Consider the following 230686-nt stretch of genomic DNA (forward strand, 5'->3'; position numbering starts at 1 on the left):
CCCGGTTACATTCCGAACCCGGAAGCTAAGCCTCACAGCGCCGATGGTACTGCAGGGGGGACCCTGTGGGAGAGTAGGACGCCGCCGAACAAATTGTGAAGAAAACCCCCGGACCGGGGATACCGGTCCGGGGGTTTTCTGCGTTCAGGAGCGGTTTCCCGCCCTTCGATTCGAGTCCTCGTCTCCCGACTTCGCTGTCTGACTTCCCTGTTCTCTTACGGCGTTACGGAAATCCACAGGGGGTCTACAGGCGACCCGCGGACTTCAGGGTCAGATAGGCGTCCGCCAGGGCCGGCGCGAGGTCGTCGGGAGTCGCGTCCACGACGGTGACTCCGCGACGCCGCAGCGTCTCGGCCGTGCGTTGGCGTCCCGCCTCCGCCTGGGCCGCGGCGGCAGCGTCGTACACGGCGTCGATGTCTCCTCGAGCCTTCGCCATGCCGGCGATGTGCGGGTCCGCGACCGATGCCAGCAGCACCGTATGGCGCTGAGTGAGGCCGGAGAGTACGGGGAGCAGACCCTCCTCGACCGGGGCCGCGTCGAGGGTCGTCAGGAGCACGATCAAGGAGCGTCGCGGCGTCGTCCGCAGGGCTGTCGCGGTCAGGCCGCGGGCGTCCGTCTCGACGAGTTCCGGTTCGAGCCCGGCCATCGCGTTGACCAGGGACGGAAGGACGTCGCCCGCCGCGCGGCCCTGGACGAGGGCGCGTACCCGGCGGTCGTAGGCGAGGAGGTCCACGCGGTCGCCGGCGCGGGAGGCCAGGGCGCCGAGGAGCAGGGCCGCGTCCATGGAAGCGTCGAGGCGGGGCACGTCGCCCACGCGGCCCGCGGAGGTACGTCCGGTGTCGAGGACCAGCAGGATGTGACGGTCGCGCTCGGGACGCCAGGTGCGTACGGCGACGGTCGTCCGGCGGGCCGTGGCGCGCCAGTCGATGGACCGGGTGTCGTCGCCGGGAACGTACTCGCGCAGGCTGTCGAACTCCGTTCCCTCACCCCGCGTCAGCACACTGGTGCGGCCGTCGAGTTCGCGGAGACGGGCCAGTTTGGACGGCAGGTGCTTCCGGCTGGTGAAAGGAGGAAGGACGCGTACGGCCCAGGGGACCTCGTGGCTGCCCTGACGGGAGAACAGGCCGAGCGGACCGAACGAGCGGATCGTGACGCGGTCGGCCCGGCGGTCGCCGCGGCGCGTGGGGCGCAGACGGGTCGTCAGGCGGCGGCGCTCGCCGGCGGGGACCGTCAGACGGTGACGGGAGGCTTCGACCTCGGTGCCGGGTTCCCAACTGCTCGGCGGCCAGGCGTCCCTGAGGTGGGCGCGCAGGAGGCGTCCGGAGGGATTGGTGACGGTGAGGGTGACGTCCGCGGGTTCACCGAGGCGCACCGAGGTGTCCCCGGAGCGGGCCAGGCCCAGGCGCCGTACGGGAGCCGCGAGGGCGGCGTCGCAGGCGCAGGCGAGGGCCAGGGGGACGTTCACGGCGAGGATGCCGGTCCAGCTGGGCGCCCAGATGCCGACGGGGAGTGAGCCCAGGGCCGCCAGGAGAGCGGCGCGTCCGGTGAGTGCCATCAGCGGGGGACGGGGACGTGGGCGAGGATCGCGTTGATGACGGAGTCGGCCGTCACGCCCTCCATCTCGGCCTCGGGGCGGAGTTGTACGCGGTGGCGGAGGGTGGGCAGGGCCAGGGCCTTGACGTCGTCGGGGATGACGTAGTCGCGGCCGGTCAGCCAGGCCCAGGCGCGGGCGGTGGCGAGCAGGGCCGTCGCACCGCGCGGGGAGACGCCGAGCGTGAGCGACGGCGACTGGCGGGTCGCGCGGCACAGGTCGACGACGTAGCCGGTGATCTCGGGAGAGACCGCCGTCTTGGCGACCGCGGCGCGGGCGGCTTCGAGGTCGGCGGGGCCGGCGACGGGACGCAGGCCGGCGGCGCGCAGGTCGCGCGGGTTGAAGCCTTCGGAGTGGCGGGTGAGGACGTCGATCTCGTCCTGGCGGGAGGGCAACGGGATCGTCAGTTTGAGCAGGAAGCGGTCCAGTTGGGCCTCGGGGAGCGGATACGTTCCCTCGTACTCGACCGGGTTCTGGGTCGCGGCGACCAGGAAGGGCTCGGGGAGCGGCCGGGGTGTGCCGTCGACGGTGACCTGGCGTTCCTCCATCGCCTCCAGCAGGGACGACTGGGTCTTGGGAGGCGTGCGGTTGATCTCGTCGGCGAGCAGGAGGTTGGTGAAGACCGGGCCGGGCTGGAAGGAGAACTCGGCGGTGCGGGCGTCGTAGACGAGTGAGCCGGTGACGTCGCTCGGCATGAGGTCGGGGGTGAACTGGACGCGCTTGGTGTCGAGTTCCAGCGCGGAGGCGAGTGCGCGGACGAGCAGCGTCTTGGCCACCCCGGGGACTCCTTCGAGGAGGACGTGTCCGCGGCACAGGAGGGCGACGACGAGGCCGGTCACAGCGGGGTCCTGGCCGACCACGGCTTTGGCGATCTCGGCGCGCAGGGCTTCCAGGGAGGAGCGGGCGGTGTCCGCGTCCCCGGAGTACCCGGTGTACCCGGCGTTGTCAGTGGTCGGGTCCATCATGAAATGCGTACCTCTCTTTCGAGGGCGTCGAGTTGGTCGGCGAGGGAGACGAGGGCCGCGTCGTCGCGGGGCGGCGGCCCGAAGAGGAGCGGGAGCAGGGCCTGTGGGTCGCCGTGGACGTGGGTGGCCAGGGCGGGGAGCAGGGTCTCGGGCGCGTGCGCCTGGACCGGGGGGACGCCGATGAGGGGGGCGAGGCGGGTGCGGGTGGCGGAACGGAGAGCGGTGGCCGCGCGGTCGCGGGCGGCTGCCTTGCGGTAGAGGCGGGCGCGGCCTTCGGCGGTCTCGGAGGCGCGGACCACGACAGGAAGCCGTTCGGGTACGAGGGGGCCCATGCGGCGTGCCCGCCACAGTGCCGCCACGACGGCCGCGATGAAGAGTTGCAGGGTGCCCCAGAGCCAGCCCGGGGGGAGCAGGTCGAAGAAGCTCTGGCCGTCCTTGCCGGTGGCCGAGTCGTCGGAGAGCGAGGGGAGGTACCAGACCAGATGGGTGCGGGAGCCGAGGAGCTGGAGCGCGAGCGAGGCGTTGCCCTGCTCGTCGAGACGGTCGTTGTAGAGGATGTCGGGGGCGCCGAGCACGACGGTGTCGCCGCTTCCCGAGGGGGCCGGCACGCGTACGAGCGTGGCCAGTCCGTCGCTGGGGTAGCAGGTGTCGGCGTCCGGGTCGGTGGTGCTGTAGCGGATGCCGCCCGTGTCGGCGCTGCCCGCTCTGCGGGCGGCGGGCAGACCGCAGCGAGGGGAGAGCGTCGAGTCGAAGCTGACCGCGGGGTCGGCGGTGACTTCGGGCGCGAGGACGCCGAGCGAGGGCGATCCGGGGGAGATGAGGACCGTCCGGCCACCGGAGGGTTCCGTCGTCGTGTGCAGGAGGGTCTGCTGCCGCTTGGTGAGCAGGTCGGGGGACGCGATCAGGAGGGTGGTGTCGGGGCCGGCCGCGGAGCGGGCCTCGCCGAGGGTGGTGACCACGCGCGTGGAGACCCCTCGGTCGGCGAGGAGCCGGACGACGGCCTTGCTGCCCGAGGGGTCCGCGGAGCGCGGGTCGAGGCGGCCGTGCCGGGCGTCCGAGCGGACCGCGGCTATCGCGACGGCGGCCGCCAGCAGGAGGACGAGCGCGAGGACGACTCCGCGCGTGCGCGTCCAGAACTGGCGGGCGGTGGGCGAGGACGAGGTGGGGGCGAGGGCGGCCTCGGTCATGAGGCGGCCCCCGGGCGGTCGTCGTGTGCCGTCCTCCGGGGCGTTCCGGCGGCGCTGTCCGCGAGGACGGGCCTGGTGCGCTCCAGGTCGCGGTCGAGTTCGGTGAGGCGCTGGTACGCGCGTGGGTCGCCGGAGCGGCCGCCGTACGTGATGTCGTCGAAGTCGCGTGCCGCGGCGCGCAGCCGGTCGGCGTGGGCGGGCAGGGAGCGGCTCGCCTCCTCCGCCGCCTCGTCGGCCGTGCGGCCGGGGCGGGGATCGAGCAGGGCGCGTTCCTCCAGGGACCGTACGACGGCGCGCATCCGTTCCTGGACGGCCTGGTTCCAGTGGCCCTGGGCGGCGTGCGCCTCGGCGGCGGCGCGGTGTTCGGCGGCGCTCCTGGGGCGGTCGTCGAAGAGGGTGGCGGAGGAGACGCGGGTGCGGTGCGGAGTGCCCAGGCGCCACCACAGGGCGGCCACGACCGCCACGACGGCGAGGACGATGACGATCAGGCCGAGCGTTCCGCCGGGCGTCGCGGAGGAGGCGGCGCCGAACAGCCGGTCGACCCAGTCCCAGAAGGCGTTCAGGGCACGCTGGACGAGGCTTGGGTCGTTCTCGTGGTACATCCGCTTGGACAGTTCGCGTCGGGCCGCCTCCCGTGCGGCCTCGCGCGGTGTGGTCACCGGTGGTGTGTCGTCGCGGGACAGCGCGAGGACCGCCGTCGCACCGGTGTGCGGCCCCGCGAGTACCGCCGTGAGAACTCCCCCCGCCCCGTTCACCGCATCAACTCCCTGGTGTGGTGCCGGTGGTGCCGTATCCCTGGAGTCCGGCGGCCCGGGCCAGGTCGAGGTCGAGGGCCTCGCGGCGGATGCGCCGGTCGATGTACAGGAGCACCGTGACCCCCGCGGTGATCGGGAAGGTGATCATGGATCCGATCACCGAGCCGATGCCACTGATGATCAGGTAGGTCCAGCCGAGGTCGCCGCCGGAGCTGTCGAGGAAGCCGGTCACGCCGTCGCCGCTCAGTGCGGCGGCGAGGACGGCGAACGGGATCACGATGATCGACGCCACGATGTTGGCGATGAGGGTGGCGAGGAGCTGGATGCCGAACACCCGCCACCAGGAGCCGCGGACGAGTTTCGCGGAGCGGCGCATCGACTGCACGACGCCCTGCTTCTCCAGCATCAGGGCGGGGGAGGCGAGCGAGAAGCGGATCATCAGCCAGAGGGCGACGACGCCCGCCGCGAGGGCGCCGAGGAAGGCGAGCGCGACGCCGGCGTCGGTCGAGCCGCCCGCGGCCACGAGCAGACCCGGCAGTGCGCCGGCGGTGAGGATCGCGACGGCGATGAGCGGGAGCAGCAGGGTCAGGCCGAACAGCTTGGCGAGCTGGGGGCGGGCGTCGCGCCACGCCTCGCCCGTGGTCACCGGCTTGCCGATTACGGCGCGGCTGGTCACCGAGGTGAGCAGGGCCGTCGCGATGATGGTGCCGAGCAGGGTGACGAGCAGGACGAGACCGGAGCTGAGCAGGGTGTCGCCCATGGCCCGGCTCAGCTCGTCGAGCGTGGCGCTCGGGTCGTTGAGCGCTTCCGTGTCGGTGCTGTCCAGGACGAAGCCCTGGAGCAGGATGACGGCGACCTGCGTGACGACGGCGACGGCCAGCGAGATGCCGAGGACCGTGCGCCAGTAGGTGCGCATGGTCGACACCGCGCCGTCCAGGATCTCGCCGACGCCGAGCGGGCGCAGCGGGATCACCCCGGGCTTGGCGGCGGGCGGCTGTGCGTTCCAGGCGCCTCCCCAGCCGGGGCCGCCTTGTCCGGGGCCTCCCCAGCCGCCGGGCCCGCCCTGTCCGGGGCCTCCCCAGCCGCCGTATCCACCGCCCTGGCCGCCCGGAGGCCGTCCGCCCCAGCCCTGGCCGGGCGCGGGGGGCGGCGGGGCCTGCGCGGGCCCCTGTGCCCCGGGAGCGGACCACTGGCCGGGCGGGGGCTGCTCCTTGGACCACTTCGAAGGCTGCTCGGGCGGGTTCGCTCCGTCCTGGTCCGCGGGCCGCGGGGTGCCGGACGAGTCCGGCGCCTCTTCGCCGGAGGGGGCGGATCCGGGCGACGCCCAGCCCGGAGTGTCGTTCATCGTCGCTCCTTCACGGTGCCCGTCCCGCGGTCGCGGCGGCAGGTTGACAGCCATCGTGTCACGCCGTGCCCCGCAAGGGACGGGCCCCCGTATGGGCTGCACACCTTCAATAGTCCGGCGGGTACGGGGCAGACTGGGCGAATGGCCGATCACTACGCGCAAGCCCGCGAGGACAGCGGACCGACGGAGATACCCGCGATCCGCTGGCACGAGCCGCCCGAAGGTCCCGTCGTGGTCCTTCTCGACCAGACGCGGCTTCCCGCGGAGGAGGTCGAGCTGGTGTGCACGGACGCGCCGGCGCTGGTGGAGGCGATCAGAACGCTCGCGGTGCGCGGGGCGCCGCTGCTCGGGATCGCCGGTGCGTACGGCGTCGCGCTCGCCGCCGTACGCGGCTTCGACGTGGAGGAGGCCGCCCATGCCCTGGCCGGTGCCCGGCCGACGGCCGTGAACCTCGCGGTCGGTGTGCGCCGGGCGCAGGCGGCCCACCGCGCGGCGCTGTCCGCGGGCGGGGACGAGGCGGCCGCCGCGGCGGCGGCACTCAACGCGGCGCGGACGCTGCACCGCGAGGACGCCGAGGCGAGCGCCCGGATGGCCGGGCACGGCCTCGCGCTGCTCGGCGAACTGCTGCCGGGCGGCAGCCACCGGGTGCTCACGCACTGCAACACCGGCGCGCTGGTCTCCGGCGGTGAGGGCACCGCGTTCGCCGTGGCGCTCGCCGCGCACCGGGCGGGGCAGTTGCGGCGGCTCTGGGTGGACGAGACGCGGCCCCTGCTGCAGGGCGCCCGTCTGACGGCGTACGAGGCGGCTCGCAGCGGGATGGCGTACACCCTGCTCACGGACAACGCGGCGGGCTCGCTGTTCGCGGCCGGTGAGGTGGACGCGGTGCTGATCGGGGCCGACCGCATCGCCGCCGACGGTTCGGTGGCGAACAAGGTGGGGAGCTATCCGCTCGCGGTGCTGGCCCGGTACCACCATGTGCCGTTCATCGTGGTGGCGCCGGTGACGACCATCGATGAGGACACGCCCGACGGCGCGTCCATCGAGGTCGAGCAGCGCGCGGGTCATGAAGTGACGGAGATCGCAGCTCCACAGGTCCCGGTGGCGGGCGCGGAGCCGGGAGGGGGTATACCTGTGGCACCCCTGGGGACCCAGGCGTACAACCCGGCGTTCGACGTGACGCCGCCGGAGTTGATCACGGCGATCGTCACCGAAGAGGGCGTTGTTTCGCCCGTGACGGCTGAGGCTCTCGCCGAGCTGTGTGACTTGTCACGCCAGGTAACGATTTAGTTAATGGGATGATGTCGTTTATGAAGGGACGAGTCCTTGTCGTCGATGACGACACCGCACTGGCCGAGATGCTCGGCATCGTGCTGCGTGGTGAAGGTTTTGAGCCGTCTTTCGTAGCCGACGGCGACAAGGCGCTGGCCGCCTTCCGCGATGCCAAGCCCGACCTGGTGCTCCTGGACCTCATGCTGCCCGGACGGGACGGCATCGAGGTGTGCCGCCTGATCAGGGCGGAGTCCGGGGTGCCGATCGTGATGCTCACGGCGAAGAGCGACACCGTCGATGTCGTGGTCGGCCTCGAGTCCGGCGCCGACGACTACATCGTGAAGCCGTTCAAGCCAAAAGAGCTGGTGGCGCGGATCAGGGCGCGGCTGCGCCGTTCGGAGGAACCGGCACCCGAGCAGCTGTCGATCGGCGATCTCGTCATCGACGTCGCCGGTCACTCTGTGAAACGGGAAGGCATGTCGATCGCGCTGACGCCGCTGGAGTTCGACCTGCTGGTCGCTCTGGCGCGCAAGCCGTGGCAGGTGTTCACGCGTGAGGTGCTCCTGGAGCAGGTCTGGGGCTACCGGCACGCGGCGGACACCCGTCTGGTCAACGTGCACGTCCAGCGACTGCGCTCCAAGGTCGAGAAGGACCCGGAGCGCCCGGAGATCGTGGTGACCGTCCGAGGCGTCGGATACAAGGCAGGACCGAGCTGACATGTCATGGGACAGTGCCGCTTCGGCGTCCGCTGAGCTGGGGGATCGTTCGGGGCGGCCTGTCGGCCGGGTGAGGGGCTCCCGCTGGGAGCGGTTCTTCGAAGGAGGACTGCTCCAGGGCGGGGTCCAGGGCAGCCCGGTTCTCCGGCTGCTCATACGCTGGGTGCGCCGTCCGCTGCTGCCCGTGATGCGGCTGTGGCGGCGCAACATCCAGCTCAAGATCGTCGCGACGACGCTGCTGATGTCGATGGGCGTCGTCCTGCTGCTCGGCTTCGTCGTGATCGGGCAGGTCCGCAACGGTCTGCTGGACGCCAAGGTGAGGGCCTCGCAGAGCCAGGCCACCGGTGGTTTCTCGGTGGCCAAGCAGAAGGCGGACTCCGCGGCGACGGCGAACGGCGACGACGGCTCGGCCGCGGACGGCCGGTCGAAGAACGTCAGCCAGTGGATGACCGACCTCGTCGTGTCCCTGTCCAGTGGCGGGCAGGGCGCGTTCGACGTGGTCACGCTCAACTCCACCGCCTCGGGCGACGGCAGCGGCGGTCTCGCACCGCGGTACTCGGGTCAGGTCGACCCGACCGTGAGCGTCCCCGAGAACCTGCGCGCCCGGGTCGACAGGACCACCGCGGCGGCGCAGAGCTACACCCGTGTGGTCTACAAGGACGGCCGGGAGTCCCAGCCGGCGCTGGTCATCGGCAAGCAGGTCAGCGACCCCAACGGGGACGCGTACCAGCTCTACTACCTCTTCCCGCTGACGCAGGAGGAGAAGTCGCTGAGCCTGGTCAAGGGCACCCTCGCCACGGCCGGACTCTTCGTCGTGGTGCTGCTCGGGGCCATCGCCTGGCTCGTGGTGCGCCAGGTCGTCACCCCGGTGCGGATGGCGGCCGGGATCGCCGAGCGGCTCTCCGCCGGACGCCTCCAGGAACGTATGAAGGTCACCGGCGAGGACGACATCGCGCGTCTCGGCGAGGCCTTCAACAAGATGGCGCAGAACCTCCAGCTCAAGATCCAGCAGCTGGAGGACCTGTCGCGCATGCAGCGGCGGTTCGTGTCCGACGTGTCGCACGAACTGCGCACCCCCCTGACCACCGTGCGGATGGCCGCCGACGTCATCCATGACGCGCGCGTGGACTTCGACCCGGTGACCGCGCGGTCGGCCGAACTCCTCGCCGACCAGCTGGACCGCTTCGAGACGCTGCTCGCCGACCTGCTGGAGATCAGCCGGTTCGACGCGGGCGCGGCCGCGCTGGAGGCCGACGCCATCGACCTCAGGGAGGTCGTACGACGGGTGGTCGGCGGGGCCGAACCGCTCGCGGAGCGCAAGGGCACGCACATACGTGTCGTCGGCGACCAGCAGCCGCTGATCGCCGAGGCGGACGCCCGCCGGGTCGAGCGGGTGCTGCGCAACCTCGTCGTCAACGCCGTCGAGCACGGCGAGGGCAAGGACGTCGTCGTCAAGCTCGCCTCGGCGGGCGGAGCGGTCGCCATCGCGGTCCGCGACTACGGCGTCGGGCTCAAGCCCGGCGAGGCGACCCGGGTGTTCAGCCGCTTCTGGCGGGCCGACCCGGCACGCGCGCGTACCACCGGCGGCACGGGACTCGGACTGTCGATCGCCCTGGAGGACGCACGGCTGCACGGCGGCTGGCTGCAGGCCTGGGGCGAGCCGGGCGGCGGTTCGCAGTTCCGGCTGACCCTGCCGCGCACGGCCGACGAGCCGCTCAGGGGATCACCGATACCCCTGGAACCCAAGGACTCCCGGCGCAACCGGGGACTCGACGACGCCGGTCTGCCGCACGGCGGCGCCACGAAGCGCGCCACGGTTCCCGTACAGCAGGCAGGGTCCGCCGCGGATCCGATAGCGCAGCGCGGGGCCATGGCTCCGCGGCTGGCCGGGGCCTCGCCCACGGCCGATCCGACGGCGCTGCCGGGCAACGGCGCCCGCGTGGTGCCCCGGCCCGCCGGGGCGCTGCGGCGCCAGGAGGAGACATCCGGCACCGGCCGGGAACGGACCGCGCAGGAGCGGGGGCGGGACGGCGAGACGCCGGAGGAGCTCGGACATGGGGAGGCATTTCGTGGGCGCTGACCGCGGGGGGAACGGCGTCCGCGGACGCCGTTCGGTGAGCGTCATGGTGTACGCCGGCTGTGGAGTCCTGCTGCTGGCGGGGTGCGCCTCGATGCCGGACAGCGGGGATCTGCGCGGGGTGGAGTCCACCCCGCGCCAGGACTCGCAGGTCCGCGTCTACGCCATGCCGCCGCATCCCGGTGCCTCGGCGGCGGAGATCGTCCAGGGCTTCCTGGAGGCGCTGACCAGTGACGACGCCAAGTACGAGACGGCCGGCAAGTATCTCACCGACAGCGCTCGCAAGACGTGGAATCCCTACCATTCGACGACGGTCCTCGCGGGCGCGCCGGAGCCGGTGGGAGCCCCCTCGGGGACCAAGGAGGGCAGCCGTGACGTCCTGTTCCGGCTGAACGGCACCAAGGTCGCCACCGTGGACGCCCGGCACGCGTACGCGCCCGACTCCGGGCAGTACAGCGGATCGGTCCATCTGACCAAGCTCAAGGGCAGCAAGCAGTGGCGCATCGACGGGCTGCCGCAGGGCGTCGTGATGGGCACGTCGGACTTCCAGCGCAACTACGTCTCCGTCAACAAGTACTACTACGCGTCGAACGGGACCTCAGGGACCGGCCGTCCGCTGGGGACGGTCGCCGACCCGGTCTACGTGCGCGCTCAGGTGGACCCGATGACGCAGATCGTGCGCGCCCTGCTGAAGGGGCCCACGCACTGGCTGAACCCGGTGGTCAGATCGAGCTTCCCCTCGGGCACGGAGCTGAAGAACGCCGACGTGTCGCTGTCGCCCGACGACCGCAACAGCGTCACCGTGCCGCTGAACGCGAAGGCCGACGGGGTCGGAAACCCCCAGTGCCGGCAGATGGCGGCCCAGATCCTCCTCACCCTCCGGGATCTGACCCCGACCGGCGTCGACGAGGTGGAGCTCGAACGGTCGGACGGCTCGCAGCTGTGCGTGCTGACCAAGGCCAAGGCCGAGAGCGTCGCCTCGCACGGTACGGGCGAGCACCCCGAGTACCAGTACTTCATCGATCACGAACAGCGGCTCGTGCGGATGCCCGGCGGCAACCGCGACAAGAAGCCCGAGCCGGTGCCCGGCGCGCTGGGCGAGGGCGGCAAGAAGCTGCGGGCGGCCGCGGTGTCGCGCGACGAGGACACCGCCGCCGGGGTGTCGGCCGACGGCCGCAACCTGTACGTCGGATCGCTGGTGCCGGGCGGTTCGCTCGCCGAGCCGGTGGTGCGCAGCCAGGGCACGACGGCCGACGACCGGCTGACGACACCGAGCTGGGACGCGCGCGGCGACCTGTGGGTGGCCGACCGCGACCCGAAGAACCCCCGGCTGCTCCTGCTGCGCAAGGGCGAGGGCGAGCCCGTCGTCGTGCAGGCGCCGGAGCTCGACGGGCGCATCGAGGCGGTGCGGGTGGCCGCCGACGGTGTGCGCGTCGCGCTGATCGTCGAGAAGGACGGCAAGAGCTCGCTGCAGATCGGACGCGTCGAGCGGTCCGCCTCGGACGAGCCCGACGGGGCGTTCATCTTCGAACCGCGTTCCGTCGCCCCCCAGCTCGAGGAGGTCACGGCCATGTCCTGGGCCGGGGACAGCCGCCTCGTGGTGGTCGGCAGCGAGAAGGGCGGCGTGCAGCAGATGCAGTACGTCCAGGTCGACGGTTCCACTCCGCTCGGGACCTCGCCCTCCGCGCTGGCCAACGTCAAGGAGATCGCCGCGTCCGAGGACGAGCAGCTGCCGCTGGTGGCGCACTCGGAGGCGGACGGGATCGTGCGGCTGTCGGCGGGCGAGCAGTGGCAGAAGGTGGTCCAGGACGGGACGGCGCCGGTCTATCCGGGGTAGCGCCGTCGTGCGTCGCAGGCGGGCTCGTCCGGTTTCCGGGCGGGCCCGCCGCCGTTTCCGGGTGCCGTCCACAGGCGGTGCGCCGGGGTTTTCCACAGGGGTGGCCGGGCGGGCCGGGCGTTGGCACAGTGGTGGCCATGCGGGGGTGGTGGCGGGACCTCACGGATCTGGTGCTGCCGGCCGAGTGCGGAGGCTGCGGGAGGCCTCGCACGGTGCTCTGTCCCGAGTGCCGTGACGCCCTGACCGGGGCCGCTCCGTGCCGGGTGCGGCCGGTGCCCGAGCCGGCGGGGCTGTCCGTGGTGCACGCGGCGGCTCCCTACGGGGACGAGGTGCGGGCCATGCTCCTCGCGCACAAGGAACGGGGCGCGCTGGCGCTGGCGGCGCCCCTGGGAGCGGCCCTCGCGGGGGCTGTACGGGCAGGTCTGGGGTCTGCCGGACGTCCTGGTCCGGCGGGGCGTCCCACGGCCTCGCAGGGACGGCAGGGGTTCGGGAAGGGGAACGTGCGGGGAGAGCGGGCGGGGTCGGACGGCGGCGGTGCGCGGGTACGGGAGACCGGGACCGGCGGCGGCGGTCGTGTCGGGCCGGCCGGGGCGGGGCGCGGGTCCGTGCTGCTGGTGCCCGTGCCGTCGGCGCGGTGGGCGGTCAGGGCGCGGGGCCACGATCCGGTGCGGCGGATCGCGCTCGCGGCGGCGGCGGAGCTGAGGCGCACCGGGACACCGGCCCGGGTGCTCGGTGTGCTGCGGCAGCACAGGGCCGTGGCCGACCAGTCGGGGCTGAACTCCCGTCAGCGGGCGGCGAATCTGGCGGGCGCCCTGGAGGTGGTCGCCGGTGGTGAGCGGCTGCTGGCGGAAGGGGGGCGGGTCGTGCTGGTGGACGACCTGATGACGACGGGGGCGTCGCTGGCGGAGGCGGCGCGGGCGGTGCGGGCCGCACGGCCGGGTGTGCGGGCGCTGCGATGGACGGGTGAGAGGACGGGACCGGTGGAGGTGTACGGGCGAATCGGGGGTAGGGAGCAGGCCGAAGGCAGGAGTGGTGAAGCGGTCTGTTCAGCCGTGATCGCGGCACCGCCCGACGCCTTCGAAATAAACCGGAACTGACCGTGAACTTGCATCGTTGCAGGTAACGAGAGGGTCAATTCACCTGAACGGAGGTACGTATCAGTAGAGGGTGACGACATCCGTCCGGGCGAGATATGTTCGGTTGTGAGGCAATGGCGCTGGCCGTACCTCGCGCATCCGAGTGCCGAAGCGTGACTTTCCGGCAATCACCCGTATCGGTGGGGTGGAGATCTTGTCCTTGGGGGAGGAGGAGGTGAAAGTCACCGAGTCCGAGGTTCCGGGGCTCACCGGAACCTGGTGCAAAAGGGAGATGCTCCGCCAGTGGAGCGGGGCTATCCGGGAACGGAGTTCTGCGTGGACATCGTCGTCAAGGGCCGCAAGACCGAGGTGCCTGAGCGGTTCCGCAAGCACGTGGCCGAGAAGCTGAAGCTGGAGAAGATCCAGAAGCTCGATGGCAAGGTGATCAGCCTCGACGTCGAGGTGTCCAAGGAGCCCAACCCCCGACAGGCCGACCGCAGTGACCGGGTGGAGATCACGCTCCACTCCCGCGGGCCGGTGATCCGGGCGGAGGCAGCGGCAAGCGACGCGTATGCAGCACTCGACCTGGCCGCGGACAAGCTCGAGGCCCGGCTGCGCAAGCAGCACGACAAGCGCTACACCCGCCGTGGCAACGGCAGGCTTTCGGCGGCCGAGGTCGCCGACGTCGTCCCGGGGGCCGCGACCCTGAACGGCAGCGGTGACGTCGTCCGCGACGAAGAGCCGGACGCCGTACCCACCAAGAAGATCGGCTCTCTGGAGATCATGGGGGAAGGCCCCTGTGTCGTCCGGGAGAAGACCCACGTGGCCGCACCCATGACGCTCGACCAGGCGCTCTACGAAATGGAGCTGGTCGGGCACGACTTCTACCTCTTCGTCGACTCCGAGACGAAGGAGCCCAGCGTCGTCTACCGGCGCCACGCGTACGACTACGGTGTCATCCACCTCAGCACGGACCCGATGGTCACCCAGGGCGGAGCGGACGCGCCGGGGGGCGCGCTCGGCGGCTGACCGTCCTCGACGACGGACGGCCGACCGTCCTCCGTGACGGATGAGTCGGTGCCCCTGGAGCGCGAGTGCGCCCCCAGGGGCACCGGTGTGCGACCACTTCACGCCCCGCTCCGTCACCCCGCCGCCGCCCGGACATGGAATCATGGCCGCACCGGCCCAACCGGTGGGTCGTTGCCTTGGGTTGGCGATGCCACGGGAACACAGGCCACGGCCTTCAGGGGGAGGAACGATGGCGGACAGCTTCGGACCGATGCGTGCCGGCGGCACCGATGGCGGAGGCGTCGCCTCCGGCCTGGACGGGAGCTCCTCGCGCGAGGAGCCCATCAGGGTGCTCGTCGTGGACGACCACGCCCTCTTCCGCCGCGGTCTGGAGATCGTGCTCGCGGCCGAGGAGGACATCCAGGTCGTCGGTGAGGCGGGGGACGGGGCGGAGGCGGTCGACAAGGCCGCCGACCTGCTGCCCGACATCGTGCTGATGGACGTACGGATGCCCAAGCGCGGCGGTATCGAGGCGTGCACCTCCATCAAGGAGGTGGCCCCCAGCGCGAAGATCATCATGCTGACGATCAGCGACGAGGAGGCCGACCTCTACGACGCGATCAAGGCGGGGGCGACCGGATACCTCCTCAAGGAGATCTCCACGGACGAGGTGGCCACGGCCATCCGCGCCGTCGCCGACGGGCAGTCGCAGATCAGTCCGTCGATGGCGTCGAAACTCCTCACCGAGTTCAAGTCGATGATCCAGCGCACGGACGAGCGCCGGCTGGTGCCCGCGCCGCGGCTCACCGACCGCGAGCTGGAGGTCCTCAAGCTGGTGGCCACGGGGATGAACAACCGCGACATCGCCAAGGAACTGTTCATCTCCGAGAACACCGTGAAGAACCACGTGCGCAACATCCTGGAGAAGCTGCAGCTGCACTCCAGGATGGAGGCCGTGGTCTACGCGATGCGGGAGAAGATCCTCGAGATCCGCTAGGCGTCACCTTCGGGGCGGCGCCAGGTGCCGCCCGAGGGCCCCGCCGGACCTCCGCCCGTCGTCACCCCACGATGCGCGCGAGCTCCGCGGTCAGCGGTTCGCGCAGGTCCGGGGCGTCCACCCGCTCGACCCGGACCGCCGTGCAGTCCACCCAGTCCGCGGCCTCCGCCAGGGCCTGGGCCACCGCCGGGACCGCCTTCGCCCCGTCCAGGGTGACCTGCCGGGCGACCAGCGTGCTGCCCTCCCGCGCCGGGTCGACCCGGCCGACGAGCCGGCCGCCCGCGAGGACCGGCATCGCGAAGTAGCCGTGGACCCGCTTCGGCTTGGGCGTGTACGCCTCCAGGCGATGCGTGAAGTCGAAGATCCGCTCCGTGCGCGCCCGCTCCCAGATGAGGGAGTCGAACGGCGACAGGAGTGTCGTGCGGTGACGGCCGCGCGGGACCGTCTCCAGCGCCGCCGGGTCCGCCCACGCGCTCGCGGCCGGCCTCGCGCCCGTGCTCCCCGCGCCGCCCTTGCCGGCCGCCGCCCTGCCCCAGCCCTCCACCGTCACCGGGACCAGACCCGAGTCCGCGATCACCGCGTCGACCTGCTCCAGCTTGAGGCGGTGGTAGTCGGCGATGTCCGCGCGGGTGCCGACACCGAGGGACTGCCCGGCCAGCAGCACCAGCCGGCGCAGGCACTCCCTGTCGTCCAGCTCGTCGTGCAGCAGGTGCTTCGGGACGGCACGCTCCGCGAGGTCGTAGACCCGCTTCCAGCCGCGCCGCTCCACGCACACCACCTCGCCGTACATCAGCGCGCGCTCGACGGCCACCTTCGTGCCCGACCAGTCCCACCACTCGCTGGTCTTCTTCGCCCCGCCCAAGTCCGTGGCCGTCAGCGGGCCTTCGGCGCGGAGCTGCTTGACGACCTGGTCGTAGGCGCCGTCGGGCAGCTCGTGGTTCCAGTGCGGACGGGCGCGGTAGGCGCGGCGGCGGAACGCGAAGTGCGGCCACTCCTCCACGGGCAGGATGCAGGCCGCGTGGGACCAGTACTCGAAGGCGTGCGGTGCCGGGCCCGCCCCGCCGGACGGCGCGGACGTCCAGTACGCCTGCTCCACCGTCTTGCGGCCGACGGCGCCGAGGCGGGCGTACGGGATCAGTTCGTGGGAGCGGGCGAGGACGGAGATCGTGTCGAGCTGCACCGCGCCGAGGTGCCGCAGGACTCCGCGGACGCCCGCCCTGCGGTCCGGGGCGCCCAGGAAACCCTGCGCCCGCAGAGCGATACGGCGGGCTTCGTCCGCGGAGAGTTCGGTGGTGGGACGCGGGAGACTCGTCATGCCCACACGTTAGGCGGTGCCACTGACAACCGGGGCGCCCACCGGCGGATCGCTCACCTGGCCGGCAGGTAGGGCGCCGTCGACGGCAGGCCCAGGTCCGACGGGAGCAGCGAGCCCACCCAGCAGTCCCTGCGTACGCCCTTGTTGTTGATGGCGGAGCGCAGGGTCCCCTCGATGGTGAACCCGGCGCGTTCGGCGACCGCGCGGGATCCGGCGTTGCCGACCTCGGCACGCCATTCGACGCGGTCCACGGACAGGTCGGTGAAGGCCCAGCGGGAGGCGGCGACGGTGGCCTCGGCGATGTAGCCGTTGCCGCGGTGCTCCTTCGTCGCCCAGTACCCCACCTCGCCGACGCCCAGGGAGCGCATGGTGATGGAGAGCATGCCGACCAGCTCCCCGGACGGGAGGAAGACACCGAAGGCGAAGGCCGAGCCGTCCGCCCAGCCCTCGGGAACGATCTGGTCCGTGAAGCCCGACGCGTGCTCGCGCAGATAAGGGGACGGGATGGTCGTCCAGCGCTGGATGTCGGGATCCTGGGCGGCCTCGAAGACGGCGTCGGTGTCGTCCACGTCCACGGGGCGCAGGACGAGACGGTCGGTGGTCAGCGTGACGGGGTCCATCGGCCGATTCTGCTCGGGCAACCGGAAGGATGCCATTCCTTTGCCCTGGGTGACCGGTTCGCTACTTTTCGCTGAGCGAACGCGGCACCTTCGGCGACCCCTGTCCGTTGTCCTGGTGGCTGTCCCCGGCAGACCTCCCGGCGCGGTGTGGTCCTCGCTTACGATGGCCGTTGCTCAAGCTGTGATTTGAAACTGCCATTGAAACCGACCGTCCCAGGCCCGACCGGCAAGGAGACAAACCCCCGTGTCCGTCCTCTCGAAGATCATGCGTGCAGGCGAAGGCAAGATCCTGCGCAAACTGCACCGCATCGCGGACCAGGTCAACTCCATCGAAGAGGACTTCGTCGACCTCTCCGACGCCGAGCTGAGGGCCCTCACCGATGAGTACAAGCAGCGGTACGCCGACGGCGAGAGCCTCGACGACCTGCTGCCCGAGGCCTTCGCCACCGTCCGCGAAGCGGCCAAGCGCGCTCTTGGCCAGCGTCACTACGACGTGCAGATCATGGGTGGCGCGGCGCTCCACCTCGGCTATGTCGCGGAGATGAAGACCGGTGAGGGCAAGACCCTCGTCGGCACCCTGCCCGCGTATCTGAACGCCCTGTCCGGCAACGGCGTCCACCTCATCACGGTCAACGACTACCTGGCCGAGCGCGACTCCGAGATGATGGGCCGCGTCCACAAGTTCCTGGGCCTCGAGGTCGGCTGCATCCTCGCCAACATGACCCCGGCCCAGCGCCGCGAGCAGTACGCGTGCGACATCACGTACGGCACGAACAACGAGTTCGGCTTCGACTACCTGCGCGACAACATGGCGTGGTCCCAGGACGAGCTCGTCCAGCGCGGCCACAACTTCGCGATCGTCGACGAGGTCGACTCCATCCTCGTCGACGAGGCCCGTACGCCGCTGATCATCTCCGGCCCGGCCGACCAGGCCACCAAGTGGTACGGCGACTTCGCCAAGCTGGTCATCCGCCTGAAGAAGGGCGAGCCCGGCAACCCCCTGAAGGGCATCGAGGAGACCGGCGACTACGAGGTCGACGAGAAGAAGCGCACCGTCGCGATCCACGAGTCCGGCGTCGCCAAGGTCGAGGACTGGCTGGGCATCGACAACCTCTACGAGTCGGTGAACACCCCGCTCGTCGGTTACCTGAACAACGCCATCAAGGCCAAGGAACTGTTCAAGCTCGACAAGGACTACGTCGTCATCGACGGCGAAGTCATGATCGTCGACGAGCACACCGGCCGTATCCTCGCCGGCCGCCGCTACAACGAGGGCATGCACCAGGCGATCGAGGCGAAGGAAGGGGTGGACATCAAGGACGAGAACCAGACGCTTGCCACGATCACCCTCCAGAACTTCTTCCGCCTCTACAAGCGCCACGACCACAACGGCAAGGAAATGCCCGGTCTCTCCGGCATGACCGGTACCGCGATGACCGAGGCCGCCGAGTTCCACCAGATCTACAAGCTCGGCGTCGTCCCGATCCCGACCAACCGGCCGATGGTCCGCAAGGACCAGTCCGACCTGATCTACCGCACCGAGGTCGCGAAGTTCGAGGCGGTCGTCGACGACATCGTCGAGAAGCACGAGAAGGGCCAGCCGATCCTCGTCGGTACGACGTCGGTCGAGAAGTCCGAGTACCTCTCGCAGCAGCTCTCCAAGCGAGGTGTCCAGCACGAGGTGCTGAACGCCAAGCAGCACGACCGGGAGGCGACGATCGTCGCCCAGGCCGGCCGCAAGGGCGCCGTGACCGTCGCCACGAACATGGCCGGCCGCGGTACGGACATCAAGCTCGGCGGCAACCCCGAGGACCTCGCCGAGGCGGAGCTGCGCCAGCGCGGCCTCGACCCCGAGGAGCACATCGAGGAGTGGGCGCACGCCCTGCCCGCGGCCCTGGAGCGGGCCGAGGCGGCGGTCAAGACCGAGAAGGACGAGGTCCACGACCTCGGCGGGCTCTACGTCCTCGGCACCGAGCGCCACGAGTCGCGGCGTATCGACAACCAGCTCCGCGGTCGTTCCGGCCGTCAGGGTGACCCGGGCGAGTCCCGCTTCTACCTCTCCCTGGGCGACGACCTGATGCGTCTGTTCAAGGCGCAGATGGTCGAGCGCGTCATGTCGATGGCGAACGTGCCGGACGACGTGCCGATCGAGAACAAGATGGTCACCCGCGCCATCGCGTCCGCCCAGTCGCAGGTCGAGCAGCAGAACTTCGAGACCCGCAAGAACGTCCTGAAGTACGACGAGGTGCTCAACCGGCAGCGCGAGGTCATCTACGGCGAGCGCCGTCGCGTCCTGGAGGGCGAGGACCTCCAGGAGCAGATCCAGCACTTCATGGACGACACGATCGACGCCTACATCTCGGCCGAGACCGCCGAGGGCTTCGCCGAGGAGTGGGACCTCGACCGGCTGTGGGGCGCCTTCAAGCAGCTCTACCCGGTGAAGGTGACCGTGGACGAGATGGAGGAGGAGGCCGGTGACCGTTCCGGTCTGACCGCCGAGTTCATCTCCGAGTCCATCAAGGACGACATCCACGACCAGTACGCGGCCCGCGAGGAGCAGCTCGGCTCCGAGATCATGCGTGAGCTGGAGCGCCGGGTCGTGCTGTCGGTCCTGGACCGCAAGTGGCGCGAGCACCTCTACGAGATGGACTACCTCCAGGAGGGCATCGGCCTGCGCGCGATGGCCCAGAAGGACCCGCTGGTCGAGTACCAGCGCGAGGGCTTCGACATGTTCAGCGCCATGATGGACGGCATCAAGGAGGAGTCCGTCGGCTACCTGTTCAACCTGGAGGTCCAGGTCGAGCAGCAGGTCGAGGAGGTCCCGGTCGAGGACTCGGCGCCGTCCCTGGCCAAGCAGGAAGCGGTGCCCGCGGGCGCGGCGCGTCCCGAGATCCGCGCCAAGGGCCTCGACGCCCCGCAGCGGCCGGACCGGCTGCACTTCTCGGCGCCGACCGTGGACGGCGAGGGCGGCATCGTCGAGGGCGACTTCGCCAGCGACGAGCCGGTGCGGTCCGAGGCGGACGGCCTCACGCGTGCGGAGCGCCGCAAGGCCCAGAAGGGTGGCGTGCGCCGCCGCAAGAAGTGAGTGACGGTCGCCTGCGGCGGGCAGTGCCGCCGTACGCGACCGGATGACGCGGGAAGGGCCGGACACCAGGTGTCCGGCCCTTCCCGCGTCCGGGGCCGGTGGGCCGCCCTTCTCCGTGGCCCGGCCTTCGCCGTGGCCGTGGAGGTGGCTTTCTCCGGGGTCCTGAGGAGGGCCTCGTTCAGTCGTGGGCGTGGGGTGCTCGGGGGCCGCCGAGCTCGATCGCCGTGCAGCGCCAGCGGAGGTCGGGGCCCTGTTCCAGCCGGAAGGCCATGGCGCGGAGCTGGTCGCCGGCGCCGATGCGGGCGAAGGCCTCGACGGCGTCCGGGCGGGCCACGTAGTAGCCGATGTCCCGGACGACGGGGCGGACACCGCGCGTGCGCAGCGGGCCGCGCTCGGCGAGCCGGACCAGTTCGTCGTAGGCCCGCCCCGCGGTGTGGCGCAGCATGCAGTGGACGGGGCGGGCGCCGCTCAGCACGGCCAGCAGGCGCTCGGCGAAGACGTCGGTGGGACGGGGTCCGGGAACGTGGCGGGGCCCCGGGGCGGGGCGCCGCGACGCCCCGGGGGACGCCGTGGCGAGCGTCCTGGCCTCACCCGGCGGCAGGGTCCTCGTCCGGGCCTCACCCGGCGGCCGTCCGCCCGTCCGCTCCCAACCCGGCGACGGGGCGTCCGTCCGGGCCGTGCCCATCGCCGAGGCGCCCGTCCGGGCCCCTCCCGTAGCCGCGCCCGTAGGGGCCTCGTCCGGTGGTGTGGTGGTCGTGGACGGCGCGGGGGACGGGCTCGTGTCCTGGGGTGGGGTGCCGCCCGGGCGGGTGGCGGGCGTGCCCGTGCCCGGGGTGCGCGGTGGGGCACCGCCGGGGCGGCGGGAGTCGTGACGGCCGGGCGGACGGGTGCCCGGGTGGCGCCTGGTCCTCGTCATCACCTTGTTCATGCGTCGTCCCCGATCGTCGTCCGGACCGGCGATACCCGCCGGTAACTTTCGTGTCGGGGATCTTGTACGAGCCGGGAAGGGGCCGGCGCAAGGACCGCGGGGGCGTGCCGCGGCCGCCGGAAAGTTCACCTATCAGGGTTGCCCGGAGGTGCCGGACCCTTGGCGGAGAAGGGGAGGACCGGGTGAATCGCGGGCGCGGGGTGGACGCCGCGGAGAGCGCGGCCGGGACCTCGAAAGGGGACGCCCGCACGTATCCTGAAGGCCCTCATCGAGGCGCGGGACCGCCCTCCCCGGAGTGCTCGCACCGCGTGACCCTCGGAGCCCCGACTACGAAAGCGGCCAGCCATGCGCGTCTACGTCCCCCTGACCCTCTCCGGTCTCGCCGAGGCGTACAAGACGGGAGAGCTTCAGTCGGGACCGTTCACCGCGTACGCCGTCACGCCCGCCCTGCGCGAGTGGTACGTCTCCGACGACATCGAGGAGCTGGAGTACGCGGCGCTCAGCCGTGCCGCGCTGGCCTCGCTGCGGCTCCTCGCGGCCGATCCGGAGGCCGTGCGGCGCCGGGTGGTCGTCGCGGTCGACGTCCCGGACCGGGCGGCGGCCGCCGACCCCGACCGCGGGCTCGACCCCGCGGCGCTCGGTGAGGTGCGGGTCTCCCAGGACGTGACCCTGGCGAAGGCCGCGGCCGTGCACGTCGACGCGGACGACGCCGGGACCGACGTGACCGCGGCCGCGGCGGCGCTCGGCGCGGCGGACGCGGGCGACGACGACGCCCAGTTCGTGGTCGACGGGGCCGAGGACCACGAGCTGCTGTGGTTCGCCACGCAGGAGGTCCCCGGCCTGGTCGGACTCGGGGAGTAGCCGCCCGGATTCGGCCCACGACGACGCGTTGTCGGTGGTGGCGGGTACGTTCTCGGTATGGGGAAGCAAGGAAACGCGCACATTGTGTGGGACTGGAACGGCACGCTGTTCCACGACAATGACGCGATCATCGGGGCGACGAACGCGGCGTTCGCCGAGCTGGGGCTGGAGCCGATCACCCTGGAGCGGTACCGGGCGATGTACTGCGTGCCCGTGCCGAGGTTCTACGAGCGGCTGATGGGGCGGCTGCCGACGGACGCCGAGTGGCAGATCATGGACGACACCTTCCACCGGTACTACGCCGAGCACCGCCGGGGGTGCGGGCTCACCGCCGGGGTGCCCGCGCTGCTGGCCGGGTGGGAGGCGGAGGGGCGCAGTCAGTCCATCCTGAGCATGTACGGGCACGAGGAGCTGGTCCCGCTGGTGCGGGGCTTCGGGATCGAGCCGCACTTCCTCCGGGTCGACGGGCGCACCGGGCCCTCCGGCGGCAGCAAGGCCGAGCACATGGTGCGCCACCTCGCCGCCCTCGCGGGTGTCCAGCCGGCCCGCGTGGTGGTCATCGGCGACGCGGTGGACGACGCGACGGCCGCACGGCACGTCGGCGCCGGGGCCGTTCTCTACACCGGGGGTTCCCACAGCCGCGCCAGCCTGGAGGAGGCCGGCGTTCCCGTGGTGGACAGCCTGGAGGAGGCCGTCGAGGAGGCCGGCAGACTGGCCGTCTGACGGCCCCGCCCGCCTCTCCTCCCGGACCTCCCGGACAGGACGCCCGCCCCCGGACCGCCCGCCGACCGGACAGGACGCCCGGCCGCCTCCCGGACCGCCCGCCGACGGGATCCGTCCGTCAGCTCACCGGAGCCTTCGAGCGCAGCACCTTGAGGAACTCGCGCATCCAGGCTGAGTGGTCGGGCCAGGCGCGGGCGGAGACGAGGGTGCCGTCGACGACGGCCTCCGCGTCCTGGAAGGTCGCGCCCGCCGCCTGCATGTCGAGCTCCAGCGCGGGATAGGCCGTGACGCGGCGCCCGCTCAGGCTGTCCACGGCCGCGGTCAGCAGCGGCCCGTGACAGATCTGGGCCACCGGCTTGTCCGCGTCGAAGAAGGACTTCAGGATCTTGCGGAGTTCGAGGTCGTTGCGGAGGTACTCCGGGGCGCGCCCGCCGGGGATGACCAGGGCGACGTACGCGCCGGGGTCGACCTCCGCGAACGCGAGGTCCGCGGGCCAGGTGTAGCCGGGCTTCTCGGTGTACGTGTCGAAGCCGGGCTCGAAGTCGTGGACCACGAACTGCAGCTTCTTGCGGGTCGGGGCCGCGATGTGGACCTCGTACCCCTCCTCGCGCAGACGCTGGTAGGGGTAGAGGACTTCCAGCGACTCCGCCGCGTCGCCGGTGACAATGAGGATCTTCGCTGCCATGGTGCTGCGCTCCCGTCGGCCGTCCTTGCGCGTCGCGTTCGCCGTCCCCGTCAACCTGCCTCCGGGGGAGGCGCTTGCCAAGGGGCAGAACACGGTCCGTAGGACGAAGGTAGCCCGCGGCCGGCCCGCACTGCATGACGCCGCTCTCTTCGTCCCTGTGCATAGTGTCAAAGTTCCACCCCCGGTTTTGTACACATACGGCTCATGACGACCCCCCGGTCGGGGGCGATAGCCTGGTGGCGTGATCAGCGCGATATCTCGCGGGGGCATCGTCGCCCCTGCCCCGCGCCCGGAGCGCACGGACGACATCCGTGACCGGGCGCCGATCGCTGATCTTCACGGGCGGGACGGGATCACGGCGACGTCCGTGCGCGCGAGCGGAAACGCGGCGAGCGCTCACGGCGACGCGATCCGTACGTCGACGGCACCCGGGGAACGGACGGCGCCGAGAGCGGCGTCACCGTCTCCGGAACGGTCCAGAATGGCCGATACGCCCCCGCCCGTCTCCCCTTGCGGCATAGCGTCGAACCGGACCGGAAACCCCGCGTCACGGCGTTGTACCGGAAGCGACGAGACCGTATTTCCTTCAACGTCACGCAACGGCGCGCGACAGGAGCCAGAGGACAATGCAGACCAAGCTGGACGAAGCCAAGGCCGAGCTGCTCGAGAGGGCCGCCCGGGTAGCTGAGAACAGCCCGGTCGGGGGGCACCTACCGACTGGGACGACGGGCGAGGGCACCCCCGACCGGGACACCGTGCTCGCGTTCCTCCAGCGCTACTACCTGCACACGGCCCCGGAGGACCTCACCGACCGCGACCCGGTCGACGTCTTCGGAGCGGCCTTCTCCCACTACAGACTGGCCGAGACACGCCCTCAGGGCACGGCCAACGTGCGCGTGCACACGCCCACCGTCGAGGAGAACGGCTGGACCTCCAGCCACTCCGTCGTCGAGGTGGTCACCGACGACATGCCCTTCCTCGTCGACTCGGTGACCAACGAGCTGTCCCGCCAGGGACGCGGCATCCACGTCGTCATCCACCCGCAGTTCGTCGTCCGGCGCGACCTCACCGGCAAGCTCATCGAGGTGCTGCCCACGCGGCCCTCCGCCGAGAACCTGCCGCACGACGCGCACGTCGAGTCCTGGATCCACGTCGAGATCGACCGGGAGACCGACCGCGCCGACCTGAAGCAGATCACCGCCGACCTGCTGCGCGTCCTGTCCGACGTCCGTGAGGCCGTCGAGGACTGGGAGAAGATGCGCGACGCGGCGCTGCGGATCGCCGAGGAGCTCCCCACCGAGCCCACCGCCGACGACCTGCGCGACCAGGAGGTCGAGGAGGCCCGTGAGCTGCTGCGCTGGCTCTCCGGCGACCACTTCACCTTCCTCGGCTACCGCGAGTACCAGCTCCGCGACGACGACTCGCTGGCCGCCGTCCCCGGCACCGGGCTCGGCATCCTGCGCTCCGACCCGCAGCACGGCGAGGACAGCCACCCCGTCAGCCCGTCCTTCGAGCGGCTGCCCGCCGACGCCCGGGCCAAGGCCCGCGAGCACAAGCTGCTCGTCCTGACCAAGGCGAACAGCCGCGCCACCGTGCACCGGCCGTCGTACCTGGACTACGTCGGGGTCAAGAAGTTCGACGAGAACGGTGAGGTCATCGGGGAGCGCCGCTTCCTGGGCCTGTTCTCCTCCGCCGCGTACACCGAGTCCGTGCGCCGGGTGCCCGTCGTCCGCCGCAAGGTCGACGAGGTCCTGCGCGGTGCCGGGTTCTCGCCCAACAGCCACGACGGACGCGACCTGCTCCAGATCCTGGAGACGTACCCGCGCGACGAGCTGTTCCAGACCCCGGCCGACGAGCTCCGGGCGATCGTCACGTCCGTCCTGTACCTCCAGGAGCGCCGCCGGCTGCGGCTCTACCTGCGCCAGGACGAGTACGGGCGCTACTACTCGGCCCTCGTCTACCTGCCCCGCGACCGCTACACCACCGGTGTGCGCCTGCGGATCATCGACATCCTCAAGGAAGAGCTCAACGGCACCAGCGTCGACTTCACGGCCTGGAACACCGAGTCCATCCTGTCCCGGCTGCACTTCGTGGTCCGGGTCGAGCCCGGCACCGAGCTGCCGCAGCTCTCCGACTCCGACAAGGAGCGCATCGAGGCCCGCCTCGTCGAGGCCGCCCGCTCCTGGGCCGACGGCTTCGCGGAGGCGCTGACCGCCGAGTGCGGCGAGGAGCGTGCCGCCGAACTGCTGCGCCGGTACGGCAACGCCTTCCCAGAGGGCTACAAGGCCGACCACTCCCCGCGCTCCGCCGTCGCCGACCTCGTCCACCTCCAGGCGCTCGGCCAGGAGCCCAGCAAGGACTTCGCGCTCAGCCTGTACGAGCCGGTGGGCGCCGCCCCCGGCGAGCGCCGCTTCAAGATCTACCGCACCGGTGAGCAGGTCTCGCTCTCCGCGGTCCTGCCGGCCCTGAACCGCATGGGCGTCGAGGTCACCGACGAGCGGCCCTACGAACTGCGCTGCTCGGACCGTACGACCGCGTGGATCTACGACTTCGGGCTGCGCCTGCCCAAGTCCCTCAACGGCAACGGCGACTACCTCGGCGACGACGGCCGCGAGCGGTTCCAGGCGGCGTTCGCCGCCACCTGGACCGGACAGGCCGAGAACGACGGCTTCAACGCCCTCGTGCTGAGCGCCGGGCTCACCTGGCGGCAGTCGATGGTGCTGCGCGCCTACGCGAAGTACCTGCGCCAGGCCGGTTCCACGTTCAGCCAGGACTACATGGAGGACACCCTCCGCAACAACGTCCACACCACCCGGCTGCTCGTCTCGCTGTTCGAGGCGCGGATGTCGCCGGAGCGCCAGCGCGCCGGCGTCGAGCTGACCGACGCGCTGCTCGAGGAACTGGACGCGGCCCTCGACCAGGTCGCCTCGCTGGACGAGGACCGGATCCTGCGGTCCTTCCTGAACCTGATCAAGGCGACCCTGCGCACGAACTTCTTCCAGCGCAGGGCCGACGGGACGCCGCACGAGTACGTCTCGATGAAGTTCGACCCGACCGCCATCCCGGACCTCCCGGCGCCGCGCCCGGCGTTCGAGATCTGGGTGTACTCGCCCCGTGTCGAGGGCGTGCACCTGCGCTTCGGCAAGGTCGCGCGCGGCGGTCTGCGCTGGTCCGACCGGCGTGAGGACTTCCGCACCGAGATCCTCGGCCTGGTCAAGGCGCAGATGGTGAAGAACACCGTCATCGTGCCGGTCGGCGCCAAGGGCGGCTTCGTCGCCAAGCAGCTCCCCGACCCGTCCGCGGACCGCGACGCGTGGCTGGCCGAGGGCATCCGCAGCTACCGCACCTTCATCTCCGCGCTGCTCGACATCACCGACAACATGGTGGCCGGCGAGGTCGTCCCGCCCGCCGACGTCGTCCGGCACGACGAGGACGACACGTACCTCGTGGTCGCCGCCGACAAGGGCACGGCGACGTTCTCGGACATCGCCAACGAGGTCGCGCAGTCGTACGACTTCTGGCTCGGCGACGCCTTCGCCTCCGGCGGCTCCGCCGGGTACGACCACAAGAAGATGGGCATCACCGCCCGCGGCGCCTGGGAGTCCGTGAAGCGGCACTTCCGGGAGCTCGGCGTCAACACCCAGACGCAGGACTTCACCGTGGTCGGCGTCGGCGACATGTCCGGCGACGTGTTCGGCAACGGCATGCTGCTCTCCGAGCACATCCGCCTGGTCGCCGCGTTCGACCACCGGCACATCTTCATCGACCCGACCCCGGACGCGGAGACCTCCTACGCCGAGCGCCGCCGTCTGTTCGAGCTGCCGCGCTCCTCGTGGGCCGACTACGACACCGAGCTGATCTCGGCCGGTGGCGGTGTCTTCCCGCGCAGCGCCAAGGCCATCCCGGTCAACGCGCACATCCGTGAGGCCCTCGGCATCGAGGCGAACGTCGCGAAGATGACGCCGGCCGACCTGATGCGGGCCATCCTCCAGGCGCCCGTCGACCTGCTGTGGAACGGCGGCATCGGCACGTACGTGAAGTCGTCCGCCGAGTCGAACGCCGAGGTCGGGGACAAGGCCAACGACGCGATCCGCGTCGACGGCGCCGACCTGCGCGTCAAGGTCGTCGGCGAGGGCGGCAACCTGGGTCTGACCCAGCTCGGCCGGATCGAGTTCGCCCAGCACGGCGGCAAGATCAACACGGACGCCATCGACAACAGCGCGGGTGTGGACACCTCCGACCACGAGGTGAACATCAAGATCCTGCTCAACGCGGTGGTGGCCAACGGCGATCTGACCGTCAAGCAGCGCAACAAGCTGCTCGCCGAGATGACCGACGAGGTCGGCGCCCTGGTGCTGCGCAACAACTACGCGCAGAACGTGGCGATCGCCAACGCGCTGGCCCAGTCCCCGAGCATGCTCCACGCCCAGCAGCGTTTCCTGCGCCACCTGGTCCGCGAGGGGCACCTCGACCGGGCGCTGGAGTTCCTGCCCAGTGAGCGCCAGATCCGTGAGCGGCTCAACGCCGGTCTGGGTCTGACGGGTCCGGAGACGGCGGTCCTCCTCGCGTACACGAAGATCACGGTCTCCGTCGATCTGCTCGCCACCTCGCTGCCCGACGACCCGTACCTCCAGAACCTGCTCCTCGCGTACTTCCCGACGGCGCTGCGCGACCAGTTCCGCGAGCAGATCGAGGGGCACGCGCTGAGCCGCGAGATCGTGACGACCGTCCTGGTCAACGACACGGTCAACACGGGCGGTACGAGCTTCCTGCACCGTCTGCGCGAGGAGACGGGTGCCTCGTTGGAGGAGATCGTCCGGGCGCAGACCGCGGCCCGCGCGATCTTCAACTCCAGTGCGGTGTGGGACGCGGTGGAGGCGCTCGACAATGTCGTCGCCGCCGACGTGCAGACCCGCATCCGGCTGCACTCGCGCCGTCTCGTGGAGCGCGGCACGCGCTGGCTGCTCAACAACCGGCCGCAGCCGCTCCAGCTCGCCGAGACGATCAGCTTCTTCGCCGACGGCGTCGAGCAGGTGTGGTCGGAGCTGCCCAAGCTGGTCCGCGGTACGGACCTGGAGTGGTACCAGCAGATCTACGACGAGCTGTCGGAAGCCGGTGTGCCGGACGAACTCGCCACCCGGGTGGCGGGGTTCTCCTCCGCCTTCCCGGCGCTGGACATCGTCTCGGTGGCCGACCGCACGGGCCAGGACCCGATGGCCGTCGCCGAGGTCTACTACGACCTCGCCGACCGTCTCGGCATCACGCAGCTCATGGACCGCATCATCGAGCTGCCGCGTGCCGACCGCTGGCAGTCCATGGCCCGCGCGTCGATCCGCGAGGACCTGTACGCGGCCCACGCGGCGCTGACCGCCGACGTCCTGGCGGCGGGCAACGGGGCCGCCACTCCCGAGCAGCGTTTCGAGGACTGGCAGGAGAAGAACACGGCGATCCTCGGGCGGGCCCGCACGACCCTGGAGGAGATCCAGGGCTCGGACTCGTTCGACCTCGCCAACCTGTCGGTGGCGATGCGCACGATGCGGACGCTGCTGCGCTCGCATTCCTGATCCGTACGTGAATGGGGGCGCCCCGAGCCGGTCATGGCTCGGGGCGCCCCCGTTTCACGTGTGCGGGAGGTGCGCTGCGGCCTCTGCCGGCCTTCGGTGATTCTCCGAAGAAACCCCGGCTCGCGATTTACCTATACCTGATAAATAAGACATTTAGCTTAAGGTGGGCTCGACCGACGGACAGAGCTGTGGAGGATCCGGACCTGTGACAGTGCATCTCACCGAGGGCCGGGCCCCCGTCGCGACCCTGCCCTCTCCCGTCGTCCGCCCCCGCCCCGTCCGGAGTGTCCCGAGGGTCCGCCGGCTCGCCCTGGAGGTCGCCCGGTTCGCCGTCGTCGGCGGCAGCGGGGTCGCCGTCAACATCCTCTTCTTCAACCTGGCGCTGCACGGCCTGGAGTGGGCCCCGATGGCCGCCACGGTGGTCGCGAGCTGTGTCGCCATGGGCACGAACTATCTCGGCTTCCGCTACTTCGCCTACCGGGACCGGGCCTCGCGCACCCGGCGCCAGATCGTCCTCTTCTTCGCGTTCAGCGGCCTCGGTGTCGCCATGGAGAGCGTGCTGTTCTACGCCGGCTATCAGGGCCTGGGGGTGAGCGGCCCGCTCGGCTCGAACATCGCCAAGGCGCTGTCGATCGTCCTGGCCTCGGCGTTCCGCTTCATGGTGTACCGGACGTGGGTGTTCCAACACGCGAAGAACGGGCGATAACGCCCCAAAGTGGGCCGCACTGTCTACGATTAATAGGATGAACGAGGATCAACCTCGCGCGTCCGCCGAGCGCCGCGCGTCCACCGGGTCCGGACCGAGGAGACCTGCCGTCTCCGTGGTCGTCATCGTCTACAACGACGCCGCCCGGCTGCCCACGGCCGTGCGCTCCGTCCTGGACCAGACGCTGCACGACGTCGAGGTGATCGTCGTCGACGACCGGAGCACCGACGGCTCGTACCAGGTGGCGCGCGGGCTGGCCGCGGCGCACCCCGACCGGGTCCGCGCCTGCCGGCTGCCCGAGAACAGCGGCGGCTGCGGCGCCCCCCGCAACCGCGGCATCACCGAGGCCCGCGGCACCTACGTCGTCTTCCTCGACAGCGACGACGTCCTGGAGCGCAACGCCTGCCGCAACATGCTGGAGGCCGCCGAGGCCACCGGCGCGGACCTGGTCTCCGGGCTGTGCGTGCGGGTGCACGTCGACTCGCGCACCCGCAAGGAGGTCAAGTGGTACCCCTGGCTGTACCAGCGCACCCGGACCCTGGAGTCGATCGCCGAACTGCCCGACCTGCTGGTCTTCGACACCCTGTCGACCAACAAGTGCTACCGCAGACGGTTCCTGCTCGACGAGGGGCTCCGCTTCCCGGTCGGCATCCACTACGAGGACCTGCTCTTCTCCGCCCAGGCGTACGCCACCGCCCGCCGGATCACCCTCATCCCCAACCGGGTGTACGACTGGAGGGTCGCCGACAAGGCCGCGGCGAAGTCCATCAGCAACCGGCGTGACGAGATCGCCAACTTCACGCACCGCATGGAGATCCACCGCAGGGTCGACCAACTCCTGGTGGACAGAGGACTCCCGGAGCTGAAGTTCGCCAAGGACGTCAAGTTCCTGAAGCACGACCTCGTCCTGCACCTGCGCGAACTGCCCTTCCGTGACGCGGCGTTCCGCGAGGAGTTCGCGGCGATCGCCCGGCGGTACCTGGAGTCGATCGACCGCGCCGCCTTCGACGAGACCGAACCCGTCCAGGCCATCTGCGCCTACCTCCTCCAGGTGAGCGACTGGGACAACCTGCTGCCCGCCGTCGACACGCTCACCAACCGCGACAAGATCTCCTCGCCGCTCGTCGAGCGCGACGGCCGCGTGTACTGGTGCGCCGAGCACCTCGACGACCCCTTCGGCCGGCATGTCCTCGACGTCACCGACCTCGGCCACCACGTCAAGCAGGTCGACCGGATGTTCCTGCGCAACGCGCTCACCTCGTACGAGAGCGGCGGCGGCACCGTCAGGCTCGCCGGGCGCGTCACCAACCCGCTCGGTGTGATCCCGCCCGGCGCCAGGCTCTCCGGCGAGCTGGAGTTCTACGCCCGCCGCCGGGGAGTGCGCTTCCAGACCTTCCGCTTCCCCGTGGCGAACGTGCGGCACGCGGGCGAGACCGTCGCCTGGGAGGGCTCGGCCGACCTCCTGGCGGTGCGGCCGCTGGGCATCGTGGACGCCGTGTGGGACGTACGGCTCCACCTCGACGTCGACGGCGTGCGCACCAGCACGAGGATCACCGCCGCCGAACCCGGCCTGGTCTCAGGTCGGTTGCCGGTCCGGCCGCGGCTCACCCGGCTGGTCGCCGACCGCGTGGAACCGGTCGTCTCCTCACGCGGGCACCTGTCCTTCCGGCTGGTCCCCGACAAGAGGGCGAACGCCCTCGTGCAGCGCGGTGTGCACGGCCGGGCCGTCACCCTCGCCAAGACCGGCTACCGCAAGGCCCGTTCCCTGCGCAAGGAACTCACCTCCGGCCCGGCCAAGATCCGCCTCTACCACGAGGTGTTCAGCCGGCTGCCCCTCCGCAGGGGCCTCGTCGTCTTCGAGAGCCACCTGGGCCGCCAGTACAGCGACAGCCCCCGGGCGCTCTACGAGGAGATGCGCCGCCAGGGGCTGGAGTTCGAACCGGTCTGGTCCTACAGCGACAGCACGGCCGGCTTCCCGGAGGACGCCACCCTCGTACGCCGCTGGTCGCTGCCCTATCTCAGGGCGCTCGCGCAGGCCGAGTTCTGGGTGGACAACCAGAGCTACCCGCTGAAGCTGACCAAGCGGCCGGGCACGACGTACATCCAGACCTGGCACGGCTCCGCGCTCAAGCGGATGGGCTTCGACGAGGCCGAGTGGAAGCTCAAGTCCCGCGAGGCGCAGGCCGAACAGCAGAAGGTGCTGGACCGCTTCGACCGGTTCCTCATCCGCTCCGAGCACGATGTGCGCACCCTCGCGCGGGCGTTCCGGCTGAAGGAACGGACCCTGCTGCGGGTCGGATACCCGCGCAACGACGCGCTCGTACGGGCCAGGCAGCGCGAGGCGGCCGGAGAAGGGCGCGAACGCGGGCCGCTGGCGGCGCATCTGGGCATCCCCGACGACCGGCAGATCCTCCTGTACGCCCCGACGTTCCGCAGCCGCGGCAACGGAAAGAAGCGGTTCGAGCTGCCCTTCGACGTCGAGCGCTTCGCCGACACCTTCGGCGACCGCTACGTCCTGCTGGTCCGCTCCCACTACCTGAACCACGTCGTGCTCCCGCCGTCCGTGCGCGGCCGGGTCCTCGACGTCACCGCCCACCACGACATGACCCCGCTGCTCGCACTCGCCGACGGGCTGATCACCGACTACTCGTCCGTGATGTTCGACTATGCCCTCCTCGACCGCCCGATGTTCTTCTTCGCGTACGACTACGACGCGTACGTGCACGAGGACCGCGGCACCTATTTCGACCTGCTGGAGCGGGCGCCGGGGCCGGTGGTGCGGACCGAGGACGAACTGCACACCGTCCTCGGCTCGCTGGAGGAGCAGAGCGTCAAGTACGCGCCCAGGCGCGAGCAGTTCCTCGCCGACTTCGGCGAGTACGACAAGGGGACGGCGGCCCGCAGTGTCGTCGACGAGTTCTTCGGGCACTGGAGGCGCGGATGACCGGCAGCCCGCAGCGGGACATCTTCTTCGTCTCCAACAGCGTCGACGAACTGGGCGGGGTGACGAGCTGGTCGCACCAGATGGCCCGGCTCTTCACCGAGCGCGGCCACCGGGTGCACGTCGTGGGCGTCACCGAGCCCGGCGTCCCCCAGGAACTGGGCGAACTTCCCTACCCCACCACGACGTTGTACGACGTCCACCCGCCCCGGGTCGGACCGCCGCGCGGCCTCAGGGGGCGGCTCGACGTCGCCGAGCGGAGGCTGCGTGCCGAGCGGGCCGCGGGCATGCGGGAGAAGGCGGCCGAGCTGACGGCGCTGTTCCGCGGCGCGCGCCCCGGTGCCGTCGTGATCGTCACCCAGGTGTGGGCCATGGAATGGGTGGAGCTCGCCGACACGGGCGGGGCGACCGTCATCGGGATGAGCCACGAGTCCTACATGTACTCCCGGACGACCTCGCGCTTCCGGAGGGTCCTGAAGCACTACAGGGACGTCGACCGGATGCTCGCGCTCACCCGTGAGGACGCCGACCTGTGGATCGGGCAGGGCATGAACAACGTGTCCTTCATGCCGAACCCGCTGCCCTTCATGCCCGAGACGCCCTCGCCGCGCACCGGGAACGCCGTCGTCAGCGTGGGCCGGCTGACCGACCAGAAGGGCATCGACATGCTCCTCGACGCCTGGGCCGAGGCCGCCCCGCTCCACCCCGACTGGCGGCTGCGGATCTACGGCTCCGGCGAGGACGAGGAGATCCTGAGGAAGCAGTGCACCGCCCTCGGGCTCGACGACTCGGTCGACTGGATGGGACGCACGAGCGATGTCCCGGGCGCGCTGCGCGGCGGCTCGGTCTTCGTGCTCTCCTCGCGCGGCGAGGGCTTCCCGCTCGCCCTCATGGAGGCGATGGCCGCCGGTCTGCCGTGCGCCGCCTTCGACTGCGCGCCGGGCGTCCACGAGATCGTCCGCGACGGTGAGGACGGCCTGCTGGCCACCCTCGGCAACACCGGTGAACTGGCCCGCCGGCTGGACACGCTGATGTCCGACAAGGTGCTGCGGGACTCCATGGGCGACGCGGCGCGCGTGAACGTCCAGCGCTTCACGACGGACGAGGTCGTCCGCCGCTGGGAGGACCTGTTCACGTTCCTGGAGCGCTGAACGGGCGGAACGGGCTGAACGGCCTCAATAGGGGGAACGGGCCCGGGGCGGAACGGGCCTGACCCAGAACGGCCCGGGCCTGACCCAGAACGGCCCGGGCTTGACCCGGAGCGGCCCGGGCCTGACCCAGAACGACCCGGGGCGGAGCCGCCGACGGCCCCGCCCCGGGTCACTGCGCACCGGGTCACCCGCCGGGCGGGACCCGCCGCGTCTACTTGCCCGTGAACTTCTCGTACTCCTTGAGGACGTCCGCGGTGGGGCCGTCCATGCGCAGCTCGCCGCGCTCCAGCCACAGGACGCGGTCGCAGGTGTCGCGGATCGACTTGTTGTTGTGGCTGACCAGGAACACCGTGCCCGCCGTCTTGCGCAGCTCGCGGATGCGGGCCTCGGAGCGCTTCTGGAAGGAGCGGTCACCGGTCGCCAGGGCCTCGTCGATCATCAGGACGTCGTGGTCCTTGGCCGCCGCGATGGAGAAGCGCAGCCGTGCGGACATGCCGGAGGAGTAGGTCCGCATCGGCAGGGTGATGAAGTCGCCCTTCTCGTTGATGCCCGAGAAGTCCACGATCTCCTGGTAGCGCTCCTTGACCTGCTCGCGGGACATGCCCATCGCGAGGCCGCCGAGGAAGACGTTCCGCTCGCCGGTCAGGTCGTTCATCAGGGCCGCGTTCACGCCGAGCAGCGAGGGCTGGCCATCGGTGTAGATCCTGCCGTTCTCCACCGGGAGCAGGCCCGCGACCGCCTTGAGCAGCGTGGACTTGCCGGAGCCGTTGGTGCCGATCAGGCCGATGGCCTCGCCCCGGTAGGCGGTGAAGGAGACGCACTTGACCGCGTGGACCTTGCGGACGCCCGACGCCTTCTCGGACTGCTTGCGGCGCAGGATGCGGTTGAGCGCGGCGGTGGCGCTGCCCCGCCCCGCGCCGGTGCCGTTGACGCGGTACACGATGTCGACGCGGTCCGCGATGACGGTCGGGATGCGCTCCGCGGCGGCAGCGGGGGCGGCCGTCGCCACGCTCGTGGCGTCCTGCGGCTCGGTGTCCTGCGCGATGATGTCAGCCACGGCCGTACGTCTCCTCAGCCTTCCAGAAGTAGATGAAGCCGCCGACGCCCGCGACCAGTGCCCAGCCCACCGCCAGTGCCCAGACGTGGTGGGGGAGCTGGTGCGCGTGGAAGCTGTCGATCAGCGAGAAGCGCATCAGGTCGATGTAGACGGCGGCCGGGTTGCTCTCCAGCGCGACCTTCGCCCAGTGGGGGATGCTGTTGTGGCTGAGCACCTTGTCGATGCTCCACATGACGCCCGAGACGTACATCCAGGTGCGCAGGACGAACGGCATGAGCTGCGCGATGTCCGGCGTCTTGGCGCCCATCCTGGCCATGATCATCGCGATGCCCGCGTTGAACGTGAACTGGAGCACCAGCACGGGCACCGCGAGCAGCCACGAGGCGGCGACCGGTACGCCGAAGCAGAGCAGGATGACGACCAGCGCGGCCATCGAGAACAGGAGCTGCTGGAGCTGCTGGATGGCGTACGACACCGGCAGCGCGGCGCGCGGGAAGTGCAGGGCGCGGACCAGGCCGAGGCTGCCGGAGATCGCCCGGGTGCCCGCCATGATCGAGCTCTGCGTGAAGGTCCACACGAAGACGCCGGTCACCAGGAAGGGGACGTAGTCCGGGACGCCGTGCTTGGTGCCGAGCAGGATGCCGAAGATGAAGTAGTACACGGCCGCGTTCAGCAGCGGGGTCATCACCTGCCACACCTGGCCGAGCTTGGCCTGGCTGTACTGCGCGGTGAGCTTGGCGGTGGCGAACGCGGTGATGAAGTGGCGCCGTGCCCACAGCTGGCCGACGTACGCGGGCAGGCTCGGGCGCGCGCCGCTGACGGTGAGGCCGTACCGGGCGGCGATGGCGGCGGCGTCGTCGGCGGGGGCGACGGACGACGCTGTCGGGGGCGGTGTGTTGAGGACCTGGCTCACATCCGTCGCTTTCGCTCGGGGGGTGGGGGTGCGCGGTCGGTCCCGCAGCGTTTCCAACGGCTCTTCCTACCGTTTTCTTGCGTCGGAACGGGACCGTATCGTCGTAACGCGAGAGTAGGCCCAGTCGACGTCGGAACGCAACCGTTTCGTCGTAACGCCCTATGCTGGTCCGTATGACGACGAACGCCGACACAGCCGCGAGTGCCGCCACGCCCGCGCCTGCCGACGGAAAGCCCAGGCGCCGCCGGGCTCCCGCCGGTGCGGCCGTCCTCCGCGAGGACGTGACCGAGGCGATCCGCGCCGCCGTCTTCGAGGAACTCGCGTCCGTCGGGTACGCGAGGATGTCCATCGAGGGCATCGCCCGCCGGGCGGGCGTGGGCAAGACCGCGGTCTACCGCCGCTGGCGCTCCAAGCTCCATCTCGTGCTCGACCTGGTCTCGGCGATCGCGGTCCAGGGCCTGCCCGCACCGGACACCGGGTCCCTCGAGGGCGACCTGCGGCTGCTGTACGAGGTCACCTCGCGCGCCCTGCGGCACCCGGTGGCCGGCCAGATCATCCCCGACCTCCAGGCCGAGGCGGCCCGCAACCCCGAGATCGCGGACGCCATGCAGGCGGCGCTGCGGGAGGGCCAGCAGTCCGTGGCGAGCGGGATCGTCGCCTCGGCCGTCGCGCGCGGCGAGATCCGCGAGGGCGTCGACGTCGAACTGGCCCTGGACCTGATGTCGGGTCCGCTGTACTGGCGCTCGGTCGTGGTCCGCGGCCCCAAGGTCCCGAAGGCCTACCTCCCCAGCCTGGCCCGCGCCACGGCAGCGGCGCTGAAGGCCCTCTGACCCGGACACGCCGGGCTCAGGCGCCTCGGCGGCCTCCGCTCAGACCAGGTCCTCCCGGTCGGGTTCCTCGCGAGCCGGTTCTTTCCGGGCCGGTTCCTCGTGGGCCGGCCGCTCGGCGGACAGCCGGACCGCGAGATCCATGAGCTCGCCCGCCCGCAGTACCCGCCCGCCGGCGCCCGGCAGGGGCACGTGCAGCGGCTCGCTCCAGCAGGCGGGCACGGCGCCCTCTCCGTACACCGCCCCCGCGAGCGCACCCGTCACCGCCGCGACGGTGTCCGTGTCGCCGCCGAGGTCGACCGCCGCGCGTACGGCCTCCTCGAAGGAGTCGGTGCTCCGCACGGCCCACACGGCCGAGCCGAGGCAGGGCCACACGGCTCCGTTGAACTCGGTCGCCAGGTCGGGGTGCCAGTCGTCGGCGAGGACGGTGGCGTAGCGGGCCCGGTGGTCCGGGTGGACGGCGTCGAGGGTGTCCGGGAGCGCGGTGAGTGGGTCCCGCCCGAGCAGGGCGACGCGGATCAGTTCGTGGAGGATCGCCGTGCCCTCCCAGGCGGCACGGTCGCCGTGGGTCAGCGCGGCGATGCGGCGCGCGGCGGACATGGTGGCGTCCTTGCCGTACGGGGCGAAGAACACGGCGGAGGTCGACGCCCGCATCAACGAGCCGTTCCCGGCGCCGCGTTGGTTGGTCTGGAAGTGCAGGGCGGCCGCCAGGTCCCAGGGGTCGCCGCTCGTCAGGACCGCCTCGGTCTGCAGGCCGATGTCCTTCGGGTCGGCCGCCGCCCACCGCCGGAACCGGTCGAAGACGTCCGGGAGTTCGAGACGGCCGTAGCGGATCAGCGACTCGCCGACGAGGACGGCCATCTGCGTGTCGTCGGTCGCCTCGCCCGGGTCCCATCCGCCGCCTCCGCACATCTCGCCGTCCTGCCCGGGCACCGGGAAGCGCCGGCTGAACGCGCCTTCGGGGCCGAACTCGAACGGTGCTCCGAGGGCGTCGCCCACCGCGGAGCCCAGGACGGTGCCGGTGGCGGTCATGGGGCGAGCGTACGGGGTGACTCGGGGGGCCCGGCCGGGAGGGGAAGGCTGGACCCGGCGGCGACCCTGCCTCCCCGTCCGGACGACGTTCTCCGGGCGGGTGCGGCCTAGGCCCGTCGTGCGGACGGGTGGTGGTGGAGCCAGCCCGACCAGGCTGAGGTGATCATGTCGTCGACGTCGTGGCGGGCCTTCCAGTCCAGTTCTTCGGCGGCGCGGGCGGCGGAGGCTACGACGCGGGCCGGGTCGCCGGGGCGGCGCGGGGTGGTGACCGGGGGGAGGCCGTAGCCGGTGAGGGTGTTGATGCGGTCGATCATCTCGCGTACCGAAACGCCCTCGCCGCGGCCGATGTTGAGGGTCAGGGAGGTCCCGGGGGAGGCCGTGAGGGTGCGGGCCGCGGCCACGTGCGCCTCGGCCAGGTCGACCACGTGGATGTAGTCGCGCACGCAGGTGCCGTCCGGCGTCGCGTAGTCGTCGCCGAAGACGCGCGGCGCCTCGCCGTCCGTCAGCTTCTCGAAGACCATGGGGACGAGGTTGAAGACGCCCACGTCGGCCAGCTCGGGGGCCGCCGCGCCCGCCACGTTGAAGTAGCGCAGACAGGCCGTGGACAGGCCCGTCGCGCGGCCGGTCGCCCGCACCAGCCACTCGCCCGCCAGCTTCGTCTCGCCGTACGGGCTCATCGGCGCGCAGGGGGTCTCCTCCGTCACCAGGTCCACGTCCGGCATGCCGTACACCGCGGCCGAGGACGAGAAGACGAACGCGCTCACGGACGCCGCGGTCACGGCCTCCAGCAGGACGCGCAGGCCCTCGACGTTCTCCCGGTAGTAGTGCAGGGGCAGCTCCACGGACTCCCCGACCTGCTTCTTCGCCGCCAGGTGGACGACACCGGTGACGGAGTGCTCGGTGAGCGTCCGGGCGACCAGGTCGCCGTCCAGGGTCGAGCCGGTCACCAGCGGAACGTCCGACGGCACCCGCTCCGCGATCCCCGTCGACAGGTCGTCGTAGACCACGGCCTGTTCGCCCGCCTCGCGCAGCGCGCGGACGACGTGCGCCCCGATGTAGCCGGCGCCGCCGGTGATCAGCCAGGTCATGTGCGGCCGTTCCCCTCGTGAGCGGGTCCGTGGTGCCGGACCCTGTTGCTGCGGCCGGGGAGGGGCGGGCGCGCGTGACGGTGTCCGCGTCCGCGCCTCGCGTCTCCGCGTCCGCGTATCAGTGAAGCAGGCGCCGGAGCCTTCGGGAGACCACCGCGGTCACGCCCCGCAGGCCGGACGCCGTCCGCAGCCCGAGCGCGCCCGCGTGCGTCCGGTAGGGCTGTACGAGGAGAACACCGTGGTGAGCGTCGGCGACCACGCGGCGGCGCAGCAGACCGGGGCCGCCGAGGGCGTGCGCCGACACCTCCCGGCTCGTACCGTCGTGAAAGCGCACGGCCAGGCGCAGATCCCAGACGCCCGCGCCCAGCGCCGACAGCTCGACCGGCGTCTGCGCGCACCAGGAGTCGCCCTGCGGGTCGGCCACCAGGGCCGCCGTGGCGCTCAGGCCCACCCGCCCCTCCTCCCGGTGGACGAACTCCACGTCCACCGAGTCGGGACCCGCCTCGGCCGTCCGCCCGTACAGCTCGTGCAGGCGCAGCCGCAGCCGGGTGCCCCGAGCGCGGGGACGCAGTTCCGCGTCGACGGCGATGGGCAGCAGATGGGCGGGCCGGCCGAGGAAGTGCTCCAGGGTCACCTCGGGAAGGCCGGCGGACCACACGGGCGTGCCGTCGCCGTCGCGGGTGTAGGGCGGGAGCAGGCGGGCCGGACGGGCCGCGAGTTCCCTCAGGCGGGGCAGGTCGCGCGGGGCCGGACTGGCGAGGATCACGCGGGCGACGAGGCGGCCGGGGGCCGACGGGTTGTCGCCGAGGTCGGCGGCGTCGAACGTCGACAGGTAGGCCCGCGTGTGGTCCCACCAGGCGTCGCGGTAGCCGGGGCCGCGCAGTTCGAGTTCGCGCGTGTACATCCGCAGCTCGTGGTCGAGGAACTTGGCGCGCACCGCCCGCGCGAGCCGCTTCTCCCCGGCGCCCAGGAGGATCTCGTAGGCCGCGCTGTTCGCCTCGGTCCGCGCCCGCCAGTTGCCTATGCCGGCGCGGTCGAGCGAGATGGACAGCCGGTCGGCGGTCCGCCTGACGTGCCAGACGTACACCGTGTCGGGGATCAGCGCGATGCGCGGCGCGGCGGCCAGCACCCGCGCGGTGAACACGAAGTCCTCGTAGGGGTAGCGGCCTTCGGGGAAGCGGATGTCGTGCTCGCGCAGGAAGCCGGTGCGGTACAGCTTGTTGACGCAGAGGGTGTCGTGGGCCAGCCGAGGGCGGTTCGAGGGGCGGGATATCAGGGCGGGCCGCGCGTAGAGCGCGCGCTCCCAGGGGACCTCGCGGCCGGAGGGCAGTTCGCGGCGTACGCACAGCCCGGCGGCGACCTGGACGTCGTGTTCCTCGGCGGCGCCGAGCAGCGCGTCCACCGCGCCCGGCGGCAGGACGTCGTCGCTGTCCAGGAACATCACGTACGGGGCGGTGGCCGCGTCGACGCCGTCGTTGCGCGGGCTCCCGCAGCCGCCGCTGTTGACCGGCCTGTGGATGACCCTCAGGCGCGGCTCCTCCTCGGCGAGGGCGTCGAGGAGGGCGGCGCTGCCGTCCGTCGAGCGGTCGTCCACGGCGATCACCTCGCGCACGGCGGGACCCTGCGCGAGCGCCGAGCGCACGGCGTCCGCCACATGGGCGGCGTCGTCGTACCCGATGACGACGACGCTGACCTTCGCCTGGTGAGAGTTCATGTGATCCACGGGGCCGGAATCATGAGGATTGCGGTAATTCTCCGTCAAGGGTCGGTCACTGTCGCGTCCGGAGCCCGGCGGCAGCCGCGTGGGTCCTCCGTTCCCGTCCGGCCGGCGCGGTGCCGCGCGGTGCGGCCGCGGGCAGGCCCGACCGCCACAGCCGTACGAACGACACGCCCGCCGCGGCCGCCAGCAGGCCGTTGCGCACGAGCATCAGCAGACAGCCCGTCCAGGTGCTGCGCACCACGTCGCCGTACATCCCCGGGTACACCACCGAACTGACCGCCGTCGCCGCGAGGATCAGCACGGCGACCGGGCGCTGGGTGGTGTGCCGCGCGGTCAGGCAGACGGCGCAGAGGCCCAGCAGCCACACCATGTACTGGGGGCTGATCACCCGGCTGGTCACGGTGAACAGCAGGACGGCCGTGAGCGCCGCGTCGTACGGGGTGGCCGTCGTCCAGCGCCGTGCGCGGACCCGCCACAGCAGCACGAGCGCGAACGCGGCCACGGTCAGGGCGAGCGAGCAGGCCGCGACCGCACCGGTGTACGGACCCACGAACTCCATCGCTCCGTACTGGTAACGGGCGGTCCCCGGCCAGCCCGCGTGGCGCGCGAAGCCCAGGACCGTGCCGCCGAGGGACTCGATCTGGACACCCCGGCCGCTCTGCTGGCGCAGGAAGTCGAAGGGGCCGCTGAAGAAGGCCGCGAGGACGGCGAGCAGCGCGGCCGCGGTGACCACCGCCGAGGCCCACGCCTCACGGGTGCTCCGGCCCCGGGGGGTTCCGATCAGGGCGAGCGCGGGCCACACCTTCACCAGGGCCCCCGCCGCGGCGAACGCCCCGCCCACCCGCGGGCGGCGCGCGAACGCCAGCAGGGAGACGACCGCGAGGGCCGTGACCTGCACGTCGTACCGGGCGAGCGGGATGTGCAGCAGGAGCGGCAGGCCCAGTACCCACAGCCAGGCTCCGCGCGCACTGCTGCCGGGCCGCAGTCCGGCGCGGGTGAGGACGGCGGCGATCACCGCGTCGGCGGCGAGCGTGCACGCCACGAACGCGGTGAAGTACGTCAGTCCCGGCAGCAGTCCCGGCGCGAGCAGGACCGGGCCGGCGCCGGGCGGGTACTGCCACAGGCGGTCGCCGACCGGGAACGTGCCCTGGGACAGCACGCCGTACCAGTGGAAGTACAGATGGCCGACCTCGCGGGACACCCCGCCCCTGCCGAGCGGGGCGAGCTGGTCGTGGGCGAGGAGCCACAGCATCAGGGCGCGGGTGGCGAGCCAGGCGGCGGCGAGGGCAAGCGGGCGGCGGTTCCGGAAGGCGCTCATCAAGCCCGGATCGTAAGCCGCATGGATGGGTCATAGCGCGTGATACGCCGTCAATACCGGCCAAAGGTTGTTAATAGCAAAAAATCGCCCCCATGGTGTTTGCGTGGATGAGGCCGCCGGCGACTCGGCGTCCGGCGGCCCGATGCCCGGCCGCCCGGCGCGGCGGGGCCCCCCGTGAGGAGGCCCGGCGCCCAAGGGCCCGGCGCCGTGACGCGGCGGCCGCCGTCGCGTCCGTCCTCGCGCCCGTCCTGGTGATGCTCGCGATCGGCCTGTGGGGGCTCGACCGCGGCGGCATGTGGCGCGACGAGGCCGTGACGTTCCAGGTCGCCCAGCGCTCGGTGCCCCAGATCTGGCAGCTGCTGCACTCCGTGGACGCCGTGCACGGCCTGTACTACCTCCTCATGCACGCCGTCCTCGCCCCGCACCCCGGCGAGGTCGCCCTGCGCCTGCCCTCCGTCTGCGGCGCCGCCGCGACCGCCGGACTCGTCGCGGCGCTAGGCGTCCGTCTGTGCCGCCCGCGGGTCGGCCTGTGGGCGGGTCTGCTGTACGCCGTCACGCCCATGACCGGCCACTTCGCCCAGGAGGGCCGTTCCTACGCGCTCGTCGCGGCCGGAGCGGCCGGGGCGACCCTGCTGCTGGTCGGGGCCGCCCGGTCCGCCCGGCCCGGCCCCTGGCTCGCCTACGGGGCGACGGTGGCCGTCACCTGCCTGCTGCACGAGATGGCGCTGCTCCTGCTCCTGGCCCACGCCCTGACGCTGGCGCTCGCCCGGGTGCCCGCGCGGGTCTGGCGGGCCTGGTTCCTTGCCGCGGCGGCCACGGCCCTGGTGCTCGCGCCCCTCGTCTGGGTGTCCCACGCCCAGTCCGCGCAGGTCGCCTGGCTGCCCCGCACCGGCCTCGTGAGCGTGCGGCGGCTGCTCGGGCTGTTCACCGGACCGGCCCGGCTCGTGATCGTGCCGTACCTGGTCCTCGGCGCCCTCGCCTTCCGGCCCGAGCGGACCCCGCGCGGCACCCTCTCGCTCACGGCCGTCGCCCTGCCCCTGGCCGCCGTGCCGCCCGCGGTGCTGCTGACCGTGTCCCACTGGCGGCCGCTCTACGACGAGCGCTACGTCCTGTACGCCCTCGCCGGGGCCCCGCTGCTCGCCGCCGCCGGAGCCGACCATCTCGCGACGCGGCTGCCGCGGCTGCTGCCCCACGCCGTCACCACCGGCGTCCTCGCCGTGACCCTCGTCCTCGCCGTCCAGCTTCCGCTGCTGCGCGCCGACCGCAGCCCCGACCGCCGCCCCGACGACCTGGCCGCCGTCTCCGCCGTCGCCCACCGCGAGCTGCGCCCCGGCGACCCGGTGCTGTTCCTGCCCTCCCTCGCGCGGCGCGCCGCCCTGGCGTACCCGAAGGGCTTCCGCGGCATCCACGACATCGCGCTGAGCGTTCCCGCGCCCGCGTCCGGCACCCTGTACGGCCGCGAGGCGGATCCCGCCGAACTGCGCCGCAGGCTCGACCGGCTCGACCGGGTTTGGCTGGTCGCCGCGCCCTTCGCGGCGCGCCGGGCCTGGCGGCCGGCCGAGGAGACCGAGCGCCTCAAGCTCGCCGTGGTCCGCGAGCAGTTCGAGCCCGTGGAACGGATCGTGCGCCGGGGCGTGACGCTGCGCCTCTACGTGCGCCGCTCTACGTACATCCCGGAGCCTCGGACAGGGCCGCCTCGTCCAGTGCCGCCGTCAGCCGGTCCAGCCGGGCCCGGAGCTCTCGGATCTCCTCCAGGTCCGCCCCGGTAGCGGCCGCGATCCGGCGCGGCACGTCCAGTGCCCGCTCCCGCAGCGCGGACCCCGCCTCGGTGAGCCCCACCTGCACGGACCGCTCGTCGCGGGCGCTGCGCTCCCGCCGGACGAGACCCGCCGCCTCCAGCCGCTTCAGCAGCGGCGACAGCGTCCCCGAGTCGAGCCGCAGATGTTCGCCGACCTTCTTCACGGGCAGCTCGCCGTGCTCCCACAGCACCAGCATGACCAGGTACTGCGGGTAGGTGAGCCCGAGGTCCTTCAGCAGGACGCGGTAGACGCCGCCGAAGGCGCGTGAGGCGGCGTTCAGCGAGAAGCAGATCTGCTCGTCGAGGCGGAGGAAGTCCACCGTGGCGGGGGCCCCGGGGCTCGGGGCGGGTGTTGCGGTCATGCCCTCAGGATAGCTCTAGCGAGCAATTAAGTTGTGCACAACTGAATTGCGTGCTCTAATTCTGGTCGTGGGGCCGCCGGACCGGCAGCCCCCGCCACGATTCCGACCTGAGAGGGATGGTCCCCATGGACGCGCTCTACACCGCCGTCGCCACCGCCACCCACGGCCGCGAGGGCCGTGCCGTCAGCTCCGACGGCACGCTCGACCTCGAGCTCGGCATTCCGGTGGAGATGGGCGGCAGCGGCAAGGGCACCAACCCCGAGCAGCTCTTCGCCGCCGGGTACGCGGCCTGCTTCGCGAGCGCCCTCGGCCTGGTCGGCCGCGCCGCGAAGGTCGACGTCACGCAGGCCGCCGTGACCGGCGAGGTGGGCATCGGCAAGCAGGGCGAGGGTTTTGGCCTGGCCGTCACGCTCCGCGTCGAGCTGCCCGACACCGTGGACGAGGAGACCGGCCGCAAGCTGGTCGAGCAGGCCCACCAGGTCTGCCCCTACTCCAACGCCACCCGCGGCAACATCCCGGTCGAGCTCGTCATCGAGTAACCGGCACCGAACGGGCCGGTGCCGGAGGGTTCGTCATCGAGCGGCACGGACCGCCGCACCGGCCTTCGCACCGGTACCCGCACCACCCTTCGCGCCGGCTCCTGCACCGGCCGCCGCACCGGTGCGGGTGCCGGGCCCGATCCGGGCCAGCACCTCCCCGGTCTCCCGGCTCCACGCCACCACCGTCACCTCCTCGGGCACCGGCCGCCAGCGCGTCAGCAGCAGCCAGCGGGCGTGGTACCGGCGGGCGACGGCCATGCGCCCGGCCCTGGTCGAGGACGGGTCGAGATAGGCGCGCACCGCCGAGAGCCGGCGCAGCCGCTCGCTCTCGGCGAGGGCCGGGTCGGGCCAGGCGGGCGCCGCGAGATCCGGTCCGTAGCCCGCGAGCAGATGGACCGAGTAGTACCCGTCCACGATGACCGCCTCGCCGGGCCGGATGTACCGGGCCGCCCAGTCGTACGTCGGCCAGTGCGGCGGCTGTGCGAAACCGACCGGGTCCAGCCAGCGCGGCACCACGGCACCGGCCTGCACCGTCAGGAACCCGGTCAGCGCGGCGGCGGCCGCGACCGCGCCCAGCACCCGCCGCCACGGTCCCCACGGCCGCGGCTCCGCCAGCTCGACGCCGAGCGCGAACTGCAGCGGCACCAGCGTGAGCCCGAGGATCCTGCCGTACGTGTAGTGCCCGCTCACCCAGCCGTACGCCACCACCGCGCACGCCAGCACGAACATCAGCACCAGCGGATCGCGCCACCCGTGCCCCTCGCCCCGCCGTGCTCGCCGGGCCCGCAGCCACAGCGCGGGCACCCCGGTCAGCGCCAGCCAGAAGTGGCCGGGCATCCCCTCGTACAACTGCTCGTGCATGGCGTCCACGCTGTGGTCCCCGGTCAGCGCGAAGACGTCGAAGTAAGGCCACGCGGACGCGACGAGGAGCGCCACCACGCCCGCGAGCAGCCACCGGCACACCACCGCCGGACGCCGGCCCCGCTGCCGGGCCGCCACGAACGCCACCCCGCCCAGCACCGCCGCGATCGACGTGATCGGGTGCACGAGCAGGATGAGTCCGTACAGGACGCCGAGAGCCGCGTACCCCCACCAGCTCCCGAGACCGGCCGGGCCGACGAACCGGACGAGGCCGCCGCCGCCCGCCGCGCGCCGACCGGTGAACGCCCAGGCCCAGAAGGCCAGCCCGATGGCGAACGTCGAGGGATAGCCCAGGTTGCCGGTCATCGACATCAGCCCGAGGTAGCCGCTCCACCAGGCCCGCTCGGTGCCCCACAGCAGCACCATCGCGAACAGGCACAGGACCGGCGCCGCGCGACGGGGTGTCAGCACGCGGGTGAAGCGGCCGATGCCGGTCAGCAGCACCAGCAGGTTGACGGGCCCCGACAGCCGCACCACCGCCCAGCCGCCGAGTCCGGTCAGCCGGGCGAAGGCGCCCTGCGCCACCGCGTAGGGCGAGTAGTACGGGCTGCCCGCGCCCGGCAGGTCCGCCATCGGATGGCGCGGGTGCAGCAGATCCGCCCGCAGGCGTTCGACGACCGCCGCGTGCTGGCCGGCGTCGCAGCACAACGGGGTCCGCCAGTACGCGAGCGTCATCACCAGCCAGAACACGCCGCCCCAGACCTGGTACGGCGTCGGACGCCTGCGGAACCGGCCGCGCGACGCGGTCGCACCGCGGACGGCCTCCCGCCGGGTGACGACGTCGGCGCTCACCGGGCGGCGGGGGAACAGGAAGCGGCGGTTTCCGGCATCTGCCGTATATGCCCGCCCCGACCCGTCGCATAGCCCTTGATCACCTCATCGGGCGACCTCGGACTCCCTCCTCTGGGGGCCCGGAAGCAGACCGCCGGGCAGCCGCGCGCCCGGGCGGGCCAACAGGTCGAGAAGCAGCGGGAGGCCCACCGCCGGCAGCAGCCACAGCAGCACGATCAGCCGGTCGCCCCAGACGTTGATGTCGGGGTGCGCGGCCTGGTTGAGCACCCCGGTGCCCGCCGCCGCCATCAGGAAGACGGCGAACGTCCGATGCCTGCGCAGCGCCCCCCACCCGGCCGCCAGCACGGCCGCGAGGAACAACGGCTCCCAGAGCTGCCGGCGTGTCCACTCGATCCAGAAGGCCGACTCCAGATGGAGGAACTCCGGCCACGGATGGACGCGGTCCGGACGCGCGTAGTGCCCGGTGAGCAGATCCTGCAGGCTCTCCGACTGGGACGGGTAGTGCAGCGCGTTCGCGAGCAGCACGGTGGCCAGCACCCCGCAGCCCGCCACCACGCCCAGCGTCCGCAGCGGCCCGTCCCACCGGCGCCGCCGCGCCAGGAGCACCGCGCAGGAGAGGCCCAGGCACAGCCCGAGGAACAGCGCCTGCGAGTGCTTCACCGTGAACAGGACCGCCTGACAGCCGCCGACCAGCCAGGTCCCGGCCCGCACGCGGCCCTGTAGGACCAGCGCGCAGCCCCACAGGGCCGCGAGCGTCAGGGCCATCATCAGGCCCTCGGTCATCGGGCGCATCGCCGTCGTACCGCACGGCAGGACGTAGTAGAGGGCCTGCCCGGTCAGCGCCGCGCCGGTGGACACGCGCAGGGTCCGCAGCAGCAGGAAGACGAGGACGCCCCCGGCCACCGTCACGGCGACGGCCGAGGCCCACAGGCCCCAGGTCACGCCCAGCACCGTCACGAACGGCACCAGCAGCACCGGATACCCGGGCCGCGCCTCGAAGATCCGCATGAAGCGGGGCGGCATGAACGGCACGGTGTGTTCCGTCGTCCTCCCCGCCGCCAGCCGCGCGGACACGCCCCGCCACTGCTCACGGCGGCACTCGGCGACGACCCGCCGGGTCGGACTCGGGCGGTGGAAGCGCACCACGTCGACCGCCTGGTTGCGCCGGGCGACCGACGCCTTGCCCGCGCAGACGTAGTCGATCGTCAGGGCGGCGGCCTCCTGCTTGCTGTAGCCGCCCAGGTCCAGCGCGTACGACAGGTAGTTCTTGGTGTCGGGGGTGTCCCGGTTGGTGGTGTTGGCGAGCTGCAGGACGGCGAAGACGACGGCGATCAGGATCACCCGGGCCCGGGCCGAACGCGGGGCCCGCACCCGGAACCGGTGGAAGGCGCTCACGACGAGGCGAGGACGTCGTGGCCCGCCTGGGCGGGCAGCGGGGCGATCGTGGCCGGCGGCAGGGACCGCTCACCGAGCATCAGGGTGCGCACCACCCGCTCCGCGGCCCGGCCGTCGTCGAACTCGCAGAACCGTGAACGGAATCCCGCCCGCAGCCGCTCCGATTCCGCGTCCCGCCAGGCGCCCGAGGCGAACAGCCCCGACAACTCCGTCTGTGAACGCGCGACATGACCCGGGGCGTCGGCCGTGATGTCGAAGTAGGCTCCCCGGCTCGCCGCGTACGCGCCCCAGTCGTCGGCGAGGATCACGATCGGCCGGTCGAGGTTGGCGTAGTCGAACATGAGGGCCGAGTAGTCGGTCACCAGGGCGTCGGAGGCCAGCATCACGTCCTCGACGCGCGGTTCGTCCGTCGCGTCGAGGACGACACCGCGCCGGTGCAGTTCGGCCAGCCCCATCCCGCGCGCCGGCCCCTCCGCGAGGGAGGGATGCAGCCGTACGACCAGGGTGTGGTCCGCGCCGAGAGAGTCCGCGAACGCGGCCAGGTCGAGCCGCTCGGCATGCCCGCCGCGGACGTACTCGCGACGCGTCGGCGCGTACAGCACGACACGGTTCCCGGCCGGGACACCGAGACGCGCGCGGGCCGCCTCCCCGTCCTCGGGCCGGGCCCGCACCAGGACGTCGTTGCGCGGACTGCCGCTGCGCAGCGAGGTGAAGTGGCACGGGTAGGCGCGGTCCCAGACCAGCTCCGAGTGCCGGTTGGCGACCAGACTGTGGTCCCAGCGGTCGGCGCGGCGCAGCATCTGCGGCACGTCGACGCCGTGCCGCGCGCCCGGCTTGTGCAGCAGGTCGGCCCCCATGTACTTCAGCGGGGTGCCCTGGTGGGTGTGGATGTGGACGCTGCCGGGGCGTTTGACCAGCGCGCCGGGCCAGTTGACGTTGTTCACGAAGTACGTGGCCCGCGCGGTGATCCGGCGGTAGGCCGGCGAGTCGAGCAGGACGTGTTCGGTGTCCGGCGGCAGCAGCGCCGCCTGCTCCGCGTCGCGCACGACCCACACCCCGCGTACGTGGGGGGCGAGTTCGCGGGCCGCGGCGTACACCGCGGCCGGGTCGCCGAGGACCCCCCGGTGCGAGAACGCCGAGTACACCGCCAGATGCGGGTCCAGGGGCCGGTGTCCGTGCACCGCGGACCAGCCCCGCCTGACCCGCGCGGCGACGGCCCGGCGGATCTGCTGTCCGCGCCGGCCCAGTTCCCGGCCCGCCCGGTCCGCCTGCCGCCGAACCCGGTAGCGGGTGAAACCGCCCTCCAGGACGCGCAGTTCGGGCGGCACCGGCCCGCTCCCGTGCTTGCGGAAGAGCGCGGCCGTCAGCCGGAAGAACTCGGCCTTGTCCTCCTCGGGCAGCCGGTCCTCCTTGGAGAGGATGTCCAGGCAGTGCTCGCCCATCTTGTGGTGCAGATACGGGCGCCAGCGGGCGAGCTCCGGCCGGGCGCCGACGAACGCGAAGACCCGCTCGTACTGGTCGTGGATGTCGAAGTGCTTGCGGCTGGTGGTGGACAGGATGTTGCCCTGGCGCCGCTGGCGGTAGGCCAGACAGATCCGGTCCAGGGCCGCGATCCGCTCCGCGCTGAGCATCACCGGGAAGGTCCAGGGCGTGTCCTCGTAGTACCCGGGCGGGAACGCGAAGCCCTCCCGTTCCACGAACGCGCGGCGGTAGACCTTGTTCCACACCACCATCAGCAGATCCAGGATCTCCGGGTGTTCGGCCGCGGAGAAGGTGCCGGGGCCGGCCTCCGCGAGGACGCGCGCGAGCACGTTCCTGCGGGTGCCGCCCCACCAGTAGGTGCGCGCGTAGTCGAAGACCAGCACGTCGGGGTCGGCGGTCTCCTCCAGGCGGTCGGCCATGGCACGCAGCGCGCCCGGCGTGAGGGTGTCGTCGCTGTCGAGGAAGAACAGGTAGTCCCCGCGGGCGAGCGGCATCCCGGCGTTGCGGGCGCGGCCGAGCCCCACGTTCTCCGGCAGGTGCAGCACTTGTACCCGGGGGTCGCGGGCCGCGTACTCGTCGAGGATCGCGCCGCATCCGTCCGGGGAGCAGTCGTCGACGGCGATGACCTCGATGTCCGTGTACGACTGCTCCAGGACCGAGTCGAGACACTCACGCAGGAAGCCCTGCACCTTGAAGACGGGGACGATGATGCTGAAGCGGGGCACGTCAGCTCCTTACGAGGGTGGACGCGGCGGGAGCCGGGACGCGTTCGGCGAGCGGCAGGACGGGCGGGATCGTCTCGGGCGACTCGCCCAGCAGCACCCTGCGCACCACCCGCTCGGCGGCCCTGCCGTCGTCGAACTCGCAGAAGCGCTCACGGAAGCGGGCCCGCAGCGCGGCGGCGGCCGGATCGGCCCAGGAGCCGTCGGTGAACAGCGCGGCCAGCTCGTCCGGAGTGCGCGCCACCTTGCCCGGCGGCTCCTTCATCACGTCGAAGTAGACGCCCCGGGTCTCCCGGTAGACGTCCCAGTCGTCCGCGTACACGACGACCGGGCGGTCGAGGTTGGCGTAGTCGAACATGATCGACGAGTAGTCCGTGATCAGCGCGTCGGCGGCCAGGCAGACGTCCTCGGAGGAGCGGTGCCCGGTCACGTCGATGATCCGTCCGCTGCCGCGCCCGCGGCCCTCGTCGTAGAAGTAGTGGGCGCGCAGCAGGACGACGAACTGTTCGCCGACCGCCTCGCAGAACGCCTCCAGGTCCAGCCGGGACTCGAAGCCGGTGCTGTGGTCGCGGTGCGTGGGCGCGTACAGCAGCGCCGTCCGGCCCTCCGGCACCCCGAGCCGTTCGCGGACCCGGGCCACGTCCTCGGCGGTCGCCGTGCAGTAGACGTCGTTGCGCGGATAGCCGTACTCCAGTGCCTCGTAGCCGCCCGGGAAGGCCCGTTCCCACATCTGGGTGGAGTGCCGGTTGGAGGAGAGGTTGTAGTCCCAGCGGTCCACCCGGGCCAGCAACTTGGTGAAGCTGCCGGTCGCGGCGGCCACCACCGGGAACGTCGACTGGTCGACGCCCATCCTCTTCAGCGGTGTGCCGTGCTGGGTCTGGAGGTGCACGCTGCCGGGGCGTTTGACCACGCCGTCCGCGAAGTTGGCGTTGTTGACGAGGTACTTGGCGCGGGCCAGCACCTCCCAGGCACGCCGGCTGCCGATCACCGCGTGCTCGACGTCCTTCGGCAGCGCGTCGACCGCCTCCGGCTCGACCAGGAACACCGACCGGATGTGCGGGGCGAGTTCGCGGGCCTTGGCGTGGATCGCCGCGGGGCTGCAGGCGTAACCCCGGCCCCAGTACGCGCAGTACACCGCGAGGTTCTCGTCGAGGGGGCGGCGCAGCTGGAGGGCGTAGCGCGCGCGGGTGCGCAGCGTCCGTCCGCGGGGCACCCGGCGCAGCGCGCCCGAGACGGCCCGGTTCGTGCCGCGCAGCGCGCGGAACCCGCTGTAGGCGCCCGCCGCGAGCAGCAGGTGCTGCACCCCGAGACTGCCCGCCGGAGCCCGGAATCCGGCCGGACGGTGCCGCCGGTAGAGCTTGCCCGCCCGGCGGAAGAAGGCCCGGCGGCGCCGTGCGGGCACCCGGGCCGGGTGCGCGGCCGTCTTCAGGACCAGGGAGAAGAGCTGGCCGAACAGTGCCTTCGACCGGGCCGTGGGCAGGGTCCGCCGCGAGGCGTGGACGAGGACCCGCTCGACCTGGTCGAGGAGTTCGAAGTGGTGCTCGCCCGGCGCGTTGAGCCGGCTGCCCTGGCGGCGCAGGTGATGCCGTACGCACACCGTGCGCAGGACGGCCGGCCGCCCCGCCGTCACCGTCACCAGTCCGCCCCAGCCCGTGTCCGTGAAATGCCCCTCGGGAAAGGCGAGTTCCTGCTCGGCGATGAAGCCGCGGCGGTACACGGCGCTCCACGCCGGAACGTGCACGCCGAGCACTTCCGGGGCCTTGTCGAGCGGGGGCGTGCTCGGCTCGCCCTCCCACCAGTGCACCCGCTGATGCCCGAAGTAGAGGACGTCCACACCGTCCGGGAGTCCCGCGTCCAGGGCGTCCAGGGCACCCGGCACCAGTTCGTCGTCGCCGTCGAGGAAGAGCAGGTACGCGCCCTTCGCCGCCGCGATCCCGGCGTTGCGCGCCGCGCCCAGTCCGCCCGACGGCGGCGAATGGACCGGGACCACCCGGGGGTCCCGGTCCGCGTACACGGCGGCGAGCGCCGTGGCCGGGGAGTCCGGCTCGTCGCAGACCGGGATCAGCTCGAAGTCGCCGAAGGACTGGGACAGCACCGAGTCCAGCGCGCGGGCCAGGTGCCCGGCGACTTCGAAGGTGGGCACGATGACACTGAAGCGGGGCATTCTGCTCTTTCTCTCAAGGGGCGCCGGACGGGGGGTTCATCGCCCGGGGCGCCCGGCCGGACGCCAGGTGGAGGGCCGGGTGGGCGTGGGCCGCGAGGGACTGGAGGACACGCGGACTCCGGGTCAGAGGGTCTCGGCCGACGGAACGGCGGCTCCGGGAGCCGGGACGCTCCCGAGCGGCCGGTCCGTGCCCGGGACGCTCCCGAGCGGCCGGTCGGGGACCGGGACGGTTCCGGGTGAGTGGCCGGAGTCCGGGACGCGACCGAGCGGCCGGTCCGAGTCCGGGGCGCCCGCGAGCGGCCGGCCGGCGTCCGGGACGCTCACGAGCGGCCGGCCGGACCCGGGCACGCGTGCGAGGGCCGCCTCGGCCGAGGGGACCGGGTGGCGTTCGGCGAGGGGGACGAACGGCGGCAGTCCGGCGCTCTCGCCGAGCACCACATGCCGTACGACCCGTTCGGCGGCCCGCCCGTCGTCGTAGGGGCAGAACCGCTCGCGGAACGCGGCCCGCAGCCGCGCCGACTCCGGGCCGCGCCAGTGCCCGGTCGCGAAGACGTCGATCAGCTCGTCCTCGCCGTGCGCGAGGGCTCCCGGCGGGAAGGCGCGCACGTCGAAGTAGGTGCCACGGGCCGCCTCGTACGCCTCCCAGTCGTCCGCGAGGACGACGATCGGCCGGTCCAGGACGGCGTAGTCGAACATCAGCGACGAGTAGTCGGTCACGAGCGCGTCCGAGGCGAGGCACAGCGACTCGATGCTCGGGTGGCCGGTCACGTCGATGACCCGGCCGCCCGCCGTCTCCGCGAGCGGCGCCCCGTAGGAGTGATGGGCGCGGGCCAGCACGACGAACCGCGGGCCCAGCTCGCGCAGCACCCGCTCCAGGTCCAGGGTGCGCGGCCGGCTGTGCCGGTAGTCCCGGTACGTGGGCGCGTACAGCACGGCGACCGTGCCCGCGGGGATGCCGAGCGAGGCGCGCAGCCGGTCCACGTCCGCCGGAGTCGCGTGCTGGAACACGTCGTTGCGGGGCAGCCCGTACTCCAGCGTCGTGTACGAGGAGGGGAAGACGCGCTCCCACACCAGCGTGGAGTGGCGGTTGCCGGACAGGCAGTAGTCCCACGTGTCGGCACCGCGCAGCAGCTCGGCGAAGTCGGTGCCGCGGGCGGCGGCCGGACGGTCCTGGAGATCGAGCCCCATCCGCTTCAGCGGTGTCCCGTGCTGCGTCTGGATCATGATCTGACCGGGCCGCTTGACCAGCCGCCGGTCGAAGTCGACGTTGTTCACCAGGTACTTGGAGCGGGCGAGCGCCGTCCAGTACCCCGCCGTGCCCGGACGCAGCCGCCGCGTCCGGTCCGGGATCGTGTCGTGGTGCTCGGGGTGTGCGATCCACGCGGTGCGGATGTGCGGAGCGAAGCTGCGGAACGCGGACTCCAGTGCCCCCGGGTTGCAGCCGTGGCCCCGGCCCCGGTAGCTGGAGAAGACGGCACGGTCGGCGCGCAGCGGCAGTCGGAGCTGTACGCGGTAGTGGAGGCGGAGCGCGGCGGCGCGCACCGCGCGGCGCAGCCCGGCGGCCGACCGCACGGCTCTCTTCCTGACCCGCGACAGGAACGACAGCAGTCGGTACGTGCGATGCGTGCCGAGGCCCACCAGCGCGTGGCGCAGCCGGGTGCCCGGACCGGCCGGCGCACCCGGGACGCGGTAACGGCGGTAGTGCGCGCGGGCCTTGCGCAGGAACTCGGCCCGGGCCGCGCGCGGCAGCCGGTCCCGCTTCACGAACACCGTGGCGAAGTGGTCGATCATGCGCCGGAACAGCACCGGACGCCACCGGTCCAGCTCCGGGTGCGCGGCGACATGCGCGAACACGCGGTCGTACTGCTCGAAGACGTCGAAGTGCTTGCGGCTGCTGGTGCCGAGGATGCTGCCGTGCCGCCGCTGGCGGTAGTGCACGCAGACCCGGTCGAGCGTCGCGATCGTCCCGGCGGACATCAGCGCCGGATACGTCCAGGGCGTGTCCTCGTAGTAGCCGGGCGGGAACCTGAAGCCCGCGCGCTCGACGAACTCCCGGCGGTACGCCTTGTTCCAGACCACCATCAACAGCTTCAGCAGTCCGGGCCGTTCCTCCAGGGCGAAGGGCGCCGGGCCCTCCTCGGTGAGCTGCGCAGCGGCCTTGTTCCGTACGACCTCGCCCGACCAGTACGTGCGCGCGTAGTCGTACACCAGGACGTCCGGGTCGCCCGTCTCCTTGAGCCGGTCCGCGACCGCCCGCAGTGCGTCCGGGGTGAGCGTGTCGTCGCTGTCCAGGAAGATCAGGTAGTCGCCCGTGGCGCGTTCGAGACCGGCGTTGCGGGCGGGCCCGAGGCCCACGTTCTCGGGCAGGTGCACGGCCAGCACCCGCGAGTCGCGGGCCGCGAACTCGTCGATGACCGCCCCGCAGGCGTCGGGTGAACAGTCGTCGACCGCGATGAGTTCGAGATCCGGGCAGGACTGTCCGAGCACGGATTCAAGGCACTCGTGCAGGTACGCCTGAACCTTGTACACGGGGACGATGACACTGAACCGGGGCACGGGACATCCATGGGTCGGCGCGGGCATACCTGCCCGGGAACGGCCGAAGGGGTGACTTGGTTACGCCAGATGTGGCATCCGGGGGACGCGGGGTGAACGCCGAGGGGCGGGCCGGTGTCCGGCCCGCCCCTCAAGCACCCACATGATCGGCCTACTTGACCGCGCCCGCCATCACTCCGGAGACGAACTGCCGCTGGAACGCGAAGAACACGGCCAGCGGGATCACCATCGAGATGAAGGCACCCGGCGCCAGCACGTCGATGTTGTTGCCGAACTGGCGTACCTGCGTCTGGAGAGCGACCGTGATGGGCTGGCTCCCCGAGTCGGAGAACACCAGCGCGACCAGCATGTCGTTCCACACCCACAGGAACTGGAAGATCCCCAGCGAGGCGATCGCGGGACCGCCGAGCGGCATCACGACCCGGGCGAACAGCCGCAGTTCGCCCGCGCCGTCCAGCCGGGCCGCCTCCAGGAGCTCCCTCGGGATCTCCGCGAAGAAGTTCCGCAGCAGGAACACCGCGAAGGGCAGCCCGTATCCGACGTGGAAGAGGACCACGCCGATGACCGATCCGAAGACGCCGATCTTCCCGAAGAGTTCGGCGATCGGGATCAGGGCCACCTGCACCGGGACGACCAGCAGTCCGACCACGCCGAGGAACCACCAGTCGCGGCCGGGGAACTCCATCCAGGCGAAGGCGTAGCCGGCGAGCGAGCCGATCACGACGACCAGCAGGGTCGCCGGGACCGTGATCAGCACGGTGTTGAGCAGCGAGTTGGTGATGTCGCTGTTCTCCAGGAGCTTCTGGTAGTTGTCCACGGTGAGCTGCGAGGGCGCGCTGAACACCTTCCACCAGCCGCTGCCGCTCATGTCCTCGGAGCTGCGCAGCGAGGACAGCAGCAGTCCGATCGTCGGCACCAGCCAGAACAGGCCGACCAGCACCAGGAAGACGCGTACGACGGTGCCGCCGAGTCCGCTCGCGATCCGTGAACCGAGCGAGGGGCGCGCCCTGCTCACCGCCGTCACGGGCGCGGTCTTCGCCAACTGTCCGGCATGCGTGCTCATCGCCGCACCTCCCGCCTGAGCCGCCTCACGTTGAAGGCCATCACCGGGATCACCAGCAGGAGCAGGAACACCGCGATGGCGCTCGCCACGCCCGGCCTGCCCTCCGAGAAGCCCTTGCGGTACAGCTCGAGGGCCAGCACGTTCGCGTCGTCCTGGGAGGAGCCGGGGGCGATGATGAACACCAGGTCGAAGACCTTCAGCACATTGATCATCAAGGTGACGGCGACGACCGCGAGCACCGGTGCGAGCAGCGGCACGGTGACCCGGCGGAACACCTGCCACTCGTTCGCCCCGTCGACCCGGGCGGCCTCCAGGAGTTCGCGCGGCACACCCGCCAGGCCCGCCGCGATCAGCACCATCGCGAAGCCCGCCCACATCCAGACGTAACTGCCGATGATGGCCGGCGTGACCAGGGACGGTCCCAGCCAGTCGACGCCGTTGTACGGCTCCGCGAAGTTGCTCGCCGGGAGCCGCAGCCGTGCTCCGTCCGCCTTGCCCGAGAGCGAGAACGTGCCGTCGGCGCCCACCTTCGCGGAGTCGACGACCTCGCCGTCCTTGACCGCCTCGATCCTCATCCCGGAGTAGCCCAGCTCGCCCGGGTCGACCTGGCCGAGCCTGCCGACGCCCTTCCCGCGGGTGAAGTCCTGCCAGGCCGTGCCGGTGACCCGGCCGGGATCGCCGGCCGCCCACACCGCCTTCCCGGCGCTGTCGGGCATCTGGTCCGGGGCGACGCCCACCAGCGGCAGGGCGACGGACTGCCCGGTGCGCACGGCGTCCCGGGTGATGAACCCGCCCCCGTCGGCCGTGAGGGGCGACTTCCGGCCCGGGTGGGCCTTCGGGAACGCCGACGACGGGGCGAAGGTGTCGTGCACCCCCACCCACACCGCGTTCGCGACGCCCTTGTCCGGGTCCTGGTCGTACACCAGCCGGAAGATGATGCCGGCGGCGAGCATCGAGATCGCCATCGGCATGAAGACGACGAGCTTGAACGCCGTTCCCCAGCGCACCCGTTCGGTGAGCACCGCGAAGATCAGGCCCAGCGCGGTGGCGACCGTCGGGGCGAACACCACCCAGATGACGTTGTTCTTGAGCGCGGTGCGGATGCCGTCGTCGGTGAACAGCGCCCTGTAGTTGTCGAACCCGGCGAAGGAGTCGCCCTGTTGGTCGTAGAAGCTGCGGACGACCGAGTACCCGATCGGGTAGACCACGAGCGCGCCGAGGAGCACCAGGGCGGGCAGCAGGAACAGCGCCGCCACCGTCCTGCGGGTCCCGGTCACGCTCTTGCGTGTACGGGCCGGGGGCACCGGTGCGGTGCCCCCGGCCGTCGCCGACGTCATGTCCGGATCAGCCCTTGTAGGCCGCTGCGGCGTCCGATTCGAGCTTCGCCTGCGTCCCCGCCACGTCCTTGGGGTTCTTCAGGAAGTCCTGCAGGTCCTTCCACTCGCCCTTGCCGGGCGTGCCGCCGAAGGCCTGCGGGGCCTGGTCGGACATGTCGAAGCGGAAGTCGTCGCCGGCCGCGATCAGCGCCTTGGCGATGGCCTGCTGGACGGCGTTGGGATACGCGGACTCGGGCACGTTCTTGTTGGGGGAGAGGTAGCCGCCGAGCTTGGCCTGGATGGTCGCCGCGTCCGGCGAGGCGAGGAACGTCAGGAGCGCCTGGGCCGCCTTCGAGTCCTTCAGGACGACGGCCGCGTCACCGCCGCTGACCACCGGCGCCTTGTCGCCGACCGCCGGGAACGGGAACACCTTCGCGTCCGTCCCGATCTTCGCCTTGGTCTCCGCGATGTTGACGCCCACGAAGTCGCCCTCGAAGACCATGCCCGCCTTCGGCTGGTCGCCGCCGGTGAACGTCTGCGTGACCGAGGCCGGGAACTCCGTCTGGAGCGCGCCGTCCGGGCCGCCCGCGATGAGGTTCTTGTCGCCCCACAACTGGGCCAGCGTGGTCAGCGCGTCCTTCACGGACGGATCCGTCCACTTGATCTTGTGCTGGGCGAGCTGGTCGTACTTCTCGGGTCCCGCCTGGGAGAGGTAGACGTTCTCGAACCAGTCGGTGAGCGTCCAGCCGTCCGCGCCGCCGACCGAGACCGGGGTGACTCCGGAGTCGTAGACCGTGTGCGCGGTTGCCAGGAACTCCTTCCAGGTCTTCGGCTCCTTGGCGCCCGCGTTCTCGAAGACCTTGGTGTTGTACCAGACCAGGGACTTGTTGGCGGCCTTGTAGTACACGGCGTACTGCTTGCCGTCGACCTTGCCGAGGTCCTGCCAGCCCTGCGCGTAGTTCTTCGTCAACTGCGCCTGCGCGTCGGGGCCGACGGGCTTGGCCCACCCCTTGTCGACGGCCTGCTTCACCGCGCCGACCTGGGGGAGCAGCGCCACGTCCGGGGGCGCGCCGCCGGCGATCTTCGAACCGAGGAAGTTGATGATCGGGTCCTGCGCCGGTACGAAGGTGACCTTCGCGCCGGTGCGCTTCTCGAACTCGGCCAGCACCTTCTTGAAGTTGGCCTGTTCCGCACCGGTCCAGACGGCGGCGACCTCCAGTGAGGCCCCGTCGAGCTTGGGCAGGGTGACGGAGCCCGCGCCACTGCTCTCCGTGGCCTTGCCCCCGTCGCCTCCCTTGTCGTCATCGCCGCCACCGCACGCCGTCAGCGTGAGCGCACCCGCGACGACCGCGGCCGCGGCGGCCTGCACGGCTCTGCGCGAGCGGCGGGTGGAGTGATCGGGCGACCTGCGTATCTGCGGAATGCTGCGCATCACTGCCCCGTTCTTCGTTCTTCGTCGAACGTCAAAGCGGCTGCTGCCCGGATCACTCCGGTCTACGCCTGCCCGGTCGAGGGCGGCAAGACCGCCGGTCGTGTCAAGTGGGCGATCGTGACGGGGTCGTGACGTCACGTCATGGCGAAGCGATGCGGCGGGCCCGCTCGGCCGGAGAGAGACCGAAGCGGCGCCGGCTCTGTGACGTGCGGAGTCGCGGGCCGCCGGTCGCGGATTCCGGGGGTGCGGGCGTCCCGGTTGCGGGGTGCGGGGTGCGGGGGCCGGGGTGTCCGGCGCGGGGCCGCGGGGCGCGGGGTTGAGGTGTCCGGGGTGCGGTCGGGGTGTCGGGGCTGGGGACCGCGCGCAGCGGGGTGCGGGGGCTGAGGTGTCCGGGGGTGTCGGGGCTGGGGGCGCGCGCAGCCGGTTGCGGCGGTCGGGATGCCCAGTGCCTTGGTCGAGCGGGTGAGCCGAAGTGTGCCGTACAGCTGCTGGACCCGGCGTGCGGTGGGTGTCGGGGCCGGGGACAAACCGGAAGCGGGGTGTGGCGGTCAGGGGGTCCGGCGTGCCTGGGCGCCCGGGGGGTGGCGGGTGTCCGGGGTGCGGTGGGTGTCCGGGTCGGGGGCTCCGGGGCGCGGGTCGCGCGGTCTGGAGCCCCCGGCCGCGGATCACAGCAGCGAGGGCATCTCCGTGGCGGAGACGGAGCGCGCGGCCCGCTCCAGGGCGCTGGCGAGCAGGGCCAGGTCCGTGGGGCCGTTGCCCAGTTCGCGCACCGGGCGGCGGGCCGGCGGGTCGCCCATGCGGTGCCACTCCAGGGGGACGACCGTGGGACGCAGGGTCGCCGTCCGCGGAATGCGACCCGTGACCCGCCCGCCCTGGAACGAGGTCTCCCGGCCGTCCGGGAGCCGCAGCCGGCCCCGCCCGGGGGCGGGTTCCTCGGGTCCGGGCGACGGCGCGTCGAGGGTGACGCGCAGCGCGGTGGAGCGCGCCAGCTCCGACGTGGCCGTCCGGGTGTCGCCGCCGGTCGCGGCCACGAGGTGCACCCCGAGCCGGTCGCCCTCCCGGACGACGGCCTCCAGGGCCCGTACGACCGAACCGGCCGCCGGGCGTCCCGGCGACCCCAGCGGCGGTGCCAGCAGGGCGTCCAGATCGTCCACGACCACGACCAGGCGGGCCAGCGCGGGGCCCGGATCGCTCTCCCGGCGTCCGGCGGCCGGGCGCAGCCGCAGCGTCGAGGTGGACGGGGTGTCGAGGTCCGAGGCGCCCAGGGACGAGGTCCCGCCCGGTGAGCTTCCGCCCGAGCGCTGGGCCACGATCCGGCCGGGGACCGTCCGCCCGGCGTGCCACTCCGCGAAGCCGAGCCGGCCCAGCAGTTCGGACCGCCGCTTCAGTTCGGCGCTCAGCGACTGGGCGAACTCCCGCATGCGGACCGGGTCGTTGGCCGTGAGATGGGTGCTGACGTGCGGCAGGTCGGTGCAGACCTGGAGGCCTTCCCCGCCACTCGTGCCGCCGTGGGCCGCGGTTCCGTCGCGTCCGTCCATGAGGACGATCCCGAGCCGGTCGGGCCGTTCGGCCGCGGCCAGGGAGGCGGCGACCGAGCACAGCAGTTCCGTACGGCCGCTGCCCGGCGGGCCTTCGATGATCAGATGCGGGCCCTCGACGGGCAGGTCCACGGCGACGGGACCGCGCGGGCCCGCGCCGAGTACCGCCCGCGCCCGTCCGCCGAACGCCTCGCTGTCGTCCGCGGCGTCCGCCCAACGCGCCATCAGGGAGGCGGGAGTGGCCCGCGCCAGCCCCAACTCGTCGAGCAGACGGGCCGTCTGGGGCAGGGGCGCCGACACGCGCGGGTGCCGGTCCCCGATCGTGCCGTCCGTCCGCAGCGGGGCGAGGGACCGGGCGAACCGCTCGGCCCAGGCGAGGGACACGGCGTCCACGGCGGCGACGGTGCCGTGCCCCACGGGGCCGCGCGGGAACGGGCCTCCGCCGCCCGAGGCCGTCCGGGACGCGCCGGCGTCGGCGCGGCCGCCGGAACCGGTGTGCCGTCCGGACGCGGGGCGCGGGATGCCCGTGTGGGTGGCTCCCCCGTGCCGGGCACCGGAGTGCGCCGAGGAGGTGTGCGCGGCCGGGGAACCCCGCCCGGCGCCGTCGGACCGGCCGTCCGGCGCCCCTTCGGGGGCGTGCTCGCCGCCGCCCGGCGCCACCCGCATCAGCCGCAGTGCCGTGGCCACGTCCCCGCTCAGCAGCGCCACCGCCCCGCAGGCGCGGAACGCCGACGACACCGCGCACGCCGCCTCGTAGGTCTCCGTCACCGGCGACGCGGGCGAGGCGGCGACGGTCTCGGCGAGGCACACCAGATGGATTCCGGCCCGCGAGCCCTCGTGCGCCAGGCGCGTCAGCCCCTCGCGCACGTCGGCGCCCCCGGGGTCCCCGTCCACGATCACCACCGTGTACGGGCCGTCGTACCCCTCGTCGATGTCGTCGGCCCGCGCCCAGGACGGCCTGCGTGCGGCATCCCGCGCACCGCCCTCGCCGGACGGGAAGGCGCCTCCGGCGCCGGTGTCGTGCGCCGCGGACCGGGCGGCCGGGACCGTGGCACCGGAGCCCTGGGGCCGCGGACGGCGGACGCGCGGCGCGCCCTCCGCCTCCGCCAGGTGGTCCTCCAGGCGGCGCAGCAGCTCGTCCGTGCGGGCCGCCGCCTGCTCACGGTCGTACGCGAGGAGCAGACGGCAGTCCTGGCCGTGCGCCGGACGCAGATGGGGGAGCCAGCCGAGCCAGGACCACTCGGCGGTGCGCTCCTCGACCGGACGGGCCCGGTCGGTGCTGATGAGGACGATCTCCAGGGTGTCGGGGGAGTGCAGCGCGGCGAGCTGTGCGACGACCGCGCGGGCCAGCCCCGACAGCCGCGCCCGCGGTCCTGCCAGGCCCAGTGAACCGGCCTCCCGGAGCCCGGCGGTCACCGGCACCGCGGGCAGCAGGCCCGAGCCGTCCGGCGCCGCGCGGTCGGCCGTGCCCAGCCGTACCGTCAGGGCCTCGGGGTGGCCGGGGCCGCGCTCCCACAGCCGGGGACCGGGGCCGAGCGCGGTGAGCAGCAGGGTCGCCGGATCGGGCCAGCTCTCCGGCGAGCGCCGCACGGCGGGGAGGGGTTCCCCGACCGCGACGGCTCCGTCCTCGTACGTCTCCCGTGCCTGGGCCGGTCCGCCGCGGCCGCCCGCCAGACGCCGGGCCCACGCGCCGATGCCGCCCCGCCTGCGGGCGTCCGGCGGCAGGTCGGTGCCGCGTGTGGGCGTGTCCGTGCGCGGCGCCGGGATGTCCGCGCCCGGGGCGCCGGACGTGTCGAAGGCGTCGGGGCCGAAGGTCTCCGCGCCGTTCCGATCGGCGCTGTCCGGGCCGCCGGAGCCCGCGAGCCCGCCCTCCGCGCGCGCGGACGTGCCGGAGCCGTGGCCCTCCGTCGTCGAACTCCGCGGCCCGCTCTCGATCCGGGGTGCCCGGCCCTGTTCCGGTACGGCGAGTGGCACCGCCCGTCCGTGCTCCAGCGCTCCGGGGACTCCGCCCGCCGAGGCACCCCACTCCGCGGTCCCGTAGGCGTGGTGCGTCTCGCCCGCGGGCGGCAGGCCGCCTCCCTGGCTGAGGGAGGCGCTCTCTCCGCGCGCGTGCGGCACGGCACCGCGCGGCTGGGGGACACCGCCTTCCCCGGAACCCGGCGACGCGGCGGAGGCCGCGCCCGGTCCGGGGGCGGTGCCGCCGGGTGAGACTTCCGCCGTGAAGCCGCCGGCGCCCGCGGGAGCCTCGGGCGCCGCCGGGGGCGCGGAGCTCGCGGAACCCGGGGAGGCCGTGCCCGGCCGAGGGGAGGGGAAGGTGCCCGCCGGTGTGCCTGGCCCGGCGTGCCCGCCGGAACGGGCGGGCGTGGAATGCGGGGAGGCCGGGCCGGGCCGGCCCGTGCCGTCGGCGGCCGGGCTTCCGTGTCCGGGGGACCCGCCGGAGCGGGCGGGAGCGTCCTCGGCGGAGCCGGTCCGCACGCGTACGTGGCCCTCGCCGTCCGGAGCCGTCTCCGCGTGGCCCGGGCCTCCCGGCGGGGCGAGCCGCAGGGCGGACTCGCCGACGCGCAGCAGCGCGCCCGCGGTGAAGGCGACGGGGCGGCCGCCGACGCGGGAGCCGTCGAGTGTCGTGCCGTTCGTGGACCCGAGGTCGGCGACCGAGACGCGGCCCTCGGGGGTGACGGTGACCGCGCAGTGCAGCCGGGAAACGTCCGGGTCGTCCAGGGGCACGTCGGCGTCGGCGGAGCGCCCGATGCGGATCTGGCCGCCGTGCAGCAGGTGCACACCGCCGGCGTCCGGTCCCGCGACCACATGGAGCTGGGCCGAGACGTCGTCCAGGTCGGGACCGGGTTCGGCGGGCGCGCCCAGACTGAGCACGGCACCGTCGGTCAGCGGCGGCTCGCCGAGCGTGCAGCGCTGGGCGTCGAGCCGCTCCGCGCCCGCGTAGAGCACGATCTGACCCCCGCCGGACTCACGGCCCCGCTCGCCCTGGGAGATGCCCCCGCCTCCCCCGACCGCCGCGGCCAGCCCCGAGGCGACCGCGGCCAGCGCCGTCCCGGCGGGCGCGGTGACGAGCACATCGCAGGCCGTGGCTCGCCCCCGCGGCTCCGAGGGCGGGCCCAGCGGGTCTACGACGGTCAGCCGGATCTGCATCGCCGTCAGGGGTCCCTTCAGCACAGGCGCCCGCGACGAGGCTGCGCTGCGGTCCCCCACCGCAGATCCCCCACCGCACACGGGCACGTCGGCCAGTAACTGGAGGCATCCTCGCACCTGCCACCGACAACACGCCCGCCCCCCACCCGTAAGTGATCTTGATTGGTCGGCTCTGCCCGTAAAAGTTCCTGACCAGTGCCCGCCCGATGTCGGCTTGAGATCGCTCACGCCCGGTCCGGGCAACCAAGCGACCGGAGTGAGCGTCTTTCCGTGAACACGTGCGAGCGGCATTTCCGTCGAACGGGGACGGCCGTGTCTGCGTAAGCGCTTATGCGAACCACAGGTACGCACGGGACCTATGGGAAAGCACACGGGCAGGACAGCCCGTTGCCGGGCAGGGCGGCACTAGAGTGGGTCGGAAACTCCTGTACCACGGTGATCACGGTGGACGGACCAGGCAAGCAAGCAACAGGGAGCGCATGACGTGCGGCCGGTAGGGAGCAAGTACCTCCTTGAGGAGCCGCTGGGGCGCGGCGCCACAGGCACGGTCTGGCGCGCCCGCCAGCGGGAGACCGCCGGCGCCGAGGCGGCCGTCGCGGGACAGCCCGGCGAGACCGTGGCGATCAAGGTCCTGAAGGAAGAGCTCGCGGGCGACGCCGACATCGTGATGCGCTTCCTGCGGGAGCGCTCGGTGCTGCTGCGCCTGACCCACCCGAACATCGTGCGGGTGCGCGACCTCGTCGTCGAGGGCGATCTCCTCGCCCTGGTCATGGACCTGATCGACGGCCCGGACCTGCACCGCTACCTGCGCGAGAACGGACCGTTCTCGCCCGTCGCGGCCGCCCTGCTCACCGCCCAGATCGCCGACGCGCTCGCCGCCAGCCACGCCGACGGCGTCGTGCACCGCGACCTGAAGCCCGCGAACGTCCTGCTCATGCAGAACGCCGGCCAGATGCACCCGATGCTGACCGACTTCGGCATCGCGCGGCTCGCCGATTCCCCCGGGCTGACCCGGACCCACGAATTCGTCGGCACGCCCGCGTACGTCGCCCCGGAGTCCGCCGAGGGACGCCCGCAGACGTCCGCCGTCGACATCTACGGCGCCGGCATCCTGATGTACGAGCTGGTCACCGGGCGCCCGCCCTTCGGGGGCGAGTCCGCCCTCGAAGTGCTGCACCAGCACCTGAGCGCCGAACCGCGCCGCCCCTCGACCGTCCCGGACCCGCTGTGGACCGTCATAGAGCGGTGCCTGCGCAAGAACCCCGACCAGCGCCCCAGCGCCGAGAACCTCGCCCGCGCCCTGCGTGCCGTGGCCGCGGGCGTCGGGGTGCACGCGTCACCGGCGCAGATCGCCGCCGCCGAGGGCGTGGGCGCACTGCTCGGGCCCGACCCGGACCCGGCGCCGGTCCCGGACCTGCCCCCCGGCTCGGCCGACGCCACCCAGGTGCTCCCGCACGGAGCCGGCTCCTTCGACCCGTACGGCGCCACCAGCGTGCTGCCGCACACCGCGGGCGCGGCCGACCCGACCGCCGTGCTGCCGCCCGTGCCGCAGAACCAGCCGGGCGGACAGTCCGGACAGAGCGAGGACCCGCACCCCTGGCAGAACCAGCTCCGCGCGGCCCGTGACCGCAACGAACAGACGCAGGTCCAGTACCTCGACCCGAACGAGGACCCGCTGCGCCGCCGCCCCCAGCGCCAGGTCAACCGGCCGCAGGGGCAGCCCCAGCAGCAGCGTCCGCAGCGCGGCCAGCAGCCGCCGCCCGGATACGGTTATCCGCAGCAGCAGCCCCAGCAGCAGTACGCGCCGCAGCACCAGCAGCAGCGCTACGCCCCGGCGCCGCAGCAGCAGCCCCAGCCGCAGCGGTACGCGCCCGAGCCGCAGCGGCCGCAGCAGCCCGCCCCCCGCCAGCCGCGTGAGCCCCGCCAGGGCAGCGCCAACCCGATGAAGATCCCCGGACTCGGCTGCCTCAAGGGGTGCCTGTTCACGATCGTCATCCTGTTCGTGGCCGGCTGGCTGATCTGGGAGTTCAGTCCCCTCCAGGACTGGATCGGCACCACGAGGTCCTTCTGGGGCGAGCTGACCCACTGGTACGACCAGGTCAGCGGCTGGATCGGCGATCTCGGCTCGAAGGACCCCTCGGGCACCTCGGGCAACTGATCCGGACGGCCCCGGGGAGCCGACTCTGGGGATTTGTCGACATCTGAAGGGTGATTTCGGTCCCGGGCGTGAAGGTTGCCTCCGCGGGCGCGTACTTTAAGCGGCAACACGCGTCTGTAGGAGCAGTCTTGGCACGCAAGATCGGCAGCAGGTACACCGCGCACCAGATCCTGGGGCGGGGGAGCGCCGGCACGGTGTGGCTGGGCGAGGGACCCGAGGGGCCCGTCGCCATCAAGCTGCTGCGCGAGGACCTCGCGTCCGACCAGGAGCTGGTCGGACGCTTCGTGCAGGAGCGCACCGCGCTGCTCGGCCTCGACCACCCGCACGTGGTGGCGGTGCGCGACCTGGTCGTGGACGGCAACGACCTCGCCCTCGTCATGGACCTCGTGCGGGGCACCGACCTGCGCACCCGGCTCGACCGGGAGCGCCGGCTCGCCCCCGAGGCCGCCGTCGCGATCGTCGCCGACGTGGCGGACGGACTCGCCGCCGCGCACGCCGCGGGGGTCGTCCACCGCGACGTGAAGCCCGAGAACGTCCTGCTCGACATGCAGGGCCCGCTCGGCCCCGGCGGCTCCCACCCGGCCCTCCTGACCGACTTCGGGGTGGCCAAGCTCATCGACTCGCCCCGCCGGACCAAGGTCACGAAGATCATCGGCACGCCGGACTATCTCGCGCCCGAGATCATCGAGGGCCTGCCGCCGCGTGCCGCCGTCGACATCTACGCCCTGGCGACCGTGCTCTACGAGCTGCTCGCCGGGTTCACGCCGTTCGGGGGCGGACACCCCGGAGCCGTTCTGCGCCGCCATGTCACCGAGACCGTGGTCCCGCTCCCGGGCATCCCGGACGAGCTGTGGCAGCTCATCGTGCAGTGCCTGGCCAAGGCGCCCGCGTCCCGGCTGCGGGCCTCCGAGCTGGGCGCACGGCTGCGGGAGCAGCTTCCGCTGCTGGCCGGGATGCCGCCGCTGGACGTGGACTCCCCGGACGCGGACTCCGTGGACGGGGACGAGGAGTACGAGGAGAGCGCGGAGCCGTCCGCGCCCGCCGCGGCGCGTGAGCGGCGCGGGGCGGTGCCGCTCGTGCCGGGGGCCGCGCCGGACTCGAACCGGGACACGCACACCTCCATGCGGGTGCCGGCGCCCGACGAGCTGGCCGGGGGTGCCCGGGGGACGGCTCGCGTGCCGCGGGCCGCGGGTGCGCCGCGTCCCGGCTCCGCGCGGCACCGGGCCTCCGCCCGGCGGCGGCGGATCACCCTGGGGGCGGCGGCCGTCGTTCTGGTGGCCGCGGCCGGGGTCGGCACCTGGCTCGCCACCTCCGGTGACGGCGACGCGGCCCCCCAGGACACGAAGAACTCGGCCCCGGCGTCCCCCTGACCCCACCCCGGCCCACGGAAAGCCTTTCCTCGCCCCCTCCGCCCCTACCCTCCCCCAAGGTCTCGGCTTCGCTCGACCAGGGGGGACCCCCATCGTCCCCGGGGGCGCTGCCCCCGGACCCCCGCTCCTCAAGCGCCGGAGGGGCTGAACTTTTCCCCGCCGGGGAGTTCCAGCCCGTCCGGCGATTGAGGACGAGGCCGTCCAGGCCGAAGCGGGGGTCTGGGGGCGGCAGCCCCCAGGGCCGGGACGGGTAGGGGCGGAGGGGGCGAGACTCGCTTCTGCCTGGTGCCGGGGGTCGACGGGGCTCCTCGGGGACGAGGGGCGAGGCCCGGTTGTCGTAGCCGTTACGCTGGAGGCGTGGCAGTCGTCGATGTTTCCGAAGAGCTCAAGTCCCTCTCCTCGACCATGGAGTCGATCGAGGCCGTCCTGGACCTCGACAAGCTGAGGGCAGATGTCGCCGTGCTCGAGGAGCAGGCGGCCGCGCCGTCCCTGTGGGACGACCCGGACGAGGCGCAGAAGATCACCAGCAAGCTGAGCCACCTCCAGGCGGAGGTCAGGAAGGCCGAGGCGCTCCGCGGGCGCATCGACGATCTGGGCGTGCTCTTCGAGATGGCCGAGGAGGAGGACGACCCGGACACCCGCGCCGAGGCCGACGCCGAGCTCGTCTCCGTCCGCAAGGCGCTGGACGAGATGGAGGTCCGTACCCTCCTGTCCGGCGAGTACGACTCCCGTGAGGCGGTCGTCACGATCCGCGCCGAGGCCGGCGGCGTCGACGCCTCCGACTTCGCCGAGAAGCTCCAGCGCATGTACCTGCGCTGGGCCGAGCGCCACGGCTACAAGACGGAGCTGTACGAGACCTCGTACGCCGAAGAGGCGGGCATCAAGTCCACCACCTTCGCCGTGCACTCGCCGTACGCGTACGGCACCCTCTCCGTCGAGCAGGGCACGCACCGCTTGGTGCGCATCTCGCCGTTCGACAACCAGGGGCGCCGCCAGACCTCCTTCGCCGGTGTCGAGATCCTGCCGGTCGTCGAGCAGACCGACCACATCGAGATCGACGAGTCCGAGCTGCGGATCGACGTGTACCGCTCGTCCGGTCCCGGCGGCCAGGGCGTCAACACCACCGACTCCGCGGTGCGCCTGACCCACCTCCCCACCGGCATCGTCGTCTCCTGCCAGAACGAGCGGTCGCAGATCCAGAACAAGGCCTCGGCCATGAACGTTCTGCAGGCCAAGCTGCTCGAACGGCGCCGGCAGGAGGAGCAGGCCGCGATGGACGCCCTCAAGGGCGACGGCGGCAACTCCTGGGGCAACCAGATGCGTTCGTACGTCCTGCACCCGTACCAGATGGTCAAGGACCTGCGTACGGAGTTCGAAGTCGGCAACCCCGAGGCCGTGTTCGGTGGCGAGATCGACGGCTTCCTGGAGGCCGGAATTCGCTGGCGCAAGCAGCAGGAGAAGTAGGAACACGACCGAGGCGGGTTCGGGCGGACGATTTCCGCCCCCACCCAACCTCTTTGTCGACAAGGCAACTGCCGCCCACCGGGCGGCAGTTGCCTTCTTTTGTAGGGGCAGTATGGGTTTTCCGTCACAGTCACATGTCCCCAGGCCAGGCAAACAATGCCGTTCCGGACATCGCGTACGCAACGACCTTGACGCTGCTTTGAAAACTGGGAAGGGTGACGGGTGGCATGCGTATCACCGGGGCGCATGTGAACCGGGGGGTCGAACGAAATCTCCTGTGACGCCGTGGCCCCGGACGCTGCTCCATTGACGATCAGCTACTGGGGGTAGCAGGCAGATGACCAAGAAGACGCGGATCCGCGTGGCGCGGATAGCCGCCGGCGCGGTGATTGCCGCCGGTGCTTCACTGACCGCGGCGGGCGCCGCCTCGGCGCTCGACCTCAATGTCGGTCTCACCGCGACCACCGCGGACGACCCGACGGCGGACCCGACGCCCACCGACACGGGTATTCCGACCGAGAGCACCGAGCCGACCGAGCCGACTCCGACGGAGCCCGAGCCGACCGAGCCGGCTCCCACGGAGACCGAGCCCACCGAGCCGGCCCCGACCGTGACCGAGCCCACCGAGGACCCGGACCCGACCGACCCGGCCGACCCGACCGACGAACCCGGCGGCAGCACCTCCGCCCCCGCCGAGGGCGGCACGGGCGGCGGCGGCAACGACGCCGACCCCAACGGTGGATCCTCCGCCCAGGAGGAGGGCTCCTCGGCCCTCACCGACACCGGTTCGGACACCCAGGCCCAGGGCCAGGACGGCGCGCTGGCCGAGACCGGTGCCGGTCAGACCACGTTCCTGATCATCGGTGCCGCCACGATGATCGCCGGCGGTGTCGGCTTCCGTCTGCTGCCGCGCCTCGCGGGCGGCCGCGGCGCCGCCGCCTGACGTTCCACACGTACGACGCAGGGCCCGGAGCAGCTCGCTCCGGGCCCTGCCCGTGTTCAGGGGCGACGACGGCCGTGCCGGACCGTCCTCGCGGCGCTCACACCGTCTGGTGGGCCACCAGCGCCAGTGCCGCGATCAGTATCGCGAGAAGGGCGATCAGTGCCATGGGGTTGAGTCCCGCGAAGGGGCTCTCCTGCTGGAGTCGCTGCCGGTTCGCGCGGCAGACGGGGCAGCGGCCCTCGCTGACGGGTGCCGCGCAGTTAGCGCAAACCAGTCGGTCGTACGTCATGCGCCGGCCCTCCTTGCGACGTCTCCGCGCACGCAGCGTTCTCGCGTACACATCGCTCTCTTAACGCTGCGGCGAACGCAACCGTTCCCCTACCACTGTGCCAGGTTCCGCGGAATTCGGCGCGGCCCTCCTTGTCCTGCCCCGTCCGGAGTAGCCTCAGCCCCTCGGATCAGGTGTGAATCGCGCCTCAGATCCGTGACAAATCGTGCAAGCCGCGCGCAACCCCGTACGCCGACTGCGCTCGCACACCCGGTTCGCGTATGGTCACGCACACCTACCCCCGGCGACCCGTGGTGCACCCGTGATCCGATTCGACAATGTCTCCAAGGTCTACCCCAAGCAGACCCGCCCCGCTCTCAGGGATGTCTCCCTGGAGGTCGAGCGCGGAGAATTCGTGTTCCTCGTGGGGTCCTCCGGCTCCGGAAAGTCCACCTTCCTGCGGCTGATCCTCCGCGAGGAGCGGACCAGCCAAGGCCAGGTGCACGTCCTGGGCAAGGACCTCGCGCGCCTCTCCAACTGGAAGGTGCCGCAGATGCGCCGCCAGCTGGGGACCGTCTTCCAGGACTTCCGTCTCCTGCCCAACAAGACGGTCGCCGAGAACGTGGCCTTCGCCCAGGAGGTCATCGGCAAGTCCCGCGGCGAGATCCGCAAGTCCGTGCCCCAGGTGCTCGACCTCGTCGGCCTGGGCGGCAAGGAGGACCGGATGCCCGGCGAGCTGTCCGGTGGTGAGCAGCAGCGTGTGGCCATCGCGAGAGCCTTCGTGAACCGGCCCAAGCTCCTCATCGCCGACGAGCCGACCGGAAACCTCGACCCACAGACCTCCGTGGGCATCATGAAACTGCTCGACCGGATCAACCGGACGGGCACCACGGTCCTGATGGCGACGCACGACCAGAACATCGTGGACCAGATGCGCAAGCGCGTCATCGAGCTGGAGCAGGGCCGTCTCGTCCGCGACCAGGCGCGCGGCGTCTACGGCTACCAGCACTGATCATCGTCCACGGAAAGGTCTGAGGAAGACGCAATGCGCGCGCAGTTCGTTCTGTCGGAGATCGGTGTCGGTCTCCGCCGCAACCTGACCATGACCTTCGCGGTCGTCGTCTCGGTCGCCCTCTCGCTCGCCCTGTTCGGCGGCTCGCTCCTGATGAGCGACCAGGTGAACACCATGAAGGGCTACTGGTACGACAAGGTCAACGTCTCGATCTTCCTCTGCAACAAGAGCGACGCCGAGTCCGACCCGCACTGCGCCAGGGGCGCGGTGACCAGTGACCAGAAGAAGCAGATCGTCGCCGACCTGGACAAGATGTCCACAGTCGTCCAGAAGGTCACCTACGAGTCCTCGGACCAGGCGTACAAGCACTACAAGGAGCAGTTCGGCGACTCCCCGCTGGCCAGCTCCCTCACGCCGGACCAGATGCAGGAGTCGTACCGGATCAAGCTGAAGGACCCGGAGAAGTACCAGGTCATCGCGACCGCCTTCGACGGCCGGGACGGCGTGCAGTCGGTCCAGGACCAGAAGGGCATCCTGGACAACCTGTTCGGGCTGCTCAACGGCATGAACTGGGCCGCGCGCGCGGTGATGGCGATGATGCTCGTCGTCGCCCTGATGCTGATCGTCAACACGGTGCGCGTCTCGGCGTTCAGCCGGCGGCGCGAGACGGGCATCATGCGGCTCGTCGGCGCCTCCGGCTTCTACATCCAGGCGCCGTTCATCGCCGAGGCCGCGGTGGCCGGACTCATCGGCGGCGGTGTGGCCTGCGGATTCCTGCTGATCGCCCGGTACTTCATCATCGACCACGGTCTGGCGCTGTCCGAGAAGCTCAACCTGATCAACTTCATCGGCTGGGACGCCGTGTTGACCAAGCTCCCACTCATCCTCGCGACGAGTCTGCTGATGCCCGCCCTGGCCGCTTTCTTCGCATTGCGCAAGTACCTGAAGGTGTGACGCATCCCAACAGGGCCGTACCGTCAACCGGCGGTGCGGCCCTTCGCGTTGTCCTAGACTCACCGGCATGTCAGGCCGTGACCTGTTCTGCGAGCCCCGCCGCATCCGCCGCGGGGCGGCCCTGACATTGGTGTTCGCGAGCGTCCTCGTCGCCGGCGCGGCCACCGGTTCGTTCTCCGACACCGCCCGGAAGACCGAGGCCGGCACGCCCGGTTCGGCCTCCGCGCGCCGTCACGACGAGGTCACCCGGGCCGCCGCCCAGGCGATGGCCGACGGCAAGTCCCCCATGGAGGCGGCCGAACGGGCCGTCAGTCGCAGCGGGGACCGCTGGGGCGCCGTCTACTCCCAGGGCGAGTACGAGGAGTTCGAGGAAGCCCTCGACGGCCAGTACACCGGCGTCGGTCTGTGGGCCCGCCGCGAGAGCGACGGACGGATCGAGGTCACCCGCGTCAGCGCCGGCTCACCCGCCGCCGCCGCGGGCATCCGCAAGGGCGACCTGCTGCGCACCGTCGACGGCACCAGGGTGGACGGCCGGCCGGTCACCGAGGTGGTCTCGTTACTGCGCGGCGACGCGGACGACGCGACCGCCGGCACGAAGGTCTCCCTCGGCCTGGAGCGCGGCTCGCGGTCGTGGAGCCGGACCCTGCGCCGCGCCCGGCTCTCCACGGACTCGGTGACCGTCAGCAGCCTTCCCGGCCGGGTCACCCTGATCAAGGTCGACGCCTTCACCAAGGGCGTCGGCGCCGCCGTACGCACCGCGGTCGGCCGGGCTCCGCAGCGGGCCGGGATCGTCCTCGACCTGCGCGGCAACTCCGGCGGCCTGGTCTCCGAGGCCGTCACCACCGCCTCCGCCTTCCTCGACGGCGGCCTCGTCGCCACGTACGACGTGAACGGCGCCCAGCGCGCCCTGCACGCCGACGCCGGCGGCGACACCGCGAGACCGCTGGTCACACTCGTGGACGGCGGCACGATGAGCGCGGCCGAACTGCTCACCGGGGCCCTCCAGGACCGCGGACGCGCGGTCGTCGTGGGCACCCGGACCTTCGGCAAGGGCTCGGTCCAGATGCCCAGCCGGCTGCCCGATGGCTCCGTCGCCGAGCTGACCGTCGGCCACTACCGCACCCCCGCGGGCCGCTCCGTCGACGGCCGGGGCATCACCCCGGACCTGGAGGCGGACAAGGAGTCGCTGCCCCGGGCCGAGACCGTGCTGAGCGGCCTCGGCGACCTTTCCGGGCCCACCAGGTAATCGGCTTTCCCCCGAGCCCCCCTGTAGTGCGAAAATGGCCAGCACTATGAGCAAGGGAATGTACGTACCGAAGGAGTCCCAGCCCAAGCAGGGCGGGGCTGCCGCCAAGTCCAAGGACGGCGAGAAGGGCGGCAAGCGCAAGATCGTCGCGCAGAACAAGAAGGCGCGGCACGACTACGCGATCATCGACACCTACGAGGCCGGGCTCGTCCTGACCGGCACCGAGGTCAAGTCGCTGCGCCAGGGCCGGACCTCGCTGGCCGACGGGTTCGTCCAGATCGACGGCGGCGAGGCGTGGCTGTACAACGCCCACATCCCGGAGTACAGCCAGGGCAGCTGGACCAACCACTCCGCGCGCCGCAAGCGCAAGCTGCTGCTGCACCGCGAGGAGATCGACAAGCTGTCCGTGAAGTCCGAGGAGACGGGCCACACGATCGTCCCGCTCGCCCTGTACTTCAAGGACGGCCGGGCGAAGGCGGAGATCGCGCTCGCACGGGGCAAGAAGGAGTACGACAAGCGGCAGACCCTGCGTGAGAAGCAGGACCGGCGCGAGTCGGACCGGGCCATCGCCGCGGCCAAGCGAAGGCAGCGCGGCGAGTAGCGCGCCGGAATAGGCTGGCAACCTCGTGCGTCGATCACGTACGATGGCAATGCACCCCGCAGAGGGCGCGGGTTCCTCCCCGGAGGGACCGAGCTTTGAAAAATCAACATGGGGATGATCGGTTTCGACAACGGCTGTTGAAGCAGGGGAAGCGTGTCGAGGAAGCGGCAATGATCTCGTAAACCATATGTCGCAAAAAATAATCGCCAATACCAAGAGCGATTCCCAGTCCTTCGCCCTCGCTGCCTAATAAGCAGTGAGTGAGGGACCCTAAAGGGTGTCAGCCCGGGAGTGTTCCCGGCCCGGATCCTGGCATAATCTAGGGAACTAAACCATCTGGCCCGGTCACGGGGTCAGATGGGAAATCAAACAGTGGCTGAGCCCGTCGGCGACTTGTTCGCGTGATCGCCGGGGCTGAGAAAATCGCAGCGAACTGCACACGGAGAAGCCCTGATTTTGCACCGTTGGACGCGGGTTCGATTCCCGCCATCTCCACTCATCCCATGTGGGCACGGGCCCCGTCGCTTTCGAGCGGCGGGGCCCGTGTCATGCCGTGTGCAATGCATGGCATGACCTTCGGGAGGGGCCGTTGTCGGAGATTCGGGAGCGTCCGCCGGAGCGGGACACGACCGGTGAGGGGGCCGCAGGTTCCGTGAGAGGCATCGAGGACCGGAGGGGACGACCGTGACCGGACGGCAGGAGCCGTACTACGTCTGCTACGACGGGGACTTCGGGCTCAGCGGGCTGGCCGAGGTGTTCGCCCTCTCACCCGCTGCCCCCGAGAACGCCCGCGCGGCACTCGGCCTCGTCACGGCGAAGCTCGACGCGTACGACCGTGAGACGCCCGTGGACAGCGTCGACCATCTCGACGCGGATCAGCGGAGCATCCTCGGTTACGACACCAGCCACGACGAGTGGGGGTACGCCGACGATCTGCGCGACGACGTGCGCACACTCATCGAGTCGCCGCTCTCGGACGAGGCGATCCGGACGGTGTGGCGAGCCGCCGCCGGGGGCGTGTGGGATCCGGCGGCGCATGGGACGAGCACCCGTGACTGGCTGCGGTGCGTCGAGGAGACCTGTGCCGCGCGCCCGCCCCGGAAGGTCCCCGGGCGGCGCCCGGCACCTTCCCCGCTGTGGGACGCCCGGCCGCCGTCGGCCGACGAGGTGCGGGACGACGTCGTCGCGGAGATCCGTTCCTGCCGCGAGTGGCCGGCAGGTTCCCTCCCTTCCCCCGACACTCTGTCGGCCCTCGAGGAGGTGGCCGTCCACGCTCACCCCGAGCTGGCCTTCCGGCTCTTCCTCCGCGTGCTGAAGGCGTGCTCCGTGCGGATCGGCAAGGAGCGCTACGACCGGTTCCAGGCGCTGGGTGACAGGTTCGGCCACCACTCTTCTCTGATCGACACCGGTCTCGACGTCGTGTGGCCGCCCATCGACCCCGCCCGCCGGGACGCCATCTGGGACTTCGGTCTCTCCGGCCTCGCCGGGCAGGCCCACCAGGAATGGCACGGAAACCGGGAGGACGTCCGGAGGGCGGCCGAGGGCGACGACATCGGGCAGACCCCGGGCTCCGCGGCGGCCGTCCTGCTGGACGACGCGCTGCGCCTGCTGCGGTCCGCGCTGCCCGACGCGGCGGTGTCCGCCCTGTGGTCCGGGGCCGCGGACTGGCCGCGGAGCACGGACGGCCGGGACCGGCTCCGGCTGATCGCGGACGTGTGCCGTGAGCGGCTGAGGGAGGTCGCCCCCGCGTACGGACCCGTCGTGGCGCCCGCCCGTACCGAACTCGCCGACACCGTGCTGCGCGAAGTCCGCGAGACGGCGCCCATGGTGGCGGACAAGTCCGTCAGCCACCACTGGCGCCCCGTGCCCGCGACGGAGGTCATGGACGCGCTGGAGCACGTGGTCACCCGGATCGATCCCGATCTCGGATTCCGGTTGTTCCTCCGTGTCCTCGGCAGGCTGAGCGTGTCCCTCACCCAGGAGCAGTACGATCGGTACCAGGCGATCGGTGAGAGCTTCGGATACGGCGAGTACCACGTCTCCGACGTGGACCACCTGGTCGAGACCGACTGACCGGCCTCGGCGCAGGGTGAACGCGGGCGGCGGCCGCCGCCCGCGTGGTCGTACGGGGCTGCCGTCCCGAGTGCCGTCGACCGCCCGGCCTCGTGGCATGGCTCCTCAGGAGTTCAGCATGCGCGGTGCCGTGCTCGCGCGTTCCGTCATCCGGGGCGTGAGCAGGGTCGCCTCGGGGCACGGCGTGCCGTTCAGCTTTCTCATCAGCAGGTCGACCGCCCGTCCGCCCACCTCGGCCGACGGAAGGGCGATCGAGGTGACCGGGACGCGCAGACTCCCGGCGAGTTCGTCCGGACAGATCGCGGTGACGGACAGATCCGCCGGAACCCGCAGACCGAGCTGTTCGAAGGCGTCGATCAATGGTTCCAGGACCGGCTCGTTGTGGACGACGACACCGGTCAACGCGGGCTGCTCGCGCAGGAGTTGCTCGGCGATCCGGCGCGCGGCGGCCGGCGAGGCCTCGCAGGGGTGGACGGACGAGGCCAGACCGCCTCGGTCGGCGGCGGCCGTGAACCCCTGCACCACCCGCTGCGCGAACGCGGTGCCCCGCACGTACACCTCGGGCGGCGACCCGACCAGCGCGACGACCCGGTGCCCGAGCCCCGCGAGCCGCTCCACGCACAGCTCACCGGCCGCCTTGAAGTCCAGGTCGATGCAGGTGAGCCCGTCGGGGGCGGCCGGGAAGCCGATGAGCACCGACGGCCGCTCCAGCGCGCGCAGCAGCGGCAGCCGGGGATCGTGGAGCTGGACGTCCATCACGATCAGCGCGTCCACCAGCGCGGTGTCGGCCACCCGCCGCAGTCCCTCCTCCCCCTCCTCCTGGGTGAGCAGCAGGACGTCGTGGTCGTGCAGCCGGGCCGCCGTCACCACCGACACGGCGAACTGCATCACCACCGGCACATGGATGCCCGCCCGCAGCGGTACCACCAGCGCCAGGACGTTCGACCTGCTGCTGGCCAGCGCCCTGGCCCCGGCGTGCGGCCGGTAGCCCAGCCTGCGGATGCTCTCCTCGACGCGCTGCCGGGTCTCCTCGGAGATCGGCCGCTTGCCGCTGAGGGCGTAGGAGACGGTGCTCGGGGACACCCCGGCGTGCCGCGCCACATCGGTGATCTTGACCATCAGTCGGACTCCAGCTCGACGGAAAGGAAGCCCGTCCCCGCGCGGGCCCGTGCCTCGCGTCCGCCCGAGGCGAGCCCCCAGGGCCTGGACGGATCGCTGCAGGACGCGCGCAGGGTGTTCCCCTCGCGCACGACGGTGAAGGTGACCGGACCGACCGGCACCGACACCCGGGCGCCCCGCTCCAGGCCGTACGCGCGCAGGGTGACCCCGTCGGCGTGGTCGTAGTCGGGGCGGTCGTCCACCGCGCCGACCGGGATCACCGCGCCCGGCCGCACCAGCAGCGGCACGCTGGTGAAACCGTGCCGTTCGCGCACCCAGCGCGGTCCGGTCACCGGCGGTCCGCCGAGGTAGGGGGTCCATGTCCCCTCGGGCACGTAGTACGAGACGTCCCCCTCGTCGCTGAAGACCGGCGCGACCAGCAGATCCGGGCCCAGCATGTACTGCCGCTCCAGATGCGCGCATCCCGGATCGTCCGGGAACTCCAGGACCATCGCCCGCATCATCGGCACCCCCTCGGCGTGGGCGGTGCGGGCGGCCTCGTACAGATACGGCATGAGGCCGAGCTTGAGCCGGGTGAACAGCCGCAGGACGTCCACGGCCTCCTCGTCGAACAGCCAGGGCACGCGGTACGAGGACGAGCCGTGCAGCCTGCTGTGCGAGGACAGCAGCCCGAAGGCGATCCACCGCTTGAACAGCGCCGGCGTCGGTGTCCCCTCGAAGCCGCCGATGTCGTGGCTCCAGAACCCGAAGCCCGACATGCCGAGGCTGAGCCCGCCGCGCAGCGACTCGGCCATCGACGCGTACGTCGCCTCGCAGTCGCCGCCCCAGTGCACCGGGAACCGCTGGCTCCCCGCGGTCGCCGAACGGGCGAAGACGACGGCCTCCTCCTCCCCCCGGTGTTTGCGGAGCACGTCGAACACGGTCTGGTTGTAGAGGTACGTGTAGTAGTTGTGCATCCGCTCCGGGTCGGCGCCGTCGGCGTACGCCACGTCCACCGGGACCCGCTCGCCGAAGTCCGTCTTGAAGCAGTCGACACCCTGTTCCAGCAGCGCCTCCAGCTTCGAGGCGTACCAGTCTCTGGCCGCCGGGCTGGTGAAGTCGACCAGGGCCATGCCCGGCTGCCACAGGTCCCACTGCCACACGCTGCCGTCGGGCCGCCGCAGCAGATGCCCGAGCGCCCGCCCCTCCGCGAACAGCGGTGAGCGCTGCGCGATGTACGGGTTGATCCAGACGCAGATCCGCAGGCCCTTGTCCTTCAGCCGCGTCAGCATGCCCGCCGGGTCGGGGAACACCCGTGGATCCCACCGGAAGTCGCACCAGTTGAACTCGCGCATCCAGAAGCAGTCGAAGTGGAAGACGGACAGCGGGAGTTCACGGTTCCGCATGCCGTCGATGAAGGAGGTGACGGTGTCCTCGTCGTAGGAGGTGGTGAAGGACGTCGACAGCCACAGCCCGAAGGACCAGGAGGGCGGCAGGGCCGGACGACCGGTGAGCGCCGTGTACTTGCGCAGGATGTCCTTCGGGGTGGGGCCGTGGATGACGTAGTACGTCAGTTCCTGTGTCTCGGCGCTGAACTGCACCCGGGAGACCGCCTCCGAGCCGACCTCGAAGGAGACCCGGCCCGGGTGGTCGACGAAGACGCCGTAGCCCGCGTCCGTGAGATAGAACGGCACGTTCTTGTAGGCCTGTTCGGTGGCGGTGCCGCCGTCCGCGTTCCACATGTCCACGACCTGGCCGTTCTTGGCCAGCGGCCCGAACCGCTCGCCGAGGCCGAAGACCTGGGTGCCGACGCCGAGGTCGAGCTGTTCGCGCAGATAGTGGGCGCCGTCCGCGTCCCGCATGATGCCCATGCCCTTGGGGCCGCTGCTGGTCAGGGTCCGGCCGTGCGCGAGGAAGTCGATGTGCCAGGGAGTGGTGCGGGCGACCCGGACGGACAGGGCGCCCGCGGTCAGGGTCGCGTGGTCCTCGTCGTACTCGGTGTGCGGGGTGAACCCGGTTCCGTACAGCTCGAACCGGGGGCCCCGGGGCTCCTCGCCCTGGAAGTGGGTGAACGTGACGCCGATGACGTCGGGCATCGGTGCGTGGGCGCTGATCGTCACGACCGGTCCCTTCAGCAGGTCGCCGCGGTGCCGTATGGGCTGCGTCGGCGCGTGGATCTCCAGGCCGCCCGGGCCCGAGGTCACGTCGAGGACCTCGACCGGGTGGGCCGCGGTGACACCGTCGCGCAGCAGCCAGTAGCCGTCCGTGAACTTCACTGTCCTACCCCTTACTTCACTGCGCCGACGGCGATGCCGCGGGTGAGGGTCCGCTGGAAGAGCAGGAAGAAGACGAGGGCGGGCAGCACGCCCAGCAGGGCGGCCGCGTTCGTCATCGTGGCGTCCATCAGACGCTGCCCCTGGAGGACGCCGAGGGCCACCGACACGGTCTGGTTGTCGTTGGAGATCAGCATGACCAGCGGCAGCAGGAACTCGTTCCACGTCCAGATGAAGAAGAAGACGAGGAGCACGCCGATCGTGGGACGGCTGACCGGGACCACGATCCGCCACAGCACCTGCCACCGGCCCGCCCCGTCGATCCGCGCGGCCTCGATGATCTCGCGTGGGAAGCGCCCGAGCACGGCGGAGAGGAGGTAGGTGCCGAAGGCCGTCTGGATCACCGTGAACACGATGATCACGCTGAGCCTGGTGTCGTAGAGGCCGGCCTGCTTGCTCAGGTAGTAGAGCGGGTAGACCAGCGCCTCCTGCGGCAGCGTGTTGGCGAGGACGAAGAAGGCGAGCACCCAGGCGCGGCCCTTGATCCGGCCGATGCCGATCGCGTACGCGTTCAGCACGGACAGCACCGCCGCCAGGACCGCCACCGACCCGGCGATCAGCACCGAGTTGAGGAGCTTGCGCCCGAAGTCGACACGCTGCCAGAAGTCCTCCAGACCGTCGAGGTAGAGCCCGTGGGGGAGGCCGAGAGGGCCGTGCGCGGAGTACTCGGCGGGCGACTTGACCGCGTTGAGGGCGACCACGGCGAACGGCAGCACCATGAACAGCGCGCCGATGACGAGAGCCGCGAGCACCGGGTAACGGCGGAGCGCGGTCATGGGCGGACCCCTTCCTCGGCGTCCTCGGCGCGGGTCTGGAACCGCAGGCCGATCAGCGCCAGCGCCAGGATGATCACGGTCAGCACGGTGGAGATCGCGGCGCCGTAGCCGACCTGGGTCTTCTCGAAGAAGGTGGTGAAGGAGAAGTACGACGGCACGTCCGTGGCGCCGCCCGGGCCGCCCTTCGTCAGGACGTAGACCGCCCCGAACACCTTCAGCGCGGCGATCGTGCACCACAGCAGGACGACCGAGATCTCCGGGCGGATCTGCGGCAGCGTGATGTGCCAGAACCGCCGCCACCAGCCGGCGCCGTCCAGCTCGGCGGCCTCGTGCAGCCCCGGGTCGACGCGCTGCAGGCCCGCCATGAAGACCACCAGCGGGAAGCCGAGCTGCACCCAGACCATCACCCCCATCACGCTGTACAGCGCGATGTCGGGATCGCCCAACCAGTCCTGCCGCCAGGAGCCCAGGCCGACGGCTTCGAGCAGCGCGTTGAGCGAGCCGTCGTCGGGCGCGAGGATCCAGCTCCACACGATGCCCGCGACCGCGATCGGCAGCACCTGGGGGAGGTAGTAGCAGGCCCGCAGCACCGCCACGATCCTGCTGCCGAAGTGCTTGCCGACGTAGTCGAACAGGGCCGCGGCCAGGACGAGTCCGACGGCCGTCGGGACGACGGCCATCGCCAGCACCATGAACAGGCTGTGCCGGAACGACGCCCAGAACTCGCTGTCGTCCATCAGTTCGCGGTAGTTGGCGAGCCCGGTCCACGAAGGGGTGCCGACGCCCTGCCAGTCGGTGAAGCCGATCGCGGTGTTCATCAGGAACGGCACGACGACGACGGCCGTGAAGGCGATCACGCCGGGCACCAGGAACAGCGCGTAGGACGTGCGCGGGCGGCTCGGGTGACCGGCCCGGGCCTTCAGGCCGGTCACCCGCCCGCCCCGTTCGGCGGTCACCGTCATCGCTGCGGTACGCCCTTGTCGTACGCCTTCTGGAGGTTGTCCAGGTAGGCGTCCGGCTTCTCGCTGCCGGTGATCAGCTTCTGCGTCTCGGAGACGAGGGTGTCGTAGAAGCCCGCCACCGGCCAGTCCGGATAGAAGGCGAGCCCGTCACGCCCCGAGAGGGTGTTGTAGTCGGCTATCAGGGTCTTGGTCTTCGCGTCGGTGATCGCCGCGGTGTCCGCGGCCACCGGGACACCGCCCTTGTTGCCCAGCAGGTTCTGGATCTTCTTCGACATGGTGATGTCGATGAAGTCGTAGGCCAGCTCCTTGTTCTTGGCGCCCTTGGGGACCACCCACAGGTTGCCGCCGGAGCCCAGGGTGAGGTTCGAGCCGGGGAACAGGCCGGAGTCCCAGTCGAACTTCGCCTCCGACTCGAAGCGGCCGTACCACCAGCTTCCGGAGAACAGGATCGGCGACTTGCCCTGGAGCCAGGACACGCCCGCGTCCTCGGCCTTGGTGCCGCTGGACTTCTTGGAGATGTACCCCTTCCTCACCCAGTCGGCGAAGGTGTTCGCCGCGTAGCTCCAGGCCGTGTCGTGGAAGTCGGCCTTGCCCTTGTACAGCTCGTACGTGTCGACCCAGGAGCGGTCGGCCTTGGAGAGGGCGAGCTGGTAGAGGTACTGCTGGGCGATGTACTCGGCGCCCGCGTTGGCGAGCGGGGTGACGCCCTTAGCCACGAACGCGTCCATCGCGGAGACCAGTTCGTCGTACGTGGCCGGCTCGGCGATCCCGTACTTCTTGAAGAGGTCCTTGTTGTAGAAGACCATCGTGTACTCGGCGTAGTTGGGCACGCCGTACCACTTGCCGGAGCCCATGACGCCGTTCGTGTCGTACCGGCTCGTGGTCCTCACGCCGGCGCTGAGCTTCTTGTCCCAGCCGCGCGCGGCGGCCTCCGCCGTCAGATCGGTCAACAGCCCCTGCTTGGACAGCAGTCCGGCCGTCGCGTTGCCCTTGTTGTACTCCATGAGGTCGGGGGCGTCGTTCGAGTTGAGGACCATGGGCGCCGTCTTCTGGATCTGCTCGAAGCCCTTCTCCTCGAACTTCACCTTGACGCCGGGGTGTTGCGCTTCGAATTCCTTGATGGCCTCGTTCCAGGCCGCCCCCATCGCGCTGTTGGGCGCTTCGTAGTGCCACAGTCTGAGTGTCCTGCCGTCCGAGGAGCCACTGTCCGAACCGCCGCAAGCCGTCGCCAGCAGGGCACCTGTCAAGGTCACCGCCACCGCCGCCGCCCTGCGCCGTCGTGTCGTCGACATCCACTGCCTCCCGAGGAGTTGGATGGGTATCGGGCCCGCCATGCACCGTCGTCGAATCGTTTCGATGCATGGCGTCGAAGCGCTTCGACGGGGGAAGGTAGGTGCCGCCCGTGGGCACGTCAATGGGCTGAACCGGAATTGGGGCAGGGGTTCGACGGGTCGGACGGCGTGGGGGGCTACGGGGTATGCACCGGGTCGGGTTCGGGGCGGTGCTGCCGGGATCGCGGGGTGTGTGCCGGGTCGGGTTCGGGATGGTGCTTCCTGGTGCGCGCCGCGCCCGTCCTCGCGGCCAGGGCGGCGATCGCGAGTGCGGTGGTGGCCGCCGCGACCGGGACCGTGTAGCCCGCGGCCGGTGACCAGTGCTCCACCATCCATCCGCCCGCCGCGGAACCGCCGGCTATCCCGCCCAGCAGGCCGGTCACCGCGAGCGTCATGCCCTCGTTCAGCCGGCCCTCGGGCGTGCGCCGCTGGACCAGTGTCATGCCGGTGACCATGGTCGGAGCGGTCGCCATGCCCGCCACGAGCAGCGCGCCCGCGAGCACCGGGAGCGAGCCGGTGAGCCGGACGGCGAGGAGCGGCAGCGTCAGCAGCACGGCCATGGCGCCGACACACACCGCGTAGCGCCGGGCGGCGAGAGTGTCGGCGTCGAACGGGGCGGAGCGCGCGGAGGCCTTGAGGGTCCCGGCGGACCCGCCGGGCCCGGAAGAGCCGGCCGCGTGGCCGGCGGACGTCGTGCGGCCGGGCGACGGAGCCTCCCGCTGAAGCACGCCGAACAGCAGGCCCGCCAAGCACGATCCCGCCGCCTGGAGGGCGAGCACCACGCCCGCGGCGGAGCTGTGTCCCCGCTCGTCCGCGAACGCGATCGTGGCCACCTCCATCGCGCCGAACACCACACCGGTGGCGAGGAAGGAGAGCAGCAGCGGAGGCATTCCGGGCGCGAGCGCGGGCGACCCCGGTGCCGCGGCCGGCCGGGGCGGCGGCTGCGTCGAACGCTGCGCGGTGAAGAGCAGGACGCCCGTCATCAGCAGCGCGGACGCCACGAGCATGCCCGCCTCCGGGGAGACCGCCGTGCACAGGAAGGCCGCGAGCACCGGGCCCAGCATGAAGCACAGCTCGTCCACGGCCTGTTCGAAGGAGTTCGCGGTGTGCAGCGCCGCCGCGTCCCCCTTCAGGAGGTGGGCCCAGCGCGCGCGGGACATCCCTCCCGTGTTGGGGGTCGTCGCGGTGGCGGCGTACGCGGCGAAGAGGGTCCAGTCGGGCGCGCCGAAGCGAACGGACGCCACCAGCCCCGTCCCGCCGAGCAGCGCGAAAGCCGTGGCGGGCACGGCCACCCGGGCCTGCCCATGCCGGTCGACGAGCCGCGCGGTCCAGGGAGCCACCACGGCGGTCGTCGCCAGACCCGTCGCGGTGACGGCGCCGGCGAGCGCGTACGAGCCCCGCGCGCCGGCGATCATGATGACGGCGCTCACGCTGAACATGCCCATGGGCAGCCGGGCGACGAGGTTCCCGAGGGTGAAGGCGCGGGTGCCGGGCAGCGCGAACAGTCGGCGGTACGGGGAGAGCGGTGACATGGGTGAACCGTCGCCCGGGGCTGCGGGAACGGTCCAACACTTACTCCGTCGCGATTCACGCACTTGGGTTGTAGATTCGCGTGATGCCTGGTCAACGCCCCTTTCCCGGTCATCTGGACCTCCGTCTGCTGCGCGCCTTCCTCGCCGTCGCCGAGGAACTGCACTTCACCCGTGCCGCCGCCCGCCTGTACGTGGCCCAGCAGTCCCTGAGCCGCGACATCCGCCGGCTGGAGCGGGAGCTCGGGACGGAGCTGTTCGTGCGGACGACCCGGCAGGTGACGCCGACGCTGGAGGCCCAGCGGCTGCTGCCGTACGCGCGCCGGGTGCTGGAGGCGCACGACGCGCTGCTGGACGCCTTCGCACGGCCCGGCGGTGAGGAACGCCCGCTGCTCGTCGATGTGAACACGCCCGGTCTGGTCTCCAGCCGCATCCTCGACCGGGCCCGTGAACTCGCCCCCGGCAGCGAGCTGATGGCCCGGTACGAGACCGGGCTCACCGGCGCGGCGGCGGACCTGCTCGCCGGCCGTCTGGACGTGTCGTTCGGCCGCTTCGCGGGACTCGACCCCGCGGTGCGGGCCCGGCTGGAGCACCGGATCGTGCGCTACGAGCCGATGGCCGTGGTCCTGCCCGAGGACCATCACCTCGCCGCCCTGGACGCCGTGCCGCTGTCCGCGCTCGCGGGCGAGACCGTGTACGCGGGAGCGGGAAATCCCCGGACGCTGGAGTGGACCGACCTGGCACATCACCTTTTCGAGGGACGGGGTATCAAGCTCGCGTCACCCGCACCGGTGGCCGTCGGACCTCAGGAATTCAGCCGGATCATGGCGAAGTGGCGGAATCCCGTTCTGGCCGTGGTGGAGTTTCCGGCCATGCCCGGCTCGGTGACGAGGCCGCTGACCGATCCCGTACCCCTGTCACCAGTGTCACTTGTGTGGCGCAAGGGACTTGTTCATCCCGGGATCGATGCGCTTGTACGAGCTGCAGACGAACTCGCGAGCGAAGAAAAGTGGCTCCTGAGTCCCCGAGAAGGATGGATTCCGGCCACCGATGCCCTCATTTTCATGAGAGGTACATGAGACGTATCTGTACGAGTCCCGCCCTGCGCTACATTCCTGCCTCCGGGCGCGGTGTGATATTGGGGGCGCTTTGGGCCGGGTGGGGGCTCGGTCCGCACGACATGGACAGCATTTGCCCGGAGTCGTCGCGCACCCGTGAGCAGTCCCATGGGGGGATGCACGTGCGCGTGGAGAACTGGCGGAAAGACGCCCAACCGGCCGAGCGGGACATCGACCAGCGGGACGGACGTCGCGTCGATCCGTCACCTGTGCGGAAAACCGGAGAGACGACCGCCCGGTCGCGGTCCGGCGGAACCCTTTCGTGGCCGGATATGGGGGTTGGCATCAGTCCTGAGCGTGGGGAACGCGTCGAGCGAGCAGTCGGCGGACGTCCCGAGCGAATCCTGGAGCCGGAGACCGAACTGCTCGTCGGTCGTGTGCCGGAGGCCGACGCGCCGGCCGGCAGCCGGCCCGTTGCGGCAGCCACGTCCACGCGTGAACCGGGGGCCGCCGGGTCGGGCTCCGGAGGCACGGTCACGGCGGAGCAGCCGTCCCGCACCCGTACGACCCAGGTGCGGCCCTTCTTCACCGACGGACCCACCTTCGACGACGGTCCGACGGCCGGGCCGCCACCCGACGCCGAGCCGGCCTCCGACCCCTGGGCGCCCGCTTCCTGGGCGGAGTCCGACACCCGGGAGAGCTCCGGTGAACCGGCGAACGGCCACGACCCGCACGAGGTCACCATCCAGCTCGACAGAGCGGGTGATGAGGCCGCCGCCCGGTCCGGCCGCACGGCGGCCGGCCGGCCGGGCAAGGACGCCCCGGCGACGGCCGAGGCCGCGGACCGCCCCGTCTTCGTAGACGCCTCCGGCCGCCGCAGCCGTCGCTTCCGCCGTCTCGGCATGCTCGTCGCCGTGGCCTGCGCGGTCTACGCCGTCGTGATCGCCGCCACGCTCGTGTCGGGCAACTCGAACGCACCCTGGCTCCCGGTGCCGGGCCAGGAGGAGGACACACCCGCGGGGAAGGTCGAGACCTCGCCGCTGCCCACGCAGCGGGTGCACCCCTCCGGCACGGGCGCCGCCCCCGTGCCCGGCGGGGCGCCCAGGGCCTCCGACGGCACGACACCCTTACCGAGTTCGACGGCCACGGGCGCCTCCGCCTCCGCCACCGCCACAGGTGCCTCCGGCGCCCCCGGGCCCAGCACGTCGGCGACGAAGAAGCCGAACCCCGGCACCACACCCAAGGACCCGGACCCCGACCCCGAACCGTCCGCCTCGGCGGACGGCCAGCCCACGGCCTCCGCCCCGGCGACCACACCCGGCGGCACGCCCGCGCCCACGGAGACCACCGGCACCACGGGTGCCGCCGGAGCGGGGGCCGGAACCGAATGAGCGGCCTCCGCCGACGCGCACCCGCCGGACCCACCACCCTGCGACAGGACCGCGACGCCCCGCGCCGCCGCCTGCCCATGCGGTTCCTGCTGCCCCTCCTCGTCCTGCTCGCGATGATGGCGATGCTGATGCTGCGCGGCTACGTGCACAGCGAGATCCTCGCCGACCACCGCGTGCGGCCCGAGGCGGCCACGGACGAGGTGCCGCAGAAGATCCTCGACGGCGGCCCGGTCATCGACACCCGCAGCGGCCGCACGACCAGCCTCAGCGTCCCGGACCACCGTCTCGTCCTCACCTTCGACGACGGCCCGGACCCGACCTGGACCCCCAAGGTCCTGGACGTCCTCAAGGCGAACCACGCCCACGCCGTCTTCTTCGTCACCGGCACCATGGCCTCGCGCTACCCGGACCTCGTCGAGCGGATGGTGAAGGAGGGCCACGAGGTCGGCCTGCACACCTTCAACCACCCCGACCTGTCGTACCAGTCCAGGAGCCGGATCGACTGGGAACTGTCGCAGAACCAACTGGCACTGGAGGGCGCGGCGGGCATCCGCAGCTCCCTGTTCCGTCCTCCGTACTCCTCGTTCGCCGACGCCATGGACGACAGGTCCTGGCCGGTGACGCAGTACGTCGGCACCCGCGGCTACATCACCGTCGTCAACAACACCGACAGCGAGGACTGGAAGAAGCCGGGCGTCGACGAGATCATCCGCCGGGCCACGCCCAAGGGCGGCAAAGGCGCCATCGTCCTGATGCACGACTCGGGCGGCGACCGCCATCAGACCGTGCAGGCGCTCGGCGAGTTCCTGCCCCGGCTCCAGGCCGAGGGCTACCGGTTCCAGAACCTCACCGAGGCACTCGACGCGCCGAGCGCGAACACCCCGGTGACCGGCCTCGACCTGTGGAAGGGCAAGGCCTGGATCTTCCTGGTGCAGGCCTCGGAGAGGACCACCGACGTCCTGGTCGTCGGCGTCGCGATCATCGGCGTGCTGGTCTTCACCCGCTTCGGGATGATGCTCCTGCTCTCCGTCCTGCACGCCCGCCGGGTCCGCCGCAAGGACTTCCGCTGGGGGCCGGAGCCGGTCACCGAACCCGTCACGGTGCTGGTCCCGGCGTACAACGAGGCCAAGTGCATCGAGAACACGGTGAACTCCCTCATGGCGAGCGAGCACCCCGTCGAGATCATCGTCGTCGACGACGGATCGAGCGACGGCACCGCCCGCATCGTCGAGGACATGCACCTGCCGAACGTACGCGTCGTGCGCCAGGTCAACGCCGGCAAGCCCGCCGCCCTCAACCGCGGCCTGGCGAACGCCAGTCACGACATCATCGTGATGATGGACGGCGACACGGTCTTCGAACCGGCGACCGTCCGCGAACTCGTCCAGCCCTTCGCCCACCGCAGGGTCGGCGCGGTCGCCGGCAACGCCAAGGTCGGCAACCGGGAATCCCTCATCGGCTCCTGGCAGCACATCGAGTACGTGATGGGCTTCAACCTCGACCGCCGCATGTACGACCTGCTGCGCTGCATGCCGACCATCCCCGGCGCCGTCGGAGCCTTCCGCCGCACCGCGCTCGAACGGGTCGGCGGCATGAGCGACGACACCCTCGCCGAGGACACCGACATCACGATGGCCCTCCACCGCGACGGCTGGCGGGTCGTCTACGCGGAGAACGCGCGCGCCTGGACCGAGGCCCCCGAGTCCGTGCAGCAACTGTGGTCCCAGCGCTACCGCTGGTGCTACGGCACCATGCAGGCGATCTGGAAGCACCGCCGCGCCCTGATCGAACGGGGCCCGTCGGGCCGCTTCGGCCGGATCGGCCTTCCCCTGGTCTCCCTGTTCATGGTCCTGGCCCCGCTCCTCGCGCCGCTGATCGACGTCTTCCTCCTGTACGGCGTCGTCTTCGGCCCGACCCAGAAGACGATCGTCGCCTGGCTCGGCGTCCTCACCATCCAGGCGGTGTGCGCGGCGTACGCGTTCCGCCTGGACAAGGAACGCATGACCCATCTGATCTCGCTGCCCCTGCAGCAGATCCTCTACCGGCAGTTGATGTACGTCGTCCTGCTGCAGTCCTGGATCACCGCCCTCACCGGCGGCCGGCTGCGCTGGCAGAAGCTGCGCCGCACCGGCGTCGTGGGCGCGGCCCCGGGATCGGCTCCGGGCCCGGCCCCAGGACCGGTCCCGCAGCAGCCGGCGTCGCACGGCGGGAACGAACGGAGGCCGGTCGGATGACCACGCACGACCACCCGGCGGGGTCGACTCCGCCGCTGGGCACCCCGAAGCCGACGGTCCCGCAGCCGCGTACGTACCCGGGAGCGCCCGCGGACGACTGGCTGCGGCCCGGGCCGTGGGAGGGTACGGACGCGGCGCACTTCCCCGAGCCGGGGCCACTTGCCGGGACCGCCGCAGGGCCGGACCCGGCGGGCGTGGCCGCGCCGGATCCAGGGGCCTCGACGGCGTCGGAGCCGGGGACCGTCACAGGAGCGCAGCCGGGGACCGCCGCAGGAGCGGAACCGGGGGAGAAGCCGGCCCCGCGTCGCCCCGGCCGGGACCGCTACCTGGACCTGCTGCGCTCCATGGCACTGGTCCGCGTGGTCGTGTACCACCTGATGGGCTGGGGCTGGCTGACCGTCGTCTTCCCCTCCATGGGCGTGATGTTCGCGCTCGCCGGCTCCCTGATGGCCCGCTCGCTGAGCCGGCCGCCGCTGAGCGTGATCAGGGGACGCGTACGGCGTCTGCTGCCCCCGCTCTGGGCGTTCAGCGCGGTGGCGCTGGCCATGATGTTCGCGGGCGGCTGGAACCCCCTGCACGACCCCGACCACGGCGGCACGTGGGGCCTGATCGACCTGCTCAACTACATCGTCCCGGTCGGCGCTCCGCCCTTCCCCTGGAGCGTCGGCTCCAAGTCGGGCCTGCTGGAGGACACGTGGGCGGTCCAGAGCGCGGGCGTGCTCTGGTACCTGCGCGCGTACCTGTGGTTCGTGGTCGCCTCCCCGCTCATGCTGTGGGCGTTCCGCCGTGCTCCGTGGGTGACCGTGCTGGCTCCCCTCGCCCTGACGGCGGTGGTCGGCACCGGGCTGGTCACCATCCCCGGCGAGACCGGCAACGCCGTCACCGACTTCGCCGTCTACGGCGGCTGCTGGATCCTGGGCTTCGCCCACCACGAGGGAACGCTCGTGAAGGTCCCGCGCTACATCGCCATCTCCTGCTCGGCCATGGTGATGGCCTTCGCGCTGTGGTGGGCCTCGGGCCATCTGGGCCCCGACGGCTGGGACTTGAACGACATCCCGCTGGCCGACGCGATGTGGTCCTTCGGTTTCGTGGTGATCCTGCTCCAGTACAGCCCGTCCTGGCGGGAACTGCCGGGCCGCCTCGCCCGGTGGGACAAGCTGGTGACGCTGTCCAACAACCGCGCGGTCACGATCTACCTGTGGCACAACATGCTCATCATGGCCACGGTGCCGGTCCTCGACCAGCTCTACAACCTCCCCTTCATGGACAACGAGGGAGCGACGGCGGCCCTGGACTCCACCTACACCCTGTGGATGTTCGTCCTGGTGTGGCCGCTGATAGGCCTGACCATCCTGGCCGTCGGCTGGATCGAGGACATCGCGGCCAAGCGGAGCCCGCGCCTGTGGCCGAACGGGGCCAAGGGGCGCGGGGGCGGGGGGCGTTCGCCGGGTCGGGGGCATCGGGCGAAGGCCTAGCGGCCGCTGAAGCCGGACGACGAGGGTGTTCCCCGAGCCGGTACTTCCCCGCATCGGACGCGTGGGGACACTCTCGTCCTGTTTCCTCCCGCGATATCACTCAATCGAAGGTTCTGCGTGGCTGTTTGGTCCCGCTATGAACCTCTATATCCGCCTGCCCGGCCCCCTTCGTCGTGGTGCGGTGCCGGTGCTCCCGCTAGCGTGACGTGCCGCCTCCTCCCGCCCCCCCACGCCGCCAGGAGCCCCGTGAACCGCCGCGCCCGCCTGCTCTCCACCGCCGCCCTGCTCCTGCTGACCGCCTGCGGTGGGGGTGAGGGGGAGCGGGGGATCTCGGGGGTGGGGGGTGCGAGGTCGGCGGGGCCGGGGGTGAGTGCGACCGCCTCCCGGGGGCGGCCCGCCATCGTCTTCCCGTCCGACGCGCGCAACGTGTTCGAGGACCGGAAGAGCGGGGATGCCAGGAAGGATGCGGTACTGGCGGACAACGCCGAGCGCATCAACTCCATCGACGATGCGATCTTCCGGGGAACGGTGAACACCGAAGCCCTCGGCTTCTACAGCGCGGAAGGCGCTCTGGGCAGCGCCCGGCTGTTCATCAAGGGGTACCTGGAAGACGGTCGTTCATGGACGGGGACCACCCGCTATTTCGACCGCCGGGTCAGCTTCCACCCCGACGGCAGCGCGGCTGTCGTGTACTGCTCGGACGAGAGCGACTCCTTCCTCAAGAACCGGACGACGAACAAGCCCGAGAAGACGCCGACCTCGGCGGACAGCTACGTGCTGTACAACACCAGGCTGGTCGAGAACTCGGACGGTGTCTGGCAGACCACAAACGTCATCTCGAAGCGGGGCGCCGCGCAGTGCCGGCCGTGAAGCGGTTCACCGGTTCGGCGGCGCTCACAGCTCTCCTCTGCTGTGCGGCGCTCGGCTCCGAGGCCGCGTATGCCGGTGGCCGTGCGGGCGAGAGCAACGAGCGCACCGCGCTCCAGCCGAGCGGAAGCGCGACAGCTGACGGCATGCTGTCCGCCGCCGCCGGGGCTGTTGTGTTCGATCGTTCGAGGAACGGGGGCGGGGTGACCACTGGGCCCGTGACCTCGGCCTCGGGCAACTGGGCTCCGCCCGCCTGCTATTACGCCCCGAAGTACACCCCGGCCCAGATGCGGACGTACAAGGAGTCGATCTGGGGCGTCGAATCGACGGGGTACCAGTGGGACGCGAGTCAGCGCGACACTTACGTGAACGGGCATCCTTACAAGGACTTCAACAAGGCCAGGTCCGGCAAGGGCTACTGGTGGGACGCGTACGTCACGCCGGGCCACGAGGGCGACCCGGCCGCCTCCACGTGCACGGAGGACAACTTCTGGGTCGACAAGGGCGCGGCCCCACCGGCGGACATCCCGGAGGCGATCACTCCGGAGATGCTGGCGCAGCTCGCGTACGCGGAGATCCGTGTGCCGTCGACGAAGGTGGACCTGGCTCCGGCGGGGACGACGAAGGTGAATCTGCCGACGTGGGCGTGGCTGGACACGGCGAAGTTCAAGCCGGTGTCAGTGACCGCGTCGGTCCCGCTGCTGAACGTGACGGCGACGACGACGGCGGAGCCGGTCTCGCTGCGGATCGAGCCCGGTACGGGGGACGCGCAGACGTATCCCGCGTCCGGCGTCTGCGAGATCACGGGAGACCGTATCGGCGAGGCGTACGCGAGGGGCAGGGCCGGGGAGACACCTCCCTGCGGACTGCGGTACCTGCGTTCCTCGGGCGGGAGTTCGTACCGGTTGCAGGCCACCCTCACCTGGCGGATCCACTGGACGGGCACCGGCATACCCGGCCCGCGGAACCTGCCGGACGGCACCTTCGGGGCAGGCCAGGACGTCGTCGTACAGGAGATCCAGTCCATCAACCGCTGAGTCCGGCTCCACGGACTCCCTGGGATCCGGAGAGAGCAGAGGGCGTGGCGGAGCGGTTGGCTGTCGACGGTGACGAGCTGTCGCACTTCATGAAGATGCTCGGCAAGTCGACCGAGTCGTTGCGGGGACTGCGCAGGGCGTTGGAGGACGCCACGGTCACCGGTCTGGGAACGGACGACCTCGACTGCGCCTGCGAGGAGTTCCAGGACAACTGGAAGTACGGGGCCGACCAGATCGGCGAGCAGACCGAGGACCTGGCCGAGATCATCGGGAAGAGCCGGGACAGCTACCGCGAGGTGGACCAGGCCCTGGAGCGGGCGCTGAGGAAGGCCGGTAACGGCAGGGGCGGCGGTACGACGTGACGTACGCGCCCGAGGACACGGGGGCGGCGGCCGACCCGCGGACCCTCGCCGACCACGACAGGCCGCAGGGGCTCAAGTCGGTTCCGCGTATGCCCAACCCCGACTACCCGCATCTCGGGTTCAACCCGGTGCCGGGCAGTACGGAGACCGTGAGCGGACTGAGCAAGAAGCTCACGGGGTGCGCGAAGGTTCTCGAAGAGACGCACGGGCTGGTCACGAGGCTGATGGACGGCAGCTACTGGAAGGGCGACGCGGCGGTCGCCTTCCGCGAGCAGCTGGGCGGCGGGCCGCTCCCCCTGAACCTGCGGAACGCGGCGCACTCCATCCGGAAGGCGGCCGGCCAACTGGGCCGCTGGGAAGGCGAACTCGACGACTTCCAGCGGCGGGCCAAGCGACTCGAACAGGACGCGAAGGACGCCCAGGGCGCCGTGGACCGGGCGAAGGGTCACGCCACGAAAGCGGGTGACAGCCCCGACCTGGAAGGGAAGGGCGCCGCGCACGACGAGGCACGGAAGGCTCTGACCAAGGCGAACACGGCGGTGGACGACGCCGAGGACGCTCTGCGCCGGATTCGCGGCAAGGCGCGTGAACTCGCCGAGGAACACGAGCAGCGGGCCCGTCTCCGCGCGGGCAAGATCCGCGACGCCACGAAGAAGCTGACTCCTCATGAGCAGGGTTGGTTCGACTCGGCCCTGGACTGGGTCACCGAGAACCTGCCGGACATCCTCAGCACGCTGGGGGCTGTGATCGGGTTGGTTGCGTTGTTTGTGGTGTCGGGTGGGGCGTTGGCTGCGGCGCTCTTGCTTGCCACTGCTGCCTTGAGCGGCACGGCACTGGCGTTGCGGGTCTTTGGTGATCCGACGCTGCGCGAATCCCTGTGGGACGGATTCACCAAGGGCGAGTTGGACACTGACTTCTGGAGCAACATCGTCACGGTCGGTGGTGACGCGCTCGGCGTGCTTCCCGGTGTCGGCGCGGTAGGCAAGGGAGCCGCAATCGCCGGTCGAGCCACTGGTGAGGCGGGAGAAGCCTTGACGCTCACCCAGCGAGCGGGGCGATTCGGTGCGGAAACCATGGAGCACGCGAAGTCCATCGCAGACCTGGACAACGCACTGCTCGGCTTCACTGTCCGGGGCGCTCGAGCCGCTCCCATCGCCAGGGCTGTCGAAGTCACTTCGGCCTCGCTTGGTGTTGGTACGGCGGGGTTCGGCCTGGTCACAGCCGCTGTCGACGCTGATGACGACGGGCTCAAGGACGGCTCCGTGGCAAGCATTGACGGAGCGCGATTCGGCCTTGATACCGGTGTTCTTGTGAGTCTTGCCCGACATGTCTTCTGAGTCGGAACAGAGAGAAGAGCTTGCCTTATGGATCCAACGGACTACCGCACTGCCTGGGACCATCCGCCGACCAGGCGTGCGTGGCTTCAGCACATGATCATGATTGCCGGACGTCTGATCGGCTGGCTCGTCGTCTGGGCCGGAAGCCTGTTCCTCACCCTGGCAACACCACGTTGGATCGGTTGGCTGTTTCTCGTTCTGCTCGTCTATGCGACCTTCCGAGCCGTCCTCCAACTCGCCTACATCCGACCCTCCATCCTGATCCAGCGTGTCCTCTGGCAGTACCCCTGGCAGTTCCTTTCGGATGTGCCCCGGGGGCGGAACCGGCATCCGGCGGTTGAAGAGGACGAGATGTGGCTGGAGTTGCCCAATCCCGAGGAGCCGGGGGAGCGGATTCCACTGCTGTTCCTTTCCGGGATGCGCACCTTCTGGTGGATGCGACGGTTCGGCACGGCTCGTACGAAGCCGGAGCTGAAGGCGGAGATCGAGCCGCTCTGGTTCGCCGGTGACCCCCGTTTCATCGCCGTCATCGCGGCTTCCCGGCGAAAGGGCGAGGGCCCCAAGCGCCTGCACCTGCTCTATCAGCGCACGGCCACGGGCCGCCGCGGCATCGAGCCGACCGACTGGAACGCGAGCTCGGCCGCCCTCGAACGGGCTCGTCGTTCCGGCGCTCACGTCCCCGACACGGTACGCCCGCACTCGCAGCCTCACTGACTCGTACTCGCACTCGTACCAGGGAGGATCCGATGACCACGGCCCCTCATTTCACCGTCGCGGACTCGGCCGAAGATCCCGAGGCCGAGATCTGGTTCGCGGAGCCCGCCGGCTTCACCGCGGTGCCTCTGGACGCGCTGCATCCCGAGCCGGGCTCCGCGGCTGCGGAGCAACTGATTTCCGCCTTCGCGCCGTTCCTCGAAGCGGCTCCCGACGAGTCGGCACGGCAGCAGTTCATCGCGCTGTTCGGGCAAGGGCAGAGACTGCTGGGTGCGTTGAGAGAGACCGGAACCGTGCATTGCTCGATCGGGTTGCACAGGGACGACGTCGACGAGGGGGCCGAGGGCGGTGGCGGGCCGCTGCTGTCGTTCTTCACCGTCTCCTGGCGGGACATCGCGGTGTCACCGCGAGCCGTGACGGCTGCCCGTGCGGTGAGCGGGCTCGACGCCAGGACACCCGTCGAGTACGCCGAACTCCCCTGCGGACCGGTCACGTTCAGCGAGACCGTCCATACCCCCGGAGCGGTCGAGGGACTTCCAAGGACCCCCTTGCTCCAGCTCCGGGCCCACCTGCCGCACCCGGACTGCAAGCGACTGGCCGTGCTCACGCTGAGCACGACCGCCGTCGGACGCCGCGAGCACTATTGGGCGATCCTGCACCGGATCGCGACACTGGCCGGTTTCGCCAATCCGCTGCGTCCCGCCTTGTCCGAGGCGCCGTAACCGGGGTCGAGTTGCTCCGAGGACGACAACTGGAGGCGGACCGCCCGTTGTCCGCCGCCGGCATCCGCTCGGCAGGGTTCGCGTTGGTGTCGTCTCGCAGGCCCCGTTAGCGTGTTGGTGCCTTCCGCACCCCATGCCCCTCTGGAGTCTGCCCGTGAACCGCCGTTCCCATCTGCTTGTCACAGCCACTGTCGGAGTGTCAGCCGCACTGATTCTGTCCGCGTGCGGCGGGGGTGGTGACAAGCCGGAGGCCAACGACAAGATCGTCGGCGGGGACGCCGGGAGCAAGAAGTCGGCCGCGCCCAGCGCGAGTGCGACGCAGCCGACAGGTCGACCGAGGATCGAGCTGCCATCGGATCTCACGCTGACCTTCGAAGGGTCGAAGACCGGCGACGACATCAAGGACGCCGTCCTCGCCGACAGCGCGGAGAACATGCGGGCCGTGGACGCGGCGATCACCGGGACGGATCCCAAGGGTGAGGCGATCGGGTACTACAACACCGGCAAGGCTCTCGAGGCCGCGTTGACCTGGGTCGACCAGTTCAAGGACGCGGGTTCGACTCTCACTGGTGAGGCGCGGTACTACGACCGGACCGTGACTCTCAAGGGCAAGACGTACGCCTTGCTCACGTTCTGCGCGGACGAGAGCAAGGGCTATACCAAGGACAAGAAGACCAACAAGGTCAACAAGACTCCGGTGACGAAGAACAGTTACGTCTTTTACAACACACGCTTGGACAAGAACTCGGACGGTGTGTGGCAGACATCGCAGATCGTTTCCGTCAGGGGGGCGGATCAGTGTCAGCCGTAGGGAGGCCGCACGGTCCGTGACGCTCTGCGGTGCCGTATCCGGCACGTGAGGCTTTCCCGGAGGCGCCCTGGCCAGGGGGCGAGTTGCTTTGCGGACAGCAACTCGGCGAAGCGTCCTGCAGGTGGTCTCGGCTCAACCGGAGCCTCTCGCATGCCATTTGGGCACACTATGGGCTTCTTTGGTCCATCACTGTTACTGGCTTGGCACCATTCGCGCTGGTGTCGTCGCACAGGCCACCGCTAGCGTGTTGGTGCCCTTCCGCACCCCACGCCGCACAGGAGTCCGCCGTGAACCGCCGTTCCCGTCTGCTTGCCACAGCCGCTGTCGGAGCGTCAGCCGTGCTGCTTCTGTCCGCGTGCGGCGGAGGTGGTGACAAGCCGAAGGCCAACGACAAGATCGCCGGCGCGGACACCGGGGACAAGGAGTCGGCTTCGCCCAGCGCGAGCGCGACGCAAGAGGCGGGCCGACCGAAGATCGAGCTGCCCGCCGACCTTCACTACACCTTCGAGTGGCGTAAAACAGGCAACAAGGACAAGGACGCCGTTCTGGCCGACGGTGAGCTGTTCATCAAGGCCACGGACCAAGCGATCGCCCGTCAGGACGCGCTCGACCCCGCCTACCGGTTCTACTCGGCGGAGGAGCTCGCGGCCGCGACGCAGAAGTACGTGCAGCGATTCGTGGACCACAAGGCCCGCACCACTGGTACCTACCGCTTCTACAGCGAGTCCGTGACCCTTCAGGGCGATGGGGCGGCGGCGCTCACGTACTGCGAGGACCAGGGCAAGGCGTACAACAAGTACGTCAAGACCGGAAAGGTCGACAAGACTCCGGTGACGAAGAACAGCTACATCTTCTACAACACGACGTTGAAGCGGAATTCGGATGGCGTCTGGGTGACGCAGGACATGCTCTCGGAGAGGGGCAGCGCCAAATGTCAGCCGTGAAATGGCGCGGGGCTTTGAGCGGCTCCGCGATCGCGATACTTCTCCTGGTCAACGCCAACTCGGCCGTTGCCGACGACGACTTCGGCAACGGGAGTCAGAAGCCTGGCGGTACCAACGCCTCCGGTAACAGCGACGGCAAGGGCAACCTCACCGCCACCGCGGGGGCCGTCGTGTTCGACCGGTCCAAGAACGGGTCGGGGGACTCCTCCGGGCCGGTGACCTCGTCCTCCGGTGACTGGACACCGCCGGCCTGCTATTACGCTCCGAAGTACACGCCGGACGAACTGCAGAAGTACCTGGAGCCCATCTGGAACGCCGAGTCCACGGGTTCCCAGTGGGACCAGGAACAGCGGGACAAGTACGTCAACGGCGGCGAGGCCAAGGACTTCAACAAGGAGAAGACCGGCAAGGGCTACTGGTGGGACTCGTACGTCACGCCGGGCCGCGAGGGTGACCCGGGCGCGCTGAAGTGCACCAAGGGCATCTTCTGGGTCGACGAGGGCGCGGCCCCACCGGCGGACATCCCGGAGGCGATCACTCCGGAGATGCTGGCGCAGCTGGCGTACGCGGAGATCCGTGTGCCGTCGACGAGGGTGGATCTGGCTCCGGCGGGGACGACGAAGGTGAATCTGCCGACGTGGGCGTGGCTGGACACGGCGAAGTTCAAGCCGGTGTCTGTGACCGCGTCAGTCCCGCTGCTGAACGTCACCGCGACGACGACGGCGGAGCCGGTCTCGCTGAGGATCGAGCCCGGTACGGGGGACGCGCAGACGTATCCCGCGTCCGGCGTCTGCGAGATCACGGGTCACGGTATCGGCGAGGCGTACGCGAAGGGCAAGGCCGGGGACATACCCCCGTGCGGGGTGAAGTATCTCCGCTCCTCGGGTGACGGCTCGTACAAGCTGAGGGCCACCATCACCTGGAAGATCCACTGGACGGGCACCGGCGTGACAAGGGCACGGAACCTGCCGGACGGTACCTTCGGGGCGGACCAGGACGTCGTCGTGCAGGAGATCCAGTCCATCAACCGTTGAGAGGCGGGTGTCTCTCAGTGACGAACAGAACCGGAGCGAGCGGTAAGTGACGTCACCTCAGCCTGTCGGCAGCGGAAGCGTGTTCGGCCTGATCACACCCGAGGACTGGTACCGCATCCCGCTTCAGCCGCAGGAGCAGCGCGAGGCATCCGTGAGCGCGCTGATCCGGCGCCAGTTCGCCGGCGTCGACGATCAGCCTGTTCTGCGTCGCCAGGCCGAGGAACATCTGACCGGCGCCGCCCTCGCGGGTGCCGACCAGGGCGGAGTGGTGCTCTACCTCTCCTTCCTGGCGGCGGCCGGCATCCCGTTGTCCGCCTCGCTTCTCGTTTCCCGCGTTCATGAGCGGTTCGACAGCCTTGATGTCGTCGCAGCACTCACCGGTCAGGGTGAAGTCGTACCTGTGACCCTTCCCGCGGCAGGACGGGCGGCACGGCGCCGGCGTACCGAACGATCCCGCGAGACGAGGAAATTGGGATCGGATTTCGACGACACGATCGTTGAGTACTTTGTTCCCGCACCGCTGAACGATGAGACCTTGATGCTCACGTTCAGCACGCCGATGGAGCCGATCGCCGACGCGATGGTCGAGCTGTTCGACGCGATCGCGGGCACGTTGCGCTGGCAGGCGCGGATCGACGGCAAGGGAGAGCCGGCATGAGCGAGCGTCTCAGGGTCTCCACCGACGATCTGCATACGGTCGGAACCGGGCTGAGAACAGTGGCAACGGAGTTCGAGGGGCTCGACAGGCTCATGGAGTCCTATGACCGACGCACGGTCGGACACAAACTGCTGCATGAGAGACTCCAGGATTTTTCCGACGACTGGGACGACAACCGCGAAAAGATGATCAAGGACATCGAGGCGCTGGGAACCATCGCGAAGGAAGCGTCCAAGGCGTACGTCGAGCTGGACACGGCGCTCTACAGCGCTCTGGTCGGAAAGAGGCAGAAGACGTGAGCCGTCCGGCCGACCATCGTTGGGAAGTGCTGGACGAGAGCGGTGACCCCGTTCCCGGCGATGTGCAGGAGCTCAAGGCGCTGGCGCGCCGGTTCACGGCCACGGCCAAGACGATCTCCGACACCGCTGCCGCGCTCCGTCGGGTCGGAGACCAGAAGAGCTGGGATTCGAAGGCGGGCAGGGAGTTCGCCGACAAGGCGGGCGATACCGCCAAGACGGTGAGCAGGGCGCACGGCCGCTATGAAGAGGCCGGGGCTGCGCTCAAGGAGTACTACACCGACCTCGAGACCATTCAGAAAGAGGCGGACCGGCTCCTCGGGCAGGCTGAGACGCAGAGCGCGGATCTGGCATCCGCCAAGTCCCGGGCGGACAACCCGCCCGAAGGGGCGGACGACGCCAGCCAGGACAAGCTCGACAAGAAGGTGACCGACCTGCGGGACGGCCTGGACGGCCTGCGCGGCAAGTTGGCGGTTTTGAAGTCTCGCCACCAGCACGCGGGCGACACCGCGGCGAAGCGCATTCACGACGTGGCGGAAGGCGACGGCCTGAACGACGGTTGGCTGGACGACCTGCGTGACTCGCTGAACTTGATCAGTAAGGCCGCCGGGGCTGTCGCGGCGGTGTGCGGAGTGATATCGCTCCTGGTCGGGTGGATTCCCGTCATCGGACAGGCGATCGCCGGAGTCCTGGGCACGATCGCGCTCGTCATGACGGCTCTGTCCCTCATCTGCCACGTGCTCCTGTGGATCAACGGTGACGGGTCGTGGCAGGACGTGGCCCTGGATGTTCTGGGGCTGGCGACCTTCGGGATCGGGCGGGTCTTCTCGTCGGGAGCGAAGCTCGCCGCCACCGTCGGACGCAGCAAGGTCTGGACGGCCGCGACGCAGTACGTACGCGGCTGGAATCCAGGGCTCAGCTCGGCGGCACGTCGGACTCTCGTCCAAGAGATGGTGGGAGCGCGTGCCGGAGCCGTCACCCGCGCGGTACGACCGGACGTCAGCCTCGGAGCCGCTTTCAAGGGCCTGCCGCGTTCCATGGCCGATGACTTCGGCACGATCCGGAGCAACTGGCGGGATCTCTTCAAGGTGGGTGACAACGTCGCGGCTGTTCGGAACGCCTGGAACGTGGGCGGGGCCCGCGGTCTGGCCAGTATGTATGTCGGGCCAGGCATGGTGGACGAGCTCGGCCGTATGAGGAACGTCAGCTCGACCGACCTCGACTTCATCGGAACGCCGGACGCGTTCAAGCAGGCACTGCGCTACAACTCCTGGGCGCTTGCCGCCACCGGCACCGGAGCGAGTTCCGACTCATACAGCTTCCAAGGCATCTTCGAGGGTGAACCGAAGATCGATGTCACCGGCCCGGACGCCTCTCTGGCCGGAAGGTGACCGCCATGGCGCTCGGTGTGGAGGCTTCTCAGCACGGCTGGAGTGAGTGCAGGGTCGAGCTGCCGGCTCCCGAAAGCTGGTTGGTTCTCGACCTCGCCGTTGACCAGCCGATGCCATGGGCCCATACAGCCGCGGAAGACCATGTCGGCGCGGACGCTTCCGTGGATCGACGCGACGCCTTCGCCGACGAAGTGCTGTGGTACTGGGGTGCCGCGATTCGGCAGCGAGCAATCTGTGCGGCACTGTTGGCCCCGGCGGACGGACCCGTGCTGGCGAGCTACTTCGTGAGGGAAGTGGCGGTCTCCCAAGAACTGCTGTGCCTGGAAGCCCTCCGTCGAGAGGTCGAGCTGGCTGAAGGGCCCTTCTTCGGGAGCCCTTCGATCTCGGAGGTCGACCTTCCGGTGGGATCCGCGGTGCGGGTGCATCGTATGGAGCCAAGTGCCCCTGAATCCGCGGAGGGGGAAGTGATCGAAGGCGTCGCCCACTACGTCCTGCCTCGGCCGCACCCCGTGGTGTTGGAGGCCCGGCTGCTCTGGTCTTCCATCGGCCTCGGCGCGGAGCTGGCGACGGTGGCCGATGCCTTGGCCGAATCAATCAGGCTCGTGTGAGTCCGGCCTGCTGCCCGAGCCGAGCCGTACACCTGGAACGGTGATCCCGAACCTCTCCCACGGGATCAGAGCCAAGGGCATCCAGCTGAATCCGATGGCGAAGACACTCAGGAGTACGGTCAGACCCGCGGGGAGGATTCTCCCGAACTGGGCCACGATCACAGAGACGACCAGCAGATATACATCAAAGACAAGAAGAGCCAGAACGTCTGCGAGGGCCTCGGTCGGTCGAAGCCGCGGCTTGTCCTCGGTCCCCTTCACGAGACCCGCGATGATCAGCGGGACCAGCAGCCCGGTCAGGCCGCCCGCGCCGATGCCGCCGATCACCAGGCTGTTGCGGCCGTCAGCGGGCACCAGGTCCGAGAGGCCGGAATCATCCGCGAGGCCGGTAGCCAGGGAAACGCCCGCGAAGGCTCCGAGGGTCATGGTCGCCAGGACGCCGATGACTGCCGCGGCGAACGCCGCATTCTGAGCCTTCGTGCGCTGCGGGCTTCGCACCTCGGGCCGTCCGGGCCCAGATCCAGCGGACATGGAGTCTCCCGTTCTTCACAAGTGCGACCGACGATAGTGGGCGTCACCAGGGAGGTCCATGACGGCAGCCGTGCCCGGAGAGGCGACCGTCGAGCCCGCGGCTAGTCCTCCCACACCTCCGTCAGCCCGAACGCCGTGAAGACCGTCGGGAGTTGGAAGACCACCGTGTGGCTCACCGCTGTGGGGGTCGTCGTGAAGACCTGGAGGGTGTGCAGGCGGTGGGTGTCGGTGCCGGGGGCGCGGACGTACGCCGCCAGGGCCGGCTGGCCGTTGGCCGAGGTGGGGCGCAGGCGCCAGTCAGTGCCGCGCATCGCGAAGACACGGGCGATGAAGGCGACGTAGGCGTCGGGGCCGACGTACCAGTTGAGGACCGGCGGCATCTCCAGGACGACGTCCTGGGTGAGCAGGGTGCGCAGGGCGTCGAGGTCGGCGTCCTCGAAGGCGCGCAGATAGCGGTCGATCACCGCGCGCCCCTCGTGGTCCGGCGGTTCCGTCACCTCGTCCTCGGTCAGGCCGGCCTCGCCCAGTCGCGCGCGGGCCCGTTGGAGCGCGCTGTTCACGGACGCCGTCGACGTACCGAGCGCTTCGGCCACCTCGGTCGCCGGCCAGGCCAGTACGTCACGCAGGATGAGGACGGCACGCTGGCGCGGAGGCAGCAACTGCATCGCGGCGATCAGCGCGAGACGCAGGCTGCCCCGGGCTGCCACCACCCCCGCCGGATCCCCGGTCCCGGCCCCTGCTCCGGTCCCGAACACCAGCCCCGGGGCTCCCGTGTCCGGGAAGGGTTCGAGCCACGGCACCTCCGACCCCAGTGTCATCGGCGCCCCCGGATCCTCCAGCGCGCCGACCAGACCCGACGGCAGAGGTCTGCGGGCGCGGCCGCGCAGCGCGGTCAGGCATCTGTTGGTGGCGATGCGGTACAGCCAGGTGCGCATGGACGCACGGTCGGCGTCGTAACGGTCGTACGCGAGCCAGGCCCTGAGCATCGTCTCCTGGACCAGGTCCTCGGCCTCGTGCACCGACCCGAGCATCCGGTAGCAGTGCGTCAGCAGTTCACGGCGGTAGGGCGCCGCCCGCCTCTCGAAGCCGTCACGGTCGCCGTGACCGTCACGGTCGCCGTGACCGTCGGGGTCACCGTCCCGCCGGCCACGGTCACCCTGCCGGCTGCGGTCATCGTGCCCGTCACGGTCGCCGTGCCCACCGTCACGCCCGTCGCCATCGCCGAAACCGCCGCGACCCTCGGAGCCTTCCGTCCCGTCGGCATCGCCACCGCCGTCCCACCGGTCGAAGCCCACACCGTCCCGCCGGTCCAAGCCCACACCGTCCCGGTCCAACCCCACGCCGTTTTGGTCCCGGCCCCCGCCGCCCCGTATCCCCATCATCCGCTCCTCGGCCGTGTCCCCGCGTTCACCGGTATCTACCTCCGGGACCGCCCGGACTCATCGTCCCGGCACCGATGACTTCCGGGTGGTGTGCGGGTACGTACCGGCGTCGCATCCGTTCGAGGGAAGGAATCATCATGAACAGCAGCGCCACCGAGGACCGCCAGGACATCCGCGGCGTCCTCGACCGGCTCTACTCCGCCTGGGCCGACGGTGACGCCGACGCGTTCGCCGCGCTCTACACCGAGGACGCGACCGTCGTGATGCCGGGCGTCTTCAACGACGGGCGGGAGGAGATCCGCGCCTACATCGCGGCCGGCTTCGAGGGACCGCTGAAGGGATCCCGGCCGCTCGACGAGCCCCGCCGGATCCGGTTCCCGCGGCCCGGCACGGCCGTCGTCGTCAGTGAGGCCGCGGTACTCCTGGCCGGGGAGAGCGAGGTCCCCGCCGACCGGCGGCGGCGGGCGACCTGGGTACTCGTCCGCGACGCCGCCGACGGGACCTGGGCCATCACCTCGTACCACAACTCACCCGCCTGACCCGGGCGTCACCCGGCCCCGGCCCCGTCCTCACCGCCGGGTCCGGGGCCGGGTGAGAGCAACGTTCCCTTCAGGTCACTCACAGCCACAGGGCCGAAACGAGCCCTCCCTACCTTCGGGAAACAGCAGGCCAGTAAGCACGGCCGGTAAGCCCGGAGAACCAATGGAGGCGTGAGATGACTGCCCCAGCCACGAGTACGGCCCCCGCGAGGGGCGGTCGCTGGATCGAGGAGTGGGACCCGGAGGACGAGGTCTTCTGGGCGGAGAAGGGCGAGAAGGTCGCCCGGCGCAACCTGTTCTTCTCGGTCCTGTCCGAGCACATCGGGTTCTCCGTGTGGACCATGTGGTCGGTACTGGTCCTGTTCATGGGACCGGAATACGGACTCACCCCGGCCGACAAGTTCCTGCTCACCTCGATGGTGACGCTCGTCGGCGCGGTGGTGCGGGTGCCCTACACCTTCGCCGTCGCGCTCTTCGGCGGCCGGAACTGGACCATCGTGTCCGCCGGTCTGCTGCTCGTGCCGACCGTCGCCGCGTTCGTCGTGATGGAGCCGGGAACCTCCTTCACCACGTTCCTCGTGGTGGGCCTGCTGGCCGGTGTCGGCGGCGGCAACTTCGCCTCCAGCATGACCAACATCAACGCCTTCTTCCCCCTGCGGAAGAAGGGATGGGCGCTCGGCCTCAACGCGGGCGGCGGCAACATCGGCGTCCCCGTCATCCAGCTGGTGGCACTCGCCGTCATCGGGGCGGCCGGCGGACCCAGGGTGCTCCTCGGGATCTACATCCCGCTCGTCGTCGTGGCCGCCGTCCTCGCCGGCCTGTTCATGGACAACCTCACCCCCGTGAAGAACGACACCGGCGCGGCCCTGGACGCCGCGAAGGACCCGCACACCTGGATCATGGCGTTCCTCTACATCGGGACGTTCGGGTCGTTCATCGGCTACGCCTTCGCCTTCGGCCAGGTGCTCCAGGTCGAGTTCGGGCGGACACCGCTCCAGGCCGCCTACCTCACCTTCATCGGCCCGCTGCTCGGCTCGCTGATCAGGCCCGTCGGCGGCTGGCTCGCCGACCGCTACGGCGGCGCCAGGATCACCCTGTGGAACTTCGTCGCCATGGCCGCCGCGACCGGGGTCCTGGTGTTCGCCAGCAGTGAGAAGTCGCTGGCGCTGTTCGTCTCGGTCTTCGTGGTGCTCTTCGTGCTCAGCGGGCTCGGCAACGGGTCGACGTACAAGATGATCCCCGGCATCTTCCAGCGGAAGGCCCTGGAGGCGGGCCTCGAAGGGGAGGAGGCCGCCCGCCACGGACGGCGTCTCTCCGGCGCCGCCATGGGTCTCATCGGCGCCGTGGGCGCGCTCGGCGGTGTCGGCATCAACCTCGCCTTCCGCCAGTCCTTCCTCAGCTCCGGCTCCGGCACCGGCGCCTTCGTCACCTTCCTCGCCTTCTACGCGGCCGCCTTCGCGGTGACCTGGGCCGTATACCTTCGCCGCCCGGCCGCCGAGCCGGGGGCAAGTGCCACCGCCGAGGCGAAGCCCCAGCTCAGCTACGCCGAGGTGTGACGTAACACGCCGGACATCACCTTGATCCGAGCCTGTCACGGTCCGTTGACAGGCTCGGATCAGCCGCGACGTACGACAGCCAGCACAGACCCGTACGACGACTCGACGAGCGCGAGACGAGAGCCCATGTACGACGAACAGCAGCGACCCGAGCACGGGCCACTCTCCGGGTTCACCGTGGGCGTGACCGCCGCGCGCCGGGCCGACGAACTGGGCGCGCTGCTCCAACGGCGCGGTGCCACCGTCGTGCACGCGCCGGCCCTGCGGATCGTGCCCCTCGCCGACGACGGTGAACTCCTCGTCGCCACGAAGGAGTTGATCGACAACGCCCCCGACGTGGTGGTGGCCACCACCGCCATCGGCTTTCGCGGCTGGGTCGAGGCCGCCGACGGCTGGGGCCTGGGCGAGGAACTGCTCGCGCGGCTGCGGAGCGTGGAACTGCTCGCCCGCGGGCCCAAGGTCAAGGGCGCGGTGCGGGCCCAGGGGCTGACGGAGGAGTGGTCCCCGTCCTCCGAGTCGATGGCCGAGGTCCTCGACCGGCTGCTCGAGGAGGGCGTCGACGGCCGCCGTATCGCCGTACAACTGCACGGGGAACCGCTGCCCGGGTTCGTGGAGTCGCTGCGGGCCGCCGGGGCCGAGGTCGTCCTCGTGCCGGTGTACCGGTGGATGCCGCCCGAGGACATCGGCCCCGTCGACCGGCTGCTCGACGCGGCCCTCACCCGCGGGCTCGACGCGCTCACCTTCACCAGCGCCCCCGCCGCCGCCTCCCTGCTGTCCAGGGCCGAGGAACGAGGTGTGCACGCGGAGTTGCTCGCCGCGCTGCACCACGACGTCCTGCCCGCCTGCGTCGGCCCGGTCACCGCGCTGCCGCTGCAGGCCCTCGGCATCGACACCGTCCAGCCCGAACGCTTCCGGCTCGGCCCCCTCGTACAACTGCTGTGCCAGGAACTGCCCGGCCGGGCAAGGGCGTTGCCCATCGCCGGGCACCATGTGGAGATCCGGGGGCACGCGGTGCTGGTCGACGGGGCGCTGCGGCCCGTCCCGCCCGCCGGGATGTCGCTGCTGCGGGCCCTCGCACGGCGGCCCGGCTGGGTGGTGGCGCGGTCCGAACTGCTGCGCGCGCTGCCGGGAGCCGGCCGTGACGAGCACGCCGTGGAGACCGCGATGGCCCGGCTGCGCACGGCACTCGGCGCGCCCAAGCTGATCCAGACGGTCGTCAAACGGGGCTACCGGCTGGCGCTCGACCCGGCCGCGGACGCCAAGTACGCCGACGCCTGAGTCCGCCGGTGCCGCAGCAGGGCACGGGCGAGGCAGGCCAGAGCGAGCGTCGACAGCAGGGCCCGTACGACGTTCCAGGTCACCCAGGTGTCCTCGAACCGGTCGCGCACCGCGGCCGGATCGGCGATCCGCGCGGGGTCGCCCGCGTTCGCGAGGTCGTTGTTGAGCGGCACGTTGACGGTCACGGTCACCATGAACGCGAGCGTGTACGCGGCGAGCGCGGCCAGCACCCACCACCGGTCCGGCGTGCCGCGCGACCGCCAGGCGGCGACCGCCGTCAGGATCGGCGCCCCCAGGAAGCCCAGGAAGAAGACCGGGTTCTGGATCACCTCGTTGATGTTCCGCATCACCTCGATGAAGACGCGGTCGTCGCTGCGCGCCAGCGCCGGCATCACCGCGCAGGCGAAGACGTAGAAGGCCCCCGCGACCAGGCCCGTCGCGACCGTGGCCGCACCCAGTACCCCCGCGGCGGTGTCACGCCGCTCCGTGCTCTCGTTCGTCATGTCCCTCAGTCAACCGGCGGGCCGGAGCCGGTGACATGGCCGAGGAGCGCGGCCGCATACGCGGGCGTCCACGGCACGCTCCGCCGTCCGTCCGGTGAGCATCCGGTACGGGACCGGTGCCGAGTCTTCCGGCGGGGCGCCGGGGCATGCACTGTAGGGGGTACAGCGGCAGGTGACCCCAAGGCGGTGACAGGCGCATGGCATCGGGCATGGCCACAGCCTCGTACGAGCTGCGGTTCGACTCCGGGCGGATCTGCCTGGACCTGACGGCGACCACCCATCCCGAGGAACGCCTCGACTCGGCCGCCCGGTTGAGCGCCTGGGTCCTCGCGTCCGGGCTGGTGCCCGTGGGCACCGTGCTGGCCGCCGTGGACGACGCATGGCTGCTCGGCTTCCGGGAACTGCGCGGACATGTCGCCCAGTTGGTGCGCGGCGAGCTGGACGGACGGCCCGCGGACGGCGCGCTCGCCCGCGTCAACGCCGTTGCCCTCGCGGCTCCGCCGGCCCCCCCGGGCCGTCCGCGCCGCCGACGGCTCACTGTGCCGGGGGCTCCGCATGCCGCCGTACTGCGGTGAACTACTGTCTGTGGTGGCCCGGGACGCCCTCGATCTGCTCACGGACCCGCTCGCGCGGGCGAGTCTGCGGCAGTGCGAGGGCGACAACTGCCCGATCGTCTACCTCGACACCTCGCGCGGCCGGCGCCGCCGCTGGTGCTCGAGTGAAGTGTGCGGCAATCGGGAGCGGGTTGCCCGGCACCGGCGCCGGGCGGCCCTGGCCCGGGCCTGATCACACCCGTCCGTGACTTTCCAGTGACGTGAGGTGATCGGTATGCATTCTTTTCGGCGTCTACACATCTTCACCAGAAAAAATCCTGAACACTTTGAACACTCGCGTACCGGCACACGTACCCGGTGATGAGCGACCGACTGGGGGAACCCCCGGACACCGGAGGTAGGCGTGCGCAAGGATTCAGCCGTGGCTGATGAACACAGGCCAAGGGCCCGACATCGCATGTCTCAGCAGTCCTCGTCGACCGAACCCGACGAGGAGCTGATGCGTGCGCTGTACCGGGAACACGCGGGGCCCCTGCTGGCCTACGTGCTGCGCCTGGTGGCCGGAGACCGGCAGCGCGCCGAGGACGTTGTGCAGGAAACACTCATCCGTGCCTGGAAGAACGCCGGCCAGCTCAATCGAGCGACCGGTTCGGTACGCCCCTGGCTGGTGACGGTCGCCCGGCGCATCGTCATCGACGGCCACCGCAGTCGGCAGGCCCGGCCGCAGGAGGTCGACCCGTCGCCGCTGGAGGTCATCCCCGCGGAGGACGAGATCGACAAGGCGTTGTGGCTGATGACACTGTCGGACGCGCTGGACGACCTGACCCCTGCTCACAGGGAAGTTCTGGTCGAAACTTACTTCAAAGGGCGTACCGTCAATGAGGCGGCCGAAACGCTCGGCATTCCCAGCGGCACTGTGCGCTCACGGGTTTTCTACGCCCTGCGGTCGATGAAGCTGGCGCTTGAGGAGCGGGGGGTGACGGCATGAACACGTACGGGGGTTACGGAACAGGTGGTCCGGGAGCCATGCAAGGTCCACGAGGACAGCAAGGGTCCGGGGACAACATTCACGAGACTGTCGGCGCCTACGCGCTCGGCATCCTCGACGACATCGAGGCCACGGCCTTCGAGGAGCATCTCGCGTCCTGCGAGTGGTGCGCCCAGCAGCTCGACGAGCTCGCCGGGATGGAACCGATGCTCGCGGCCCTCGCCGACCTGCCCGCCTCGCAGGGCAGCCCGGCCATCGCGGAGTCCCTCTCGGCCCGCCCGAGCCCACGGCTCGCGGAGCGGCTGGTGGACGAGGTCTCGCAACGCCGCGCCCAGAAGCGCCGGCGCGGCATGTACCTGGTGGCCGCCGCGGCCGCGCTGATCATCGGCGGCCCGCTGACGGTCATGGCGGTCAACGGAGGCAGCGACACCGGCACGAACATGCCGCAGGCGCACGCCACCAGCCCGGCCAAGGCCGCCTTCGAGGTCATGACCGACAAGGCGTCGGCCACGGACCCGAAGACCAAGGTCAGCGCCGTCGTCGCCATCGAGCCCAAGGACTGGGGCACCCACGCGGTCCTCCAGCTCAAGAACGTCACGGGCCCCGAGAAGTGCTCCCTGATCGCCGTCGGCAAGAACGGCGAGCGCGAGACGGTCACGTCCTGGTCGGTCCCGGAATGGGGCTACGGCACACCCAACGCCAAGACCGAGGAGGCCAAGCAGCCCCTCTACGTCCACGGCGGCGCGGCCTTCGAGCCGAACCAGATCGACCACTTCGAGGTCATGACCTTCGGCGGGAAGCGTCTGGTCGAGGTGAAGGCGTGAGCGGACTCCGGGCGCGGACGTAGCCCGGCGGGCCTCCCTTCGCGTACGGTTGACGGCTGCCCAGCACGTCAGAAGGGGGCGCCCGGTGGCCGCTCAGGCTCAGCAGGAAACCGCGCTCGGCTCGGTCCACACCTCCGTACCGGAGGAGTCCGTCAAGGACGACTCCGTACGGGACCGTGAGATCGCCGTCGAACAGGAACATCTGGACCGGGTCTACCGGCGCCTCGAGGAGAAGATCCACGAGGCCGAGTTCCTCATGCACGACGCCGCCCAGCGCGGTCACGTCGGCACACCGGGGGCGCTCGCGGAGCGGGACGCCCAGGTGTTCCGCGCGGGAATCCACCTGAACCGTCTCAACAACGAGTTCGAGGACTTCCTGTTCGGCCGGATCGACCTGCTCCGCGGCAAGGACGGCGTGAAGGGGCCCGACGGCGCCTACACCGCGGTGGAACCCGCCGAGGGCGCGGTGCGCGAGGACAACACCGCCGACATCGCGGAGACGCTGCACATCGGCCGCATCGGCGTCCTGGACGCCGAGTACGCGCCGCTGGTGATCGACTGGCGGGCACCGGCCGCCGCCCCGTTCTACCGCTCCACCCCGGTCGACCCCGGCCGGGTCGTGCGCCGCCGGGTCATCCGCTCCAAGGGCCGCCGGGTCCTCGGGGTCGAGGACGACCTGATGCGGCCGCAGGTCAAGGCCTCCCTCGACGGCCACGAACTGCCCGTCATCGGCGACGGCGCCCTCATGGCAGCGCTCGGGCAGGCCCGCAGCCACACCATGCGCGACATCGTGGCCTCCATCCAGGCCGAGCAGGACATGGTGATCCGCGCGCCCGCCGCGTCCGTGACCTACGTCGAGGGCGGCCCCGGCACCGGCAAGACGGCGGTCGCCCTGCACCGGGCCGCCTACCTCCTCTACCAGGACCGCCGCCGCTACGCGGGCGGCATCCTGATCGTCTCCCCGACCCCGCTGCTCGTCGCCTACACCGAGGGCGTGCTGCCCTCGCTCGGCGAGGAGGGCCAGGTCGCGATCCGCGCGATCGGCTCCCTCGTCGACGGCGCGGCCGCCACGCTGTACGACTCCCCGGCGGTGGCCCGCGCCAAGGGCTCGTACCGGATGCTGAAGGTGCTGCGGAAGGCGGCGCGCGGAGCGCTGGAGACCCAGGCCGGCCCGGCGGGCGGCGGCAACGGCGGGGGTGGCGGCAACGGCCGGCTCGCCCTCGGTGAGCCGGAGACCGCCGCGGGCACTCCCACCCGGCTGAGAGTCGTCGCCTTCGGGCGCCGTCTCGAGCTGGAGTCCCCCGAGCTGGACCGCATCAAGCACAACGCGCTCGGCGGGACCGCGCCGGTCAACCTGCTGCGCCCGCGCGCCCGCAGGCTGCTGCTGGACGCGCTGTGGGCGAAGTCGGGCGCGGGAACCCGGCACTCGGACCCGGAGCTGGCCGCCGAGCTGCGGTCCTCCTTCGACGAGGACGTCACCTCCGAGGACAGCTTCACGGCCTTCCTGGACGCCTGGTGGCCGGAGCTGACCCCGCGCGGGGTGCTGGCCGCCATGGCCGACGAGCGGCGTCTCGGGCGCTGGGCGCGCCGGATCCTCAACCCCGGCGAGGTCCGCCGGGTGGCCCGCTCGCTCAAGCGGGACGGGTTCTCCGTGCACGACGTGGCCATGCTCGACGAGCTGGAGGCGATCGTCGGGACGCCCGCCCGGCCGAGGAAGCGCCGCGAACTGGACCCGCTGGACCAGCTCACCGGCCTCGACGAGCTCATGCCGGTGCGCGAGGAGACGCAGCGCGAGCGCGCCGAGCGGCTGGCGCAGGAGCGGACCGAGTACGCGCACGTGATCGTCGACGAGGCGCAGGACCTCACGCCGATGCAGTGGCGGATGGTCGGCCGGCGTGGCCGGCACGCCACCTGGACGGTCGTGGGCGACCCCGCCCAGTCCTCGTGGTCCGACCCCGACGAGGCGGCCGAGGCCCGTGACGAGGCGCTCGGCACCCGCCCCCGGCGCCGCTTCACCCTCACCGTCAACTACCGCAACCCGGCGGAGATCGCCGAGCTGGCCTCCAAGGTCCTCGCGCTCGCCATGCCGGGCTCGCCGTCGCCGTCCGCCGTACGGTCCACGGGCGTCGAGCCCCGCTTCGCGGTCGTACGGGACTCCCTCGCGCAGACCGTGCGCGCCGAGGCCGCCCATCTGCTCGACCGGGTCGACGGCACCGTGGGCGTCGTCGTCGCCATGAACCGGCGCGAGGAGGCCGCCCGCTGGCTCGCCGGACTCGGGGACCGCGTGGTGGCCCTGGGGAGCCTGGAGGCCAAGGGCCTGGAGTACGACGCGACGGTGGTCGTCTCGCCCGCGGAGATCGCCGACGAGTCGCCCGCCGGACTGCGTGTCCTGTACGTCGCCCTGACCCGGGCAACGCAGCAGCTCACCGTCGTCTCCAGCGACCGTGACGAGCCCGACGCGGACGGGGTCCCCGACCTCCTGCGGGACTGACGCCGCGGGCCTGTCGCGGGGGGAGGGCACGGAGCATGCCGCCGTTCGGGCCTGTGCCCCCCCCGCCCGGCGGCGGGCGGGGGGCGGGGGACGGGCGGGGGACACAGGCCCGGCCGAAAAGAACTCCCGGGACGGGAATTGCTCTACGGGGATCCTTTGTTACCTTTGACGTGACACCGGCCCGATCCAAGCCCCCGGGCCCAACCTTCGTCGCTACGAGCGACCACTTGCCGCGAGGCGAGCATGGCGGGTCGGTGTCATTGACCGTCGTCCTTCACCGAAGGACCGCAAGAGGCCCACGTCATCCGTGACGTGGGCCTCTTCCGTCCCCCGAACGGTCTCCCGACCCTCTCGCGCGGCGGCGGGCCCCCTCTCGTACAGTGGAATCCGCTTTCCGAAGAGCGAACCTCCGGCGAACAAAACGTTCGCAATCCGGGGCGACTACCGCGTACTCAGTGGTAGGTGCGACGATCGGACGGCACACAGCAGTGACTCGGTGAAAGCAGAGGAAGTCGGCCATGGCAACGGCGCCCAGCGTCTCCTACTCGATGACGGTCCGGCTGGAGGTGCCCGCGAGCGGAACCGCGGTCTCCCAGCTCACGACGGCCGTGGAGTCCAGCGGAGGCTCGGTGACCGGCCTCGACGTGACCGCGTCCGGCCACGAGAAGCTCCGGATCGACGTCACGATCGCCGCGAGCTCCACCTCGCACGCCGACGAGATCGTCGAGCAGCTGCGGAACATCGAGGGCGTGACCCTCGGCAAGGTCTCCGACCGTACGTTCCTCATGCACCTCGGCGGCAAGATCGAGATGCAGTCCAAGCACCCGATCCGCAACCGTGACGACCTCTCCATGATCTACACCCCGGGTGTGGCCCGCGTGTGCATGGCGATCGCCGAGAACCCCGAGGACGCCCGCCGCCTCACCATCAAGCGCAATTCCGTTGCGGTCGTGACGGACGGCTCCGCGGTGCTGGGCCTCGGCAACATCGGCCCGAAGGCCGCGCTGCCCGTCATGGAGGGCAAGGCGGCCCTCTTCAAGCGCTTCGCCGGCATCGACGCCTGGCCGCTGTGCCTGGACACCCAGGACACCGACGCGATCGTCGAGATCGTCAAGGCGATCGCCCCCGGCTTCGCGGGCATCAACCTGGAGGACATCTCCGCGCCGCGCTGCTTCGAGATCGAGGCCCGGCTGCGCGAGGCCCTGGACATCCCCGTCTTCCACGACGACCAGCACGGCACGGCCATCGTCGTCCTCGCCGCCCTGACCAACGCACTTCGCGTCGCGGGCAAGGCGATCGGCGACATCCGGGTCGTCATGTCGGGCGCGGGAGCGGCCGGTACGGCCATCCTCAAGCTGCTGATCGCCGCGGGTGTGAAGAACGCCGTCGTCGCCGACATCCACGGCGTCGTGCACGCGGGCCGCACCGACCTCGTCGACGCCGCGGCGGACTCGCCGCTGCGCTGGATCGCCGACAACACCAACCTCGAAGGCCTCACGGGCACGTTGAAGGAGGCGGTCCGCGAGGCCGACGTGTTCATCGGTGTCTCGGCCCCGAACGTGATCGACGGCGACGACGTGGCCTCGATGGCGGAGAACGCCATCGTGTTCGCGCTTGCGAACCCCGACCCCGAGGTCGACCCGGCAATCGCCCGTCAGACGGCGGCAGTTGTGGCCACCGGCCGCTCCGACTTCCCCAACCAGATCAACAACGTCCTGGTGTTCCCGGGTGTCTTCCGTGGCCTCCTGGACGCCCAGTCGCGTACCGTCAACACGGACATGATGCTCGCCGCCGCGGCCGCGCTCGCGAACGTGGTGACCGAGGACGAGCTCAACCCGAACTACATCATCCCCAGCGTCTTCAACGACAAGGTCGCGGGCGCGGTCGCCGGAGCCGTGCGTGACGCGGCGAAGGCGGCGGGGGTGACGGACGCGGCCAACACGAGCGCGTAGCACGGGTAGAGCCGGGCCGCGAGCCCGTGCCGTACCGGCCGATGTCCCGTCTGTGACGGGCGCCACGACCGCCCGGAACCCGGCGCGTCGCGGACGCGGGGCCAGTGGCCGCCTCTAGGGTGGCGGCCAGGCTAGGCCTCGCAGGGGCCTCTTCGTGTGACCCCCAAGGGTGTTCGTGTGACTCCCAGGGGTGCCGGATTGGCTTTCCCGCCGCAGGTGGGGGCAGGATGCGTCTTCGGGCGCCACGGTCTGGCCACGGACCCGGGTCCGGGAGCCGACCGAGGACCCTGGCAGCATCGGCTTCACTGTGCCCGATATGCGGCTCCGCCGCGTGGCACGCCTCAACAGCAAGAAGAACACGGGAGTAACAACATGAACCGCAGTGAGCTGGTGGCCGCTCTGGCCGACCGCGCCGAGGTGACCCGCAAGGACGCCGACGCCGTTCTGGCCGCTTTCGCCGAGACCGTCGGCGAGATCGTCGCCAAGGGCGACGAGAAGGTGACCATCCCCGGCTTCCTGACCTTCGAGCGCACCCACCGTGCCGCTCGCACCGCGCGCAACCCGCAGACCGGCGACCCGATCCAGATCCCGGCCGGCTTCAGCGTGAAGGTCTCCGCGGGCAGCAAGCTCAAGGAAGCCGCCAAGGGCAACTAGTCCCGGCGTCCGTACGTTCCCCTCGGACGCGGGACGCGGGGACCCGTACGAAGCCCGGCAACGCCAATGGGGCGGCCCTTTCAGGGGGCCGCCCCATTGGCGTACGCGGGTGAGCGCGCGAACGTACCTGGCGCACGGGGCCGGGCCCGCCCGCGTGTGGCGTACGTAGCCGGGGCCGCCGCCGTACGTGGCGTACGCGGGCGGCCCCGCCGGAGTGCTAGCCGAGCGCCTTGCCCGGGAGTTCGACCTTCGCGCCGAGCTCCACCAGCTTCTCCATGAAGTTCTCGTAGCCGCGGTTGATCAGGTCGATGCCGTGGACGCGGGACGTGCCCTGTGCCGCCAGCGCCGCGATGAGGTACGAGAAGCCGCCGCGCAGGTCGGGGATGACCAGGTCGGCGCCCTGGAGCTTCGTCGGGCCCGAAACGACCGCGGAGTGCAGGAAGTTGCGCTGGCCGAAGCGGCAGTTCGAGCCGCCGAGGCATTCGCGGTAGAGCTGGATGTGCGCGCCCATCTGGTTCAGCGCGGACGTGAAGCCCAGCCGGGACTCGTACACCGTCTCGTGGATGATCGACAGGCCGGTGGCCTGCGTCAGGGCCACGACCAGCGGCTGCTGCCAGTCGGTCTGGAAGCCGGGGTGGACGTCCGTCTCCAGGGCGATGGACTTCAGCTGGCCGCCCGGGTGCCAGAAGCGGATGCCCTCGTCGTCGATCTCGAAGGCACCGCCGACCTTGCGGTAGGTGTTCAGGAACGTCATCATCGAGCGCTGCTGGGCGCCGCGGACGTAGATGTTGCCCTCGGTCGCCAGCGCCGCGGAAGCCCACGAGGCGGCCTCCAGTCGGTCCGGGAGGGCCGCGTGGGTGTAACCGCCGAGCGAGTCCACACCGGTGATGCGGATCGTCCGGTCGGTGTCCATCGCGATGATGGCGCCCATCTTCTGCAGGACGCAGATCAGGTCCTCGATCTCCGGCTCCACTGCCGCGTTCGAGAGCTCCGTGACACCCTCCGCGAGGACCGCGGTCAGCAGCACCTGCTCGGTCGCGCCCACGGACGGGTACGGAAGCTGGATCTTGGTGCCGCGCAGCCGCTGCGGGGCCTCCAGGTACTGGCCGTCCTCCCGCTTCTCGATCTTCGCGCCGAACTGCCGCAGCACCTCGAAGTGGAAGTCGATCGGCCGGCCGCCGATGTCGCAGCCGCCGAGGCCCGGGATGAACGCGTGGCCCAGCCGGTGCAGCAGCGGGCCGCAGAACAGGATCGGGATGCGCGACGAGCCCGCGTGCGCGTCGATGTCGGCGACGTTCGCGCTCTCGACGTGCGAGGGATCGAGGATCAGCTCACCGGGCTCCTCACCCGGACGGACGGTCACACCGTGCAACTGCAGCAGTCCGCGTACGACACGGACGTCGCGGATGTCGGGGACATTGCGCAGCCGGCTCGGCCCGCTGCCCAGCAGGGCGGCGACCATGGCCTTCGGTACGAGGTTCTTCGCACCGCGGACACGGATCTCGCCCTCAAGCGGGGTTCCGCCATGGACAAGCAGGACATCGTCGTTGACGGTCATGTATCTCGCGTTCCGATGAGTTGGGCAGGTGTGGGTCGTCGGCAGGCCGGTCGTACGGGAGCCGAACAGCAAGGGTAATGGGCGCCCACCCCGGCGCAGTAAGCCCGAGCAGGACTCAGGTCGGTCATAGCTTGGCCACAACACGAGCGGTCCCTGGACGGGCACGCGGGGTCACCGCCGCGGGTGTGCGCGGGCAGCGCTTCGTTGCGCCCTGAGCTGCATTCACTCCCGTACGCGTATTGGCTCCCCACATGAAGGGAATGTGCGGGATCATGTCTGGCATGACCGAGGTGTCCTCGCTCACAGGGCGGCTGCTCGTGGCCACGCCCGCCCTGGCGGACCCGAACTTCGACCGCGCGGTGGTGCTGCTCCTCGACCACGACGAGGAGGGCTCCCTCGGTGTCGTCCTCAACCGCCCGACGCCGGTCGGTGTCGGCGACATCCTGGAGAACTGGGCCGGACTGGCCGGGGAGCCGGGCGTCGTCTTCCAGGGCGGCCCCGTCTCGCTGGACTCCGCGCTGGGGGTGGCGGTCATCCCGGGCGGCACGGCGGGGGAGCGCGCGCCCCTCGGCTGGCGGCGGGTGCACGGCGCGATCGGTCTGGTGGACCTGGAGGCCCCGCCCGAGCTGCTCGCCTCCGCCCTCGGTTCCCTGCGCATCTTCGCCGGGTACGCGGGCTGGGGGCCGGGCCAGCTGGAGAACGAACTGGTCGACGGCGCCTGGTACGTGGTGGAGTCCGAGCCCGGTGACGTGTCCTCCCCGGCGCCCGAACGCCTGTGGCGCGAGGTCCTGCGCCGCCAGCGCAGCGAACTGGCGATGGTCGCGACGTACCCGGACGACCCCTCCCTCAACTGACACGCGCACCGGCCCGGTGCCTCCGGCCGAAGGTGCGCGACCCTTCCCTCAACTGATGGGTGCGAGCCCCAGTACCCTTGGCTTCATGAGCACTCTTGAGCCTGAGACCCAGCCCCAGCGAGGCACGGGGACGGGGACCCTCGTAGAGCCGACGCCGCAGGTGTCGCACGGCGACGGGGACCACGAGCGCTTCGCCCATTACGTCCAGAAGGACAAGATCATGGCGAGCGCGCTGGACGGCACGCCCGTGGTGGCGCTGTGCGGCAAGGTGTGGGTGCCGGGCCGCGACCCGAAGAAGTATCCCGTGTGTCCCATGTGCAAGGAGATCTTCGAGTCCATGGGCGCCGGCGGCGGCGACCAGGGCAAGGGCGGCGACAAGAAGTAGCGCCGGGCTCCTGCCCCGGCGCGGTACGCCGCGCAGACCGACCACGGCCGCGACGCCCCCGGGGAGGGGCGGCGCGGCCGTGTCGTGTGCGGGGACTCGGCGGGGCCGTGCGGTGGGTGCGGGCGTTCCGCGTGAGGGGTGCGGCCGCGCCCGGTGCGGGCCGGGCTGGTCTTCACAGGTTCCGCGATCATTTCGGCGACCGGTTCCGCGATCACAGAGTGGTGTAGACCTCTTGTGGGCGGGTCCCGGTACTCCTTAGCCTCCAGAGTGTTGTGCGATGCGGAACCGCCATTGCGCACACCGCAACAAGCCCTGGCTGGAGGACGCCGTTGAAGCCCAGTGCCCCCGGATCACCGTGCCCCGGACACTGACCACCACGTCCCCGGACGGCATCAGAAGCCCCGCGACCTACGGGCCTCCCGGGGGTGACCGGCGTCTTGCCGCCGGCGGGTACTCGGCCGTCGACCGGTCCGTCGCGGTCGGCAGGTCTACTGCCGTCCACCGGGGCCGCTCCGTGCGGTGGGCCGTTCCCGGGGATCTTTCCCGGGTGGCTCGGGGCGGTGGGAATTCTTCCGTCAGTTCTCCGGAGGCCTTCCCGGGGCGGACCGCGCCAGGGGCGTCCCCGTGTTCGCCGGAATTCTCCCGGCCGCACCGCCACGACGATTCCGCTTCCGATTCCGGACCGCCCTGCCGATCACGCCCGGGGCCGCCCGCGCGATGTCCCGCGAGGCTCCGGCGGGCCTCTCCTCGCCTTCCCGCCCGACTTCGGCCGACCGAAGTCGCCGGGTTCGAGGACTCTGCCGCGGGCGGCCTTCTCGCGGCCCTTCGCGACCCCGATGCCGCGCGGTTCCACCGGGCCCGCCATGGCCACGTGGAAGGCGTCCGCGAACCCGGTCGGGCGCGCCGTGCGCGATTTCCCCCGGGCCTCCCTTTCCGGGCCGTCTCCCTCCGGTCCACGGCCGCCGGGACGATTTCCCGCGCCCGCGGAGCGAGAACCCGGGAGCCCGACCGGACGGTATGGCGTCCGTCCCCCGGCGGTCATTCGGACGCCGGTCTTCCACGCGCCGATCTTCTTCGTACCGGCTCTTCTCCGTACGCGAACCCATCGACTCGTCTCCGGCCCCGGCGGCGGTAAAGGACTGAAGGACGGATGGACATGAAGGACACGGGCCTGATTCCCGCTCCCCTCGTCGTCGAAGGCACGACTGAGGGGTGGTTCACGCTGGACGCGGACACCGTCCTGTGGGCCGCCCCGGGCACGGACACCACCGGACGCTGGCTCGGTTCGACGCTCGGCGCCGCACTCGGACTGCCGCTGCGACCTGGGCCGCAGGACGCCCCGCGCGCCGTACGCCTGCTCCTGGACGACACCCTGGGACCGGAGGCGTACCGGCTCGGTGTCGGCGACGACGGAGTCGAGATCCGCGGCGGTGACGCGGCCGGCGTCTTCTGGGGCGCCCAGACACTGCGTCAACTGCTCGGCCCCGACGCTTTCCGCCGCGCCCCGGTCCGTCCGGGGGCGGTGTACGAAATCGAGCACGGAGTCGTCGAGGACGCGCCCCGATTCCGCTGGCGCGGTCTGATGCTCGACGTCTCACGGCACTTCATGCCCAAGGAAGGCGTCCTGCGCTACCTCGATCTGCTGGCCGCGCACAAACTCAACGTCTTCCACTTCCATCTCACCGACGATCAGGGATGGCGTGTCCAGATCAATCGCTATCCGAAGCTGACGGAGATCGGCTCCTGGCGGGCGCGCACCAAATTCGGCCACCGGGCCTCGCCGCTGTGGGACGAGAAGCCGCACGGGGGCTTCTACACCCAGGACGACATCCGGGAGATCGTCGCGTACGCGGCCGAGCGGCATATCGCCGTCGTCCCCGAAATCGACATCCCCGGCCACTCGCAGGCGGCCATCGCCGCGTATCCGGAACTGGGCAACACCGACGTCATCGACACGACCTCCCTGACCGTCTGGGACAACTGGGGCGTCTCCAAAAACGTACTCGCCCCCACTGACAACACCCTGCGCTTCTACGAGGGGGTGTTCGAGGAACTCCTCGAACTGTTCCCGGCGGACCCGGACCGCTTCCCGGAGTTCTCCGGTTTCTTCCACATCGGCGGCGACGAGTGCGCCAAGGACCAGTGGAGGGAGTCGGCCACCGCGCAGGCGCGCATCCGGGAGCTCGGGCTCGCGGGCGAGGACGAGTTGCAGGCCTGGTTCATCCGGCACTTCGACAACTGGCTGTCCGCGCGCGGGCGTCGGCTCATCGGCTGGGACGAGATCCTGGAGGGCGGTCTCGCGCCCGGCGCCGCGGTGTCGTCGTGGCGCGGCTACCAGGGCGGTGTCACCGCCGCGCGCGCGGGCCACGACGTCGTCATGTGCCCCGAGCAGCACGTGTACCTGGACTACCGTCAGGCCGCCGGCGAGGACGAACCGGTGCCGATCGCCTATGTGCGCACCCTGGAGGACGTCTACCGCTTCGATCCGGTTCCGCCGCAGCTCACCGACGCGGAGGCGCGGCACGTGCTGGGCACGCAGGCCAACCTGTGGACCGAGGTGATGGAGGACCACGCGCGCGTGGACTACCAGGCGTTCCCGAGGCTCGCCGCCTTCGCGGAGGTCGCCTGGAGCCGTCTGCCGGCCCCCGGGGAACGGGACTTCGCCGGCTTCGAGCGGCGCATGGACGCCCACTACGGGCGGCTCGACGCCCTCGGCGTGGCCTACCGCGCGCCCTCGGGTCCCAGGCCCTGGCAGCGACGGCCGGGGGTGCTCGGACGTCCGATCGAGGGGGCGCCCCCGAACGTGTGAGACCGCTCACGGTCGCCCGGCTCCGGCTCCGGCGTCCCGGAGCCGTTGCCCCGCAAGGAAAAATGACCCCCAAGGGTCACCAAAGAGTGATAATCGGCTTCCACCGGTGATGCCGTGCGAAAACCTGCCATCTCCCTGGTGAGGCGGGCGAATGCCTCCTAGCGGACCCCTGCGTCGGGGGCCCGGGAAGATGTGCCAGAGTTGCCACGTCCGCCCTGTCAGCACGTACCGTACGGCAGCACAGGTGGGACCAGGTGGGGCAGCGGGAAGGGGCAACCGGTTTGACCACGCACGCACCGCAGACGGCGCAGGCCGTGACGCTGCCCGTCTCGCTGGACGAGGCGGTGGCGGCGCTGGCCGCCATGCCCACGGCCGTTCCGGTGGCAGGCGGCACGGACCTGATGGCCGCGGTCAACTCCGGACAGCTCAGGCCGGCCGCGCTCGTCGGCCTAGGCCGGATCACCGAGATCCGCGGCTGGCAGTACCAGGACGGCCACGCGCTGCTCGGCGCGGGCCTCACGCACGCCCGCATGGGCCGCCCCGACTTCGCCGCGCTCATCCCGGCGCTCGCGGCCGCCGCGCGGGCCGCCGGACCGCCGCAGATCCGCAACGCCGGCACCCTCGGCGGCAACATCGCCTCGGCCGCCCCCACCGGGGACGCGCTGCCCGTACTGGCCGCCCTCGAAGCCACGTTGATCATCGCGGGGCCGGGCGGAGCCCGCCGCGAGATCCCCGTGTCGCACCTGCTCGCCGGCGTGGACATGCTCCGCGGCGGCGAACTCATCGGCTACGTGCGCGTGCCGCTGCTGCACGCCCCGCAGGTCTTCCTGAAGGCCACAGGCCGCACCGGACCCGGGCGCGCCATCGCCTCCGTCGCGGTCGTCCTCGACCCGGCCCGGCGCGGCGTGCGCTGCGCCGTCGGCGCCATAGCGCCGATGCCGCTGCGGCCGCTGGACGCCGAGGCATGGGTGGCCCAGCTCATCGACTGGGACAACAACCGCGCGATCGTCCCCGAGGCGCTCAACGCGTTCGGCGAGTACGTGGCCGCGGCCTGCATCCCGGACCCCGTCCCCGCCGAGGACGGAACCCTCACACCGCTTCCGCCCGCCGTACTGCACCTGCGGCGCACCGTCGCCGCGCTGGCCCGACGAGCACTTGGAAGGGCACTGTCGTGACCGACGACCAGCACGAAGAGGGCGCTTCGCGCGGCGGGGGCCGCTGGGACCCGCTGCCCCAGGGCGACTACGACGACGGAGCCACCGCCTTCGTCAAACTCCCCGAGGGCGGGATAGAGGCCCTTCTCGCCAGCCGGGAGCCGCTTGCCGCGCCCGGACACGGCTACGTGCCCCCGCAGATCACCGTGACGCCCGCCGCGCCCGAGGCCGGGGACCCGGCCGCCGGCGGAACGTGGGGCGGCCAGGACGGCGGCGGACAGTGGCCGGATCCCGACACCGCACAGCAGCAGGCCGGCGCCCACGACGACCGGTTCACGTACCACCCCGGGTCCACCGGGCAGTGGCAGTTCGACGACGGCAGCGGCCAGGCGCAGGGCGCCGGGCACGACGTGACCGGCCAGTGGTCGATCCCGGTGGCCGGAGGCGACCTCCCGGACGAGTCGGGCGAGTTCACCACCTCGGCGCTCGTCGAGCAGTGGGGCGGCACCCCGCCCGCCACGCTCCCCGGCGGCGCGGCCGCGCCCTGGGCCGGCGAGATCGGACAGCCCTGGACCGCCGACGCCCACGAGGCGGCCGCTGAGGCCCCCGCCGGGCTCGCGGGGCATCCCGGAGCCGAATCGCCCGCGCAGGCCGCCCAGGAGCCCGCACAGTTCGCGCACGAGGCCCCCGAGCCCGCCGCCGACCCCGAGCCGGTGACCGCGGAGACGCCCGCGACGGCCGAGCCGGATCCGGCGCACGAGGCGGCCGTGACCGCCGAGGAGACGCCGGACGCCGACCTCCCGGCCCCGCCCGGACACGACGACCACCCCCTCGCCTCCTACGTCCTGCGCGTCAACGGCGCCGACCGGCCGGTCACCGACGCCTGGGTCGGCGAGTCGCTGCTCTACGTGCTGCGCGAGCGGCTCGGCCTCGCGGGCGCCAAGGACGGCTGCTCGCAGGGTGAATGCGGCGCCTGCAACGTCCAGGTCGACGGCCGGCTCGTCGCCTCCTGCCTGGTGCCCGGCGTCACCGCCGCCGGCAGCGACGTGCGCACCGTCGAGGGCCTGGCCGCCGACGGGCAGCCCTCCGACGTCCAGCGGGCGCTGGCCAGGTGCGGAGCCGTGCAGTGCGGTTTCTGCGTCCCCGGCATGGCGATGACCCTGCACGACCTGCTGGAGGGCAACCCCGCGCCGACCGAGCTGGAGACCCGCCAGGCCCTGTGCGGCAACCTGTGCCGCTGCTCCGGGTACCGCGGTGTCCTGGACGCCGTGCGCGAGGTCGTCGCCGAACGCGAGGCGCACTCCGCCGCCGCGGCCGAGGCCGACGCCGCCCCCGAGGCGGACGAGGCCCGCATCCCGCACCAGGCCGGCCCCGGTGCCGGCGGCGTCCACCCGTCCGCGTACGAGGACGGCGCCGCCTACGGCTCACCGGCACAGCACGAGCAGCCGTACGGCCAGGACGGAGGCCAGGCGTGACCAACCAGACCGCGACCGCGACACCGGCGGCGCCCGAGACGGGCCCCGAGCCCCTGCCGCACGGGCTCGGCGTCTCGCTGCCCGCCGCGGAGGACCGCGCCAAGACCGAGGGCACGTTCCCCTACGCCGCCGACCTGTGGGCCGAGGGCCTGCTGTGGGCCGCCGTGCTCCGCTCGCCGCATCCGCACGCCCGCATCCTGTCCATCGACACCAGCCACGCGCGGGACATGCCCGGCGTGCGCGCGGTCATCACCCACGAGGACGTGCCCGGCACTCCGGTCCACGGCCGCGGCAGGGCCGACCGCCCGGTGTTCGCCTCCGACGTCGTACGCCACCACGGCGAGCCCATCGCGGCCGTCGCCGCCGACCACCCGGACACCGCGCGGCTGGCCGCCGCCGCCGTCATCGTCGAGTACGAGGTGCTCGAACCGGTCACCGACCCGGAGCACGCCTTCGAGGCCGAACCGCTGCACCCCGACGGCAACCTGATCCGGCACATCCCGCTGAGCCACGGCGACCCGGACGCGGTCGGCGAGGTCGTCGTCGAGGGCCTGTACCGCATCGGCCGCCAGGACCCCGCCCCCATCGGCGCCGAGGCCGGACTCGCCGTGCCCCGCCCGGACGGCGGCGTCGAGCTCTACATCGCCTCCACCGACCCGCACAGCGACCGCGACGCGGCCGCCGCCTGCTACGGCCTCGAACCCGCGCGCGTGAAGGTCGTCGTCACCGGTGTCCCCGGAGCCACCGCCGACCGTGAGGACCAGGGCTTCCAGCTCGCGCTCGGCCTGCTCGCGCTCGCGACCGGCTGCCCGGTGAAACTCACCGCCACGCGCGAGGAGTCCTTCCTCGGCCACGCCCACCGGCACCCGACCCTGCTGCGCTACCGGCACCACGCCGACGCCGAGGGCAACCTGGTCAAGGTCGAGGCCCAGATCCTGCTCGACGCGGGCGCCTACGCCGACACCTCCGGCGAGTCGCTGGCCGCCGCCGTCTCCTTCGCCTGCGGCCCGTACGTCGTCCCGAACGCCTTCATCGAGGGCTGGGCCGTCCGCACCAACAACCCGCCCTCGGGCCATGTGCGCGGCGAGGGCGCCCTCCAGGTGTGCGCGGCCTACGAGGCCCAGATGGACAAGCTGGCCAAGAAACTCGGCGTCGACCCCGCCGAACTGCGCCTGCGCAACGTCATGGCCACGGGCGACGTCCTGCCGACCGGCCAGACGGTGACCTGCCCGGCGCCCGTCGCCGAGCTGCTGCAGGCCGTACGCGACTACCCGCTGCCCGCCCTGCCCAAGGACACGCCCGAGGACGAGTGGCTGCTGCCCGGCGGCCCCGAGGGCGCGGGCGAACCCGGAGCCGTGCGCCGCGGTGTCGGCTACGGACTCGGCATGGTGCACATGCTCGGCGCCGAGGGCGCCGACGAGGTCTCGACGGCCACCGTGAAGGTCCACGACGGTGTCGCCACCGTGCTGTGCGCGGCCGTGGAGACCGGCCAGGGCTTCACCACGCTGGCCCGCCAGATCGTCCAGGAGACCCTGGGCATCGACGAGGTGCACGTGGCCCCGGTCGACACCGACCAGCCGCCGGCCGGCCCGAGCTGCCGCGGCCGGCACACCTGGGTGTCCGGCGGAGCGGTGGAGCGCGCGGCCAAGATGGTCCGTACGCAGCTGCTGCAGCCCCTGGCGCACAAGTTCGGCATGTCCACCGAGCTGCTGCAGATCACCGACGGCAAGATCACGTCGTACGACGGAGTGCTGTCGACCACGGTCACCGAGGCGATGGACGGCAAGGAGCTGTGGGCGACCGCGCAGTGCCGCCCGCACCCGACCGAGCCGCTGGACGAGCACGGCCAGGGCGACGCCTTCGTGGGCCTCGCCTTCTGCGCCGTCCGCGCGGTGGTCGACGTCGACATCGAACTCGGCTCGGTACGGGTCGTGGAGCTGGCGCTCGCCCAGGACGTCGGCCGGATCCTCAACCCGGCCCAGCTCAGGGCCCGCATCGAGGCCGGTGTCACCCAGGGTGTGGGCGCCGCGCTGACCGAGAACCTGCGGACCAACCGCGGTCTGGTCCGCCATCCCGACCTCACCGGCTACGCCCTGCCGACCGCCCTGGACGCGCCCGACATCCACATCGTCAAGCTGGTCGAGGAGCGCGACGTCGTCGCGCCCTTCGGCGCCAAGGCGGCCAGCGCGGTGCCGGTCGTGACCTCGCCCGCGGCCATCGCCTCCGCCGTCCGCGCGGCCACCGGACGGCCCGTCAACCGACTGCCGATCCGCCCGCAGGCGGCCGTGGTGACGGCCTCGTGAGCGAGCGGGAGCGGGCGGCCGGCGAAGCCTCGCCGGACGCCTCCGCCCCGTCGCCGACCGGCACCGGGGAGCCGCGCTACGAACCCGCGCCCGGCGTGGGCAGACTGCTGCTGTGGGCGCTGCTGTTCGTGCTCGCGGCCGTGGCCGTCGTCCTCGGCGGCGTCTACTTCACCTGACGGCCGCCGCCGCCCGGCACCCACCGCGCCACCCCCGGCACACCCGCCGCTCCCCCCGGCACACCGCCGCGCCACCGGACCCCACCGTTCCACCGGACGGCCGCCGTGGTGCGCCGACGGCGGTTTCCCGATTGCGTCCGGTCCGTTCCGGCGCGTCCCTGGCGTTGTCAGTGGGGCGGCGTATCGTTCTGGCTCGTGGGGAACCGCCGTGCCACGAACGGCCGTTCCCTTCCGGGGGAAGCACGGAGCGTTCACATGCGCGGGGGAGCCATGAGTACGACTGACATCGAGGTCGGCGGCGCGATCACACTGTCCGACGACGAACTGGATCCGTTCGTCACACACGCCGGCACCAGGGACCGGCTGACCGGCCCCGGACTGCCGCACGAAGGCGCGCTGCTCGCGTTCGGCGCCCTTCGCGAGCACGGCCTGCGCACGGTCGCCGACCTGGCGGGCGACGCCGACAGACTCGCCGGGGAGCTGCGCGACCAGCTCGTCATCGGCGCGCTGCGCAGCCTCGACCGGGACCTGGAGTCGATCCTGCTCGACGGGATGACGGGCGCCGTGTCGTCGGCGTACGTCCGACGGAACCCGGCCCACCTGGATCTCTCGCCCCTGGCGCCCTCCCTGGACGCCCTGCTGCGCTTCGCGGCGGCCACCGAGGAACTGACGCTGGCCCGGGGCCGTTCCGGCCCGTTCGGCCCGAGGGCGGTCGCGCAGGTGTCGGACCGGCTGAGCGCCGTCTTCGAGGACGCCACGGGCGAGACCGTGCCGCCGTACTGGCGGATGGCCGCCCTGATCCGCCCGCTCGCCCGGATCGCCGGGCCCGGCGACGGACTCGTCCTCGGTCTGCCCAAGCGGCTGCTGGACGAGGAGTTCGGCGCGGGCGGGATCATGCGCTTCGAGGACGTCGACTTCCCGCCCGCCCTGACGCACGAGCCGACCCGCCGCTTCCTGCGGGAGTCGGGCCTGCCCGAGGACGGATTCCTCTTCCAGCTCGACACCGAGATGCCGCTGGCGGCCCTCACCGAGTACTACGCACAGGAGCGCCCCGACACGTTCTCCACCGCTCTGCTTCCGGCCGGGGCGGACCGTCTGATACGCCTCGGCAACCTCCTGGAGGACACGAGCCTGGTGGTGGACGGAGCCACGGGCGCCGTGCTCGCCTGGAGCGAGCCGGACCTCACCCTGCGCCCGCTCAACGCGGACGTCTCCACGCTGGCGTTCACCCTCTGGCTCCTGCACCGCGAGCGGACGGTGGACGCGGCCCACCACCTGAGCGACTCCTACGAACAGCTCGCCGCCACCCTGACGCAGACGCTCGCCACCGTCGACCCCGGCGCCTGCGACCGGACCCCGGCCCTCCCCGGCGACGACGGCCGCCGCCACTGGCCCGAGATATTCGAGGACCGGTCCTCCGGCATGCTCTACGCCTAGCGGCCCCGGCGCCTTCGACCGCCCGACGCAAACGGCCGCCCCGCAACGGGACGGCCGGCCTGGAACAGAACGGCCGCCCCGAAACGGAGCGGCCGGCCCTGCGTGGAGACCGTGGCGGGATTCGAACCCACGTAACTCGAGTTGCAGTCGAGCCCCTGAACCACTCGGGCACACGGTCGTTCTCAGGTGCGGCACGGCTCACTCGTTCCGAACCTGATGGGAAGACCGTAGGCGGGGTGAGGGAAGGGGCTCAAGGGTTCCCGGGCGGCTGCAACGCGACTGCCACACGCCGTTCACGAACGGCGGGCCGGCCCGCCGGAACGGGGCCCGACGCCGGCCCGGGGGAGCGGTCCTAGGTCCAAAGACCTGCTGGATCACCGACCACCGACAGGAGTCATCCAAAGCTGCGCACCTTACGCTGACCTGCATGACAGCAGTGGAAGCGAGCGAGGCCGCGATCGTTCCGTCCGGGGACGGGGACGGCGACGACGGTTCCGGCGGGGTGCTCGGCCGGGCCCGCCGGGCGCTCACCGTCGGGATCGTCTCCGTGGTCGTGGTGATCGCGTTCGAGGCGACGGCCGTGGGGACGGCGATGCCCGTGGCCGCGCGGGAACTCGACGGGGTCGCCCTGTACGCGTTCGCGTTCTCCGCCTACTTCACCACGAGCCTGTTCGGGATGGTGCTCGCCGGTCAGTTGTCCGACCGCGACGGGCCGCTGACCTCGCTGGCCTCGGGCATCGGCGCGTTCGCCGCGGGACTGCTGCTGTCCGGGACCGCCGGCGGGATGTGGATGTTCATCCTCGGACGGGCCGTCCAGGGACTCGGCGGCGGGCTCGTCATCGTCGCCCTGTACGTCGTCGTCGGGCGGGCCTACCCGCAGCGGCTGCGGCCGGCGATCATGGCGGCGTTCGCGGCGGCCTGGGTGGTGCCGTCCGTGGTCGGACCGCTCGCCGCGGGCGCGGTCACCGAGCACCTCGGCTGGCGCTGGGTGTTCCTCGGGATTCCGCCGCTGGTCGGCCTCCCGCTCGCGCTCGCGGGCCCGCAGATACGGCGGCGGGCGTCCGGGCCCGCCGGGTCGGGCGACCGCGCGCCGCTGGACCGGCGGCGCATCCGGCTGGCGTTCGGGATCGCGCTGGGCGCGGCGCTGTTCCAGTACGCCGCGCAGGATCTGCGCCCGCTCTCCCTCGTCCCCGCCGCGGCCGGTGCCGCACTGCTCGTCCCCGCCGTGCGCGGGCTGCTGCCCCGCGGCACCTGGCGGGCGGCCCGCGGACTGCCGTCCGTGGTGCTGCTGCGCGGGGTCTCCGCCGGAGCCTTCATCGCCGCCGAGTCCTTCGTGCCGCTGATGCTGGTCACCCAGAGAGGGCTGTCGCCGACGCTCGCCGGGCTCTCGCTCGCGGCCGGCGGCGGGACCTGGGCGCTGGGGTCCTGGGTGCAGGCGCGGCCCCGCGTGGAGCCGTACCGGGAACGGCTGATGTTCCTCGGCATGCTGCTGGTCGCGGCGGCCGTCGCCGCCGCGCCGAGTGTGCTGATCCCCGCCGTGCCGGTGTGGACCGTCGCCGTCGCCTGGGCGTTCGGCTGCTTCGGGATGGGCCTGGTGATCGCCTCGACCAGCGTCCTGCTGCTCCACCTCTCGGCCCCCGAGGAGGCCGGCGCCAACTCGGCCGCCCTGCAGATCTCCGACGCCCTGTCGAACGTGCTGCTGCTCGCCGCCGGCGGAGCCGCCTTCGCGGCCCTGGGCGGCGGCGCGGTGGCCGACGCGGCCACGGCCGCGGCCTCCGCCGCCCACACCTCCCACCCGGCCGCGTTCGCGGCGGTGTTCCTGCCGATGGCAGGGGTGGCGCTGCTGGGGGCCTGGGTGACGACCCGCCTGCGGGAACCGGCCGGAACGGCCTGACGGGACAGGTCGGGGTGGATCGGCGGGACAGGTCGGGGTGGATCGGCGGGACAGGCCGGGGTGGATCGGCGGGACAGGCCGGAGCGGACCGGCGGGACCGGTCGGGGCGGCTCGGGCGGAGGGCGGATGCGGCTCGGGCGGAGGGCGGACCGGGGTGCCGGTGGTGCCGGCGGGTGATCTGTGACGTCAGTCCCATCCACGGCCGCCCCGGCCTCGTCCGCACGTCGTCGCGCGGCGGGCGCCGGTAGGGTGGCCCGGTTGTCATACGTAGCCGAGCCGTCCACGCGCCTCCCGTCACGCCTCATCCGACGCGCCGCGCACGGACCCGGACGCTCCCATTCGACACCCAGACCGGAGACCGTGACTACCACCGCCGCCAGCGCCTCCACGCACACCCACCACCTCTCGCCCGCCTTTCCCGGACGAGCCCCCTGGGGCACCGCCAACAAGCTGCGCGCCTGGCAGCAGGGCGCGATGGAGAGGTACATCCAGGAGCAGCCGCGCGACTTCCTCGCCGTAGCCACCCCCGGTGCCGGCAAGACGACGTTCGCGCTGACGCTCGCGTCCTGGCTGCTGCACCACCACGTCGTGCAGCAGGTGACCGTCGTCGCGCCGACCGAGCATCTGAAGAAGCAGTGGGCCGAGGCGGCCGCGCGGATAGGGATCAAACTCGATCCCGAGTACAGCGCCGGACCCCTCAGCAAGGAGTACCAGGGCGTCGCCGTCACGTACGCCGGCGTCGGGGTGCGGCCGATGCTCCACCGCAACCGCTCCGAGCAGCGCAAGACCCTGGTGATCCTCGACGAGATCCACCACGCCGGTGACAGCAAGTCGTGGGGCGAGGCCTGCCTGGAGGCGTTCGAGCCCGCCACCCGCCGGCTCGCGCTCACGGGTACGCCCTTCCGGTCCGACACCAACCCCATCCCGTTCGTGTCCTACGAGGAGGGAAACGACGGGATCCGGCGGTCCTCGGCCGACTACACCTACGGCTACGGCAACGCGCTGGCCGACCACGTCGTGCGGCCCGTCATCTTCCTCTCCTACAGCGGCAACATGCGCTGGCGCACCAAGGCGGGCGACGAGATCGCCGCCCGGCTCGGCGAGCCGATGACCAAGGACGCCATCAGCCAGGCCTGGCGCACCGCGCTCGACCCGCGCGGCGAGTGGATGCCGAGCGTGCTGCGCGCCGCCGACCAGCGCCTGACCGAGGTGCGCAAGGGCATCCCGGACGCCGGGGCGCTCGTCATCGCCTCGGACCAGGAGTCCGCGCGCGCGTACGCCAAGCTGATCCGCGAGATCACCGGCACCAGGGCGACCCTCGTGCTCTCCGACGACACCGGCGCCTCGAAGCGGATCGACGACTTCTCGGCGAGCGACGACCGGTGGATGGTCGCCGTCCGCATGGTGTCCGAGGGCGTCGACGTGCCCCGCCTGGCCGTCGGCGTGTACGCCACCACCATCTCGACCCCCCTCTTCTTCGCCCAGGCCGTCGGCCGCTTCGTGCGGTCCCGCAGGCGCGGCGAGACGGCGTCCGTGTTCCTGCCGACGGTCCCCGACCTCCTCACCTTCGCCAACGAGATGGAGGTCGAGCGCGACCACGCCCTCGACAAGCCGAAGAAGGAGGGCGAGGAGGACCCCTACGCCGAGTCCGAGAAGGAGATGGAGGAGGCGAACAAGGAGCAGGACGAGGACACCGGCGAGCAGGAGCAGTTCTCCTTCGAGGCGCTGGAGTCCGAGGCCGTCTTCGACCGGGTCCTCTACGACGGCGCCGAGTTCGGCATGCAGGCCCACCCGGGCAGCGCGGAGGAGCAGGACTACCTCGGCATCCCCGGACTCCTCGAACCCGACCAGGTGCAACTGCTGCTCCAGAAGCGGCAGGCCCGGCAGATCGCGCACAGCCGCAAGAAGCCGGACACGGAGGCGGACCTCCTGGAGATCCCCGCCGAGCGCCGCCCCGTCGTCTCCCACAAGGAGATGCTGGAACTGCGCAAGCAGCTCAACACCATGGTCGGCGCCTACGTCCACCAGAGCGGCAAGCCGCACGGCGTGATCCACACCGAGCTGCGCCGGGTCTGCGGCGGCCCGCCGAGCGCGGAGGCCACGGCCGGACAGCTCCGGCAGCGGATCGCCAAGGTCCAGGAGTGGGCCACCCGGATGCGCTGACGTCCCCGGGAACCGGCCGGGACGTCCGAGGCGTCCACGACCGGGGGACATGGGGAACCGGTTACCTCCGGACACGGCGGTATCCGGAACCCGTGGCTCGCGCTGCCGCAGCCGTGCAAAGGGGGCGTGTTCTGTCGGGGAAGGCGTGCACGGCGGCCTGTGCGCTGCGTACGCGGGCGGTGTACGCCGAGTGGCGCACGCCCCGCGTTCTGGGACAAACGGAATCACTTCGCACCGGCCGATGCCCGGATTCTGGACGGAGACTTCCGCTCAGCGGACCGGCTCGCTACTGTCCGGCTACGCACACGCCCCGTGGCAGCGCCGCCGCGGAGCGCAGCCGTGAAGCGACTGCGGCCCGGGAACAGCCCGGGGCGCCGGCCGACCGGCGGCCTCTGAAGCGCGTCGCCGACGGGACTCGGTGCCGCATCCGCCGGACGAGGGCCGTCGACCTCACCACTAAGGAGTGGGCGTCGTGACCGCGGAGACCTCTCAGACGCTCGACCGGGGACTGCGGGTCCTCAAGCTGCTCGCCGACACCGATCACGGGCTGACCGTCACCGAACTCTCGAACAAACTGGGCGTCAACCGGACCGTGGTGTACCGGTTGCTCGCCACCCTGGAGCAGCACGCCCTCGTACGCCGTGATCTGGGCGGCCGTGCCCGGGTCGGCCTCGGAGTGCTGCGCCTGGGCCGCCAGGTGCATCCGCTGGTCCGGGAGGCCGCGCTGCCGGCGCTGCGGGCACTGGCCGAGGACATAGGCGCGACGGCGCACCTGACCCTGGTCGACGGGACGGAGGCGCTCGCCGTCGCGGTCGTCGAGCCGACCTGGACGGACTACCACGTGGCCTACCGCGCCGGTTTCCGGCACGCCCTGGACCGGGGGGCCGCGGGCCGCGCGATCCTCTCCGCCCGCCAGGCGCCGGTGGGCGAGCCCGGATACACGCTCACCCACGGGGAGTTGGAGGCCGGCGCGTGCGGGGCCGCGGCCCCGCTGATCGGGGTGACGGGGGTCGAGGGCAGCGTGGGCGTGGTCATGCTGGCGGACGCCGTGCCGGAGCGGGTCGGCCCACGCGTGGTCGACGCGGCCCGAGAGGTGGCCGACGCCCTGCGCTGAACCGGGCCGGGGGCCTCACGGGGCCGTGGTCCGAGCGGAGGCCGTCCTGGAGGCCGTCCTCCGGTACGGGCCGCAGCGGCCCGTGGGTTCGCGGGGAGGTCGCGGGACGTTCACGGGGGACAGGGGCACGCCGGTCCGCGCGGAGGCCGTGGGGTGGGTGCGGGGCCAAGGCCGTGGGACCTGTGCGGAGGCCGGGCCGGACCGTGCCGTTAGATTGACTCCGTGCTCTCTCGCCTCACGCGCCCCCAAGCCGTCGCCGTCTGCGCCCTTCCCGTCGTGGCCCTGCTCGCCACGGCGGTGTTCGCGCCGCTGCCGTTCTCCCTGGCGCAGCCCGGCCTGACGGCGAACGTCCTGGGCGAGAACAAGGGCGAGGCGGTGATCACCATCACCGGGGCGCCCACCCGGAACACCAGCGGCCAGCTCCGGATGACCACGATCGAGGCCACCGGCCCGGACGCGAGCGTCTCCCTCGGCGACGTGCTCAGCGCCTGGTTCGCCGCGGACAAGGCCGTGATGCCGCGCGACTCGGTCTACCCGAGCGGCGGGAGCGTCAAGGAGATCGAGCGGCACAACGCGAACGAGATGAAGGAGTCCCAGGACAGCGCCACCGAGGCGGCCCTGGGGTACCTGCACGAGAAGGGCGATGTGAAGGTCACGCTCAAGCTCGCCGACGTCGGCGGGCCGAGCGCCGGGCTGCTCTTCTCGCTCGGGATCATCGACAAGCTGGACGGTGACGGAAGCGGCGGGGACCTCACGGGCGGCCGGGTCGTCGCCGGTACGGGGACGATCGACGCCGACGGGAAGGTCGGCGCGGTCGGCGGTGTCAGCCTCAAGACCCAGGCGGCCCGCCGCGACGGGGCGACCGTGTTCCTGGTCCCGAAGGCGGAGTGCTCGGACGCGAAGGCGGAGCTGCCGAAGGGCCTCCGGCTGATCCCGGTGACCGACCTCGACGGAGCGGTGAACTCCCTGGTGGCCCTTGAGAAGAACAAGGGCTCGGTCCCGAGCTGCTAGGTCGTGTCGGCGAAGTCGACCCAGGGCCTGCCCGGCGATTCCCCGGTGCCCCGACGGGCCGAGGCCACGGCGCCGGTGGCCGGCTCCCCGACGGGAGCGCGGTGCGTCAGCAGGCGGCGGCGACGGTCGCCCTCGGCGCGGAGGCCAGCCGGAGGCCGACATCCACGAGTGTCCAGCCGACGCGGGCGCGCAGCCGGCCGGGGTTCCTCGCCTCGGCCGTGAGCCGGTACGCGTCCGCCTCGGCACGCAGGTCGGCGGCGCGCACGTGCTGCAGCTGGAGGTGGGTCTCGGGATGCATGGCAGTGTCCTCTCTGTCGGTGTGATCGAGTCGTGCGCGGTGTCCGACCGGCTGGATCAGTCGGAGGCCTGGGGGAAGACGTGCGTGTGGAAGCGCACCTGCTCCGCCTCGGGGTCGTCCTCGGGACGTTCGAGGGCGCAGTAGCTGTCGAGCAGGTCGTGCATCTTCCGGATGAGTTCCCTGGCCTGCGCCGGGGTCAGCCGCATCGTGAAGTCGCTCATGTCGGTGGCGGGGGTCCATCTGTCCCCCCACTCCTCGCGGGTGCCGAGCCAGGTCGACAGCTCACGCGCGTGCGTGGTGGCGATCTCGTGCAGGAACATGTCGGCCGCTCCGCGGACCGCCGGGTCCGGGTCGCTGAGCAGGTCCTCGCCGAAGTCCAGGCCCTGATGGACCGCCTGCCACCACCGCTCGCGTCCCTTGCCCCGCTCGGGGGCGTCCTCGACGAAGCCGTGTGCCGCGAGCTGGCGCAGGTGGTAGCTGGTCGCCCCGCTGGACTCGCCCAGCCGCTCCGCGAGCATCGACGCGGTCGCCGGCCCCTTCTGGCGCAGACTGCTGAGCAGTTCCATGCGCAGCGGGTGGGCGATTCCCCGCAGTGAGCGGGCGTCGAGGCGGCGGTGCTGCGGAGGCTCGGGCGGCAGGGGCGGTTCCGGCGGGCCCGGCACTTCCGGAACGTCCAGTGGGTACGGGGGGTCCGGCGGGCCGGGTACGTCCGGCAGGTCCGGCGGTTCGGGGGGAAGGGGTGGCTGCTCCGTCATGCGTACAAAGATAGCCTTGCAAAGAGTCCCTTGCAACGGTTTCTTTGCAACCACTTCTTTGGAGTGTGCTTCCCGGCGCCGGCCGGTCAGTCCTGCTTCACGAACCCCTCCGACGTCATCCAGTCCAGCGCCACCTCGTGCGGGTCCTGGCCCTGGACGTCCACCTTCGCGTTCAGGTCCTGCGCCACCGTGTTGTTCAGCTTCTTCGTCACCGGCTCGATGACCTCGGCGATCTGCGGATACTTCCTCAGGGCCTTGGAGTTGATCACCGGTGCCGCGTTGTAGTTGGGGAAGAACTTCTTGTCGTCCTTCATCACCACCAGGTTCATCGACTTGATGCGCCCGTCGGTGGTGAACACCTCCCCGTACGTACAACTCCCCTTCTCCACCTGGGTGTAGATGATCCCGGTGTCCATCTGGGTGATGTTCTTCGCGGGGATGTGCATCCCGTACGCCTTCTCCATGCCCGGCAGTCCGTCGGCCCGGTTGGCGAACTCGCTCTCCACGCACAGCGTGACGGCGCTCGGGTCGGACTTCGACAGCGCGGCCACGTCGGACAGCGTGGTCGTGCCGTACTTCTTGAAGTTCGCCTGGTTCATGGCGAGCGCGTAGGTGTTGTTGAGCGCGGACGGCGGCAGCCAGGTGACCCCGTTCTTCGGGTCGGCGTCGTGCACCGCCTGCCACTGCTTCTGCGGGTCCGGGATCGGCTCGCTGTTGCCGAGATACGTGATCCACGCGGTGCCCGTGTACTCGTACATGGCGTCCGCGTCACCGTTCTTGATGGCCTCGCGCGCGCCGATCGAGCCCTGGATGCCGGTGCGGTCGATCACCTTCGCGCCGGCCGCCTGGAACGCGATGCCCATGATCGCGCCGAGGATCAGCTGCTCGGTGAACTCCTTCGACGCCACCGTGAGGTTGGCGCCCTTCAGCGGCTCGCCCCGCCCGATGGTCCCCGGCTCGACGTTGTCGGTCATCGGGGAGCCGCTGGTCAGCCCGCACGCGGACACCAGGACGAGGACGGCGGCCAGGGCCGCGTGGGCGCGCGCCGCCCTCATGTCCCCACCTCCAGCCCGCGCGGCCGCAGCAGCAGCTCCGCCAGCGACGCCAGCCAGTCGACGAGGAGCGCGAGGGCGACCGTGAGGATCGCTCCGAGGACCAGGACGGGCATGCGCTGGGTGGTGATGCCCGTGGTGATCAGCACGCCTAGACCGCCGCCTCCGCCGAACGTGGCCAGCGTCGCGGTCCCCACGTTCAGGACGAGCGCCGTCCGCACGCCGGCGAGGATCAGCGGTACGGCCAGCGGCAGTTCCACCCGGGAGAGCACCCCCAGCGGTGACATGCCGATGCCGCGCGCCGCCTCCAGCAGGGTCGGGTCGTTGGCCTTCAGGCCGGTGATCGTGTTGGACAGGACCGGCAGGATCGCGTAGATCGTGATGCCGATCAGGGCGGACTTCTCGCCGGTGCCGAGCCAGATCACGAGGAGCGCCAGCAGACCGATCGCCGGGGTCGCCTGCCCCATGTTGGCGACCGTCATCGCGACCGGGGTCAGCCTGCGGAACGCCTTGCGGGTCAGCAGGATCCCCAGCGGAATCGCGATGATCAGCACGAAGAACGTGGAGATCACCGTCAACTGGATGTGCTGCCACAGGGCCTTGGACACCTGCCCGTTCGACAGCGCGTTCCGGGAGATCGCGTCGAGGTCGGCCTGCTGGAACCAGATCCAGGTGCCCAGCAGCAGGGCGATCAGCACGGCGGGCAGGAAGGTCAGCTTCTTCCAGCCGATCCGCCGCCTCGGGGCCGTCGGCGCGGGCGGCGGCACCTCCCGCTCCGTGCCCTCACCGTCGCTGTCGTCACGGAAGGCCACCCCCTTGACCTCGTGCTCGCCCTCGGGACGCCGATCGGTGGGCGGTGTGCTCACGCCTTCGCCTCCCCGCCGTCGACACCCTCCTGCTCGAACTGGGTCTGATGGGCGCGCGCCTCCTCCAGTTCGTGCTGGTGCTCCATGGCCTCGAGGCGGTCGGCCTCCAGGAGTTCGTGCACGGAGTTCATCAGGGTCTCCATGTCGACCACCCCCGTGTACTCGCCGCGCCGCCCGGTCACCGGGACCCGGCCCGAGTTGTCCGTGAGCACCGCCTCCAGGGCGTCGCGCAGGGTGGCGTCCCTGGTCACCGTGTCGTGCACCAGCGTGCCCGCCCGCGCCAGCGAGCCCTTGGCCCGCATCAGATCGCCGCGCCGCAGCCACTTGTAGGGGCGGCCCCGCTTGTCGAGGAGCAGGATCTCGTTCGTACCGCTGGAACGGAGTTTGCCGAAGATCTCCTGGAGCGGATCGTCGACCGTGACGGTCGGGCAGCCGCTGATCTCCACATCCCGTACGCGGCTGAGGTTGAGCCGCTTCAGCGCGGCGCCCGCGCCCACGAACCCCGACACGAAGTCGTCGGCCGGGTTGGTGAGGATCGCCTCCGGGGTGTCGAACTGCGCGATGTGCGAGTGCTCGCGCAGCACCGCGATCCGGTCGCCCAGCTTGATGGCCTCGTCGAAGTCGTGCGTCACGAACACGATCGTCTTGTGCAGCTCGTGCTGGAGCCGGATCAGCTCGTCCTGGAGGTGGTCGCGGGTGATCGGGTCCACCGCCCCGAACGGCTCGTCCATGAGCAGGACGGGCGGGTCCGCGGCCAGCGCCCGCGCCACGCCCACCCGCTGCTGCTGGCCACCGGAGAGCTGGCGCGGATAGCGGCCCCGGAACTCGCCGGGGTCGAGCCCCACGAGGTCCAGCATCTCCTCGACCCGGGCCGTGATCCGTGACTTCGGCCAGCCCACCATCCTCGGTACGAGCGCGATGTTCTGGGCGACCGTCATGTGCGGGAAGAGCCCGGAGGACTGGATGGCGTACCCGACCTTGCGGCGCAGCTTCACCGGGTCCATGTCGGTGACGTCCTCGCCGCCGATCCGGATGCGGCCGCCGCTCGGCTCGATCAGCCGGTTGATCATCTTCAGGGTGGTCGACTTGCCGCAGCCGGAGGGGCCGACGAACACGACGAGCTCACCGGCCTTGATCTCCATGTTGACGCTGTCGACGGCCGCGTCCCGGCTCCCGGGGTAGCGCTTGGTGAGGTTCTCCAGCTCGATGGTGGCGCCCGTGGTGGACGACGAGCCCCCGCCCGTGCCGTCCCCGCCCGTGCCGCTCCCGCCCTGGCCGCTCCCTCCGCGCGCGCCGCCCGGCGTACCGGAGGGATCCTCGGCGTCCGCGGGGCCGTCGGCGGTCTCCGCTGTCTCAGGCACGGATCCCCCTCGGAATGGTCAGCCGGCCCAGCAGGACGTAGGCGGCGTCGAAGAGCAGCGCCAGGATGATGATCCCGACCGTGCCCGCGAGTACCTGGTTGAGCGCGTTCTTGCTGCCCAGCGAGCTGATGCCGCGGAAGATCTCGTTGCCGAGGCCGGGCCCGGAGGCGTAGGCCGCGATGGCGGCGATGCCCATCAGCATCTGGGTGGAGATCCGGATGCCGGTCAGGATCGGCGGCCAGGCCAGCGGCAGTTCGACCCGCATCAGGCGGGACGTCCGCGACATGCCGATACCCCGGGCCGCGTCCACCAGCGAGGGATCCACCCCGCGCAGGCCGACGATCGAGTTGCGCACGATCGGCAGCAGTCCGTACAGCGTCAGGGCGATCACCGTCGGCGGGACGCCCAGGCCGACGATCGGGATCAGCAGACCGATCATGGCCAGCGAGGGGATGGTCAGGATCGCGGAGGTCGTCGTGGTGGCGAGGTTGCCCGCCCAGTCGCTGCGGTAGGTGACGACGCCGATCAGCACGCCGATGACGGTCGCCACGACCATGCACTGGAAGACGGCGCTGGCGTGCTGGTAGGTGTCCGTGAGGAGCTGTTCGTGGCGGCTGCTCAGGTACTGCCAGAAGTTCACCCCGGGTCACCTCGCTCCTCGGTTCAGCGTTCGGCCGCCGCCTGTTCCACGAGCGGGATGATCCGCAGCGGAACCGGGTTCTCCATGACGATCGCCGTGGAGGCCCGGACGATGCCATCAAAACCGACAACCCGGTCGATCACACGTTGAAGATCGGCGTTGGAGCGGGCCACCAGCCGGCACAGCATGTCCCCGCTGCCCGTCGTCGTGTGCAGCTCCAGCACCTCGGGCACCGTCGTCAAGTGGGCACGTACGTCCGCGCCTTGTCCCTGGCGGATCTGGAGCGTGGCGAACGCCGTGACCGGATAGCCGAGCGCGGCCGGGTCGACCTGCGGACCGAAGCCCCGGATGACTCCGTTCGACTGAAGACGGTCCAGCCGCGCCTGCACCGTCCCCCGGGCGACCCCGAGCCGCCGGGACATCTCCAGGACCCCGATGCGTGGCTCCTTGGCCAGCAGCAGGAGCAGCCGCCCGTCCAGATGATCGATCGCCATGGGTGCCTCCGAGATGGTCATCATGTACAGAAAGCCCGGCGGTGCGAGCCCTTCGCTGAACATCTTGCTCAGTCGACAGGCGAACTATTGCGCACCTTGCGGAACGGAGGGAGCCTGCGGCCATGACGCAGACCACACACGACACTCCCGACACCGCCCGGCAGGCCGATCCCTTCCCGGTCAAGGGAATGGACGCGGTCGTCTTCGCCGTCGGCAACGCCAAGCAGGCCGCCCACTACTACTCCACGGCCTTCGGCATGCGGCTCGTCGCGTACTCCGGACCGGAGAACGGCAGCCGTGAGACGGCGTCGTACGTCCTCGAGAACGGCTCGGCGCGCTTCGTGTTCACCTCGGTGATCAAGCCCGCCACCGACTGGGGCCGCTTCCTGGCCGACCACGTGGCGGAGCACGGCGACGGCGTCGTCGACCTCGCCATCGAGGTCCCGGACGCGCGCGCCGCCCACGCGTACGCCGTCGAACACGGCGCCCGCTCGATCGCCGAGCCGTACGAGCTGAAGGACGAGAACGGCACGGTCGTCCTCGCCGCCATCGCCACGTACGGCAAGACCCGCCACACGCTCGTCGAGCGACGCGGCTACGAGGGCCCCTACCTGCCCGGGTTCGTGGCCGCCGCGCCGATCGTCGAGCCGCCCGCGAAGCGCACCTTCCAGGCCATCGACCACTGCGTCGGCAACGTCGAGCTCGGCCGGATGAACGACTGGGTCGGCTTCTACAACAAGGTCATGGGCTTCACGAACATGAAGGAGTTCGTGGGCGACGACATCGCGACCGAGTACAGCGCGCTGATGTCGAAGGTCGTGGCCGACGGCACGCTCAAGGTCAAGTTCCCGATCAACGAGCCCGCCATCGCCAAGAAGAAGTCCCAGATCGACGAGTACCTGGAGTTCTACGGCGGCGCCGGTGTCCAGCACATCGCGCTGAACACGAACGACATCGTCGCGACCGTGCGGGCCATGCGCGCGGCCGGCGTCCAGTTCCTCGACACCCCCGACTCGTACTACGACACCCTCGGCGAGTGGGCCGGCGAGACCCGCGTCCCCGTCGACACCCTGCGCGAGCTGAAGATCCTCGTCGACCGCGACGAGGACGGCTATCTGCTCCAGATCTTCACCAAGCCGGTCCAGGACCGTCCGACCGTCTTCTTCGAGATGATCGAGCGGCACGGCTCGATGGGCTTCGGCAAGGGCAACTTCAAGGCCCTGTTCGAGGCGATCGAGCGCGAGCAGGAGAAGCGCGGCAACCTCTGACCCCGGAACGGGCCCTCTCCGAGGGCCCGTGGGTCTTCCACCTGTCCGGCGGACGCCAAGACGGCGTCCGCCGGACAGGTCCTTCACGGCCCTGTGCGGCCGCCCGGGTACTTGGCCGCCCGGGTCCTTGGCCGCCCGATTGCTCCGGCCACCCGATGCGCCGGCCACCCGGGCGCTCCGGCCTCCGGCTTTCGTGTTCAGCGCGCCGCGGGCTGCCCCGGGGCCGCAGACGGTGCCGCAGACGGGGCCTCTGAGGGGGCCCCTGACGGGGCCGCCGGCGGGGCGGCCTGCTCCTCGGCCCCGGGCTCCGGCTCTCCCGACCCGTCCGTCTCCGCCGACTCCTCCGGCGGGCCCCCGGCCGGCGGCTCGCCCAGTGCCGTCAGGGCCTCCCGGGCCGCGGGCGCCAGCAGCGGTGAGAAGTACGGATTGATCCGCAACGCCTCGGTCAGGTGCCGGCGTGCCGGACCCGACAGCCCCAGATCACGCTCGATCTGCCCCCGGTGGTACGCGTACAGGGCACTGCGCACACCGCCCCCGTGCTCCTTGTCCGTGGCCCGTACGGCGAAGCCCAGCGCCTCCTCGTCGTTCCCGGCACGGTGCAGCGCCCAGCCCAGGGCGTCCGCCACCGCGATGCCGGGCTGTCGCCGCCACTCGGCGCGCAGTTGGCGCACCGCGGCCCCCGCATCGCCGTGATCCGCCTCGAAGAGTCCGAGGACCGGTTCGTCGTCCACGCCCGCGGCACTGTCCCGCCGCGCCAGGTCCCTCAGCAGGCCGTACTGCGCGCGGGCCTCCGCGCCCCGCCCGAGCGAGTCGTACAGCTCGCCCAGCTCCAGCGCGTAACGCGGCACGGGCCGCTCGGCGAGCGCCGTCCGGTACGCGCGCAGCGCCTCCTGCGTGCGCCCCAGGGCCGCCAGCGCGCGCCCCTGCCCGGCCAGTGCGTCGTACGCGTCGGCGTCGGTCCTCATCGCGGCCCGGTAGTGGTCCAGCGACTCCTGGCGGTCGCCGCGTTCCCAGGCGAGGTCCCCGGCCTGCGCGAGAAGAGCCGCCTGCTGGGACGCGGTGGCCGCGCCCGCCGCCGCGTCCGAGACCGCCGCCGCCGCGTCCTCGCGCCGCCCGCGGTCCCGGTACACCCGCGCCGCGACGGCCTGGACGGTCGGCCCGGAGCGCAGCGCGAGCAGCCGGTCGAGGGTCCTGTCCACGGCCTTGTGGTCACCGAGCCCGGAGTAGGCGTCGATGAGCGCCGGATACGTCGTCCACCGCTTCGGCGCCTGCTCCGCCGCGGCCTCGCCCCACTTCCGCGCCTCCCGGAAATCGCCCCGCGCGCCCGCGAGGGAGGCCAGCCCCTCCAGCGCCGCCACGTTGTCCTCGGGCCGCAGATCCAGTGACCTGCGCAGCGCCTTCTCGGCCTTCGGGAAGGACGCGACCGCCGCCGTCCGCCGCGCCCGCTCCGTGTACGCGGCGCCCAGCACCGCCCACGACACGTCGTCGCGCGGACGGGCCCGCACCCGGGACTCGCGGTCACGGATGAGCGCCGTGAGATCGGGCAGCGCCGCCGGCACCCCGGCTCCCACCGCGCTCACCGCCCGCGCCACCGGGCCCGGGGCGGGGCGCGACGCCGCTGAGTCGTCCAGGGTGGACAGCAGGACCAGCACCCCGCCGAGCACCACACACCCGGCGACCGCCGCGATCGGCCCGCGCCGGGTGAAAGGGGAGCGGCGCGCGCCGGAGGGCTGCGGGGACCGCGCGCCGGAGTCCTCCTGGGACCGCTCGCCGACGGGTTCCCCGGACCGCGGTCCGACGGGCACCGGCTGTCGCTCTTCGATCTCCATGCCGTTCACTGTGCGTCAATACGAAGACCGCACCCCGGCATGCGAAGCCTCCCGCGAATGGGGTTCACACCGATGGCCCCGGGTGCGACCCTGTGATCATGAGCCGTATCGAAGCCCCGCGCGACGAGGACACAGCCGCGGCCGGCGGGCTCCTCGACCGTCTGCTGAGCGGTCTGCCGGCCGAGGCCGTGCTCGCCGACCCGGACGTCACGGCCTCGTACGCCAACGACATGGCGAGCTTCTGCGAGGCGGGCACACCCGCCGTGGTCGTCCTGCCGCGCACGGTCGAGCAGGTCCAGCACGTCATGCGCGTCGCGACCGAACTGCGCGTCCCCGTCGTCCCGCAGGGCGCCCGTACCGGCCTGTCCGGGGCGGCCAACGCCAGTGACGGCTGCGTGGTGCTGTCCCTGGTGAAGATGGACCGCATCCTGGAGATCAACCCGGTCGACCGCATCGCCGTCGTCGAACCCGGTGTCGTCAACGCCACGCTCTCCCGCGCCGTCGGCGAACACGGCCTGTACTACCCGCCGGACCCCTCCAGCTGGGAGATGTGCACCATCGGCGGCAACATCGGCACGGCCTCCGGCGGCCTGTGCTGCGTGAAGTACGGCGTGACGGCCGAGTACGTCCTCGGCCTGGACGTCGTCCTCGCCGACGGACGGCTGATGTCCACCGGGCGCAGAACCGCCAAGGGCGTCGCCGGGTACGACCTCACCCGCCTCTTCGTGGGCTCCGAGGGGTCGCTCGGCATCGTCGTACGGGCCGTCCTCGCCCTGAAGCCGCAGCCGCCCCAGCAGCTCGTCCTGGCCGCCGAGTTCGGATCGGCGCGGGCCGCCTGCGACGCCGTCTGCAAGATCATGGAGGGCGGCCATGTCCCCTCCCTGCTCGAACTGATGGACCGTACGACCGTCAAGGCCGTCAACGACCTCGCGCACATGGGCCTCCCGGAGACCACGGAAGCGCTGCTGCTCGCCGCCTTCGACACCCACGACCCGGCCGCCGACCTCGCCCTCGTGGGCGCCCTCTGCGAGGCGGCGGGCGCGACCCAGGTGGTGCCCGCCGAGGACGCGGCCGAGTCCGAACTCCTGCTCCAGGCGAGGCGGTTGTCGCTCACCGCGCTCGAAGCGGTCAAGGGCACCACGATGATCGACGACGTGTGCGTGCCGCGCTCCCGGCTCGGCGACATGCTCGACGGCATCGAGCGCGTCGCGGAGAAGTACGCGCTGACGATCGGCGTCTGCGCGCACGCGGGCGACGGCAACACGCACCCCACCGTCTGCTTCGACGCAACCGATCCCGACGAGTCGCGGCGCGCCCGCGAGTCCTTCGACGAGATCATGGCCCTCGGCCTGGAGCTCGGCGGCACGATCACCGGTGAGCACGGCGTGGGCGTGCTGAAGAAGGAGTGGCTGGCCCGCGAGATCGGCCCGGTGGGCGTGGAGATGCAGCGGGCGATCAAGACGGCTTTCGACCCGCTGGGCCTGCTCAATCCGGGCAAGCTGTTCTGACGTCGGGGACCGGCCGCCCACCGGTCCGGCAGCGCCGCTCACCGTCCGCCGCCCGGGTCGTGGCCGCTCACCGTCCGCCGGCCGCGCACTGTCCGCCGCCCGAGTCGAGGCCGCCCACCGTCCGCCGGCCAGGTCGAGGCCGCCCACCGTCCGCTCAGGACGGGTCCCCGTCCGTCGACTCGTCGGACGGCCAGGGGTCGCGCAGCCACAGATCGTCGGGGGACGGCCCTCCCGTCGGGTCGAGCGAGGCCGAGAGCCTCGGGGACGGCGCGAGCAGTTCGGCCAGACCGGCGTCCATGCCGAGCTGCCCCGCCTCCGTGCCCGGCGGGACCGCCCTGAGCGTGCGCTCCAGCCAGGCGGTGACCTGCGCGGCGGGCGCTTCGAGCAGCGCGTCGCCGTCCGGCGAACTCAGCGCCATCAGGACGACGCTCCGGCCGCCGACCTTCGTCGGCCACACCCGTACGTCGCCGTGGCCGCACGGCCGGAACACCCCCTCGACCAGCAGCTCGCGGGCGAATGTCCAGTTGACGGGATGATCGGTGCCGACGTGGAAGGTGATGCGGACGGCGTACGGGTCGTCGGCGCGGTACCTCAGGCGCGCCGGCACCGGGATGCTGTGTTCCGGCGACAGGACGAGATGAAGCTCGAGCTCGCGTTCCACCACGGTGTGCATGTCGATGCGCTCCCTTTCGTCGTACGGGCTCCTGGGACGGGCCCGTACGAGTGGAGAGCGCCCGGCGCCGCGACCATTACGCGGGTTCGGAGAAAACTTTCGGGCCCGCCTCGGCCCCTCTTCGGGCCCGCGCTCCACAGCCTCGGACGTCCGGCCGCACGAGGGGGCGGAACCCTGCCCGAAAGGAGTGGGTACGGCGGGACCGGCCGTGACGCGTGCGCCGGTCTGGTAGATGTGGACGTCCCACACGACCCCCGAGCAGATACGGGACGACGGACATGAGCGCCCCAACCCCGGCCCCCGGTGACGACAGGCCCCGCGAAGGGTATTACCCGGACCCCTCCATCCCTGGATACGTCCGGTACTGGAACGGCGCCGCCTGGGTGCCGGGCACGAGCCGTCCCGCACCGTCCGGCGGCGAGGCGCTTTCCCCGCCGGCCGCCGCTCGCCCCGCGCACGTGCCCGCTCCGGCGTCGTCCCCCGAGTTCGGGGCTGCACGCGGGCATACGGGCACTCCCGCCGTGGAGGAGACGGGCCCGCACTTCTTCGACGAGGACCCGCAGCCCGACACCGGCGCCCCGGAACAGCCGCACGACGCCGGTTCCGCCGAGGCCCACGGCGCCGGCGCCGGGTCTTCGGGCGCCGCCCCCGAACAGCCCCTCCGTGCCGGCCAGTCCGATTCCCAGCACGGCAGCCGGCCCGAGCCGGCCGTCTCGTGGGGCGCCGACCGCTCCCAGCAGTCCGGCTTCGGCGGGGGCCAGGACCGCAAGGTGTCCTGGGGCGCGCCGAAGGGGTCAGGACCGCGTGATCCGCGTGCCGCCGCATCTGCCGACGCGGTGAACCGGCCTGACGGGGCGTCGGCGCGCACGGACGGTACGACGACGATTCCGCCCGCCGCCGCCCAGCCCCCCGCGTCCCCGGGGCCGGTGGTCTTCCGCCGCCCCACCGGTCCGGAGGGCGAGGCATACGCGGACGGTACGGGCACGAGCCCTGCGGGCGAGGCGAGTCCGGGCGGAGCGGGGGCCGGCGCCGCCGAGGGCGACACGAGGTTCCGTGCGCCCTCCCCGCGTACGGAGCGGCAGGACGGGAGCACGACCCCGGCGAGTGCGCCGGGCGTGCCCACCGGCTCCGCCACGCCCCCGGCCGCCTCCGGCTCGGGCGCGTCCCCGGCCCCCTCCGCCTTCGGCACGTCCCCGGCACCCGCAGCGCCGGGCTCGTTCGGGCCGGCGGCCGCTTCCGGGCAGTCACCCGCACCCGCCGGGTCGGGCCCGTACGCACCGCCGGCCGGGACGGGACAGCCCCTCGCACCCGCCGGGTCCGGCCCGTACGCACCGCCGGCCGTGTCGGGGCGGCCGCCCGCACCCGCCGGGTCGGGCCCGTACGCGCCCCCCGCAGGGGCCGGGCAGCCGCCCGCACTTGCCGGGTCCGCACCGTCCGGCGCGCCCGCCGGGTCCGGCCCGTATGCCCAGCCTGCCGGTGCCGGGCCCGCCGGGGCAGAGGCATCTGCCGCACTTGCCGGGGCCGGTTCGCCTGCCCTGCCCGCGGGGGCGGGGACGCCCGCCGCATCCCCTGCCTCCGGCTCGTCCAGCACCCCTGCCGTGGCAGGGCAGTTCGCCACGCCCGCCGGTTCCGGTCCGTCCGCCGCGTCCGGTCCGTCCGGCGCTCCTGCGTCCGCCGTGCCAGGCGCGTCCAGCCCGTTCCCCGCTGCTGCGGGCTCGGCGCCGTCCGCCGCGTCCGGGGCCCCTGCCGGGGTCACCCCGTCCAGTGCCGCCGCCGGGGCCGGTGCGGCCGTCGCGCCAGGCGGGTCCGGCCCGTTCGCCGCTCCCTCGGCCGGGTCCTCCGCCGCTCCCGGCGCCGCTCCGGGTGCCGGCGCCCCGGGTGCCGGCCAGGTGGCCGGTGCCGGGGTCCCGCAACAGCCCTCCGGTGCCACCCCCATGGCCTCCGGCGTCGGCGGTGGGCAGCCCTCCTGGGCTCAGCAGGTGCATCAGCTGGCGGGCGACCCGGCCGACGAGGGGCAGCGGGTCGCGCCGTGGAAGCCGCCGGTGGACGATCCCTTCCAGGCGGCCGCACGGCGCCAGGCGGCGGCCCGTCCGGCCGGCCTCGGCCGACGGCTGGCCGCCCGGCTGCTGGACACCGTCGTCGTCGCCGGCGTCACCGCGGCGGCAGCCGTACCGCTGGGCACCAGGGCGGTCGACCACATCGACGAGAAGATCGACGCGGCCAAACTGTCCGGAGAGAAGGTCACCGTCTGGCTCCTCGACGCCACGACGGCCTCCTGCCTCGGCGCGGTCCTCGCCGTCCTCCTCGTCCTCGGCGTCCTCTACGAAGTCCTGCCCACCGCCAAGTGGGGCCGCACCCTCGGCAAGAAGCTGTGCGGCATCGAGGTCCGCGACATCGAGGGTCACGAACCGCCCACGTTCGGCAGGGCACTTGGCCGCTGGCTCGTCCTCAGCGTGCCGTCCCTGCTGGTCGTCGGACTCGTGGGCGTCGTGTGGGGCCTGTTCGACAAGCCCTGGAACCAGTGCTGGCACGACAAGGCGGCGCACACGTTCGTGGCGGGCCCGGCCCGGTAATCCCGTCCCCCGGACGGCCCTTCGCCGGATGCGGAGCCCGGGGGTTCGCGGTCGACTCGGGCCATGAGCAGCGAACCGCCGCCCCCGGACTCCGGCCGGCCACCGGACGAGGACCCCTTCAAGAAGCAGCCCCCGCCCGGTGAGGGCGCGGGCTCCCCGTACGACCCGCCGCCCCCGTCCGGCGACCGGACCCCGCCGTACGGGAGCGAGCCGCCCCCGTTCGGCGGCGGTCCGTACGGCGAAGGCGGCGGCCCGTACCAGGGTGGGGGTCAGCACCCAGGCGGCGGTGACCCCTACGGCGGTGGCGGCCCCTACGGCGGCGACCCGCTCGCCGGCATGCCGCCGCTCGCGGACAGCGGCAAGCGGGTGCTGGCCAGGATCCTGGACATGATCCTGGTGGGCATCGTGGTGTGGCTGCTGTCCTGGGCGTTCGGGGTCACCGAGTACGACGTGGACTCGAACAAGATCGAGTACAGCAAGTCGCTCGGGCAGTCCCTGGTGGCCGCCGTGCTCTACGTGACGTACGACACCGTGATGATCAGCAAGACGGGCCAGACCCTCGGCAAGCGGCTGTTCAACCACCGGGTCGCCAACCTCGACAACGGCTCCACGCCCTCGGTGCAGACCTCCCTGGTCCGCGCCCTGGTGCTGTGGATCCCGTTCGCGTTCTGCTGCGCCTGCATCTGGACGGCGATCGCGGGCGGCTGGAGCTTCTTCGACAAGCCCTACAAGCAGGGCCTGCACGACAAGGCGGCCAAGACGGTGGTGGTCGACACCGGCTGAGGCCCGCCGGTGACGTGCGCACACCGGAAGGGCGGGTCCGTGGTCACGGACCCGCCCTTCCGGTACGAGGTCGCGGGCGGCCGGGGTACCGGCGCGTACGCGGCTTCAGGGCCCCGCGGGTTCGCGCACGGGCTCGGGCGCGGAGGACGCGGAGGCGGACACGGACGCGGTCTCGCGCTGCGCGGGTACTCGCCGGTGGACGACGGCCGAGGTGGCCGGCGCGGGCTTCGGCAGCGGGACCGTCATGGCCACCAGCAGTCCGAGAGCGAGCGCCGAGAGGGTGATCAGCACGATCCCCAGACTCGAACTCGTCTGTGACAGCAGCAGCATGGCGAGTGTGGAGAAGATCACGGTGCAGGAACCGTAGGCGAGCTGTGCGGCGGTCGGACGAGGCATGGCAATCGTGTCCTCGGATGGGGGTTCTCCCCCCGGTGCCTCTCGCGATGGGGGAGTGCGGATGGATGTCGGGGTGGGACAACGGTGTCGACGTGGCTGTCCGCCGGCTTCCGACGTCCGCCAATCGACTCTATTCGCCTGCATGCCCGAGTGGAACGTCCGGTAAGCGTGACCTTACCCACGGTGCCGGTGCACAGGGGGCGCACGGATTCATCGTGGCCGCCAAGAGGGCTTGAAAGCGCGCCTGTTGGGGGGCTCGCGGGTCGTCCGGATAGCGAACGGGGGCTCCGCATAATGCACTTGCCAGGTTCAAGTCAAGATCTGTTTTTTCTTTCGTAACTCCGGTCAAATGTCGTCACTTGAATCGCGTAGACGCGCGCGGACCTCCATGACCCGGAACCCCCTCCGCGCGAACGTGCGCGGGGGAGGACATCAAGTGACCAACAGACCATGGACGTTCAGAGCAGCTGCGGTGGGCGTCGCCCTCGCGGCGGCCACCGCCACGTTCTCGACGTACGCCGTGGCGCAGGCCGACTCGGCCTCATCGTCACCCGTCGTGGACCGCCACGACCCCCAGCCGGTCAAGAACACGGTCGACCACGACCTCGACGGACCGCTGAGCAAGACCCAGGACGCCCAGCGCCAGGAGGCGCTGAACCAGGTCATATCCGGCGACGCCAAGGTGCAGAAGCGCAACGGCTCGCAGGTCGTCCAGCTCAAGAGCAAGAAGGGCGACAGCAAGTACGTCGAACTCGGCCGCGAGAAGACCGACAAGATCTTCACGATCCTGGTGGAGTTCGGCGACAAGACGGACCCCAAGTTCGGTGGCACCGCCGGACCCTTGCACAACAAGATCGCCGCGCCGGACCGCAAGAAGGACAACAGCACGGCCTGGCAGGCGGACTACAACCAGAAGCACTTCCAGAACCTCTACTTCGGCACCGGCAAGAACGTCGAGTCGATGAAGAAGTTCTACGAGACGCAGTCCTCGGGCCGCTACTCGGTGGACGGCGAGGTCGCCGACTGGGTCAAGGTCCCGTACAACGAGGCCCGTTACGGCAACAACGTCTGCGGCAGCACGAACTGCCCGAGCGTGTGGAACGTCGTCAGCGACGGCGTCACCGCCTGGGTCGCCCAGCAGAAGGCGGCCGGCAAGACCGACGCGGCCATCAAGGCGGACCTGGCGAAGTTCGACCAGTGGGACCGCTACGACTTCGACGGCGACGGCAACTTCAACGAGCCCGACGGCTACATCGACCACTTCCAGATCGTGCACGCCGGTGAGGACGAGTCCGCGGGCGGCGGCGTCCAGGGCACCGACGCGATCTGGGCCCACCGCTGGTACGCCTTCGGCACCGACGCGGGCGCCACGGGTCCCGCCGACAACAAGCTCGGCGGCGCGCAGGTCGGCGACACCGGCATCTGGGTCGGCGACTACACCATCCAGCCGGAGAACGGCGGACTCGGCGTCTTCGCCCACGAGTACGGCCACGACCTCGGTCTGCCGGACCACTACGACACCGCCGGCGGCGACAACTCCACCGGTTTCTGGACCTTGATGTCCTCGGGTTCGTGGCTCGGCACCGGCAAGCAGTCCATCGGTGACCTCCCCGGCGACTTCAACGCCTGGGACAAGCTCCAGCTCGGCTGGCTGAACTACGACACCGCCAAGGCCGGCAAGCAGTCCACGCACAAGCTGGGCGTCGCCGAGTACAACACGTTCGACAAGCAGGCGCTCGTCGTCTCGCTGCCGGACAAGGCGGTCACGACCACGGTCGTCAACCCCGCGCAGGGCTCGTCCCAGTGGTGGAGCGGCAGCGGTGACAACCTGAAGAACACGCTGACCCGGTCCGTGGACCTCACGGGCAAGTCGTCGGCGAAGCTGACCCTCGACGGCTGGTACGACATCGAGGCGAACTACGACTACCTCTACACCGAGGTCTCGACCGACGGCGGCGCCAACTGGACCGCCCTGGACGGCACGGTGGACGGCGCCGCCATCCCGCGTGACGGCAGCGACAAGCCCGCCCTCACCGGCACGGTCGACGCGTACAAGAAGCTCGTGTTCCCGCTCGACGCCTACGCGGGCAAGAAGATCGACCTCCGCTTCCGCTACCAGAGCGACGGCGGCGTGGCACTCAAGGGCTTCGCGGCCGACGAGATCAGCGTCACCGCCGACGGCACCGCGCTCTTCTCGGACAACGCCGAGTCGGCCGACGCCGCTTGGACCGCCGCCGGCTTCTCCCGCATCGGCGCCTCGTTCACCAAGGACTACGCGCAGTACTACCTCGCGGAGAACCGCCAGTACGTGTCGTACGACAAGACCCTCAAGGTCGGCCCGTACAACTTCGGCTTCTCGACGACCCGTCCGGACTGGGTGGAGCACTACCCGTACCAGACCGGCCTGTTGATCTGGAAGTGGGACACCTCGCAGGCGGACAACAACACCAGCCAGCACCCGGGTGTCGGCCTCGCGCTTCCGGTCGACTCGCACTCGAAGGCGCTGTGGTGGGACAACGGCACGCTGATGCGCAACCGCATCCAGGCCTACGACTCGCCGTTCAGCCTCTACCGCACGAGCGGTATCACGCTGCACAGCGCGGACGTCGCCACGAAGATTCCGTCGTCGAAGGGGGTGTCGGTCTTCAACGACCACACCAGCGACTACTACGACAACCGGAACCCGACCGGCGGTGTCAAGGTCACTGACACCAACACCAAGATCGAGATCGTCAAGCAGGCCAAGGACGGCTCGACGATCTCCCTCAAGGTCGGCCCCGCGGTGAAGTAGCAGCATTTCTGCAGGTCAGAAGCGTATCGGCGGCAACCCCTGGCGGGTTGCCGCCGATCGTGTTTAGGTGCCTCCTGTGCCTGGCTTATTGACACCGACATCTGAACCGACTCGCACGGGGGTGTGACCGCATGGCCGCAGGAGGCTTCTGCAGACTGCCGAACGGCAGCGTCGTCGTGGCGCTGAACCTGCCCAGCCCGGCAGGTCCGGCGGGCGGCTGCGTGCGTTTCCTGGTCGTCGCGCCGAACCGCGCCCGCGCCCTGACCAGGCTGCGCAACCTCGGCCTGCGTGCCGTCTACCTGCGGGGCAACACGGCCCCGCCGACCCCCGACGAGATCACGGCGGTCCTGCACCACCCGGACGGGCTCATATGGCGCACGGCTCCCGAGAGCGGCTGCACCGAGCTCACCCAGGAGCTGTGGCACCCGGTCAGGACCCTGCTCAGACGCCCGGCACCCCAGCCGTGACCTGCGCGGACGCGGTGGATGCGGTGGATGGGGCGGATTCGGTGGACGCCGACCAGGACACGCTCCGTCGCATCACGCTGCCCACTCCGTGACGGGTCCGGACCACGGACGGCCGGGCCCCGCGCCACGGCGGCCCGCGTGGGGCGAGCTCAGGCTCAAGCCGACGGCCCCGCTCAGGGCACCGGCCCCGCTCAGAGCATCGGCCGGGTTCAGACCACCGGCCCCGCTCTGGGCGCCGGCCCCGCTCAGGGCACCGGCCGTGTCCAGACCACCGGCCCCGCTCAGGGCACCGGCCCCGCTCAGAGCATCGGCCGGGTCCAGACCACCGGCCCGGCTCAGGGCATCGGCCCCGCTCAGGGCACCGGCCGGGTTCAGACCACCGGCCCGGCTCAGGGCACCGGCTGGGTTCAGGCCACCGGCCACGCTCAGAGCACAGGCCGGGTTCAGACCACCGGCTTGCCCGTGAGTTCGACTCCGGCGGTGCGCATCTCCTCCAGCGCCCGCTCGGTCGTCTCCTCCGCCACTCCGGCCGTCAGGTCCAGCAGGACGGTCGTGCGGAAGCCCTGCCGTACCGCGTCCAGGGCGGTGGCCTTCACGCAGTGGTCGGTCGCGATGCCGACCACGTCCACCTCGCCGATCCCGCGGGCGCGCAGCCAGTCGCCCAGCGGCAGCCCGTTCTCGTCGGCGCCCTCGAAGCCGCTGTACGCGGCCGCGTACGCGCCCTTGTCGAAGACCGCGTCGATCGCGCCGGAGGCGACGGCCGGGGCGAAGTTCGGGTGGAAGCCCACTCCCTCGGTGCCCGCCACGCAGTGCGCGGGCCAGGAGTGCACGTAGTCGGGGTTGTCGGCGAAGTGGCCCCCGGGAGCGATGTGCAGGTCGCGGGTGGCGACCACGTGCCGGTAGCCGGCGGGGGCCTGCCCGATCAGCTCCGTGACGGCGGCGGCCACGTCGGCGCCGCCGGCCACGGCGAGGCTGCCTCCCTCGCAGAAGTCGTTCTGCACGTCTACGACGATCAAGGCGCGGCGCATGGGCTGAGTCCTTCGGCTATGGGGGGCGGCAGACAAGGGTGCGGGCCCGGCCGTTGAACTTCCGAGCCTAGAGAATTCCGGGGTGGTGCGGGAGGGGGCATTCGGCTTCCGCGGCCCGCACGGGCACGCTGCCGTTGCATTCCCGCTCACCGAGGGTTCATGCGCGGTGCCACCCCGGTCACGACCGCACCACCCGTCCCGGGCGTCTCAGATGTATTCGGTGGGGATCACGGGCTCGCCCCGCGAGAGCTGGGTGGCCGACAGCGGCAGCCGGGCGCGGGCCGCGGCGTGCCGGTCGCGCACGACGTCGAGCGGCTCGCGGAACAGGACCTGTCCGCCCTTGACCAGCTGGACCAGGAGCTGCCGGTCGGCCAGCTCGGCGGGCACGGGTCCGACGCCGATCACCTCGGCCTCCGCGACCCCCTGCCCGTCCAGGCGCCGCGCGGCCCACTTGCGGCCGCCGATCGAGGTCTTGCCGCCCGTGGACTTCTTCGCCACCGGCTCCAGAGGCGCCTCCGGGTCGGCCGACTCCGCTCGGGCGACCAGTTTGTAGACCATCGAGCACGTCGGATGGCCGGATCCCGTCACGAGCTGGGTGCCGACGCCGTACGCGTCCACGGGTGCCGCGGCGAGCGAGGCGATGGCGTACTCGTCGAGGTCGGAGGTCACGACGATCTTCGTCTCGGTCGCGCCCAGCTCGTCGAGCTGCCGGCGCACCCGGTGGGCGACGAGCAGCAGGTCACCGGAGTCGATGCGCACCGCGCCGAGGCCGGTCCCGGCGACCTCGACGGCCGTGCGGACGGCCTCGGCGACGTCGTAGGTGTCCACGAGCAGGGTGGTGCCGCGGCCCAGCGAGTCCACCTGGGCCCGGAAGGCGTCCCGCTCCTTGTCGTGCAGCAGGGTGAAGGCGTGCGCGGAGGTGCCCACGGTCGGGATGCCGTAGCGGAAACCGGCGGCCAGGTCGGAGGTGCTGGTGAACCCGCCGACGTACGCGGCGCGCGAGGCGGCCACCGCGGCCAGCTCGTGGGTGCGCCGGGCGCCCATCTCGATCAGCGGCCGGGTGCCGGCGGCGGAGGACATGCGCGATGCGGCCGCCGCGATGGCGGAGTCGTGGTTGAGGATCGAGAGGATCACCGTCTCCAGGAGCACGCACTCGGCGAAGCTGCCCTCGACCCGCAGGAGGGGCGAGCCGGGGAAGTACGCCTCGCCCTCGGGGTAGCCCCAGATGCCCCCGCCGAAGCGGTAGGAGGCGAGCCACTCCAGCGTCGGCTCGTCCACGATCCCGCGCTCACGCAGGAACCCGATGACGTCCGGGTCGAACCGGAAGTTCTCGACGGCGTCCAGGACGCGTCCGGTGCCGGCGACGACTCCGTAGCGCCGGCTTTCGGGCAGCCGCCGGGTGAAGACCTCGAAGACCGAGCGCCGCTCGGCGGTCCCGGCCGCGAGCGCGGCCTGCAGCATCGTCAGCTCGTACTGGTCAGTGAAGAGCGCCGTAGAGGGAACAGCCACCGGCAGCCCAAGGTCCGCTGTGTTCATGGCAGGGATCGTACCCCCATTTCGTCAGTCTGACGATTTCTGTCGGGGGCGGAGTTTCCCGGGGCGTCCGAACCCCGGTTCCCGAGGTCGTTTATGCGGCTGCCCCCCTGGGGTGGGAGCATGGGCGATGTGACGGCTCCCGCACCTCTAGAGATCGAGAAGACCGAGTCGGCGGAGGAGGTCTTCGCCGTACCCGAGCCGGACGTCCCCTGGGTCACGATCGTCCACAACGACCCGGTCAACCTCATGAGCTACGTGACGTATGTCTTCCAGACGTACTTCGGCTACTCCAAGGACAAGGCCACCAAGCTGATGATGGACGTCCACCACAAGGGCCGGGCCGTCGTCTCCAGCGGCACGCGCGAGGAGATGGAGCGCGACGTGCAGGCCATGCACGGCTACGGTCTGTGGGCCACCCTTCAGCAGGACCGGAAGTAGCCGGCCCCCTGTCAACCGACCGCCCGCAGGACCGGAAGTAGCGAACTCACTCCATGCCCGGACAATTCGAACCGCTCCCCGGCGGCGGCGCGGCCGTCGCGCTCGACGAGGTCGAGATCTCCATCATCCGCTCCCTCGCCGTCCAGCTCCTGGAGCTCATCGGTCCCGGCCCCGCCGAGAACGCCTCCGCCGACCCGCTGGCCGAGCTGTTCGCCGAGGGCCCGAGCGAGCCGCCGAGCGACCCGGTGCTCAAGCGCCTGTTCCCCGACGCCTACAGCGGCCCCGGCGTCGAGGCCGGCACGCCCGAGCAGGCCGAGGAGCAGCGGGCCCACTCCTCGGAGTTCCGCCGCTTCACCGAGAACGACCTGCGCGCGGGCAAGCGCGAGAACGCCCTCGCGGTGGTCCGCTCGCTGGACGCGCTGACGCCCGGCGGCGACGGCGGAGCGGTCCTGGAACTGACCGCCGCGGAGTCCGAGCAGTGGCTGCGCGCCCTGAACGACCTGCGGCTCGCCATCGGTTCGCGGCTCGACGTCGTGGACGAGGAGGACACCGAACTCCTCTACCGCCTCCCCGACGAGGACCCGCGCAAGCCGATGGTGATGGCCTATCTCTGGCTCGGCGGTCTCCAGGAGACCCTGGTCGCCACCCTTATGTCCTGATCCATATCGGTATGTCGCAGGGCACGCCGGCCTGAGTGTTCGCTCAGAGGACGCTCAAATCCGAATAACGATCACGTCACCGTAACCGCGCCCTTTGGGGCGCGGTTCGACGTTTTGTCCGGTTCTTCCTGTGGTCTGCGCGACATCAGCCTCAACCGATCAACGCCGCCGCCGTGATAAATCTTCACGACCGCCCGGCAGGACACCACCCACGTCCCGCCGGGTGCGCCACCGAGCCGGCGGATCGCCGGCCAGGCACAAGCTCCACCTGTCCGGGGGGATCGGAAGCCGATGCGAAGCCGAGGTACTGGCTCGTTCCGGTATGGAGAAAGGCGCACCAGACATGACCTCATCGCAGGTCGGCAAGCAGTACGACGGCAGTGAGGCCGTGGGCGGCGACGCCCCCGAAGAGGGGTACGAGCGCGGGCTCGGCAGCCGTCAGGTCCAGATGATCGCGATCGGCGGCGCCATCGGCGTCGGCCTCTTCCTCAACGCCGGGGCGAACATCGCCAAGGCCGGCCCCAGCCTCATCGTGATGTACGCCCTCGCGGGCGTGATCATCTTCTTCATCATGCGGGCGCTCGGCGAGCTCCTGCTCTACCGCCCCGTCTCGGGCTCCTTCGCGGAGTACTCCCGCGAGTTCCTCGGCCCGTTCTTCGGCTACTTCACGGCCTGGACGTACTGGCTGATGTGGGTGGTCACCGGCATGGCCGAGCTCACGGCCGCCGCCATCTACATCCACTACTGGTTCCCGTCGATCCACCAATGGGTGTCGGCGCTGGTCTTCCTGGTCGTCCTCTTCGTGGCCAACCTGATCTCGGTGAAGGTCTTCGGCGAGATCGAGTTCTGGGCCTCGATGGTCAAGGTCACCGCCCTGATCGGCATGATCGTCATCGGTATCGGCGTCCTGACCTTCGGCTTCAGCTCCGCCGGTGACACCGCCTCCGTCAGCAACCTCTGGCAGTTCGACGGCTTCTTCCCCAACGGCATCGGCTCGTCCCTGATGACCCTCCAGGGCGTCATGTTCGCCTACCTCGCCGTCGAGCTCGTCGGCGTCACCGCGGGCGAGTCAGAGAACCCCGAGAAGACCCTCCCGAAGGCCATCAACACCCTCCCGTGGCGCATCGCCCTCTTCTACGTCGGCGCCCTCACGGTCATCCTCTGCGTCGTGAAGTGGACCGAGTTCGTGCCGGGGGTCAGCCCCTTCGTGAAGGCGTTCGCCGTGATCGGCATCCCGGCCGGCGCCGGCATCGTCAACTTCGTGGTGCTCACCGCCGCCCTGTCCTCCTGCAACTCGGGCATGTACTCCACGGGCCGCATGCTGCGGAACCTCGCCGACAACGGTGAGGCCCCGACCGCCTTCAGCAAGCTGTCCGCCACGAAGACCCCGGCCCTCGGCATCACGGTCTCCGTCCTCTTCATGGGCATCGGCGTCGTCCTGAACTACGTCGTCCCGGAGAAGGCGTTCGGCTACGTCACCTCGATCGCCACCGGCGCCGGCATCTGGACCTGGCTGATGATCCTCGTCAGCCACATCCTCTACCGCCGCGCGGTCGACGCCGGCCGGCTGCCGGCCTCGTCCTTCCCCGCTCCCGGCGGCGCGAAGTGCAGCTACGTCGCGGTCGCGTTCCTCCTCTTCGTCACCGGCCTGATCGCCTACGACGCCGACTCCCGCATCTCCCTGTACGTCATGGCCGTCTGGGCCGCCGTCCTGGCCGCCGGCTGGGCGATCCTCAAGGCGCGCAACCCCCAGGTCACCGAACGCCGCGAGCCGGAGCTCGAGAAGATCGGCTGACCGCCACCACGGACGCCCGGCCCACCCGGGCCACCGCTCAGGACGTCCGGCATACGGGCCGTCCCGTACCACGCCTCGGTACGGGACGGCCCTTCTGTCTATCCTGACCAGCATGCTGACCATCACCGAGGCCCTGTTCGACCAGATCGTCGCCCACGCGCGCCAGGACCACCCCGACGAGGCGTGCGGCGTCGTCGCGGGCCCCGCCGGCACCGGCCGCCCCGAGCGCTTCATCCCCATGCTCAACGCGGCCCGCTCGCCCACGTTCTACGAGTTCGACTCCGGCGACCTGCTCAAGCTCTACCGCGAGATGGACGACCGCGACGAGGAGCCCGTCGTCATCTACCACTCGCACACCGCGACCGAGGCCTACCCCTCCCGCACCGACCTCGCCTACGCCAACGAGCCCGGCGCGCACTACGTCCTGGTCTCCACCGCGGACACCGACGACGCCGGCCCGTTCCAGTTCCGCTCCTACCGGATCGTGGACGGCGAGGTCACGGAGGAGGAGGTCAAGGTCGTGGAGAGCTACTGATCTCACGCCTCGACCCAAAAGCGTCCGGAATGCGAGATCACACTCCGGGGCCGGTACCGGGAATCGATACGATGAGCCCATGGTTCTGAACGACGTGAGCGACAAGACGCCGGGCATGCTGCTCGTGGCGCGCCTGCACGTCGACCTCTGCAGGCTGCAGAGCGCCATCTGTACGCACTGACCTGCCGCCGTACGGCCGGAGAGCCGCGGCCCCGCAACCGGCGTACCCCTAGTCCTGCCCGCGCTGCCATGCCGCGCGTCGTCCGAGCCGACTTTCTTCCGACAGGAGCCCGCAACCATGGCCATCGAGGTCCGCATCCCCACCATCCTCCGCACCTACACGAACGGCGAGAAGGCCGTCGAGGGCGGCGGGGCGACCCTTGCCGAGCTGTTCACCGACCTCGACACCCGTCACGCGGGCATCCGGGCCCGGATCGTGGACGGCGGCGAGCTGCGCCGCTTCGTCAACGTCTACCTCAACGACGAGGACGTCCGCTTCCTCGACGGCATCAACACCAAGCTGACCGACGGCGACAACGTCACCATCCTGCCGGCCGTCGCCGGCGGCATGGCCTGATCGGACACGGGTCTCGATGCGCTACGACTCCCCGCTCGCCGCGGTGGGCAACACCCCTCTGGTGCGCCTGCCGCGGCTGTCGCCGTCCGCGGACGTCCGTATCTGGGCGAAGCTGGAGGACCGCAACCCGACCGGTTCCGTCAAGGACCGGCCGGCCCTCCACATGATCGAGCAGGCGGAGAAGGACGGCCGTCTGACGCCGGGCTGCACGATCCTGGAGCCCACCAGCGGCAACACCGGCATCTCCCTGGCCATGGCGGCGAAGCTCAAGGGCTACCGCATGGTCTGCGTGATGCCCGAGAACACCTCGCAGGAACGCCGTGACCTGCTCGGCATGTGGGGAGCGGAGATCATCCCCAGCCCGGCCGCCGGCGGCTCCAACACCGCCGTGCGCGTCGCCAAGGAACTCTCCGCCGAGCACCCGGACTGGGTGATGCTCTACCAGTACGGCAACCCGGACAACGCCGGCTCCCACTACGCCACGACGGGCCCGGAGATCCTCGCCGACCTCCCGTCCATCACCCACTTCGTGGCGGGCCTCGGCACCACCGGCACCCTCATGGGCGTCGGCCGCTACCTGCGCGAGCACAAGCCGGGCGTCAAGATCGTCGCCGCGGAGCCGCGCTACGACGACCTGGTCTACGGCCTCAGGAACCTGGACGAGGGCTTCGTACCGGAGCTGTACGACGCCTCCGTCCTCACCACCCGCTTCTCCGTCGGCTCGGCCGACGCGGTCACCCGCACCCGGGAACTCCTCCAGCAGGAGGGCATCTTCGCCGGCGTCTCCACCGGAGCAGCGCTGCACGCCGCGATCGGCGTCGGCAACAAGGCCGTCAAGGCCGGAGAGCCGGCCGACATCGCCTTCGTGGTCGCGGACGGCGGCTGGAAGTACCTGTCGACGGGCGTCTACACGGCGGCGACGACGGAAGAGGCCATCGAGACACTGCAGGGCCAGCTCTGGGCGTAGCCACGGACCGGATTCACCGAGGGGCGCGCGAACCGGCCGACGGTTCCCGCGCCCCTCGCCGTTTCCGCGAGACGCTTGCCGTCCACAGGGTGCTTGCCGTTCCGTAAGGCGTTCGCTGTTCCGTGAGGTGCCCGCTGTTCCGTAAGGCGTTCGCTGTTTCGCGAGGTGCCCGCTGTTCTGCGAGGCGTTTGCTGTTCCGCGAGGTGCCCGATCACTGTTCCGCGAAGTGCTCGCTGCTCCGTGAGGCTCGCCGTTCTGCAAGGCGTTCGCCGTTCCGCGAGGGGTCTGCCGTTTCGCGAGCCGTTCGCCGTTTCCGCGCGGCCGCCGGAGTGGCTCAGCTCGCCAGATAGCGGACCTGGTCCCACAGGACCGGGTCGACCACGCCCACCCGGCGCCGGAAGTCGCCCACCGGCACCTCCCGCAGTTCGTCCGTCTCCAGGAAACTCGGCCGCCCCTGGGCATCCCCCACGGCACCCGGAGGCAGCGGGATCACCCCGGGCCGCTCGTCGTGGTACTTGCTGGTGATCTTCGCGACGGTCACCCGCTTGCCGCGCACCACCAGCACCAGACACGGCCGGTCCTTGGCCCCCGGCCCGTCCTCGTAGGGGACGTTCGCCCACCAGATCTCCGCCGCCCGCGGCAGCGGCCCGCCGCGCCGCGTCCCGCCCCGGCGAGGCCCCCGGCCCGGCGGACGCGTCCGCCCGGCCGGCCGGCGCCCGCGGCGCCCCCAGCCGTCCACCAGCGTCGCGACCAGCGCGAGCAGAACCACCGCCGCCAACGCGAGCCACCAGGACGTGTCCACAGCAAAGAAGGTACCGGCGCTCTCGCGCCCCCGCCCGCCCTGCGACGACACCCGCCGCCGGGGGAGGGGTGTGCGAACTGATCCAAACGCCACCCCTCACGTCCATCCGAACCGGTGACAGCACAGGTGAGTTCGCCCACAACAGCCCCTGGCGGAGGAGCGACCAACCCTTTTGCGCCTTACGCTCGACGGACCGCACGACCCCCGTCCTCCCCCTTTCCAGTAGTCACCCGCCAGCGGAGGTTTCTGCTTTATGAAGCTCACCGTCGTCGGCTGCTCGGGGTCGTTCCCGTCCGCGGAATCGGCCTGCTCGAGCTACCTCGTCGAGGCCGACGGCTTCCGGCTGCTTCTCGACATGGGCAACGGTGCCCTGGGCGAGCTGCAGCGCCACTGCGGTCTCTACGACCTCGACGCGATCTTCCTGAGCCATCTGCACGCCGACCACTGCATCGACATGTGCGCCTACTTCGTCGCGCGCTACTACCGGCACGACGGCGGCCGCTGCGCCCCGCTCCCGGTCTACGGCCCCGAGGGCACCGAGCACCGCCTCACCACGGCCTACGCCGACACCCCGACCGCCTCCTCCATGAGCGAGGTCTTCGACTTCCACACGGTCAAGCCGTCCACGTTCGAGATCGGCCCCTTCACCGTGCACACCGAACGGGTGGCGCACCCGGTGGAGGCGTACGGCATCCGGGTGGAGCACGGCGGACGGTCGTTGACGTACTCCGGCGACACCGGAGTGACCGGGACCCTGGACGAACTCGCCCGCGACACGGACCTGTTCCTGTGCGAGGCCGCGTTCACCCACGGCAAGGAGAACATCCCCGGCCTCCACCTCAACGGCCTGGAGGCCGGCGAGACCGCGGCCCGGGCGGGCGCCCGCCGCCTCGTCCTCACCCACATCCCCCCGTGGACGGACGCCGCCACCAACCTGACGGACGCCCGCGCGGCGTACCCCGGCCCGGTGGACCTGGCGGTTCCGGGGGCCATGTACGAGATCTGACGTCCAACGCGTGCGCGAAGGCCCCCGGAACCAGACGGTTCCGGGGGCCTTCGGCCGTAGCGGGACGGCTCACGCCTTGGTGAGGTCCTCGATCTCCTCCTCGGGCTCACGGCCCGGGGTGGCGAGGTTGAACTTGACGATCGCGAAGCGGAAGACCACGTAGTAGATCGCTGCGAACACCAGGCCGATCGGGATGATCAGCCAGGGCTTGGTGGCCAGGTTCCAGTTCAGGACGTAGTCGATCGCGCCGGCCGAGAAGCTGAAGCCGTGGTGCACGCCCAGGGCCCAGGTGACGGCCATCGACAGGGCGGTCAGGACGGCGTGGATCACGTACAGGACCGGCGCGATGAACATGAACGCGAACTCGATCGGCTCGGTGATGCCCGTGACGAACGAGGTGAGCGCGAGGGACATCATCATGCCGCCGACGACCTTGCGGCGCTCGGGGCGGGCGGTGTGCGTGATCGCCAGGGCGGCGGCCGGCAGCGCGAACATCATGATGGGGAAGAAACCGGTCATGAACTGACCGGCGGTCGGGTCGCCGTGGAAGAAGCGGGGCAGGTCGCCGTGCCACAGGGCACCCGACGCGTCCTTGTAGGAGCCGATCTCCTGCCAGGCCACCGTGTTGACGAACTGGTGCATGCCGACCGGGAGAAGCGCGCGGTTGATCGCACCGAAGATGCCCGCGCCGACGGCGCCGAGACCGGTCATCCACTCACCGAAGTTGGTGATGACGTCGCCGATGGGCTCCCAGACCAGGCCGAAGAAGACGCCGACGGCGGTACCGATGAAGGCCATCAGGATCGGGACCAGGCGACGGCCGTTGAAGAAGCCGAGCCAGTCGGGCAGCTTGGTGCGGTGGAACCGCTGCCAGGTGACGGCGGCTATCAGGCCCATGACGATGCCGCCGAGGACCTTCGGGTCGTTGTACGTGGCGGCGACGTCCGCGCCCTTGGTCACCTTGGCCTCGGTGATGGGGAACGCGGTCAGCACGTTCTTGTAGACCAGGAAGCCGACCAGCGCGGCCAGTGCCGTGGAGCCGTCGGCCTTCTTGGCGAAGCCGATGGCGATGCCGACGCAGAACAGCAACGGCAGGTTGCTGAACACCGCGTCGCCGGCCGTGGCGAACACGGAGGCGACCTTGTTCCAGCCGAGGCCGTCCTTGCCGAACACGTCCGGCTGGCCGAGGCGGAGCAGGATGCCCGCCGCCGGAAGTACGGCGATCGGCAGCTGCAGGCTGCGGCCGACCTTCTGCAGGCCCTGGAACAGGCCGGATCCCCGCTTCTTCGCGGGTGCCGCCGAGACGGTGGCGGTGCTCATAGTTCCTCCATGCGCTGGGCGCTGCCGGGGGACGGGAAGGTACGACAGAGGTCGGCAGCGACCATGTGGTCTACACCACCAGTGGTGTAGACCTGTTTCTAGCATGGTGAAGGCCGGATGAGGAAGGTCCGAATTTTGTGGCCTCGGCCATAACGGGAATAACTGGTTCCGTTCATGCCGAAGGCCCCCGGACCGGCAGGTCGGGGGGCCTTCGACGTGAAAGAGGAACGCGGGGGCGGGCCGGTGTCGGCGCGGAGTGCTATGCCTTCGTGGTGTCCTCGACCTCCTCCTCCGGCTCCCGCCCCGGAGTCTTCAGATCGAACTTCGTGATCGCGAACCGGAAGATCACGTAGTACACCGCGGCGAAGCACAGCCCGATCGGAATGATCAGCCACGGCTTCGTCGCCAGGTTCCAGTTGATGACGTAGTCGATCAGACCCGCGGAGAAGCTGAAGCCGTCGTGCACACCGAGCCCCCAGCTCACCGCCATCGACACACCGGTCAGCACCGCGTGCACCGCGTACAGCAGCGGCGCGATGAACAGGAACGAGTACTCGATCGGCTCGGTGATCCCGGTGACGAACGACGTCAGCGCCACCGACAGCATCAGACCCCCCACCTCCTTGCGCCGGTGCGGCTTCGCGGTGTGCGTCATCGCGAGCGCCGCCGCCGGCAGCGCGAACATCATGATCGGGAAGAAGCCCGTCAGGAACTGCCCCGCGTTCGGGTCGCCCGCCAGGAACATGTTGATGTCGCCGTGCACGACCTGACCGTCGGGCTTGGTGTAACTGCCGAACTGGAACCAGATGGGCACGTTCAGGAACTGGTGCAGACCGATCACCAGCAACGCCCGGTTGGCCAGGCCGAACACACCCGAACCCCAGGCCCCCAGCCCCACCAGCCAGTCGCTGAAGTTCTCCAGCGCGTCACCGATCGGCGGCCACACCCACAGGCACAGCGAGGCGAACGCGATGGACACGAACGCCATGATGATCGGCACCAGACGCCGCCCGTTGAAGAAGCCGAGCCAGTCCACCAGCTTCGTACGGTGGTAGCGCTGCCAGAAGTACGCCGACAGCAGCCCGATGACGATGCCGCCGAACACCCCGGGATTCTGGTACGTGAACTCGACGACCGAGTTGTCCTCCAGCTGGCAGCCCAGCTTGATCTTGGTGCTCCCGCCCGGACAGGTCTCCGGGAACGCCCGCAGCACGTTGTAGTAGACGAGGAAGCCCACGACCGCCGCCAGCGCCGTCGAGCCGTCCGCCTTCTTCGCCATGCCGATGGCCACGCCGACGCAGAACAGCATCGGCAGCCCGAGATTGCCGTCCAGCAGGGCACCGCCCGCCGCGCCGATCACCTTGGACAGGTTGTCCCAGCCGAGCCCGTCCGCACCGAACACGTCCGGCTGGCCGAGCCGGTTGAGGATGCCCGCCGCCGGCAGCACCGCGATCGGCAGCTGCAGGCTGCGGCCCATCTTCTGGAGCCCCTGGAAAGCCTTGTGCCAGCGGGCCCGCGCTGGCGATACGTCACTTACGGCACTCATCGGCGTCCTCCGGGCGGGCCGGTTTGGCGACTGCCCGCCCACTGGTGTAGACCAGTTGCGACGGGTCGCTCTGTCGTGATCGCCATCCTTCGGCACCTACGACATGACCGCTCGCGAAGATGGGCCAACTGTGGGTTACTGCGACAAAGCGGTTCAGATCAGGGAGTAGGACATGGCCACCAAGGCTGAGAAGATCGTCGCCGGACTCGGCGGCATCGACAACATCGAAGAGGTCGAAGGCTGCATCACCCGCCTGCGCACCGAGGTGCACGACGCCTCACTCGTCGACGAGGCCGCCCTGAAGGCCGCCGGCGCCCACGGCGTCGTCAAGATGGGCACCGCCATCCAGGTCGTCATCGGCACCGACGCCGACCCCATCGCCGGCGAGATCGAAGACATGATGTGACCACCGGGACCCACTGAAGCCACCCGGCCGCCGACACGCGCCGCACACCGCTTCAGGAGCCGCACCGGCTCACCCATGAGGGGCTGAATCCGCCACCGGCGGACAGCCCCTCACGCCTGTGCGGATAGGCTCGACACCATGTCTCGAATCGACGGCCGCACCCCCGAACAGCTTCGCCCCATCACCATCCAGCGTGGCTGGAGCAAGCATGCCGAGGGCTCCGTCCTCGTCTCCTTCGGCGACACCAAGGTCTTCTGCACGGCCTCCGTCACCGAAGGCGTCCCGCGCTGGCGCAAGGGCAGCGGCGAGGGCTGGGTCACCGCCGAATACTCCATGCTGCCCCGCGCCACCAACACCCGCGGCGACCGCGAATCCGTCCGCGGCAAGATCGGCGGCCGCACCCACGAGATCAGCCGCCTCATCGGCCGCTCGCTGCGCGCCGTCATCGACTACAAGGCACTCGGCGAGAACACGATCGTCCTCGACTGCGACGTCCTCCAGGCCGACGGTGGCACCCGCACCGCGGCCATCACCGGCGCGTACGTCGCCCTCGCCGACGCCGTCACCTGGGCCCAGGGCAAGAAGCTCGTCAAGCCCGGCCGCAAGCCGCTCACCGGCACGGTCTCCGCGGTCTCCGTCGGCATCGTCGGCGGCGTCCCCCTCCTCGACCTCCGCTACGAGGAGGACGTCAAGGCCGACACCGACATGAACGTCGTGTGCACCGGGGACGGCCGCTTCGTCGAGGTCCAGGGCACCGCCGAGGCCGAACCCTTCGACCGCAAGGAACTCAACGCCCTGCTCGACCTCGCCGTCGCGGGCTGCGACGAACTCGCCGCCATCCAGCGCGCGGTACTCGAAGAGGTCACACAGGCAACCGCTGGTTAACCCTTAGCGTTCTTATGGGTACGGGCGTACGGTCCTGCCGTGCGCCCGCCGGCCCCCTCGGGCGGATCGGGCCGACCGCGCAGCGGACCGGCGCGATGCGGTCGGTGTGGCCGCACCACATCACGCCCACGGGGAGGGACCGTTCCATGGCCGCGCGCCACCGCAATCGTCGTCGTACCGCCGCACTCGCCGTCGTCGCCGCACTCGTCGTCCTGCCGGCGGCAGTCGGCTGCGACGCCGTCAGCAAGGCGCTCGACTGCGTGCAGACCGCCGACTCGATAGCCGACAGCGTCACCGACCTCCAGCAGGCCGTCGAGAACGCCGCGAACGACCCGTCGCAGACCGACGCGTCGCTCAACGCCATCGAGAACAACCTCGACAAGATCGGCGACCAGACCGACAACGCCGACGTCAACAAGGCGGTCGACGAGCTGAACAAGGCCGTCGCGAACGTCCGCACAGCCGTCAAGAACGGCGACGCGACCCCCGACATCACCCCTGTCACGGCCGCAGCAGGCGAACTGACAAAGGTCTGCACGCCGTAGACCCCGGGACCCGGGGCGGGCTGCGGGGTCGGCGGGAACCGGTCCCGGACCGGACTCGGCGATACTGGCGGGCATGACCCGCCTGATCCTCGCCACCCGCAACGCCGGAAAGCTCACCGAGTTGAAGGCGATCCTCGCCGACGCAGGGCTCACTCATGACCTCGTCGGCGCGGACGCCTACCCCGACATCCCCGACGTCAAGGAAACCGGCGTCACCTTCGCCGAGAACGCCCTGCTGAAGGCCCACGCGCTGGCGCAGGCGACCGGACTGCCCGCCGTCGCCGACGACTCGGGCCTGTGCGTCGACGTCCTGAACGGCGCACCCGGCATCTTCTCCGCCCGCTGGGCCGGCCGTCACGGCGACGACCAGGCGAACCTGGACCTGCTCCTCGCCCAGCTCGGCGACATCGACACCCCGCACCGGGGCGCCCACTTCGCGTGCGCGGCGGCCCTGGCCCTGCCCGACGGCACGGAACGCGTGGTGGAAGGCCAACTGCTCGGCACCCTCCGCCACACCCCCGCCGGCACGAACGGCTTCGGCTACGACCCCATCCTCCAGCCCGAGGGCGACACCCGAACCTGCGCGGAACTGACCCCCGCGGAGAAGAACACGATCAGCCACCGAGGCAAGGCGTTCCGCGCCCTGGTACCGGTGGTACGGGAGCTGCTGGGCTGAGTTCGGCTTGGTCGGCATCGCACGCACGAAGGCCCGGCTCACAGACGCTGAGCCGGGCCTTCACTGTGGTGCGCCCGGTCGGATTCGAACCGACAACAGCTGGTTCCTAGGACCAGTCTCTCTGCCAATTGGAGTACAGGCGCGTGTTACCGCGCCTACCTTACTGGGCGGCTGTCGGTGGTGCGATCCCTGTTACGAGGCTCGCCGCCGGCCCCCACGGCACCAGGTGGTGGTGACCGCGTGGCAGTTCGGGCACAGTAGCCGCAGATTCTCGCGCCGGTCGTCGCGCCAGTCCCCGTTGATGTGATCGACCTCCAGGGTCATCGGTCTCCCCAGCCATTCAGAGCCGGTCCCGCACGAGACGCACTCTTCTGGCACGCCGCTTTCGCGGAGTGCTCGCCGCAGTAACGCCGTCCGTGTGCGGCGGTTGCCGCTGTGCTTGACAAGCAGGTCTTCCGGGCGCCTCAGCGGTGTCGTGCCGGGCTTTCCCCGCTGATGCGCCTGCCCCAGGAAGTGTGAGGTGTCGATGCCGTGAGCGGCGGTCAATTGAGTGATCAGCGCTCGCAGTCGCGAGTTGTCCGGGCGTCCCAGAAGCCGGAGCACTCCTGCGATGGAAAGAGACTGGGCGACCACCTGCCGCAACTCGGCCTCGCTGGGGGGACCCTGGGCTCCGCGTCGGCCCATGCGGGGGAAGTGCGAGATGTCGACCTCGAAGTGCGCGAAGCGGCGATAGAGGTGCCGACGGAGATTCCCGTACGGCCGGGTGCCGAAGAAGGCGATGACCTCGTCGATGTTCGAGCACTGAGCGGCGGCTTGTGCCATCCGGTCGCGGGTGTACTGCACCCCGCTGCTCATGAGGCGTTTCCCCTGCCATGCCTCTTGGCGCGACCTCGGTAATTGTCCGTCGCAGAATGGCAGTTGGGGCACAGGAAGCGGAGATTCCCGATGCGGTTGTTGCGCCAATTGCCGTCGATGTGGTCAACCTCCAAGGGGAGCGGGTGACCCAGCCAGACCGCCTCCACGCCACAGTGTGCGCAGCGCTCGGCCATGCCCAGGCTGGTCATCGCCCGTTTGAGCAGGCCACTCGGAATGCGCCGAGCATGACCAGCAGGCTGCTCGACGAGCAAGTTCTCCGCCGTCCGAGGTCGTTTGATCGTCCCGCGCTGGTCCGGCACCTGGAAATGCGAAGTGTCGATGCCGTACGCCTCGACTCGGCGGCTGATGTGCGTGTGGTGCCCGCCGACGACCTCAAGCCCCAGATGGCGGAGCACCTCGCACATGTTCGTAGAGGCCGCAACAGCCGCCGTAAGAACATCCCTCGTCCACCGCACCCCTTCGCGCTCGAAGTGCGTAATGTCCACACCCAGCCTCTTCATGCGCTCCTGCAGGTACCGCCGCGTCGGACTCTTCGGATCCACATCGAGTTTCGTCAATGCCTCCGACAGTGTTCGCGACGTCCGAGCCGCTTCTGCCAAGCGCTCCTTTGTGTACGGACTGGCCGGCATTACCCCCTCCGTCTCCGGTCACGCGTTCGTGACCTCGTACGGGCTAACGAACCGTTTATCGGACGGTTACGCCCTGTGAGGGGGGTGGTGAGGGGTCAGTGGCCCGATGTGGCCTTCAAGCCCACCACCGAGGCCAGGAGTAGGCAGATGAAGAAGATTCGGGCCGCTGTCGCCGGTTCGCCCAGGAGGGTCATTCCGAGGATCGCTGCGCCGGCCGCGCCTATGCCGACCCAGACGCCGTACGCCGTGCCGATGGGGAGCGACTTGGCGGCGTAGGAGAGGAGGACCATGCTCGCGATGATTCCCGCGCCGGTCAGGACGCTCGGGAGCGGGCGGGTGAATCCGTCCGTGTACTTCATTCCGATCGACCAGCCGACTTCGAGCATTCCGGCGATGATCAGCAGGATCCAGGCCATGACGGGTACCTCCGGGAGACGACGGCCGGGCAGGGCTGCGTCGTCTTTGCCGGGCCCGGTACGGCGCGTCTCGTCGGGGTCCTTCCACCGTAGCAAAGGAATGCGGAAGGGGCTGGTGACCATGGTCACCAGCCCCTTCCGGGTGCACAAGCCCTACAAGTAAAGGCCGGTCGAGTCCTCGGACCCCTCGAAGCGGTCCGCGGCCACGGCGTGCAGGTCCCGCTCGCGCATCAGCACGTACGCGATCCCGCGCACCTCGACCTCGGCCCGGTCCTCGGGGTCGTACAGGACCCGGTCGCCCGGCTCCACCGTACGGACGTTCTGCCCGACCGCGACGACGTCGGCCCAGGCGAGACGGCGGCCGACGGCGGCCGTCGCGGGGATCAGGATGCCCCCGCCGGAACGCCGCTCGCCCTCGGCGGCGTCCTGCCGTACCAGCACGCGGTCGTGCAGCATCCGGATGGGCAGCTTGTCGTCATGGGTGCTGTGCGTTTCACGGTTGGCGCTCACGTCCTGAACCTACCTGTCCCGGCCCGTTTCGTACGCGGGCGGGTCAGCCCTTGCGCCGCCGCGTCCCCATCACGAGCAGCCCGACGAGTCCGGCCGCGACCAGAGCCACCGGCACGATGCGCTCCAGCCGGGGTGCGCCGTCCTCCGAGACGAACTGGCCCTTCACATCGCCCACGACGCGGTTGACGCCGACGTAGGCGCGCCCGAGGGTGTGGTCGATGTTCGAGGCGACCTTCGCCCTGGCGTCTCCGACGATGGTCTTCGGGTGCACCCGTACGCCGATCTCGTCGAGCGTGTCGGCGAGGGTTGTGCGGCGGTGCTTGATGTCCGCCTCGATCTGCGCCGGAGTCCTGGTATCCGGCGTTCTCGACGTATCCGACACCGCGCTGCCTCCGTGGTCGTGTAGTGACTCCCTGATTCGGACAGTCTGTCAGTTCGTACCGGACCGCACCCCTCGGCACCCCCCATTACGCTCGTTCCGTATCCATTCCACCGGCCATGTGAGGTTCCGATGAGCGAGCGACTGCAGCCCGGCGACACCGCCCCCGCCTTCACCCTGCCCGACGCCGACGGCAACGAGGTCTCCCTCGCCGACCACAAGGGGCGCAAGGTCATCGTCTACTTCTACCCGGCCGCGCTGACTCCCGGCTGCACGAAGCAGGCCTGCGACTTCACGGACAACCTGGAGCTGCTGGCGGGCGCCGGTTACGACGTGATCGGTGTCTCCCCGGACCAGCCCGAGAAGCTGGCGAAGTTCCGTGAGAAGGAGTCGCTGAAGGTCACCTTGGTCGGGGACCCCGACAAGACGGTCCTGGAGGCGTACGGGGCCTTCGGTGAGAAGAAGCTGTACGGGAAGACGGTGGTGGGTGTCATCCGTTCCACGGTGGTCGTGGACGAGGAGGGCAAGGTCGAGCGGGCGCTGTACAACGTGAAGGCGACCGGGCACGTGGCGAAGATCATCAAGGATCTGGGGATCTGACCCCCGCCTCCGGCATGACGGCCCCGCTCAGCGCCTCTCCCTGCGGGGCGTGAGCCCGCTCAGGGGCCCCTGACCCGCCGTGGCGCCCGTGGTGCCGGTGTCCGTGGGGCCTCCGCCGGTCGTGGTGCCGGCCGTGGTGCCGCTCGTGGCGGTTCCGGTGGTGCCTCCGTCCGTGGGGGTGCCACCGGTGGTGCCGGCCGAGGTGCCGGTGCCGCCGGCGGTGTGGCCCGGGGTGTGGCCGTCGGTCCGGCCGGGGGTGTGGCTCTGGCCCGGGGTCCGGCCGCCGGGCGACGCCGGTGCGCTGCCGCCCGCCCCGCCCGTGTCCTCGTCGCCGTCCGTGCCGCCGTCGTCCTGTCCGGCGGTGGCGTCCGGGTCGTCGGTCTCGTCGTCGGGCTCGTACATCTCCTCGGCCCCCGGCTGGAGTTCGAGGTCGAAGTCCGACGCCTCGGTTCCCTCCAGGGCGTCGCGGGTGAACTGGGCCCAGATCTGCGCGGGGTAGCCGCCGCCGTTGATGCGGGACTGTCCGAGCGCGCCGTAGAGGGACTTGTGGGCGCCGGTGTCGGGGTCCTGGCCCATGACGGCGACGACGGTGGCGAGGTCGGGGGTGTAGCCCGCGAACCACGCCGCGGTGTCCTCCTCGGCGGTGCCGGTCTTGCCCGCGGCGGGCCGGCCGGCGTTCTGCGCGGCCTGCCCGGTGCCGCCGTCGACGACGCTCTGGAGCATGGAGGTGGTCGTGTCGGCGGCCTCGCGGCTCACGGCCTGCCGGTCGGCCGTCCGGACGTCGTCCTGGGCCGGCAGCCGCACGTCCTGGGAGCCGTCCTTGGTGATCTTCTCCACGAGGGTGTACGCGCCGTGCCTGCCGTGGTTGGCGAGCGTGGCGTAGGCCTCCGCCATGTCGAGGACGCTGGCGGTGGCCGGGCCGAGGGCGATGGAGGGGGAGGCGGTCAGGTCGGGGGTGTCGGCGGGCAGGCCGAGGGCCACGGCGGTCTTCTTCACGTTCGTGGGGCCGACGTCGACGGCCATCTGCGCGTAGACCGAGTTGACCGACCTGTCGGTGGCGGTGCGCACGGAGATGTCGCCGTACGATTCGCCGTCCTCGTTCTCGGGTGCGTACGTGGTGCCGTTCCAGCCCCGTACGGGCCGCTGGTCGGTGCCGTCGTAGACGGTGTTCGGGGTGATGGTGCGGCCGTCCTGGGTCTGTGCGCCGTTCTGGACGGCCGAGGCGAAGACGAACGGCTTGAAGGTGGAGCCGACCTGGTAGTCGCGGCGGGTGGCGTTGTTGACGTACTGCTTGGTGTAGTCGATGCCGCCGTACATCGCGAGGACCTTGCCGCTGGAGGGGTCGATGGCGACGCCGCCGGCGCGGACGTAGGTGTCGGCCTTGCGGTTCTCCTTGTCGAGCCGGTCCATCACCTGGTCGTTCACGGCCTGGACGAAGGCGTCCTGCTTGGACTTCTGGAGGGTGGTGGTGATGCGGTAGCCGCCGCGGGTGAGGGTGTCCTCGTCGAGGATGCCGTTCGAGGTCAGGTAGGCGGTCACGGCCTGGACGAGATAGCCGCGCTGGCCGGACAGGCCCGCCGAGATCCTGGCCTGCCGGGGTGCCGGGAAGGAGACCCGGTCGCGTGCGGCCCGGGTCAGCCACTTCTGTTTGACCATGCCGTCGAGGACGTAGTTCCAGCGGGCGAGGGCCACGGCCCTGTTCTCGGGGTGGGCGATCACGTCGTACTCGCTGGGGGCGTTGAGCAGGGCGGCGAGGTAGGCGCCCTGGCCGACGGTGAGGTCCCTGGCGTTCACGCCGTAGTAGGCCTGGGCCGCGGCCTGGATGCCGTAGGCGTTGCGGCCGTAGTAGCTGGTGTTGAGGTAGCCCTCCAGGATGTCGTCCTTGCTCTTCTCCCGGTCGAGCTTGATGGCGATGAAGAACTCCTTCACCTTCCGGGTGACGGTCTGTTCCTGGCCCAGGTAGTAGTTCTTGACGTACTGCTGGGTGATGGTCGAACCGGACTGTCTGCCCTTGCCGGTGACGGTGTTCCAGCCGGCGCGGAGCATCGCCTTGGGGTCGACGGCGGACTCGCTGTAGAAGTCGCGGTCCTCGGCGGCGAGGGTGGCGTGCTGGGCGTCCTTGGAGATGTGTTCCAGTGCGACGTTCTCGCGGTTGACGTCGCCGTCGCGGGCGAGCCGGCTGCCGTCGGCGTACAGGAAGACGTTGCTCTGCTTGACCGCGGCGGCGTTCGCGGAGGGGATCTCGACGAGGAAGTAGCCGAGCGCGAAGAGGCCGACCAGGAGCAGTGCCGTGCCGAGGACCGTGCCGAGGACCATGCGCCAGGTCGGGAGGAGTCTGCGCAGACCGGTCCGCTGTTTCCGCTTCTGCTTCGCGGCCTGCCGCCGGTTCGGCTTCGCACCCGGTCCGCCCGGTCCGCCCGCGCCTGTTCCCGGCCCCGGCCGCCGGCCCGTCCGCGGCCCCGCCGCGGGGGCCGGGTCCGGGCGGGGGCCCGCTTCCGGTTCCCTCGGTGCCCAGCCCTGGCTGCGCTGCTGCGGCTCGTCGCTCATCTGCTCGCCGGACTCCCGTTTCGCGTCGTACGTCACCGTACGCCCTCTAACATCTGATGCGCCCCGTATGAAGACTCTCGCACCATCTGTTCCGTTCCCCGATCCCGGCACGCGTCGCGCCGGAAAATGCCTGGCGGCCCACGCCGGGCCGGGATTAAGCTCCTGCGCTTTGGCTCAACGCGGAGGAGAGGGACGGGTTGTGGGCACGGCGCGGTTGTACGCGGCTGTCGCGGGCAGCGGGTTCCGGCGGTACGCCACCTATCGGGTCGCGACCGCTGCCGGGGTGTTCACCAACACCGTCTTCGGGCTGATCCTGGCGTACCTGTTCATCGCCCTGTGGGACAGCAAGCCGCACCTCGGCGGCTACGACCAGGCACAGGCGCTCAGTTACGTGTGGCTCAGCCAGGGGCTGCTGATGGTGGTCGCGATGATGGGCGGCGGCTTCGAGGACGAACTGATCGAGCGCATCCGTACGGGTGACATCGCGATCGACCTGTACCGGCCGGCCGACCTCCAGATGTGGTGGCTCGCCCAGGACATGGGCCGGGCGCTGTTCCATCTGCTGGGCCGCGGTGTGGTGCCGCTCGTGTTCGGCGCGCTGGTCTTCGACCTGGCGCTGCCCTCGGATCCGCTGACCTGGCTCGCCTTCCTCCTCGCGGTCGCGCTCGGGGTGGTCGTCGGGTTCGCGATCCGGTTCCTGGTGGCGCTGTCCGCGTTCTGGCTGCTCGACGGTGCGGGAGTGGCGCAGCTGACGTCCATCGCGGGGATCTTCTGCTCGGGGATGCTGCTGCCGCTGAACGTCTTTCCGGGCGCGCTCGGCGAGGTCGTACGGGCGCTGCCGTGGTCGTCGCTGATCCAGGCGCCCGTGGACGTCCTGCTGGGCACGGCGGATCCGCTGGGCACGTACGCGCAGCAGGCCGGCTGGGCGGTCGCCCTGCTGGCGGCCGGGCGGCTGGTCCAGTCGGTGGCGACACGGAGGGTGGTGGTGCAGGGTGGCTGATCCGGTGGAGCGGGGGACGGGGGTCGTGGCGGGTCCGGCGCGGGAGCGGGAACCGGCGCCGGAGCGGGGTGAGGCCGGGCAGGCCGGTGCGGCGGTGGTGCGGGCGGTGGAGTTCCGGCCGTTCGAGCGGCAGGGCCCGTACGAGCGGCTGCGGGACGGGCTGCGCGCCTACCGGCTGATCACCGCGATGTGGATCCGGTCGACGATGGCCTACCGGGCCTCGTTCGCGATGACCGCCTTCGGGAACTTCGCGGCGACCGCGCTCGACTTCGTCGCGATCCTGCTGATGTTCTCGCGGGTCGACCGGCTGGGCGGGTACAGCCTGCCCGAGGTCGCCCTGCTCTACGGGGTGTCGGGTACCGCGTTCGGTTTCGCGGACCTCGCGCTCGGCTCGATGGACCGGCTGGGGCGCCGGGTGCGCGACGGCACACTGGACACCCTGCTGGTGCGTCCGGCGCCGGTGCTGGCGCAGGTCGCCGCCGACCGTTTCGCGCTGCGCCGCCTCGGCCGGATCACGCAGGGGCTTCTCGTCCTCGGGTACGCCCTCGTCGTCCTCGACATCCACTGGACGCCGCTCAAGGTGCTGATCGTGCCGGTGATGCTGCTCAGCGGCGCGGCGATCTTCTCGGCGGTGTTCGTGGCGGGCGGGGCGTTCCAGTTCGTCGCGCAGGACGCGTCCGAGGTGCAGAACTCCTTCACGTACGGCGGCAATACGCTCCTGCAGTACCCGCCGACCGTGTTCGCCAAGGACATGCTGCGCGGGGTGACGTTCGTCCTCCCGCTCGCCTTCGTCAACTGGCTGCCCGCGCTGTACGTGCTGGGGCGGCCCTATCCGATCGACCTGCCGCAGTGGGTCGCGTTCGCACCACCGGTCGTGGCGGCGCTGTGCTGCGCGCTGGCCGGGCTCGCCTGGCGCGCGGGGCTGCGCGCCTACCGGAGTACGGGAAGTTAGGGGAACGGTCGTGACCATCGCCGCAGACAGGGAATCGGCCGGTCCGGGCGGGCAGCCGGGTCCGGGAGCCGGGTTCATCGAGCTCGACGGGGTCGAGAAGGTCTTCGACGTGCGCAAGAAGACGGGGTTCCTGCGGAGCGAGCGGCGGCAGGTGCGGGCCGTCGACTCGATCTCGTTCACCGTGGAGCGCGGTGAGATGGTCGGCTACATCGGGCCGAACGGCGCCGGCAAGTCGACCACGATCAAGATGCTCACCGGCATCCTCACCCCGTCCGGCGGGCGGCTGCGGGTCGCCGGACTGGACCCGTCGCGCGAGCGCACCCGTGTCGCCCGGCGGATCGGGGTCGTGTTCGGGCAGCGGACGACGCTGTGGTGGGACCTTCCGCTGATCGACTCCTACCGGCTCATGCACCGGATGTACCGGGTGCCGGACGCCCGGTTCCGGGAGAACCTCGACCGCTGTGTCGAACTCCTCGAGCTGGGAGCCCTGTTGGATGTTCCGGTGCGGCAGCTGTCGCTGGGGCAGCGGATGCGCGGCGACATCGCGGCGGCCCTGCTGCACGATCCCGAGGTGCTCTACCTCGACGAGCCGACGATCGGGCTCGACGTGGTGAGCAAGGTGCGGGTCCGTGAGTTCCTGCGGGATCTGAACGCCGAACGCGGCACGACGGTCCTGCTCACCACGCACGACCTCACCGACATCGAGCAGTTGTGCCGCCGGGTGATGGTCATCGACCACGGGCGGCTGATGTACGACGGCGCGCTGAGCGGGCTGCACGAGGTCGGGGAGAGCGAGCGGACCCTGGTCGTGGACCTGGAGCGGGAACTGCCGCCGATCGAGCTGGAGTCGGCGCGGGTGGTGAAGGTGGAGGGGCCGCGCCAGTGGCTGGCGTTCCCCGCCGCGACGTCGGCCGCTCCGCTGGTGGCGCGGATCGCGGCGGAATATCCGCTGGTGGACCTTTCGGTACGGGAGCCGGACATCGAGGCCGTCATCAGCCGTATGTACGCCGGGAAAACGGTGTCGTAGCGGGGCTGCCGCACGGGTGGGGCGGATGGCCCGCGGGCGGGGGAGCTCGTAGGCTGCTGCCATGACCGACGAACTCCCGGAGCTGCGTGCCTCCGACGCCGATCGTGAACGTGTCGCCGAACAGCTCAGGGACGCCCTCGCGGAGGGCCGCCTCGACATGGAGGAGTTCGAGGAGCGGCTGGAGGCGACGTACGCGGCCCGTACCTACGGGGAGTTGACGCCGATCACCCGCGATCTGCCGGGGGCGGCGTCGGCGCCTCGCGTCTCCATGGTCAAGCAGCCCGTGGACGACGGGATTTGGAGTTCCCGGATCGTCGGCGGCGAGGGTTCGTCCTCGTGGGCCGTGGCGGTTCTGTCCGGCTTCGAGCGCAAGGGCCGCTGGACCATGCCCAAACGCTTCAACTCCTTCGCCTTCATGGGCGGTGGCGAGATCGACCTGCGCGAGGCGAACTTCGCGGACCGTGAGGTCGTCGTCAACTGCGTCGCGGTGATGGGCGGGTTGAACGTCATCGTGCCGCCGGGTGTCGAGGTCGTGGTCCGCGGTATCGGCATCATGGGCGGCTTCGACCACCGCGAGGAGGGCCGGCCGGGCGACCCCGGCGCGCCGCGGGTGATCGTCACCGGCTTCGCGTTCTGGGGCGGGGTCGGCGTGGAGCGCAAGCTCACCCGTGCCGAGCGTCAGCGCCTGAAGGAGGAGCGCCGGCAGGAGAAGCTGGAGCGCCGGGAGGCCCGCAAGGAGCTGCAGGGCTCCCGGGGCGGCCATCTGGACGATGTGTTCGACGCGCTCGACGAGGCCCACGACCTGATACGCGAGCGTCACGAGGAACGCCGTGAGCGTCATGAGGAACGCCGTATGCGCCACGAGGAGCGCAGGGACCGCCACCGGGAGCGCCGCGAGGACCGCCGGCGGCGGCACGACGACTACTGAACTCCCGGGCGACCGCGGGGCCGTCGGTCCGGGGTGATCACAGCTCCGCCGGAATCGCGCCCTTCAGCGCCTTCAGGTCGAACACCTCGGCCATCCGCCGGAACCCCTTGTCGCTGGGGTGCAGATGATCGCCCGAGTCGTAGTCGGTCCGCAGCCGGCGCTGGTCGTACGGGTCCCGCAGGGCCGCGTCGAAGTCGACGACGGCGTCGTACACCTTCCCGGCCCGGATCTCCGCGTTGACGGCCTGGCGTACGGCCTCCCGCGCGTCGGTGTATCCGCGGTGCCCCTGGAAGGGCATCAGCGTGGCCCCGACGACCCGCAGTCCGCGGGCGTGGGCCTGCCGCACCAGGGTCCGCAGACCGTCGGTCACGGTGGCCGGGTCGACCTGGTTCGGGTTGCGCAGGATGTCGTTGACGCCGAGGTCGATGACGACGGCCTTGACGTTCGGGCGGTCGAGCACGTCGCGGCCGAACCGGCTCAGGGCGCTGGGGTTGTCGGCCGGCCGGCCGAGCCCCGCAGCGAGGACCTGGTTCCCGCTGATGCCCTGGTTGACGACGCTGTAACGGGGCGTGTCGGCGGATCCGGCCGCGGCGCGCAGCCGCTCCGAAAGGACGTCCGTCCAGCGGCTGTTGGCCCCCACGGTGGAGGTTATGCCGTCGGTGAGGGAGTCGCCGAGGACGACGACGGTGCCCGCGGCCTCGTCGCTGAGCACGTCGAGCGCGGTCAGGTAGCGCCAGTACGGGCTCTGTTCGGTGTACGAGCCGGCGCTCAGGTCCTCCGTGCGGTCGCCGTCGGCCACGTACGAGATCTGCCGGGCGTGCGGGTGATAGGTGACCGGGCCGGACGGGGTCGGCGAGTACGTCGTGACGAGGACGTCCACGTCGTGCGGGATGCGCACGCGCACGGCGTCGCTCGTCACCTGCCGGCCGGCCGGGATCTCCACGCTCGTGGCGCCGCCGAACGTGAGGCGGCGCATGGTGTCGGCCGCGGCGGCGGCGCTGTTCGCGGTCGCGGCGACGGCGATCGTCGCGTGGGTGACGACCAGCGGCTGCTGCCCGTAGAGATTGGAAAGCGTGATGCGGGCACTCGTACCTCCGGCGGCCGTGTGCACGACGTTGCGCACGGAGCGGCCCGCCAGTCCGTCGGGCTCCGTGCCGGGCTCCGCTCCGACCGGGGAGGTGGACCAGGCGCCGACCCAGGTGCCGGTGGAGGCCGGGGCGGCGTCGTGCGACGTGTTGCCGCCGGCCACGGCGGCCTTCGTGTCGGTGCCGCCGTGTGCGCCGACGCCGATGTATATCGCGGCGGAAAGGACCACGACCACGGCAAGGATCGCGGCGAGCAGGGCATAACCGTGACGCTTGGTCATGCGGTGCGTGTCTCCTCGGACGAGGGAGCCCGAGGCTCCGTATGTGATCACTCCATGATGCGTCATGGGCGGCGAGAGCTACGACGCGCCCCCTGAGGGACCCCCCTGGTCGATTCCCCATCCGAACAGACGCCGGGAACTCTCGCGGCGTTCCAGGAGTCGGTGAGAAGAGAGTGAGAAAGGGACAATGTGTACGAGGCGTGACGTGGCCTGCGAACGGGTGGAGTGAATGGGACGCACGAATTCGGGTGAAGGGGACGGCATGGAGCAGCATGCCCGAACCGGCGACGCCGCGAACGCCGCCGATGCCGCGAAGGACACGAAGGCCGCTGACGCGGCGGGGGTTGGTGCCGGGGCCGGTGCCGGCGCCGGCGCTGGTGCTGGTGGCGGTGTCGGTGTCGGTGCTGGCGCTGAGGCCGACGCCGGCGCTGAGGCCGGCCCGGGTCCCAGCTCCAGCTCCAGCTCCAGTCGCAGTCTTGGTTCTGGTGCTGGTTCTGGAAAGCCTGCCGGGGCGGCGGGCGGCCGGACGGCCTCCCTACCGGGGCGGGCGATGAACACCTTCAGCCCCGCCGACGAGGAGAAGCGCCGCGGGGTGCGCCGGATGAAGGCGACCGCCACCGGCCTGCTGCTCTTCGTCGCCCTCGTCTACGTCCTGGCGAAGTGGGCCTCGAACGAAGGCGCGGGCGCCTGGGCCGGCTACGTCGCCGCGGCGGCCGAGGCGGGCATGGTCGGCGCGCTGGCCGACTGGTTCGCCGTCACGGCCCTGTTCCGGCATCCGCTCGGCCTGCCCATCCCGCACACCGCCATCATCCCGACCAAGAAGGACCAGCTCGGCGTCTCCCTGGGCGAGTTCGTCGGCGAGAACTTCCTCTCCGAGGAGGTCGTCCGCCAGCGGCTGCGCGCGGTGGGCATCGGCAGCAGACTGGGCGCCTGGCTCGCCGAACCCGAGCACGCCGACCGCGTCACGGCCGAACTGGCCGCCGCGCTGCGGGGTGCCCTGACCGTGCTGCGCGACTCCGACGTCCAGGCCGTCGTCGGGGAGGCCATCACCCGTCGCGCCGACGCCCAGGAGATCGCGCCCGGCATAGGGAAGATGCTGGAGAAGATCGTCCTGGACGGCGGCCACAAACGGTTCGTCGACCTGGTGGTGGTCCGTGCGCACGACTGGCTGGTGTTCCACGACACGCAGGTGATGGACGCCGTGCAGGGCGGCGCGCCCGGCTGGACCCCGCGTTTCGTCGACAAGAAGGTCGGCGAGCGGGTGTACAGGGAACTGCTCCGCTTCGTCACCGAGATGCGCGACTCCCCGACCCACCCGGCCCGCGGCGCCCTCGACCGGTTCCTCACCGACTTCGCCTCCGATCTGCAGTCCGACACCGACACCCGCGCGCGGGTCGAGCGTCTCAAGGGCGAGGTGCTGGGCCGCGGCGAGGTCCAGGACCTGATCGCCTCCGCCTGGACGGCCGTACGGTCGATGATCGTGTCCGCGGCGGAGGACGAGCGCAGTGAACTGCGGCTGCGCGTGCGGGCCTCCCTGCTGTCCCTCGGTGCCCGGATGGCATCCGAACCCAAACTCCAGGCCAAGGTGGACAGCTGGGTGGAGGGCGCCGCCGTGTACGTCGTGACGACGTACCGCAAGGAGATCACCTCGCTCATCACGGACACGGTCGCCGGCTGGGACGCCGAGCACACGACCAGGAAGATCGAGGCGAACATCGGCCGTGACCTGCAGTTCATCCGGATCAACGGCACGGTGGTCGGTTCGCTGGCGGGACTGCTGATCTATGTCGTGTCACGGGTGCTGGGGGCCTGACCGCCCGGACGTCCGCGGGCGCCGCGGCTGACCGGCGGCCCGCCGTCATGGGCCGCGGGGGCGCGGGGGGTGCCGCGGGGCGCCGAGGGTGCCGCGGGGCGACGGGGGCTTAACCGTCCCGGGGTTGGGAACCCGCTCGGGGTTCGCCCGACGGAGAGGGAACCCCATGTCAGCTCCCGCCTCACCGGCACCCGCCCCCGCTCCGGGCGGCACGGTCACCACGAACGTGCCGTCCCGCCTGGACCGGCTGCCGTGGTCCCGCTGGCACTGGATGATCGTGATCGGCCTGGGAACCGTGTGGATCCTCGACGGTCTGGAGGTCACGACCGTCGGCAACATCGCGGGCCGGCTCTCCGAGGAGGGCAGCGGCCTGTCCATCACCTCGGCGCAGGTCACCGGTATCGCGGCGGCGCTCTACGTGGCGGGTGCCTGTGCGGGCGCCCTGTTCTTCGGATGGCTCACCGACCGGTACGGCCGCAAGAAGCTCTTCATGATCACGCTCGCCGTCTACCTCTCGGCGACCGCGCTCACCGCCCTGTCCTTCGACGCCTGGTGGTTCTTCACCTTCCGCTTCCTCACCGGCTTCGGCATCGGCGGCGAGTACGCGGCCATCAACTCGGCGATCGACGAGCTCATCCCCGCCAGGTTCCGCGGCCGGGTCGACCTGATCATCAACGGCACCTACTGGCTCGGCGCGATCGGCGGTGCGCTGCTGTCGATCGTCATGCTGAACACGGACATCTTCCCCAAGGACCTCGGCTGGCGGCTGACCTTCGGCCTCGGTGTGGTCCTCGGTCTGGTGATCCTGCTGGTCAGGCGGCATGTGCCGGAGAGCCCGCGCTGGCAGTTCATCCACGGCCGTGGTGAACAGGCGGAGGAACTGGTCACCTCCGTCGAGAGGGAGATCGAGGAGGAACGCGGTGAACCGCTGTCGGCGCCGCGGGGCGAGATCACCATCGAGCAGCGCAAGAGCATCGGCTTCGGCGTCATCGCGAGGACCGTCTTCGGCACGTACCCGAAGCGGGCCGTGCTCGGCCTCGCCCTCTTCGTCGGCCAGGCCTTCCTCTACAACGCGATCACGTTCGGCTTCGGCGCCATCCTCACCACGTTCTTCGACGTGCCCACCGGCGCCACCGGCTACTACTTCGCCGTCATCGCGGCCGGCAACCTCCTGGGCCCGCTGCTGCTGGGCAAGCTCTTCGACACCCTCGGCCGCCGGGTGATGATCTCCTCGACCTATCTGCTCTCCGGTCTGCTGCTCTTCGTCACGGCCTGGCTCTTCGACCAGGGCTCGCTGAACGCCGTGACGATGACGGCCTGCTGGTGCGTGGTGCTCTTCTTCGCGTCGGCGGGCGCCTCCAGCGCGTACCTGACCGTCTCCGAGGTCTTCCCCATGGAGACCCGCGCGATGGCCATCGCCTTCTTCTACGCCATCGGCACCGCGGCCGGCGGTATCAGCGGCCCGCTGGTCTTCGCCGACCTCACCGAGTCCGGCGTCGTCGCCGACACGGTGCTCGCGTTCCAGATCGGCGCCGCCCTGATGTGCGCCGCGGGCCTGGTGGCGGTGTTCCTCGCGGTCAAGGCCGAGGGGCGCTCCCTGGAGGACATCGCGGCGCCCCTGTCGACGGCACCCTCCGCGTCCGACGCCTCACCGGCGCCGACCGCGCGGGCGACCTGAGCCGGACACCGGACCGGACACGGGGTCAAGTGGGGCCGGGCATTGGCTCGACTTGGGCCGGGATACTGGCTCGTCCTGGACGGGGACACCGGCGTGGCCTGAGCCGGACAGCAGCTCGACTCGGACCGTGACAGCGGCTCAGGCGGACGCTCCGGACATGCCAGACGTGCCGCGGGCGGGGAGGTGCCGCGGGCCGTACCCCGTCGATGGGTCGACGGTTCTGAGTACGCGTACTCTGTCGCGGCCCCGCCGGACACGTAACCCTCGTACGCATGACCGAGAAACTGCTCCGCCCCTTGCGAACGCGCCCCTGGCCGGAACGCTGGCTGACGCGTGTGCTCGGCGCCGCCCTCGCGTGCGCGGCGTACCTGATCTGTCTGCCCTGGGACCTGCGCAACCGCCCCGACACACCGGGCTCCACCGTGGAGACCACCCCGGTGACGGGTACGGGCGTCCTCGCCCTCGGCGCCGTCCTGCTGCTCCTGGCCGTCCACTTCGGACTCCGGGACGCGCTGGCCTGGCCGCTGCTCCTGGTCGCGGCGCCCCCGGCGATCCTGCTGCACGTGTCGCTGCGGACCCACCCCGGCCCGCCGGACGGCCTGGCCGGGGTGTGGCCGCTGACCTGGGCGGCCGTCACCCTGCTCGGGGCCACGTCCGTGCTGGTCGTGAGCGCGGTGGCCCGGCAGTTCAGGACGGACCTGGCGGACGCGATGGAGGAGGAGCGGGTTCTGGCCGGACAGTGGTGACGGTGAGTCGCCTGGGCCGGCGGGGGTGTCCTGCGGTGAGTCGCCCGGCCCGGCCCGCCGGCGCTGGTCCGCCCACTGCCAACCCGGGCCCGCCTACTGCCCGTGGAAGTACCGCGAGCTCTTCTCGTTGAAGTACGAGGCGTAGATGCGCCCGAGGACCGGCTTGCCGCGGTACGTGCCCACGTACTGGCGCGAACTGTCGACCACGACGGGCCGCGTCATGCAGGCGAACTTGACCCGCTGCTGCGCCTCGGCCCACTGCACGGCCGCCGGATCGACGCGGTCGCTGACGAGCACCGGGAAGGCGCCGATGCCGCTCTGGAAGCCGAGGGGCAGGCCGCCCTTGTTGTCCTTGGCGTACTTCATCACCTGGTCGGTGAACCCGGAGATGGCCGGCACGGTTATCTCCGGGACGACCGCGGCCACCGTGAACAGGTGCAGCTTCGTCGCCATCCAGCGCATCCGGAACTCGGCCCGCCGCCCCACGAGTACGGGCACCCCGGCCCAGTCCTCCCACCGCGTGGCACACCCGTCGGCGGTCAACTGCTGTTCGACGAAGGTCAGATAGGTGCCGGGGGCGGATTGCTGCTGGTTTGCGTCCATGGCGGGATCCTAGGGCCCGGGCGCACCGGCCGGAACGGGGGGCGCCGGTCCGCTGGGCGCCGGCCGGCTAGGCGCCGGTCGTGGACCCCGGACGGATGATCATCAGGACGGTGACGGTGGCCCACAGCAGGTTGAAGATCCCGGTGAACATCGCGAGCCGGGCGGTCGTCGCACGGTCGACGGTCCCGTCCTGGACGGCTCCCTCCAGGATCGCGCTCTGCCGGGGCAGGACCAGCACGGCGAGGACCACGGCCGCCAGGGCGGTCAGCGCGATCGAGACGATCAGCCAGGTGTCGCCGAGGACGCCCATGTCGCTCGCGGTGGCGAACCCGAACACGGGAACGACGACGCCCGCCACGGCGTACACCTGGCAGATGCGGTGCAGCAGCCGGGTGGTGGCGAGGGCGCTCGCGTCGTCCGGCGCTTCGAGAACCTTGCGCGCGGCCGGCGGGAACATGCTCGCGGCGACGGTGACGGGCCCGATGGCGACGATCGCGGCGATGACGTGGACGGCGAGGAGGAACTTGGTCACGGGGTGACGGTAGAGGCCGTGCGGATCATGGAGAAGTGGCACTTTTGCCATGAGGCAACGGATTCTGGCCAGGATGGATGGACCCGGTTAACGGACGAGGCATGCCCCGGTGCGACCCAGCGGGCTCCCCGTGCGCCCGGGTGCCCGTGTGCCCGTTGACTGTCGGTCCGTGTGGCGAGAACCCGGCGTATGCCTAGGCTCTGGTCATGCACTCAGTGGCCGTTCTGGCGCTCGACCAGGTCATCCCGTTCGATCTCGCAGCCCCGATCGACACCTTCGGCTGGGCCCGGCTGCCCGACGGCCGCCCGGCGTACCGGACCCGGGTGTGCTCGGTCACGGCGGACGCGGAGGTGAGCGCGGGCGCCTTCACGCTGCGTGCCCCGTACGGCCTGGAGGCGCTGGCCGAGGCGGACACGATCATCCTCCCGGGCGTGGCCGACCCGTCCGCCCCGCTCCCGCCGGGCGTCGTGGAGGCGCTGCGCGCGGCGGCCGCGAACGGCACACGGATCGCATCGATCTGCGTCGGCGCCTTCGTCCTGGCCGCCACGGGCCTGCTGGACGGACTACGCGCGACCACGCACTGGGCGGCGGCAGGGGAACTGGCGGCCGGGCACCCGGCGGTGACGGTGGACCCGAACGTGCTGTACGTCGACAACGGCCAGTTCCTGACCTCGGCGGGGGCGTCGGCGGCGCTGGACATGTGCCTGCACATGATCCGCACGGACCACGGTTCGGCTGTCGCCGCGCATGCCGCCCGGATGTCCGTGATGCCCCTGGAACGGGAGGGCGGCCAGGCGCAGTTCATCGTCCACACCCAGCCGCCGGCACCGGCGGGCACGACCCTGGAGCCGCTGCTCGACTGGCTGGAGGAGAACGCGGGCCGGGAGCTGACCCTGGAGGACATCGCGGCGCACGCCGGCATGAGCACCCGCACCCTCAACCGCCGCTTCCGCGAACAGACGGGCACGACCCCGCTCCAGTGGCTGCACCGGGCCAGGGTGCGCCGCGCCCAGTACCTCCTGGAGACGACGACGTACCCCGTCGAACGCATCGCAGTCCAGGCGGGCTTCGGCTCCCCGACGGCGTTCCGAGACCGCTTCAGACGCGTGGTGGGAACGAGCCCACAGGCGTACCGGCGAGCGTTCCGGGGGACGGAGGAGGGGGTTTCCTGAGACCGGGCGGCCCGGGGACGCGTGGGTGTAGCCCTGGGCAGAGGGCATGCGGGCGCGTACCCCTCGGGGCCGGGCTAGGGCGCTCTGCCCGTTCCGGGCCGGGCTCAGCCGCGTCGGTCGGCCACGGCCCAGGAGGCGAGGGCCATGGCACCGGCGACACCGAAGACGGCGGGCCAGGCGCCGACCTTCTTGGCCAGCGGATGCGACCCGGCGAACGCGGCGACGTACCCGGCGGTCAGCACACCGGCGGCCGCACCGCCGGCCTCCTGCTTCCACTGCCGGGCGGCGGCGACCCCGGCGACGGCGAGCACGACCCCGCCGAGCTGCCGCTTCCTCGTCCACCGGGCGACACCGTACCCACCGACAAGCCCCCCAGCGGCCACCACCGCAGCCGGAACCTTCGCCATCACTACCTCCTTGTTCGTCCCCCGAGGCTAGCGCCCGGGCGGAGAGAGGCGGGCGTGCGGGTGGTGCCTGAGGCTTTCCGCCGCTACGTCGAGAAGCCAGCTTTCACGGACGAGGACGGCTGCCTTGCGGCACCATGCCTGGGGTGCGAAAGGAACGCCCGGCCTGGCAGAACGGCGCTTGAGATCCTCGCCGAGTCAACTCGTGATCGAGGCGTATGAGCTCACGTCGGCAGGAATCTCGTGGTGCAGGTCCCACGTGATGGCCATGGGCTTACTGCCGGAGTGGTCGAAGTACGTGGCTGGTCCCAGAAGCATCCATGGTTCGGCCTTGCCGATGCTGTTGCGCTTGTAGCGGCGCAGGAAGAGCAGTACATGGCTGCCGAGCTGGTCGTGCTGCTGGTAGCGCAAGCCCGTCGCGGAGTTTTCCGGAGTAGTGCTCTGGGATTCCCAGTGGAAGCGGGTCGGGCTGAGTGCGTAGTCCTTGTAGCGGACGGTGGGAGAGAAGTCCCGCTCGCTCTTCTCCAGAGTGATGAGGAGGGCATCGGTCTCGAGCTCTTCCACCCACCGCACTCCTTGCCCGAAGTCCCTGGGCATTTGGCCACCCAAACGCGCCACCCCCAGAGCAGAAAGGATCTCGGATCGGTTGTAGGAGCTGTGGATCTTCAACGGGACGTGGCTCAGAGAGCCTTCCAGCGGGAGAGGGAAGTGGTCGGCCTCTTCGAGAGCGTACGAGAGAACCTGCTGGAGTTCGTCACGCAACAGGGGCTGCGATCGAAGCGACTCAAGGCCTTGGCGGTAGCTAGAGAACCCGCCACCGTTGTCCCACAGGTTGAAAAAGAGCATGCGGGCGTACGACGCATCCGCAGCAGGCAGAGAGTCGTAGTCGGGGGCATCATGTGCCAGCAGTCGTAGGTACGCCTGGATGCGATTCGGGTCGTCGACGTGCAGGAAGGCATGGACGCGCTTGAGGAGTTCTGCCTCGCCCGGGGGCGCCTCCTCGCTGATCAACCCAGCCTTGCGCAGCACCTTGGTCCAAGAGTTGTCACTCTTGTAGAGCTCCTGGATGTCCCGGCGGCTCTCGCGCAGGTAGTCCGCCAGTCGTGGGGTGCTGTAGTCCCTGACTTCTCTGGCCAACGTGGTGATGGTGGCCTTGAGTTGCGTGCGGATGTTGTCCAGGATGAGGTCCTTGGACTTGCCTTCCAAGATGATCTGGCACCCGGATGGCAACTGTGGGAAGTCCTGCTCGATGCTGTCGACGAGACGATTGCGGGACAGGTTCGTCATGGCTCGGAACTGTTCCTCGAAGCGGAATTCCGCTCGATGCTGACCGATGAAATCAAGCACCGTCAGAACAGGCTTGTTCGGTGTGCGGCGCAAGCCACGCCCGAGCTGCTGGAGAAAGACGGTCGCACTGTTGGTGGGGCGCAGCAGAAGCAGCGTGTCCACATCCGGGATGTCCAGACCTTCGTTGAACAGATCCACGGAGAAGATCACCTGGATACGACCTGCTTTGAGATCGTCAAGCGTCTGCGCGCGTATCTCGGGACGTGAGTCGCTATCGAGTGCCGCCGCTTGGAATCCTGCACGCCGGAAGCAGTCCGCCATGAAGTGTGCATGCGCCTTGGACACGCAGAATCCCAGGGCGCGCATGGAAGCGGGGACTGAGATCTTGTTCTGGACTTGCTTGATGACGATGCGGGCCCGAGCCTCGTCACCTGTGTAGAGATGACCGAGTTGATCCCGGTCGTAGGTTCCCGAACGCCAGTTGAGTCGGGTCAGATCCGTGCCGTCTGGAAGCCCGAAGTAGTGGAAGGGACTAAGAAGGTCGTTCTCCAAGGCCTCCCAGAGGCGAAGCTCCGCAGCGATGCGCCCGTCGAAGAAAACGTTCTGCACACTGCGACCGTCCATCCTCTCGGGAGTCGCAGTGAGACCTAGCAGCTGAGCCGGTTTGAAGTGCTCGATGACTCGGTTGTACGTCTCGGCCGTGGCGTGGTGGAACTCATCGATGACGATGACATCGAAGTGCCCAGGGTCGAGTTGCTCCAGGCGCTGGACGTTGAGCGATTGGACGCTGGCGAACACGTGTGTCCACTCGCGCGGTTCCTTGCCGCTGTGGAGAAGCTCGCCGAACGAGGCGTTATCCAGTACCTCCCGGTAGGTGCGCAAGGACTGGTTCAGGATCTCCTTGCGGTGAGCGACAAAGAGTAGGCGGGGAAGGTCACCACCACGTTTGTCACGCATATTTCGATAGTCAAGTGCTGCCATTACAGTTTTGCCGGTACCCGTCGCGGCGACGAGGAGATTTCGACTGCGGCCGCGGATCTCACGCTCCACGCGGAGACGCTCCAGCATGTCTTTCTGGTGGGGGAGCGGATGCACCTCTAGACCCGAAAGACTGATCTTGACGTCTCCAGTGGGTCCAGTGCCACCCGCCCGGGCAAGGGCCTCAGTGAGTCGCTCGCCGTCGCGATCCGGGTCGTACGCTTCGAAGGCCGTGTCGGCCCAGTAAGCATCGAAGGTCGCCTCGAACTTGTCGAGCACTCTCGGCGTGGCGACCGAGGACAGCCGTACGTTCCACTCCAGGCCGTCGAGCAACGCAGCTTTGGAGAGGTTCGAACTGCCCACGTACGCGGTGTCGAAGCCTGTGTTGCGCCGGAACAGCCAGGCTTTGGCGTGCAGGCGCGTCGACCTGATCTCGTAGTTGACCTTCACTTGGGCGCCGAATTCGCGAACGAGTCGGTCCAAGGCGTGCCTGTCTGTGGCGCCGATGTAGGTGGTGGTGATGACCCGGATGGGCACCCCACGCTCCTTGGCTGCCCGGAGCGAGTCCTCGAGAACTCTTATTCCGTACCACTTCACGAATGCGCAGAGCAGGTCGATGCGGTCGGCGGTAGCGAGTTCTGCTCGCAATTCCGCCCCCAGGCTCGGATCGTCTGGCGCATTGGTGATCAACGCTGTTTCCGACAAGGGAGTCAGGGGCCTGATGGCATAGGCGCCGGGAGCCTGCTGCTCTGCCAAGGCCAGAAGTTGGCGAGGGCCCTCGATGATGCTGGGCGATGCCCCGTCTTCATCCGGGTCCGGCATGCTACTGACCAAGGACTGCATGATCCGGTTGGCTGCGGCTACCTGCTTGTCGTGAGGTAGCAGGCTCAACCGTCGTTGCACGGCTTCGCCGATGTGGCGCGCCAGGACATGGGGTGACGACTCGGCACTGACCTCGGCATGAATCGGCTTCCATCCGGCCGCGTTCAACTGGTCGATCTGTGCCTGCACGCCTTCGGTGATGAGTGCCTCGTACACACCCGCAACAGGCTGTGACAGATCCCCTGACTGAACCACCCTGGCCCCCCGATCGTTTATTGCGCCCTGCACAGTTCTAACAGGGGCCACTGACACGATCGAGTCATGGGGCTACGACAGCCAAAGGTGCACCCCGACTGCTAGTAGCCCGGGATGCACCTTCACGAGGGATGGCAGAGCGCGGCGATGCCGCTGACCGTCAAGCGGCCCCGTGGCACTCCCCATAGGAATCCCCCGACCCGCACCAGCACCCGGCCCCCCGCTGCGGTGGCCACGCCACTGCCAGGCCTCGGGCTGCCAGGGTCGTCGCGTACTGGGGGAGCAGGGTCGTGTCCGAGGGGGAGGTGGCCTCCGAGGCGGCGAAGGCCTCGTAGGACGGGACCGTGGCGGTGACGATGCCGAGGTTCGGGGTGCCCGAGCCGGAGAGTTCGCGCAGGGACGCCTCTATCGTCGCCAGGTGCTCGTCGTGCGACGGGTACTCGGTGGTGAGGTCCGGGTACGCCAGGGTCAGTTCCGTGAGTTCGGGGGCCGACCAGTGCAGGACCGCCACCGGGAACGGGCGCGACAGGGCCTCCCGGTAGGCGCCCAGTTCGGCCTGGAGGCGGGTGATCTCGGCCTGGAGTTCCGCCGGGTTGTCCGAGCCGAGGGACCAGACCCGCTTCGGGTCGTGGAGTTCGTCCAGGGAGATCGGGGACGAGTGCAGGGTGTCGGCCAGCGCGTCCCACTCGTCGTGCGCCGCGCCCAGCATGCGGCGCACCCGGTGACGGCCGAACAGCAGAGGGAGCGTGGCGTACGGGGGTTCCGGTACGTCCGTCAGGAGCAGGGTCGTTCCCTCGGTGAAGGTGTCCTGTGCCGCCTCCAGTTCGTCGTGCGACTCCAGGGCCTCCGCGACGATCACCCAGGGGGCCGGGTCGCGGGGGGCCGCCGCCCGGACTCCGTCGATGATCGCGCGTGCCTCGGCCTCGTGGTCGTACTCCCACAGGTTCGACGCCTTGAGGGCGCGGACCAGGTACGGCTTCTCCAGGGGAGCGTCGGGAGTGTCCGAGGCGAGAAGGCGGTCGTAGAGGGTGGTGGCGCCGGGGCGGTCGCCGGCCAGTTCGAGGTGGGCCGCGGCCTGCAGGAGCAGGTGCTCGGCGTCCTCCGGGTACAGGCCGGCGGTCCGCTCCAGGCGAGCCGCTTCGGCGGTGTGGTCGACGTTCTCGGCAGGCGTGTCGGGGCGCATGGGGGACACCGTACTGCCGCCGGGCCGCCAAGGAGAGAGACCTGCTGGCCAGAGACGCGGGAGTCCCCGGCGGCATATTCGGGGAGCGCGGACCCGATGCCACGGTCGGGTAAACGGTCCGACGGGGGGAGGGCAGTCCCCGCGCCCGGGTTCGGATAGGCGGTCCAGCGGGGGAGGGCAGTCCCCGCGCCCGGGGCGGGCAAGCGGTCCGACGGGGAGCGCAGCCCGGGGTCCCGGGCCGGTGCGCGGTCGGACGGGGAGCGCCGGTCCGGTGTTCTGGGTCGGACGGGGAGTGCCGGTCCGGTGGTCTGGGTGCGTAGGCCGGGGACGGGGAGTGCCGGTCCGGTGTCCGGGGTGGGTGAGGGGGCCTACGGGGGAGCGCAGCCCCGGGGTGCCGGGTGGGTGCGGCGTCGGGTGGTGGGCGGGGCCGGGTCGCCTCGTTCGTTCAGAACCGGCTCACGCCACCACCCCGTCCACCTGCAACGTCTGCACCGCCCCGGCCGGGAACGGGAGCGCCACGGACCTGCCGTTCAGGTAGGTGTCCGAGTGGGCGGTGTAGAGGTCGCCGGTGCCGGAGGTCAGGGTGTTCCAGCGGGGGACCAGGCCGCCCGTGCCGCCGGAGACCGTGGTGAAGCGGGAGAGGTCGAAGGTCAGGGTCTGGGCGGACGTGGCCTTGTTCGCCGCGACGATCACCAGGCGCCTGGCCGTCGCGTCGTACGCCGCCACCGCGTAGTCCACGCCCGTGTCCACGATCGTCATGCCCGGGCGGATGTGGCGGCTGAACTGGGCCATCACGTACAGCTTCGTCTCGACCGCGCCGGCCGTCAGGGTGCTCGCGTCGTACTTGATCATGCCCCAGCCCGCCGTGGGGTCCATCACCTGCCAGTAGACCCAGGCCGTCGGGTGCAGCCAGCGGAAGTCGAGGAGGAGGTTGCTCGCCAGGGTGAGGCCGGTGCCGTCCCCGTCGCCGTACTCGGAGTTCCACAGGGCCTTGCCGGACGATGTCACGACGTCCGTGTACAAGAGGTCCCGGCGGCCGCCCGAACCCTGGTAGCCGTGCACGTTGACCCGGTTGACCAGGGCCTTGGTGGCCGAGCCGAAGGAATTCCACGTCGTACGGGCCAGGTCGTAGCTGGTCTCGTCGGACGCGGAGATCCTGGTGGCCGTCAGACCGCGCCTGTCCAGCTCGCTTCGCAGGTAGGGGAGTACGGCCGACTGGACGGCCGCGTCCACGTGGCAGCCCTCCTGGGTGCCGGTGGACGTCCACCAGTTGGAGGAGGGCTCGTTGAACGCCTCGACGGTGGCGAAGTTCACCCCCCAGTTCGTCCTGGCGTAGAGGGCGACCGCCGCGAGGTGGGAGGCGTGCTGGCGGTAGTTCCAGGACTGGAGGTTGTTGCCGCCCCCGGACGCGCCCGACGGGTTGTGGTTCAGACACATCCACCACATCGGCGAGTTGGCGAACAGCTCACTGCTCGCACCGCGTGCCGTCGCCTTGGTCAGGGCGGCGCGCTGGGTGGCGTCCGCCGTCCACTTCCAGGCCGAGGACGTCGGGTCCTCGTTGTTCCAGTCCTGCCAGTAGCCCTCGATCTGCTTGAAGGAGGGGATGTTGGCGGACGCGGTCATGGTCTCGCCGCCCACGCTGTTCCAGCTGCACGCGCCCAGGTTGTAACGGGCGATGGTCAGTCCGAGACCCGGGCGCGAAACGCCGTTGTACGTCGTCGATCCGGTGGTGAAGAAGAGGTCGGCGAAGTCGTCGCGGGCGCCGAAGACGTTTGCCCACCATGCCAGGGAGGTGCCCCAGCCCTCCCATTTCCCGTACGTCGTCGCCGGGTTCACGGCGATCGTGGCGTCCGCGCGGGCCGTGCCGGTCGCCAGGGCGCCGCCGAGGACCGCGCCGCCCGCGGCGCCCAGCAGTGTTCTGCGTCGGATCATGGCTGGCTCCTCCGTCCGTCTCGGCGCAACCCGCTTGTCCTGCAGTGGAGTTGGCCGTGGCTGTCGACTCGACTTCGAACTCGGTCGCCGGTTGGTTCCCCCGGCGCTTGCCCGTCCCACTGATGCCGTCCGGCTGATGCCATCAGGAAGCATCGGGTGTGGCGCCTGGGGTTGTCGAGAGTTGTGACAGCCCTTTCTAAAACCGGTGGAGGAAGCCGGGAAACCTCCAGGAGCGTTACGGGGCTGGAGAGTTGGCGGGGTGACGCCTATCGTGCGCCCGGCGAAGGAGGCGTACGCATGCGGGCTCCGGGGGTCGTGCACCACGGCACGCGGCGACGGCGGGCCGCGTACCGGCGAGCGGTCCTGAGCGGTGCCGAGGTGCTCGTCACCGTCGGAGTGGTGCTGCTCCTCCTGGTGGCGCACCAGCTGTGGTGGACCAACCGGCAGGCCAGGCACGGCGCCGAGCGCAAGGTGCAGGCGCTGGAGCGGGAGTGGGGGACCCCGGCCCCCGGGAGCGACTCCGGTGCCGAATCCGGGGGCGACACCGGAGTCGGTTCCGGTACGGGTGGGACCGGGGGCGGTGACGAAGGTGCCGGGAAGGGCGGCGCCGGGCGGTCGGGGCGCGACTCCCCGTCCGGGTCCGCGGTCAACAGCTCCCAGAAGCGGCCCCGTTGGTCGCAGGCCTACGCCGTCCTCCGCATTCCGCGGCTCTCCCTGCGGGTGCCGGTCGCGGAGGGCGTCAGCAAGGCGGGCGTCCTGAACAAGGGGTACGTCGGCCACTACAAGGGCACCCAGCAGCCGGGCCAGGCCGGGAACTTCGCGCTCGCCGGGCACCGGAACACGCACGGGGAGCCGTTCCGGTACCTGCCGAGACTCCGGCGCGGTGACACGATCACCGTCGAGACCAAGGCCGCCGTGTACACGTACACCGTCGACCGGACGCTGTCTCAGACCTCCGCGCGGGACGTCGGGGTGATCCGCCCGGTGCCGCGCAGCCTCGTCCGGCCGTCGTACGGGTACACGCAGCCCGGGTACTACATCACGCTCACCACGTGCACCCCCGAGTACACCTCGCGGTACCGCATGGCGGTGTGGGGGACGCTCACCTCCATGCGGCCCCGCTGACGAACGCAGGCTTCGCCACCGGCGCGCCGGGCCCCGCCGCTGACGTGCCCGGGCTTCGCCGGTCGGGCGCGCCGGGCCGAGCCGCGGACGAGCGTGAGCTTCGCCCGTCGCGCCCGCTGACGAACGCGCGCTCCGTCGCCGACGAGCGCCGGCCCCGCCAGGTGCGCCCGGCTCACGCCCGGTCCCGCAGGGCCAGAACGCTCGCCGCGGCCACGGCGGCCAGCGCCGCCGACACGATGATCGCGATGTTCGCGCCGTGTGCCGGCCCACCGCTGGAGGTGACCAGGGCGATCGTGAGGGCGACCCCGGCGCACGAGCCGATGTAGCGGAACGTCTGCTGGGCGCCCGAGCCCATCGCCGCGCGGGTCGCGGGCACGGATTCGACGGCCAGCAGGGGCAGCGCGGCGTTCAGCAGGCCGCTGCCCACCCCGGAGAGCACGAAGGCCGGCAGCAGGCGGACCCAGGAGCCCGAGCCGATCGCGCCGAGCATCGTGAGGACGCCGGCCGCGTGCAGCGCGAAACCGAGGGCGAGCTGATGGCGGTGCGAGACCCGGCCGGCGAGACGGCGGGCCTGGAGGGCGACCGTGAAGGCGAGCCCGGACCACAGCAGGAACAGCCACGCCGTGTCCATGGCGGACATCCCGAGCGCCCGCTGGAGCAGCGCCGGCAGGAAGCTGAACAGGCCGATCACCGCGAGGCCCGTGAAGAGCCCGCCCGCCGACGAGGCGAGGAAGCGGCGGTGCCGGAGCAGGCCCAGGTCGATCATGGGCGTCCCGCTGCGGCGTTCGACGGCGACGAACACGGCCATCAGGACGAGGAACGCGGCCAGCAGGAGGCCGACCGGTGCGCGCAGCCAGCCGTCGCGGCCGAGCGTCAGCGCCGCCACCAGGGACACCAGCGCGAGTCCGAAGGTCAGCGCCCCGGCGAGGTCGGGCCTGCCGCCCCGCGGTGCGCGGGACTCGGTCAGCGCGCGGGTCCCGAGGAGGGCGACGACCAGGGCGGCGGCGCCCAGGACGGCGTACGCCATCCGCCAGTCCCAGCCGGCTATCGCCCCCGCGAGGAGCGGGCCCGCCGCGATGCCGCCGCTGACGAACGCGCCCCACACCCCCGTCGCGTGCAGCCGCCCGCGCGCGGTCGGGAAGGCGTGCACGATCAGGCCCAGGCTGCTCGCGAGGATCGCCGCGCTCGCCGCGCCCTGCGCGATGCGGGCCAGGGTGAACAGCCAGGTGGAGCTCGCCAGCGCGCCGAGGGCGGTGGTGAGGCCGAGGGCGACGGTGCCGGCCAGGAAGATCCGGCGGCGGCCGTAGTCGTCCGCGAGGCTGCCCGCGACCAGGAGCAGCGCGGCCAGACCCAGCGGGGTGCCGTTGAGCAGCCAGGCCTGGGCGGAGACCGAGGTGTGCAGCGCGGCCGCGGTGTCGGGGAGCGTGACCATCGGGGCCGTGTACGTCATCAGGGCCACGGCGGTGGCGGCGCTGGTGAGGGCGAGGGTCGAGGTGGCCCGTGGAGCGCTGTCGGCCCGAGGGGCCGGTGTGGCCGTAGGGGCCTGGGTGGTCGGTGAGGCCGGAGCCGCTAGAGGGGCGCCGGTGGCGCGCGCGGGCTGGGTGCGGATGGTGTCGGGCCGGTCGAGCCGGGTCATGGCCTGCCTTCGCTTCCCTGGGTCGGGTCAGTCGGTTCGGTCGGTTCGGTCGGTTCGGTCGGGTCGGTCGGTTCGGTCGGTTCGGTCGGGTCGGTTGGTTCATTCGGTCGAGCGGGGCGGACGGTCCCGTCCGGTGCTCTCGGGTTCACTCTCAGGTTCATTCATTGAACCTTTGGGAGACGTGAAACGTTACCACCCAGGTTCACTCAATGAACCGACCTGTCGGAAAGTGGCTACAGTGGGGTCATGGCTCTGGGCAAGGACTACGCGACACAGGAGTGCTCGATCGCCCGCGCGCTGGAGGTCGTCGGCGAGCGCTGGACGCTTCTGGTCATCCGCGACGCGCTCTACGGAGTGCGGCGGTACAACGACTTCCTCGTGCACCTCGGCATCCCGCGGGCCGTGCTCGCCGCCCGGCTCCAGGCGCTCACCGCCGAGGGGATCCTGGAGAAGCGCCGCTACCAGGAGTCGCCGCCGCGTGACGAGTACGTCCTGACCGACCGCGGTGTCGCCCTGTGGCCCACCCTGCGCTCCCTCGGCCTGTGGGGTCGGGAGCACTTCGGCGAGAGCCGCCTGCGCTACTTCCGGCACGCAGACTGCGGCACGGAACTCGGCCCGTACGGCGAATGCCCCCGCTGCGCGCTGGTCGTGCCCGTCCCGGACGTCGAGATGACACCGGGCCCCGGCCTCGACCGGGACCCGGCGGATCCGGTCAGCCGGGCCCTGCTCGCGCCGAGGCGGCTGCTGGAGCCCGTCGACACGGACCCGCGCAAACCGCCGGCGGCCGTGTCCGCCGAGCAGGCCGCGCCGGACGCCTGACCCGCTTCCCGTGACCGATTCCGCAGCCGATCCGGGGCGGTTGGTCCGGAACCATCCTGTATAACGAACGAAGGAACACGCGCACCACGTACGAGAGGAGGAGCGGTCGATGATCCGGACCTGGGCCGACGCCCGCCCCGCCGCCGTACTGCTGCTCCTGCTCCTCGAGGTCGCCCTGCTCGACACGGGCAGCCTCACCGCCACCGTCGCGGTCGCCGCGACGGCCGCGGCCGGGTCCGCGTTCGCCGCGTGCTCCCTCATCGTGGCGCGCTGCGCGCCCGTCGTGCCGCCCACCCGGGTCCGTACGGCCATCCGCGACCGCGACCGCCGCACGGCCTTCCTGCCGCAACGCGATCCCGACGCCAGTGGACGGCCGCGCCCCCGGGCGCCCGGACACGCCCTCCCGGCGACCGCGTAGGGCACCCTTTTTCCTCCACCCCGGTGACCGTCCACCCGAGGTGGCTCGCCACTCCCGGTGACTCACCCCGAGTGGTACTCCGTCCCGGGTGACCCGCGCGGGTCGTCATGCCGCATTCCGTACTCCCGGCACGACGAGACCCCCGGAGGGCTCACGCATGTCCACGTTCATGTCCCTTTTCGCGCACCTGGTCGAGCACCTGGCCGACCTGCTCCAGCCGCTGTTCCACGCGTCGGCGGCCGCCGCGGCGATCGTCCTGTTCACAGCGCTCGTACGACTGCTCGTGCACCCGCTGTCACGGGCCTCGGCGCGTGGGCAGCGGGCGCGCGCGGCGCTCCAGCCGCGGATCGCCGAGCTGAAGAAGGAGCACGGCAAGGACCGCGAGAAGTTCCAGAAGGCGCTGATGGAGCTGCACGCCGAGGAGAAGGTGTCGCCGCTCTCCGGCTGTCTGCCCAGCCTGCTCCAGATGCCGGCCTTCTTCCTCCTCTACCACCTGTTCTCCAGCTCGACGATCGGCGGCGAGGCCAACACCCTGCTCGGGCACAAGCTGTTCGCCGCGCCGCTCGGGGACCGCTGGGCGGACGCGCTCGGCGACGGCGGGCTCTTCGGACCGGCCGGTCTCGTCTACCTGGGGCTCTTCGCCGTCGTCACGGCCGTCGCCGGGTTCAACTACGTGCGTACGAAGCGGATGACCGCCGCCGCGGCTCCGGCCGGTGACGCCCAGGCCGAGGGTCGGAGCGAGACCGAGCAGGCGACCGCGACGGCGCTCGCCTCGGTCGGCAAGATCATGCCGTTCATGTCCTTCTTCACGCTGTTCACCGTGGCCGTGGTGCCGCTGGCCGCCGCCCTGTACGTCGTGACCAGCGCGACCTGGAGCGCGGTGGAGCGGGCGGTGCTCTACCGCGACATGCCGGGGGCGGCGCCCGCGGCCGCGGCTCTCGCCTGACGGCGCTTCGGCAGACGTCGGGCGGGTCCAGTCCGTGAACGGGGTCTTGCGGACTGGACGGTCAGCTTGGAGGATCGCACGGTCCTCCGACGGCCGCACCCGTCGGACGACGGCCCGCGACCGAGGGAGATGGTGACCATGAAGCTGCTGCGAGTCGGCACGTCCGGGTCGGAGCGGCCCGCGCTGCTCGACGCCGAGGGGACCCTGCGGGATCTGTCGGGCCTTGTCGCCGACATCGACGGGGCGCTGCTCGCCGACGACGCGGCGCTCGGCCGGATCCGGTCCGCGGCGGCGGCCGGTGAGCTGCCGGCGCTGGACGCGGACGGGCTGCGCGTGGGACCGCCGCTGGCCCGCATCGGCAAGGTCGTGTGCATCGGGCTGAACTACCACGACCACGCCCGCGAGACCGGGGCCGAGCCGCCCACCGAGCCGGTGATCTTCTTCAAGGCGCCGGACACCGTGGTCGGGCCGAACGACACGGTCCTCGTGCCGCGCGGATCGGTGAAGACCGACTGGGAGGTCGAGCTGGCCGTCGTCATCGGCCGTACCGCCCGCTATCTGGAGTCCGGGGAGCAGGCGCTCGCGCATGTCGCCGGGTACGCGGTGGCGCACGACGTCTCCGAGCGGGAGTTCCAGATCGAGCGCGGCGGGACCTGGGACAAGGGCAAGAACTGCGAGACGTTCAACCCGCTGGGCCCCTGGCTGGTGACGGCGGACGAGGTCCCGGACCCGCAGGCGCTGTCGCTGCGGCTCTGGGTGAACGGGGAGCTCAAGCAGGACGGGACGACGGCCGAGCAGATCTTCCCGGTCGCGGAGGTCGTCCGGTACGTCAGCCAGTTCATGACCCTGTACCCGGGGGATGTCATCAACACCGGCACGCCCGCCGGGGTGGCGCTCGGCCGGCCCGAGCCGAAGCCGTATCTGCGGGCGGGGGATGTCGTGGAGCTGGAGATCGAGGGGCTGGGGAGGCAGCGGCAGTCGCTCGCCAACGCGTGAGCGCTCCGCTTGGGTCGCGGGTGGGGTTCGCTTCGGTGCGGGTGCCGTTTCGGGCGGGGGCGCCTTTGCGGGTGCGGGTGCGGGTGCGGGTGTGTTGTGGCTGGTCGCGCCGTTCCTCGCGCCCCTGACGGGGCTGTGCTGTGCGTGGTTCTCCGCGGGTGTGTTGTGGCTGGCCGCGCAGTTCCCCGCGCCCCTTACGGGGCTCGGTCGTGCGTTGTCGGGTGCCGGTGCGTCGTGGTTGCTCGCGCCGTTCCCCGCGCCCCTTACGGGGCCCTCGGGTGCTCGCGCCGGTCCTCGCGCCCCTGGCGGGGGCCTCGTGTTGCTTGCGCCGGTCCTCGCGCCCCTTGCGGGGCGCGAGGAACTGGGGGCTACTCGGCCAGGAACTGTTCCAGGGCCTCTACGACCATCTTGTGGTCCTCGACCTGGGGGAGGCCGGAGACCACCACGGTGCCGATGACTCCGGCGCCCGTCACGGTGATCGGGAACGCGCCGCCGTGGGCCGCGTACGTGTCGGGGTCGAGGCGTGAGGAGTCCTCGAAGGTCGTGCCCTTGGCGCGGAAGCGCGAGCCGACCAGCAGCGAGGAGCACCCGTACCGCTCGACGACACGCCGCTTGCGGTCGATCCAGGCGTCGTTGTCCGGGGTGGAACCCGGCAGCGCCGCGTGGAAGAGCTGCTGGCCGCCGCGGCGGATGTCGATGGCCACGGGTGCCTCGCGCTCACGGGCGAGCTCGACGAGAAGGGTGCCGAGCGCCCAGGCGTCGTCGTGGGTGAAGCGCTGGAGCGTCAGCCGCCGCTCCTGCTCCTCCAGGTCGGCGATCTCCGGTGCGGACGCGTTCACAGGGACACCACCACGGACTCGCGGGCGGAGCGGCGGGCCGCTTCCAGGACGTCGAGGGCGGCGGCGGCCTCGTGGGCGGTGACCGGGTTCGGGGCGCCGTCGCGGATGGCGGCGGCGACGGCCGCGTAGTACGCCGGGTACGTGCCCGGGACCGTCGGCTCGGGACGGCCGCCACCGGTCAGCGGGGACTCGCCGGAGCCGACGCGGCCCCACAGGGCCTCCGGCTCGACACCCCACTCGGCGCCGGCGCCGGGGCGCTTGCCGTCGCGCAGGTCGGCCTCCTGGGGGTCCAGGCCGTACTTGACGTAACCCGCCTGCGAGCCGAGGACGCGGAAACGCGGGCCGAGCTGGGCGGTCGTCGCGGTCGCGTAGAGGTGGGAGCGGACCCCGTTCCGGTGCGTGATCGCGATGAACGTGTCGTCGTCGGTCAGCGCGCCCGGACGGCGGGCGTCCGACTCCGCGTACACCGAGGCGGCGGGGCCGAAGAGGACGAGCGCCTGGTCGACGAGGTGGCTGCCGAGGTCGTAGAGCAGACCGCCGATCTCGGCCGGGTCGCCGGACTCGCGCCAGCCGCCCTTCGGCTGCGGACGCCAGCGCTCGAAACGGGACTCGAAGCGCCAGATGTCGCCCAGCTCGCCGTCGGCGAACAGCTTGCGCAGGGTCAGGAAGTCGTTGTCCCAGCGGCGGTTCTGGAAGACGGAGAGCAGCAGGCCGCGCTCGTCGGCCAGGGCGGCCAGCTCGCGGGCCTCGGCCGCCGTACCGGCGATGGGCTTGTCCACGACCACGGGGAGGCCGGCCTTCAGGGCCTCGGTCGCGATCGGGACGTGGGTCTTGTTCGGGGACGCGATGACGATCAGGTCGAGTTCGTCGGCGCGGGCCAGCAGTTCGTCCGGGGTGGCGGCGAAGCGGAGTCCGTCGCCGAACTCGGCGCGGGCCTGTGCCTGGCGCTCCGGGCTCGAGGTGACGACGGTGTCGAGGGTCAGCCCCTCGGTGGTGGCGATCAGCGGGGCGTGGAAGACGGAACCCGCGAGGCCGTAGCCGACGAGACCCACGCGAAGGGGCGTACCAGTACCAGTCATGCCTGTCATGCGTCCTACTTTCGCAACGCTGTTGCCAAAGTGCAAGCGCGGGGGACAATGGCGAGGTGAACAGGACCAGTGCGGGTGGGGCCGGGCAGCAGGGAAGCCCCGGGAATCCAGGTGTACCCCGGACCTCGGGAGTTCTCGCGGACCGGCGTGGGGGCGGGGCCTCCGGCGTCCTCGGGGGGCAGGGCGTCTCCGGGAATCCGTGTGGCGACGGCGACGGCGACGGCGACGGTGGTGCGGGTGCGGGTGCGGGTGCGGGTCCCGGTTCCGGGTCCGGTGCTGGTGTCGGCGTGGGCGTCGGTCCGGGTGTCGGGGTCGGGGTCGGGGCGGCCGGGGTGAACCTGCCCGCCCTGCGCAGTCACAACGCCGCGCTGGTGCTCGATCTGCTGCGCACGGCGGGGACCTCCGGCATCAGCCGCCTGGAGCTCGCCGAGCGGACCGGGCTGACCCCGCAGGCCGTCAGCAAGATCACCGCGCGGCTGCGGGCGGACGGCCTCGCGACGGAGGCGGGGCGGCTCGCGTCCACGGGCGGCAAACCCCGTACGGTGCTGCGGCTCGTCCCCGACGCGGGGCACGCGGTCGGGCTGCACCTCGACCGGGACGAGCTGACCGCGGTGCTCTGTGATCTCACCGGGGCCGTGGTGGCCGAGCGGCGCGCCCCGCTGGACCTGGGCGCCGGGGCCGGCGCGGTGGTCGAGGGGGCGGCCGAGGAGGTCGCGGCGCTGCTGGGCGAGGTGTCGCCGCTGGGGGTGGGGGTCGCGCTGCCGGGGCCGCTCGATCACACCCTGGGGGTGCTGCACCGGGTGACGGGTTTCCCCGAGTGGGACGGGTTCGCCCTGCGCGACGCGCTGGCCGGGCGGCTCGGGCTGCCGGTGGTCGTGGACAAGGACACCAACGCGGCGGCCCTCGGGGTCGCGGTGGGAGCCGGCGCCCGGTCCGGCCCCGGCGGCGCCGGGGGCGGGTCCTTCGCGTATCTGCATCTGGGTACGGGACTGGGGGCCGGGCTGGTGATCGGCGGGGCCGTGCACCGGGGAGCCCGCACGGGCGCCGGGGAGTTCGGGCACCAGGTCATCCAGCTCGACGGGCCGCTGTGCGAGTGCGGGAACCGCGGGTGCATCGAGGTGCTGTGCCTGGAGGCGGTGGACCGGGGGACCGTGGCCGAGGCGGCCCGGGTCCTCGGTGCCGGGGCGGCGAACCTGGTGGGGCTGCTCGACATCGACCTCGTGCTGCTGGGCGGGCGCACGGTCGCGGCGCACGAGGAGGTCTTCCTCCGGGGCGTCGGGGACGTACTGGAGGAACGCGCCCGGCGCGAGGGAGGCGGCGCGGCGGTCCCGGTCCGGGTGGCTCCCGGCGGCGCACGGGGGGTGGCCGAGGGCGCGGCCCAACTGCTCCTGGCTCCGCTGTTCGGGCGTGGGGAGGGCTGAACGGGCCGATCCGGCGTGTGGCGTGTCCGCCGTGCCGCGCCGGTCGGGGCGAGGGGGCCGACCTGCCGGTGGCGCCCGCGCCGGCTGCGGAGGCTCGTCGGGCCGTGAGGGCTGAGGGGGCCGGGGCGGATCTGCTCTGCGGCGTGTCCGGCAGGCCGCGCTGGCGGGGGGCGAGTGAGCCGACCTGCCCGTGGCGCCCGCGTCGGCTGCGGAGGCTCGTCGGGCATGGTGGGGCCGACCTGCCGGTGGGGCCCGCGTCGGCTGCGGAGGCTCGTCGGGCCGTGAGGGCTGAGGGGGCCGGGGCGGATCTGCTCTGTGGCGTGTTCGGCAGGCCGCCGCGCTGCCAGGGGGCGAGTGAGCCGACTGCCTGTGGGGCCCGCGCCGGCTGCGGAGGCTGTTCGGGCATGGTGGGGGCCGACCTGCCGGTGGCGCCCGCGCCGGCTGCGGTGGGCTGCCGATCGGGTCGAGGGAGGGTGGAGCCGGCCGGTGTCGGTGGGTCCGTGGTGTGCGGTCGGGTCGGTGTGGCCCGTACTCGGGACCCCTCGGTGGCGGGTGTCGCCGGACGGTGGGACTTCGGGGGCACTCGGTGTCGGTGGGTCCGTGGTGTGCGGCCGGGTCGGTGTGGCCCGTGCCCGGGACCCCTCGGTGGCGGGTGCCGCCGGACGGTGGGACTTCCGGGGCCGAACGGGGGTGACTCCCCGGATGGCGGTCCGGCGGCGGGGGTGCGGCGTGGCAGGGTCACGGGGCCATTGCCCGGTGACCGACCCACGCCCCCTCCCGATCGGCCAAAGGCTTCCCATGCGACTGCGTACGTCTCATCCGCTCGCTCCGACCGCCCTCGCCCCGACCGCCCTCGCGCTCCTCGTGACGTTCACGCCGGCCCCGGCGCAGGCGCTGGACGCCCGCCCGGACTGCGTCTCGTCCGACACCCGAGACTTCCCGATCAAGACCCGGATCCACGGCGGTCCGAACGTCTACGAAGCGGGCGGCGACGCCGGGACCTGGTACATCGACCTCACCAACACCACGGCGCACCCCTGCGGCGCGATCCATCCGGTCGTCGTCCTCGTGGACGAGAAGCGGACGCTGCGGCCGGAGCAGGCGCGGCTGGAGTTCTACGAGGGGGAGCGGGCCCACGCGGTGAGGTTCGAGCGGAGCGACGAGGACGAGAACGTGGGACCGTTCGACGACGGCTTCCCCGGGTTCACCGTCGCCCCCGGCCGCACCCTCACGGTGAAGGTGCGGCTCTCCCTGGCCTCCGGCGCGAGCGCCCCGAACGCCGTCGTCGCGAACGCCGCGGTCGTGCAGAAACACGACGACGACGGCGACTGGGTGGGGGAGTCGAACGCCTACCGCTTCCGGATCGAGGGCGCCGTCGAGGGCCAGGAGGCGGATCCGGGCAAGGAGACCGGCACGGGCGAGGACGAGGGCGGTGCCGGGGACACCGGTGCCGACACCGGTGCGAGTCCCGACGCCGGTACGGACCCCGGAGCCGCCGCCCGTACCGGCACGGACAGCGGGACCACCGCCGGAACCGGTACGACGGCGCCGGCCGCCGACGCACTGGCCAGCACCGGCCCCGACCGGCCGAACCGGCCCGCACTGGCCGCCCTCGCGCTCGCCCTCGTCGCCGTCGGAGCCGGACTGTTCGCCCTGGCCCGCTGGATGCGTCCGCGCCGGCGCTGACCCCCGGACGCGGGGACCCGGCCGGGACCGGGACCGCCCTGACTAGGCTGGGCGCGTCGGCACAGCGTCGTTCCGGCACCCCCGGTTCGAGGGCGTACGCACGCCAGGACGGCAGGAGACCCAGCACATGTCAGAGCGCAAGCCGATCGATTCGTGGCTCACCGACATGGACGGTGTCCTCATCCACGAAGGCGTGCCCATCCCCGGCGCCGACGCCTTCATCAAGAAGCTGCGGGAGTCCGGGAAGCCCTTCCTGGTCCTGACCAACAACTCCATCTACACCGCGCGCGACCTGCACGCGCGGCTCAACCGCATGGGCCTGGACGTCCCGGTCGAGAACATCTGGACCTCCGCCCTCGCCACCGCGAAGTTCCTGGACGACCAGCGGCCCGGCGGCACGGCGTACGTCATCGGCGAAGCGGGTCTGACCACCGCGCTGCACGACATCGGGTACGTCCTGACCGACCACGAACCGGACTACGTGGTCCTCGGCGAGACCCGTACGTACTCCTTCGAGGCCATGACCAAGGCGGTCCGGCTGATCAAGGGCGGCGCCCGGTTCATCGCGACCAACCCGGACGAGACCGGCCCGTCCACCGAGGGCCCGCTGCCGGCCACCGGGGCGGTCGCCGCGCTGATCACCAAGGCCACCGGCAAGCAGCCGTACTTCGCGGGCAAGCCGAATCCGCTGATGATGCGGACCGGCCTGAACCACATCGGCGCGCACTCCGAGTCCAGCGCGATGATCGGCGACCGCATGGACACCGACGTGCTGGCCGGTCTGGAGGCGGGGATGCAGACCTTCCTCGTCCTGACCGGGCTGACCACGCCGGAGGAGATCGAGCGCTACCCCTACCGGCCCTCGAAGATCGTCGACTCGATCGCGGACCTCGTCGACCGCGTCTGAGCGCGTCTGAGCCACCGGTCCGGGCGTCCGGCGGGGGACCACACCTGCGAGGCCCTGGTTCCCCGGCGTCCGGCAGCGGCGAGCGGGTCCGGGGCCCGACGCGTGTGCCCGAGCGGATCGGGCCGGTTCCAAACCCGGAGCGGTGCGCAGGGACCCGTACGGAGCAGCGGTGGCCGCCTGGAGATGCGGGCCACCGCCGCGGAGGGGAGTCTCCAGTTGTCTGGAGGTTTCACGATGCGCTCAAAGCGACTCACTCTCTGCGCCGGGGCGGTGGTCGCGGCCGCGTTCACGCCCGCCGCGTACGCGGCCGACGCGGGGCCGGCCGGTGTCTCCGTGAATCCGGCGTACCCGGCCGCCGGAAGCGACATCCGGCTGCGGGCCATGGGCTGCGCCGGGCGCACGGGCAGCGCCGTCTCGGACGCGTTCGTCTCGGACGCGCGGCTGACCGGCGGGGGCGGAGGCGGACTCGTCGGTGACACCCGCGTCCGTACCGCGCTGCGCCCCGGCAACTATGGCATCCAGGTCGACTGCGACGGTCACCGCGACCGGGTCAAGGGCGTCCTCACCGTCCCGGCCGCCGACGCCTCGCCGAGCGTGGTGACGCCCGCCTCACCGGTCGCGCCCGTGAACGCGGGCGGCGGCGGAACCGCCACGCTCGCCGCGGGGGACGACGCGCACGCGGCCGGACCCGGCACCCGGCAGGCCGTGGTCGGGCTGGTCCTCGCCACCGCCGCCGCGATCGCCGTGGCGGTCCGCAGCGCCCGCCGGGGCGACGACGGCCGCGACTGACATGGCCGAACGGGAGCGTTCCCCCGGCACCGGGCGGCTGCTGACCGGTGTGGCATGGCTGGTCCTGCTGCTCGGGCTGTGGCTGTGGGGGCGTCAGGTGACGGACGTGCGGCTGGGGACGTCGTCACCGACCACCGGGGACATCGCGGCCGTCGGCCGGCCGCCGGAGGTGCGGCTGCCTCCCGCGCTCAGGCCCCTCGGCGGCGCCCGGCCGCAGCGCGTCGACATCCCCTCGATGGGGGTGCAGGCTCCCGTCGTGGCCCGCGGGCTCGACGGGCGGGGCGCCGTCGATCCGCCGCCGTTCGACCAGCCGGGAGTCGTCGCCTGGTACGCGGCGGGGGCGAGGCCGGGGGCCGCCGGGGCGGCGCTCATGGTCGGCCACGTCGACACCGAGACCCGGCCCGCGGTCTTCTACCGGCTCAGCACGGTCAAGCCCGGCGACACCGTCCGGGTCACCCGCGACGACGGGACGGTCGCCGAGTTCACCGTGGACGACGTCCAGGTGCTGCCGCGCGACCATTTCGACGCCCGGCAGGCTTACGGCGCCCGGCAGGCGGGGCGGGCCGAGCTGAGGCTGATCACCTGCGGCGGAACCTTCGACCGGTCCGACGGCAGCTATACGGCGAACGTGGTCGTCTCGGCGTATCTCACGGGGAGCGGGGTGTAGGGCGCCCGGGGTCAGGCGGGTGCCCGCGGGGGTGGTTCCGCAGGGGCGGGCGATCGGGGCAGGGCGTCGCGGTTCGGCCGGTGGGCGTCGCGGGTTCCGCCGGTGGGTGGGTCGGGGCCGTGCCGGTGCATCAGGCCGTCGCTGTTGGGCAGAGCCGTGACCGTTAGTGGCGACGGCCATCGATGTACCGGCACGGCCCCTTCCGTGCGTTGCCGGGTGCGGGTGCGTCGTGGTGGCCTGTCCGGCCCCTTGCGCCGGATCTCGACTGCGGGTGCTCGATGGGGGCGGGTCGGGAGCGGGTGGTACCGGGCCCGGTCGACGGCCGGCTCCCCCGACGCCGCCGACCGGGCTGGTCCTCGACCACGCGCGCACGGGCTGCGGGAGTAGCCCGGCGCCGGCGCGGGAGGTTCGGGGCCCGCCGATCGGAGTGACGCGGCCGGGCCGGAGCAACGGGCCTGATGCCAAGCCCACTTGAAGCCACCCTAGAACGGATGAGCGCTGCGGTTCCTAGACTGTTTGACGCCAAGTCCGCCGGACATGACGAAGGGCCCCCTCGTTCATCACGAGGGGGCCCTTCGGTCGGTGCGCCGCCAGGGACTCGAACCCCGGACCCGCTGATTAAGAGTCAGCTGCTCTAACCAACTGAGCTAGCGGCGCCTGCTGACAGGAAAACTCTACCCGACCCGCGGGAGTGCTCCCGACCAGGCCGGTGGCTCCGGGGCAGGTCGGGGTGGTCCCGTACATCATTCGGACCGTCAGCGTGCGGCTCCGGATGTCAGTTGAGAAACTGACGAACGTGCAGAATTGCGGACATTTCAATCTGGAGTGTGAGGGGCGTCACATGAGAACTCCGGTGTTCGAGGAAGTCGATCCCGCGAGTGACTGCGATTGCCCCGGATGTGTTCACTGGCGGCGCGTGCTGCCCTTCTCCTCACGGCTCGGGCCGTCCGGCCCGCTGGGCCATCCGGCGGCCCGCGCACATGTCCTCGGCCTCGCGGGGATGGCGCGGCGCCCCGTGGCGTTCGCTCTGGCCGCCACCGCGGGAACCGTCCTCGGCGCGGTGCCCGCGGTCGCCGCCGTGCACGCACCCGCCCGGCCGGGCGTTCCCCCGACCGACGGGCACGACGAGACCCCCCAGGGCCACCGGGCGCCCCTGCACGGTCCGGCGGGGAAGCCCGCGCTGCCCGTCAGACCGGGCAAGGCGGTCCGGGGACCCACGACCACGCGGGCCGCGATCATCAGCCGGGCCAAGACCTGGATCGACGCGCGGGTGCCGTACAGCATGGACGACTACTGGCGGGACGGATACCGGCAGGACTGCTCCGGCTTCGTGTCGATGGCCTGGAACCTGGCGGGCAACGAATGGACCGGCAGCCTCGACAGCTTCGGGGTGCGGATCACCCGGGACCGGCTCCAGCCCGGCGACATCCTGCTCTTCCACAACCCCGACAACCCCGAGAAGGGCTCGCACGTCGTCATCTTCGGCGGCTGGACGGACTACACGCACACGCAGTACGTGGCCTACGAGCAGGCTCCGCCGCGCGCCAGGAAGCAGTCCACCCCGTACGCGTACTGGACGAACTCGGACCGCTACGTGCCCTATCGCTACCGGGGGATCACGGAGGGCGCGGGCGGTCCGCCGCCGTCCACGTCGACCCGCTTTCCGGGGGTCGCGTACTTCGGGACCGGTGCGGACAACGCGTACGTCACCCAGCTCGGCCGCCTCCTGGTGGACCGGGGAGGGCGCCGTTTCTACACCAAGGGACCGGGCCCGCGCTGGTCGGCCGCGGACCGGCGGGCCACGCAGGCCTTCCAGCGCGCGCAGGGCTGGAAGGGGGCCGACGCGGACGGGCTGCCGGGGCCGAAGACCTGGTCGTACCTGGTCGGCAAGAAGGGCAGGAACATCCCGGCCGTGACGGCCGGCCCGGGTTCCTCGCACGCCGTGCCCGGCTATCCCGGGCGCGCGGTGTTCCGGCCCGGGGCGAACGACGCCCATGTGACGGAGCTGGGAAGGCAGCTCGTCAAGAAGGGGTTCGGCAAGCACTACACGTCCGGTCCCGGGCCGCGCTGGGGCGAGGCGGACCGGCGCAACGTCGAGGCGTTCCAGCGGGCCCAGGGCTGGCGTGGCGGGGCGGCGGACGGCTATCCGGGACCGGAGACCTGGCGGCGGCTCTTCTCCTGAGCGGCCGGGTTCCCCACGGCTCGTGAACACACTTCCAGGCGCGGAGGCATGGAGGCAGCTATGAGTACGACGACGTCAGACAGCCCGGAGCCCGAGGGAGCGCCGGCTCCGACGGAACCCCGGTCCGGGGTGGGGGGAAGGGGCCACGGTCACCGGTCCGACCTAGCGGTCGGGGACGACGGCCACCGGTCCGACACGGGGGCTGCGGGCGGCCCCGCCCACCGGTCCGACGCGGTGGCCGGGGGCGACGGTCACCCGTCCGACACCGGGCCCGCGGGGGTCGGCGGCCACCAGTTCGGCGCGGTGGCCGGGGGCGACGGTCACCGGTCCCACACAGGGGTTGCGGGTGGCGGTGGTCTTCGGTCCGACGCGGTGGCCGGGGATGGCGGTCACCGTTCCGACGCGGGGCCCGCGGGCGTCGGCGTTCACCGGTCCGACGTGGGGGGCGAGGGTGCCGGTGGGCACCGGGGCGCCCGGCTCATTCACAACGAGGCCACCACCGAGATCCCCGTCCATCTCCTCTTCCGCGACGACCCCGACCCGGTGTCCATGCCGCTCGCGCCCGCCGTCGTGGGCCGTCGGCGCGGCACCGGGGAGCAGCCGAGGATCCGGCGGCCCGCGTCCGGCCGGCCCGCGCGCCCGGTGCCGGAGGTCGACCCCGAGCTGGTGGAACGGCCCGCACGGGTGCTGCCGGGCGCGGCGGGTGTGCTGGCCGGGACCTGTGGTGTGGCCGGATGTGCCCTCACCACCTGGTGGGCGGGCCTGCTGCCGCCGTCCGTCCTGGCGGCGCTGGAGCTCCACGGGCACGCGGGCGCCGCGCTCGGGCCCGCCCAGTGGGCCGCGTACGCCGGGGCGGGCGCGCTCGCGCTGTTCGGCTTCGGCGGTCTCGCCCGCGGCCGGACCGGGCGGGCCTGGGTGCTCGGTCTGTTCGGGCGCTACCGCGGCACCGTCCGGCGCACGGGGCTGATGTGGGTCAACCCGCTGGTGCTCCGCCGCCGGGTCGACGTACGGCTGCGGCACTGGCGCAGCGAGCCGATGTCCGTGGTCGACGCGAACGGGGTCGAACTGCGGGTGGTCGTGCTGGTCGTGTGGCGCGTCAAGGACACCGCGCGGGCCACGCTCGCGGTCGACGACCACCGGACGTATCTGCGCGAATGCGTGGAGGCGGCCCTCTCGCGGGTGCTCTCCCAGCTTCCCGCCGAGCTTCCGCCCGCCGTGATCAGGGATCTGACCCTGCGCAACACGGACGCGGTCGGCGAGGCGCTGACCCGGATGGTGGCCGCGGACACGGCTCCCGTCGGCCTGGAGGTGTTCTCCGCGCAGCCGACCCGGATCGAGTACGCGCCGGAGATCGCCGCGGTGATGCAGCGCCGGCGGATCGCGGCCCTGGACGCCCAGCACCGCGACAGCGTGCTCGGCTCGGTCGTCGACTCGGTCGAGGACACGGTGACCCGGCTGACCCTGCGCGGGCTGGTCGAGCTGGACGACTACGAACGCAAGGCACTGGTCAAGGACTTGACGGTGGCGTTCTGCACGGGGCGTGGGGAGGTCTCCTCGTAGGGCGGCCGTGCGGGGCCCCGGACCCGGACCGCGAGGGTGGCGTGGACGGGTGCGCCGGGCGGGCCCGGACGCGCTGCCGAGTGAGGTCCGGACGGGCCGCCGAGTGAGGTCCGGACGGGCCGCCGTGTGGGGCCGGGCCGGTCTGCCGTGTGGGGGCCGGGCCGGTCTGCCGTGTGGGGGCCGGACCGGCCTGCCCGGTGGGGCGGACAGGTTCGCTATTGGTATGGACATGTTCAACTACCCGCAATAATCTGACACTTGGTCTAGACCTGAAATTCGCGCGCACAGCTCACGGGAACATCCCCCACGTCCTCCAGGAGCGTCAGCATGCGCACACGGACGAACCACCTCCGCACCGGCCGGTCCCGCACCGGCCGCAAGGCCAAGATGTACGCGGCGGCGCTCGGCCTCGCGACGGCGGGCACCTTCGTGCTCTCCGCCGGCGGAGCCAGCGCCCACGGCTACACCGACCAGCCCCTCAGCAGGCAGAAGATGTGCGCCGCGAACGGCGGCACCGTGGCCAACTGCGGTGACATCCAATGGGAGCCGCAGAGCGTCGAGGGCCTCAAGGGCTTCCCGGCGGCGGGCCCGGCCGACGGGCAGATCTGCTCCGCGGGCCACACCAACTTCGGCCAGCTCGACCAGCCCAGGACCCCCGCGGGCACGGCCTGGCCGACGACCAAGGTCACCGCGGGCCAGACCTACACCTTCCGCTGGCAGTTCACCGCGATGCACGCGACCACCGACTTCAAGTACTTCGTCACCAAGACCGGCTGGAACCAGAACCACGCGCTGACCCGCGCGGACCTGGAGACCACCCCGTTCCTGACGGTCCCCTACAACGGACAGCGCCCCCCGTCCACGCTCACGCACACCGGCACGCTGCCCGGGGGCAGGACCGGACACCACATCATCCTCGGGGTGTGGACGGTCGCGGACACGACGAACGCGTTCTACTCCTGCGCGGACGTCACGTTCTGAGGCCCGGGAGCCCGGGTTCCGAGCCCCTGGCGCCTGAGTTCTGAGGCTTTTTTGAGGCGCGGGTGCCACCGGTGCGGGTATGTTCCCCGCACGCCGACTCGACCAAGTCGGCGTGCGGGGAACGACATCGACCACCGGGGGACCGTCATGAGTGTGATCTTCTATGCCATACCCAGCCTGATCATCGTCGTGGTGCTGCTGGCGGCGGCCGGCATCGTGCGCCGCTCGCTGGAGCTGCGCAGCGCCTGGAGCAGCGGACTGACCGCGGAGGCGCGCTGCCTGCGCTCGTACACGACGGTCAGCGGGGGTGCCAACGACACCTCCGTCTCGACGACCCTGCACCACGTCTACGAGTTCACGACGCGTGAGGGCCGTGCGATCCGCTTCGAGGAGGCCCACGGCCCCGCGACGGTCGTCGACGGGGACATCGTCCCCGTGTACTACACCGCCGCGCACCCGGAGAAGGCCACGGCGCAGCCGCCGAGCCAGGCCAGGGCGGCCGTGGGCACCTTCGGCATGCTGGTGTTCTTCGGTGTGATCGTCACCTGCTGCATCGGCTTCATGATCACCTACCACCAGGTGTCCTCGGGCATCGACGGGTTGTTCGGCGGGGTGTAGGAACGGTCGCCGTGCCTGCTGGGTGCCTGCCGGGTGTCCTGCCCCGGTCGGGCCCGGAAGGTGTGCACGCCTCTCCTCATCTGACGGGTCGTCAATTACCGTACGGCTCATGGGATCCAGCAGGCGCGCCGTCGGGGAGCTCGTGCGGGAGCGGTGGGGTGACCACCGGCCGGGGCTGTGCTTCGAGGGCGGGGCCATCAGCCATCACCAGGTCGCGGCGGGCGCGGCGGCCCGCGCGGCACTGCTCGCCGAGATGCTCCCGCCGGGAGCGGAGCCGCACGTGGGGGTGCTGCTCGACAACACCCCCGAATATCCACTGTGGTTGGGGGCGGCCGCCCTCGCCGGTGCCGCGGTCGCCGGGATCAACCCGACCCGGCGCGGACCCGAACTGGCCCGGGACATCCTGCACACCGAGTGCCGGGTCCTGGTCACCGAGCGGGCGCACCTGCCGCTCCTCGACGGACTCGAACTCCCCGGCCTGCACGTCCTGGTGACCGGCACGGACGCCTACGCCGAACTCCTGAAGGCGTACGAGGGCGCCACACCGGACGACCGCGGGGCCGGTCCGGACAGCCGCTTCCTGCTGCTCTTCACCTCCGGTTCGACCGGAGCGCCCAAGGCCGCGATCTGCACCCAGGGCAGGATCGCCGCGGCCGGACGCTCGCTCGTCGACCACTTCGGGGTGCGCGCGGACGACACCCACTACATCTGCATGCCGATGTTCCACGGCAACGCGGTGATCGCCGACTGGGCCCCCGCGCTGGCGGCCGGTGCGGGGATCGCCCTGCGCCGCCGCTTCTCGGCCTCCGGGTTCCTGCCCGACGTACGGGCCTGTGGGGCCACGTACTTCACCTATGTCGGCCGTGCCGTGCAGTACCTGCTGGCCACGCCCGCCCGCCCCGACGACCGCGACAACCCGCTGCGCCTGGGGTTCGGGACGGAGGCCGGGGCGGTCGACGCGGCCGCCTTCGAGAAGCGCTTCGGGGCCCGGCTCGTCGAGGGCTACGGCTCCTCCGAGGGCGGCGCCGCCGTCCAGCGCACGCCTGGCACCCCGGCCGGGGCGATCGGCCGGGCGGCGCCCGCGGACGACCTCGCGGTGATCGACCCGGCCACCGGGCACGAATGCCCGCCGGCGGTCTTCGCCGGGGACGGCAGGCTGCTCAACGGCGAAGCTGCGATAGGGGAGTTGGTGAATCGGGGCGCCAGCCTCTTCGAGGGGTACTGGCGCAATCCCGAGGCCGAGGCGGCCCGGCGCCGGGGGGCGTCGCCGGGGCCGGTGGAAGCGGGGGAGCGGTGGGATCCCGAGAAGCCGGGGGAGGGGAGGGGGCAGGAAGGGGGAGCGGGCGAGGAAGGGGGAGCGGGTGAGGACTGGTACTGGACCGGTGACCTCTTCTATCGCGACGCCGACGGTTTCCTTTATTTCGCCGGACGCGCCGACGACCGGCTGCGCGTCGACAGCGAGAACCTCGCCGCCGCGATGATCGAGAACATCCTCGCGCGGTACGAGGACGCCGCGGCCGTCGCGGTCTACGCCGTGCCGGATCCGGTGGCGGGCGACCAGGTGATGGCGACCCTGGCCCTGAAGGAGGGCGCCCGCTTCGGTCCCTCGCCCTTCGCCGCGTTCCTGCTCGCCCAGCCGGATCTGGGCACGAAGATGGCGCCCCGGTTCCTGCGGATCGCGGAGCGGATGCCCGTGACCGCCACCAACAAGATCCACCGGGTGGCGCTGCGGCGCGAGGGCTTCCGCTGTGCCGACCCGGTGTGGTGGCGGCCCCCGGGCGAGCGGACGTACCGGAGACTCACGGCGGCGGACGTGGACGGGCTCGTGGCCCGGTACCGCGCGCACGGGCGGCAGGAACTGCTGACGCGGTAGCCGCCGGGCCCGCCCGGGGCCCGCGCTCCAGCGGTACTCGAGCGGGCCTGGTCCCGGGGCCTGGTACTCGTACAGGTCCGGGGGCCGGTGACCTTCGTCCGGACGGTCCGGGGCGAGGCGTGACCGTCGTTCCGGACGGTCCGGTGGCCTGCGGCGTCCGTCCCGGACGGTCCGCGCGGGCCGGCGGTGTCCCGCGGTGCCGTGCGAACGGTGGCGACACGAGGCATCCCGGCCGCATTCCGCGGGGAGGATATCCGGGCACGTGTGCCGAGGAGCCTGTGCGCCAGAGGCCCGAGCCGAGGGAAGAAGGGTGTTGCGTTGCCTGATCCGGGTCGCGGACACGCAAGCCGCGGGGCGATGCCGCCCCGGCTCGCGTCCGCGCCGGTGACACCGGCCGTGTCGTCGCCGACGTCGCCGACGTCGGTCGTGCCGCCGGTGCCGGGGTCCGGGCCCGGCCGGGTATTTGTCATGCCCCTGCGACCCAGGCCGCCCCCGGGAGGGCTGTCGCCCCCGCCGTCCCGTGTGCCCCGCGGGACGGGTCCGACGCCCCCACCCCCACTCCTCAGACGGCATCCGAAAGGCCATCATGTCCCCCACGCATGACCCGCTAGACCGCGCACACAACGACGACCTGCTCGGCTTCGTCCGGGCCAGCCCCTCGCCGTACCACGTGGTGGCGAGCGCGGCCCAGCGCCTGGAGAAGGCGGGGTTCTCGGAGCTGCGTGAGCGGGACGAGTGGACGGCCGGCGCCGAGGGGGGCCGCTATGTCGTACGCGGAGGGGCGCTGGTCGCCTGGTACGTCCCGCCTGGCGCCCCCGCCGGCACACCGTTCCGGATCGTCGGCACGCACACCGACTCACCGAACCTGCGGGTCAAGCCCAGACCGGACACCGGCTCGGCGGGGTGGCGGCAGATCGCCGTGGAGATCTACGGCGCGGTGCCGCTCAACACCTGGCTCGACCGGGACCTCGGCGTGTCGGGGCGGCTGGTCCTGCGTGACGGTTCGACCCGGCTGGTCCGTGTCGACAGGCCGCTGCTGCGGGTGCCGCAACTCGCCATCCACCTCGACCGGACCGTGAACGAGGGGCTCGCCCTGGACCGGCAGCGGCACATGACCCCGCTGTGGGGCCTCGGCGGCTCCGCGCCCGGCGCGCTGCTCGGCCGGATCGCGGACGAGGCGGGCACCGACGCCTCGGAGGTCCTCGGCTGGGATCTGATGCTGCACGACGTCCAGCGGCCCGGATACCTGGGCGCGGAGGACGAGTTCATCGTCGCGCCGCGCCTCGACAACCAGATCTCGGTGCACGCCGGCGTCGCCGCCCTGGTCGCCGCGGCCGGATCGGAACGGCCGCCCGCGTCCATACCGGTGCTCGCCGCCTTCGACCACGAGGAGGTCGGCAACGGATCGGAGTCCGGAGCCGAGAGCCCCTTCCTGGAGCGGGTGCTCGGCCGCGCCGTGACGGCCCGGGGCGGCGGGCGGGACGACTTCGACCGGGCCCTCGCCGGTGCCCTGTGCGTCTCCTCCGACATGACCCACGCGGTCCACCCCAACTACGCCGAGCGGCACGACCCGGATCACCGTCCCCTGCCCAACGGCGGCCCCGTGATCAAGGTCAATGTCAATCAGCGGTACGCGAGCGACGGCGTCGGGGTCGCCGCCTTCGCCGCCGCGTGCGAACGGGCCGGGGTGCCGTATCAGCCGTTCGTCTCGAACAACGCGATGCCCTGCGGCACGTCGATCGGTCCGGTCATCGCCGCCCGCCTCGGCGTGACGACGGTCGACGTGGGGGTGGCCGGGCTGTCGATGCACTCGGCGCGCGAACTGTGCGGGGCACGGGATCCGGAGCTGCTGGCGCGGGTGCTGACCGAGTTCGTCGTGGAGGGGCCGGCCGGGGGATGACGGCCCGGCGGACCGGGAGGTGACGGCGGGCTTCCGGGATTCCCGGGAGTCCCGGACATGCGTGAAGGCCCCCCACTGATGTGGAGGGCCTTCACCGAAGTGCGCCGCCAGGGACTCGAACCCCGGACCCGCTGATTAAGAGTCAGCTGCTCTAACCAACTGAGCTAGCGGCGCATGACTCTCGCCTTCCGCTTCCGCGGCCGGCGACAAAAGAAATACTACCTGGTCCGTGGGGGTGCTTCCGACCAGCCGCGCGGACCACGCGCGAGGACCACTCGTGCGGGCCCCTGCGCGCCGGGCGGGGCCCGGCGCGGTGGCGGCCGTCAGATCGCGAGGGAGAGCAGCACCGGGGTCGCCTCGCGGTTCAGCGTGTCCGCGGCGCGGCGGAGCCGGTGGGCGTGTTCGACCGGGAGGGAGAGGGCGAGGCAGCCGACGGAGGAGCCGGCGGTGATCGGGACGGCCGCGCAGACCGTGCCGATCGCGTACTCCTGGAGGTCGAGCACGGGCACGGTGGCCGGCTGGGAGTCGAGACGGGAGAGCAGGAGCCGCTCGCTGGTGATGGTCCGCGAGGTGAGCCGGGCCATCTTGTGGCGGGCGAGGTGGTCGCGCCGGCCGTTGTGGTCGAGCTGGCCGAGAAGGCTCTTGCCGACCGCGCTGGCGTGCGCGGAGGAGCGGAAGTCGACCCATTCGTTGACCGCGGGGGTGGACGGGCTCTCCGCGTACTGGGTGACGTGGACCTCGCCGTCGATGTAGCGGCTGATGTAGATGGCGGCGCCGACCGAGTCGCGGAGCCGGTCGATGGTCTGCTGGAGCTTGTCGCGCAGCGCCTGCTCGCGGCCGTGGGCGGAACCGAGACGGCCGAGGGCGGCGCCGGTGACGTACGCGCCGTCCGCGACCTGCTCGACGTAGCCCTCCCGGCGCAGCATGCGCAGCAGTGCGGTCAGCCGGTCGGCGCCGAGGCCCGACCTGCGGGCGAGTTCGGTCGTGGTGACGCCGGTGGTGTGCTGCGACACCGTCTCCAGGACGCGCAGCGCGTCCTGGGCCGAGTGGTACGGCGCGGTCGGCTCGTTCATCAGCGCCACGGTTTCCCCCTGCGCTTCATGGCCCGGCTCAAAAATGACGTCGGCCCGGACACCTGGGCTCTCTACACGATAACGGTCAAGACGCCGTCTGTGGCGGTCCGTTGACGAGATTGGTGGTGCGCTCCACGCCTCTCAGCAGGAGCGCACCACCCTGGCATATGCCAAAGGCATGGCACTTCGGGCATGTCCCGGCCGCCCGACCTCGTGCCTTGCCCCGCGCCCTTCCCTTCATGCCTCGTCCGCGGCGCCCCTCAGAGCACCGCGCCGAGGAATTCCCTGGTCCGCTCGTGCTCCGGGTCGCTGAAGATCTTCTCCGGCGGGCCGGACTCGATGACATGACCAGAATCGAACATCAGCACCTGGTCCGAGATGTCCCTGGCGAAATTCATCTCATGGGTCACACAGAGCATCGTGATGTCCGTGGTGCGGGCGATGTCGCGCAGGACGTCGAGGACGCCCGCGACCAGTTCGGGGTCGAGGGCGGACGTCACCTCGTCCAGCAGCAGCACCTGCGGGCGCATCGCCAGCGCGCGGGCGATCGCCACGCGCTGCTGCTGGCCGCCGGACAGCCGGCCCGGCCGCGCGTCGCACTTGTCCGCGAGACCGACCAGGTCCAGCAGCCCGCGGGCCCGTTCCTCGGCCTCGTCCCGGGACAGGCCGAGGACGGTCACGGGCGCCTCGGTGACGTTCCTGAGCACGCTCATGTTCGGGAACAGGTTGAACTGCTGGAAGACCATCCCGATCTTCTTGCGGACCTCGCGGACCTGCTTCCCCGGCGCGGGGAAGAGCCGGTCCCCGGCGACCGTGATCGTGCCCTCGTCCGGCCGGGTCAGCGTCATCAGCAGCCGAAGGATCGTCGTCTTGCCGGAACCGGACGGGCCGATCAGCGTGACGTGCTTGCCGGAGTCGACGCGGAAGTCGAGATGGTCGAGGACGGTGTTGTCCCCGAAGCGCTTGGTGACCTGGTCGAAGCGGATCAGCTCGCTGCCGTCCACCGGGGGGTTGGCGAGGTCGTTCAGGGGACTCGTGTCGGTGTTCGTCTCAGCGGACAAGGCGTCGCTCCAGGGCTCGCAGCAGCAGGGAAGCCGGATAGGAAATGAGGATGAAGGCCACGCCGATGACGGTGAGGGGCTCCGTGAACTGGAAGTGCTGCTGCGAGTACAGCCGCGCCTCGCCGAGCATCTCCAGCACGGTGATCGTCATCAGCATCGGGGTGTCCTTGAGCATCGCGATGACGTAGTTGCCGAGCGCCGGCACCACACGGCGGACCGCCTGCGGCAGGATCACCGCCGTCCAGGTGCGCCGCGCGGGCAGGCCGAGTGCCGTGGCCGCCTCCCACTGTCCGGCGGGCACGCCCTCGATACCGGCCCGGTAGACCTGCATCGTGTACGTCGAGTAGTGCAGCCCGATCGCGATCACACCGGTGGTCATGGCGGAGAACGTGATGTTCCACTCGGGCAGCACGTAGAAGAGGAAGAAGAGCTGCACCAGCAGCGGGGTGTTGCGGACGAACTCGGTGGCCACCCCGACCGGCCAGCGCACCCAGCGCGTCGGCGCCCGCATCAGCAGCGCCCACACCAGGCCGAGCACGAACGAGATCACCGAGCCGAGGGCCAGCGCCTTGAGCGTGACCAGCAGACCGTCCCAGAAGTGCGGCATGAAGTCGCCGACGGCGTTCCAGTCCCAGGTCATGCGGCACCACCGATCGTCGTCTCCGTGAAGGGGGCGGTGCTCATGAGGCACCTCCGCCCGTGGCCGCACCGGCACCGGCCGTGGCGGCCCGCTTCGTCTCGCGGGTCGGCGTGCCGTCCGGCGCCCCGCCGACCCCGGCCTTCAGCCGCTTCTCCAGACCGCGCATGAGCCGGGTGAGCAGGAAGGCGATGACGAAGTAGATGAGCAGTACGTACGTGTAGACCTCCGCGCTCTCCTGAAGGGCGAGCCGAACCAGGTTGGCGCTGAAGGTCAGATCGCCCATCCCCATCACGGAGACGAGAGCCGTGCCCTTGAGCAGTTCCACCAGCAGGTTGGAGAAGGGCGGGATCATCTCGGGCACCGCCTGCGGCAGCAGGATCAGCCGCATCCGCTGCCAGGGCGTGAGGCTGAGCGCGATGCCGCCCTCGCGCTGCGCCGGATCGACCGCGTTGAGCGCGCCCCGCACGATCTCCGATCCGTACGCCCCGTACGTCAGCCCGAGCGCCAGCGTGCCCGCCCACAGCGGGACGAGCTGCCAGCCGAAGGCGAGCGGCAGCACGAAGTACACCCAGAAGATCATGATCAGCGCGGAGGTGCCGCGGAACACCTCGGTGTAGAAGCCCGCGAGGAAGCGGACGATCCACGACCGGGAGGTACGGGCGATTCCTGCGAGGAAGGACATGGCTCCGGCCAACAATGCGCTGAGGAACAGCAGTTGGACGGTGACCCAGATCCCTTCGAGGACGAGTTTCCAGAGTCCCGATGTCATCCGCGGCACAGCTCCTTCGCGGTCATGTCGGTCATCTCGGCCCTGGTGAAGCCGAACGGCCGCAGGATGCGGAAGAGTTCGCCGCTCTCCTTCATCTTCCGCAGCTCGACGTTGAAGGCGTCCCGCAGCCGCGTCTCCGGCGAACGGAACGCGAAACCGCCGCCGTCGACGTGCTTCTCGCCCTTGACCAGGGGCGCGAAGGCCTTGGTGCTCTCGGCCTTCGCGGACCTCCGCACCACCTCGCGGACGGTCAGCGCCGTCCCCGCGAAGACGTCGGCGCGCCCCGCCTCGACCGCGTTCAGCCCGGCCACCTGGTCGGGCACGACGAGGATGTCGCTCTCCTTGTACCCGGCCTCGACCGCGTACTGGATCTCCGCGTAGCCGGTGCCGGTCGCGAACCTGGCCTTCTTCGCCACGACGTCCCGGTAGTCGTGCAGCCCCTTCGGGTTGCCCTTGCGCACGATGAACGCGTCGAGCATCTGGTAGTCGGGGTCGGCGAAGATGACCTGCTCGCAGCGCTCGGCGTTGATGTACATCCCGGCCGAGACGACGTCGAACTGCTTCGAGTTGAGCCCGGGTATGAGGGAGCCGAACTCGGTCGGCACCGGCTGGACGCGGTCGACGCCGAGCCGCTTGAAGACGACTCTCGCGAGTTCCGGTGCCTCTCCGGTGAGCCGGCCGTCCCGGTCGATGTAGCCGAACGGGATCTCGCCCGCGATGCCGAGCCGGACGACGCCCTGCGCCCTCAGCCGGCCGAGGAGATCACCGCCGTCCGACGGCGCCGCCGTGGCCACGCGGCTGCATCCGGCGGCACCGAGCGCGCCGAGCGCCGCCACCCCCGCGAGCAGCGACCGGCGGGTCGTCCCGGACCGCGGTCTGTCGTGTCCCATTGCGTTCGCACATGTTTTCCCAAGTGGTGGAGCCATGGCGGCGCGGCTACCCGGGACCATGCGATGTATGCGGGCCGGATTCGCCCTTGCGGTGGCAGCCGGTGAGTTGTAGCAGCGTCGGCCCGGCCGGTTCCGGCCCGTCCCTCCCGGGGCGGTTCAGTGCCCCGGCACGTACCCGCGCCGCTTGTCGACCACGTTCGACAGCGGCTTGCCGGCGGCCCAGCGCTCGTACAACTCCACGAACTGCGCGCCCAGTTCGTCCCGCCAGCCGACCGTGTCCCCGCTCATGTGCGGCGACACGATCAGACCCGGGACGTCCCACAACGGGCTGTCCCGGCCGAGCGGTTCGTGCTCGAATACGTCGAGGGCCGCGCCCGCGATCCAGCGCTTCGACAGTGCCTCGGCCAGCGCCTCCTCCACCACGAGCGGGCCGCGCCCGACATTGATGAAGCGGGCCGAGGGCTGCATCATCCCGAAGCGCCGGGCGTCGAACATGCCGCGCGTCTCCGCGGTGAGCGGCGCCGCGGACACCACCCAGTCGGCGCGCGCCATCAGCCGGTCCAGCTCCCCGGGACCGTGGACACCGGTGCGCGGGACGCGTCCCACCAGCGCCGTGGTGACGTCGAGTGCCTTGAGCGTGCGCGCGATCGCCCGCCCGATCGGCCCCGACCCGACCACGCAGGCGCGGGTCCCCGCCACCCGCTGCGCTTCGCGGTGCCGCCACTCGTGGCGGCGCTGCAGGTCCCAGGTCCGCGGCAGGTCCTTCGCCATGGCGAGGACCAGGGCGGCCACGTACTCGGCGATCGGCCGGTCGAAGACGCCGCGCGCGTTGGTCACCACCGTGTCGGACGCGGCGAGCTCGGGACACATCAGATGGTCCACGCCCGCGCTCGCGGCGTGCACCCAGCGCGGCCGGGGTCCCTCGCCCGGCCAGGCACGGCGTACGGCCCCCGAGGCGAAGTCCCACACGAGCAGCACGTCCGCGTCCGGCAGCTTCTCCGCGAGCGTGGAATCGTCGGCGTGCTCGATCCGCACCCGGCCGGTGAGCCGGCCCAGCCGGGGGAGCGGGTCGGCGTCCAGGACGAGCAGGGTGGCCGGTCCCGACGGGCGGGGCGCACCGGGGAACGTACGGGCGTTCATCAGGGGAAACCCTTTCGCAAGGGGACCGACCACGCTCGCACCCGAACCCGCGGCCGTCAACACCGGCGTACGACGTCGTCCCCCGGCCGGTGGCGAACCCCCCGCGAACCGGTGATCTCGGCCAACCAGGTGGAGAAAAGGGGCGGCGCTGCGCCAACCGGGTACCCGGGCGGTGGGCCCTCGGCGGCGGCTGATTGACCGGGCCGCCCGGCGGGGACCCGTACTTCGCCATGAACAGGAAGGTTGGGCATGACCGCACTCGGATTCCTCCATCCCGGACGCGCGGCCGAGGACGACTACCCGCGCATCGAGCAGCTCCTCGGCAGCGACATCCGTCTGACCGTCGTCCACACGGACCTGGACGAGGACCCGCACAGCGTGGAAGCGCTCCGCGCCATGGGCTCGGTACAGCGACTCGCGGCAGGTGTCGAGGAGCTGCGCCTGTCCGGCGCGGAGGCGGTGGTCTGGGCGTCCGCGAGCGGCAGCTTCGTGCACGGGGTGCAGGGCGCCCATGAGCAGGTCCGCGGCCTGGCCATGGCGGCCGGGCTGCCGGCCTCCTCGACGGCCTTCGCCTTCGCGCACGCGGTGCGGGAGATCGGCGCGGACCGGGTCGCGATCGGGGCGGCCCTTTCCGACGACGTGGCGGGACTCTTCGCGGAGTTCCTGGGGGAGACCGGCACGGAGGTGGTCGCGGTCCGCGGCTCCGGCGCCGCCACTCCCGCCGAGCTCGCCGGCCGGGACTACGGCCGGGTCCTCGCGCTGGCCCGGGAGGCGGACCACCCGGACGCCGACGCCGTCCTCCTCCCCGACACGGCCCTGCACACCGCCGCCCACCTCACGGCCCTGGAGAAGGACCTCGCCAAACCGGTCCTCACCGCCCACCAGGTCACGGTCTGGGAGGCCCTGCGCCTGACGGACCGCAGGGTGAACGCCCCCGACCTCGGCACCCTCTTCACCCGAGAACCGCTGGTCCAGGTGTGAGAAGGGTCCGGTGCGCCCCTCCAGCGCGAAGATCCAGCCCCTCCGGCGTTTGAGGAGCGGGGGTCCGGGGGCGGAGCCCCCGGGTACGGGACGGGTAGGGGCGGAGGGGGCGAATCAACGCCCCAGCCCCACCCGAGGGCACGTTCCGGACCCCGCCCCGCGGGAATAAGCGGAGACGGCCTCCTGTTACCGACGTGAGGACAGCGACCGGTACACAACAGGAGGCACCCCCGGTGGACGAAACGCCCGAGACGGACGAGATCCGCGGCAAGGCAAAGGGCACCGCCCCCGTCCCCCTGTCCGTACTGGACCTGGTCACCGTGGGCGCGGGCCGCACCGCGACCGACGCCCTCCGCACGAGTGTCGAGATCGCCCGCCTCGCCGAATCCCGCGGCTTCCACCGCTACTGGGTGGCCGAACACCACTCCATGCCGGGCGTGGCCAGCTCCTCGCCCGCGGTGATCCTCGCCCACCTGGCCGCCCACACCGACCGCATCCGGCTGGGCTCCGGCGGAGTGATGCTCCCCAACCACGCCCCGCTGGTCATCGCGGAGCAGTTCGGCACCCTGGAGGCGATGGCCCCGCGCCGCATCGACCTGGGCCTCGGCAGGGCCCCCGGCACGGACGGGGCGACGGCGGCCGCGCTGCGCCGCACCCAGCGCCTGGGCGAGGGCGCGGACGACTTCCCCGAACAGCTCGCGGAACTCGTCCGCTTCCTGGACGACGACTTCCCCGACGGCCACCCCTACGCCCGGATCCACGCCGTCCCCGGGCCCGTCCAGGCGACCTCGCCGGGCGGTGTCCAGTCCCCGCACCGGCCCCCGGTCTGGCTGCTCGGCTCCTCCGGCTTCAGCGCCCGTCTCGCCGGCGTCCTCGGCCTCCCGTTCGCCTTCGCACACCACTTCTCGGCGCAGAACACGATCCCGGCCCTCGACCTCTACCGCGAGTCCTTCCGGCCGAGCGCGGTCCTCGACGCCCCGTACGCCCTCATCGGCGTCTCCGCCCTCGCCGCGGACGATGAGAAGGAGGCCCGCCGCCAGGTGCTGGCGGCCGCCCTGAGCATGGTCCGGCTGCGCACCGGGCGTCCCGGACTCGTGCCCACCCCGGAGGAGGCCGAGGCGTACGAATTCAGCGCGATGGAGCGGGAGTTCGTCGGTTCCTGGAACGCCAACGTCATCCACGGCACCGCCGACGAGGTGCGCGCCGGCCTCGACGACCTCCAGAAACGCACCGGCGCCGACGAGTTGATGCTCACGGGCAACGCGCACGGCGGCGACGTACGGCTGCGCTCGTACGAACTGATCGCGGACGCCTACGGGTTGCCGGCCGCCGAGGCCTGAGGGCAGGTCGCCGACATCAGGAGCGCGGAGATGCGTTCCGGCGTCACCGGCCGGGAGTACAGCCAGCCCTGGCCGGTGTCGCAGCCGATCCCGCGCAGCCGTGAGGCCTGCGAGGCGGTCTCCACGCACTCGGCGGTGACCGTCAGGCCGAGCCGGTGGGCGAGCTGGATGAGCGCCTCGACGATGACCTCGTCGGCCGGGTTCGGGTGGGCGGACGAACCGTCGGCGTTCTCGTACTGGAAGCCGCGGACGAAGGAGCCGTCCAGCTTCAGCACCGACACCGGGAGCCTGCTCAGGTAGGCGAGGTTCGAGTAGCCGGTGCCGAAGTCGTCGATGGCGATGCGGACCCCCATGTCGCTGAGGGCCTGCAGTGCCTGGAGCGGACGGCCCGCCGAGCCCATCACCGCCGACTCCGTCAGCTCCAACTGCAGCAGATGCGGGGGCAGTCCGGTCTCCGCCAGGATCTTCGCCACGTCCGCCACGAGGTCGGAGTCCCAGACCTGGCGCACGGCGACATTGACACTGACGAAGATCGGCGGGGCGTCCGGGCGGTCGAGCTGCCAACGGCGCGCCTGGCGGCAGGCGGTGGCCAGCACCCAGCGGCCGAGCTGGACGATCGAGCCGTTCTCCTCGGCCAGTCCGATGAACCGGTTCGGTGTGAGCGTCCCGAACCGCGGGTGGTTCCAGCGGACGAGTGCCTCGACGCCGTGCACACCTCCGTCCTCCATGCCCACCAACGGCTGGTACTCCAGGGTGAATTCACCCCGTTCGACGGCCGAGCGGAGGGTGGACGACAGGGCCTGGCGGGTCATGCGGTGCGCGTTGCGCTCCGGGTCGAAGAGCGTCCAGCGGCCCTTGCCGTCCGCCTTCGCCCAGTACAGCGTCGTGTCCGCGGCCTGCATCAGACCGGTCGCGGTGGTGCCGGTGGCGCGCCGCTCGACGACCCCGATGGACGCCGACAGGGACAACCGCTGCCCCGACAGGTCGAAGGGCGCCTGCAGCGCCTTCAGCACGGACTCGGCGAGATCCGCCAACTGGTCGGTGCCCGTGGAGTCCTCGACGAGCAGGGCGAACTCGTCCCCGCCCAGCCGCGCCACCAGGGGAGCGGCCGCCCGCGTGAGACCGGCCTCCTCGGCACAGCGCGTCAGACGTTCCGCGACGGCCGCGAGCAGCCGGTCCCCGACCCGGTGGCCGAGGGTGTCGTTGACCGCCTTGAACCCGTCCAGGTCCAGATAGCACAGCCCGATCCGGCCGGTTCCGCACTCCTCGTACGCCTCCGTCTCCAGCGCCGCCGACAGCCGCTCGAAGAACAGGGTGCGGTTGGGCAGCCGGGTCACCGGGTCGTGCATCTGCAAGTGGCGCAGCCTCGCCTGGAGTTCACGCCGTGCGCCGATGTCGGTGACCGAGATCAGGACCGCCCGTTCCTGCGGGGGCAGCGGCGCGATCGTGACCTGCGCCCAGATGACGTGGCCGTCCGGGTGCTTGAGCCGGCGGGTGCAGCGCAGCCGGGCCTGGCTGCCGCCCAGCATCTCCCGGTACGCGTGCCAGGTCCGGGCGTCGGAGGCCAGGTCCACCAGGTCGGCGGCGGTCCGTCCGACGAGTGTCCGCGTCCCGGCGCCCAGCAGCGTGCCCAGCGCCTCGTTGGCGGTGACGACGAGACCGTCGCGGTCGACGACCGCCATCGCGAGGGGGGCGGTGGCGAACGCCGCGTGGAAGGTGCGGAGTGACGTTCCGTCGGCCACCGCCGGGGGCGCGGGGGTCCCGGAAGGCGGCCCCGGCGACACGGACGGTACGGAAGGGGCGAGTGGGCCGGGAGAGGTCCCGGCGGACGTACGAGAAGACGTGTTTACGTGACGTTCTGTGACGGCCGGCCGGAGGAGGTCTCCCGCGGGCGCCGGCCCTTCGGACGTTCCGCTCACCGTTCGCTCCCGCAGTGCACTCGTTCTTCGTATGGGTCTCTCGGGGCGGTCGGCCGGTCATGGGCGGCCGCACAAGCCGTGTCCGTGCAGGAAAGTGTGCCGATCATAGAGGCTGCCCCCGAAACGGTGCAGCCACTGTCCAGTGTCCAGGAACAAGCGGCTGTTCTGACAGATCGTTTCTGCCTGTTATCCGGACGGGTTCCTTCTCCCGTCGGCCGCACGTGACGTTCCGTGCATGTCCGGGGGTGTCGGCCCGCTCCCGCACTCACCCTTCCGGTGCAGACAAACAGGGCGAAATAATACAAATGCGATCAGGCTGGAGGCGGTGTCCCGAAACCGCATCCGGAGGTCGACGTGCCGCGTCCGCTCCCCTTGAGGGTTCTCGCTCGCGGGGCCCTGCGCGGCCTCGCCCGCGACGGGGCGCCCCGCTGGCGCAGCACCGCGGCCATGTTCACCTCGATGACCGCGCTCGCCGCGACCTCCCTGGGGCCGGGCCACGCGCTCGCCGAACCTCTCACGTCGCCCTGCGCCCTGACACGGACCGCGGCGCACCACTCGGAGGGCGCCGACACCTGGAACACGGCCTACGTGCGTCCCACCCGCCCCCTCGACGCCGTGATGGTCTTCCTGTCCTTCCCGGACTCCACCCCGCGCACCACGCCCGCCGAGCTGACGAGGGACTACTTCCCGGCCACCAGCCGATTCTTCGAGCAGGCCTCGTACGGGAAGTTCACGGTCCGGCCGCATCCCCAGCGCGCCTGGATCCAGATGCCGCACGCCTCCACCTCGTACGCCATACAGCGGGACTGGGACGCCGGTGACCGTGCCGCCTATCTGCGCGACGCGCTCGCCGTGGCCGACCCGCGGGTCGACTTCTCCCGCTACGACGTCGTCTACTTCATCGCGGACCCGGACGCCCCGGGCGTCGACTCCGACGCCACGAAGGTCGTCAACCTGGACACGCCCCTGCACGCGGACGGCAAGGACATCCGGCGCGTCGTCACGGTCTTCGAGAAGCATCCGCCGGACCGTCTCGTCCTCGCGCACGAGACCGGCCATGTCTTCGACCTGCCCGACCTCTACCACCGTCCCACCGACGGCAAGGGCGACTGGGACACCTACGTGGGCGACTGGGACCTCATGGGCAGTCAGTTCGGCCTCGCCCCCGACCTCTTCGGCTGGCACAAGTGGCGGCTGGGGTGGCTGGAACCGCGCCAGGTGGCGTGCGTACTGGGCTCCGGCACCACCCGGCTGACGCTGGAACCGCTGGAGACGGGACCCTCGCGCGCCGCGGTCGGTTCGGCCGGCGCGAGCGTCGGGGCTGCGGCCGGTACCGGGGTTCTGGCCGCCCCTCCGACCGGGATGACGGCCGCAGGGGCGGCCGCGCCGGAGGGGCAGGACGGACCGGAGGGGCAGGACGGACCGGGAGGGATGGCGGCCATGGGAGGGGTGACCGGCGCGGCCGGGACGAGCGGGACGAGCCCGGCCGCCGGGGAGGCGGGGACGAGCCGGGCCACCGGGGAGGCGGGGACGAGCCGGGCCACCGGGGAGGCCGGATCGAGCCGGGCCGCTGGAGAGGCCGGGGCGAGCCGGGTGACCGGAGAGGCCGAAGTGACCGGAGAGGCCGGGTCGACCGGGACCGCCGGAGGGGGCCGGGTGTACGGGGCCACCGGTGAGGCCGGTGAGGCCGGTGAGGCCGGTGAGGGCGGGACTACCGGGGCGGCCAGGACCACCGAGACGGCCGGAACCACCGAGGAGAGCGGGACCACCAGGGCTGCCGCGGCGACCGGAACCACCAAGGCTGCCGGAGCGAGCCGGGCCGCTGGGGAAGCCGGGGCGAACGGGACCGCTGAGGCTGATGGGGCGACGAGGGCCGCCGGGACGGCCGGGGCGAAGGCGGCCTGGCAGGGGCCGCGGGTGCCCTCGGGCGGGTCGCGGACGTCCACGCGCGCTCCGAGCGTGTCCCCGAGCGCGGTGGGCGTGGCGGCTCCGCCCGGCTCGCAGACCTTCGGCGCCGGCTCGGGTACCAAACTGGCGGTGGTCCCGACGGGCCCGGACAGCGCGATCGCCCTGGAGGCCCGAGGACCGGCGGGCAACGACAGCTCGACCTGCGAGCGGGGCGTCCTCGTCTATGAGGTCCGCAGCCGGACCGAGTCCGGCAGCGGCCCCATCCAGGTCCTCGACGCCCACCCCGGCTCCGAGTCCTGCTGGGAGGACTCGGTGTACCCGCCGCTCGCGGACGCCCCGGTGCGCCTCGGGGAGAGCTTCGAGGTGCCGGGCGCGGACGTCCGCGTCCAGGTGGAGGACCGGTCGGCCTCGGGAGCCTGGACGGTACGGATCACGACAGGCTGAGCGGCCTCGCGGGGGCGGAAACGACGAGAGCGGGATGCTCGCGTCTCCGCGAATCATCCCGCTCTCGTTGGCGTGCGCCGCCAGGGACTCGAACCCCGGACCCGCTGATTAAGAGTCAGCTGCTCTAACCAACTGAGCTAGCGGCGCCTGCTGACGTCGTAGACCTTAGCATCCTGATCGGCGGGAGGAAAAATCGATATCCGTACCGCCGCGGACGCCGCCGCGCGGGCCGCCCGAACGGCCGCCCAGAGCAGGATCTCGGGGCCGGGGAGCCAGGGCCGCCGCGTGTCGGGGGCGACCAGCCAGCGGGAATCGGTCCGGACGGCCTCGGCCCCGCCGGCCCCGGAGTTCAGCGGAGGCACGGTGACCGCGTCCCCGGTGCCGTGGCAGAGCAGCGGCGGCACCCCCTGGCACCGCCCCGCCCGGCCGCCCGGCTCCGCGCCCCATTCCTCCCACTCCATGAGCGAGGGGAGCCGCTGGGCGGTGCCGGGCGCGGCGAACAGCAGGATCCGCCCGCGGTGGGCCGCCACCGGGCCCGAGCCCGGCCCCTCCTCCCAGAGCCGGTCGAGCATCCGCCGCCCGAAGAGGGCCGAGGCGCTGACGACGTCGAACGCGCTGCCGCAGAGCAGGACGACCGGGGCGTCGGGCCGCTCGCGCCACAGGGCGAGCGTGCTGCGCGGATACGTTCCCGCCGAGGCGAGCCAGGCGGCGCCCTCGGCCGTGACACCGGAGACGTCCAGCCGCTCGGGCGACCTCGCCCCGGGGCTGTGCGGGGTGCTGCTCGGCGCGTTCCGTGTGCTGCTCATGCCGCATACATCTACCGGCGGTGAGCGCCCGGTCCCAGACGGTTGCCCGAAACCGGGACAGGCGGGGCCGAGGGGGAGTATCTTGCCCGCCCGGCATATGCCAGGAACGGGGTGAAACCGGGGCTTCCGGCGCTCCCCGTCCCGGGCGGGCGCGTCAGAGCGGGTCGGTCACCCCGTGACCGTGTCCGTTGCCCTCCGTGCCCCGCAGCAGGTCCTGGCCGAACTCGACCATCTTCTTCGCGTAGTCCTCGGTCCACTCGGCGCGCTCGGCGATCGAGGCGGTGGTGAGCCGGTCGAAACGGCGCGGATCGGCGAGCTGCGCGGCGGCGATGGCCTGGAACTCGACGGCGCGGTCGGCGGCGGCGCGGAACGCGTGCGCCAGTTCCGTGGACCGGTCGAGCAGCGCGCGCGGGTCGTCGATCGACTCCAGGTCGAAGAAATGCTCCGGATCCCCGGCGGCTTCCGCGGGCTCGAAGAGCAGGGGCGCGGGGCGTAGCCGCGGTTCGTTCCGACGCGGCGTGGGCTCCGCCATGTCTTCTCCTCCTCGTACGGTTCGGGGCCCCTCTCGGAAAAGGGCCACCGTCCATTGTCTCGCGCCCGCGCAAGTGGGCCCGGAAGGGCAGGGCACGCCCACCGGGACCCGGACCCCGGCCGGCCTCGTGGCCGTCGGAGCGGGGCCGGCGGTGCCGCCGGTGCCACGGGGTTCAGGGCCGCCAGGGCACCCGGTGTTCCGCCAGGTGCGACAGCACCGAATGATTGGCCTCCCAGCCATCCGGAAACTTCACGGTCACCCCCAGCTGCACGGGTTCGGTCGACGGGTGGTCGTCCAGCAACTCCGTGATTCCTTCCCGGCAGATCACGATGCACGCGTGCCGGTGCCGGGAAGCGAGGACGCACAGACGTCCGGTCTCCAGATGGAAGGCCGTGGCGTCGGGCCGCCCGGACAGCGGGTGCAGGACGACCGTGACGTCGAACTCCCGTCCCTGGAGCCGGTTCGCCGTGTCCACGGTGACGTCCGTGACGCCGAGACCGGCCAGCGCCGCCCGCACGGCCGCGGCCTGGTCGCGGTGCGCCGTGCCGACGGCGATCCGCTCGGCCGTCAGCGGCACCGGATCCTCCGCCCGCTCCGAGGTGGCCGCGCCGCCCCGGTCGAGCAGCCGCCGTACGACCCCGGCCACGGCGTGCACCGCCTCCGGGTCCGTGCGCGGAGTGTGCCGGGCGGGCAGCTCCAGCAGGCCCCAACCGGACTCGGCCGCCTCGTCGATGACCCGGTCGGTGCCCGAACCGTCCGACGGGACGCCGAAGTTCAGCCGCCGGTCGCCGTGACCGGTGCCGCTGCGGAACGGCGTGTACGGATAGAAGGCGTGCGAGACCAGGGGTGCCGCCGACGCGGGCAGCCGCCAGGACACCGGGAGGCGGTGCTGGGGCAGCCGCGGATTGTGCGCCAGCAGGGTGGACACCGCGGACGCGGACGGGTCGTAGGACAGTCCCGCCCACTGCTCCGCGCCGACGATCGAGAACGGGTCCAGCTGCCCGGGGTCGCCCACGAACAGCGCCCGCTCGAAGAGCCCGGCGACGGCGAGGAGCGAGTCCGAGCGCATCTGGTACGCCTCGTCGACGATCGCGTGCCGCCAGGGCTCCACACCTTTGACGTGGGCCCACTTCGCCGCCGTCGAGACCACGACGTCCAGGCCCGCCAGATCCGCCGCCTTCGTGGACTTGCGGACCTGGTCCAGGCCGTCGAGCGCCTTGTCGTACGGGTCGGAGTCACTGCTGTGCAGCCGGCCCACGGGCAGGTCCGGCTCCTTCTCCGCGAGCCGCAGCACCAGGTCGTCCACCTGGGCGTTCGTCTGCGCGACGACCATCAACGGGCGCCCCGCGGCGGCCAGTTCCAGAGCGGCCCGGACGACGAGGGTCGACTTGCCGGCGCCCGGCGGGGAGTCGACCACGACGCCGCGGTCGCTGCCGTGCAGGGTGTCGCGCAGGATCGCGTCGGTGGCACGGGTGGCCTCGGCACCCGGGTCGAACACGGCGGTCACAGGACGTCCTCCTCGGTCACCGGGTCCGGCAGCGGCAGGGCGTCCGGCTCACCGGGCGGCCCTCCGTGCGTCCACGGCGTCTCCTCCGGGTCGGGCAGCTTGGCCCCGCCGCGCTGCTCGTGCTCGAAGAGGGTGAAGCAGACGGCGTCCCCCTTCTCCGGCACGGACCCGGGCTCGGGTTCCTTGCCGCGCCCCATCTTGTCGACGATCCGCAGCACCAGGGCCGTGCCCTCGTCGGCGTACCCCACGAACTCCGCGGCCTGCGGCTTCCCGCCCAGCGAGCGGTACACCCTGGCCCGTTCCCCCAGGTGCGGGCGGTCGTCCGTGCGGACGGTCACCAGCGGGCGGGGGCTCGGCCGCTTGCCTTCGCCGTACGCCATCACGACCTCGGTGACCTCTCCCGCGAAGGCCTCCCCGGCGAGTCGACGGCCCGCCATGACCAGCGGGTCGTCGAGGGCCTCCTGCGCCTCCAGCCGGGCCTGCTCCCGCTCGCGCGTGGCCAGCTTGTTCGCGGCGGTGACCGCGTCGTCGCGGCGCGGCTGCGGCGGCTCGCCGGCCACGACACGGTCGCGGTGCCCGGTGAACGACCAGCGGTCGCGGGTCCACCGGTCGGCGGCGTGCGCCCCTTCCGGCAGCGTCCGCAGCAGGTCGAGGCCGCGCCAGACCGCGTCCCAGGTGGGGTGGGTGACGCTCTCGACCAGTTCGCGGATCGTCCGCTCCGCCGCGGTGAGTTCACCGAGCCGGTCGTCCGCCTCGACGCCGTCCTCGGCGGCGGCGAGCGCCGTCCGCGCGCGGTCGTAGCGTTCGATCGCCGGGGCCAGCAGGTCGTTGTCGAAGGCGGGGTCGGTGGCCGGTCCGGCGGGCGGGCACACGAGCTGGCCGCGCGCGTCCCGCCGCAGCTCGGCCCGCACCGCGGCCTCGGCGCCCGGCTCGCCGTCCGGCGGATCGAGCCAGGCGAGCAGCGCGCCGAGATGCTGGTCCTCCAGGCTGCTCTGACCGGTGGCCCAGTGCCGGGACAGCACGTCGGTGAGGGCGAGCAGCAGGGCGGAGCCCGGCACCCGGGCGCGCTCCCCGAAGTGCGTCAGCCAGCGCCCGAACAGCGGCACCCGGGGAGGCGCCGGATGCGGGGTCTCGGGATCCTGCTCGGCGGTACGGCGAAAGCGGGTCGAGCGCCCGAGCAGGCGGACGAAGTCGATGCCGGCCCGGCCCGGCACGATGATCTGCGGCGCGTCCGCGCACAGCTCGACCTCGACCTTGACGCGCTTGCCGGTCTCCGGGTCGGTCTCGCTGCGCTCGGCCGCCTCGACCACGTCCGCGAAGGTGTCGATGTACGGCAGGACGACGTCCGCCAGTTCGGCGAGGAACGCGAAACGCAGGTCGCGGTCGCGGGGCTGCGGTACGACCAGCAGCCGGGGCGCGTCCCGGTCCGTGCCGACGAGCGCGCCGAGCGGGGCTCCGGCCTCACCCGCGGTGGTGAGCGGCACGAACACCAGTGGCCGTTCGGCGAGATGGCGGTGGAGCACGGTGGCGGCGGGCTGCGCCCGGCCGCTCTCGACGGCCTCCAGCCGGGCGAGTGCGGTGATCAGCGACATGCGCCCGCCTCCGGGTTGCCGGCGATGCCGGGGGCGGCGGCTTCGGCCGCGCCCGTGCCGTCGGGCGCGGGTGTCCCCGGTGCGTCGGCGCCGTCGGGCACGGGCGTTTCGAGTGCGCCCGCACCGCCCGGCGCGGGTGTCGCGTCCGGGTCGGCGCCGGGTGCCGAGGTCCGCGGGGCCCGGGAGCCGGGGACGGTGGGTACCCCGGCGGGGTCCTCCGGCCCACCGTTCCCTGCCCCCGCCGGGGTCGGCACCAGGGCCTTTGCCGCTCGGGTGCGGGTCTCCGGGGTCGTGCCGCGCAGGGCCTCCGCGCGCAGCAGGGCCGCCCTCCTGAGGGCCGCGACGGCGGGATCCCCGGGGTCGCCCGCCCTCCCGTGCGCCGCGTCCAGGACGTCGGGGACGGTCGTCAGACCGCCCAGCTCCGCGCGCAGCGAGCGGCCCAGCGAGGTCACCGCGCCCTCGGCGCGTGAACGGGCCCGGCAGTGGAAGGCCAGTTCGCAGGCGGACAGGCACTCGGGGGCGTAGGTCGCGGGGACCGCCTCGACGGCCGTGATCAGCTCCTCGGCGGGCAGGCCGGGGGAGAAGCAGGTGCCCTCGGGCAGGGCGGCCGCGATGTCCTCGACGCGGGTGAGCCGGGCGAGCTGGCGGCGGGTGACCGCGCGCTGCTTGCGCACGTCGACGGCCGAGGCGGCCGGGAGGTTGGAGAAGTCCTTCGGGCAGACCAGCAGGACGCGGTGGTGGACCTCGGGAGCGGGATCGAGGCGGACCGCGACCTCCTCCAGGGCCAGGACGTACACCGCGGACTGCCGGGCGGCGGCACCCACCTTGGCCGGGTCGGCCGAGCCGTCGAGCATCGGGAACGACTTGATCTCGACGACGGTCCAGCCCCCGTCCGGATGCACGACCACGGCGTCCGGCTCCAGGAAGGCGGGGGAGCCCGCGACGTCCAGGGCGAGCATCGGGTGGTCGAGCAGGGTCCAGGCCCCGGCACCGGTGGCCTCGCGCAGCGCCAGTGCCGTACGTTCCGTGCGCCCCTCGGGGCCGATCGCGCTCAGGTCGGGCACGGCACCGGCGCCGGGCGGCTCGGCGCCCGGGTCGAGCCTCTCGTGCACCAGCCGCAGCAGCTCGGCGCCGCCGTCGGCCTTGACCCGTGCCTCGAACGCGTTGCCCCGCATGAAGGCGAACTGCGACATCCCGAACGCGGACGGCGCGCCGAGCGCGCCGGCCAGCTTCGCCTTGTCCACGCCCACGCCGTCCAGCAGGGCGCGCCGGTCGCACCCGGGGTTGGCGGCGAGCGCCGCGAGGGCGCGCGCGTCCAGCGCCTTCGGCGCGATGTCCGGTCCGCGCAGCTCAGCGAGCTGCTGTCGCAGCGCTGTCGCCCGCGTCCGTGGCGGCGGCACCCGGCTCGGCTCCCGGCCCGGGTCGGGACTCGCGCTGTCGGGGAATTCGTTCACCCGGGGAAGTCTGGCACCCCGCACTGACAATCGCGGAACCCTCGCCCCCCGAGGCACCCGCGGCCCACGGGACACGGGCCGCCAGCAGGGTCCGCACGCGGTTCGCCGCCCGCATGACGAGCGGGGTCAGCAGCAGGCCGGCGCCCATCACGGCGACGCCCGCGACGGCGTCCAGGAAGTAGTGGTTGGCCGTGCCCATCACGACGATCGTGGTGAACAGCGGATAGACGACGGCGGCGACCTTGGCGGCGGGTGTACGGCCGTGGCGCCACAGCATCACGCCGCACCACAGCGCCCAGCCCACGTGCAGGCTCGGCATGGCCGCGTACTGGTTCGTCATCCCGCCCATGCCGCGCGGGGCGCTCGCCTCGCCGCCCCACCAGCCGTAGCTGCTGTACTGCGCCATCGTGTCGACGAAGCCGTGCTCGGGCGAGAGCAGACGGGGAGGGCAGGTCGGCAGCAGGGTGAAGCCGATCAGGCCGATGAACGTGGAGGTCCAGAGCCAGGTGCGGGCCGCGCGGTAGCGCAGGGGCCTGGAGCGGAACAGCCAGATCAGGATCGCCGGCGTCACCAGGTAGTGCAGTGAGGCGTACCCGAAGTCGGCGGGCACGCCGAGCCAGGCCTCCCGCGTGAACAGCCGGTTCAGCGGATGCTCGGCGTTGAGGTGGAGGGCCTTCTCGATGCGCAGGATCTCCAGGCCGTGGTCTATCGCGCCGGAGGTGTCGCCCCGGGCGAGCAGCCGGCCCGCGGTGTACGCCCCGTACACGAGCAGGATCAGCGGGACCTCGGTCCACCAGCGCAGGCGCCCCTTCGACGCGGCGGACGCGCCGAGCGCGGTCCACCGTGACCGGGCGCGCGGTGTCGCTTCGGTACGCGGTGCATCGGTCTGCGGCATCCGATCGCCCTCCCCCATCTGCTCGTGTCCATCGGCCCGTGGTGACCGGCGGTCGGTGGCCACCCCGGGATTTTACGGTGTACGCGAACGCCGCGAAGGGGCGCCCCGGATGTCTAGGACGCGGAGATCGCCCGCCGGGTTGCCCGGAGCGGGGGTGCGCGATGATGGAGTGACCCACTCCTCAGTCGTCCACGGGTGAGCGGATGTCCCATTCGCGCCGCCCGTCCCGGAAAGGCTCCTCGTCATGGCACCGCGCATCCTGCTGGCCCGGCACGGACAGACCGAATGGTCACTGTCCGGAAAGCACACCGGCAGGACCGACATCCCGCTCCTGGAAGAGGGGCGGCGCGGGGCCAAACTGCTGGGCGAGCGGCTGCACCGGTCGCCGCTCGACGCGCTGCCCGCCGCCGAGGTGCGCACCAGCCCGCTCTCGCGCGCGAGCGAGACGTGCGAACTCGCCGGTTTCGGGGAGCGGGCGACGACCTGGGACGCGCTTCTGGAGTGGGACTACGGCGCCTACGAGGGCATGACCCCGGCCGAGATCCAGGACATCCGTCCCGGGTGGTTCATCTGGCGCGACGGTGTCCCCGGGGGAGAGACCCTGGAGCAGGTCACCGCGCGCGCGGACGAGGTCGTCGCGTACGCCCGCTCCGAGGACCGCGATCTGCTGATCTTCGCCCACGGCCACATCCTGCGTTCCATAGGCGCCCGCTGGCTGGGCCTTCCGCTGGACTTCGCGGCCCGCATACGCCTCAACCCGACCTCTTTGTCGGTGCTCGGCTGGGCCTACGGGGAGCCCGCGATCGAGGTGTGGAACGACTGCGGGCACCTGAGCGCCTGACCGGCGTCCCCGGCGGCCCTCAGGCCGTACGGGGCAGACCGGCGTGGCGGTCGAGGAACGCCGAGACGCCCGAGGCCCTGCGGTGCGGGAGCAGGACGCGGGCCGTT

At 71.6% G+C, this 230686-nt stretch carries 191 protein-coding genes, 5 tRNA genes, 1 rRNA gene, 1 other RNA gene, 5 pseudogenes and 1 riboswitch (1 of these 204 cut by a window edge); of the genes and pseudogenes, 116 read left to right on the forward strand and 87 right to left on the reverse strand.

Annotated features, from left to right (window positions below; genetic code table 11):
• Positions 1–90, forward strand: a 5S ribosomal RNA gene (rrf, locus tag ACFYYF_RS30160); the annotation flags it as partial.
• Positions 91–244: 154 nt separating this feature from the next.
• Here rrf and ACFYYF_RS30165 read toward each other — a convergent pair.
• Genes ACFYYF_RS30165 through ACFYYF_RS30185 form a run of 5 tightly spaced genes read right to left on the reverse strand, consistent with a single transcriptional unit; the run spans position 245 to position 5843 of the window.
• Entirely contained in the window at positions 245–1555 is a 1311-nt protein-coding gene (locus tag ACFYYF_RS30165; protein ID WP_388780694.1) for a DUF58 domain-containing protein, read from the reverse strand.
• Positions 1555–2553, reverse strand: a complete 999-nt coding sequence (locus tag ACFYYF_RS30170) for a MoxR family ATPase (RefSeq protein WP_365489769.1) — start codon at positions 2551–2553, stop codon at positions 1555–1557. Before ACFYYF_RS30170 ends, ACFYYF_RS30165 begins: the two co-directional genes overlap by 1 nt.
• Positions 2553–3743 carry a DUF4350 domain-containing protein gene (locus tag ACFYYF_RS30175; protein ID WP_388780695.1) on the reverse strand — a complete coding sequence of 397 codons (1191 nt, stop codon included), beginning with the start codon at positions 3741–3743 and terminating at the stop codon, positions 2553–2555. Before ACFYYF_RS30175 ends, ACFYYF_RS30170 begins: the two co-directional genes overlap by 1 nt.
• Complete coding sequence (locus tag ACFYYF_RS30180) at positions 3740–4498, reverse strand: DUF4129 domain-containing protein (RefSeq protein WP_388780696.1); 759 nt, start codon at positions 4496–4498, stop codon at positions 3740–3742. Before ACFYYF_RS30180 ends, ACFYYF_RS30175 begins: the two co-directional genes overlap by 4 nt.
• Positions 4499–4502: 4 nt before the next feature.
• Positions 4503–5843, reverse strand: coding sequence for a glycerophosphoryl diester phosphodiesterase membrane domain-containing protein (locus ACFYYF_RS30185; RefSeq protein WP_388780697.1), 1341 nt, complete (start codon positions 5841–5843; stop codon positions 4503–4505).
• 141 nt (positions 5844–5984) lie between these two features.
• Here ACFYYF_RS30185 and mtnA point away from each other — a divergent pair, with 141 nt between their 5' ends.
• The 7 genes from mtnA (at position 5985) to ACFYYF_RS30220 (ending at position 14823) form a co-directional block, all read left to right on the forward strand.
• Entirely contained in the window at positions 5985–7130 is a 1146-nt protein-coding gene (gene mtnA / locus ACFYYF_RS30190; RefSeq protein ID WP_361681216.1) for an S-methyl-5-thioribose-1-phosphate isomerase, read from the forward strand.
• An 8-nt stretch (positions 7131–7138) separates the two neighbouring features.
• Entirely contained in the window at positions 7139–7828 is a 690-nt protein-coding gene (gene mtrA / locus ACFYYF_RS30195) for a two-component system response regulator MtrA (protein WP_192582811.1), read from the forward strand.
• 1 nt (position 7829) lies between these two features.
• Positions 7830–9908 carry an MtrAB system histidine kinase MtrB gene (mtrB, locus tag ACFYYF_RS30200; protein ID WP_365489786.1) on the forward strand — a complete coding sequence of 693 codons (2079 nt, stop codon included), beginning with the start codon at positions 7830–7832 and terminating at the stop codon, positions 9906–9908.
• On the forward strand, positions 9898–11742 hold the full coding sequence (locus tag ACFYYF_RS30205; RefSeq protein ID WP_388780818.1) for an LpqB family beta-propeller domain-containing protein: 1845 nt from the start codon (positions 9898–9900) through the stop codon (positions 11740–11742). The genes mtrB and ACFYYF_RS30205 overlap by 11 nt, the downstream gene beginning before the upstream one ends.
• Positions 11743–11879: 137 nt before the next feature.
• Positions 11880–12839, forward strand: coding sequence for a ComF family protein (locus ACFYYF_RS30210; protein WP_388780698.1), 960 nt, complete (start codon positions 11880–11882; stop codon positions 12837–12839).
• Between the two features lie 315 nt (positions 12840–13154).
• Complete coding sequence (gene hpf, locus ACFYYF_RS30215; RefSeq protein ID WP_388780699.1) at positions 13155–13847, forward strand: ribosome hibernation-promoting factor, HPF/YfiA family; 693 nt, start codon at positions 13155–13157, stop codon at positions 13845–13847.
• A gap of 229 nt (positions 13848–14076) precedes the next feature.
• On the forward strand, positions 14077–14823 hold the full coding sequence (locus tag ACFYYF_RS30220; protein WP_361681229.1) for a response regulator transcription factor: 747 nt from the start codon (positions 14077–14079) through the stop codon (positions 14821–14823).
• Between the two features lie 61 nt (positions 14824–14884).
• Here ACFYYF_RS30220 and ACFYYF_RS30225 read toward each other — a convergent pair whose 3' ends face one another.
• Together ACFYYF_RS30225 and ACFYYF_RS30230 are read right to left on the reverse strand one after the other, a co-directional pair.
• The gene (locus ACFYYF_RS30225; protein WP_388780700.1) at positions 14885–16138 is read right to left on the reverse strand and encodes a winged helix-turn-helix domain-containing protein; all 1254 of its coding nucleotides are present in this window, start codon (positions 16136–16138) and stop codon (positions 14885–14887) included.
• A gap of 53 nt (positions 16139–16191) precedes the next feature.
• Positions 16192–16758: a GNAT family N-acetyltransferase gene (locus tag ACFYYF_RS30230; RefSeq protein ID WP_361681235.1), complete on the reverse strand. Its 567-nt coding sequence runs from the start codon at positions 16756–16758 to the stop codon at positions 16192–16194.
• Between the two features lie 244 nt (positions 16759–17002).
• Here ACFYYF_RS30230 and secA point away from each other — a divergent pair, with 244 nt between their 5' ends.
• A complete protein-coding gene (gene secA, locus ACFYYF_RS30235; protein ID WP_388780701.1) occupies positions 17003–19843 on the forward strand; it encodes a preprotein translocase subunit SecA in 2841 nt (946 codons plus the stop codon).
• A gap of 178 nt (positions 19844–20021) precedes the next feature.
• On the opposite strand, the gene ACFYYF_RS30240 is transcribed toward secA, so the two are convergent.
• Positions 20022–20771 (reverse strand): Rv3235 family protein, encoded by a 750-nt coding sequence (locus tag ACFYYF_RS30240; protein WP_388780702.1) that lies wholly within the window; start codon positions 20769–20771, stop codon positions 20022–20024.
• A gap of 345 nt (positions 20772–21116) precedes the next feature.
• Between ACFYYF_RS30240 and ACFYYF_RS30245 the strand changes: the two genes are divergently transcribed.
• Both ACFYYF_RS30245 and ACFYYF_RS30250 read left to right on the forward strand, forming a co-directional pair.
• The gene (locus ACFYYF_RS30245; RefSeq protein WP_365489804.1) at positions 21117–21632 is read left to right on the forward strand and encodes a DUF6912 family protein; all 516 of its coding nucleotides are present in this window, start codon (positions 21117–21119) and stop codon (positions 21630–21632) included.
• A 57-nt stretch (positions 21633–21689) separates the two neighbouring features.
• Positions 21690–22355, forward strand: coding sequence for an HAD family hydrolase (locus ACFYYF_RS30250; RefSeq protein WP_361681246.1), 666 nt, complete (start codon positions 21690–21692; stop codon positions 22353–22355).
• A 118-nt stretch (positions 22356–22473) separates the two neighbouring features.
• Here ACFYYF_RS30250 and ACFYYF_RS30255 read toward each other — a convergent pair whose 3' ends face one another.
• Entirely contained in the window at positions 22474–23040 is a 567-nt protein-coding gene (locus ACFYYF_RS30255) for a DJ-1/PfpI family protein (protein WP_355773982.1), read from the reverse strand.
• Between the two features lie 626 nt (positions 23041–23666).
• Between ACFYYF_RS30255 and ACFYYF_RS30260 the strand changes: the two genes are divergently transcribed.
• The 4 genes from ACFYYF_RS30260 (at position 23667) to ACFYYF_RS30275 (ending at position 33402) form a co-directional block, all read left to right on the forward strand.
• Positions 23667–28604: an NAD-glutamate dehydrogenase gene (locus ACFYYF_RS30260; RefSeq protein WP_361681252.1), complete on the forward strand. Its 4938-nt coding sequence runs from the start codon at positions 23667–23669 to the stop codon at positions 28602–28604.
• Positions 28605–28809: 205 nt separating this feature from the next.
• Positions 28810–29310, forward strand: a complete 501-nt coding sequence (locus ACFYYF_RS30265) for a GtrA family protein (RefSeq protein WP_388780703.1) — start codon at positions 28810–28812, stop codon at positions 29308–29310.
• Between the two features lie 37 nt (positions 29311–29347).
• The gene (locus tag ACFYYF_RS30270; protein ID WP_388780704.1) at positions 29348–32254 is read left to right on the forward strand and encodes a CDP-glycerol glycerophosphotransferase family protein; all 2907 of its coding nucleotides are present in this window, start codon (positions 29348–29350) and stop codon (positions 32252–32254) included.
• Positions 32251–33402: a glycosyltransferase gene (locus ACFYYF_RS30275; RefSeq protein ID WP_388780705.1), complete on the forward strand. Its 1152-nt coding sequence runs from the start codon at positions 32251–32253 to the stop codon at positions 33400–33402. The genes ACFYYF_RS30270 and ACFYYF_RS30275 overlap by 4 nt, the downstream gene beginning before the upstream one ends.
• A gap of 211 nt (positions 33403–33613) precedes the next feature.
• Here the strand turns inward: ACFYYF_RS30275 and ACFYYF_RS30280 are convergent, their stop codons facing one another.
• Positions 33614–34411, reverse strand: coding sequence for an ABC transporter ATP-binding protein (locus ACFYYF_RS30280; RefSeq protein ID WP_388780819.1), 798 nt, complete (start codon positions 34409–34411; stop codon positions 33614–33616).
• 40 nt (positions 34412–34451) lie between these two features.
• Entirely contained in the window at positions 34452–35372 is a 921-nt protein-coding gene (locus tag ACFYYF_RS30285) for an ABC transporter permease (protein ID WP_361681264.1), read from the reverse strand.
• A gap of 161 nt (positions 35373–35533) precedes the next feature.
• On the opposite strand from ACFYYF_RS30285, the gene ACFYYF_RS30290 reads away from it, so the two are divergent.
• Entirely contained in the window at positions 35534–36202 is a 669-nt protein-coding gene (locus tag ACFYYF_RS30290; RefSeq protein WP_388780706.1) for a TetR/AcrR family transcriptional regulator, read from the forward strand.
• 39 nt (positions 36203–36241) lie between these two features.
• On the opposite strand, the gene ACFYYF_RS30295 is transcribed toward ACFYYF_RS30290, so the two are convergent.
• The 4 genes from ACFYYF_RS30295 to ACFYYF_RS30310 all read right to left on the reverse strand — a co-directional run bounded on the left by ACFYYF_RS30295 (position 36242) and on the right by ACFYYF_RS30310 (position 41357).
• A complete protein-coding gene (locus ACFYYF_RS30295; protein WP_388780707.1) occupies positions 36242–37231 on the reverse strand; it encodes an ADP-ribosylglycohydrolase family protein in 990 nt (329 codons plus the stop codon).
• 107 nt (positions 37232–37338) lie between these two features.
• Positions 37339–38319 (reverse strand): UDP-glucose 4-epimerase GalE, encoded by a 981-nt coding sequence (gene galE, locus ACFYYF_RS30300; protein ID WP_388780708.1) that lies wholly within the window; start codon positions 38317–38319, stop codon positions 37339–37341.
• Positions 38320–38437: 118 nt separating this feature from the next.
• Positions 38438–40033, reverse strand: coding sequence for a glycosyltransferase family 2 protein (locus ACFYYF_RS30305; protein WP_388780709.1), 1596 nt, complete (start codon positions 40031–40033; stop codon positions 38438–38440).
• 55 nt (positions 40034–40088) lie between these two features.
• Positions 40089–41357, reverse strand: coding sequence for a glycosyltransferase 87 family protein (locus tag ACFYYF_RS30310; RefSeq protein WP_388780710.1), 1269 nt, complete (start codon positions 41355–41357; stop codon positions 40089–40091).
• Positions 41358–41611: 254 nt separating this feature from the next.
• Here ACFYYF_RS30310 and ACFYYF_RS30315 point away from each other — a divergent pair, with 254 nt between their 5' ends.
• A complete protein-coding gene (locus ACFYYF_RS30315) occupies positions 41612–43126 on the forward strand; it encodes a hypothetical protein (RefSeq protein WP_388780711.1) in 1515 nt (504 codons plus the stop codon).
• Here ACFYYF_RS30315 and ACFYYF_RS30320 read toward each other — a convergent pair.
• Positions 43020–43517, reverse strand: coding sequence for a MarR family winged helix-turn-helix transcriptional regulator (locus ACFYYF_RS30320; RefSeq protein ID WP_388780712.1), 498 nt, complete (start codon positions 43515–43517; stop codon positions 43020–43022). The two genes, ACFYYF_RS30315 and ACFYYF_RS30320, sit on opposite strands and share 107 nt — an antisense overlap.
• A 125-nt stretch (positions 43518–43642) precedes the next feature.
• Between ACFYYF_RS30320 and ACFYYF_RS30325 the strand changes: the two genes are divergently transcribed.
• Entirely contained in the window at positions 43643–44056 is a 414-nt protein-coding gene (locus ACFYYF_RS30325) for an organic hydroperoxide resistance protein (RefSeq protein WP_361681287.1), read from the forward strand.
• Between the two features lie 33 nt (positions 44057–44089).
• Here the strand turns inward: ACFYYF_RS30325 and ACFYYF_RS30330 are convergent, their stop codons facing one another.
• The 9 genes from ACFYYF_RS30330 to ACFYYF_RS30370 form a co-directional block, all read right to left on the reverse strand.
• Positions 44090–45769, reverse strand: coding sequence for a hypothetical protein (locus ACFYYF_RS30330; protein WP_388780713.1), 1680 nt, complete (start codon positions 45767–45769; stop codon positions 44090–44092).
• Positions 45770–45853: 84 nt separating this feature from the next.
• Positions 45854–47164, reverse strand: a complete 1311-nt coding sequence (locus ACFYYF_RS30335; RefSeq protein WP_388780714.1) for a hypothetical protein — start codon at positions 47162–47164, stop codon at positions 45854–45856.
• Positions 47161–49371, reverse strand: a complete 2211-nt coding sequence (locus ACFYYF_RS30340) for a CDP-glycerol glycerophosphotransferase family protein (protein WP_388780715.1) — start codon at positions 49369–49371, stop codon at positions 47161–47163. The genes ACFYYF_RS30335 and ACFYYF_RS30340 overlap by 4 nt, the downstream gene beginning before the upstream one ends.
• Before the next feature lies 1 nt (position 49372).
• Positions 49373–51532, reverse strand: a complete 2160-nt coding sequence (locus ACFYYF_RS30345) for a CDP-glycerol glycerophosphotransferase family protein (protein WP_388780716.1) — start codon at positions 51530–51532, stop codon at positions 49373–49375.
• Between the two features lie 123 nt (positions 51533–51655).
• Complete coding sequence (locus ACFYYF_RS30350; RefSeq protein WP_388780717.1) at positions 51656–54088, reverse strand: CDP-glycerol glycerophosphotransferase family protein; 2433 nt, start codon at positions 54086–54088, stop codon at positions 51656–51658.
• A 151-nt stretch (positions 54089–54239) separates the two neighbouring features.
• Positions 54240–55151: a carbohydrate ABC transporter permease gene (locus ACFYYF_RS30355; RefSeq protein ID WP_388780718.1), complete on the reverse strand. Its 912-nt coding sequence runs from the start codon at positions 55149–55151 to the stop codon at positions 54240–54242.
• Positions 55148–56488 (reverse strand): carbohydrate ABC transporter permease, encoded by a 1341-nt coding sequence (locus ACFYYF_RS30360; RefSeq protein ID WP_388780719.1) that lies wholly within the window; start codon positions 56486–56488, stop codon positions 55148–55150. Before ACFYYF_RS30360 ends, ACFYYF_RS30355 begins: the two co-directional genes overlap by 4 nt.
• 7 nt (positions 56489–56495) lie before the next feature.
• Positions 56496–57899: an ABC transporter substrate-binding protein gene (locus tag ACFYYF_RS30365; RefSeq protein ID WP_388780720.1), complete on the reverse strand. Its 1404-nt coding sequence runs from the start codon at positions 57897–57899 to the stop codon at positions 56496–56498.
• A gap of 665 nt (positions 57900–58564) precedes the next feature.
• Entirely contained in the window at positions 58565–62584 is a 4020-nt protein-coding gene (locus ACFYYF_RS30370; protein ID WP_388780820.1) for an FHA domain-containing protein, read from the reverse strand.
• A gap of 484 nt (positions 62585–63068) precedes the next feature.
• Between ACFYYF_RS30370 and ACFYYF_RS30375 the strand changes: the two genes are divergently transcribed.
• The 4 genes from ACFYYF_RS30375 to ACFYYF_RS30390 all read left to right on the forward strand — a co-directional run bounded on the left by ACFYYF_RS30375 (position 63069) and on the right by ACFYYF_RS30390 (position 68519).
• Positions 63069–64742, forward strand: a complete 1674-nt coding sequence (locus ACFYYF_RS30375; protein ID WP_388780721.1) for a serine/threonine-protein kinase — start codon at positions 63069–63071, stop codon at positions 64740–64742.
• Between the two features lie 128 nt (positions 64743–64870).
• Positions 64871–66112, forward strand: coding sequence for a serine/threonine-protein kinase (locus ACFYYF_RS30380; protein ID WP_361681317.1), 1242 nt, complete (start codon positions 64871–64873; stop codon positions 66110–66112).
• A 357-nt stretch (positions 66113–66469) separates the two neighbouring features.
• Positions 66470–67576: a peptide chain release factor 2 gene (prfB, locus tag ACFYYF_RS30385; RefSeq protein WP_361681320.1), complete on the forward strand. Its 1107-nt coding sequence runs from the start codon at positions 66470–66472 to the stop codon at positions 67574–67576.
• Positions 67577–67913: 337 nt separating this feature from the next.
• Positions 67914–68519 (forward strand): hypothetical protein, encoded by a 606-nt coding sequence (locus ACFYYF_RS30390; protein WP_388780722.1) that lies wholly within the window; start codon positions 67914–67916, stop codon positions 68517–68519.
• A 97-nt stretch (positions 68520–68616) separates the two neighbouring features.
• On the opposite strand, the gene ACFYYF_RS30395 is transcribed toward ACFYYF_RS30390, so the two are convergent.
• A complete protein-coding gene (locus ACFYYF_RS30395; RefSeq protein WP_361681326.1) occupies positions 68617–68808 on the reverse strand; it encodes a hypothetical protein in 192 nt (63 codons plus the stop codon).
• 301 nt (positions 68809–69109) lie between these two features.
• On the opposite strand from ACFYYF_RS30395, the gene ftsE reads away from it, so the two are divergent.
• From ftsE to ACFYYF_RS30425, 6 genes are all read left to right on the forward strand, one after another.
• Complete coding sequence (gene ftsE / locus ACFYYF_RS30400) at positions 69110–69799, forward strand: cell division ATP-binding protein FtsE (RefSeq protein ID WP_328555238.1); 690 nt, start codon at positions 69110–69112, stop codon at positions 69797–69799.
• Between the two features lie 33 nt (positions 69800–69832).
• Positions 69833–70753, forward strand: a complete 921-nt coding sequence (gene ftsX, locus ACFYYF_RS30405; protein WP_355766939.1) for a permease-like cell division protein FtsX — start codon at positions 69833–69835, stop codon at positions 70751–70753.
• Positions 70754–70820: 67 nt separating this feature from the next.
• Entirely contained in the window at positions 70821–71999 is a 1179-nt protein-coding gene (locus ACFYYF_RS30410) for a S41 family peptidase (RefSeq protein WP_388780723.1), read from the forward strand.
• A 58-nt stretch (positions 72000–72057) separates the two neighbouring features.
• Positions 72058–72600, forward strand: coding sequence for an SsrA-binding protein SmpB (gene smpB / locus ACFYYF_RS30415; protein ID WP_206300940.1), 543 nt, complete (start codon positions 72058–72060; stop codon positions 72598–72600).
• A gap of 110 nt (positions 72601–72710) precedes the next feature.
• Positions 72711–73098: a transfer-messenger RNA gene (gene ssrA, locus ACFYYF_RS30420) on the forward strand.
• A gap of 186 nt (positions 73099–73284) precedes the next feature.
• Positions 73285–74673 carry a hypothetical protein gene (locus ACFYYF_RS30425; RefSeq protein ID WP_388780724.1) on the forward strand — a complete coding sequence of 463 codons (1389 nt, stop codon included), beginning with the start codon at positions 73285–73287 and terminating at the stop codon, positions 74671–74673.
• A 105-nt stretch (positions 74674–74778) separates the two neighbouring features.
• On the opposite strand, the gene ACFYYF_RS30430 is transcribed toward ACFYYF_RS30425, so the two are convergent.
• From ACFYYF_RS30430 to ACFYYF_RS30455, 6 genes are all read right to left on the reverse strand, one after another.
• Positions 74779–75792, reverse strand: coding sequence for a LacI family DNA-binding transcriptional regulator (locus ACFYYF_RS30430; RefSeq protein WP_388780725.1), 1014 nt, complete (start codon positions 75790–75792; stop codon positions 74779–74781).
• Entirely contained in the window at positions 75792–78047 is a 2256-nt protein-coding gene (gene yicI, locus ACFYYF_RS30435; protein ID WP_388780726.1) for an alpha-xylosidase, read from the reverse strand. The genes ACFYYF_RS30430 and yicI overlap by 1 nt, the downstream gene beginning before the upstream one ends.
• 11 nt (positions 78048–78058) lie before the next feature.
• Positions 78059–78880 carry a carbohydrate ABC transporter permease gene (locus ACFYYF_RS30440; RefSeq protein WP_388780727.1) on the reverse strand — a complete coding sequence of 274 codons (822 nt, stop codon included), beginning with the start codon at positions 78878–78880 and terminating at the stop codon, positions 78059–78061.
• The gene (locus ACFYYF_RS30445; RefSeq protein WP_388780728.1) at positions 78877–79842 is read right to left on the reverse strand and encodes a carbohydrate ABC transporter permease; all 966 of its coding nucleotides are present in this window, start codon (positions 79840–79842) and stop codon (positions 78877–78879) included. The genes ACFYYF_RS30440 and ACFYYF_RS30445 overlap by 4 nt, the downstream gene beginning before the upstream one ends.
• The gene (locus ACFYYF_RS30450; protein WP_388780729.1) at positions 79839–81134 is read right to left on the reverse strand and encodes an ABC transporter substrate-binding protein; all 1296 of its coding nucleotides are present in this window, start codon (positions 81132–81134) and stop codon (positions 79839–79841) included. The genes ACFYYF_RS30445 and ACFYYF_RS30450 overlap by 4 nt, the downstream gene beginning before the upstream one ends.
• Positions 81135–81310: 176 nt before the next feature.
• Entirely contained in the window at positions 81311–82705 is a 1395-nt protein-coding gene (locus tag ACFYYF_RS30455; RefSeq protein ID WP_388780730.1) for an MFS transporter, read from the reverse strand.
• Between the two features lie 83 nt (positions 82706–82788).
• Here ACFYYF_RS30455 and ACFYYF_RS30460 point away from each other — a divergent pair, with 83 nt between their 5' ends.
• The 17 genes from ACFYYF_RS30460 (at position 82789) to ACFYYF_RS30540 (ending at position 99641) form a co-directional block, all read left to right on the forward strand.
• Positions 82789–83781: a LysR family transcriptional regulator gene (locus ACFYYF_RS30460; protein WP_388780731.1), complete on the forward strand. Its 993-nt coding sequence runs from the start codon at positions 82789–82791 to the stop codon at positions 83779–83781.
• Positions 83782–84092: 311 nt separating this feature from the next.
• Positions 84093–85151: a hypothetical protein gene (locus ACFYYF_RS30465; protein WP_388780732.1), complete on the forward strand. Its 1059-nt coding sequence runs from the start codon at positions 84093–84095 to the stop codon at positions 85149–85151.
• The gene (locus ACFYYF_RS30470; protein ID WP_388780733.1) at positions 85148–87385 is read left to right on the forward strand and encodes a glycosyltransferase; all 2238 of its coding nucleotides are present in this window, start codon (positions 85148–85150) and stop codon (positions 87383–87385) included. Before ACFYYF_RS30465 ends, ACFYYF_RS30470 begins: the two co-directional genes overlap by 4 nt.
• Entirely contained in the window at positions 87382–88860 is a 1479-nt protein-coding gene (locus ACFYYF_RS30475; RefSeq protein WP_388780734.1) for an acyltransferase family protein, read from the forward strand. Before ACFYYF_RS30470 ends, ACFYYF_RS30475 begins: the two co-directional genes overlap by 4 nt.
• 246 nt (positions 88861–89106) lie before the next feature.
• Positions 89107–89730 (forward strand): hypothetical protein, encoded by a 624-nt coding sequence (locus ACFYYF_RS30480; RefSeq protein WP_388780735.1) that lies wholly within the window; start codon positions 89107–89109, stop codon positions 89728–89730.
• Positions 89718–90764, forward strand: coding sequence for a hypothetical protein (locus tag ACFYYF_RS30485; protein ID WP_388780736.1), 1047 nt, complete (start codon positions 89718–89720; stop codon positions 90762–90764). Before ACFYYF_RS30480 ends, ACFYYF_RS30485 begins: the two co-directional genes overlap by 13 nt.
• A 44-nt stretch (positions 90765–90808) precedes the next feature.
• The gene (locus ACFYYF_RS30490; RefSeq protein ID WP_361681366.1) at positions 90809–91126 is read left to right on the forward strand and encodes a type VII secretion target; all 318 of its coding nucleotides are present in this window, start codon (positions 90809–90811) and stop codon (positions 91124–91126) included.
• Positions 91123–92463: a hypothetical protein gene (locus ACFYYF_RS30495; RefSeq protein WP_388780737.1), complete on the forward strand. Its 1341-nt coding sequence runs from the start codon at positions 91123–91125 to the stop codon at positions 92461–92463. Before ACFYYF_RS30490 ends, ACFYYF_RS30495 begins: the two co-directional genes overlap by 4 nt.
• 99 nt (positions 92464–92562) lie before the next feature.
• Positions 92563–93177, forward strand: coding sequence for a hypothetical protein (locus ACFYYF_RS30500; RefSeq protein WP_388780738.1), 615 nt, complete (start codon positions 92563–92565; stop codon positions 93175–93177).
• Positions 93178–93209: 32 nt separating this feature from the next.
• A complete protein-coding gene (locus ACFYYF_RS30505) occupies positions 93210–93899 on the forward strand; it encodes a hypothetical protein (protein ID WP_388780739.1) in 690 nt (229 codons plus the stop codon).
• A gap of 154 nt (positions 93900–94053) precedes the next feature.
• On the forward strand, positions 94054–94710 hold the full coding sequence (locus ACFYYF_RS30510) for a hypothetical protein (protein ID WP_388780740.1): 657 nt from the start codon (positions 94054–94056) through the stop codon (positions 94708–94710).
• 338 nt (positions 94711–95048) lie between these two features.
• On the forward strand, positions 95049–95654 hold the full coding sequence (locus ACFYYF_RS30515) for a hypothetical protein (protein ID WP_388780741.1): 606 nt from the start codon (positions 95049–95051) through the stop codon (positions 95652–95654).
• Positions 95642–96688, forward strand: a complete 1047-nt coding sequence (locus ACFYYF_RS30520; RefSeq protein WP_388780742.1) for a hypothetical protein — start codon at positions 95642–95644, stop codon at positions 96686–96688. Before ACFYYF_RS30515 ends, ACFYYF_RS30520 begins: the two co-directional genes overlap by 13 nt.
• A 79-nt stretch (positions 96689–96767) precedes the next feature.
• Complete coding sequence (locus ACFYYF_RS30525; protein ID WP_388780743.1) at positions 96768–97346, forward strand: hypothetical protein; 579 nt, start codon at positions 96768–96770, stop codon at positions 97344–97346.
• On the forward strand, positions 97343–97645 hold the full coding sequence (locus ACFYYF_RS30530) for a hypothetical protein (RefSeq protein ID WP_388780744.1): 303 nt from the start codon (positions 97343–97345) through the stop codon (positions 97643–97645). Before ACFYYF_RS30525 ends, ACFYYF_RS30530 begins: the two co-directional genes overlap by 4 nt.
• Positions 97642–99033 (forward strand): WXG100 family type VII secretion target, encoded by a 1392-nt coding sequence (locus ACFYYF_RS30535; RefSeq protein WP_388780745.1) that lies wholly within the window; start codon positions 97642–97644, stop codon positions 99031–99033. Before ACFYYF_RS30530 ends, ACFYYF_RS30535 begins: the two co-directional genes overlap by 4 nt.
• A gap of 5 nt (positions 99034–99038) precedes the next feature.
• A complete protein-coding gene (locus tag ACFYYF_RS30540) occupies positions 99039–99641 on the forward strand; it encodes a hypothetical protein (protein WP_388780746.1) in 603 nt (200 codons plus the stop codon).
• Here the strand turns inward: ACFYYF_RS30540 and ACFYYF_RS30545 are convergent.
• Together ACFYYF_RS30545 and ACFYYF_RS30550 are read right to left on the reverse strand one after the other, a co-directional pair.
• Positions 99624–100139 carry a hypothetical protein gene (locus ACFYYF_RS30545; protein ID WP_388780747.1) on the reverse strand — a complete coding sequence of 172 codons (516 nt, stop codon included), beginning with the start codon at positions 100137–100139 and terminating at the stop codon, positions 99624–99626. The genes ACFYYF_RS30540 and ACFYYF_RS30545 overlap by 18 nt on opposite strands.
• 134 nt (positions 100140–100273) lie before the next feature.
• Positions 100274–101224 carry a sigma-70 family RNA polymerase sigma factor gene (locus tag ACFYYF_RS30550; protein ID WP_388780821.1) on the reverse strand — a complete coding sequence of 317 codons (951 nt, stop codon included), beginning with the start codon at positions 101222–101224 and terminating at the stop codon, positions 100274–100276.
• Here ACFYYF_RS30550 and ACFYYF_RS30555 point away from each other — a divergent pair.
• From ACFYYF_RS30555 to ACFYYF_RS30570, 4 genes are all read left to right on the forward strand, one after another.
• Positions 101213–101632, forward strand: coding sequence for a hypothetical protein (locus ACFYYF_RS30555; protein ID WP_388780827.1), 420 nt, complete (start codon positions 101213–101215; stop codon positions 101630–101632). The genes ACFYYF_RS30550 and ACFYYF_RS30555 overlap by 12 nt on opposite strands.
• A 59-nt stretch (positions 101633–101691) precedes the next feature.
• Entirely contained in the window at positions 101692–102093 is a 402-nt protein-coding gene (locus ACFYYF_RS30560) for an SgcJ/EcaC family oxidoreductase (protein ID WP_388780748.1), read from the forward strand.
• Between the two features lie 176 nt (positions 102094–102269).
• Entirely contained in the window at positions 102270–103649 is a 1380-nt protein-coding gene (locus ACFYYF_RS30565) for a NarK family nitrate/nitrite MFS transporter (RefSeq protein ID WP_388780749.1), read from the forward strand.
• Positions 103650–103775: 126 nt separating this feature from the next.
• The gene (locus tag ACFYYF_RS30570) at positions 103776–104927 is read left to right on the forward strand and encodes a uroporphyrinogen-III synthase (RefSeq protein WP_361681416.1); all 1152 of its coding nucleotides are present in this window, start codon (positions 103776–103778) and stop codon (positions 104925–104927) included.
• On the opposite strand, the gene ACFYYF_RS30575 is transcribed toward ACFYYF_RS30570, so the two are convergent.
• Positions 104876–105430: a DUF1772 domain-containing protein gene (locus tag ACFYYF_RS30575; protein WP_388780750.1), complete on the reverse strand. Its 555-nt coding sequence runs from the start codon at positions 105428–105430 to the stop codon at positions 104876–104878. The two genes, ACFYYF_RS30570 and ACFYYF_RS30575, sit on opposite strands and share 52 nt — an antisense overlap.
• Before the next feature lie 197 nt (positions 105431–105627).
• Between ACFYYF_RS30575 and ACFYYF_RS30580 the strand changes: the two are divergent.
• The 6 genes and pseudogenes from ACFYYF_RS30580 (at position 105628) to ACFYYF_RS30605 (ending at position 112893) form a co-directional block, all read left to right on the forward strand.
• A pseudogene (locus ACFYYF_RS30580) lies at positions 105628–106216 on the forward strand (CGNR zinc finger domain-containing protein).
• Between the two features lie 225 nt (positions 106217–106441).
• Entirely contained in the window at positions 106442–106972 is a 531-nt protein-coding gene (locus ACFYYF_RS30585) for a sigma-70 family RNA polymerase sigma factor (protein ID WP_037619265.1), read from the forward strand.
• Between the two features lie 38 nt (positions 106973–107010).
• A complete protein-coding gene (locus tag ACFYYF_RS30590; RefSeq protein ID WP_361681426.1) occupies positions 107011–107796 on the forward strand; it encodes a zf-HC2 domain-containing protein in 786 nt (261 codons plus the stop codon).
• 85 nt (positions 107797–107881) lie between these two features.
• Positions 107882–110287 (forward strand): HelD family protein, encoded by a 2406-nt coding sequence (locus ACFYYF_RS30595; RefSeq protein WP_388780751.1) that lies wholly within the window; start codon positions 107882–107884, stop codon positions 110285–110287.
• A 518-nt stretch (positions 110288–110805) separates the two neighbouring features.
• On the forward strand, positions 110806–112239 hold the full coding sequence (locus tag ACFYYF_RS30600) for an NAD-dependent malic enzyme (RefSeq protein WP_388780752.1): 1434 nt from the start codon (positions 110806–110808) through the stop codon (positions 112237–112239).
• 372 nt (positions 112240–112611) lie between these two features.
• On the forward strand, positions 112612–112893 hold the full coding sequence (locus ACFYYF_RS30605) for an HU family DNA-binding protein (RefSeq protein WP_037619258.1): 282 nt from the start codon (positions 112612–112614) through the stop codon (positions 112891–112893).
• 217 nt (positions 112894–113110) lie between these two features.
• Here ACFYYF_RS30605 and murA read toward each other — a convergent pair whose 3' ends face one another.
• Complete coding sequence (murA, locus tag ACFYYF_RS30610) at positions 113111–114451, reverse strand: UDP-N-acetylglucosamine 1-carboxyvinyltransferase (RefSeq protein WP_361681437.1); 1341 nt, start codon at positions 114449–114451, stop codon at positions 113111–113113.
• A 281-nt stretch (positions 114452–114732) separates the two neighbouring features.
• Between murA and ACFYYF_RS30615 the strand changes: the two genes are divergently transcribed.
• The 8 genes from ACFYYF_RS30615 (at position 114733) to ACFYYF_RS30650 (ending at position 125044) form a co-directional block, all read left to right on the forward strand.
• Positions 114733–115305: a YqgE/AlgH family protein gene (locus ACFYYF_RS30615; RefSeq protein ID WP_037619254.1), complete on the forward strand. Its 573-nt coding sequence runs from the start codon at positions 114733–114735 to the stop codon at positions 115303–115305.
• Between the two features lie 85 nt (positions 115306–115390).
• Entirely contained in the window at positions 115391–115690 is a 300-nt protein-coding gene (locus tag ACFYYF_RS30620; protein WP_351861896.1) for a DUF3039 domain-containing protein, read from the forward strand.
• 1156 nt (positions 115691–116846) lie between these two features.
• Positions 116847–118499: a beta-N-acetylhexosaminidase gene (locus tag ACFYYF_RS30625; protein WP_388780753.1), complete on the forward strand. Its 1653-nt coding sequence runs from the start codon at positions 116847–116849 to the stop codon at positions 118497–118499.
• A 281-nt stretch (positions 118500–118780) separates the two neighbouring features.
• Complete coding sequence (locus ACFYYF_RS30630; RefSeq protein ID WP_388780754.1) at positions 118781–119674, forward strand: FAD binding domain-containing protein; 894 nt, start codon at positions 118781–118783, stop codon at positions 119672–119674.
• Entirely contained in the window at positions 119671–121128 is a 1458-nt protein-coding gene (locus ACFYYF_RS30635) for a 2Fe-2S iron-sulfur cluster-binding protein (RefSeq protein WP_388780755.1), read from the forward strand. The genes ACFYYF_RS30630 and ACFYYF_RS30635 overlap by 4 nt, the downstream gene beginning before the upstream one ends.
• Positions 121125–123431 carry a molybdopterin cofactor-binding domain-containing protein gene (locus tag ACFYYF_RS30640; protein WP_361681451.1) on the forward strand — a complete coding sequence of 769 codons (2307 nt, stop codon included), beginning with the start codon at positions 121125–121127 and terminating at the stop codon, positions 123429–123431. The genes ACFYYF_RS30635 and ACFYYF_RS30640 overlap by 4 nt, the downstream gene beginning before the upstream one ends.
• Positions 123428–123607: a hypothetical protein gene (locus ACFYYF_RS30645; RefSeq protein ID WP_388780756.1), complete on the forward strand. Its 180-nt coding sequence runs from the start codon at positions 123428–123430 to the stop codon at positions 123605–123607. The genes ACFYYF_RS30640 and ACFYYF_RS30645 overlap by 4 nt, the downstream gene beginning before the upstream one ends.
• Before the next feature lie 270 nt (positions 123608–123877).
• Complete coding sequence (locus ACFYYF_RS30650; RefSeq protein WP_388780757.1) at positions 123878–125044, forward strand: SUKH-4 family immunity protein; 1167 nt, start codon at positions 123878–123880, stop codon at positions 125042–125044.
• A gap of 103 nt (positions 125045–125147) precedes the next feature.
• Here the strand turns inward: ACFYYF_RS30650 and ACFYYF_RS30655 are convergent.
• A tRNA-Cys gene (locus tag ACFYYF_RS30655) sits at positions 125148–125222 on the reverse strand.
• A 249-nt stretch (positions 125223–125471) separates the two neighbouring features.
• Here ACFYYF_RS30655 and ACFYYF_RS30660 point away from each other — a divergent pair.
• From ACFYYF_RS30660 to ACFYYF_RS30675, 4 genes are all read left to right on the forward strand, one after another.
• The gene (locus ACFYYF_RS30660) at positions 125472–126938 is read left to right on the forward strand and encodes an MFS transporter (RefSeq protein WP_388780758.1); all 1467 of its coding nucleotides are present in this window, start codon (positions 125472–125474) and stop codon (positions 126936–126938) included.
• 360 nt (positions 126939–127298) lie between these two features.
• Positions 127299–129101 (forward strand): DEAD/DEAH box helicase, encoded by a 1803-nt coding sequence (locus tag ACFYYF_RS30665; protein WP_361681463.1) that lies wholly within the window; start codon positions 127299–127301, stop codon positions 129099–129101.
• Positions 129102–129573: 472 nt separating this feature from the next.
• Positions 129574–130215 (forward strand): helix-turn-helix domain-containing protein, encoded by a 642-nt coding sequence (locus tag ACFYYF_RS30670; protein WP_361681466.1) that lies wholly within the window; start codon positions 129574–129576, stop codon positions 130213–130215.
• Positions 130216–130437: 222 nt separating this feature from the next.
• Complete coding sequence (locus ACFYYF_RS30675; RefSeq protein WP_388780759.1) at positions 130438–131226, forward strand: S16 family serine protease; 789 nt, start codon at positions 130438–130440, stop codon at positions 131224–131226.
• 106 nt (positions 131227–131332) lie between these two features.
• On the opposite strand, the gene ACFYYF_RS30680 is transcribed toward ACFYYF_RS30675, so the two are convergent.
• The 7 genes from ACFYYF_RS30680 to ACFYYF_RS30710 form a co-directional block, all read right to left on the reverse strand.
• Positions 131333–131524, reverse strand: a complete 192-nt coding sequence (locus ACFYYF_RS30680; protein ID WP_388780760.1) for a hypothetical protein — start codon at positions 131522–131524, stop codon at positions 131333–131335.
• 56 nt (positions 131525–131580) lie between these two features.
• Positions 131581–132279, reverse strand: a complete 699-nt coding sequence (locus ACFYYF_RS30685; protein ID WP_388780761.1) for an ArsR/SmtB family transcription factor — start codon at positions 132277–132279, stop codon at positions 131581–131583.
• Positions 132280–132365: 86 nt separating this feature from the next.
• The gene (locus tag ACFYYF_RS30690) at positions 132366–133334 is read right to left on the reverse strand and encodes a glycine betaine ABC transporter substrate-binding protein (protein ID WP_388780762.1); all 969 of its coding nucleotides are present in this window, start codon (positions 133332–133334) and stop codon (positions 132366–132368) included.
• Complete coding sequence (locus ACFYYF_RS30695) at positions 133331–134143, reverse strand: ABC transporter permease (RefSeq protein ID WP_388780822.1); 813 nt, start codon at positions 134141–134143, stop codon at positions 133331–133333. The genes ACFYYF_RS30690 and ACFYYF_RS30695 overlap by 4 nt, the downstream gene beginning before the upstream one ends.
• Before the next feature lie 50 nt (positions 134144–134193).
• Complete coding sequence (locus ACFYYF_RS30700; protein WP_388780823.1) at positions 134194–135405, reverse strand: betaine/proline/choline family ABC transporter ATP-binding protein; 1212 nt, start codon at positions 135403–135405, stop codon at positions 134194–134196.
• A 145-nt stretch (positions 135406–135550) separates the two neighbouring features.
• Positions 135551–136198 (reverse strand): ABC transporter permease, encoded by a 648-nt coding sequence (locus ACFYYF_RS30705; RefSeq protein WP_329299932.1) that lies wholly within the window; start codon positions 136196–136198, stop codon positions 135551–135553.
• Between the two features lie 23 nt (positions 136199–136221).
• Positions 136222–136692 (reverse strand): Lrp/AsnC family transcriptional regulator, encoded by a 471-nt coding sequence (locus ACFYYF_RS30710; protein ID WP_328669362.1) that lies wholly within the window; start codon positions 136690–136692, stop codon positions 136222–136224.
• Between the two features lie 122 nt (positions 136693–136814).
• Here ACFYYF_RS30710 and hppD point away from each other — a divergent pair, with 122 nt between their 5' ends.
• A complete protein-coding gene (hppD, locus tag ACFYYF_RS30715; RefSeq protein ID WP_361681489.1) occupies positions 136815–137960 on the forward strand; it encodes a 4-hydroxyphenylpyruvate dioxygenase in 1146 nt (381 codons plus the stop codon).
• A gap of 197 nt (positions 137961–138157) precedes the next feature.
• Here hppD and ACFYYF_RS30720 read toward each other — a convergent pair whose 3' ends face one another.
• Complete coding sequence (locus tag ACFYYF_RS30720) at positions 138158–139789, reverse strand: tetratricopeptide repeat protein (RefSeq protein WP_388780763.1); 1632 nt, start codon at positions 139787–139789, stop codon at positions 138158–138160.
• Positions 139790–139881: 92 nt separating this feature from the next.
• Here ACFYYF_RS30720 and ACFYYF_RS30725 point away from each other — a divergent pair, with 92 nt between their 5' ends.
• Positions 139882–141297: an FAD-binding oxidoreductase gene (locus tag ACFYYF_RS30725; RefSeq protein ID WP_388780764.1), complete on the forward strand. Its 1416-nt coding sequence runs from the start codon at positions 139882–139884 to the stop codon at positions 141295–141297.
• 154 nt (positions 141298–141451) lie between these two features.
• On the opposite strand, the gene ACFYYF_RS30730 is transcribed toward ACFYYF_RS30725, so the two are convergent.
• Complete coding sequence (locus ACFYYF_RS30730; protein ID WP_361681498.1) at positions 141452–141970, reverse strand: SsgA family sporulation/cell division regulator; 519 nt, start codon at positions 141968–141970, stop codon at positions 141452–141454.
• 278 nt (positions 141971–142248) lie between these two features.
• Here ACFYYF_RS30730 and ACFYYF_RS30735 point away from each other — a divergent pair.
• From ACFYYF_RS30735 to ACFYYF_RS30745, 3 genes and pseudogenes are all read left to right on the forward strand, one after another.
• Positions 142249–142878 (forward strand): annotated as a pseudogene (locus tag ACFYYF_RS30735) (DUF2510 domain-containing protein); the annotation flags it as partial.
• A gap of 1026 nt (positions 142879–143904) precedes the next feature.
• Positions 143905–144543, forward strand: coding sequence for an RDD family protein (locus ACFYYF_RS30740; RefSeq protein WP_388780824.1), 639 nt, complete (start codon positions 143905–143907; stop codon positions 144541–144543).
• A gap of 63 nt (positions 144544–144606) precedes the next feature.
• On the forward strand, positions 144607–145326 hold the full coding sequence (locus ACFYYF_RS30745; RefSeq protein WP_365490015.1) for an RDD family protein: 720 nt from the start codon (positions 144607–144609) through the stop codon (positions 145324–145326).
• Between the two features lie 105 nt (positions 145327–145431).
• Here the strand turns inward: ACFYYF_RS30745 and ACFYYF_RS30750 are convergent, their stop codons facing one another.
• Positions 145432–145722, reverse strand: coding sequence for a hypothetical protein (locus ACFYYF_RS30750; RefSeq protein WP_388780765.1), 291 nt, complete (start codon positions 145720–145722; stop codon positions 145432–145434).
• Between the two features lie 436 nt (positions 145723–146158).
• Between ACFYYF_RS30750 and ACFYYF_RS30755 the strand changes: the two genes are divergently transcribed.
• Both ACFYYF_RS30755 and ACFYYF_RS30760 read left to right on the forward strand, forming a co-directional pair.
• Positions 146159–148513: an immune inhibitor A domain-containing protein gene (locus ACFYYF_RS30755; protein WP_388780766.1), complete on the forward strand. Its 2355-nt coding sequence runs from the start codon at positions 146159–146161 to the stop codon at positions 148511–148513.
• A 131-nt stretch (positions 148514–148644) separates the two neighbouring features.
• Positions 148645–148980, forward strand: coding sequence for a hypothetical protein (locus ACFYYF_RS30760; RefSeq protein ID WP_361681513.1), 336 nt, complete (start codon positions 148645–148647; stop codon positions 148978–148980).
• A 443-nt stretch (positions 148981–149423) separates the two neighbouring features.
• On the opposite strand, the gene ACFYYF_RS30765 is transcribed toward ACFYYF_RS30760, so the two are convergent.
• Both ACFYYF_RS30765 and ACFYYF_RS30770 read right to left on the reverse strand, forming a co-directional pair.
• On the reverse strand, positions 149424–150008 hold the full coding sequence (locus tag ACFYYF_RS30765; protein WP_388780767.1) for an isochorismatase family protein: 585 nt from the start codon (positions 150006–150008) through the stop codon (positions 149424–149426).
• A gap of 207 nt (positions 150009–150215) precedes the next feature.
• Positions 150216–151544 carry a nicotinate phosphoribosyltransferase gene (locus tag ACFYYF_RS30770; protein WP_388780768.1) on the reverse strand — a complete coding sequence of 443 codons (1329 nt, stop codon included), beginning with the start codon at positions 151542–151544 and terminating at the stop codon, positions 150216–150218.
• Positions 151545–151664: 120 nt separating this feature from the next.
• Here ACFYYF_RS30770 and clpS point away from each other — a divergent pair, with 120 nt between their 5' ends.
• The 7 genes from clpS to ACFYYF_RS30805 all read left to right on the forward strand — a co-directional run bounded on the left by clpS (position 151665) and on the right by ACFYYF_RS30805 (position 156515).
• On the forward strand, positions 151665–151982 hold the full coding sequence (gene clpS / locus ACFYYF_RS30775) for an ATP-dependent Clp protease adapter ClpS (protein ID WP_037619207.1): 318 nt from the start codon (positions 151665–151667) through the stop codon (positions 151980–151982).
• 53 nt (positions 151983–152035) lie between these two features.
• Positions 152036–152641 (forward strand): DUF2017 domain-containing protein, encoded by a 606-nt coding sequence (locus ACFYYF_RS30780; RefSeq protein WP_361681521.1) that lies wholly within the window; start codon positions 152036–152038, stop codon positions 152639–152641.
• A 343-nt stretch (positions 152642–152984) separates the two neighbouring features.
• Positions 152985–154436 carry an amino acid permease gene (locus ACFYYF_RS30785; protein WP_388780769.1) on the forward strand — a complete coding sequence of 484 codons (1452 nt, stop codon included), beginning with the start codon at positions 152985–152987 and terminating at the stop codon, positions 154434–154436.
• Between the two features lie 112 nt (positions 154437–154548).
• The gene (locus tag ACFYYF_RS30790) at positions 154549–154971 is read left to right on the forward strand and encodes a M67 family metallopeptidase (protein WP_361681527.1); all 423 of its coding nucleotides are present in this window, start codon (positions 154549–154551) and stop codon (positions 154969–154971) included.
• 79 nt (positions 154972–155050) lie between these two features.
• Positions 155051–155152: a putative leader peptide gene (locus ACFYYF_RS30795; protein ID WP_339129578.1), complete on the forward strand. Its 102-nt coding sequence runs from the start codon at positions 155051–155053 to the stop codon at positions 155150–155152.
• Positions 155153–155269: 117 nt separating this feature from the next.
• On the forward strand, positions 155270–155548 hold the full coding sequence (locus tag ACFYYF_RS30800; RefSeq protein WP_037619201.1) for a MoaD/ThiS family protein: 279 nt from the start codon (positions 155270–155272) through the stop codon (positions 155546–155548).
• Positions 155549–155564: 16 nt separating this feature from the next.
• Positions 155565–156515 carry a PLP-dependent cysteine synthase family protein gene (locus ACFYYF_RS30805; RefSeq protein WP_388780770.1) on the forward strand — a complete coding sequence of 317 codons (951 nt, stop codon included), beginning with the start codon at positions 155565–155567 and terminating at the stop codon, positions 156513–156515.
• A gap of 334 nt (positions 156516–156849) precedes the next feature.
• Here the strand turns inward: ACFYYF_RS30805 and ACFYYF_RS30810 are convergent, their stop codons facing one another.
• Positions 156850–157317, reverse strand: coding sequence for a type II toxin-antitoxin system PemK/MazF family toxin (locus ACFYYF_RS30810; RefSeq protein WP_361681534.1), 468 nt, complete (start codon positions 157315–157317; stop codon positions 156850–156852).
• A 253-nt stretch (positions 157318–157570) separates the two neighbouring features.
• Here ACFYYF_RS30810 and ACFYYF_RS30815 point away from each other — a divergent pair, with 253 nt between their 5' ends.
• On the forward strand, positions 157571–158323 hold the full coding sequence (locus tag ACFYYF_RS30815) for an MBL fold metallo-hydrolase (protein WP_388780771.1): 753 nt from the start codon (positions 157571–157573) through the stop codon (positions 158321–158323).
• A 69-nt stretch (positions 158324–158392) separates the two neighbouring features.
• Here ACFYYF_RS30815 and ACFYYF_RS30820 read toward each other — a convergent pair whose 3' ends face one another.
• Both ACFYYF_RS30820 and ACFYYF_RS30825 read right to left on the reverse strand, forming a co-directional pair.
• Positions 158393–159643: a PTS transporter subunit EIIC gene (locus ACFYYF_RS30820; protein ID WP_388780772.1), complete on the reverse strand. Its 1251-nt coding sequence runs from the start codon at positions 159641–159643 to the stop codon at positions 158393–158395.
• A gap of 259 nt (positions 159644–159902) precedes the next feature.
• A complete protein-coding gene (locus tag ACFYYF_RS30825; protein WP_365484584.1) occupies positions 159903–161189 on the reverse strand; it encodes a PTS transporter subunit EIIC in 1287 nt (428 codons plus the stop codon).
• Between the two features lie 172 nt (positions 161190–161361).
• On the opposite strand from ACFYYF_RS30825, the gene ACFYYF_RS30830 reads away from it, so the two are divergent.
• From ACFYYF_RS30830 to rdgB, 4 genes are all read left to right on the forward strand, one after another.
• The gene (locus ACFYYF_RS30830) at positions 161362–161595 is read left to right on the forward strand and encodes a glucose PTS transporter subunit EIIB (protein WP_069920430.1); all 234 of its coding nucleotides are present in this window, start codon (positions 161362–161364) and stop codon (positions 161593–161595) included.
• Between the two features lie 138 nt (positions 161596–161733).
• Positions 161734–162480, forward strand: a complete 747-nt coding sequence (rph, locus tag ACFYYF_RS30835) for a ribonuclease PH (RefSeq protein ID WP_361681548.1) — start codon at positions 161734–161736, stop codon at positions 162478–162480.
• 146 nt (positions 162481–162626) lie between these two features.
• Positions 162627–163025: a hypothetical protein gene (locus ACFYYF_RS30840; protein ID WP_361681551.1), complete on the forward strand. Its 399-nt coding sequence runs from the start codon at positions 162627–162629 to the stop codon at positions 163023–163025.
• Positions 163026–163098: 73 nt separating this feature from the next.
• Positions 163099–163701 (forward strand): RdgB/HAM1 family non-canonical purine NTP pyrophosphatase, encoded by a 603-nt coding sequence (rdgB, locus tag ACFYYF_RS30845; protein WP_388780773.1) that lies wholly within the window; start codon positions 163099–163101, stop codon positions 163699–163701.
• Between the two features lie 66 nt (positions 163702–163767).
• On the opposite strand, the gene ACFYYF_RS30850 is transcribed toward rdgB, so the two are convergent.
• From ACFYYF_RS30850 to ACFYYF_RS30875, 6 genes are all read right to left on the reverse strand, one after another.
• Positions 163768–163844: transfer RNA gene (locus ACFYYF_RS30850), tRNA-Leu, on the reverse strand.
• Positions 163845–163893: 49 nt separating this feature from the next.
• Positions 163894–164556, reverse strand: coding sequence for an HNH endonuclease (locus ACFYYF_RS30855; RefSeq protein WP_388780774.1), 663 nt, complete (start codon positions 164554–164556; stop codon positions 163894–163896).
• A complete protein-coding gene (locus ACFYYF_RS30860; protein WP_388780775.1) occupies positions 164553–165206 on the reverse strand; it encodes an HNH endonuclease in 654 nt (217 codons plus the stop codon). Before ACFYYF_RS30860 ends, ACFYYF_RS30855 begins: the two co-directional genes overlap by 4 nt.
• 95 nt (positions 165207–165301) lie before the next feature.
• The gene (locus ACFYYF_RS30865; protein ID WP_361681557.1) at positions 165302–165622 is read right to left on the reverse strand and encodes a multidrug efflux SMR transporter; all 321 of its coding nucleotides are present in this window, start codon (positions 165620–165622) and stop codon (positions 165302–165304) included.
• Positions 165623–165656: 34 nt separating this feature from the next.
• Positions 165657–165726: riboswitch (guanidine-III (ykkC-III) riboswitch) on the reverse strand.
• A gap of 49 nt (positions 165727–165775) precedes the next feature.
• A complete protein-coding gene (locus ACFYYF_RS30870) occupies positions 165776–166078 on the reverse strand; it encodes a co-chaperone GroES (RefSeq protein ID WP_103554526.1) in 303 nt (100 codons plus the stop codon).
• 97 nt (positions 166079–166175) lie between these two features.
• Complete coding sequence (locus tag ACFYYF_RS30875; protein ID WP_388780776.1) at positions 166176–166514, reverse strand: DUF3618 domain-containing protein; 339 nt, start codon at positions 166512–166514, stop codon at positions 166176–166178.
• A 129-nt stretch (positions 166515–166643) separates the two neighbouring features.
• On the opposite strand from ACFYYF_RS30875, the gene bcp reads away from it, so the two are divergent.
• A complete protein-coding gene (bcp, locus tag ACFYYF_RS30880; protein ID WP_388780777.1) occupies positions 166644–167111 on the forward strand; it encodes a thioredoxin-dependent thiol peroxidase in 468 nt (155 codons plus the stop codon).
• Between the two features lie 27 nt (positions 167112–167138).
• On the opposite strand, the gene ACFYYF_RS30885 is transcribed toward bcp, so the two are convergent.
• Positions 167139–169658: a transglycosylase domain-containing protein gene (locus ACFYYF_RS30885; RefSeq protein WP_388780825.1), complete on the reverse strand. Its 2520-nt coding sequence runs from the start codon at positions 169656–169658 to the stop codon at positions 167139–167141.
• 199 nt (positions 169659–169857) lie between these two features.
• Here ACFYYF_RS30885 and ACFYYF_RS30890 point away from each other — a divergent pair, with 199 nt between their 5' ends.
• The 4 genes from ACFYYF_RS30890 (at position 169858) to ACFYYF_RS30905 (ending at position 173565) form a co-directional block, all read left to right on the forward strand.
• The gene (locus ACFYYF_RS30890; RefSeq protein ID WP_388780778.1) at positions 169858–170658 is read left to right on the forward strand and encodes an ABC transporter permease; all 801 of its coding nucleotides are present in this window, start codon (positions 169858–169860) and stop codon (positions 170656–170658) included.
• A 94-nt stretch (positions 170659–170752) separates the two neighbouring features.
• A complete protein-coding gene (locus tag ACFYYF_RS30895) occupies positions 170753–171610 on the forward strand; it encodes an ABC transporter permease (RefSeq protein ID WP_388780826.1) in 858 nt (285 codons plus the stop codon).
• 16 nt (positions 171611–171626) lie between these two features.
• Entirely contained in the window at positions 171627–172637 is a 1011-nt protein-coding gene (locus ACFYYF_RS30900; protein WP_365484646.1) for an ABC transporter ATP-binding protein, read from the forward strand.
• Between the two features lie 61 nt (positions 172638–172698).
• Complete coding sequence (locus ACFYYF_RS30905; RefSeq protein ID WP_388780779.1) at positions 172699–173565, forward strand: DUF1707 domain-containing protein; 867 nt, start codon at positions 172699–172701, stop codon at positions 173563–173565.
• A 37-nt stretch (positions 173566–173602) separates the two neighbouring features.
• Here the strand turns inward: ACFYYF_RS30905 and ACFYYF_RS30910 are convergent, their stop codons facing one another.
• Positions 173603–174931, reverse strand: a complete 1329-nt coding sequence (locus tag ACFYYF_RS30910; RefSeq protein ID WP_388780780.1) for an SGNH/GDSL hydrolase family protein — start codon at positions 174929–174931, stop codon at positions 173603–173605.
• A 229-nt stretch (positions 174932–175160) separates the two neighbouring features.
• On the opposite strand from ACFYYF_RS30910, the gene ACFYYF_RS30915 reads away from it, so the two are divergent.
• The 3 genes from ACFYYF_RS30915 to ACFYYF_RS30925 all read left to right on the forward strand — a co-directional run bounded on the left by ACFYYF_RS30915 (position 175161) and on the right by ACFYYF_RS30925 (position 179168).
• A complete protein-coding gene (locus tag ACFYYF_RS30915; protein WP_388780781.1) occupies positions 175161–176744 on the forward strand; it encodes a DUF445 domain-containing protein in 1584 nt (527 codons plus the stop codon).
• A 166-nt stretch (positions 176745–176910) separates the two neighbouring features.
• Complete coding sequence (locus ACFYYF_RS30920; RefSeq protein WP_388780782.1) at positions 176911–178422, forward strand: MFS transporter; 1512 nt, start codon at positions 176911–176913, stop codon at positions 178420–178422.
• Positions 178423–178694: 272 nt separating this feature from the next.
• Entirely contained in the window at positions 178695–179168 is a 474-nt protein-coding gene (locus ACFYYF_RS30925) for a hypothetical protein (RefSeq protein WP_361681580.1), read from the forward strand.
• Between the two features lie 93 nt (positions 179169–179261).
• Here the strand turns inward: ACFYYF_RS30925 and ACFYYF_RS30930 are convergent, their stop codons facing one another.
• Positions 179262–179771 (reverse strand): levansucrase, encoded by a 510-nt coding sequence (locus ACFYYF_RS30930; protein ID WP_361681583.1) that lies wholly within the window; start codon positions 179769–179771, stop codon positions 179262–179264.
• A gap of 67 nt (positions 179772–179838) precedes the next feature.
• Complete coding sequence (locus ACFYYF_RS30935) at positions 179839–180303, reverse strand: DUF2269 family protein (protein WP_388780783.1); 465 nt, start codon at positions 180301–180303, stop codon at positions 179839–179841.
• A gap of 206 nt (positions 180304–180509) precedes the next feature.
• Between ACFYYF_RS30935 and ACFYYF_RS30940 the strand changes: the two genes are divergently transcribed.
• Complete coding sequence (locus tag ACFYYF_RS30940; protein ID WP_388780784.1) at positions 180510–181475, forward strand: GlxA family transcriptional regulator; 966 nt, start codon at positions 180510–180512, stop codon at positions 181473–181475.
• A gap of 104 nt (positions 181476–181579) precedes the next feature.
• Here the strand turns inward: ACFYYF_RS30940 and ACFYYF_RS30945 are convergent, their stop codons facing one another.
• The 4 genes from ACFYYF_RS30945 to ACFYYF_RS30960 form a co-directional block, all read right to left on the reverse strand.
• A complete protein-coding gene (locus ACFYYF_RS30945; RefSeq protein WP_365484543.1) occupies positions 181580–181882 on the reverse strand; it encodes a hypothetical protein in 303 nt (100 codons plus the stop codon).
• A gap of 195 nt (positions 181883–182077) precedes the next feature.
• Positions 182078–185221 carry a DUF3427 domain-containing protein gene (locus ACFYYF_RS30950; RefSeq protein WP_388780785.1) on the reverse strand — a complete coding sequence of 1048 codons (3144 nt, stop codon included), beginning with the start codon at positions 185219–185221 and terminating at the stop codon, positions 182078–182080.
• 160 nt (positions 185222–185381) lie between these two features.
• Positions 185382–186404 carry an SEC-C domain-containing protein gene (locus tag ACFYYF_RS30955; RefSeq protein ID WP_388780786.1) on the reverse strand — a complete coding sequence of 341 codons (1023 nt, stop codon included), beginning with the start codon at positions 186402–186404 and terminating at the stop codon, positions 185382–185384.
• A gap of 456 nt (positions 186405–186860) precedes the next feature.
• A complete protein-coding gene (locus ACFYYF_RS30960; protein WP_388780787.1) occupies positions 186861–188336 on the reverse strand; it encodes a beta-1,6-galactanase in 1476 nt (491 codons plus the stop codon).
• 297 nt (positions 188337–188633) lie between these two features.
• Here ACFYYF_RS30960 and ACFYYF_RS30965 point away from each other — a divergent pair, with 297 nt between their 5' ends.
• The gene (locus ACFYYF_RS30965; protein ID WP_388780788.1) at positions 188634–189461 is read left to right on the forward strand and encodes a class E sortase; all 828 of its coding nucleotides are present in this window, start codon (positions 188634–188636) and stop codon (positions 189459–189461) included.
• Positions 189462–189633: 172 nt separating this feature from the next.
• Here ACFYYF_RS30965 and ACFYYF_RS30970 read toward each other — a convergent pair whose 3' ends face one another.
• Positions 189634–191097, reverse strand: a complete 1464-nt coding sequence (locus ACFYYF_RS30970) for an MFS transporter (RefSeq protein ID WP_388780789.1) — start codon at positions 191095–191097, stop codon at positions 189634–189636.
• A gap of 246 nt (positions 191098–191343) precedes the next feature.
• Between ACFYYF_RS30970 and ACFYYF_RS30975 the strand changes: the two genes are divergently transcribed.
• The 4 genes from ACFYYF_RS30975 (at position 191344) to ACFYYF_RS30990 (ending at position 194276) form a co-directional block, all read left to right on the forward strand.
• On the forward strand, positions 191344–191916 hold the full coding sequence (locus ACFYYF_RS30975) for a winged helix-turn-helix transcriptional regulator (protein ID WP_388780790.1): 573 nt from the start codon (positions 191344–191346) through the stop codon (positions 191914–191916).
• A gap of 109 nt (positions 191917–192025) precedes the next feature.
• Entirely contained in the window at positions 192026–192334 is a 309-nt protein-coding gene (locus tag ACFYYF_RS30980; protein WP_361681630.1) for a DUF6412 domain-containing protein, read from the forward strand.
• A 169-nt stretch (positions 192335–192503) separates the two neighbouring features.
• The gene (locus ACFYYF_RS30985; protein WP_365484637.1) at positions 192504–193280 is read left to right on the forward strand and encodes a YidC/Oxa1 family membrane protein insertase; all 777 of its coding nucleotides are present in this window, start codon (positions 192504–192506) and stop codon (positions 193278–193280) included.
• Between the two features lie 138 nt (positions 193281–193418).
• Positions 193419–194276 (forward strand): fumarylacetoacetate hydrolase family protein, encoded by an 858-nt coding sequence (locus ACFYYF_RS30990; RefSeq protein WP_388780791.1) that lies wholly within the window; start codon positions 193419–193421, stop codon positions 194274–194276.
• Positions 194277–194644: 368 nt separating this feature from the next.
• Here ACFYYF_RS30990 and ACFYYF_RS30995 read toward each other — a convergent pair whose 3' ends face one another.
• A complete protein-coding gene (locus ACFYYF_RS30995; RefSeq protein WP_365484493.1) occupies positions 194645–195115 on the reverse strand; it encodes a heme-degrading domain-containing protein in 471 nt (156 codons plus the stop codon).
• Positions 195112–196203 carry a Gfo/Idh/MocA family oxidoreductase gene (locus tag ACFYYF_RS31000; protein WP_388780792.1) on the reverse strand — a complete coding sequence of 364 codons (1092 nt, stop codon included), beginning with the start codon at positions 196201–196203 and terminating at the stop codon, positions 195112–195114. Before ACFYYF_RS31000 ends, ACFYYF_RS30995 begins: the two co-directional genes overlap by 4 nt.
• Before the next feature lie 287 nt (positions 196204–196490).
• Here ACFYYF_RS31000 and ACFYYF_RS31005 point away from each other — a divergent pair, with 287 nt between their 5' ends.
• The 5 genes from ACFYYF_RS31005 to ACFYYF_RS31025 all read left to right on the forward strand — a co-directional run bounded on the left by ACFYYF_RS31005 (position 196491) and on the right by ACFYYF_RS31025 (position 201673).
• Positions 196491–197624 (forward strand): ROK family protein, encoded by a 1134-nt coding sequence (locus ACFYYF_RS31005; RefSeq protein WP_388780793.1) that lies wholly within the window; start codon positions 196491–196493, stop codon positions 197622–197624.
• 798 nt (positions 197625–198422) lie between these two features.
• Positions 198423–199310: a hypothetical protein gene (locus ACFYYF_RS31010; RefSeq protein WP_388780794.1), complete on the forward strand. Its 888-nt coding sequence runs from the start codon at positions 198423–198425 to the stop codon at positions 199308–199310.
• 127 nt (positions 199311–199437) lie between these two features.
• Positions 199438–200217, forward strand: a complete 780-nt coding sequence (locus tag ACFYYF_RS31015) for an HAD-IIA family hydrolase (protein ID WP_361681648.1) — start codon at positions 199438–199440, stop codon at positions 200215–200217.
• Positions 200218–200451: 234 nt separating this feature from the next.
• Positions 200452–201006, forward strand: coding sequence for a hypothetical protein (locus ACFYYF_RS31020; RefSeq protein ID WP_388780795.1), 555 nt, complete (start codon positions 200452–200454; stop codon positions 201004–201006).
• 1 nt (position 201007) lies between these two features.
• A complete protein-coding gene (locus ACFYYF_RS31025; RefSeq protein ID WP_388780796.1) occupies positions 201008–201673 on the forward strand; it encodes a class F sortase in 666 nt (221 codons plus the stop codon).
• Between the two features lie 583 nt (positions 201674–202256).
• On the opposite strand, the gene ACFYYF_RS31030 is transcribed toward ACFYYF_RS31025, so the two are convergent.
• Positions 202257–202330 (reverse strand) — tRNA-Lys (locus ACFYYF_RS31030).
• A gap of 184 nt (positions 202331–202514) precedes the next feature.
• Between ACFYYF_RS31030 and ACFYYF_RS31035 the strand changes: the two genes are divergently transcribed.
• On the forward strand, positions 202515–203855 hold the full coding sequence (locus ACFYYF_RS31035; protein WP_388780797.1) for a peptidoglycan-binding protein: 1341 nt from the start codon (positions 202515–202517) through the stop codon (positions 203853–203855).
• Between the two features lie 162 nt (positions 203856–204017).
• Here ACFYYF_RS31035 and ACFYYF_RS31040 read toward each other — a convergent pair whose 3' ends face one another.
• The gene (locus ACFYYF_RS31040) at positions 204018–204248 is read right to left on the reverse strand and encodes a hypothetical protein (RefSeq protein ID WP_388780798.1); all 231 of its coding nucleotides are present in this window, start codon (positions 204246–204248) and stop codon (positions 204018–204020) included.
• 45 nt (positions 204249–204293) lie between these two features.
• On the opposite strand from ACFYYF_RS31040, the gene ACFYYF_RS31045 reads away from it, so the two are divergent.
• The 5 genes from ACFYYF_RS31045 to ACFYYF_RS31065 all read left to right on the forward strand — a co-directional run bounded on the left by ACFYYF_RS31045 (position 204294) and on the right by ACFYYF_RS31065 (position 210787).
• Positions 204294–205415: an SPFH domain-containing protein gene (locus tag ACFYYF_RS31045; protein ID WP_361681663.1), complete on the forward strand. Its 1122-nt coding sequence runs from the start codon at positions 204294–204296 to the stop codon at positions 205413–205415.
• Between the two features lie 327 nt (positions 205416–205742).
• Positions 205743–206396 (forward strand): lytic polysaccharide monooxygenase, encoded by a 654-nt coding sequence (locus tag ACFYYF_RS31050; protein ID WP_388780799.1) that lies wholly within the window; start codon positions 205743–205745, stop codon positions 206394–206396.
• A gap of 147 nt (positions 206397–206543) precedes the next feature.
• Positions 206544–207014 (forward strand): DUF3592 domain-containing protein, encoded by a 471-nt coding sequence (locus tag ACFYYF_RS31055; RefSeq protein ID WP_388780800.1) that lies wholly within the window; start codon positions 206544–206546, stop codon positions 207012–207014.
• Positions 207015–207123: 109 nt separating this feature from the next.
• The gene (locus ACFYYF_RS31060; protein ID WP_388780801.1) at positions 207124–208887 is read left to right on the forward strand and encodes an AMP-binding protein; all 1764 of its coding nucleotides are present in this window, start codon (positions 207124–207126) and stop codon (positions 208885–208887) included.
• A gap of 586 nt (positions 208888–209473) precedes the next feature.
• Positions 209474–210787, forward strand: a complete 1314-nt coding sequence (locus ACFYYF_RS31065) for a M18 family aminopeptidase (protein WP_388780802.1) — start codon at positions 209474–209476, stop codon at positions 210785–210787.
• Between the two features lie 100 nt (positions 210788–210887).
• Here the strand turns inward: ACFYYF_RS31065 and ACFYYF_RS31070 are convergent.
• The 7 genes from ACFYYF_RS31070 to ACFYYF_RS31100 form a co-directional block, all read right to left on the reverse strand.
• A tRNA-Lys gene (locus tag ACFYYF_RS31070) sits at positions 210888–210961 on the reverse strand.
• A gap of 149 nt (positions 210962–211110) precedes the next feature.
• Positions 211111–211869: an IclR family transcriptional regulator C-terminal domain-containing protein gene (locus tag ACFYYF_RS31075; protein ID WP_361681678.1), complete on the reverse strand. Its 759-nt coding sequence runs from the start codon at positions 211867–211869 to the stop codon at positions 211111–211113.
• A 251-nt stretch (positions 211870–212120) separates the two neighbouring features.
• Positions 212121–212921, reverse strand: a complete 801-nt coding sequence (locus ACFYYF_RS31080) for an amino acid ABC transporter ATP-binding protein (RefSeq protein WP_388780803.1) — start codon at positions 212919–212921, stop codon at positions 212121–212123.
• The gene (gene ehuD / locus ACFYYF_RS31085) at positions 212911–213561 is read right to left on the reverse strand and encodes an ectoine/hydroxyectoine ABC transporter permease subunit EhuD (protein ID WP_388780804.1); all 651 of its coding nucleotides are present in this window, start codon (positions 213559–213561) and stop codon (positions 212911–212913) included. The genes ACFYYF_RS31080 and ehuD overlap by 11 nt, the downstream gene beginning before the upstream one ends.
• Positions 213562–213601: 40 nt before the next feature.
• A complete protein-coding gene (ehuC, locus tag ACFYYF_RS31090) occupies positions 213602–214330 on the reverse strand; it encodes an ectoine/hydroxyectoine ABC transporter permease subunit EhuC (RefSeq protein WP_388780805.1) in 729 nt (242 codons plus the stop codon).
• Positions 214327–215256, reverse strand: coding sequence for an ectoine/hydroxyectoine ABC transporter substrate-binding protein EhuB (ehuB, locus tag ACFYYF_RS31095; protein WP_388780806.1), 930 nt, complete (start codon positions 215254–215256; stop codon positions 214327–214329). Before ehuB ends, ehuC begins: the two co-directional genes overlap by 4 nt.
• Before the next feature lie 120 nt (positions 215257–215376).
• Positions 215377–216360: a D-2-hydroxyacid dehydrogenase gene (locus tag ACFYYF_RS31100; protein WP_388780807.1), complete on the reverse strand. Its 984-nt coding sequence runs from the start codon at positions 216358–216360 to the stop codon at positions 215377–215379.
• A 249-nt stretch (positions 216361–216609) separates the two neighbouring features.
• On the opposite strand from ACFYYF_RS31100, the gene ACFYYF_RS31105 reads away from it, so the two are divergent.
• Both ACFYYF_RS31105 and ACFYYF_RS31110 read left to right on the forward strand, forming a co-directional pair.
• Complete coding sequence (locus ACFYYF_RS31105; RefSeq protein WP_388780808.1) at positions 216610–217341, forward strand: decarboxylase; 732 nt, start codon at positions 216610–216612, stop codon at positions 217339–217341.
• Between the two features lie 233 nt (positions 217342–217574).
• Positions 217575–218681, forward strand: coding sequence for an LLM class flavin-dependent oxidoreductase (locus ACFYYF_RS31110; protein WP_388780809.1), 1107 nt, complete (start codon positions 217575–217577; stop codon positions 218679–218681).
• Here ACFYYF_RS31110 and ACFYYF_RS31115 read toward each other — a convergent pair.
• Positions 218654–220600: a putative bifunctional diguanylate cyclase/phosphodiesterase gene (locus ACFYYF_RS31115; RefSeq protein ID WP_388780810.1), complete on the reverse strand. Its 1947-nt coding sequence runs from the start codon at positions 220598–220600 to the stop codon at positions 218654–218656. The two genes, ACFYYF_RS31110 and ACFYYF_RS31115, sit on opposite strands and share 28 nt — an antisense overlap.
• A gap of 354 nt (positions 220601–220954) precedes the next feature.
• Between ACFYYF_RS31115 and ACFYYF_RS31120 the strand changes: the two are divergent.
• Positions 220955–221932, forward strand: a pseudogene (locus ACFYYF_RS31120) (M6 family metalloprotease domain-containing protein); the annotation flags it as partial.
• Between the two features lie 669 nt (positions 221933–222601).
• Positions 222602–222952 (forward strand): annotated as a pseudogene (locus ACFYYF_RS31125) (peptidase M6); the annotation flags it as partial.
• A 73-nt stretch (positions 222953–223025) separates the two neighbouring features.
• Here ACFYYF_RS31125 and ACFYYF_RS31130 read toward each other — a convergent pair.
• From ACFYYF_RS31130 to ACFYYF_RS31160, 7 genes and pseudogenes are all read right to left on the reverse strand, one after another.
• Positions 223026–223099, reverse strand: a tRNA-Lys gene (locus ACFYYF_RS31130).
• Positions 223090–223758 carry a bifunctional DNA primase/polymerase gene (locus ACFYYF_RS31135; protein ID WP_361681702.1) on the reverse strand — a complete coding sequence of 223 codons (669 nt, stop codon included), beginning with the start codon at positions 223756–223758 and terminating at the stop codon, positions 223090–223092. Before ACFYYF_RS31135 ends, ACFYYF_RS31130 begins: the two co-directional genes overlap by 10 nt.
• Positions 223759–223912: 154 nt before the next feature.
• Complete coding sequence (locus ACFYYF_RS31140; RefSeq protein ID WP_328452125.1) at positions 223913–224290, reverse strand: hypothetical protein; 378 nt, start codon at positions 224288–224290, stop codon at positions 223913–223915.
• Positions 224291–224462: 172 nt separating this feature from the next.
• Positions 224463–225797: an AAA domain-containing protein gene (locus ACFYYF_RS31145; protein ID WP_365484437.1), complete on the reverse strand. Its 1335-nt coding sequence runs from the start codon at positions 225795–225797 to the stop codon at positions 224463–224465.
• Positions 225794–227389 carry a hypothetical protein gene (locus tag ACFYYF_RS31150; protein WP_388780811.1) on the reverse strand — a complete coding sequence of 532 codons (1596 nt, stop codon included), beginning with the start codon at positions 227387–227389 and terminating at the stop codon, positions 225794–225796. The genes ACFYYF_RS31145 and ACFYYF_RS31150 overlap by 4 nt, the downstream gene beginning before the upstream one ends.
• Before the next feature lie 263 nt (positions 227390–227652).
• A pseudogene (locus ACFYYF_RS31155) lies at positions 227653–228789 on the reverse strand (hypothetical protein); the annotation flags it as partial.
• On the reverse strand, positions 228740–229738 hold the full coding sequence (locus ACFYYF_RS31160; RefSeq protein WP_361681714.1) for a phosphatase PAP2 family protein: 999 nt from the start codon (positions 229736–229738) through the stop codon (positions 228740–228742). The gene ACFYYF_RS31160 and the pseudogene ACFYYF_RS31155, both read right to left, overlap by 50 nt.
• Before the next feature lie 244 nt (positions 229739–229982).
• Between ACFYYF_RS31160 and ACFYYF_RS31165 the strand changes: the two genes are divergently transcribed.
• Positions 229983–230579, forward strand: a complete 597-nt coding sequence (locus ACFYYF_RS31165; protein WP_388780812.1) for a histidine phosphatase family protein — start codon at positions 229983–229985, stop codon at positions 230577–230579.
• Between the two features lie 19 nt (positions 230580–230598).
• On the opposite strand, the gene ACFYYF_RS31170 is transcribed toward ACFYYF_RS31165, so the two are convergent.
• Positions 230599–230686 carry the final stretch of a hypothetical protein gene (locus ACFYYF_RS31170; protein ID WP_388780813.1) on the reverse strand. Its footprint extends 1469 nt past the window's final position, so only the last 88 of its 1557 coding nucleotides appear in the window; its start codon lies beyond the right edge, outside the window; its stop codon occupies positions 230599–230601.

The organism is Streptomyces sp. NPDC001914 (assembly GCF_042891215.1).
Classification (GTDB): domain Bacteria; phylum Actinomycetota; class Actinomycetes; order Streptomycetales; family Streptomycetaceae; genus Streptomyces.

What these genes read in the sequence shown, in the direction of transcription:
- ACFYYF_RS30565 (WP_388780749.1), top strand. Translation starts at nt 102,270, where the DNA reads ATGACTGCCCCAGCCACGAGTACGGCCCCCGCGAGGGGCGGTCGCTGG.
- rph (WP_361681548.1), top strand. Translation starts at nt 161,734, where the DNA reads ATGTCTCGAATCGACGGCCGCACCCCCGAACAGCTTCGCCCCATCACC.
- ACFYYF_RS31135 (WP_361681702.1), bottom strand. Translation starts at nt 223,758, where the DNA reads ATGAGCAGCACACGGAACGCGCCGAGCAGCACCCCGCACAGCCCCGGG.
- ACFYYF_RS30540 (WP_388780746.1), top strand. Translation starts at nt 99,039, where the DNA reads ATGGCGCTCGGTGTGGAGGCTTCTCAGCACGGCTGGAGTGAGTGCAGG.
- ACFYYF_RS30360 (WP_388780719.1), bottom strand. Translation starts at nt 56,488, where the DNA reads ATGACGTCGGCGACGGCCGGGGGCACCGCACCGGTGCCCCCGGCCCGT.
- ACFYYF_RS30240 (WP_388780702.1), bottom strand. Translation starts at nt 20,771, where the DNA reads ATGAACAAGGTGATGACGAGGACCAGGCGCCACCCGGGCACCCGTCCG.
- ACFYYF_RS30985 (WP_365484637.1), top strand. Translation starts at nt 192,504, where the DNA reads ATGTCCCTTTTCGCGCACCTGGTCGAGCACCTGGCCGACCTGCTCCAG.
- ACFYYF_RS30290 (WP_388780706.1), top strand. Translation starts at nt 35,534, where the DNA reads ATGCTGGTCCGTATGACGACGAACGCCGACACAGCCGCGAGTGCCGCC.
- ACFYYF_RS31020 (WP_388780795.1), top strand. Translation starts at nt 200,452, where the DNA reads ATGCGCTCAAAGCGACTCACTCTCTGCGCCGGGGCGGTGGTCGCGGCC.
- murA (WP_361681437.1), bottom strand. Translation starts at nt 114,451, where the DNA reads ATGACCGTCAACGACGATGTCCTGCTTGTCCATGGCGGAACCCCGCTT.
- ACFYYF_RS30740 (WP_388780824.1), top strand. Translation starts at nt 143,905, where the DNA reads ATGGCCTCCGGCGTCGGCGGTGGGCAGCCCTCCTGGGCTCAGCAGGTG.
- ACFYYF_RS30690 (WP_388780762.1), bottom strand. Translation starts at nt 133,334, where the DNA reads ATGAGGGCGGCGCGCGCCCACGCGGCCCTGGCCGCCGTCCTCGTCCTG.
- ACFYYF_RS30505 (WP_388780739.1), top strand. Translation starts at nt 93,210, where the DNA reads ATGACCACGGCCCCTCATTTCACCGTCGCGGACTCGGCCGAAGATCCC.
- ACFYYF_RS30790 (WP_361681527.1), top strand. Translation starts at nt 154,549, where the DNA reads ATGCTGACCATCACCGAGGCCCTGTTCGACCAGATCGTCGCCCACGCG.
- ACFYYF_RS31160 (WP_361681714.1), bottom strand. Translation starts at nt 229,738, where the DNA reads ATGCCGCAGACCGATGCACCGCGTACCGAAGCGACACCGCGCGCCCGG.
- ACFYYF_RS30430 (WP_388780725.1), bottom strand. Translation starts at nt 75,792, where the DNA reads ATGGTCAAGATCACCGATGTGGCGCGGCACGCCGGGGTGTCCCCGAGC.
- ACFYYF_RS30475 (WP_388780734.1), top strand. Translation starts at nt 87,382, where the DNA reads ATGACCACGCACGACCACCCGGCGGGGTCGACTCCGCCGCTGGGCACC.
- ACFYYF_RS30720 (WP_388780763.1), bottom strand. Translation starts at nt 139,789, where the DNA reads ATGGAGATCGAAGAGCGACAGCCGGTGCCCGTCGGACCGCGGTCCGGG.
- ACFYYF_RS30855 (WP_388780774.1), bottom strand. Translation starts at nt 164,556, where the DNA reads ATGAGCAGCGGGGTGCAGTACACCCGCGACCGGATGGCACAAGCCGCC.
- ACFYYF_RS30270 (WP_388780704.1), top strand. Translation starts at nt 29,348, where the DNA reads ATGAACGAGGATCAACCTCGCGCGTCCGCCGAGCGCCGCGCGTCCACC.
- ACFYYF_RS30970 (WP_388780789.1), bottom strand. Translation starts at nt 191,097, where the DNA reads ATGACCCGGCTCGACCGGCCCGACACCATCCGCACCCAGCCCGCGCGC.
- ACFYYF_RS30625 (WP_388780753.1), top strand. Translation starts at nt 116,847, where the DNA reads ATGAAGGACACGGGCCTGATTCCCGCTCCCCTCGTCGTCGAAGGCACG.
- ACFYYF_RS31105 (WP_388780808.1), top strand. Translation starts at nt 216,610, where the DNA reads ATGACCGCACTCGGATTCCTCCATCCCGGACGCGCGGCCGAGGACGAC.
- ACFYYF_RS30355 (WP_388780718.1), bottom strand. Translation starts at nt 55,151, where the DNA reads ATGAGCACGCATGCCGGACAGTTGGCGAAGACCGCGCCCGTGACGGCG.
- ACFYYF_RS30650 (WP_388780757.1), top strand. Translation starts at nt 123,878, where the DNA reads ATGAGTACGACTGACATCGAGGTCGGCGGCGCGATCACACTGTCCGAC.
- ACFYYF_RS30865 (WP_361681557.1), bottom strand. Translation starts at nt 165,622, where the DNA reads ATGGCCTGGATCCTGCTGATCATCGCCGGAATGCTCGAAGTCGGCTGG.
- ACFYYF_RS30570 (WP_361681416.1), top strand. Translation starts at nt 103,776, where the DNA reads ATGTACGACGAACAGCAGCGACCCGAGCACGGGCCACTCTCCGGGTTC.
- ACFYYF_RS30830 (WP_069920430.1), top strand. Translation starts at nt 161,362, where the DNA reads ATGGCCACCAAGGCTGAGAAGATCGTCGCCGGACTCGGCGGCATCGAC.
- ACFYYF_RS30225 (WP_388780700.1), bottom strand. Translation starts at nt 16,138, where the DNA reads ATGACGAGTCTCCCGCGTCCCACCACCGAACTCTCCGCGGACGAAGCC.
- ACFYYF_RS30925 (WP_361681580.1), top strand. Translation starts at nt 178,695, where the DNA reads ATGACCGAGAAACTGCTCCGCCCCTTGCGAACGCGCCCCTGGCCGGAA.
- ACFYYF_RS30520 (WP_388780742.1), top strand. Translation starts at nt 95,642, where the DNA reads ATGTCAGCCGTGAAATGGCGCGGGGCTTTGAGCGGCTCCGCGATCGCG.
- clpS (WP_037619207.1), top strand. Translation starts at nt 151,665, where the DNA reads ATGGGCGATGTGACGGCTCCCGCACCTCTAGAGATCGAGAAGACCGAG.
- ACFYYF_RS30320 (WP_388780712.1), bottom strand. Translation starts at nt 43,517, where the DNA reads ATGACCGCAACACCCGCCCCGAGCCCCGGGGCCCCCGCCACGGTGGAC.
- ACFYYF_RS30975 (WP_388780790.1), top strand. Translation starts at nt 191,344, where the DNA reads ATGGCTCTGGGCAAGGACTACGCGACACAGGAGTGCTCGATCGCCCGC.
- ACFYYF_RS30585 (WP_037619265.1), top strand. Translation starts at nt 106,442, where the DNA reads ATGTCTCAGCAGTCCTCGTCGACCGAACCCGACGAGGAGCTGATGCGT.
- ACFYYF_RS30760 (WP_361681513.1), top strand. Translation starts at nt 148,645, where the DNA reads ATGGCCGCAGGAGGCTTCTGCAGACTGCCGAACGGCAGCGTCGTCGTG.
- ACFYYF_RS30345 (WP_388780716.1), bottom strand. Translation starts at nt 51,532, where the DNA reads ATGCCCCGCTTCAGTGTCATCGTGCCCACCTTCGAAGTCGCCGGGCAC.
- ACFYYF_RS31165 (WP_388780812.1), top strand. Translation starts at nt 229,983, where the DNA reads ATGGCACCGCGCATCCTGCTGGCCCGGCACGGACAGACCGAATGGTCA.
- ACFYYF_RS30305 (WP_388780709.1), bottom strand. Translation starts at nt 40,033, where the DNA reads ATGAACTCTCACCAGGCGAAGGTCAGCGTCGTCGTCATCGGGTACGAC.
- ACFYYF_RS31060 (WP_388780801.1), top strand. Translation starts at nt 207,124, where the DNA reads ATGGGATCCAGCAGGCGCGCCGTCGGGGAGCTCGTGCGGGAGCGGTGG.
- ACFYYF_RS31150 (WP_388780811.1), bottom strand. Translation starts at nt 227,389, where the DNA reads ATGTCGCTGATCACCGCACTCGCCCGGCTGGAGGCCGTCGAGAGCGGC.
- ACFYYF_RS30730 (WP_361681498.1), bottom strand. Translation starts at nt 141,970, where the DNA reads ATGCACACCGTGGTGGAACGCGAGCTCGAGCTTCATCTCGTCCTGTCG.
- ACFYYF_RS30620 (WP_351861896.1), top strand. Translation starts at nt 115,391, where the DNA reads ATGAGCACTCTTGAGCCTGAGACCCAGCCCCAGCGAGGCACGGGGACG.
- hppD (WP_361681489.1), top strand. Translation starts at nt 136,815, where the DNA reads ATGACGCAGACCACACACGACACTCCCGACACCGCCCGGCAGGCCGAT.
- galE (WP_388780708.1), bottom strand. Translation starts at nt 38,319, where the DNA reads ATGACCTGGCTGATCACCGGCGGCGCCGGCTACATCGGGGCGCACGTC.
- ACFYYF_RS30560 (WP_388780748.1), top strand. Translation starts at nt 101,692, where the DNA reads ATGAACAGCAGCGCCACCGAGGACCGCCAGGACATCCGCGGCGTCCTC.
- ACFYYF_RS30275 (WP_388780705.1), top strand. Translation starts at nt 32,251, where the DNA reads ATGACCGGCAGCCCGCAGCGGGACATCTTCTTCGTCTCCAACAGCGTC.
- ACFYYF_RS30245 (WP_365489804.1), top strand. Translation starts at nt 21,117, where the DNA reads ATGCGCGTCTACGTCCCCCTGACCCTCTCCGGTCTCGCCGAGGCGTAC.
- mtnA (WP_361681216.1), top strand. Translation starts at nt 5,985, where the DNA reads ATGGCCGATCACTACGCGCAAGCCCGCGAGGACAGCGGACCGACGGAG.
- ACFYYF_RS30500 (WP_388780738.1), top strand. Translation starts at nt 92,563, where the DNA reads ATGATTGCCGGACGTCTGATCGGCTGGCTCGTCGTCTGGGCCGGAAGC.
- ACFYYF_RS31065 (WP_388780802.1), top strand. Translation starts at nt 209,474, where the DNA reads ATGTCCCCCACGCATGACCCGCTAGACCGCGCACACAACGACGACCTG.
- mtrB (WP_365489786.1), top strand. Translation starts at nt 7,830, where the DNA reads ATGTCATGGGACAGTGCCGCTTCGGCGTCCGCTGAGCTGGGGGATCGT.
- ACFYYF_RS30395 (WP_361681326.1), bottom strand. Translation starts at nt 68,808, where the DNA reads ATGACGTACGACCGACTGGTTTGCGCTAACTGCGCGGCACCCGTCAGC.
- ACFYYF_RS30445 (WP_388780728.1), bottom strand. Translation starts at nt 79,842, where the DNA reads ATGACGGTGACCGCCGAACGGGGCGGGCGGGTGACCGGCCTGAAGGCC.
- mtrA (WP_192582811.1), top strand. Translation starts at nt 7,139, where the DNA reads ATGATGTCGTTTATGAAGGGACGAGTCCTTGTCGTCGATGACGACACC.
- ACFYYF_RS30365 (WP_388780720.1), bottom strand. Translation starts at nt 57,899, where the DNA reads ATGCGCAGCATTCCGCAGATACGCAGGTCGCCCGATCACTCCACCCGC.
- ACFYYF_RS30800 (WP_037619201.1), top strand. Translation starts at nt 155,270, where the DNA reads ATGGCCATCGAGGTCCGCATCCCCACCATCCTCCGCACCTACACGAAC.
- ACFYYF_RS30945 (WP_365484543.1), bottom strand. Translation starts at nt 181,882, where the DNA reads ATGGCGAAGGTTCCGGCTGCGGTGGTGGCCGCTGGGGGGCTTGTCGGT.
- ACFYYF_RS30530 (WP_388780744.1), top strand. Translation starts at nt 97,343, where the DNA reads ATGAGCGAGCGTCTCAGGGTCTCCACCGACGATCTGCATACGGTCGGA.
- ACFYYF_RS31050 (WP_388780799.1), top strand. Translation starts at nt 205,743, where the DNA reads ATGCGCACACGGACGAACCACCTCCGCACCGGCCGGTCCCGCACCGGC.
- ACFYYF_RS30920 (WP_388780782.1), top strand. Translation starts at nt 176,911, where the DNA reads ATGTCAGCTCCCGCCTCACCGGCACCCGCCCCCGCTCCGGGCGGCACG.
- ACFYYF_RS30965 (WP_388780788.1), top strand. Translation starts at nt 188,634, where the DNA reads ATGCGGGCTCCGGGGGTCGTGCACCACGGCACGCGGCGACGGCGGGCC.
- ACFYYF_RS30390 (WP_388780722.1), top strand. Translation starts at nt 67,914, where the DNA reads ATGACCAAGAAGACGCGGATCCGCGTGGCGCGGATAGCCGCCGGCGCG.
- bcp (WP_388780777.1), top strand. Translation starts at nt 166,644, where the DNA reads ATGAGCGAGCGACTGCAGCCCGGCGACACCGCCCCCGCCTTCACCCTG.
- ACFYYF_RS30905 (WP_388780779.1), top strand. Translation starts at nt 172,699, where the DNA reads ATGACCGACGAACTCCCGGAGCTGCGTGCCTCCGACGCCGATCGTGAA.
- ACFYYF_RS30980 (WP_361681630.1), top strand. Translation starts at nt 192,026, where the DNA reads ATGATCCGGACCTGGGCCGACGCCCGCCCCGCCGCCGTACTGCTGCTC.
- ACFYYF_RS31025 (WP_388780796.1), top strand. Translation starts at nt 201,008, where the DNA reads ATGGCCGAACGGGAGCGTTCCCCCGGCACCGGGCGGCTGCTGACCGGT.
- ACFYYF_RS30600 (WP_388780752.1), top strand. Translation starts at nt 110,806, where the DNA reads ATGGCAACGGCGCCCAGCGTCTCCTACTCGATGACGGTCCGGCTGGAG.
- ACFYYF_RS30710 (WP_328669362.1), bottom strand. Translation starts at nt 136,692, where the DNA reads ATGGCGATCGATCATCTGGACGGGCGGCTGCTCCTGCTGCTGGCCAAG.
- ACFYYF_RS31035 (WP_388780797.1), top strand. Translation starts at nt 202,515, where the DNA reads ATGAGAACTCCGGTGTTCGAGGAAGTCGATCCCGCGAGTGACTGCGAT.
- ehuD (WP_388780804.1), bottom strand. Translation starts at nt 213,561, where the DNA reads ATGACCTGGGACTGGAACGCCGTCGGCGACTTCATGCCGCACTTCTGG.
- ACFYYF_RS31140 (WP_328452125.1), bottom strand. Translation starts at nt 224,290, where the DNA reads ATGGCGGAGCCCACGCCGCGTCGGAACGAACCGCGGCTACGCCCCGCG.
- ACFYYF_RS30930 (WP_361681583.1), bottom strand. Translation starts at nt 179,771, where the DNA reads ATGGACGCAAACCAGCAGCAATCCGCCCCCGGCACCTATCTGACCTTC.
- smpB (WP_206300940.1), top strand. Translation starts at nt 72,058, where the DNA reads ATGTACGTACCGAAGGAGTCCCAGCCCAAGCAGGGCGGGGCTGCCGCC.
- ACFYYF_RS30910 (WP_388780780.1), bottom strand. Translation starts at nt 174,931, where the DNA reads ATGACCAAGCGTCACGGTTATGCCCTGCTCGCCGCGATCCTTGCCGTG.
- ACFYYF_RS30315 (WP_388780711.1), top strand. Translation starts at nt 41,612, where the DNA reads ATGCTCGCGATCGGCCTGTGGGGGCTCGACCGCGGCGGCATGTGGCGC.
- ACFYYF_RS31100 (WP_388780807.1), bottom strand. Translation starts at nt 216,360, where the DNA reads ATGAACGCCCGTACGTTCCCCGGTGCGCCCCGCCCGTCGGGACCGGCC.
- ACFYYF_RS30870 (WP_103554526.1), bottom strand. Translation starts at nt 166,078, where the DNA reads ATGCTGCACGACCGCGTGCTGGTACGGCAGGACGCCGCCGAGGGCGAG.
- ACFYYF_RS30175 (WP_388780695.1), bottom strand. Translation starts at nt 3,743, where the DNA reads ATGACCGAGGCCGCCCTCGCCCCCACCTCGTCCTCGCCCACCGCCCGC.
- ACFYYF_RS30325 (WP_361681287.1), top strand. Translation starts at nt 43,643, where the DNA reads ATGGACGCGCTCTACACCGCCGTCGCCACCGCCACCCACGGCCGCGAG.
- ACFYYF_RS30780 (WP_361681521.1), top strand. Translation starts at nt 152,036, where the DNA reads ATGCCCGGACAATTCGAACCGCTCCCCGGCGGCGGCGCGGCCGTCGCG.
- ACFYYF_RS30170 (WP_365489769.1), bottom strand. Translation starts at nt 2,553, where the DNA reads ATGGACCCGACCACTGACAACGCCGGGTACACCGGGTACTCCGGGGAC.
- ACFYYF_RS30860 (WP_388780775.1), bottom strand. Translation starts at nt 165,206, where the DNA reads ATGCCGGCCAGTCCGTACACAAAGGAGCGCTTGGCAGAAGCGGCTCGG.
- ACFYYF_RS30295 (WP_388780707.1), bottom strand. Translation starts at nt 37,231, where the DNA reads ATGACCGCCACCGGCACCGTCCTGGGCTCCGCGGTGGGCGACGCCCTC.
- ACFYYF_RS30260 (WP_361681252.1), top strand. Translation starts at nt 23,667, where the DNA reads ATGCAGACCAAGCTGGACGAAGCCAAGGCCGAGCTGCTCGAGAGGGCC.
- ACFYYF_RS30470 (WP_388780733.1), top strand. Translation starts at nt 85,148, where the DNA reads ATGAGCGGCCTCCGCCGACGCGCACCCGCCGGACCCACCACCCTGCGA.
- ftsX (WP_355766939.1), top strand. Translation starts at nt 69,833, where the DNA reads ATGCGCGCGCAGTTCGTTCTGTCGGAGATCGGTGTCGGTCTCCGCCGC.
- ACFYYF_RS30220 (WP_361681229.1), top strand. Translation starts at nt 14,077, where the DNA reads ATGGCGGACAGCTTCGGACCGATGCGTGCCGGCGGCACCGATGGCGGA.
- ACFYYF_RS30765 (WP_388780767.1), bottom strand. Translation starts at nt 150,008, where the DNA reads ATGCGCCGCGCCTTGATCGTCGTAGACGTGCAGAACGACTTCTGCGAG.
- ACFYYF_RS30455 (WP_388780730.1), bottom strand. Translation starts at nt 82,705, where the DNA reads ATGTCACCGCTCTCCCCGTACCGCCGACTGTTCGCGCTGCCCGGCACC.
- ACFYYF_RS30795 (WP_339129578.1), top strand. Translation starts at nt 155,051, where the DNA reads ATGGTTCTGAACGACGTGAGCGACAAGACGCCGGGCATGCTGCTCGTG.
- ACFYYF_RS31000 (WP_388780792.1), bottom strand. Translation starts at nt 196,203, where the DNA reads ATGACAGGCATGACTGGTACTGGTACGCCCCTTCGCGTGGGTCTCGTC.
- ACFYYF_RS30785 (WP_388780769.1), top strand. Translation starts at nt 152,985, where the DNA reads ATGACCTCATCGCAGGTCGGCAAGCAGTACGACGGCAGTGAGGCCGTG.
- ACFYYF_RS30410 (WP_388780723.1), top strand. Translation starts at nt 70,821, where the DNA reads ATGTCAGGCCGTGACCTGTTCTGCGAGCCCCGCCGCATCCGCCGCGGG.
- ACFYYF_RS31010 (WP_388780794.1), top strand. Translation starts at nt 198,423, where the DNA reads ATGCGACTGCGTACGTCTCATCCGCTCGCTCCGACCGCCCTCGCCCCG.
- ACFYYF_RS30250 (WP_361681246.1), top strand. Translation starts at nt 21,690, where the DNA reads ATGGGGAAGCAAGGAAACGCGCACATTGTGTGGGACTGGAACGGCACG.
- ACFYYF_RS30805 (WP_388780770.1), top strand. Translation starts at nt 155,565, where the DNA reads ATGCGCTACGACTCCCCGCTCGCCGCGGTGGGCAACACCCCTCTGGTG.
- ACFYYF_RS30815 (WP_388780771.1), top strand. Translation starts at nt 157,571, where the DNA reads ATGAAGCTCACCGTCGTCGGCTGCTCGGGGTCGTTCCCGTCCGCGGAA.
- ACFYYF_RS30750 (WP_388780765.1), bottom strand. Translation starts at nt 145,722, where the DNA reads ATGCCTCGTCCGACCGCCGCACAGCTCGCCTACGGTTCCTGCACCGTG.
- rdgB (WP_388780773.1), top strand. Translation starts at nt 163,099, where the DNA reads ATGACCCGCCTGATCCTCGCCACCCGCAACGCCGGAAAGCTCACCGAG.
- ACFYYF_RS30820 (WP_388780772.1), bottom strand. Translation starts at nt 159,643, where the DNA reads ATGAGCACCGCCACCGTCTCGGCGGCACCCGCGAAGAAGCGGGGATCC.
- ACFYYF_RS30770 (WP_388780768.1), bottom strand. Translation starts at nt 151,544, where the DNA reads ATGAACACAGCGGACCTTGGGCTGCCGGTGGCTGTTCCCTCTACGGCG.
- ACFYYF_RS30680 (WP_388780760.1), bottom strand. Translation starts at nt 131,524, where the DNA reads ATGCATCCCGAGACCCACCTCCAGCTGCAGCACGTGCGCGCCGCCGAC.
- ehuB (WP_388780806.1), bottom strand. Translation starts at nt 215,256, where the DNA reads ATGGCTCCACCACTTGGGAAAACATGTGCGAACGCAATGGGACACGAC.
- ACFYYF_RS31015 (WP_361681648.1), top strand. Translation starts at nt 199,438, where the DNA reads ATGTCAGAGCGCAAGCCGATCGATTCGTGGCTCACCGACATGGACGGT.
- ACFYYF_RS30885 (WP_388780825.1), bottom strand. Translation starts at nt 169,658, where the DNA reads ATGAGCGACGAGCCGCAGCAGCGCAGCCAGGGCTGGGCACCGAGGGAA.
- ACFYYF_RS30230 (WP_361681235.1), bottom strand. Translation starts at nt 16,758, where the DNA reads ATGGACCCCGTCACGCTGACCACCGACCGTCTCGTCCTGCGCCCCGTG.
- ACFYYF_RS30825 (WP_365484584.1), bottom strand. Translation starts at nt 161,189, where the DNA reads ATGAGTGCCGTAAGTGACGTATCGCCAGCGCGGGCCCGCTGGCACAAG.
- ACFYYF_RS30210 (WP_388780698.1), top strand. Translation starts at nt 11,880, where the DNA reads ATGCGGGGGTGGTGGCGGGACCTCACGGATCTGGTGCTGCCGGCCGAG.
- ACFYYF_RS31055 (WP_388780800.1), top strand. Translation starts at nt 206,544, where the DNA reads ATGAGTGTGATCTTCTATGCCATACCCAGCCTGATCATCGTCGTGGTG.
- ACFYYF_RS30450 (WP_388780729.1), bottom strand. Translation starts at nt 81,134, where the DNA reads ATGTCGACGACACGACGGCGCAGGGCGGCGGCGGTGGCGGTGACCTTG.
- ACFYYF_RS30370 (WP_388780820.1), bottom strand. Translation starts at nt 62,584, where the DNA reads ATGCAGATCCGGCTGACCGTCGTAGACCCGCTGGGCCCGCCCTCGGAG.
- ACFYYF_RS30465 (WP_388780732.1), top strand. Translation starts at nt 84,093, where the DNA reads ATGGGGGTTGGCATCAGTCCTGAGCGTGGGGAACGCGTCGAGCGAGCA.
- ACFYYF_RS30840 (WP_361681551.1), top strand. Translation starts at nt 162,627, where the DNA reads ATGGCCGCGCGCCACCGCAATCGTCGTCGTACCGCCGCACTCGCCGTC.
- ACFYYF_RS30590 (WP_361681426.1), top strand. Translation starts at nt 107,011, where the DNA reads ATGCAAGGTCCACGAGGACAGCAAGGGTCCGGGGACAACATTCACGAG.
- ACFYYF_RS30440 (WP_388780727.1), bottom strand. Translation starts at nt 78,880, where the DNA reads ATGACCGCGCTCCGCCGTTACCCGGTGCTCGCGGCTCTCGTCATCGGC.
- ACFYYF_RS30990 (WP_388780791.1), top strand. Translation starts at nt 193,419, where the DNA reads ATGAAGCTGCTGCGAGTCGGCACGTCCGGGTCGGAGCGGCCCGCGCTG.
- ACFYYF_RS30660 (WP_388780758.1), top strand. Translation starts at nt 125,472, where the DNA reads ATGACAGCAGTGGAAGCGAGCGAGGCCGCGATCGTTCCGTCCGGGGAC.
- ACFYYF_RS30165 (WP_388780694.1), bottom strand. Translation starts at nt 1,555, where the DNA reads ATGGCACTCACCGGACGCGCCGCTCTCCTGGCGGCCCTGGGCTCACTC.
- ACFYYF_RS30940 (WP_388780784.1), top strand. Translation starts at nt 180,510, where the DNA reads ATGCACTCAGTGGCCGTTCTGGCGCTCGACCAGGTCATCCCGTTCGAT.
- ACFYYF_RS30255 (WP_355773982.1), bottom strand. Translation starts at nt 23,040, where the DNA reads ATGGCAGCGAAGATCCTCATTGTCACCGGCGACGCGGCGGAGTCGCTG.
- ACFYYF_RS30960 (WP_388780787.1), bottom strand. Translation starts at nt 188,336, where the DNA reads ATGATCCGACGCAGAACACTGCTGGGCGCCGCGGGCGGCGCGGTCCTC.
- ACFYYF_RS30615 (WP_037619254.1), top strand. Translation starts at nt 114,733, where the DNA reads ATGACCGAGGTGTCCTCGCTCACAGGGCGGCTGCTCGTGGCCACGCCC.
- ACFYYF_RS30745 (WP_365490015.1), top strand. Translation starts at nt 144,607, where the DNA reads ATGAGCAGCGAACCGCCGCCCCCGGACTCCGGCCGGCCACCGGACGAG.
- ACFYYF_RS30915 (WP_388780781.1), top strand. Translation starts at nt 175,161, where the DNA reads ATGGGACGCACGAATTCGGGTGAAGGGGACGGCATGGAGCAGCATGCC.
- ACFYYF_RS30185 (WP_388780697.1), bottom strand. Translation starts at nt 5,843, where the DNA reads ATGAACGACACTCCGGGCTGGGCGTCGCCCGGATCCGCCCCCTCCGGC.
- ACFYYF_RS30605 (WP_037619258.1), top strand. Translation starts at nt 112,612, where the DNA reads ATGAACCGCAGTGAGCTGGTGGCCGCTCTGGCCGACCGCGCCGAGGTG.
- ACFYYF_RS30460 (WP_388780731.1), top strand. Translation starts at nt 82,789, where the DNA reads ATGCCTGGTCAACGCCCCTTTCCCGGTCATCTGGACCTCCGTCTGCTG.
- ACFYYF_RS30575 (WP_388780750.1), bottom strand. Translation starts at nt 105,430, where the DNA reads ATGACGAACGAGAGCACGGAGCGGCGTGACACCGCCGCGGGGGTACTG.
- ACFYYF_RS30310 (WP_388780710.1), bottom strand. Translation starts at nt 41,357, where the DNA reads ATGAGCGCCTTCCGGAACCGCCGCCCGCTTGCCCTCGCCGCCGCCTGG.
- ACFYYF_RS30955 (WP_388780786.1), bottom strand. Translation starts at nt 186,404, where the DNA reads ATGCGCCCCGACACGCCTGCCGAGAACGTCGACCACACCGCCGAAGCG.
- ACFYYF_RS30685 (WP_388780761.1), bottom strand. Translation starts at nt 132,279, where the DNA reads ATGACGGAGCAGCCACCCCTTCCCCCCGAACCGCCGGACCTGCCGGAC.
- ehuC (WP_388780805.1), bottom strand. Translation starts at nt 214,330, where the DNA reads ATGACATCGGGACTCTGGAAACTCGTCCTCGAAGGGATCTGGGTCACC.